This window comes from Rhodococcus sp. SBT000017, assembly GCF_003688915.1.
Lineage (GTDB): Bacteria > Actinomycetota > Actinomycetes > Mycobacteriales > Mycobacteriaceae > Rhodococcoides.
In genome coordinates this window covers 3,320,287-3,545,411 of record NZ_REFU01000001.1, presented here as the reverse complement: position 1 = coordinate 3,545,411, position 225,125 = coordinate 3,320,287, and the positions used below count along the sequence as shown (strand labels likewise).

227 protein-coding genes, 1 tRNA gene, 6 pseudogenes and 1 riboswitch (2 of these 235 only partly in view) are annotated in these 225,125 nt (G+C 64.5%); of the genes and pseudogenes, 113 read left to right on the top strand and 121 right to left on the bottom strand.

Annotated features, from left to right (window positions below):
* Window positions 1-635, top strand: partial view of a triacylglycerol lipase gene (locus tag AYK61_RS16595; protein ID WP_121871604.1) — the end only. It extends 736 nt beyond the left edge of the window; only the last 635 of its 1,371 coding nucleotides appear in the window; its start codon lies beyond the left edge, outside the window; its stop codon occupies window positions 633-635.
* Here the strand turns inward: AYK61_RS16595 and AYK61_RS27955 are convergent.
* From AYK61_RS27955 to AYK61_RS16580, 3 genes and pseudogenes are all read right to left on the bottom strand, one after another.
* Window positions 636-827 (bottom strand): annotated as a pseudogene (locus AYK61_RS27955) (integrase); the annotation flags it as partial. It lies immediately after the preceding gene.
* Between the two features lie 63 nt (window positions 828-890).
* A complete protein-coding gene (locus tag AYK61_RS16585; protein WP_121871603.1) occupies window positions 891-1,562 on the bottom strand; it encodes an SDR family oxidoreductase in 672 nt (223 codons plus the stop codon).
* A 13-nt stretch (window positions 1,563-1,575) separates the two neighbouring features.
* On the bottom strand, window positions 1,576-2,091 hold the full coding sequence (locus AYK61_RS16580; protein ID WP_121871602.1) for a DinB family protein: 516 nt from the start codon (window positions 2,089-2,091) through the stop codon (window positions 1,576-1,578).
* 108 nt (window positions 2,092-2,199) lie between these two features.
* On the opposite strand from AYK61_RS16580, the gene AYK61_RS16575 reads away from it, so the two are divergent.
* Window positions 2,200-3,537 (top strand): amylo-alpha-1,6-glucosidase, encoded by a 1,338-nt coding sequence (locus tag AYK61_RS16575; protein ID WP_121871601.1) that lies wholly within the window; start codon window positions 2,200-2,202, stop codon window positions 3,535-3,537.
* A gap of 9 nt (window positions 3,538-3,546) precedes the next feature.
* Here the strand turns inward: AYK61_RS16575 and AYK61_RS16570 are convergent, their stop codons facing one another.
* A complete protein-coding gene (locus AYK61_RS16570) occupies window positions 3,547-4,233 on the bottom strand; it encodes a thioesterase domain-containing protein (protein ID WP_121871600.1) in 687 nt (228 codons plus the stop codon).
* A 195-nt stretch (window positions 4,234-4,428) separates the two neighbouring features.
* Here AYK61_RS16570 and AYK61_RS16565 point away from each other — a divergent pair, with 195 nt between their 5' ends.
* Window positions 4,429-5,139, top strand: a complete 711-nt coding sequence (locus AYK61_RS16565) for a glycoside hydrolase family 25 protein (RefSeq protein WP_121871599.1) — start codon at window positions 4,429-4,431, stop codon at window positions 5,137-5,139.
* 106 nt (window positions 5,140-5,245) lie between these two features.
* Here the strand turns inward: AYK61_RS16565 and AYK61_RS16560 are convergent, their stop codons facing one another.
* Together AYK61_RS16560 and AYK61_RS16555 are read right to left on the bottom strand one after the other, a co-directional pair.
* The gene (locus AYK61_RS16560) at window positions 5,246-7,303 is read right to left on the bottom strand and encodes a PhoX family phosphatase (protein ID WP_121871598.1); all 2,058 of its coding nucleotides are present in this window, start codon (window positions 7,301-7,303) and stop codon (window positions 5,246-5,248) included.
* Between the two features lie 72 nt (window positions 7,304-7,375).
* Window positions 7,376-8,443, bottom strand: a complete 1,068-nt coding sequence (locus AYK61_RS16555; protein WP_121871597.1) for a beta-mannosidase — start codon at window positions 8,441-8,443, stop codon at window positions 7,376-7,378.
* Between the two features lie 335 nt (window positions 8,444-8,778).
* Here AYK61_RS16555 and AYK61_RS16550 point away from each other — a divergent pair, with 335 nt between their 5' ends.
* From AYK61_RS16550 to AYK61_RS16535, 4 genes are read left to right on the top strand one after another with little or no spacing between them, the layout of a single operon-like run.
* A complete protein-coding gene (locus AYK61_RS16550; RefSeq protein WP_121871596.1) occupies window positions 8,779-10,749 on the top strand; it encodes a hypothetical protein in 1,971 nt (656 codons plus the stop codon).
* Window positions 10,746-12,272: a hypothetical protein gene (locus tag AYK61_RS16545; RefSeq protein ID WP_121871595.1), complete on the top strand. Its 1,527-nt coding sequence runs from the start codon at window positions 10,746-10,748 to the stop codon at window positions 12,270-12,272. Before AYK61_RS16550 ends, AYK61_RS16545 begins: the two co-directional genes overlap by 4 nt.
* Entirely contained in the window at window positions 12,269-13,777 is a 1,509-nt protein-coding gene (locus AYK61_RS16540) for a glycosyltransferase (protein ID WP_121872817.1), read from the top strand. Before AYK61_RS16545 ends, AYK61_RS16540 begins: the two co-directional genes overlap by 4 nt.
* On the top strand, window positions 13,774-15,420 hold the full coding sequence (locus AYK61_RS16535) for a glycosyltransferase family 39 protein (protein WP_121871594.1): 1,647 nt from the start codon (window positions 13,774-13,776) through the stop codon (window positions 15,418-15,420). Before AYK61_RS16540 ends, AYK61_RS16535 begins: the two co-directional genes overlap by 4 nt.
* A gap of 10 nt (window positions 15,421-15,430) precedes the next feature.
* Here AYK61_RS16535 and AYK61_RS16530 read toward each other — a convergent pair whose 3' ends face one another.
* The 5 genes from AYK61_RS16530 to AYK61_RS16510 form a co-directional block, all read right to left on the bottom strand.
* Window positions 15,431-16,159 (bottom strand): amino acid ABC transporter ATP-binding protein, encoded by a 729-nt coding sequence (locus tag AYK61_RS16530; protein WP_121871593.1) that lies wholly within the window; start codon window positions 16,157-16,159, stop codon window positions 15,431-15,433.
* Between the two features lies 1 nt (window position 16,160).
* Window positions 16,161-17,969: an ABC transporter substrate-binding protein/permease gene (locus AYK61_RS16525; RefSeq protein ID WP_121871592.1), complete on the bottom strand. Its 1,809-nt coding sequence runs from the start codon at window positions 17,967-17,969 to the stop codon at window positions 16,161-16,163.
* Between the two features lie 86 nt (window positions 17,970-18,055).
* The gene (locus AYK61_RS16520) at window positions 18,056-18,820 is read right to left on the bottom strand and encodes an LLM class F420-dependent oxidoreductase (RefSeq protein WP_121871591.1); all 765 of its coding nucleotides are present in this window, start codon (window positions 18,818-18,820) and stop codon (window positions 18,056-18,058) included.
* 52 nt (window positions 18,821-18,872) lie between these two features.
* Window positions 18,873-19,382, bottom strand: a complete 510-nt coding sequence (locus AYK61_RS16515; RefSeq protein WP_121871590.1) for a TIGR04338 family metallohydrolase — start codon at window positions 19,380-19,382, stop codon at window positions 18,873-18,875.
* Window positions 19,383-19,684: 302 nt separating this feature from the next.
* The gene (locus AYK61_RS16510; RefSeq protein WP_121871589.1) at window positions 19,685-20,056 is read right to left on the bottom strand and encodes a nuclear transport factor 2 family protein; all 372 of its coding nucleotides are present in this window, start codon (window positions 20,054-20,056) and stop codon (window positions 19,685-19,687) included.
* A gap of 74 nt (window positions 20,057-20,130) precedes the next feature.
* Between AYK61_RS16510 and AYK61_RS16505 the strand changes: the two genes are divergently transcribed.
* From AYK61_RS16505 to AYK61_RS16480, 6 genes are all read left to right on the top strand, one after another.
* On the top strand, window positions 20,131-21,087 hold the full coding sequence (locus AYK61_RS16505; protein WP_121871588.1) for a helix-turn-helix domain-containing protein: 957 nt from the start codon (window positions 20,131-20,133) through the stop codon (window positions 21,085-21,087).
* A gap of 137 nt (window positions 21,088-21,224) precedes the next feature.
* The gene (locus AYK61_RS16500; RefSeq protein ID WP_183130316.1) at window positions 21,225-21,950 is read left to right on the top strand and encodes an ATP-binding cassette domain-containing protein; all 726 of its coding nucleotides are present in this window, start codon (window positions 21,225-21,227) and stop codon (window positions 21,948-21,950) included.
* Window positions 21,947-22,717 (top strand): ABC transporter ATP-binding protein, encoded by a 771-nt coding sequence (locus AYK61_RS16495; protein WP_121871586.1) that lies wholly within the window; start codon window positions 21,947-21,949, stop codon window positions 22,715-22,717. The genes AYK61_RS16500 and AYK61_RS16495 overlap by 4 nt, the downstream gene beginning before the upstream one ends.
* A complete protein-coding gene (locus tag AYK61_RS16490) occupies window positions 22,714-24,192 on the top strand; it encodes an ABC transporter substrate-binding protein (RefSeq protein WP_237669606.1) in 1,479 nt (492 codons plus the stop codon). The genes AYK61_RS16495 and AYK61_RS16490 overlap by 4 nt, the downstream gene beginning before the upstream one ends.
* A 3-nt stretch (window positions 24,193-24,195) precedes the next feature.
* Entirely contained in the window at window positions 24,196-25,947 is a 1,752-nt protein-coding gene (locus AYK61_RS16485; RefSeq protein WP_220709124.1) for an ABC transporter permease subunit, read from the top strand.
* A 187-nt stretch (window positions 25,948-26,134) separates the two neighbouring features.
* Window positions 26,135-27,208, top strand: coding sequence for an MFS transporter (locus tag AYK61_RS16480; RefSeq protein WP_259468095.1), 1,074 nt, complete (start codon window positions 26,135-26,137; stop codon window positions 27,206-27,208).
* Window positions 27,209-27,492: 284 nt separating this feature from the next.
* Here the strand turns inward: AYK61_RS16480 and AYK61_RS27950 are convergent.
* Window positions 27,493-27,615 (bottom strand): annotated as a pseudogene (locus AYK61_RS27950) (nuclear transport factor 2 family protein); the annotation flags it as partial.
* Window positions 27,616-27,757: 142 nt separating this feature from the next.
* On the opposite strand from AYK61_RS27950, the gene AYK61_RS16470 reads away from it, so the two are divergent.
* Complete coding sequence (locus tag AYK61_RS16470) at window positions 27,758-28,570, top strand: MerR family transcriptional regulator (RefSeq protein WP_121871585.1); 813 nt, start codon at window positions 27,758-27,760, stop codon at window positions 28,568-28,570.
* Here AYK61_RS16470 and AYK61_RS16465 read toward each other — a convergent pair whose 3' ends face one another.
* The gene (locus AYK61_RS16465) at window positions 28,571-29,389 is read right to left on the bottom strand and encodes a DUF2786 domain-containing protein (protein ID WP_121872814.1); all 819 of its coding nucleotides are present in this window, start codon (window positions 29,387-29,389) and stop codon (window positions 28,571-28,573) included.
* Window positions 29,390-29,578: 189 nt separating this feature from the next.
* On the opposite strand from AYK61_RS16465, the gene AYK61_RS16460 reads away from it, so the two are divergent.
* The 4 genes from AYK61_RS16460 to AYK61_RS27365 all read left to right on the top strand — a co-directional run bounded on the left by AYK61_RS16460 (window position 29,579) and on the right by AYK61_RS27365 (window position 32,906).
* Window positions 29,579-30,859, top strand: coding sequence for an ABC transporter substrate-binding protein (locus AYK61_RS16460; RefSeq protein ID WP_121871584.1), 1,281 nt, complete (start codon window positions 29,579-29,581; stop codon window positions 30,857-30,859).
* A 93-nt stretch (window positions 30,860-30,952) separates the two neighbouring features.
* The gene (locus tag AYK61_RS16455; RefSeq protein ID WP_121871583.1) at window positions 30,953-31,918 is read left to right on the top strand and encodes a carbohydrate ABC transporter permease; all 966 of its coding nucleotides are present in this window, start codon (window positions 30,953-30,955) and stop codon (window positions 31,916-31,918) included.
* The gene (locus tag AYK61_RS16450) at window positions 31,915-32,736 is read left to right on the top strand and encodes a carbohydrate ABC transporter permease (RefSeq protein ID WP_121871582.1); all 822 of its coding nucleotides are present in this window, start codon (window positions 31,915-31,917) and stop codon (window positions 32,734-32,736) included. Before AYK61_RS16455 ends, AYK61_RS16450 begins: the two co-directional genes overlap by 4 nt.
* Entirely contained in the window at window positions 32,733-32,906 is a 174-nt protein-coding gene (locus tag AYK61_RS27365) for a hypothetical protein (RefSeq protein ID WP_183130315.1), read from the top strand. Before AYK61_RS16450 ends, AYK61_RS27365 begins: the two co-directional genes overlap by 4 nt.
* 3 nt (window positions 32,907-32,909) lie before the next feature.
* On the opposite strand, the gene AYK61_RS16445 is transcribed toward AYK61_RS27365, so the two are convergent.
* The 4 genes from AYK61_RS16445 to AYK61_RS16430 all read right to left on the bottom strand — a co-directional run bounded on the left by AYK61_RS16445 (window position 32,910) and on the right by AYK61_RS16430 (window position 35,436).
* A complete protein-coding gene (locus tag AYK61_RS16445; protein ID WP_237669286.1) occupies window positions 32,910-33,635 on the bottom strand; it encodes a peroxiredoxin in 726 nt (241 codons plus the stop codon).
* A gap of 46 nt (window positions 33,636-33,681) precedes the next feature.
* Entirely contained in the window at window positions 33,682-34,050 is a 369-nt protein-coding gene (locus AYK61_RS16440) for a DUF5313 family protein (RefSeq protein WP_121871581.1), read from the bottom strand.
* 88 nt (window positions 34,051-34,138) lie between these two features.
* On the bottom strand, window positions 34,139-35,026 hold the full coding sequence (locus AYK61_RS16435; RefSeq protein ID WP_121871580.1) for a LysR family transcriptional regulator: 888 nt from the start codon (window positions 35,024-35,026) through the stop codon (window positions 34,139-34,141).
* Window positions 35,017-35,436, bottom strand: coding sequence for an MmcQ/YjbR family DNA-binding protein (locus AYK61_RS16430; RefSeq protein ID WP_306303543.1), 420 nt, complete (start codon window positions 35,434-35,436; stop codon window positions 35,017-35,019). Before AYK61_RS16430 ends, AYK61_RS16435 begins: the two co-directional genes overlap by 10 nt.
* Before the next feature lie 108 nt (window positions 35,437-35,544).
* Between AYK61_RS16430 and AYK61_RS16425 the strand changes: the two genes are divergently transcribed.
* A complete protein-coding gene (locus AYK61_RS16425; protein WP_121871578.1) occupies window positions 35,545-35,895 on the top strand; it encodes a nuclear transport factor 2 family protein in 351 nt (116 codons plus the stop codon).
* 102 nt (window positions 35,896-35,997) lie between these two features.
* Here AYK61_RS16425 and AYK61_RS16420 read toward each other — a convergent pair whose 3' ends face one another.
* Both AYK61_RS16420 and AYK61_RS16415 read right to left on the bottom strand, forming a co-directional pair.
* Window positions 35,998-37,080: an inositol-3-phosphate synthase gene (locus AYK61_RS16420; protein ID WP_032396939.1), complete on the bottom strand. Its 1,083-nt coding sequence runs from the start codon at window positions 37,078-37,080 to the stop codon at window positions 35,998-36,000.
* The gene (locus AYK61_RS16415) at window positions 37,073-37,663 is read right to left on the bottom strand and encodes a PadR family transcriptional regulator (protein WP_121871577.1); all 591 of its coding nucleotides are present in this window, start codon (window positions 37,661-37,663) and stop codon (window positions 37,073-37,075) included. The genes AYK61_RS16420 and AYK61_RS16415 overlap by 8 nt, the downstream gene beginning before the upstream one ends.
* Window positions 37,664-37,958: 295 nt before the next feature.
* On the opposite strand from AYK61_RS16415, the gene AYK61_RS16410 reads away from it, so the two are divergent.
* From AYK61_RS16410 to AYK61_RS16400, 3 genes are all read left to right on the top strand, one after another.
* On the top strand, window positions 37,959-38,390 hold the full coding sequence (locus tag AYK61_RS16410) for a DUF5318 domain-containing protein (protein WP_170944655.1): 432 nt from the start codon (window positions 37,959-37,961) through the stop codon (window positions 38,388-38,390).
* A 339-nt stretch (window positions 38,391-38,729) separates the two neighbouring features.
* Window positions 38,730-41,177, top strand: coding sequence for a transglycosylase domain-containing protein (locus tag AYK61_RS16405; RefSeq protein ID WP_397485083.1), 2,448 nt, complete (start codon window positions 38,730-38,732; stop codon window positions 41,175-41,177).
* A gap of 113 nt (window positions 41,178-41,290) precedes the next feature.
* Window positions 41,291-42,742 (top strand): glycosyltransferase family 87 protein, encoded by a 1,452-nt coding sequence (locus AYK61_RS16400; RefSeq protein WP_121872811.1) that lies wholly within the window; start codon window positions 41,291-41,293, stop codon window positions 42,740-42,742.
* Here the strand turns inward: AYK61_RS16400 and AYK61_RS16395 are convergent.
* The 10 genes and pseudogenes from AYK61_RS16395 to AYK61_RS16355 all read right to left on the bottom strand — a co-directional run bounded on the left by AYK61_RS16395 (window position 42,717) and on the right by AYK61_RS16355 (window position 52,494).
* Window positions 42,717-43,916 (bottom strand): TerD family protein, encoded by a 1,200-nt coding sequence (locus AYK61_RS16395; protein ID WP_121872812.1) that lies wholly within the window; start codon window positions 43,914-43,916, stop codon window positions 42,717-42,719. The two genes, AYK61_RS16400 and AYK61_RS16395, sit on opposite strands and share 26 nt — an antisense overlap.
* A gap of 114 nt (window positions 43,917-44,030) precedes the next feature.
* Window positions 44,031-44,258, bottom strand: a complete 228-nt coding sequence (locus AYK61_RS16390) for a helix-turn-helix transcriptional regulator (protein ID WP_032378705.1) — start codon at window positions 44,256-44,258, stop codon at window positions 44,031-44,033.
* Window positions 44,258-44,857: a DUF2975 domain-containing protein gene (locus tag AYK61_RS16385; RefSeq protein ID WP_237669812.1), complete on the bottom strand. Its 600-nt coding sequence runs from the start codon at window positions 44,855-44,857 to the stop codon at window positions 44,258-44,260. Before AYK61_RS16385 ends, AYK61_RS16390 begins: the two co-directional genes overlap by 1 nt.
* An 81-nt stretch (window positions 44,858-44,938) precedes the next feature.
* Complete coding sequence (locus tag AYK61_RS16380; RefSeq protein WP_183130313.1) at window positions 44,939-45,670, bottom strand: ESX secretion-associated protein EspG; 732 nt, start codon at window positions 45,668-45,670, stop codon at window positions 44,939-44,941.
* Window positions 45,671-45,687: 17 nt separating this feature from the next.
* Complete coding sequence (locus AYK61_RS16375) at window positions 45,688-47,067, bottom strand: PPE domain-containing protein (protein ID WP_121871574.1); 1,380 nt, start codon at window positions 47,065-47,067, stop codon at window positions 45,688-45,690.
* A gap of 40 nt (window positions 47,068-47,107) precedes the next feature.
* Entirely contained in the window at window positions 47,108-47,911 is an 804-nt protein-coding gene (locus tag AYK61_RS16370; RefSeq protein ID WP_183130312.1) for an HAD family hydrolase, read from the bottom strand.
* Window positions 47,908-48,963: a cysteine protease StiP family protein gene (locus tag AYK61_RS27360; RefSeq protein ID WP_259468197.1), complete on the bottom strand. Its 1,056-nt coding sequence runs from the start codon at window positions 48,961-48,963 to the stop codon at window positions 47,908-47,910. Before AYK61_RS27360 ends, AYK61_RS16370 begins: the two co-directional genes overlap by 4 nt.
* 60 nt (window positions 48,964-49,023) lie before the next feature.
* Window positions 49,024-50,240 (bottom strand): annotated as a pseudogene (locus AYK61_RS16365) (phosphoribosyltransferase family protein); the annotation flags it as partial.
* A complete protein-coding gene (locus tag AYK61_RS16360; protein ID WP_121872808.1) occupies window positions 50,237-51,385 on the bottom strand; it encodes an HpcH/HpaI aldolase/citrate lyase family protein in 1,149 nt (382 codons plus the stop codon). The pseudogene AYK61_RS16365 and the gene AYK61_RS16360, both read right to left, overlap by 4 nt.
* Window positions 51,386-51,408: 23 nt before the next feature.
* Window positions 51,409-52,494: a hypothetical protein gene (locus tag AYK61_RS16355; RefSeq protein WP_121872807.1), complete on the bottom strand. Its 1,086-nt coding sequence runs from the start codon at window positions 52,492-52,494 to the stop codon at window positions 51,409-51,411.
* Window positions 52,495-52,714: 220 nt separating this feature from the next.
* Here AYK61_RS16355 and AYK61_RS16350 point away from each other — a divergent pair, with 220 nt between their 5' ends.
* Both AYK61_RS16350 and AYK61_RS16345 read left to right on the top strand, forming a co-directional pair.
* Window positions 52,715-53,290, top strand: a complete 576-nt coding sequence (locus AYK61_RS16350; RefSeq protein WP_032396932.1) for a TerD family protein — start codon at window positions 52,715-52,717, stop codon at window positions 53,288-53,290.
* Between the two features lie 92 nt (window positions 53,291-53,382).
* Window positions 53,383-54,480, top strand: a complete 1,098-nt coding sequence (locus AYK61_RS16345; RefSeq protein ID WP_121871573.1) for a DUF475 domain-containing protein — start codon at window positions 53,383-53,385, stop codon at window positions 54,478-54,480.
* 24 nt (window positions 54,481-54,504) lie between these two features.
* Here AYK61_RS16345 and AYK61_RS27945 read toward each other — a convergent pair whose 3' ends face one another.
* The 3 genes from AYK61_RS27945 to AYK61_RS16330 all read right to left on the bottom strand — a co-directional run bounded on the left by AYK61_RS27945 (window position 54,505) and on the right by AYK61_RS16330 (window position 57,340).
* Entirely contained in the window at window positions 54,505-54,774 is a 270-nt protein-coding gene (locus AYK61_RS27945) for a response regulator transcription factor (protein WP_397485079.1), read from the bottom strand.
* 464 nt (window positions 54,775-55,238) lie between these two features.
* On the bottom strand, window positions 55,239-55,919 hold the full coding sequence (locus AYK61_RS16335; RefSeq protein WP_121872806.1) for a response regulator: 681 nt from the start codon (window positions 55,917-55,919) through the stop codon (window positions 55,239-55,241).
* A gap of 38 nt (window positions 55,920-55,957) precedes the next feature.
* A complete protein-coding gene (locus AYK61_RS16330) occupies window positions 55,958-57,340 on the bottom strand; it encodes a DUF2029 domain-containing protein (RefSeq protein WP_121871571.1) in 1,383 nt (460 codons plus the stop codon).
* Window positions 57,341-57,501: 161 nt separating this feature from the next.
* On the opposite strand from AYK61_RS16330, the gene rpsF reads away from it, so the two are divergent.
* From rpsF to AYK61_RS16280, 9 genes and pseudogenes are all read left to right on the top strand, one after another.
* Window positions 57,502-57,789, top strand: coding sequence for a 30S ribosomal protein S6 (gene rpsF / locus AYK61_RS16320; protein ID WP_008711385.1), 288 nt, complete (start codon window positions 57,502-57,504; stop codon window positions 57,787-57,789).
* A 57-nt stretch (window positions 57,790-57,846) separates the two neighbouring features.
* Entirely contained in the window at window positions 57,847-58,398 is a 552-nt protein-coding gene (locus tag AYK61_RS16315) for a single-stranded DNA-binding protein (protein ID WP_032378699.1), read from the top strand.
* A gap of 42 nt (window positions 58,399-58,440) precedes the next feature.
* On the top strand, window positions 58,441-58,683 hold the full coding sequence (rpsR, locus tag AYK61_RS16310) for a 30S ribosomal protein S18 (RefSeq protein WP_032396926.1): 243 nt from the start codon (window positions 58,441-58,443) through the stop codon (window positions 58,681-58,683).
* 15 nt (window positions 58,684-58,698) lie between these two features.
* Window positions 58,699-59,154, top strand: coding sequence for a 50S ribosomal protein L9 (rplI, locus tag AYK61_RS16305; RefSeq protein WP_032378698.1), 456 nt, complete (start codon window positions 58,699-58,701; stop codon window positions 59,152-59,154).
* Between the two features lie 233 nt (window positions 59,155-59,387).
* Window positions 59,388-61,666 (top strand): annotated as a pseudogene (locus tag AYK61_RS16300) (SulP family inorganic anion transporter).
* A gap of 521 nt (window positions 61,667-62,187) precedes the next feature.
* Entirely contained in the window at window positions 62,188-64,362 is a 2,175-nt protein-coding gene (gene dnaB / locus AYK61_RS16295; protein WP_259468093.1) for a replicative DNA helicase, read from the top strand.
* Window positions 64,363-64,395: 33 nt separating this feature from the next.
* Window positions 64,396-65,214 (top strand): DUF3800 domain-containing protein, encoded by an 819-nt coding sequence (locus tag AYK61_RS16290; protein WP_121871570.1) that lies wholly within the window; start codon window positions 64,396-64,398, stop codon window positions 65,212-65,214.
* Window positions 65,215-65,409: 195 nt separating this feature from the next.
* Window positions 65,410-65,599, top strand: a pseudogene (locus tag AYK61_RS16285) (DnaB-like helicase C-terminal domain-containing protein); the annotation flags it as partial.
* Between the two features lie 76 nt (window positions 65,600-65,675).
* Window positions 65,676-65,933, top strand: a complete 258-nt coding sequence (locus AYK61_RS16280; protein ID WP_094611446.1) for a DUF3297 family protein — start codon at window positions 65,676-65,678, stop codon at window positions 65,931-65,933.
* A 226-nt stretch (window positions 65,934-66,159) separates the two neighbouring features.
* Here the strand turns inward: AYK61_RS16280 and AYK61_RS16270 are convergent, their stop codons facing one another.
* The 3 genes from AYK61_RS16270 to AYK61_RS16260 are packed head-to-tail and all read right to left on the bottom strand — an operon-like array spanning window position 66,160 to window position 68,081.
* A complete protein-coding gene (locus tag AYK61_RS16270) occupies window positions 66,160-67,152 on the bottom strand; it encodes an aldo/keto reductase (protein WP_121871568.1) in 993 nt (330 codons plus the stop codon).
* Window positions 67,133-67,618 (bottom strand): MerR family transcriptional regulator, encoded by a 486-nt coding sequence (locus AYK61_RS16265; RefSeq protein ID WP_121871567.1) that lies wholly within the window; start codon window positions 67,616-67,618, stop codon window positions 67,133-67,135. Before AYK61_RS16265 ends, AYK61_RS16270 begins: the two co-directional genes overlap by 20 nt.
* A gap of 55 nt (window positions 67,619-67,673) precedes the next feature.
* Window positions 67,674-68,081, bottom strand: coding sequence for a helix-turn-helix domain-containing protein (locus AYK61_RS16260; RefSeq protein ID WP_121871566.1), 408 nt, complete (start codon window positions 68,079-68,081; stop codon window positions 67,674-67,676).
* 113 nt (window positions 68,082-68,194) lie between these two features.
* Between AYK61_RS16260 and AYK61_RS16255 the strand changes: the two genes are divergently transcribed.
* On the top strand, window positions 68,195-69,412 hold the full coding sequence (locus AYK61_RS16255; protein ID WP_121871565.1) for an MFS transporter: 1,218 nt from the start codon (window positions 68,195-68,197) through the stop codon (window positions 69,410-69,412).
* 13 nt (window positions 69,413-69,425) lie between these two features.
* Here AYK61_RS16255 and AYK61_RS16250 read toward each other — a convergent pair whose 3' ends face one another.
* From AYK61_RS16250 to AYK61_RS16215, 8 genes are all read right to left on the bottom strand, one after another.
* Window positions 69,426-71,606, bottom strand: coding sequence for a cation-translocating P-type ATPase (locus AYK61_RS16250; protein ID WP_121871564.1), 2,181 nt, complete (start codon window positions 71,604-71,606; stop codon window positions 69,426-69,428).
* A gap of 19 nt (window positions 71,607-71,625) precedes the next feature.
* Window positions 71,626-71,910, bottom strand: a complete 285-nt coding sequence (locus tag AYK61_RS16245) for a DUF1490 family protein (protein WP_068049254.1) — start codon at window positions 71,908-71,910, stop codon at window positions 71,626-71,628.
* 92 nt (window positions 71,911-72,002) lie between these two features.
* A complete protein-coding gene (locus AYK61_RS16240) occupies window positions 72,003-72,761 on the bottom strand; it encodes a class I SAM-dependent methyltransferase (protein ID WP_121871563.1) in 759 nt (252 codons plus the stop codon).
* A gap of 23 nt (window positions 72,762-72,784) precedes the next feature.
* The gene (locus AYK61_RS16235; protein ID WP_121871562.1) at window positions 72,785-73,258 is read right to left on the bottom strand and encodes an N-acetyltransferase; all 474 of its coding nucleotides are present in this window, start codon (window positions 73,256-73,258) and stop codon (window positions 72,785-72,787) included.
* Between the two features lie 14 nt (window positions 73,259-73,272).
* Window positions 73,273-73,608 (bottom strand): hypothetical protein, encoded by a 336-nt coding sequence (locus AYK61_RS16230; protein ID WP_121871561.1) that lies wholly within the window; start codon window positions 73,606-73,608, stop codon window positions 73,273-73,275.
* 39 nt (window positions 73,609-73,647) lie between these two features.
* Complete coding sequence (locus AYK61_RS16225) at window positions 73,648-74,157, bottom strand: putative immunity protein (protein WP_397485071.1); 510 nt, start codon at window positions 74,155-74,157, stop codon at window positions 73,648-73,650.
* Window position 74,158: 1 nt separating this feature from the next.
* On the bottom strand, window positions 74,159-74,482 hold the full coding sequence (locus tag AYK61_RS16220; protein ID WP_121871559.1) for a hypothetical protein: 324 nt from the start codon (window positions 74,480-74,482) through the stop codon (window positions 74,159-74,161).
* A gap of 17 nt (window positions 74,483-74,499) precedes the next feature.
* Window positions 74,500-74,871: a VOC family protein gene (locus AYK61_RS16215; protein WP_121871558.1), complete on the bottom strand. Its 372-nt coding sequence runs from the start codon at window positions 74,869-74,871 to the stop codon at window positions 74,500-74,502.
* A 90-nt stretch (window positions 74,872-74,961) separates the two neighbouring features.
* Between AYK61_RS16215 and AYK61_RS16210 the strand changes: the two genes are divergently transcribed.
* Both AYK61_RS16210 and AYK61_RS16205 read left to right on the top strand, forming a co-directional pair.
* Complete coding sequence (locus AYK61_RS16210; protein ID WP_121871557.1) at window positions 74,962-75,642, top strand: thiamine pyrophosphate-dependent enzyme; 681 nt, start codon at window positions 74,962-74,964, stop codon at window positions 75,640-75,642.
* A complete protein-coding gene (locus tag AYK61_RS16205) occupies window positions 75,642-76,541 on the top strand; it encodes a transketolase family protein (protein ID WP_121871556.1) in 900 nt (299 codons plus the stop codon). Before AYK61_RS16210 ends, AYK61_RS16205 begins: the two co-directional genes overlap by 1 nt.
* Here the strand turns inward: AYK61_RS16205 and AYK61_RS16200 are convergent, their stop codons facing one another.
* Together AYK61_RS16200 and AYK61_RS16195 are read right to left on the bottom strand one after the other, a co-directional pair.
* Window positions 76,542-77,000: a DUF6194 family protein gene (locus tag AYK61_RS16200; RefSeq protein WP_121871555.1), complete on the bottom strand. Its 459-nt coding sequence runs from the start codon at window positions 76,998-77,000 to the stop codon at window positions 76,542-76,544.
* A gap of 40 nt (window positions 77,001-77,040) precedes the next feature.
* Window positions 77,041-77,475: a PaaI family thioesterase gene (locus tag AYK61_RS16195; protein ID WP_121871554.1), complete on the bottom strand. Its 435-nt coding sequence runs from the start codon at window positions 77,473-77,475 to the stop codon at window positions 77,041-77,043.
* Window positions 77,476-77,531: 56 nt separating this feature from the next.
* Here AYK61_RS16195 and AYK61_RS16190 point away from each other — a divergent pair, with 56 nt between their 5' ends.
* Together AYK61_RS16190 and AYK61_RS16185 are read left to right on the top strand one after the other, a co-directional pair.
* Window positions 77,532-78,152, top strand: coding sequence for a TetR/AcrR family transcriptional regulator (locus AYK61_RS16190; RefSeq protein ID WP_121871553.1), 621 nt, complete (start codon window positions 77,532-77,534; stop codon window positions 78,150-78,152).
* Window positions 78,139-78,864, top strand: coding sequence for an HD domain-containing protein (locus AYK61_RS16185; RefSeq protein WP_147458340.1), 726 nt, complete (start codon window positions 78,139-78,141; stop codon window positions 78,862-78,864). The genes AYK61_RS16190 and AYK61_RS16185 overlap by 14 nt, the downstream gene beginning before the upstream one ends.
* Before the next feature lie 29 nt (window positions 78,865-78,893).
* Here the strand turns inward: AYK61_RS16185 and AYK61_RS16180 are convergent, their stop codons facing one another.
* Entirely contained in the window at window positions 78,894-79,145 is a 252-nt protein-coding gene (locus AYK61_RS16180) for a hypothetical protein (protein WP_121871551.1), read from the bottom strand.
* Window positions 79,146-79,423: 278 nt separating this feature from the next.
* On the opposite strand from AYK61_RS16180, the gene AYK61_RS16175 reads away from it, so the two are divergent.
* Window positions 79,424-79,699, top strand: a complete 276-nt coding sequence (locus tag AYK61_RS16175; protein WP_121871550.1) for a PLD nuclease N-terminal domain-containing protein — start codon at window positions 79,424-79,426, stop codon at window positions 79,697-79,699.
* Here the strand turns inward: AYK61_RS16175 and AYK61_RS16170 are convergent.
* Window positions 79,692-81,086, bottom strand: a complete 1,395-nt coding sequence (locus tag AYK61_RS16170; RefSeq protein ID WP_121871549.1) for a PLP-dependent aminotransferase family protein — start codon at window positions 81,084-81,086, stop codon at window positions 79,692-79,694. The genes AYK61_RS16175 and AYK61_RS16170 overlap by 8 nt on opposite strands.
* On the opposite strand from AYK61_RS16170, the gene AYK61_RS16165 reads away from it, so the two are divergent.
* The 5 genes from AYK61_RS16165 to AYK61_RS16145 all read left to right on the top strand — a co-directional run bounded on the left by AYK61_RS16165 (window position 81,085) and on the right by AYK61_RS16145 (window position 86,170).
* Window positions 81,085-82,026, top strand: a complete 942-nt coding sequence (locus tag AYK61_RS16165; protein WP_183130311.1) for a DMT family transporter — start codon at window positions 81,085-81,087, stop codon at window positions 82,024-82,026. The genes AYK61_RS16170 and AYK61_RS16165 overlap by 2 nt on opposite strands.
* Window positions 82,023-83,243: a pyridoxal phosphate-dependent aminotransferase gene (locus AYK61_RS16160; protein WP_121871548.1), complete on the top strand. Its 1,221-nt coding sequence runs from the start codon at window positions 82,023-82,025 to the stop codon at window positions 83,241-83,243. Before AYK61_RS16165 ends, AYK61_RS16160 begins: the two co-directional genes overlap by 4 nt.
* A 227-nt stretch (window positions 83,244-83,470) precedes the next feature.
* Window positions 83,471-84,634: an NADH:flavin oxidoreductase/NADH oxidase gene (locus tag AYK61_RS16155; RefSeq protein ID WP_121871547.1), complete on the top strand. Its 1,164-nt coding sequence runs from the start codon at window positions 83,471-83,473 to the stop codon at window positions 84,632-84,634.
* Between the two features lie 109 nt (window positions 84,635-84,743).
* The gene (locus tag AYK61_RS16150) at window positions 84,744-85,685 is read left to right on the top strand and encodes a DUF808 domain-containing protein (protein WP_121871546.1); all 942 of its coding nucleotides are present in this window, start codon (window positions 84,744-84,746) and stop codon (window positions 85,683-85,685) included.
* Window positions 85,685-86,170, top strand: a complete 486-nt coding sequence (locus AYK61_RS16145; RefSeq protein WP_121871545.1) for an N-acetyltransferase — start codon at window positions 85,685-85,687, stop codon at window positions 86,168-86,170. Before AYK61_RS16150 ends, AYK61_RS16145 begins: the two co-directional genes overlap by 1 nt.
* Window positions 86,171-86,246: 76 nt before the next feature.
* Here AYK61_RS16145 and AYK61_RS16140 read toward each other — a convergent pair whose 3' ends face one another.
* On the bottom strand, window positions 86,247-86,969 hold the full coding sequence (locus AYK61_RS16140) for a pirin family protein (RefSeq protein ID WP_121871544.1): 723 nt from the start codon (window positions 86,967-86,969) through the stop codon (window positions 86,247-86,249).
* Complete coding sequence (locus AYK61_RS16135) at window positions 86,966-87,418, bottom strand: MarR family winged helix-turn-helix transcriptional regulator (RefSeq protein WP_121871543.1); 453 nt, start codon at window positions 87,416-87,418, stop codon at window positions 86,966-86,968. The genes AYK61_RS16140 and AYK61_RS16135 overlap by 4 nt, the downstream gene beginning before the upstream one ends.
* Before the next feature lie 86 nt (window positions 87,419-87,504).
* On the opposite strand from AYK61_RS16135, the gene AYK61_RS16130 reads away from it, so the two are divergent.
* Window positions 87,505-88,023, top strand: coding sequence for a VOC family protein (locus AYK61_RS16130; protein WP_121871542.1), 519 nt, complete (start codon window positions 87,505-87,507; stop codon window positions 88,021-88,023).
* 30 nt (window positions 88,024-88,053) lie between these two features.
* A complete protein-coding gene (locus AYK61_RS16125; RefSeq protein ID WP_121871541.1) occupies window positions 88,054-88,836 on the top strand; it encodes a pirin-like bicupin family protein in 783 nt (260 codons plus the stop codon).
* 6 nt (window positions 88,837-88,842) lie between these two features.
* On the opposite strand, the gene AYK61_RS16120 is transcribed toward AYK61_RS16125, so the two are convergent.
* Window positions 88,843-89,646, bottom strand: coding sequence for an SDR family oxidoreductase (locus AYK61_RS16120; RefSeq protein ID WP_121871540.1), 804 nt, complete (start codon window positions 89,644-89,646; stop codon window positions 88,843-88,845).
* Between the two features lie 36 nt (window positions 89,647-89,682).
* On the opposite strand from AYK61_RS16120, the gene AYK61_RS16115 reads away from it, so the two are divergent.
* Window positions 89,683-90,483, top strand: coding sequence for an ABC transporter ATP-binding protein (locus AYK61_RS16115; protein WP_121871539.1), 801 nt, complete (start codon window positions 89,683-89,685; stop codon window positions 90,481-90,483).
* Window positions 90,484-90,509: 26 nt separating this feature from the next.
* Window positions 90,510-92,063: an ABC transporter permease gene (locus AYK61_RS16110; protein ID WP_259468092.1), complete on the top strand. Its 1,554-nt coding sequence runs from the start codon at window positions 90,510-90,512 to the stop codon at window positions 92,061-92,063.
* Here AYK61_RS16110 and AYK61_RS16105 read toward each other — a convergent pair.
* Together AYK61_RS16105 and AYK61_RS16100 are read right to left on the bottom strand one after the other, a co-directional pair.
* Window positions 92,055-92,615: a sugar O-acetyltransferase gene (locus tag AYK61_RS16105; protein ID WP_121871537.1), complete on the bottom strand. Its 561-nt coding sequence runs from the start codon at window positions 92,613-92,615 to the stop codon at window positions 92,055-92,057. The genes AYK61_RS16110 and AYK61_RS16105 overlap by 9 nt on opposite strands.
* Before the next feature lie 10 nt (window positions 92,616-92,625).
* Window positions 92,626-93,132 carry a GNAT family N-acetyltransferase gene (locus AYK61_RS16100; RefSeq protein ID WP_121871536.1) on the bottom strand — a complete coding sequence of 169 codons (507 nt, stop codon included), beginning with the start codon at window positions 93,130-93,132 and terminating at the stop codon, window positions 92,626-92,628.
* Between the two features lie 29 nt (window positions 93,133-93,161).
* Between AYK61_RS16100 and AYK61_RS16095 the strand changes: the two genes are divergently transcribed.
* Entirely contained in the window at window positions 93,162-94,115 is a 954-nt protein-coding gene (locus AYK61_RS16095) for a D-2-hydroxyacid dehydrogenase (RefSeq protein WP_121871535.1), read from the top strand.
* Between the two features lie 53 nt (window positions 94,116-94,168).
* Entirely contained in the window at window positions 94,169-94,612 is a 444-nt protein-coding gene (locus tag AYK61_RS16090) for an SRPBCC family protein (RefSeq protein ID WP_121871534.1), read from the top strand.
* On the opposite strand, the gene AYK61_RS16085 is transcribed toward AYK61_RS16090, so the two are convergent.
* Window positions 94,609-95,859 (bottom strand): Nramp family divalent metal transporter, encoded by a 1,251-nt coding sequence (locus tag AYK61_RS16085; protein ID WP_121871533.1) that lies wholly within the window; start codon window positions 95,857-95,859, stop codon window positions 94,609-94,611. The genes AYK61_RS16090 and AYK61_RS16085 overlap by 4 nt on opposite strands.
* 97 nt (window positions 95,860-95,956) lie before the next feature.
* Between AYK61_RS16085 and AYK61_RS16080 the strand changes: the two genes are divergently transcribed.
* The gene (locus AYK61_RS16080) at window positions 95,957-96,718 is read left to right on the top strand and encodes a class I SAM-dependent methyltransferase (RefSeq protein WP_183130310.1); all 762 of its coding nucleotides are present in this window, start codon (window positions 95,957-95,959) and stop codon (window positions 96,716-96,718) included.
* Here AYK61_RS16080 and AYK61_RS16075 read toward each other — a convergent pair.
* Window positions 96,715-97,326 (bottom strand): hypothetical protein, encoded by a 612-nt coding sequence (locus AYK61_RS16075; RefSeq protein ID WP_237668935.1) that lies wholly within the window; start codon window positions 97,324-97,326, stop codon window positions 96,715-96,717. The two genes, AYK61_RS16080 and AYK61_RS16075, sit on opposite strands and share 4 nt — an antisense overlap.
* A 120-nt stretch (window positions 97,327-97,446) precedes the next feature.
* Window positions 97,447-98,691, bottom strand: a complete 1,245-nt coding sequence (locus AYK61_RS16070) for a molybdopterin-dependent oxidoreductase (RefSeq protein ID WP_121872802.1) — start codon at window positions 98,689-98,691, stop codon at window positions 97,447-97,449.
* Window positions 98,692-98,854: 163 nt separating this feature from the next.
* On the opposite strand from AYK61_RS16070, the gene AYK61_RS16065 reads away from it, so the two are divergent.
* Genes AYK61_RS16065 through AYK61_RS16055 form a run of 3 tightly spaced genes read left to right on the top strand, consistent with a single transcriptional unit; the run spans window position 98,855 to window position 102,442 of the window.
* Complete coding sequence (locus tag AYK61_RS16065) at window positions 98,855-100,102, top strand: HNH endonuclease signature motif containing protein (protein ID WP_183130308.1); 1,248 nt, start codon at window positions 98,855-98,857, stop codon at window positions 100,100-100,102.
* 60 nt (window positions 100,103-100,162) lie between these two features.
* On the top strand, window positions 100,163-101,461 hold the full coding sequence (locus AYK61_RS16060) for a lipase family protein (RefSeq protein WP_121871530.1): 1,299 nt from the start codon (window positions 100,163-100,165) through the stop codon (window positions 101,459-101,461).
* Between the two features lie 15 nt (window positions 101,462-101,476).
* Window positions 101,477-102,442, top strand: a complete 966-nt coding sequence (locus AYK61_RS16055; protein ID WP_121871529.1) for an endonuclease/exonuclease/phosphatase family protein — start codon at window positions 101,477-101,479, stop codon at window positions 102,440-102,442.
* A gap of 1 nt (window position 102,443) precedes the next feature.
* Here AYK61_RS16055 and AYK61_RS16050 read toward each other — a convergent pair whose 3' ends face one another.
* Genes AYK61_RS16050 through AYK61_RS16015 form a run of 8 tightly spaced genes read right to left on the bottom strand, consistent with a single transcriptional unit; the run spans window position 102,444 to window position 106,036 of the window.
* Window positions 102,444-103,247, bottom strand: coding sequence for an SDR family oxidoreductase (locus AYK61_RS16050; protein ID WP_121871528.1), 804 nt, complete (start codon window positions 103,245-103,247; stop codon window positions 102,444-102,446).
* A 51-nt stretch (window positions 103,248-103,298) separates the two neighbouring features.
* Window positions 103,299-103,877, bottom strand: coding sequence for a hypothetical protein (locus AYK61_RS16045; protein ID WP_121871527.1), 579 nt, complete (start codon window positions 103,875-103,877; stop codon window positions 103,299-103,301).
* The gene (locus AYK61_RS16040) at window positions 103,874-104,416 is read right to left on the bottom strand and encodes a DUF6286 domain-containing protein (protein WP_121871526.1); all 543 of its coding nucleotides are present in this window, start codon (window positions 104,414-104,416) and stop codon (window positions 103,874-103,876) included. The genes AYK61_RS16045 and AYK61_RS16040 overlap by 4 nt, the downstream gene beginning before the upstream one ends.
* Window positions 104,413-104,781, bottom strand: a complete 369-nt coding sequence (locus tag AYK61_RS16035; protein ID WP_183130307.1) for an Asp23/Gls24 family envelope stress response protein — start codon at window positions 104,779-104,781, stop codon at window positions 104,413-104,415. The genes AYK61_RS16040 and AYK61_RS16035 overlap by 4 nt, the downstream gene beginning before the upstream one ends.
* Window positions 104,774-104,953 (bottom strand): hypothetical protein, encoded by a 180-nt coding sequence (locus tag AYK61_RS16030; protein ID WP_027495126.1) that lies wholly within the window; start codon window positions 104,951-104,953, stop codon window positions 104,774-104,776. Before AYK61_RS16030 ends, AYK61_RS16035 begins: the two co-directional genes overlap by 8 nt.
* A 15-nt stretch (window positions 104,954-104,968) precedes the next feature.
* Window positions 104,969-105,253 carry a hypothetical protein gene (locus AYK61_RS16025; RefSeq protein ID WP_121871524.1) on the bottom strand — a complete coding sequence of 95 codons (285 nt, stop codon included), beginning with the start codon at window positions 105,251-105,253 and terminating at the stop codon, window positions 104,969-104,971.
* Between the two features lie 4 nt (window positions 105,254-105,257).
* Window positions 105,258-105,533, bottom strand: a complete 276-nt coding sequence (locus AYK61_RS16020; protein WP_121872801.1) for an Asp23/Gls24 family envelope stress response protein — start codon at window positions 105,531-105,533, stop codon at window positions 105,258-105,260.
* An 11-nt stretch (window positions 105,534-105,544) separates the two neighbouring features.
* Window positions 105,545-106,036, bottom strand: a complete 492-nt coding sequence (locus tag AYK61_RS16015; protein ID WP_121871523.1) for an Asp23/Gls24 family envelope stress response protein — start codon at window positions 106,034-106,036, stop codon at window positions 105,545-105,547.
* A gap of 174 nt (window positions 106,037-106,210) precedes the next feature.
* Here AYK61_RS16015 and AYK61_RS16010 point away from each other — a divergent pair, with 174 nt between their 5' ends.
* Genes AYK61_RS16010 through AYK61_RS15975 form a run of 8 tightly spaced genes read left to right on the top strand, consistent with a single transcriptional unit; the run spans window position 106,211 to window position 114,871 of the window.
* Window positions 106,211-106,768 (top strand): RNA polymerase sigma factor, encoded by a 558-nt coding sequence (locus tag AYK61_RS16010; protein ID WP_121871522.1) that lies wholly within the window; start codon window positions 106,211-106,213, stop codon window positions 106,766-106,768.
* A complete protein-coding gene (locus AYK61_RS16005) occupies window positions 106,753-107,211 on the top strand; it encodes a hypothetical protein (protein ID WP_121871521.1) in 459 nt (152 codons plus the stop codon). Before AYK61_RS16010 ends, AYK61_RS16005 begins: the two co-directional genes overlap by 16 nt.
* A 60-nt stretch (window positions 107,212-107,271) precedes the next feature.
* A complete protein-coding gene (locus tag AYK61_RS16000) occupies window positions 107,272-107,385 on the top strand; it encodes a potassium-transporting ATPase subunit F (RefSeq protein WP_259468091.1) in 114 nt (37 codons plus the stop codon).
* Between the two features lie 7 nt (window positions 107,386-107,392).
* Window positions 107,393-109,057, top strand: a complete 1,665-nt coding sequence (gene kdpA / locus AYK61_RS15995; RefSeq protein ID WP_121871519.1) for a potassium-transporting ATPase subunit KdpA — start codon at window positions 107,393-107,395, stop codon at window positions 109,055-109,057.
* Window positions 109,054-111,066 (top strand): potassium-transporting ATPase subunit KdpB, encoded by a 2,013-nt coding sequence (kdpB, locus tag AYK61_RS15990; RefSeq protein WP_121871518.1) that lies wholly within the window; start codon window positions 109,054-109,056, stop codon window positions 111,064-111,066. The genes kdpA and kdpB overlap by 4 nt, the downstream gene beginning before the upstream one ends.
* A 2-nt stretch (window positions 111,067-111,068) precedes the next feature.
* Window positions 111,069-111,698, top strand: coding sequence for a potassium-transporting ATPase subunit C (locus tag AYK61_RS15985; protein WP_121871517.1), 630 nt, complete (start codon window positions 111,069-111,071; stop codon window positions 111,696-111,698).
* 15 nt (window positions 111,699-111,713) lie between these two features.
* Window positions 111,714-114,197 carry a sensor histidine kinase KdpD gene (locus AYK61_RS15980; protein WP_121871516.1) on the top strand — a complete coding sequence of 828 codons (2,484 nt, stop codon included), beginning with the start codon at window positions 111,714-111,716 and terminating at the stop codon, window positions 114,195-114,197.
* Complete coding sequence (locus tag AYK61_RS15975; protein ID WP_121871515.1) at window positions 114,194-114,871, top strand: response regulator; 678 nt, start codon at window positions 114,194-114,196, stop codon at window positions 114,869-114,871. Before AYK61_RS15980 ends, AYK61_RS15975 begins: the two co-directional genes overlap by 4 nt.
* A gap of 19 nt (window positions 114,872-114,890) precedes the next feature.
* Here the strand turns inward: AYK61_RS15975 and ggt are convergent, their stop codons facing one another.
* Window positions 114,891-116,822, bottom strand: coding sequence for a gamma-glutamyltransferase (ggt, locus tag AYK61_RS15970; RefSeq protein ID WP_121871514.1), 1,932 nt, complete (start codon window positions 116,820-116,822; stop codon window positions 114,891-114,893).
* Window positions 116,823-116,843: 21 nt separating this feature from the next.
* The gene (locus AYK61_RS15965; RefSeq protein ID WP_121871513.1) at window positions 116,844-119,075 is read right to left on the bottom strand and encodes a bifunctional diguanylate cyclase/phosphodiesterase; all 2,232 of its coding nucleotides are present in this window, start codon (window positions 119,073-119,075) and stop codon (window positions 116,844-116,846) included.
* Between the two features lie 198 nt (window positions 119,076-119,273).
* On the opposite strand from AYK61_RS15965, the gene AYK61_RS15960 reads away from it, so the two are divergent.
* On the top strand, window positions 119,274-119,984 hold the full coding sequence (locus AYK61_RS15960) for a Clp protease N-terminal domain-containing protein (protein ID WP_183130306.1): 711 nt from the start codon (window positions 119,274-119,276) through the stop codon (window positions 119,982-119,984).
* Here AYK61_RS15960 and AYK61_RS15955 read toward each other — a convergent pair.
* Window positions 119,981-121,213, bottom strand: a complete 1,233-nt coding sequence (locus AYK61_RS15955; protein WP_121871512.1) for a multidrug effflux MFS transporter — start codon at window positions 121,211-121,213, stop codon at window positions 119,981-119,983. The genes AYK61_RS15960 and AYK61_RS15955 overlap by 4 nt on opposite strands.
* 45 nt (window positions 121,214-121,258) lie before the next feature.
* On the opposite strand from AYK61_RS15955, the gene AYK61_RS15950 reads away from it, so the two are divergent.
* A complete protein-coding gene (locus AYK61_RS15950) occupies window positions 121,259-121,699 on the top strand; it encodes a MarR family winged helix-turn-helix transcriptional regulator (RefSeq protein WP_121871511.1) in 441 nt (146 codons plus the stop codon).
* Here AYK61_RS15950 and AYK61_RS15945 read toward each other — a convergent pair.
* Window positions 121,682-122,659, bottom strand: coding sequence for an NAD(P)/FAD-dependent oxidoreductase (locus AYK61_RS15945; RefSeq protein ID WP_121871510.1), 978 nt, complete (start codon window positions 122,657-122,659; stop codon window positions 121,682-121,684). The genes AYK61_RS15950 and AYK61_RS15945 overlap by 18 nt on opposite strands.
* A gap of 237 nt (window positions 122,660-122,896) precedes the next feature.
* Between AYK61_RS15945 and AYK61_RS15940 the strand changes: the two genes are divergently transcribed.
* A complete protein-coding gene (locus tag AYK61_RS15940; RefSeq protein WP_259468090.1) occupies window positions 122,897-123,139 on the top strand; it encodes a hypothetical protein in 243 nt (80 codons plus the stop codon).
* Here AYK61_RS15940 and AYK61_RS27355 read toward each other — a convergent pair.
* Window positions 123,136-123,303 (bottom strand): hypothetical protein, encoded by a 168-nt coding sequence (locus tag AYK61_RS27355; protein WP_183130305.1) that lies wholly within the window; start codon window positions 123,301-123,303, stop codon window positions 123,136-123,138. The genes AYK61_RS15940 and AYK61_RS27355 overlap by 4 nt on opposite strands.
* 252 nt (window positions 123,304-123,555) lie before the next feature.
* Between AYK61_RS27355 and AYK61_RS15935 the strand changes: the two genes are divergently transcribed.
* Window positions 123,556-124,446 (top strand): SGNH/GDSL hydrolase family protein, encoded by an 891-nt coding sequence (locus tag AYK61_RS15935; RefSeq protein WP_259468089.1) that lies wholly within the window; start codon window positions 123,556-123,558, stop codon window positions 124,444-124,446.
* Window positions 124,447-124,509: 63 nt separating this feature from the next.
* Window positions 124,510-125,151 (top strand): LysE family translocator, encoded by a 642-nt coding sequence (locus tag AYK61_RS15930; RefSeq protein ID WP_121871509.1) that lies wholly within the window; start codon window positions 124,510-124,512, stop codon window positions 125,149-125,151.
* Here the strand turns inward: AYK61_RS15930 and atzF are convergent.
* Genes atzF through AYK61_RS15905 form a run of 5 tightly spaced genes read right to left on the bottom strand, consistent with a single transcriptional unit; the run spans window position 125,076 to window position 131,842 of the window.
* On the bottom strand, window positions 125,076-126,836 hold the full coding sequence (gene atzF, locus AYK61_RS15925; protein ID WP_259468088.1) for an allophanate hydrolase: 1,761 nt from the start codon (window positions 126,834-126,836) through the stop codon (window positions 125,076-125,078). The genes AYK61_RS15930 and atzF overlap by 76 nt on opposite strands.
* Window positions 126,826-128,838: a 5-oxoprolinase/urea amidolyase family protein gene (locus AYK61_RS15920; protein ID WP_121871507.1), complete on the bottom strand. Its 2,013-nt coding sequence runs from the start codon at window positions 128,836-128,838 to the stop codon at window positions 126,826-126,828. The genes atzF and AYK61_RS15920 overlap by 11 nt, the downstream gene beginning before the upstream one ends.
* Window positions 128,835-129,491, bottom strand: a complete 657-nt coding sequence (locus AYK61_RS15915; protein ID WP_183130304.1) for an urea amidolyase associated protein UAAP2 — start codon at window positions 129,489-129,491, stop codon at window positions 128,835-128,837. Before AYK61_RS15915 ends, AYK61_RS15920 begins: the two co-directional genes overlap by 4 nt.
* Window positions 129,473-130,255 carry an urea amidolyase associated protein UAAP1 gene (locus tag AYK61_RS15910; RefSeq protein WP_121871506.1) on the bottom strand — a complete coding sequence of 261 codons (783 nt, stop codon included), beginning with the start codon at window positions 130,253-130,255 and terminating at the stop codon, window positions 129,473-129,475. The genes AYK61_RS15915 and AYK61_RS15910 overlap by 19 nt, the downstream gene beginning before the upstream one ends.
* Before the next feature lie 6 nt (window positions 130,256-130,261).
* Window positions 130,262-131,842, bottom strand: coding sequence for an amino acid permease (locus AYK61_RS15905; protein WP_121871505.1), 1,581 nt, complete (start codon window positions 131,840-131,842; stop codon window positions 130,262-130,264).
* Between the two features lie 187 nt (window positions 131,843-132,029).
* Between AYK61_RS15905 and AYK61_RS15900 the strand changes: the two genes are divergently transcribed.
* From AYK61_RS15900 to AYK61_RS15890, 3 genes are read left to right on the top strand one after another with little or no spacing between them, the layout of a single operon-like run.
* On the top strand, window positions 132,030-132,695 hold the full coding sequence (locus tag AYK61_RS15900) for a TetR/AcrR family transcriptional regulator (RefSeq protein ID WP_121871504.1): 666 nt from the start codon (window positions 132,030-132,032) through the stop codon (window positions 132,693-132,695).
* Window positions 132,696-133,139: a cupin domain-containing protein gene (locus tag AYK61_RS15895; RefSeq protein WP_121871503.1), complete on the top strand. Its 444-nt coding sequence runs from the start codon at window positions 132,696-132,698 to the stop codon at window positions 133,137-133,139.
* Window positions 133,132-133,956 carry a spermidine synthase gene (locus AYK61_RS15890; protein ID WP_121871502.1) on the top strand — a complete coding sequence of 275 codons (825 nt, stop codon included), beginning with the start codon at window positions 133,132-133,134 and terminating at the stop codon, window positions 133,954-133,956. Before AYK61_RS15895 ends, AYK61_RS15890 begins: the two co-directional genes overlap by 8 nt.
* Here the strand turns inward: AYK61_RS15890 and AYK61_RS15885 are convergent.
* From AYK61_RS15885 to uraD, 5 genes are read right to left on the bottom strand one after another with little or no spacing between them, the layout of a single operon-like run.
* Window positions 133,953-134,729 carry an IclR family transcriptional regulator gene (locus AYK61_RS15885; RefSeq protein WP_183130303.1) on the bottom strand — a complete coding sequence of 259 codons (777 nt, stop codon included), beginning with the start codon at window positions 134,727-134,729 and terminating at the stop codon, window positions 133,953-133,955. The genes AYK61_RS15890 and AYK61_RS15885 overlap by 4 nt on opposite strands.
* Before the next feature lie 31 nt (window positions 134,730-134,760).
* Window positions 134,761-136,164: a nucleobase:cation symporter-2 family protein gene (locus AYK61_RS15880; RefSeq protein WP_259468087.1), complete on the bottom strand. Its 1,404-nt coding sequence runs from the start codon at window positions 136,162-136,164 to the stop codon at window positions 134,761-134,763.
* 10 nt (window positions 136,165-136,174) lie between these two features.
* Complete coding sequence (gene pucL / locus AYK61_RS15875; RefSeq protein WP_121871500.1) at window positions 136,175-137,065, bottom strand: factor-independent urate hydroxylase; 891 nt, start codon at window positions 137,063-137,065, stop codon at window positions 136,175-136,177.
* A gap of 5 nt (window positions 137,066-137,070) precedes the next feature.
* The gene (uraH, locus tag AYK61_RS15870) at window positions 137,071-137,409 is read right to left on the bottom strand and encodes a hydroxyisourate hydrolase (protein ID WP_121871499.1); all 339 of its coding nucleotides are present in this window, start codon (window positions 137,407-137,409) and stop codon (window positions 137,071-137,073) included.
* Window positions 137,402-137,941, bottom strand: a complete 540-nt coding sequence (uraD, locus tag AYK61_RS15865) for a 2-oxo-4-hydroxy-4-carboxy-5-ureidoimidazoline decarboxylase (protein ID WP_259468086.1) — start codon at window positions 137,939-137,941, stop codon at window positions 137,402-137,404. Before uraD ends, uraH begins: the two co-directional genes overlap by 8 nt.
* Window positions 137,942-138,174: 233 nt before the next feature.
* Here uraD and AYK61_RS15860 point away from each other — a divergent pair, with 233 nt between their 5' ends.
* The 7 genes from AYK61_RS15860 to allB are packed head-to-tail and all read left to right on the top strand — an operon-like array spanning window position 138,175 to window position 145,577.
* Window positions 138,175-138,570, top strand: coding sequence for a gamma-glutamylcyclotransferase (locus AYK61_RS15860; RefSeq protein WP_121872794.1), 396 nt, complete (start codon window positions 138,175-138,177; stop codon window positions 138,568-138,570).
* 12 nt (window positions 138,571-138,582) lie between these two features.
* Window positions 138,583-139,407 carry a hydroxypyruvate isomerase family protein gene (locus AYK61_RS15855; RefSeq protein ID WP_121871498.1) on the top strand — a complete coding sequence of 275 codons (825 nt, stop codon included), beginning with the start codon at window positions 138,583-138,585 and terminating at the stop codon, window positions 139,405-139,407.
* Window positions 139,408-139,415: 8 nt separating this feature from the next.
* On the top strand, window positions 139,416-140,297 hold the full coding sequence (locus AYK61_RS15850) for a 2-hydroxy-3-oxopropionate reductase (RefSeq protein ID WP_121871497.1): 882 nt from the start codon (window positions 139,416-139,418) through the stop codon (window positions 140,295-140,297).
* Window position 140,298: 1 nt separating this feature from the next.
* Complete coding sequence (gene gcl / locus AYK61_RS15845) at window positions 140,299-142,098, top strand: glyoxylate carboligase (protein ID WP_121871496.1); 1,800 nt, start codon at window positions 140,299-140,301, stop codon at window positions 142,096-142,098.
* A gap of 2 nt (window positions 142,099-142,100) precedes the next feature.
* A complete protein-coding gene (locus AYK61_RS15840; RefSeq protein ID WP_121871495.1) occupies window positions 142,101-143,234 on the top strand; it encodes a glycerate kinase in 1,134 nt (377 codons plus the stop codon).
* The gene (gene alc, locus AYK61_RS15835) at window positions 143,231-144,274 is read left to right on the top strand and encodes an allantoicase (protein ID WP_121871494.1); all 1,044 of its coding nucleotides are present in this window, start codon (window positions 143,231-143,233) and stop codon (window positions 144,272-144,274) included. The genes AYK61_RS15840 and alc overlap by 4 nt, the downstream gene beginning before the upstream one ends.
* Complete coding sequence (gene allB, locus AYK61_RS15830) at window positions 144,216-145,577, top strand: allantoinase AllB (protein ID WP_121871493.1); 1,362 nt, start codon at window positions 144,216-144,218, stop codon at window positions 145,575-145,577. Before alc ends, allB begins: the two co-directional genes overlap by 59 nt.
* A gap of 19 nt (window positions 145,578-145,596) precedes the next feature.
* Here allB and AYK61_RS15825 read toward each other — a convergent pair whose 3' ends face one another.
* The 3 genes from AYK61_RS15825 to AYK61_RS15815 all read right to left on the bottom strand — a co-directional run bounded on the left by AYK61_RS15825 (window position 145,597) and on the right by AYK61_RS15815 (window position 149,379).
* Window positions 145,597-147,987, bottom strand: a complete 2,391-nt coding sequence (locus AYK61_RS15825) for an HNH endonuclease (protein ID WP_121871492.1) — start codon at window positions 147,985-147,987, stop codon at window positions 145,597-145,599.
* A gap of 183 nt (window positions 147,988-148,170) precedes the next feature.
* Window positions 148,171-148,707, bottom strand: coding sequence for an MFS transporter (locus AYK61_RS15820; protein ID WP_220709123.1), 537 nt, complete (start codon window positions 148,705-148,707; stop codon window positions 148,171-148,173).
* A 249-nt stretch (window positions 148,708-148,956) separates the two neighbouring features.
* Window positions 148,957-149,379, bottom strand: a complete 423-nt coding sequence (locus AYK61_RS15815) for a hypothetical protein (protein WP_121871490.1) — start codon at window positions 149,377-149,379, stop codon at window positions 148,957-148,959.
* Between the two features lie 501 nt (window positions 149,380-149,880).
* Between AYK61_RS15815 and AYK61_RS15810 the strand changes: the two genes are divergently transcribed.
* Window positions 149,881-150,252: a hypothetical protein gene (locus AYK61_RS15810; RefSeq protein WP_121871489.1), complete on the top strand. Its 372-nt coding sequence runs from the start codon at window positions 149,881-149,883 to the stop codon at window positions 150,250-150,252.
* A gap of 49 nt (window positions 150,253-150,301) precedes the next feature.
* On the opposite strand, the gene AYK61_RS15805 is transcribed toward AYK61_RS15810, so the two are convergent.
* From AYK61_RS15805 to AYK61_RS15780, 6 genes are all read right to left on the bottom strand, one after another.
* Window positions 150,302-151,384 carry an XdhC family protein gene (locus tag AYK61_RS15805; RefSeq protein WP_220709122.1) on the bottom strand — a complete coding sequence of 361 codons (1,083 nt, stop codon included), beginning with the start codon at window positions 151,382-151,384 and terminating at the stop codon, window positions 150,302-150,304.
* Window position 151,385: 1 nt separating this feature from the next.
* Window positions 151,386-152,828, bottom strand: a complete 1,443-nt coding sequence (locus tag AYK61_RS15800) for an NCS2 family permease (RefSeq protein WP_121871488.1) — start codon at window positions 152,826-152,828, stop codon at window positions 151,386-151,388.
* Window positions 152,829-152,950: 122 nt separating this feature from the next.
* Window positions 152,951-155,290, bottom strand: coding sequence for a xanthine dehydrogenase family protein molybdopterin-binding subunit (locus tag AYK61_RS15795; protein ID WP_259468085.1), 2,340 nt, complete (start codon window positions 155,288-155,290; stop codon window positions 152,951-152,953).
* Window positions 155,287-156,639: an 8-oxoguanine deaminase gene (locus AYK61_RS15790; RefSeq protein WP_183130302.1), complete on the bottom strand. Its 1,353-nt coding sequence runs from the start codon at window positions 156,637-156,639 to the stop codon at window positions 155,287-155,289. Before AYK61_RS15790 ends, AYK61_RS15795 begins: the two co-directional genes overlap by 4 nt.
* Entirely contained in the window at window positions 156,636-157,109 is a 474-nt protein-coding gene (locus AYK61_RS15785) for a (2Fe-2S)-binding protein (protein WP_121871487.1), read from the bottom strand. Before AYK61_RS15785 ends, AYK61_RS15790 begins: the two co-directional genes overlap by 4 nt.
* Window positions 157,110-157,111: 2 nt before the next feature.
* On the bottom strand, window positions 157,112-157,978 hold the full coding sequence (locus AYK61_RS15780) for a xanthine dehydrogenase family protein subunit M (protein ID WP_121871486.1): 867 nt from the start codon (window positions 157,976-157,978) through the stop codon (window positions 157,112-157,114).
* A gap of 148 nt (window positions 157,979-158,126) precedes the next feature.
* On the opposite strand from AYK61_RS15780, the gene AYK61_RS15775 reads away from it, so the two are divergent.
* Both AYK61_RS15775 and AYK61_RS15770 read left to right on the top strand, forming a co-directional pair.
* Window positions 158,127-159,632 carry a PucR family transcriptional regulator gene (locus AYK61_RS15775; protein WP_259468084.1) on the top strand — a complete coding sequence of 502 codons (1,506 nt, stop codon included), beginning with the start codon at window positions 158,127-158,129 and terminating at the stop codon, window positions 159,630-159,632.
* Between the two features lie 13 nt (window positions 159,633-159,645).
* Window positions 159,646-159,942 (top strand): putative quinol monooxygenase, encoded by a 297-nt coding sequence (locus AYK61_RS15770; protein ID WP_121871485.1) that lies wholly within the window; start codon window positions 159,646-159,648, stop codon window positions 159,940-159,942.
* Between the two features lie 12 nt (window positions 159,943-159,954).
* Here AYK61_RS15770 and AYK61_RS15765 read toward each other — a convergent pair whose 3' ends face one another.
* The 3 genes from AYK61_RS15765 to AYK61_RS15755 form a co-directional block, all read right to left on the bottom strand.
* Complete coding sequence (locus tag AYK61_RS15765) at window positions 159,955-160,599, bottom strand: GntR family transcriptional regulator (RefSeq protein WP_121872791.1); 645 nt, start codon at window positions 160,597-160,599, stop codon at window positions 159,955-159,957.
* A 71-nt stretch (window positions 160,600-160,670) separates the two neighbouring features.
* On the bottom strand, window positions 160,671-161,543 hold the full coding sequence (locus tag AYK61_RS15760) for an ABC transporter permease (RefSeq protein WP_121871484.1): 873 nt from the start codon (window positions 161,541-161,543) through the stop codon (window positions 160,671-160,673).
* Complete coding sequence (locus AYK61_RS15755) at window positions 161,543-162,322, bottom strand: ABC transporter ATP-binding protein (RefSeq protein ID WP_121871483.1); 780 nt, start codon at window positions 162,320-162,322, stop codon at window positions 161,543-161,545. Before AYK61_RS15755 ends, AYK61_RS15760 begins: the two co-directional genes overlap by 1 nt.
* A gap of 288 nt (window positions 162,323-162,610) precedes the next feature.
* Between AYK61_RS15755 and AYK61_RS15750 the strand changes: the two genes are divergently transcribed.
* From AYK61_RS15750 to AYK61_RS15740, 3 genes and pseudogenes are all read left to right on the top strand, one after another.
* Window positions 162,611-163,777 carry an ABC transporter substrate-binding protein gene (locus AYK61_RS15750; RefSeq protein WP_121871482.1) on the top strand — a complete coding sequence of 389 codons (1,167 nt, stop codon included), beginning with the start codon at window positions 162,611-162,613 and terminating at the stop codon, window positions 163,775-163,777.
* A gap of 78 nt (window positions 163,778-163,855) precedes the next feature.
* Window positions 163,856-164,839 (top strand): isopenicillin N synthase family oxygenase, encoded by a 984-nt coding sequence (locus AYK61_RS15745; RefSeq protein WP_121871481.1) that lies wholly within the window; start codon window positions 163,856-163,858, stop codon window positions 164,837-164,839.
* 29 nt (window positions 164,840-164,868) lie between these two features.
* A pseudogene (locus AYK61_RS15740) lies at window positions 164,869-166,175 on the top strand (amidohydrolase family protein).
* Window positions 166,176-166,203: 28 nt separating this feature from the next.
* On the opposite strand, the gene AYK61_RS15735 reads toward AYK61_RS15740, so the two are convergent.
* The 4 genes from AYK61_RS15735 to AYK61_RS15720 are packed head-to-tail and all read right to left on the bottom strand — an operon-like array spanning window position 166,204 to window position 172,271.
* Entirely contained in the window at window positions 166,204-168,024 is a 1,821-nt protein-coding gene (locus AYK61_RS15735; RefSeq protein WP_259468083.1) for a bifunctional diguanylate cyclase/phosphodiesterase, read from the bottom strand.
* Window positions 168,025-168,052: 28 nt separating this feature from the next.
* Window positions 168,053-170,422, bottom strand: coding sequence for a lysylphosphatidylglycerol synthase transmembrane domain-containing protein (locus tag AYK61_RS15730; RefSeq protein WP_121871480.1), 2,370 nt, complete (start codon window positions 170,420-170,422; stop codon window positions 168,053-168,055).
* Between the two features lie 9 nt (window positions 170,423-170,431).
* Window positions 170,432-171,019, bottom strand: a complete 588-nt coding sequence (locus tag AYK61_RS15725; protein ID WP_121871479.1) for a GNAT family N-acetyltransferase — start codon at window positions 171,017-171,019, stop codon at window positions 170,432-170,434.
* Window positions 170,988-172,271 (bottom strand): MFS transporter, encoded by a 1,284-nt coding sequence (locus tag AYK61_RS15720; RefSeq protein ID WP_121871478.1) that lies wholly within the window; start codon window positions 172,269-172,271, stop codon window positions 170,988-170,990. The genes AYK61_RS15725 and AYK61_RS15720 overlap by 32 nt, the downstream gene beginning before the upstream one ends.
* Window positions 172,272-172,364: 93 nt before the next feature.
* Between AYK61_RS15720 and AYK61_RS15715 the strand changes: the two genes are divergently transcribed.
* A complete protein-coding gene (locus tag AYK61_RS15715; RefSeq protein ID WP_121871477.1) occupies window positions 172,365-172,679 on the top strand; it encodes a helix-turn-helix transcriptional regulator in 315 nt (104 codons plus the stop codon).
* 34 nt (window positions 172,680-172,713) lie between these two features.
* Window positions 172,714-173,862, top strand: a complete 1,149-nt coding sequence (locus AYK61_RS15710; RefSeq protein ID WP_121872789.1) for a macrolide family glycosyltransferase — start codon at window positions 172,714-172,716, stop codon at window positions 173,860-173,862.
* 12 nt (window positions 173,863-173,874) lie between these two features.
* On the opposite strand, the gene AYK61_RS15705 is transcribed toward AYK61_RS15710, so the two are convergent.
* Window positions 173,875-174,357, bottom strand: a complete 483-nt coding sequence (locus AYK61_RS15705) for a hypothetical protein (protein ID WP_121872788.1) — start codon at window positions 174,355-174,357, stop codon at window positions 173,875-173,877.
* A 111-nt stretch (window positions 174,358-174,468) separates the two neighbouring features.
* Here AYK61_RS15705 and AYK61_RS15700 point away from each other — a divergent pair, with 111 nt between their 5' ends.
* Window positions 174,469-175,038 (top strand): pyridoxamine 5'-phosphate oxidase family protein, encoded by a 570-nt coding sequence (locus AYK61_RS15700; protein ID WP_121871476.1) that lies wholly within the window; start codon window positions 174,469-174,471, stop codon window positions 175,036-175,038.
* 104 nt (window positions 175,039-175,142) lie between these two features.
* A complete protein-coding gene (locus tag AYK61_RS15695) occupies window positions 175,143-175,640 on the top strand; it encodes an ATPase (protein ID WP_121871475.1) in 498 nt (165 codons plus the stop codon).
* 151 nt (window positions 175,641-175,791) lie between these two features.
* Here AYK61_RS15695 and AYK61_RS15690 read toward each other — a convergent pair whose 3' ends face one another.
* Complete coding sequence (locus AYK61_RS15690; RefSeq protein WP_121872787.1) at window positions 175,792-176,292, bottom strand: MarR family winged helix-turn-helix transcriptional regulator; 501 nt, start codon at window positions 176,290-176,292, stop codon at window positions 175,792-175,794.
* A gap of 93 nt (window positions 176,293-176,385) precedes the next feature.
* Here AYK61_RS15690 and AYK61_RS15685 point away from each other — a divergent pair, with 93 nt between their 5' ends.
* The 8 genes from AYK61_RS15685 to AYK61_RS15650 all read left to right on the top strand — a co-directional run bounded on the left by AYK61_RS15685 (window position 176,386) and on the right by AYK61_RS15650 (window position 186,202).
* Window positions 176,386-177,099 (top strand): nitroreductase family protein, encoded by a 714-nt coding sequence (locus AYK61_RS15685; protein ID WP_310886833.1) that lies wholly within the window; start codon window positions 176,386-176,388, stop codon window positions 177,097-177,099.
* Entirely contained in the window at window positions 177,096-177,770 is a 675-nt protein-coding gene (locus AYK61_RS15680; RefSeq protein ID WP_121871473.1) for a phosphoribosylanthranilate isomerase, read from the top strand. Before AYK61_RS15685 ends, AYK61_RS15680 begins: the two co-directional genes overlap by 4 nt.
* A 13-nt stretch (window positions 177,771-177,783) precedes the next feature.
* The gene (gene upp, locus AYK61_RS15675) at window positions 177,784-178,497 is read left to right on the top strand and encodes a uracil phosphoribosyltransferase (RefSeq protein ID WP_237668929.1); all 714 of its coding nucleotides are present in this window, start codon (window positions 177,784-177,786) and stop codon (window positions 178,495-178,497) included.
* Window positions 178,494-179,399, top strand: a complete 906-nt coding sequence (locus AYK61_RS15670; RefSeq protein WP_121871472.1) for an EamA family transporter — start codon at window positions 178,494-178,496, stop codon at window positions 179,397-179,399. Before upp ends, AYK61_RS15670 begins: the two co-directional genes overlap by 4 nt.
* Window positions 179,400-179,456: 57 nt before the next feature.
* Window positions 179,457-183,362 carry an amino acid adenylation domain-containing protein gene (locus AYK61_RS15665; protein WP_121871471.1) on the top strand — a complete coding sequence of 1,302 codons (3,906 nt, stop codon included), beginning with the start codon at window positions 179,457-179,459 and terminating at the stop codon, window positions 183,360-183,362.
* Entirely contained in the window at window positions 183,359-184,321 is a 963-nt protein-coding gene (locus AYK61_RS15660) for a pseudouridine-5'-phosphate glycosidase (protein ID WP_121871470.1), read from the top strand. The genes AYK61_RS15665 and AYK61_RS15660 overlap by 4 nt, the downstream gene beginning before the upstream one ends.
* Window positions 184,318-185,424 carry an alkene reductase gene (locus AYK61_RS15655; protein ID WP_121871469.1) on the top strand — a complete coding sequence of 369 codons (1,107 nt, stop codon included), beginning with the start codon at window positions 184,318-184,320 and terminating at the stop codon, window positions 185,422-185,424. The genes AYK61_RS15660 and AYK61_RS15655 overlap by 4 nt, the downstream gene beginning before the upstream one ends.
* A gap of 79 nt (window positions 185,425-185,503) precedes the next feature.
* On the top strand, window positions 185,504-186,202 hold the full coding sequence (locus AYK61_RS15650) for an HAD hydrolase-like protein (protein ID WP_259468082.1): 699 nt from the start codon (window positions 185,504-185,506) through the stop codon (window positions 186,200-186,202).
* A gap of 27 nt (window positions 186,203-186,229) precedes the next feature.
* Here the strand turns inward: AYK61_RS15650 and AYK61_RS15645 are convergent, their stop codons facing one another.
* From AYK61_RS15645 to AYK61_RS15625, 5 genes are all read right to left on the bottom strand, one after another.
* Entirely contained in the window at window positions 186,230-186,556 is a 327-nt protein-coding gene (locus AYK61_RS15645) for a hypothetical protein (RefSeq protein WP_032396836.1), read from the bottom strand.
* Between the two features lie 85 nt (window positions 186,557-186,641).
* On the bottom strand, window positions 186,642-187,385 hold the full coding sequence (locus AYK61_RS15640) for an AIM24 family protein (RefSeq protein ID WP_121871467.1): 744 nt from the start codon (window positions 187,383-187,385) through the stop codon (window positions 186,642-186,644).
* A 12-nt stretch (window positions 187,386-187,397) separates the two neighbouring features.
* Window positions 187,398-188,075 carry an AIM24 family protein gene (locus tag AYK61_RS15635; protein WP_121871466.1) on the bottom strand — a complete coding sequence of 226 codons (678 nt, stop codon included), beginning with the start codon at window positions 188,073-188,075 and terminating at the stop codon, window positions 187,398-187,400.
* Between the two features lies 1 nt (window position 188,076).
* The gene (locus AYK61_RS15630; RefSeq protein WP_121871465.1) at window positions 188,077-188,685 is read right to left on the bottom strand and encodes an AIM24 family protein; all 609 of its coding nucleotides are present in this window, start codon (window positions 188,683-188,685) and stop codon (window positions 188,077-188,079) included.
* A gap of 67 nt (window positions 188,686-188,752) precedes the next feature.
* Entirely contained in the window at window positions 188,753-189,730 is a 978-nt protein-coding gene (locus tag AYK61_RS15625) for an LLM class F420-dependent oxidoreductase (protein ID WP_183130301.1), read from the bottom strand.
* 60 nt (window positions 189,731-189,790) lie between these two features.
* Between AYK61_RS15625 and AYK61_RS15620 the strand changes: the two genes are divergently transcribed.
* Window positions 189,791-190,204 (top strand): VOC family protein, encoded by a 414-nt coding sequence (locus AYK61_RS15620; RefSeq protein ID WP_121871464.1) that lies wholly within the window; start codon window positions 189,791-189,793, stop codon window positions 190,202-190,204.
* Window positions 190,205-190,207: 3 nt separating this feature from the next.
* On the opposite strand, the gene AYK61_RS15615 is transcribed toward AYK61_RS15620, so the two are convergent.
* Window positions 190,208-191,317 (bottom strand): S1C family serine protease, encoded by a 1,110-nt coding sequence (locus AYK61_RS15615; RefSeq protein ID WP_121871463.1) that lies wholly within the window; start codon window positions 191,315-191,317, stop codon window positions 190,208-190,210.
* Window positions 191,318-191,420: 103 nt separating this feature from the next.
* On the opposite strand from AYK61_RS15615, the gene AYK61_RS15610 reads away from it, so the two are divergent.
* Entirely contained in the window at window positions 191,421-192,743 is a 1,323-nt protein-coding gene (locus AYK61_RS15610; RefSeq protein WP_259468081.1) for a sensor domain-containing protein, read from the top strand.
* Window positions 192,740-193,402: a response regulator transcription factor gene (locus AYK61_RS15605; protein ID WP_121871461.1), complete on the top strand. Its 663-nt coding sequence runs from the start codon at window positions 192,740-192,742 to the stop codon at window positions 193,400-193,402. Before AYK61_RS15610 ends, AYK61_RS15605 begins: the two co-directional genes overlap by 4 nt.
* A gap of 12 nt (window positions 193,403-193,414) precedes the next feature.
* Here AYK61_RS15605 and AYK61_RS15600 read toward each other — a convergent pair whose 3' ends face one another.
* Window positions 193,415-193,801: a hypothetical protein gene (locus AYK61_RS15600; protein WP_121871460.1), complete on the bottom strand. Its 387-nt coding sequence runs from the start codon at window positions 193,799-193,801 to the stop codon at window positions 193,415-193,417.
* 34 nt (window positions 193,802-193,835) lie between these two features.
* On the opposite strand from AYK61_RS15600, the gene AYK61_RS15595 reads away from it, so the two are divergent.
* Together AYK61_RS15595 and AYK61_RS15590 are read left to right on the top strand one after the other, a co-directional pair.
* On the top strand, window positions 193,836-194,669 hold the full coding sequence (locus AYK61_RS15595) for a DUF72 domain-containing protein (protein WP_121872784.1): 834 nt from the start codon (window positions 193,836-193,838) through the stop codon (window positions 194,667-194,669).
* Window positions 194,670-194,801: 132 nt separating this feature from the next.
* Entirely contained in the window at window positions 194,802-195,773 is a 972-nt protein-coding gene (locus AYK61_RS15590; RefSeq protein WP_121871459.1) for an NAD-dependent epimerase/dehydratase family protein, read from the top strand.
* A gap of 163 nt (window positions 195,774-195,936) precedes the next feature.
* Here AYK61_RS15590 and AYK61_RS15585 read toward each other — a convergent pair whose 3' ends face one another.
* On the bottom strand, window positions 195,937-196,503 hold the full coding sequence (locus AYK61_RS15585) for a TetR family transcriptional regulator (protein WP_128644668.1): 567 nt from the start codon (window positions 196,501-196,503) through the stop codon (window positions 195,937-195,939).
* 117 nt (window positions 196,504-196,620) lie between these two features.
* Between AYK61_RS15585 and AYK61_RS15580 the strand changes: the two genes are divergently transcribed.
* Window positions 196,621-198,204 (top strand): MFS transporter, encoded by a 1,584-nt coding sequence (locus AYK61_RS15580; protein WP_121871457.1) that lies wholly within the window; start codon window positions 196,621-196,623, stop codon window positions 198,202-198,204.
* A gap of 65 nt (window positions 198,205-198,269) precedes the next feature.
* On the opposite strand, the gene AYK61_RS15575 is transcribed toward AYK61_RS15580, so the two are convergent.
* From AYK61_RS15575 to AYK61_RS15565, 3 genes are all read right to left on the bottom strand, one after another.
* Window positions 198,270-199,022 carry a GTP pyrophosphokinase family protein gene (locus AYK61_RS15575; protein ID WP_068282717.1) on the bottom strand — a complete coding sequence of 251 codons (753 nt, stop codon included), beginning with the start codon at window positions 199,020-199,022 and terminating at the stop codon, window positions 198,270-198,272.
* A gap of 422 nt (window positions 199,023-199,444) precedes the next feature.
* Window positions 199,445-199,600, bottom strand: a complete 156-nt coding sequence (locus AYK61_RS27350; RefSeq protein WP_094611554.1) for a DUF6131 family protein — start codon at window positions 199,598-199,600, stop codon at window positions 199,445-199,447.
* 93 nt (window positions 199,601-199,693) lie between these two features.
* Window positions 199,694-201,643, bottom strand: a complete 1,950-nt coding sequence (locus AYK61_RS15565; protein ID WP_259468080.1) for a helicase-related protein — start codon at window positions 201,641-201,643, stop codon at window positions 199,694-199,696.
* Between the two features lie 48 nt (window positions 201,644-201,691).
* On the opposite strand from AYK61_RS15565, the gene AYK61_RS15560 reads away from it, so the two are divergent.
* The 5 genes from AYK61_RS15560 to AYK61_RS15540 all read left to right on the top strand — a co-directional run bounded on the left by AYK61_RS15560 (window position 201,692) and on the right by AYK61_RS15540 (window position 207,136).
* Window positions 201,692-202,405 (top strand): type 1 glutamine amidotransferase, encoded by a 714-nt coding sequence (locus AYK61_RS15560; protein WP_121871455.1) that lies wholly within the window; start codon window positions 201,692-201,694, stop codon window positions 202,403-202,405.
* A 9-nt stretch (window positions 202,406-202,414) separates the two neighbouring features.
* Window positions 202,415-203,593 carry an alpha-hydroxy-acid oxidizing protein gene (locus tag AYK61_RS15555; RefSeq protein ID WP_121871454.1) on the top strand — a complete coding sequence of 393 codons (1,179 nt, stop codon included), beginning with the start codon at window positions 202,415-202,417 and terminating at the stop codon, window positions 203,591-203,593.
* Window positions 203,593-204,888 (top strand): alpha-amylase family glycosyl hydrolase, encoded by a 1,296-nt coding sequence (locus AYK61_RS15550; protein WP_121871453.1) that lies wholly within the window; start codon window positions 203,593-203,595, stop codon window positions 204,886-204,888. Before AYK61_RS15555 ends, AYK61_RS15550 begins: the two co-directional genes overlap by 1 nt.
* Window positions 204,889-204,962: 74 nt before the next feature.
* A riboswitch (TPP riboswitch) is annotated at window positions 204,963-205,055 on the top strand.
* 49 nt (window positions 205,056-205,104) lie between these two features.
* A complete protein-coding gene (locus tag AYK61_RS15545) occupies window positions 205,105-205,866 on the top strand; it encodes a 3-oxoacyl-ACP reductase (protein ID WP_121871452.1) in 762 nt (253 codons plus the stop codon).
* A 1-nt stretch (window position 205,867) separates the two neighbouring features.
* Window positions 205,868-207,136 carry an LLM class flavin-dependent oxidoreductase gene (locus AYK61_RS15540; protein ID WP_121871451.1) on the top strand — a complete coding sequence of 423 codons (1,269 nt, stop codon included), beginning with the start codon at window positions 205,868-205,870 and terminating at the stop codon, window positions 207,134-207,136.
* Window positions 207,137-207,146: 10 nt separating this feature from the next.
* Here the strand turns inward: AYK61_RS15540 and AYK61_RS15535 are convergent, their stop codons facing one another.
* Genes AYK61_RS15535 through AYK61_RS15525 form a run of 3 tightly spaced genes read right to left on the bottom strand, consistent with a single transcriptional unit; the run spans window position 207,147 to window position 210,052 of the window.
* Entirely contained in the window at window positions 207,147-208,037 is an 891-nt protein-coding gene (locus tag AYK61_RS15535; RefSeq protein WP_121871450.1) for an alpha/beta fold hydrolase, read from the bottom strand.
* Window positions 208,038-208,049: 12 nt separating this feature from the next.
* Complete coding sequence (locus AYK61_RS15530; RefSeq protein ID WP_121871449.1) at window positions 208,050-209,156, bottom strand: PDR/VanB family oxidoreductase; 1,107 nt, start codon at window positions 209,154-209,156, stop codon at window positions 208,050-208,052.
* Complete coding sequence (locus AYK61_RS15525) at window positions 209,153-210,052, bottom strand: metal-dependent hydrolase (protein ID WP_094669920.1); 900 nt, start codon at window positions 210,050-210,052, stop codon at window positions 209,153-209,155. Before AYK61_RS15525 ends, AYK61_RS15530 begins: the two co-directional genes overlap by 4 nt.
* A 114-nt stretch (window positions 210,053-210,166) precedes the next feature.
* Here AYK61_RS15525 and AYK61_RS15520 point away from each other — a divergent pair, with 114 nt between their 5' ends.
* Window positions 210,167-210,682, top strand: a complete 516-nt coding sequence (locus AYK61_RS15520; RefSeq protein WP_259468079.1) for a hypothetical protein — start codon at window positions 210,167-210,169, stop codon at window positions 210,680-210,682.
* A gap of 48 nt (window positions 210,683-210,730) precedes the next feature.
* Here AYK61_RS15520 and AYK61_RS15515 read toward each other — a convergent pair whose 3' ends face one another.
* Window positions 210,731-211,198 carry an alpha-isopropylmalate synthase regulatory domain-containing protein gene (locus tag AYK61_RS15515; protein ID WP_121871447.1) on the bottom strand — a complete coding sequence of 156 codons (468 nt, stop codon included), beginning with the start codon at window positions 211,196-211,198 and terminating at the stop codon, window positions 210,731-210,733.
* 229 nt (window positions 211,199-211,427) lie between these two features.
* Between AYK61_RS15515 and AYK61_RS15510 the strand changes: the two genes are divergently transcribed.
* Window positions 211,428-212,630 carry an ATP-binding protein gene (locus AYK61_RS15510; RefSeq protein WP_068048586.1) on the top strand — a complete coding sequence of 401 codons (1,203 nt, stop codon included), beginning with the start codon at window positions 211,428-211,430 and terminating at the stop codon, window positions 212,628-212,630.
* Window positions 212,631-212,637: 7 nt separating this feature from the next.
* Here AYK61_RS15510 and AYK61_RS15505 read toward each other — a convergent pair whose 3' ends face one another.
* Window positions 212,638-213,819, bottom strand: a complete 1,182-nt coding sequence (locus AYK61_RS15505; RefSeq protein ID WP_121871446.1) for an alkane 1-monooxygenase — start codon at window positions 213,817-213,819, stop codon at window positions 212,638-212,640.
* Between the two features lie 168 nt (window positions 213,820-213,987).
* Here AYK61_RS15505 and AYK61_RS15500 point away from each other — a divergent pair, with 168 nt between their 5' ends.
* Window positions 213,988-214,842 (top strand): alpha/beta hydrolase, encoded by an 855-nt coding sequence (locus AYK61_RS15500; protein ID WP_121871445.1) that lies wholly within the window; start codon window positions 213,988-213,990, stop codon window positions 214,840-214,842.
* A 29-nt stretch (window positions 214,843-214,871) separates the two neighbouring features.
* Entirely contained in the window at window positions 214,872-215,729 is an 858-nt protein-coding gene (locus tag AYK61_RS15495) for a patatin-like phospholipase family protein (RefSeq protein WP_121871444.1), read from the top strand.
* Here the strand turns inward: AYK61_RS15495 and AYK61_RS15490 are convergent.
* A complete protein-coding gene (locus AYK61_RS15490; protein ID WP_183130300.1) occupies window positions 215,726-216,634 on the bottom strand; it encodes an amidohydrolase family protein in 909 nt (302 codons plus the stop codon). The genes AYK61_RS15495 and AYK61_RS15490 overlap by 4 nt on opposite strands.
* On the bottom strand, window positions 216,621-217,307 hold the full coding sequence (locus AYK61_RS15485; RefSeq protein WP_121871443.1) for a dienelactone hydrolase family protein: 687 nt from the start codon (window positions 217,305-217,307) through the stop codon (window positions 216,621-216,623). Before AYK61_RS15485 ends, AYK61_RS15490 begins: the two co-directional genes overlap by 14 nt.
* A 106-nt stretch (window positions 217,308-217,413) precedes the next feature.
* Between AYK61_RS15485 and AYK61_RS15480 the strand changes: the two genes are divergently transcribed.
* Complete coding sequence (locus tag AYK61_RS15480) at window positions 217,414-218,391, top strand: NADPH:quinone oxidoreductase family protein (RefSeq protein WP_121871442.1); 978 nt, start codon at window positions 217,414-217,416, stop codon at window positions 218,389-218,391.
* 35 nt (window positions 218,392-218,426) lie between these two features.
* Here AYK61_RS15480 and AYK61_RS15475 read toward each other — a convergent pair whose 3' ends face one another.
* Together AYK61_RS15475 and AYK61_RS15470 are read right to left on the bottom strand one after the other, a co-directional pair.
* Window positions 218,427-219,782, bottom strand: a complete 1,356-nt coding sequence (locus AYK61_RS15475) for an AarF/ABC1/UbiB kinase family protein (RefSeq protein WP_121871441.1) — start codon at window positions 219,780-219,782, stop codon at window positions 218,427-218,429.
* Window positions 219,779-220,342: a TetR/AcrR family transcriptional regulator gene (locus AYK61_RS15470; RefSeq protein WP_183130299.1), complete on the bottom strand. Its 564-nt coding sequence runs from the start codon at window positions 220,340-220,342 to the stop codon at window positions 219,779-219,781. Before AYK61_RS15470 ends, AYK61_RS15475 begins: the two co-directional genes overlap by 4 nt.
* A gap of 135 nt (window positions 220,343-220,477) precedes the next feature.
* Here AYK61_RS15470 and AYK61_RS15465 point away from each other — a divergent pair, with 135 nt between their 5' ends.
* Window positions 220,478-221,095 carry a DUF998 domain-containing protein gene (locus AYK61_RS15465; RefSeq protein WP_183130298.1) on the top strand — a complete coding sequence of 206 codons (618 nt, stop codon included), beginning with the start codon at window positions 220,478-220,480 and terminating at the stop codon, window positions 221,093-221,095.
* Here the strand turns inward: AYK61_RS15465 and AYK61_RS15460 are convergent.
* Complete coding sequence (locus AYK61_RS15460; protein ID WP_121871439.1) at window positions 221,078-221,857, bottom strand: enoyl-CoA hydratase/isomerase family protein; 780 nt, start codon at window positions 221,855-221,857, stop codon at window positions 221,078-221,080. The genes AYK61_RS15465 and AYK61_RS15460 overlap by 18 nt on opposite strands.
* 79 nt (window positions 221,858-221,936) lie before the next feature.
* On the opposite strand from AYK61_RS15460, the gene AYK61_RS15455 reads away from it, so the two are divergent.
* Window positions 221,937-222,013 (top strand) — tRNA-Met (locus AYK61_RS15455).
* Here the strand turns inward: AYK61_RS15455 and AYK61_RS28285 are convergent.
* The 4 genes from AYK61_RS28285 to AYK61_RS15430 form a co-directional block, all read right to left on the bottom strand.
* Entirely contained in the window at window positions 221,970-223,808 is a 1,839-nt protein-coding gene (locus tag AYK61_RS28285; RefSeq protein WP_397485481.1) for a recombinase family protein, read from the bottom strand. The genes AYK61_RS15455 and AYK61_RS28285 overlap by 44 nt on opposite strands.
* Window positions 223,805-224,455 carry an ImmA/IrrE family metallo-endopeptidase gene (locus tag AYK61_RS15440; protein WP_121871438.1) on the bottom strand — a complete coding sequence of 217 codons (651 nt, stop codon included), beginning with the start codon at window positions 224,453-224,455 and terminating at the stop codon, window positions 223,805-223,807. The genes AYK61_RS28285 and AYK61_RS15440 overlap by 4 nt, the downstream gene beginning before the upstream one ends.
* A gap of 30 nt (window positions 224,456-224,485) precedes the next feature.
* Window positions 224,486-224,875 (bottom strand): helix-turn-helix domain-containing protein, encoded by a 390-nt coding sequence (locus tag AYK61_RS15435; protein ID WP_121871437.1) that lies wholly within the window; start codon window positions 224,873-224,875, stop codon window positions 224,486-224,488.
* Window positions 224,876-225,064: 189 nt separating this feature from the next.
* Window positions 225,065-225,125, bottom strand: partial view of a DNA-binding protein gene (locus AYK61_RS15430; protein WP_121871436.1) — the 3' portion only. It continues 209 nt past the right edge of the window; only the last 61 of its 270 coding nucleotides appear in the window; the start codon falls outside the window, past its right edge; the stop codon is at window positions 225,065-225,067.

The following is a 225,125-nucleotide window of genomic DNA, read 5'->3' as shown; positions in this document are numbered from 1 at the left end:
GAGTGCATTCCAACGCCATCGATGACGGCATGGCTTTCTACCGCGAACTCGAGAAGGCTGAACAGGGGCTGGGCACCGATCCGATGGTTCACGCCATAGTCGGTACCAAGCAATCGACTGCGGCATCGATCTCGGTCCACGGAGATTCGTTCGCGGTGCACGACCTCTTACAAGGCGCAGACCATGGCGGCGACGGTACGGTTTCCGCCGCATCCATCCCCAAAGGCCGACAGTTGGATGACAATACCCTCAGACGCGTCGCCGAGAAGCACGGCAGCCTCCAAGTGAACCGCGCAGCACTCGACGAGATCGAGGCAATTACAACTTCCCAACCGGTCACATTCAAAACGGCTGTCTCAACGGAGATCGCGGTGTCAGTTCCAGAAATTGCGAACGCATCTGAACCTGTCACCCTCGGCATCTCCTGCCCAGTCTGGCCACAGGCTGTGACCGTGTCGGTGACCGACGAGCAAGGACGAACCCTCTCCCAATCTAACAAGGTCGTTCGCGAAACAACGCAAGTTGTCAAACTCGCGGGACTGCCCCCAGGAGGGCACATCATTCGGGTGTGGGCGGCTAACAGCAGCAAAGAATCAGCAGTGTCCTCGCCCGTGCTGGTGTGGCCGACCTTGTAACTACAGCCCGATCTCATTGACCGCGTTGCCTAACAGGGGGGCGTGTTCACAGCGGTATACCTCCACGGAGTCGAGGCTGGCGTGTCCGGTCTGGCGCGCGATGGCGGATCCGTCGGCACCATTGCGGGTGCCTTGCGTTACCAACCCGGCGCGTAGTGAATGGCCGCCGAGCTTGGCGAGCGCAGCGGGGTCGACCAGTCCAACGCCAAACCCCTTGTCGTGAACGGAAACTCGACCCCCACTACGAAGTTCCGCTCACCTGGTGCGCAGCACCAACTCTGTCGGGTGAGCGTCGGCGGGGGTATCGATGGCGTTGCGTACTGCACGGGCAACGGTGCTGGGCTGCAAGAACTTCGAGCCGTCGTACTCCCCACCCTCATGGGCAACGATCTCGCGCTGCATCTCGGTGTCGATTCGTCCGGGATGGATCGAGGTCACGCGAAGCGTCGGCTCCTCGAGTCGCAGGGCATCTCCGAAGGCCCGTAGCGCGAACTTGCTCGCCGCGTAGCCACCCCAACCCGGGTTCGCGCGAATGCCGGCACCCGAATTGATCAGCACCACATGACCGTTCGCCTTTCGCAGCGCCGGTAGGAGCAGCCGAGTCAGCTCGACGACGGCGATGACGTTCACCTCGTACTGTCGCCGCCAGTCCTCCGCCGTCGACTCCTCGACGGTGCCCAGTGCCGCGACTCCGGCGTTGTGCACCAACACGTCCAGAGAATCGATGCCCGATGCGGCCGCCGCCACCGCGTCGGGATCGGTCAGTTCCACCGGCCACGGGGTAGCCCCTGCCAGCTCCGACGCAATCGGCTCGAGAGACTCGGCCGATCGTCCGCCGAGCAGGACGTGGTGATCCGGGGCGAGCAGTCTGGCGATGTGGGCTCCGAGGCCACGGCTTGCTCCGGTCACCAACGCAGTACGAGTCATGAAGCCAGGTTAGCTAGAAGCTCATCCCCGCCGCGGCCGCCCAGGTCTGGGTGGTGTTCGCTCCGTCGAGTTCTTCGCGAATGATGTCGGCATGTCCCGCGTGCTGGGAGATCTCGCGCAGGATGTGCAGCACCGTGAATCGTGCGCTCTGCCAGATGCGTTCGGGTGCCCAGGGTGCCGTCGGGACCGGGACGGACAGGTCGAGGTCCAAGATCTCCAACGCAGCCGAGGTAGCGCTTGCCAGCTCTTCCCATTCGGCGATCAACCCCGCCACGGTTTCGTCGTCCGCCATGACGTACTCGCCGCCGGCGGATTCCATGTCGAACTCGGCTGTGTCGTCGAGATCGGCGATCACCTTCATCCAGTGCCGTTCGTTGTTGATCACGTGATGCAGCAGCCCGCCGAGGGTCAGTTCGCTGGCGGTTGTGCGGGCGCGCGCCTGCTCGTCGTCGATTCCGCGGACGGTGATGAGGAAATTCGCGCGCTGTTCGTCGAGCATCTTGGTGATGTCGGTGTTCTCGGTGGTCATTGTTTCCTCCTGGGTGGGCTGGTGAAACCCACACTAGGAACAATCGAGGACAGGTTCGGTCCGCAATCGAAACAAGCGGAATCGCGCGCGCGGACGCAAACTATATGCATGGGCGATCGAGGTTTCACTTCCACGCAGCTGGCGGCGCGCGCGGCATATCTGCTCAGGGGTAACGACCTGGGCACCATGACCAGCGCGGCCCCGCGGCTGTATCCGCACATGTGGAGCTGGGATGCGGCGTTCGTCTCCGTGGGGCTGGCTCCGCTGAGCGTGGAGCGGGCCGTGGTGGAAATGGACACCTTGCTCTCCGCGCAGTGGAAGAACGGGATGATTCCGCACATCGTTTTCGCCAACGGTGTCGACGGCTACTTCCCCGGGCCTGCGCGGTGGGCCACCGGCACGCTCGCGTCGCACGCACCGATGAGCCCGCAGACCTCGGGGATCACCCAACCGCCGGTCCACGCGATCGCGGTGCAGCGCATCCTCGATCACTCCAAGCGCCACGGACGTACGACGCGTGCCGTCGCCGAGGAGTTTCTCGATCGCCGCTGGGGTGATCTGGTGCGGTGGCATCGATGGCTCGCCCAGGCCCGCGATGTCGACGACAACGGACGAATCGCGGTCTTCCACGGCTGGGAGTCGGGGATGGACAATTCGCCACGTTGGGATTCGGCCTACGCGAATGTGGTTCCCGGAGAGATGGATCCGTATTTCCGAGAGGACAAGGCGGTGATCTCCGATTCCTCCCAGCGGCCCAGCAATCTCGAGTACGACCGCTACATCTGGCTGGTGGAGGAGATGAAGCAGGTCGGGTACGACGACGATGCATTGAAGACGAAGATGAGCTTCGCCGTCGAGGATGTGTTCGTCAGCGCCATCTTCGCGGTGGCATGCGATGTGCTCGCGACCATCGGCGAAGACCATTCGCGTCCCCACTCCGATGTTCGGGAGCTGCGGTCGTGGGCGGAGAAGTTCCGCAAGGGAGTCATCGCGACGACGGACGCGCGCTCCGGTGGGGCCCGTGACTTCGATCTGCGGACGGGCCAATGGATCGGCACCGAGACCATCGCGATGTTCGCACCGTTGCTGTGCGGCGGACTGCCCCGCGAACAGGAACGCAACCTGATTCGGCTTTTCGAGGGCACCCGGTTCTGCGGGCATCCGGATCTGCGGTACGCGGTTCCGCCATCCACGTCCCCGGTGTCGAAGGACTTCCGTGCCCGTGAGTACTGGCGCGGCCCGGTATGGCCGGTGATGACGTGGCTGTTCTCGTGGGCGTTCGCGCGTCGTGGGTGGTCGGAGCGGTCACTGTCGTTGCGAGACGAAGGCTTGCGCCAGGCCAGCGACGGCAGCTTCGCCGAGTATTACGAGCCGTTCACCGGCAAGCCGCTCGGCAGCATGCAGCAATCCTGGACGGCCGCGGCCGTGCTGGACTGGCTGGGGTAGCGAGAAAGGTCAGCCGAGGTAGCTGTCGACGAGGGGGCCGACGACGTCGAACGAGGTGGCGTCGGGCACGAGGTACTTGGCGACGGTGCCGCAGACGAAGGGGTGCCACGCGGAACCGGAATCGGTACCGAGGGACGAGACGGCGAGGACGTTGCCGAAGTAGATGCCGGGCAGGTGGCGCTGAACCAGTTCGTCGTTGTGCGACGCCACGGCGAGCAGTTCCTCGACGTGGCTGCGATCGATCTCGTCGCCCATGGCTCCGAGGAGATCGGCACTCTCGGCGCGGGCCCGGACAGGGTCACTGTCGAGCAACGTCAGTGCGCCGACGGTGACGCCCCGGTTCTGCAGTTCGACGGCGATGGCGTGGGCGAGAACTCCACCGAACGACATGCCCAGGAGGTGGACGGTGCCGTCGGTCTGGATGCGAACGATGTCGTCGGCGTACTGCGCCGCCAATGCTGCGAGGGACTCGGCACGCTCACCGGACGCGGGTACCTGGACGCCGTAGATGGGGCGGTCGTCGTCGACGTGGGCTGCCAGGCCCGCGTAGCAATCGACCAGGCCCACCAAGGGGTGGATGCAGAACACGGGATCGAGGTCTCCGGTGGTTCGGATCGGCGCGATGGTCGGCACCGCGTAGTCGGACGGGTCGAGTTCCGTGAGAGCCAGATGCGATAGATCGTTCACGACAGTCATGGGTGCGCCTCCGAGCCAAGAGATGTAGTTCGTGTTTCCATTGGGTTTGTTCGTGCCGACTCTGGGTATGTCGCTGCCGGCGGCGTGAGTGTTACCCACGTCTCATTACCGAGGACTCAACCACGTCTGTGGACAGAACGCATTAGTGACTGTTCACCATTGAGTGCCCAGGTCCGGGCCCCTAATCTCACCCGAGTGGTCTTCTCCCGCACGTCGCGTGCCCTGTTCGGATTGTTCTCGGCCGGTGTCATCGCCTGTGCTGCGCCCGGCATCGCGTCGGCCGTTCCGCAGGGCCCGGACGTCTCGTCGTGGCAACACATCGACGGCACCGCGATCGATTGGCACGCCGTCAAGGCTGCAGGCCACGGATTCGCGATGGTCAAGGCCACCGAGGGTCTGGATTACGTCAACCCGTACTTCGTCGAGGACTCCGTCGTCATGCGCACGGCGAACGTGGCGCGCGGGGCGTACCACTACGCCGATGTGACGCTCTCACCCGAGTTGCAGGGCGCGTACTACTCGGCACTGGTGCTGGGCATCAACGGTCCGGGTGATCTGCCGCCGGTGCTCGACCTCGAAGATGCGAAGGGGAGGTCGCCGGCCGAGGTGATCGACTGGACGCACCGGTACCTCGATACCGTCCAGACGCTGACCGGACGTCAGCCGATCATCTACACCTATCCGAACTTCTGGCGGACAGCGATGGCCGACACCCACGAGTTCAACAACTATCCGTTGTGGATCGCCGACTACAACGACGAGCTGGGGCCGCTGCCCGGAGGCTGGACGAACTGGCTGTTCTGGCAGTTCACCGACCGCGGCACGATTCCCGGAATCGACGGGCGTACCGACATCAATCACTATGCGGGCACACCCGAATCGCTGCGCGCACTCGCTCGGTGGTGACGCCCGTCTACCTGTACGTCTCGCAACCACTCCGGTAGCGCGAAAGCGCCCGCAGTCGAGTGTCTTCGACTACGGGCGCCTTCGGTTCACTGTCGATCCTGAACTGCTACGCCGACTTCCACACTGCGACGACGGAGGGCCGCGGCTGGGTGTCGCCGCCGTCGGGCCAATGCGAGATCGGTGCGTCGGCGGTGGCGTCGTCGCTTTCGCCCGGGTGCTGCACACACACCACGACCCGCTCGTCGGAGACGATGGGACCGCAGGTCTCGCCGCCGGCGGGAACCGTCAGGAACTGACGGGTCTCACCTCGGCGTGGCCCGTCGAGCACCACGGCGAACAGGCCGTCGTTGGAGTCGAGGGCGTTGCCGTCGGTGGAGACCCACAGGTTGCCCTTCGAGTCGAACGCCAGGTTGTCCGGGCACGAGATGGGGCTGACCTGGCTCTTGTCGAAGCCGCCGAAGTACGTGTCGGCCTCGTTCGGGTCACCGCACACCAGCAGCAGGTTCCAGGTGAAGGACGTGCCCGCGTGGTCGTCTTCGATCTCGAGCACCTGGCCGTTCTTGTTGGTGTTGCGGGGGTTGGCCTCGTCGGCGGCTGCCTTGCCCTCGGTGCCTCGGTTGGAGTTGTTCGTCAACGCGACGTAGACCTTGCCGGTCACCGGGTTGGGCTCGAAGTCCTCCGGACGGTCCATCTTGGTGGCGCCCACCTTGTCGCCGGCCAGGCGGGTGAACACCGCGACCTCCTCGGCGTTCATGCCGTCGACCATGGACTCGCCGCGGCCGTCCTCGTTGGTGCGCAGCAACGGAATCCACGTTCCGGTGCCCTTGAACTCGCCGCTGGCGGGAAGGGTGCCGGAGCCGTCGATCTCGTCCGGGGAGTCGCCGGTGAGCGTTGCGACGTACAGCGTGCCCGCGTCCAGCAGCGTCAGATTGTTTCGCATCGCGGCTGCACCGGTGCCGGGCATCATCTTGCGGCTCGAGACGAACTTGTACATGTAGTCGAAGCGCTCGTCGTCGCCGCTGTAGGCGACGACGGTGCCGTCGTCGGTGACGTAGATGGTGGCGGCCTCGTGCTTGAAGCGTCCCAGCGCACTGTGCTTGATCGGAGCCGACTGCGGATCCCACGGGTTGACCTCGACGATGTACCCGAATCGGTTGGGCTCGTTGGGTTCCTGTGCAAGGTCGAAGCGCTTGTCGAAGGTCTCCCACTTGCGATCGCTGGCGGCACCCTCGATGCCATAGCGGGCGAGCCGGTCTGCAGCGACGGTCTCGGTGACCGACTCCGCATTGCCGAAGTACTGGTTGAAGTTCTCCTCGCCGGAGAGCACTGTGCCCCACGGCGTCAGACCGCCCGAGCAATTGTTGAACGTGCCGAGCACGCGAGTACCCGTCGGGTCGGTGCTGGTCTTGAGGAAGTCGCTGCCCGCGGCGGGGCCGGTGACGACGAATTCCGTGGTGCCGGTGATACGACGGTTGTACTGGCCCATCGCTGGGGTGAGCTTGCCCGAGTTACCCTCGCCCTGAACCTGAACCACCGTCAGACCGTGCGCGGCGAGCGCTACGTCGAACTGCTCGCGCGTCGGGTTCTCCTCGTCGTAGCCCTTGAACATCGCCGGCTCGGTGGTGTACTCGTGATTGACCACCAGCAGGAAGGCGTTCGGGGTGCCCTCCACCGGCAGCAGGCCAGCGAAGTCGTTGTTGAAGCCGAACTGCATCGCCTGCGCCGCACCGGTCTGGTTGTCGAAGTCGAACGCCGGAGCGCCCTCGACCACCGGATCGCCCCAGCGGATCACGACGGCCTGCTCGTGACCCTCGGGTATCACGACGGCGTCCTCGGTGTTCGGTTCGACCGCAACGAAATCCACGCCGTCGACGGGCGGGGTGTCGGCACCCGACGTGCTCGAGGTCGCGCCCCCCGTGGTGGCAGGCTCGTCGGTCGAGCACGCCGCGAGAGCGCTGCCCGCGCCCACGGCGAGCACTGCCATGGCACCGCCCTTGATGACGCCGCGCCGCGACATCGCGGTCTTGACGATGTCGCCGAAGTACTCACCCTTCGACGTATTGGGAACCTCGTGGAAACATGCATCCCCGCACTTGTACTTGCACGTCAATGATGATCGCTTGGAGCTTCCGTCGTGAACAGCGAACAAGGGTAGTGGCTTCATGAGTGGGCACGCTGTCACCCAAAAGCGAAAGTAAAGGAACGTTCAGGTGAAGTCGCGGACAACGAGGATGCCCTAAGGTCCGATCGTCTGCCACAGCGGATCGCCGGGTCCGATGTCGTAGGTGCACTCGGCCGGCCGCGGGTCGGGTACGAATGCCCACAGCAGAGCTCCCGCTGTGCCCGCGGCACGTTGGCCGTCGATTTTGGTGGCGATACTCGTTGCGCGAGCGCCGATGTCGCCACACGAACCGGCGAGTTGGCCGATCTCCCCGACCAGGAGGGGTTTGCCCACCGCAGCGCTCTGAATGATCCGCCGCTGCAAACCGTTCCATTGATCTCCTGGCAGCGGCACGCCGTCGGATCCGTAGTCGTGGTACTGCAGCATATCGACGAACGACGACTGGGCGAGGTACTCGTACTCGTCACCCTGGCTTCCGCACTGCCCGCCGCCGGTGAGACCGGCGGTGATCAGGGTGTGGGAATCGACCGAGCGGAGTTGTTGCCCCGCGGTGTCGAAGAAGGACCGCAGAACTTCGGCGGCATCGGCGGTGCAGGTTCGGGTGGTCCAGGAGCACGCCGCGTCGGTGCACGAGCTGGTTTCCGGTTCACCGACCAATTCCCAGGCCGCCAGCGCGGGCGAATCCTTCCACCGGTTCACAGCGGTGAGCATCCACTGCTCGAAGCTCGTCACCGCATTCGTGTCGGCGACGGCAGGGGGCGTCGTCCATCCGTCGATGTACCACTGCCTGCCTTTGAAGACGTTTCCCTCACAGGCCCCGTCCTGTGGTGAGAGAACCGGGACGACGAGTTGTCCGTGTGCCTCGGCCGCCGCGAAGACCGCGTCCATCGGGCGAAAGTCGAGTGCGCCGGTGAATCGGTCGATCGCCAAAGATTGGAATGCATTGAATCGCGTCAGTGAATGCGGAGGCAGTGCGCCGAAGTAGCTGTCCAGGTCGACCATCGCTCCGCACCCTGCGTTGATCGACCAATCGGTCGCGAGCTGATAGGCATTGAACCCGGTCGGCCACCAGGGATTCCCGTCGAGTGCGAGACCGTCGGCGCTTGCGGTGACGCGGGCACCGGACTCGGGGGCCGCAGCCGCGTCGGGCACGCCGGTGCTCAGTGCGAAGGACAGCACCATTGCCGTGCCGAGTGCGCACCGCGAAAACATCGAAACGATCCGCATCGGCGTAATGCTAGACGCCCGTCGGTGAATTCCGAAGTCGTCGACACCGGCACAGCAGCCCCGGTGACGAATACGGCTTCCGTGGAATATCTCGGGTTGAATTCGTCCCTGTTCGACCTGCGAGGACGGCACCGCTGATACATCTCAATTATCCTGTCTCCCAGTCTGTTTCTCGAGGGAATTCGAGAGGCCCGAACATCGGCGTATTGTCCTCCGGGGCGTGCGAGATCGATAGTGCGCGATACCCTCATGGTCTTCCATTTCTTTCATCGAAGGCTGGACCAATTCTTATGCGAATCGTTCGCGTTGCCACCGCAGTAGTTCTCGCTGTAATTCCGATGCTTGTGTCGGTCACGGTGGCGTCGGCGCAACCGGCCGAGCAGGATGCCAACCGATTCAGCTTCGCCGAATTGGGCCTGGGTCGATCCACCACCGTCGATCCGACCGGAGTGCGCACTCGGCTGACAGTTCCGTCCCCCGCGGGCTCGGTTCCGTCGACCCTCACCGGTGTGCTGACCACACCGGCCTGGCTCGACCGTGGATGGGTCGACGTCGAATCGGACGGCCGACCGATCACCCGCATCACCCTCGACAACGCGGCACCGACGACCCCGGTGTCGATTCCTCTCGCCGCAGCACAGACGGTCGACGGGGTGATCGCACTCGACCTGATCCCATCGTTGATCCCCGACGATCGGTACTGCCCGGATCCGGATTCCGACGCGGTCCGTCTCCTCGATGCGTCCGTCGACTACACAGGACAATTCGCTGTGCCGGCCACCGTCGCGGAGTTCCTGCCGGTCCTGCTGCGCAAGCTCACGGTGTTCGTTCCGTCGGAGCCGGATCGCGAAACGATCACCGCAGCAACGATTGTGGCGACGTCTGTAGTCCACCGCTACGGATCGCAGCCGGTTCAGGTCGTCGTTCGGCCGGACAGCGAGCTGCAGGGAGCAGCCCCGGACGGTCCGCTCGAGAGGTCGGTCGTCCTGGCGAAGAACTCCGACGCCGGGGCCGAGCTGATCTATCCCCTCGAGCAGGCCCCGCCGCGCATGTACCTCACCGGTACCGGATCGGATCTGACCGATCAGGCCCGCCTGATCACCAGCGATCTTTCCGAGATTGCAGTTGCCACCTCTGCTTTGGCGGGACCGTCCGCTCCGAAAGCTCAGCTCGCACCCGAATCGATCACGCTCGACGATCTCGGGATCGGCACGGTGACCGGTTCGGGCGGTGCCACGGCGACGGCGTCGATCACGATCGATCAGACGCGGCTCGGCCGGTCCGCAGCAAACCTGTCCGTGCACCTGATCGGCAGCTACACGCCGGGCGCGGGCTCGGTGCGGGCCACGGTGAACGGGTCACCGCTCGCAGTGTGGGAGGCCGACGACACCGGTCGGCTCGACCGATGGATCGACATTCCGAATTCGGCACTGTCCCGCGTCGAGACGCTCGACATTTCCGTCGACCATCCACCGACCACGGGCAGCGGTGGTTGCTCCGCGGCCGCCGATACCAGTGTGACCGTGGACGGTTCGACTGTGGTGCGGTCGTCCGATTCCTCGACACCGGCTCCGCTGGGACTGCGATCGATGCCACAGGCGCTGATGCCGCAGTTCGAGATTGCGCTGGCCGACGAGTCCTACGCGGGAGTCGTCCGAGCGGTCACGATGGCAACCGGACTGCAGCGTCTGTCGAGTCTTCCACTCGTGCCGGAGGTCGTGTCGATGGATCAGGCGCTCGACGGTAGCGCCCCCGCGCTCGTGATCGCCCCGGCCTCGGATCTGCCGGACACGGTGACGCTGCCGCTGTCGTCCATCGACGAGACGACATTCCGGATCGCCGACCCGGACTCGGCCGGCGGTGCCACCGAATTGACGGTCGACACCGCTCAGCCCTTCGCGACGGTGCAGGTCACGTCAGTGCAGAACAACGCTGTACTCGTGGGATCCTGGAGCTCGGCACCGGACCGATTCGACGCCATGTTGTCCTGGCTCGACGGCGACCCGGCTCGGTGGTTCGCGCTCGACGGCGACATCGTGTTCGCCGCACAGAACACCGAACCGATCTCACTGTCCAGCGCGGCCCTGTCCGGTGCGGACGACACCGTGGCGGCGTCCGACGACACCCCCGACCGAGCGACGGTGCTCGTCGTGGGAATCGGTCTTGCGGTACTGACAGTCGCCGGCGTCGGCGCACTCGTGGTCGCGCTGCGAACGCGCCGGTCGACGACCGAGCCGAGCCGGCACAGCGACTCGACATGACGGTGGACACGGCACCGAACACCGGCGCGGAGCCGACGCCGAGTGCGCCGCCTCGGTGGCGAGCACGGCGTCCGCTCGACGTCCTGGTCGTGCGCTGGGTGGTTCTCCTCGCCTGTGTCGTTCTCGCATTCCTTCCCACCTGGGTGCGGCTGGCGCAGGAGGCGTCCGACGGTGCCATCACCGCGTACATCTTCGTGTTGCCACTCCTCGCTGTCGTTGCGGCGCAGGGGGTCGCGCGGCGTAGGGCCGACGAGCTGCCCATTCACGATCGTCAGACCGACAACATCGTCGGCGGGATCGGCTTGCTGGTGTCCATCGCCATCAAGGCGCTGTGGCTGCCGCGCTACGCCGACCAGTACGAGCTGGCGCACCTGGATGTTCTTGCGGCGCTGGCGTTCTTCTTCGGTGGCGCGATACTGATGTTCGGCCTGCGGCCGGTAGGTCGGTTCTGGTCCGTCTGGCTGTTGCTGCTCGCATTGAGTCCGTTGGGTTACCGATTGGTCGCCATCGGGTTGGGAGGGAGCCGTCTCGCATACGCGGCGGTGATGGTGCTCTTGGCAGGAATCGCCGGTGCCATCGCCGTCGGCCGAACCAGACGCCGCGGCTGGCTCGGGTTCGTGTGCACCACACTGTCCGGTTTCGCAGTTGCTGCACTGATGTTGGCACTGTGGCCGCAGATCGACATCGTCTGGCTGCAGCTCGTCCCGACCGTCGGCGCGGCAGCAGTCACCGGAGTCGCCTTCTATCTCGCTGCCCGTCGCGGCCGATTCGACGAGCGTCAGCCGCGCCGCCTCGCTGTCCCGACGGCGAAGTGGTCGCCGAGCTCGATCGTCGTCGCGATCGTGGCAGCGGCGGTCCTGGCTCTCGTTCCCCTACCGGACCGCACCCCCGTGGCGGCACCGCTGGGACCACCCGGGCCGGTGTCGACGCCTCTTGCGCCCCCGGTCGGATTCGGCCGGATCGATTTGCAGCAATTCGATTGGGTCCGTGCGTTCTTCGGTACCAGTGCCACTCTGACTCGGCAGACGATGCGCGCCGACGAAGGCAATTCCGCGTGGGACATGCGGTCGAGGCCACGGACCGTTGTGGTCGACGTACTGTCGACCACCAATCGGGCCAGTCTGGCCGTCTATCCGGAGAGCACCCTGTATCGATTGACCAACACGCGCACCAGCCAACCCCTGACCATCGATCTCGGACGCGGGGTGACGGGCGCGCTCTACACCTCGGTCAGCGACGCGTTGCTGCTCACCTGGACCAAGCTCGTGTTTCATTGGCAACGAGGCGACGTGTTCCAACGTGTAACCGTCATCAGCGTCGACAATCACGACCTCGATGCCGCGTTCCCGCAACCGATGCCGTCGATGGCATCGAACCTCGGTACGGCGATCGGCACTTTCCTGCGGGGCAACGCCATCTCCATCGACGACGATCCGGAATACAAGGACCGTGAGCTGTTGACGACCTTCGGTACCGGGCTCGTTCGCCAGCAATGGGCCCTGGCGAACGGTGCGCCGCGATGACCACGACTCCCATGGGGAAACGGCCGACTCCCCCGCGCGTCGGAACGGAAACCGAAGAGTTCCGAGCAACTGCGCTCGACGACGCGATCAACGGGCTGGCCGATCGAAATCCGTTGGCGTCCGCTGCAATTGCCTTCGTTCCCTGGCAGAAGTACACGGCGATCGGGGCGGCGCTGCTGCTCCTCGCCTGGGGAGTGTTCGCCCCGGTCGGGACGCTGCTCGCGGGCACGGTCGTCTGCACCATCGGGTATCTGCTGGCGATGATCGACCGCCTGCTGCTGTTCTCCCGTGGTCTGGACGCGTCGGCGATCGTCACGGTGACCGACGAGGAGGCCCGGGCCGTTCCCGATGATCGGTTGCCGTACTACACCATTCTGGTCCCGGCGTACGACGAGCCGGAGGTGGTGGGTGACCTCATCGCGGCAATGACCGGACTCGACTATCCAGCCGACAAGCTGCAGGTTCTTTTACTGCTCGAGGAAGACGACGAGGTGACCATCGAGGCGGCCGCGCGCAGCGGCGTCAGCGATCTGGTGGACGTGGTCCTGGTGCCCGCAGGCGATCCTCGCACCAAGCCGAAAGCGTGCAACTACGGATTGCATTTCGCCACCGGGACGATCGTGACGATCTTCGATGCCGAGGATCTGCCCGAGCGACTGCAACTGCGTCGCGTCGTCGCTGCTTTCGAGCGGCTGCCCGACACCGTGGCGTGTGTGCAGGCGAAGTTGGCGTTCCACAACGGTTCTCAGAATCTGTTGACCGGGTGGTTCACCGCGGATTATGCACTGTGGTTCGGGTACCTGCTGCCCGGTTTGATGGCCAGCACCTCGCCGATCCCTCTCGGCGGAACCTCCAATCACCTTCGACGCGATGTCATCGACGAAGTGGGAGCCTGGGACGGCTTCAACGTCACCGAGGACGCAGATCTCGGTGTGCGCATCGCGGCCTCGGGCTACTCGACGGCCGTGCTGGACTCCACCACTCTCGAAGAGGCCAACAGCGATCCGATCAACTGGGTCCGTCAGCGATCCCGTTGGTACAAGGGCTATCTGCAGACGTGGTTGGTGCACATGCGCAGACCGGTCGCGACGGTTCGTGCCCTCGGGCCGGTCGGCACCTACCGCTTCACATTGTTGCTCGCGGGAACACCGATCACGGCGTGCATCAACATGGTCTTCTGGTTCACCACGGCGGCATGGATTCTCGGCCAGCCGGCGTTGGTTGCCGAGCTCTTTCCGCCGTACATCTACTACTTCTCGTTGCTGTCTCTGGTAGTGGGCAACATCGCCACGGTGTACATGTATCTGATCGCGAGCCGAGAGAGCGACAACGCCTACCTGCTCGTTCCCAGCCTGACGATGCCCCTGTACTGGGTGATGATGAGCGTGGCCTCCATCAAGGGCTGTTGGCAGCTGGTTCGCAATCCGTCCTACTGGGAGAAGACGTTCCACGGCCTGTCCGGCCCCGCCGTCGAGCCGTCGGTCGGCGAAGAGAAGTCCACGTGAAACAGCGGACACCGTGGATCGTGTTCGGCAGCGCGCTCGCGGGTTACCTGGCGGTGGGCCTGACGCTGAGCATGCGATTCGGATTCCTGCTCGGTGACGCGCTGTCGCGTACCTCGGCGGCACAGGCGGTGTTGCTCAGCCGCGATCCGCACGTGTCGGCCATCGGCTTCATCTTCACGCCGTTGACGGCCCTGGCACAGTTGCCGATGGTCGCTTTCGCATCGTGGTGGCCGGCGATCACCCGGTGGAACATCTCGGGCATCGCGGTGTCGGCGGTGTTCATGGCCGGTGCGGTGGTGATGATCAACGGCATCTGCCGAGATCGCGGACTCCCCGGCCGATACAGCCCCCTGATCACCGTCGTCTTCGCGATCAACCCGATGATCGTCTTCTACGGAGCCAACGGCATGAGCGAGGCCGGCTTCCTGTTCTTCCTCTGCTGGGCCGTACGCCGATTGATTCGATGGGTGAACACCGACGACGTTCACGATCTCCTTCTGGCCGGCGTCGCACTGGCTCTCGCCTTCCTCGCCCGCTACGAGGGCGTCGTCCCGATAGCTCTGGCCGCAGTGCTGGTGGCGGTCGTCACGGCCCTGCGTCGGGGTCGGCCGCACTGGAAAAGCATGCGCCGCAGAGCCATTCTGGACGCGGTACTCGTCGCTGGGCCCGGCACGGCAGTGTTTCTGGTGTGGATCACCACGAGCTGGCTGATCACCGGTGAGGCGCTCGCCCAGCTGTCGTCGAGCTACGGAAACGCCGCGATTTTGACGCAGTCCGGTGGGTCCAGCGGCGACTTGATCGGCACCGGCCTGTTCTCGCTCGGTGCCGTCGTCGCGCTCGGACCGACGTTGTCGGTGACGCTACCGCTCGCCGTGGTGCTGGCGCTGCGTCGACGAGACCTCGAATTCGTGGTGGCACCATTGCTTTTCGGTGGGGTGCTCGGGTTCCAGGCCGCGAGCTACATCACCGGCTCGACTTTCGGATTTCTGAGATTCTTCATCTGTGCCATTCCGCTGGCGGCCGTCGTTGTGGTGCAACTGTTTCCGGCTGCCGGAGATCGGCCAACCCGGCGCGCAGGTGCGTACCGCAGGCACCGCCCCGTGCTCCCACCGCTGCGCCCTGCCGCCGCGGCGGCGGCAATGACGGTCTGCGCACTGGCTCTTCCGGTGACAGGGTGGGCGATGGTGCAGCCGTCGTTGTCCAGTCAGCAGTTCGCGCTCGGCAGTCTTCTCGACGAGGATCCTTCGGCCGACGACGCCGAGGCGATGGCGGCACGTCGAGTCATCGATTCCTTCTCCACCGAACGTCGACTGGCGTCCTACCTCGACGGCAAGGACCTCCCCGACGGGTCGATCCTCGTCGACACCGTCTACGGGTTCGCCATCGTGGCAGCATCGGAACACCCGAAGCAGTTCGTGGTTCCGTCCGATCTGGACTTCACCAAGATCCTCAACGACCCGGCTTCCGCCGGTGTTCAGTATCTGCTGACGGTGCCGAACGAGGGCCGCGGAGTGTCCGACGCGGTCAACCGGCGATATCCGACGGTCTACGACAACGGCGCCGATCTGTATCCACTCGTCCTGGAAGTGCCGAACGACGGTGCCGATCAGCCGGATTGGCGGCTGTACCGGGTACCGAGCTGACCGAGTCTCGCTACAGCACCTGCGAGAGGAAAGTCTTGAGTCGATCGGTGTGCGGATCGTCGAACAACTGCTCGGGCGTTCCGGTTTCGACGGCGCTGCCGTGATCCATGAACAGCACCCTGTTGGACACCGATCGTGCGAAGCCCATTTCGTGGGTCACCACCACCATGGTCATTCCGCCCTTCGCGAGGTCGGCCATCAGCGCCAGCACACCCTTGACCAACTCGGGGTCGAGGGCGGAGGTGGCCTCGTCGAAGAACATCACCTCGGGCTTCATGGCCAGTGCTCGCGCGATGGCGACGCGCTGCTGCTGGCCACCGGAGAGATTGCCCGGCCGCGAATCCGCCTTGTCGGTCAGTCCCACCAGCTCGAGCTGATCCATCGCGGCCGCGCGAGCCGCCTCCTTGGACAGGCCGAGCAGCTTGCGCGGGCCGAGAGCGATGTTGTCGGCAACGGTCTTGTGCGGAAACAGATTGAACTGCTGGAACACCATGCCGATGCGCTGACGCAACTCGTCGGGATTGTCCTTCAGCACCGACTTGCCGTCGAGCAGGATGTCGCCCTGTTCGGGCTCGTGCAGTCGATTGAGAGCACGCAGCAGCGTCGACTTGCCCGAGCCCGATGGGCCGATGACCGTGGTGGTCGTGCCGGCCGGGACGTCGATGCTCACCCCGCGTAGCACCTTGTTGGTACCGAAGGACAGGTGAATGTCCTTGCCTGCGAGCGAAACAGAAGTCATGTCAGCCTCTTTCCACGACGACGGCCTGCTCGACCGGGTCCAGCGTCTGCTCGGCCTTGCCGGTGCGCAGTCGCTTGTCGATGTAGTTCACGAGATGGGTGAGCGGCACGGTCAGCACCAGATAGAACAATCCGGCCGCGACGAGCGGGGACAGATTTCCGGTCTGTGCGTTGAGATCTCGGCCCACTGCGAACAGCTCGCGTTGGGTGGCGAGCAGCCCGAGGAAGTAGATCAGCGACGAGTCCTTGATGAGCGATATGAACTGGTTCATCAGCGCCGGCAGGACGCGCCTGACACCCTGCGGGACGACCACCAGGTTCATCGATCGACGACGGCTGAAGCCCAGTGCCCGTGCAGCTTCCATCTGTCCGGCTTCGACGCTCTGGATGCCGGATCGGAAGATCTCGCCGATGTACGCCGCGGCGAGCAGCGAGAGTGCCGCAGCGCCGAGCCAGTACGGATTGCCGCCGGTCACGCCCTGCACCACCGGTCCGATGCCCAGGCCGATGATCAGAATGATGACCACGGCGGGGAGGCCACGGAAGATGTCGGTGTAGACGCGGGCGGGCCAGCGCAGCCAGCGCGTGCGAGAGAGGCCGGCCAGAGCGAGCAGCATGCCCAGGACCGTACCGATGATGCCCGACGCCAACGCCAGGATCAGCGTGTTGGGCAGGCCCACCTTGAACAGGTCGGGGATTGCCGACTTGTACAGCGACCAGTCGAAGAACGTGTCGCCCAGCTGCGCCAGCGTGGACTTGGGTTGAACAGCAACGGCTTCGGGAGCATTCGCGTCGTTCTGTGCCGCGATGGCGGCGAAGTCGGGTAGCTCCGGCTGGGGGGCGGACTTGCTGCCGGGCTTGAAGCCGTCGGGCAGCTCGCGAGGAACCCAGTCGGAGTAGAGCGTGGCCCAGGTGCCGTCGGCGATCACTGCGTCGAGCCCGGAGTTCAGTGCGTCGATCAGCGGTTGATTGTCGCGAGCGACGGCCCAGCCGACGAAGTTGTTCAGCGAGAACGTGTTCTGCGTGATCGCGGTGCCGTCCTCGGGCTTGACCAAGCCCTCCGCCTGCTGGGACGGGGCCACCCAGGCGTCGATCTGCCCGGTGCGCAGGTTCGCGTAGGCGGTGTTGTAATCCGGGAACTTCACCGGATCGAGGCCGAGCGTGTTCACCACGTAGTCGTCCTGCACGGTGCCCTGCACCACGCCGATTCTGCTGCCCGCGTTCAGGTCCTCGAACCGGCTGATCGGGCCGCCGGTCTGAGCAACGAGCGAGAAGTAGCCGAAGTCGTACCCGTTGGTGAACCCGACGGTGTTGCGTCGCTCGTCCGTCGTCGTGATCGAGGACGACCCGACGTCGAAGCGGCGGCCTGCAACCTGGGCGAGCAGGCCCGAGAACTCGGTGCCCGAGAAGTTGATCTGCAGGCCGAGTTTCGCCGCGACGGCCTTCAGCAGTTCGTTGTCGTACCCGGTGTACTGGCCGGCCGAGTCCAGGCAGATGCTCGGCGGGGCGTCGGACAGGGTGCCGACGGTCAGCACTCCCGGCGTCGCCAATCCCAGGGCGTTCGTGTCGATGCGGTCCAGCGGAGTGACGTTCTCCGTCGTGTACCTGTCCTCCGTCGCGGCCGCTGCGGCAGCGTCGAAGTTCGTCGGCGTGGACGACGCACTGGCCACTCCGGGAGGGGCGCACAGGTCGGTCGGACCTGCCGCCGTCCGATCATCGGAGCTCGACGTTCCACACGCGGCGAGCGTGAGGGCCATCAACAGTCCGAGAACGAGAACCACGAGCGCGCGTGAAGCGCGTACGGCAACCATGTACAAAACCCTAAGCGGACCAGGGCCCACTCACCCAAACGGCCGACGCGCAAGGGTTTCGATCAACGAACTGCCGTGACGTGTCTCTACTTGTGCGAGTCCCGCCACGCGATGGCCTGGCCCAGTTCGGTGAGGTCGTATTCAGGTCCGTTGACGCCGACGGTGAATAGGGTGGCTCCGGCGTCGACGAAGTCCTGGGCTGTGTCCGCGCCGGGCCACGAGACCGATCGAGTGATGCCGGAGACGTCACGCCCGACGGTGGTGCCGTGCTCGGCGAGGATCTCGGACTTGCGCTTCAGTGCCTCGAGGTCGGCAAAACTGTGCCAGATGTGCGCGTACTCGGCGACCATCTTCAGGGTCTTCTTCTCTCCACCACCGCCGATGAGAATCGGGATGTCGCGGGTGGGGGCCGGGTTGCCGACGTCGAGGCGGTGGCGGATTCTGGCCAGGCTCTCTTTCAGCAATGCCAGACGCGAACCGGCCGTGCCGAATTCGTACCCGAAGTTGTCGTAGTCCTTCTCGTTCCACCCAGCGCCGATGCCGAGGATCAGCCTGCCGCCGCTGATGTGGTCGACGGTGCGTGCCATGTCGGCCAACAGGTCCGGATTGCGGTAACCGCCGCCGGTGACGAGTGCACCGATCTCGACGTTCGACGTCTGCTCGGCCCAGGCACCGAGCATCGTCCAGCACTCGAAATGCGCACCGTCGAGGTCGCCGTACAGCGGATAGAAGTGATCCCAGTTGAAGACGATGTCGACGCCCGCGTCCTCCGAGCGCAACACCGCGTCGCGGATCAACTGGTAGTCGGGAGCGTGCTGGGGCTGAAGCTGAACACCGATCTTGACGGTCATGTACGTCTCCTCGTCGTGTGGGCTGCGTCTCCCATGATGCACCCGAATGGCATCAGCCGATGCGGACGCCGCTCTCGGCCATCATCGCGCGCAGGACGAACCCGGCCTCGGAGCCGACGATCTCGCCGACGAGGGTGATGTAGCGGTCCACGAATGCGCCGCCGTGCTGCTGCTCGTCCTCGTCGGCGAAGTGGTGCGCGAGCTCGTGCAACACCACCAGCTCCCGCAGCGCCCAGGCCCTGTTGCCCCGATGCAGGGGCACGGCGATGGTGGCGGTGTCCGATTCGTAGTGCGCTGCAGCCGAACCCGAACGGGCCCGGACGGTGACCACGCGACCGGCGTCGGGCCACGTCGCTGCGACCCAATCGAGCGCCAGCACCGCATCGACGTACGCCTGCACCGAGTCGATGGAGGCGAACTTGCGCTCGATCGGCAGCGTGATCTGCGAACCCATGACCTGCACCATGCGCAGGCCCCGCTCCTCGGCGCGATCGAACATGGTGCGGACCAGTTGTTCTGCGTCGTAGACGGCCGCTCGTTGCGAGTCCCTCGCCCTGCTCATCCGATCAGCCTAGGTGGTGTGAACCGCAATTTCGTCGGGGTGATGCCGCATCAACTGATTCGGCTCGGAGGTGGCATCGGTTCTGTATCCGCCACGTCCAGCGTCCATCGACGCTCGGCACCTCCTGCTCCACTTCACGGTGTCGGACGTGGGAACCGAGGTACCCGAAGGCGACGTGGAGCAAGGGTTGCAGTTGTTGAAATCGAGCACGTCGAAGTAATACCGAGCTGACGCGCCGGAACCGGCTGCGTCACTCCGCGGTCGTCGAGCCGTGTTTTCGACCGCCGCCGGCGCTACCGCCGCTACGTGGTTCGCTCGAGATGCCATGTCTTGGCGACGATCCTGAATCTTCCGTCGTCGAGGACGAACGAGAGGTGATCGACGAATATCTGGTCGAGAATCCGCAGGCGAACATGCACGGTCGCACAGCTCGCGGACAACCAGTGCACAGCGACCACATTGTCGTCGCGTTGCTGGCCGGCGGCAGCGGGTGATGGCCTCGAGACCACCTCCTGGCGCCAGATGGGGTACGGATCGACCCGAACGTAGCCATCGTCGACATCGAACAGCGATGCGGTCGGGTGGAAGACCGCATCGAGCAAGTCACCGTCGCACCCGTGCAGCGCGCGGAAGTAGATGTCTACAGCGGTCGATAGTCGTTCGTCGGAAGTCATGCGTCCAGTGTGCTTCCGACGCGCCGCGGGTAGTAAGTGGCAATCGCGCCGTAGATCGGGCATTCTCTGCCAACATGGAGTTCGCATCGGGCACTGTCGTGGCCCATGTGCAGGGACCGGTCGCCGCCTTCGAGTTGGGCGTCCTGGCCGAGGTGTTCGGTCTGGACAGGCGAGCAGAGGGACTTCCGAACCATTCGTTCGTGGTGACGGCGGAAAGGCCTGGTCTGATTGCGACCACCACCGGGTTCGCGGTCGAAGCCACTGCTGGACTCGAACAGTTCGCGACCGCCGACCTGATCGCCGTCCCATCCTGGCCCCGGACGCTCGAGCCCTCGCCGGAGCTGGCAACGGCATTGCGGGACGTGGTCGCGAGGGGAGGCACTGTGCTGTCGGTGTGCTCGGGGGCGTTTCTCCTCGCGGCCGCCGGTCTGCTGAACGGTCGGCGGGCAGCAACCCACTGGCGGTACGCCGCCGAACTGGCCGAGCGGTATCCGGACGTCACCGTCGACGCCTCGGTGCTCTACGTCGTCGACGGCCCGGTCGTCACCAGCGCGGGCACTGCGGCGGGAATCGACGCCTGCCTGCATCTGGTCCGCAGCGCCTATGGATCCGACGTCGCGAACCGAATCGCCAGAGCTATGGTCGTGGCACCGCACCGCGAAGGCGGTCAGGCTCAGTTCGCCGAGGCGCCGGTGGGCGAGGCCCTCGACACAGAGCTGGGACCGGTGCTCGATCGCGCGATGAACAGCCTGAGCGAGGATTTGACCGTAGGCAGGCTTGCGTCCTGGGCGCACCTCAGCGCGCGCACCTTCGTCCGCCGATTTGCCGCGACCACGGGCACCAGCCCCGGAAAATGGGTTCTGGCACAACGGCTTCTGTACGCCGAACAACTCTTGGAAACGACCGACCTGACGATTCCAGAGGTGGCGTCACGCAGCGGAATCGGGTCGGCAGACAATCTGCGCCACCAGATGAATCGACATCGCGGCATCAGCCCGTCGAGCTATCGCGCTCAGTTCGGAGTGACCTGACCGCTGGTAATCCCTCGACGAGTCACCGGCTCGCGTTACTCAGCGGACGGTTTGTGTATGACCCCGGAGTCCCCTACAGTCGTCTATCGACAACGATTGTCGAATTCGTTCCCAGTTTCTATCGTTCAGGAGAACCCGTGCTCGCCGTCGATGATCTCTGCATCGACGCCGGACGCTCGCGCATCGTCCGGCACGTGTCCTTCGAGATACCTGCGGGTCGACGCCTCGGCCTTCTCGGTGCGTCGGGATCGGGAAAGTCGATGATCGCCGCCGCCCTCGTCGGAGCGCTGCCGCCGGGGATCAGCTGCACCGGACGCATCGCCGTCGACGGCCACGATGTCGCCGGAGTTCCGACGCCCCGCCGTCCGCGCACCGCCCGCCCGGCGATGGTTTTCCAGGATTCGGCCACTGCGCTGAACCCGATGGTCACCGTCGGCAGGCAACTCCGCACGCCCGACGCCTCCGCGCTGCTCGAGCGTGTGGGTCTGCGCGACACCGAACGCATATTGGCCTCGCACCCGCTGGAGCTGTCCGGTGGTCAGCGTCAACGCGTCTGTATCGCAGTCGCATTGGCGCGCGAGAGCCCGCTGGTGATCGCGGACGAACCTACGACGGCCCTCGATGTACTCAGTCAGGCGCGGGTGCTCGACGCTCTCCGTGAGGTGGCCTCGCTGCTGCTGATCACGCACGACATCGCCGTCGCCGCGCAGCTGTGCGACCATCTGATGGTTCTCGACTCGGGGCGCATCGTCGAATCCGGTTCCACGGCAGTGATTCTCGACACTCCCGAGTCCGATCTCGTGGTGCGCATGCTCGATCGAGCTCGCACCGCCGACCCATTTCGTCAGCTGGTAGCGCGATGACCGCGGGCTTGGTGGCCACGGACATCACGCGCACCTACGTTCGGCACGGCTCGTCTCGCACCGCGCTGGACGCTGTCACGCTCACGCTGCCACCGGCCGGTCGCATCGCCCTGGTGGGCGAATCCGGTTCGGGGAAGACCACTGTGCTGCGCATACTGCTGGCGCTGGACTCCCCCGATGCGGGAACCGTAGAAGTGGAGGGGCGCACAGTCCGTCCGGGTTCCGCGCGATCGCTGCGGTGGTTTCGCAGACTCGTGCAGTACGTTCCTCAGGATCCCGCGAACAGCCTCGACCCACGCCGCAGTGTCCTGGATCTGGTGGCGACGCCGCTGCGACTTCTCGGCGTCGACGGCGATCATCGAGCCAAAGCAGGTGCCGCACTCGCTGCCGTCGGGCTGGACGAGCGCTACCTGCAGCGCCGACCCACGGAACTGTCCGGTGGCCAGAATCAACGCGTCGCCATTGCGCGTGCAGTGGCATGCGAACCGCAGTACCTGCTGGCGGACGAGCCGGTCAGCGGACTTGACCCTGATCTTCGCGAGCAGGTCCTCGCAGTCCTGGCCGGACTACCGAGCGCATTGCTGATCGTGAGCCACGACCTGTCCGCGGTCGCTCGACTCTGCAGCGAGGTATCGGTGATGCACGACGGCCGGATCGTCGAAACCGGCAGCGTACGAGACATTCTCACCGACCCGCAGCACTCCTACACCCGAGACCTGATCGACGCCGTACCCCGGCTTGCACGACCATCACAGGAGATCCATTGACCACCAACATGTTCCGCATCAGCACCCTGGCAGTGGTAGGCGCCCTCACGCTCGCGGGCTGCTTTTCCTCGGGCGCTTCCGACGACACCACAGATCGGGCCCGCGTTGCGATGCTGCAACCGCCACGCTCGGGGCTTTCGCAGTTCAGCGACGATGCCTTCAAGCTCTCGCGCTGGTCCACCGCCGAAACCCTCGTCACCCTCGACGATCTCGGTGACGCTCAGCCCGGTTTGGCCACCGCCTGGAACCGCGTCGACGAGCGCACCTGGAGTTTCGACCTCCGACCCGACGTGAGGTTCCACAACGGTGCGCCGCTCGATTCCGCCGCCGTCGTCACCGCACTGACTGCTGCCACTACCGCCGCGCCGAAGCCGCGCATCCTCGACGGAGTCGAGCTGACGGTGACCGCCACCGACGAAGACACGGTGGAGGTGGCCACCGAGGACGTCGATCCACTGGTGCCGCAACGACTCTCGAGCCCGCAGCTCGCCATCCTGGCATCCGCGGCCTACTCCGCAGGCGGCAGTGACCCCGTCGGGACCGGCACCGGACCGTTCGTGTTGACCGGAGTCGACGGCACGTCCAGTGCGACGCTGGACCGCAACGACGACTACTGGGGTGAGCCCGCGAAGCTCGCCGGAATCGACGTCGACTTCGTGCCCGACGGTACGTCCCGCGCAGCAGCGCTTCGCAACGGCACCGCCGATGTGGTGGAGGCGATTCCGGTGTCGCAGGCCGCCAACATCGACCCGTCGCTGGTGCACGAGGTTCCGATGCCGCGTACCAACACCCTGTACCTGAACACGTCGTCCGGCGTGTTCGCGGATCCGGCAATGCGTGCCGCCGCACGAGAGTCGGTAGACAAGGATCGCCTGGTCGAGCAGGTCTACGAGGACCGCGCAGACGCCGCGAACGGATTGCTCGGCCCCGCGCTGCCGTGGGCGGCGGACCGTCCCGCGCGCACCGAGACACCGGCCGGCGATGCCACCGGTAAGAAGATCACTCTCGCCACCTTCACCGACCGCGCCGAACTTCCCGAGGTCGCCGTGCTGCTGCAGCAGGAACTCGAGGCGAAGGGCTTCGTGGTCGAGCAGGTGGTGCGCGAATACCAGTTCATCGAAACCGACGCGCTCAGTGGCGCATTCGATGCCTTCATCCTCTCCCGCGCCACCGTGCTCGATTCCGGAGACCCCGTGGCATACATGTACTCCGACTTCGCCTGCGAGGGATCGTTCAACATCTCCCAATTCTGCGACCCGCAGGTCGACGCGGCGTTGGCAGACGCCTCGGCCACCGAACCAGGAGACGACCGCCGCGCCGCGATCCTGGACGCCGAGAAGTTGATCCTGGAGAAGGATGCGGCCGTGCCCATGCTGCACGAACGCGTCATCCAGGGCGAATCCGAAGGTGTGACCGGTGTCGCCCGCGATCCCAGGGAACGCACGCTCATCACCAACCAGACCGCCTTCGAGTAAGCAGTGAGAACCACCGCCTCGCGTCTGGTTGCAGTCGCCGGTGTCGTCCTTCTCGTCGGGATGCTGCCGTGGCTGTCGAATCGCGATCCGGCACTGAGCATTCTGCGGGCCCGCTCGGCCGAGCAGGAAGCAACCCCCGAGGCCCTCGCAGCCATTCGCCGCGACCTCGGCCTCGATGCCGGACCGCTGCGGATGTTCTGGGACTGGTTCACCGGCATCGCGTCGGGCAATCCCGGAACATCCTGGAACACAGGTGAACCGGTGCTGCCAGGAGCCCTCGATGCGCTGCTGGTGTCGCTGACGCTGATGGGTTTCGCGATGGTCGTCGCGATCGCCGCCGCCGCCCTCGTGGTCGTCCCCAGCGTCCGGGCCGGACTCCGGGGCACCCCGAGACGTACCGGGGGCGGCGTCGCCGCGGCGCTCACGTCGATGCCGGAGTTTCTGCTCGCGTCGGTACTCGTCGTTCTCGGTGCCGTGTGGTTGTCGTTCCCGGCCTACGGCTGGAACGGTCCCGAATACGCGGTGCTGCCTGCACTGGCGCTCGGGTTACCTGCGGGCGGGCTGATCGGACGACTGCTCGCCGACGCGATCGCCGTCACCTTCACCGAGGGCTGGGTCATCACGTGGACGGTCGCAGGCTTCTCGCGGCCCCAGATCGCCGGTGCGGTTCTGCGACGCGCCCTCCCCGGCCTCGCATCGCAGATCGGTCTGATCATGGTCGCGATGACCGGCGGCGCGGTGGCCGTCGAAAAAGTCTTCGCCATACCGGGATTGGGCCGCACCACCCTCGGCGACGCGCAGTCGCAGGATCTTCCCGCCCTGCAGATCGACATCATCCTTCTCCTGGCCGTCAGCGCGGTTCTCGGTATCGCGGCCGAACTGGCCCGACGGCTGCTGCTCGGCAGCGCACTGCACGAGAAGGCGATGCCCATCCCCTCCGGCATTTTCCACCCGTCACCGCGGCGCTGGGTGGTGCCGATCGCTGCGGCGTCGGTCCTACTGGTCATGGTCCTTGCCGGACTCCCGCGAGACGGCCAGGCGACGACGCGGGAGAAGTTCGCGGCCCCGTCACCGGCCTACCCCTTCGGTACGGACGCCTCGGGTCGAGACCTGTTGGCCCGCGTCGCCGACGGCGCACTGCGCTCCATCGGTCTCTCGCTTGCCGTGACGCTCGCAGCCCTGGTGGTCGGCGTGCTGCTGGGACTGATTCCGCGGGCCTCCCGTGGGCTGGTCGAGGTCACCAATGCGGCGCCGCCCGTCGTCACCGGCATTCTGATCGCAGCGATCTGGGGTCCGAGTGCAGGCGGGGCGGCCGTCGCCGTTCTCATCGTCACGTGGGCTCCGCTCGCCGCGCACACGGCCGCCCTCGTCGAGGAGACCCGCGCTCGGCCGTACATCTCCATCCTGCCGACACTCGGGGCAGGAAATGCGCGAATCCTGTTCGGGTCCGTCGTGCCCAGCGTCGTTCCGGCAGTGCTGCGGCACGCCATGATTCGGCTCCCCGGCGTCGCTCTCGCGCTCGCGGCCCTCGGATTCCTCGGCCTCGGTCCGCAACCCCCCACTGCGGATTGGGGATTGATCCTGTCTGACGGGGTCGCCGCCGTCGAGCGGGCACCGTGGGTCACCGCTGCTCCGCTCGCGTCCTTGATCGCACTCGCCGTTCTCGCAGTCTCGCTCGCCGGTGCCACCTCGGGGCGCGTGCGGAAGACCGGTAGCGTCATCGAGAAAGTCGACGCAGGAGGGCGCAGTACGTGAGCACGAGGACCGACGGATCGCCGACGCGGTGGCGGTGGTCATTTCTGGTCGATCTGCGGCGAGCGACCCCCACCGTCCGCCTGCTCGTCCTCACCCAAATGACCTTCAACATCGGCTTTTTCATGGTGTTGCCGTATCTGTCGGTGCACCTGACGAGTGATCTCGGGCTCGGGCCGCTCTCGTCGGCGTGGTCCTCGGAATCAGAACCTTCTCGCAGCAGGGACTGTTCTTCGTCGGTGGCACCCTCGCCGATCGGTGGGGCATCAAGCCGGTCGTTCTCTTCGGCTGTGTGTTGCGCGTGTTGGGATTCGTGGGTCTGGCCTTCGCCGATTCGCTTGCGGCCGTGCTGATTGCCACGGTAATGGTCGGTTTTGCAGCCGCATTGTTCTCTCCTGCAGTCGAATCAGCAGTTGCGATCGAGGCGGGCAAGAGTGAGCGCGACGGTGGTGCGACGCGGGTGGAGACGTTCGCGTTGCTCTCGGTGTGCAGTCAGATCGGCTCGTTCACCGGCCCGCTCGTCGGATCGGTGTTGCTGCTCGTCGACTTCCGCATCGCCTGTCTCGTGGCGGCCGCCATATTCGTTCTGGTCATCGCCGCTCACATCAGGTGGTTGCCGCGCGAACGCGGTGAGCATCGCGACGACCCATGGCTCTCGGGCTGGACCGACGTGGTGCGCAACCGGACCTTCGTGCTGTTCGCGGTGGCGATGAGCGCACAGTTGGTGGCCTACAACCAGCTGTATCTGCTACTGCCGCTCGAGGTCGAACGCGCGTGGGGCTCACAGACGGTGCTGGGCTGGTTCTTCGCGATCTCGGCGGTACTCGTGGTATCGACGCAACTGCCGATCACTCGACGCGTCGCGGGGATATCGCCTCGTGTCACGCTGCCCGTCGGGTTCGCCGTCATGGCAGCATCTTTCGTCTTGGTCGCGGTATTCAGTCCCTTGGAGTTGGAAGGTCTGCTCGGGCTGATCCCGGCTGCGCTCTTCGTGCTGCTACTCGCCCTGGGGCAGATGATCGCCATGCCCCAGGCTCGGGATCTGGTGCCGCGCATGGCCGCCGAACGCCGACTCGGTTCGTACTACGGCTTCATGGCCTCGCTCGGGGGCATCGGAGTGCTCATCGGATCAATTGCACTCGGTGTGGTGATCGACGCCTCCCCCGACACCGGCTGGGGCGCAGCGATCCCGTGGCTGGTCGCGGCTCTGTTCCCCATCGCCAGTGTCATCGGACTGCGCGTGGTGCTAGCGCGCCTCGACTGACAGCCCCCTTCCCGGCCCCCGCCCCCAATCCCCGCCGCCCCCAATCCCCCGCCCCCATTTCCCGCAAACGCGCGCGCGTTTGCCATACGCGAGCAGATTCGCTTCCGATTCGACGCGAATCTGCGCGCACCTGGCGAATGCGCGCGCGTTTGCGAAACCTCGGCTACACCCGAATCCGCAGCACCGCGATTCTCCCGTCCTGGAAGCTCGAACCAGTACGACAGGTTCACCGGACTCCCCGGGAAGTCGCCCGAAATCTGTGCGGTGGCGGTGCTGCCTGCACCGGATTCGACGACGGAGAGTACGTCGTAGTGCACCTGTGGCAACTCGGTTCGCCAGCGTCGGATCTCGTCGATGCCGCGATACTCGTGTCCCTCGTCCTCCACCACGGCGTCGGGGGCGAACAGGTCGAAGTAGGGCTCCGAGTCGGCCAGTGTGGCGAGCTCGAAGTAGCGGTCGATGGTCTGCGATTCGGTGATGAACCCAGCGTCACCCCTCCCCCACGGGGAGAGTCCACTCTCCCCCAGGGGGAGGGGTCAGAATGTCGACATGAACGGATTGCTGACCATCGGCGAGTTCTCGCGGATCACGCACCTGTCGGTCAAGACGCTGCGGCGATATCACGAGTCGGGGTTGCTCGAACCCGCGACAGTCGACGACTACTCCGGCTATCGGTACTACGCCACGGATCAGGTCGCCACTGCGCAGATCATCAGTCGGTTCCGCAGTATGCAGATGCCGGAGCGCGAGGTGCGGGCGATCGTGCACACGCCGGACCCCGACGCCCGAGCCCGGTTGATCTCCGAACACCTCACTCGGCTCGAGCGGCAGTTGGACGACACGCGATCAGCAGTGACGGCACTACGCCGGCTGTTGGATCCGGTTCCGCCCACTATCGATGTTCGACGCGTACTCACCGAACAGTGTTCGGTAGCAGCAATTTCCGAGATGGTCGACGCGTCCGAGGTGCTCGGCTGGTTTAGCACGGCGATGGCCGAGATCGATGCAGCAGTTTCCGAAACCACCGGGCAACCGGGCGGTCTCTACGACAACGAGTTGTTCACCGAGGGCCGCGGTATCATGACTGTGTACGCGCCCACCGCAACTGCGCCGTCCACCAACAGGATTCGGCCGATGACGTTGCAACCCACCGAACTCGCAATGACGGTCCATCGCGGGCCGCACGACGATATCGACGTCACCTACGGCGCACTCGGGGTATATGTCGAGACCAATGGCCTGGCCATCGCGGGACCGGTTCGTGAGGTCTACGCCGTCGGTCCGCGTGATACCGAGGATTCGTCCCTGTGGCGCACGGACATCGGGTGGCCGGTGTTCGTTGCTTCGCCGCGAACGCAGTAGTCAGCGTCCCAGCTGCCTGCTTGCTGAGTCGATTTCGGCATGACCGCCGATCTTCGCGTTCCGCCCCGCTCGATCCCCGGCCTTTCGTGCGCCCTCGGAGTAGCCGGCGTTCGCGCTTTGGCCTCGCCAGTGTCCGCGCGCTGTCGAGGTCTGCCGGTAGTAGTCGCGGAGCTCGATCTCTTTGTTGCGCAACACCAGTGCTGTCCCAGCGCCCTGTTGTTCCTGTTCGATGGCCTTGGCCTCGGTGTCCTTCTTCACTTCGCTCAGCCGTTGACCGATGCGCGACGCGAATGCAGTCTGGAAGTTCAACCGGGCCGTCACGGCGGCGACCGGCACTTCCTCGCGTCGGGTGTAGCGCCGGCGGTTCTTGATCTCGGTGACGTTACGGATCGCCGTCTCGGACCTGTAGGCACCGGACTTGATATAGGCGTCCGACGCTCGCACCATCTGAATCAGCAGGGAGGAGTACAGGGCCTCGGTGGTCTCGATGTCGGAGTCGAAACCGTAGGCGAACACCTGCGTCGACGATCGGGACACATCGCACTGGACGTCGTTGGCGTGCGCGATGGCCACGAACAGATGCACGTAGGTCTTGAGTCCGCGCTTGCCCGGCTCTCCGATGGGGATGACCTTCTGGCTCGGCGTCGCCTGCCGCTCCCTGGACGCACTGTGCGAACGAGCCACCGCCAGATCGACCGACGCCGACGTCGCCAGACGCTGAGCCGCGTCCATGAAGGCCTCGGCCTCGTGTGGGTTGTCGGTGGACTCGGCCTGGCGCAGCAGCCCGCCGATCCGCGTCAGCATCTTGTCCGAACTCATGAGCGAAAGGCTACCGGCCTCCTCCGACACCTTCGGGTTGACCGATTCAGGAACGCAGAAACGACCACTGCGCGGTGCGATGTGTGCCACAGTACCCATCGACATATGTGTCGGGGGGAGCATCACAGCGAGATTCTGCGTGCCCATCTCCGGGCACATACCACCGCGTAGAAGTAAGTGGAGAGAACAATGGCGTCTTTGATCACGAAGGTGGCGGTGGTTGCAACGGCAGCCACGCTGCTGACGCTCACCGCATGTTCGAGCGACAGCGGTTCGAGCGGCGATTCGGGTGCTGCATCCGAAAATGCCGACGGCCGTGGACCTATCACCTATGTAGAGGGCCAGGACACCACCGAGACCGGTGTCGTCCAGCAGATCATCTCTGAGTGGAACGCCTCCAACCCCGACGAGCAGGTCACCTTCAAGGAGCAGTCCGCCGACGCCGATCAGGCCCACGACGACTTCGTTCAGCAGCTGCAGGCTCAGCAGAGCGACTACGACGTGATGGCGCTCGATGTCGTCTGGACCGCCGAGTTCGCGGCCAAGGGCTGGCTCGTGCCGCTCGAGGGCGAATTCGCACTCGACAACGCAGGCGTTCTGCCCGCGACCGTTGCGAGTGCGACCTACAACGGCACGCAGTACGCCGCACCGAAGAACACCAACGGCGGACTGCTCTACTACCGCAGTGATCTGCTCCCCGAACCGCCCACCACCTGGGCCGAGCTCACCGAGGACTGCCAGGTCGCCCGCGACAACAACATCGACTGCTACGCAGGGCAATTCGCCCCCTACGAAGGTCTGACGGCCAACGCGTCGGAGATCATCAACGCGCACGGCGGATCCATCGTCGCCGAGGACGGCAAGACCCCCACCGTCGACAGCCCGGAGGCCAAGGCCGGACTGCAGACCCTCGTCACCGCGTTCGAGACCGGCGTCATCCCGGCCCAGGACACCACGTTCAAGGAGTCCGAGAGCCAGCAGGCCTTCCAGGACGGACAGACCTTGTTCCTGCGCAACTGGCCGTACGTCTACGGCACCGCAGCGGAGGAAGGTTCGGCTGTGGCCGGCAAGTATGCGGTCGCACCGCTTCCCGGAGTCACCGGAGTCGGCACCTCGACGCTCGGTGGATACAACGCCGCGATCAGTGCGTACTCCGAGAACAAGGCCACCGCTGCCGACTTCCTGCGGTTCCTGCAGGGCGAGCAGGCCCAGCGCATCATCGCCGAGGGCGCTTTGCCGCCCGTGCTCTCGTCGCTGTACGACGATCCCGCACTGATCGCCGCGATGCCGTACCTTCCCGCATTGAAGGCATCCATCGAGAATGCCGTCCCGCGTCCCGTCACCCCGTTCTACCCGGCCGTCTCGAAGGCTGTGCAGGACAACGTGTCTGCCGCCATCAAGGGTGAGAAGAGCGTGGACCAGGCGATCACGGACATGCAGGCCGGTATCGAAACCGCCGGCGCCAACTGATTTCGGGAGAACCAATGGCTGTACCTGCTGGTGTGACCAGTGGGGCCGGCGCAACCACCGCGGCCGGGGCTCGTCCCCGGCCGCGGTCGGCATGTGCGGTCCAAGAACAAGCGCTTCGGCCTGACGCAGGGTCGGGCCTGGCTGTTGATCGCACCGACGATGGTGATCCTCGCGATCGTCATCGTCTACCCGGTGATCCGAGCTCTGGTGATGTCCTTCTCCAAGGATCCCGGTCTCGATCCCGCTACCGGCATGTTCGTCTCCGGCGGTTCTGCCGGCTTCGACAACTACACGCATTGGATTCTGCAGCAGTGCACCTCGGCGTCGGGCACGTTGGTGCCCTGCCCGCCGGGGACCCTCGGTTCGCAGTTCTGGGGCGCGGTCGGAAACACCGCGTTCTTCACGGTCGTGACCGTGTCCATCGAGGTCGTCATCGGCTTCGCCATGGCAGTGATCATGGGCAAGACCTTCGCCGGACGAGCTCTGCTGCGCGCCGCGATCCTGATCCCCTGGGCTATCCCGACGGCGGTCACGGCCAAGCTCTGGTACTTCATCTTCGCGTACGACGGTATCGCCAATCGCATTCTGGGAACGAACATCCTGTGGACCGGGGACGCGTGGCCCGCGCGTTTCGCGGTGATCATCGCCGACGTGTGGAAGACGACGCCGTTCATGGCGCTGCTGATTCTGGCCGGGCTGCAGATGATTCCGGCGGACGTCTACGAGGCAGCTCGCGTCGACGGTGCGTCGGCATGGCAGCGGTTCACCAAGATCACGCTGCCACTGGTCAAGCCCGCGTTGATGGTTGCGATTCTGTTCCGCACCATGGACGCGCTGCGCATGTACGACCTCCCAGCCATCCTCACCGAAGGCAATCCCGCCACGCGAACCATCTCGATTCTGGTGGTGGAGCAGATCCGGCAGGGATTCAACAGCGCTGCGTCACTGTCGACCATCTCGTTCGTCATGATCTTCGTGGTGGCGTTCATCCTGGTCAAGTTCCTCGGTGCCAATGCCGTTGCCACGCAGGACACTCAGCGTAAGGGGGCCGGCCGATGAAGCAGGCCCGCATCTATCTCGGCGTTGTCATCATTCTCGTCTGGGGTCTGGCACCGTTCTACTGGATGGTCGTCACCGCGTTCCGCGACCCGCGCTACACCTTCGACACGACGCCATGGCCGACGCATGTCACGTGGGAAAACTTCGACAATGCCCTGTCGACCGCGAACGGCAACAACTTTCTTCGGGCGGTGGGCAACAGCCTCATCGTCGGCGGAGCGACCACGCTGATCGCACTGACCATCGGCATCTTCACCGCATATGCACTCTCGCGCATCGACTTTCGCTTCAAGTACGTGGTGACGGGCATCATCCTGGGTGCCTCGATGTTCCCGGTCGTCGCGCTGGTCACCCCGCTGTTCCAGTTCTTCACCAACATCGGGTGGATCGGCAGCTATCAGGCCATGATCATCCCGAACATCTCGTTCGTGCTGCCGTTGACGATCTACACCTTGGCAGCGTTCTTCGCCGAATTGCCCTGGGAACTCGAAGAAGCCGCGCGGATCGACGGAGCCGGCCGGTTCCAGGCCTTCCGGCTGGTGATGTTGCCACTCGCCGCACCTGCCCTGTTCACCACCGCAATACTCGCGTTCATCGCTGCGGTGAACGAGTACTTGTTGGCGAGCCAACTCTCGAGTGACAGGACCGAGCCGGTGACCGTGGCCATCGCGCGGTTCACCGGGAACGATCCGTTGGTGGTGCCGTATGCCGCAATCATGGCAGCGGGCACCATCGTTGCGATTCCACTGGTGATCATGGTGCTGCTGTTCCAGCGCCGCATCATCTCCGGCCTCACTGCAGGTGGCGTCAAATCGTGACGGCCCAGGACCATCTCCAAATGCTGGCGGGCATTCTGGGATTCTTCGCGCTCGTTGCCCTGATCGTTGCGGTAGCCGGGATCATCGGGGGTGATCCCGGCGTGCTGCCGTCGGTGGCCCTGCTGGGTCTGTTGATCGCACTGTGGTACACCGTCAAGAAGATTCGCTGACCCTCAGCGTGCGCGGATAGCACCTTCGATGTCTTCTGCACTGATCGGACGCGTGCAGAAGAACCAATCCTGGCATTCGACGTCGGAATCGGTACCGTCCATTCGGTCCGCAGCGGAGCCGCAAGAGCCCGCCGGTGGCACGATGACCGGATCGCCCGGGCGCCAATCCGCCGGCGTCGCAACATCGAATGCATCTGCAGTCTGCAGGGCTTTGATCAGGCGAAGGATTTCGTCGAAGTTCCGGCCGGTGCTCAGCGGATAGTAGATGACTGCGCGCACCACACTGTTCGGGTCCACGACGAACACTGCCCGCACGGCCTTCGACGAGCTTTCGCCGGGCATGATCATGCCGTACGCGCGGGCGATATCCATCGAGATATCCTCGATCAGAGGGAATTTGACCTCGACCCCGGACATCCCGTTGAAGCTGATCTTGTCCTTGATCGTGCGCAACCAGGCGATATGGCTGTACAGTCCGTCGATCGAGAGACCGACCAATTCGGTGTTGTACTCACGTAATTCGTCGGACATGGCGGCGAATGTGATGAACTCACTGGTGCAGACGGGTGTGAAATCTGCGGGGTGCGAAAAGAATATGACCCACTTTCCGCGGTAGTCGGCGGGGAAGTCGATCGGCCCCTGAGTGGTCACTGCGGTGAAGGACGGTGCGCGGTCCCCGATTCGAGGCATTCCGACGTCGGTCGTGGGCTCTGCCTGGGTGCTGGTCATGTTTGCCTCGTCCTGTGTGTTTTCGGTCGGGTATCGGGTGTGGTTGTCACGGGTGCCTGTAGTTGGCCTCGTAGGTCTCGCGGTCGCGCTCCGCGCTGGGTGTCGCGCGTGGAATCGAGGCTGCGTCGATCCCGTGTTGCCCGAGCCGGAACGCGCGATAGATCAGATGCAGTGCGGAGGCGAAGTAGACGACCGGGACGAAGATCAGCAGCATCATCAGACCCGCAATCCAGTTCGGCCCCGGAAACAGGAGGAACAGCAAGAGCACGGCGGCGAGTGGTACGAGGAATCGGGCAAGATAGCGCGGTGTCGATCCACGTCCGGTCAGGTCGTGCAGAACCCAGTCCTGCAGGTCGTCCGGGAGGACGCCGCCGACGTCGTAGCGAAGACGCTGACCGAAGGTGGGAGTTTTCATGTCTTCGACCGTAGGTTCGCAGGTGCGTCCGGTGCTGGGGTAGGAAGTCCCGACCTGTGCGCCGAACGACTCCGGTTCTCGCTCCGGCTCAGATCGCGGTGAAACCGAAGGTATCCTGTGCCATCGAGACCAATCTTTTCGACGCGGCGTTCGGCTTCGGCGTCCAGACGAGAGCCAACAGCGCTGCCGTGGTCGAGTCCGTCAGTTCCACGGCGACGAGCTTGTCGTCGTAGAACTGCGCCATCGATGCGCTGAGGATCGCCACCCCCAGGCCGCGGGCAGCGAGATCGGCCACGGCGTCGGGGGCGCTGGCCTGCAACGTGATCTGCGGTGCCAGGCCTGCGCCATGGCAGTCCCGGTCGAGCACCGCACGTATCCCGGTGCCGGGCGGAAGGGCGATGATCGGGTGTTCGCACACCTGCGCCAACGTCGCCTCGTCCTGTGCTGCCAGAGGATGCTGCGGTGGAACGGCCGCGACGATGCGCTCGTCGATCACCACCATCGATTCCAATCCGTCCGGAGCCCGCGCTGGGACACCGACGAGTGCGATGTCGAGTTCTCCTGCACGCACATCGGCCACCAAGCGATCCGAATTGCCCTCCTGCAGAGCAAGTTCGACGCCAGGGTGCGCCGAATGAAAGCGGGCCAACGCGTCGAACAGTTGTGGGACGGTGCACGCGGTCACCATGCCGATCCGTACCGATCCGCGTAGGAGTCCGGCGACGTCGTCGACGGATTGCCGAACCGAGTCGGCGGCGGCCAGTGTCGCACGGGCTTGCGTCAGCGCGGCCTGACCCGCGGTGGTCAATGTTGCTGTGCCGCCGGACCTGTCGATCAATTCGGCGCCGAGTTCTCCTTCGAGCGCGCGGATCTGGGCGCTGACGCCGGATTGGCTGATGTGCACTCGGGCTGCGGCGCGAGTGAAGTTCGCTTCTTCGGCCACCGCGACGAAGTACTCCAGCTGTCTCAATTCCACTGCTGGACTCCCAGATCCGGGCCCTCGCCGGCATCCAGCCTGGCGATATTGCGCTTCGGGGCAGTCAACCGGTAGCTGCAGTCGATCAATTCGGCGGCCTCGGCCCAAACGTCGTCATCGGCGTCGGAGAGGTCGAAGCCCACCCAGCCGGCCGGGCCGAGGTAAGCGGGGTGGAAGTACCGGGGTTCGAGCTCGCAGGCACGCTGTTCCTCGGCGCTCTCGCATTTGACCAGGATCGAGTGGTCGTGCTGGTCGCCGCCTTTGACGCCACCGCCGAAGTACACGAAGACCGAGGCCGTGCGGAAGGTGGGCCGGCCATGGGAGATCTTCTCGGACACCTCGGGATAGGCGAACGCCAGCGCGCGGACACGTTCGAGGATCGGATGCTTGGAAGTGGGATCGATGGCCACGAGCACACGATAGCGCGTGAACTCTAGCTGCGGCTATGAGTAGAACTTCTGATGATCATCGGAATCAACTGTTGGACTTCTGGCCCGGGTCGTTCGAGACTCGACGTCATGACACAGACACCGAAAGAAGTTGCAGCGACCTACTTCCAGGCCTGGAAAAGCAAGGATTTCGACACCCTGGCGTCGATCCTGCACCAGGACGCGACGTTCCGCGGGCCACTGGGCACAGCGGCGAACGGCGCGGAATGTGTGGCCGGACTGAAGGGAATGTCGGAGATCGTCACCGACATCGACATCGCCCACGTCTTCGTGGACGGACCCAACGTACTGACGTGGTTCGATCTGCACACCTCCATCGCATCCCCGGCAAGCACCGCCAATTGGCAGCGAATCGAGAACGGATCGATCAGAGAAATACGGGTGACCTTCGATCCACGAGAAATCACCGCGGCCGGATAGACGAACGCCCGCCGGTACTCAATGTGACGTTCAGTGGCCTTTTTGGGGGTCAATGTCACATCGAGTGGACCGGCGGGCGGCGTTCGCGTCTTGCTGCGGGCCCTATGCGTCGATGATGAACGCTTCGAGTTGTTCGCGAGCGACGTCGTCGGCGAGTTGCTTCGGCGGGCTCTTCATCAGGTAGGCCGAAGCCGGGATGACGGGTCCACCGATGCCGCGGTCCTTGGCGATTTTCGCGGCGCGGACTGCGTCGATGATGACGCCTGCGGAGTTGGGCGAGTCCCATACTTCGAGCTTGTACTCGAGGCTCAGGGGAACGTCACCGAAGGCGCGGCCTTCGAGGCGGACGTAGGCCCACTTGCGGTCGTCGAGCCAGCCGACGTGGTCGGACGGTCCGATGTGGACGTCCTTGGCGTTGAACTCCTTCTGGAGGTTCGACGTGACGGCCTGGGTCTTGGAGATCTTCTTGGACTCGAGGCGGGTGCGCTCGAGCATGTTGAGGAAGTCCATGTTGCCGCCGACGTTGAGCTGCATGGTGCGGTCGAGCTGCACGCCGCGGTCCTCGAAGAGCTTGGCCATGACGCGGTGGGTGATGGTGGCACCGACCTGGCTCTTGATGTCGTCGCCGACGATGGGGACGCCTGCGTCCTCGAACTTCTTGGCCCAGACGGGATCGGACGCGATGAAGACGGGCAGCGCGTTGACGAAGGCGACGCCTGCGTCGATGGCGGCCTGTGCGTAGAACTTGTCGGCTTCTTCGGATCCGACGGGGAGGTAGGACACGAGCACGTCCACCTTGGCGTCGCGCAGGGCCTGCGCCACGTCGACGGCGTCGCCGTCGGCCTCGGTGATGGTCTCGCGGTAGTACTTGCCGAGGCCGTCGAGGGTCGGTCCGCGCAGGACGTGGACGTCCTTCGGGGGTACGTCGGCGATCTTGATGGTGTTGTTCTCGCTGGAGAAGATGGCCTCGGAGAGGTCGAAGCCGACCTTCTTGGCGTCCACGTCGAACGCGGCGACGAACTCGACGTCGCGGACGTGGTACTTGCCGAACATGACGTGCATGAGGCCGGGGACGGTGGCGTTCTCGTCCGCGTCCTTGTAGTACTCGACACCCTGGACCAGGGATGAGGCGCAGTTGCCCACACCCACAATGGCCACGCGGATTGCGTTGTTGTTCTCACCCATGGTCGGGTTCTCCTTCTGTCTTGACTGTCCTGTTTGGTGCTGTGTGGGACGGTGCTGGGTTGGGTTCGGCCTGCTCGGCTGCGATGACTTCGTTGAGCCAGCGCACCTCGCGTTCGCTCGATTCGAGTCCGAGCTGGTGTAGCTGCCTGGTGTAGCGGTCGAGCGTCCCGTTCGCCTTGGCCACAGCGTCGCGGAGGCCTTCTCGGCGCTCCTCGACCTGGCGACGTCTGCCTTCGAGGATGCGGACTCGAGCTTCCGCGGGGGTCCGACTGAAGAAGGCAAGATGTACGCCGAATCCGTCGTCGGTGTAGTTCTGCGGTCCGGTGTCGGCCACCAGTTCGGCAAATCGTTCCCTGCCGAGCGGGGTGAGCACGTAGACCCGCTTTGCCCGTCTTTTCACGAGCAGTTCGGGACCGGCGTCCTCGGCGATGAGTCCGTCTTCTTGAAGTCGACGGAGTGCCGGGTACAGCGATCCGTACGAAAACGCTCGAAAAGCTCCGAGCAGGCCGGTCAGCCGCTTGCGGAGCTCGTAGCCGTGCATGGGTGATTGGAGAAGCAAACCGAGAATTGCGAGCTCGAGCATGCAACTCCCCCTTCTCTGTTCTTTTTGTGATCACAACACGGCGATGCGATTGACTGCACTATCGAAGAATGTATCGCGCCGATACATTGATTGACAAGCCGGTGCCCGGTTCGTGTCTCTCCCCGATCGAGTGTCGCGCATGCTTCTGTGCGATCTCCGTCTCTTGCCGGCTCCCAGGGGCTGACCATGTCGGCACAGGTGGAGTGTTGTTTCCGGAGGCTCGATCGGGACTTCCTCGTTGCCGAGGCGGGGTTCGCAGGTCCGCATCGGAGGGGCCGCACGTACTCTGGTCCTCGTGCGACTTCAGCGACAGGTGGTGGACTACGCCCTTCAGCGTCGGTCGCTGCTGGCCGAGGTCTACTCCGGTAGGACGGGTGTCGCAGCGGTCTGTGATGCAGATCCGTACCTGCTTCGTGCTGCCAAGTTCCATGGACGTGGCAGCGACGTGGTGTGCCCCATCTGCCGCAAGGAGCAGCTCACGCTGGTGTCCTGGGTGTTCGGCGAGAAGCTGGGGGCACTGTCCGGGTCGGCGAGAACGGCGGACGAGCTCGTACGCCTCGCGGCGACTCAGGAGGAGTTCTCGGTCCATGTGGTCGAGGTGTGTAGGTCGTGCAGTTGGAACCACCTCGTCCAGTCCTATGTCCTCGGGGCCGTTCCCGCGCCCAAACAACCCCGTCGTCCGCGATCGGGTTCCCGTCAACCGAACCGTCGAACAGCGAGTGAGTGACACAATCGCTCCGCTGATCCCATCCACCGAGAATTCGACGCGGCCGCCGAAATTACTGGAGATTCGTACGTGAGTTCCCCCTACGACAACAACCCGGGTAGCAACGAACCGGGCCGTAGCGACTCCGGACGGCGTCCCGACGTGCCCGGGCCGCCCCGCGGCAGTCGACATTCCGATCCACCCGGGCGTCGCCCGGTGCCCCCTCCCGGTCAGCGTCCGATGCCGCCGCAGGGTCGTCCTCCGATGCCTCCCCCCGGTCAGCGACCTGGGCCTCCCCCCGGTCAGCGTCCCGGACCTCCTCCAGGGCAGCGTCCGATGCCGCCGCAGGGTCGTCCTCCGATGCCTCCTCCCGGTCAGCGTCCCGGGCCTCCTCCAGGGCAGCGTCCGATGCCGCCGCAGGGCCGACCCGTTCAGGGCAGGCCGCCGATCGATCCCGTCAGCGGACGTCCCGCAGGCGAACGTCCCTACGGCGAACGTCGGTACGGAGAGCCGCCCATCGCGCCTCCTGTTCGATCCGCCGCCCCGACGGGCGTCACTCGGTCCGGCTCTGTGCCACCACCCCACGAACCGAACGATCCATCAGTTCTCTCCTCGGGCAGCGAACCGCCCGAGCCGCCCGAAAGAGGTCCCGCCGCGAATACGAAGAAGAAGTCCAAGTGGCGGGTCGCTCGACGCACGATGTACGCGTTGATCGCCCTGGGTCTGATCGTGCCGATCCTGGCGTTCATGGTGGCGTACACCGTCGAGGACGTGCCGCGCCCCGGCGATATCAGAACCAACCAGGTCGCCACCATCTTCGCGGCCGACGGCTCGAGTGTGCTCGGCAAGGTGGTGCCACCCGAGGGCAACCGCACCGACGTGACGATCGACCAGATTCCGGAGCATGTGCGTAATGCCGTGCTCTCTGCCGAGGACCGCGACTTCTACTCCAATCCCGGATTCTCGGTGACGGGCTTCGGTCGAGCTCTCCGTGACAACGTGCTCGGACGCGACAGCGCAGGCGGCGGTTCGACCATCACCCAGCAGTACGTGAAGAACGCGTTGGTCGGTAACGATCGGACGCTGACCCGCAAGATGCGTGAGCTCGTCATCTCCTCGAAGATGGCGCGTCAGTGGTCCAAGGACGACATTCTCGCTGCGTATCTCAACACCATCTACTTCGGCCGCGGTGCGTACGGCATCGCTGCCGCGTCGACGGCGTATTTCGGCAAGTCGGTCGATCAGCTCTCGGTCGAGGAGGGTGCGGTCCTGGCGGCGGTCATTCAGCAGCCATCCAACCTCGATCCCGAGTTCAACCCCACCGGTGCGCAAGCGCGTTGGGACTACGTGCTCGACGGCATGGTCTCCCAGGGGCAGCTCGACGCGACCCAGCGAGCCGCGATGATGTTCCCGGCGGTGGTCCCTACGTCACAGGTCGATACCGGTGACGCCCAGGATGCCGGGCCGGACGGCTTGATCAAGGCCCAGGTACTGCGCGAACTGTCAGCGGTGGGTATCAGTGATCAGGACCTCAACACCGAGGGCCTGCAGATCACGACGACCATCGATCCGAAAGCCCAGGCGGCTGCGATCGATGCCGTGAACAGCAATCTCGAAGGCGAACCGTCGGAGCTGCGGACGGCCTCGGTATCCATCGATCCACGTACCGGCGCGGTCCGCTCGTACTACGGCGGCGCGGACGGACGAGGCTTCGACTTCGCGCAGTCCGGTTTGCAGACCGGATCCTCGTTCAAGGTGTTCGGTTTGGCCGCTGCGCTGGATCAGGGAATTCCGCTCTCGAAGATGTACGACAGCTCCCCGCTCGACGTCAACGGCATCGAGATCAGCAACGTCGAGGGTGCCTCCTGTGGAACCTGCACCATCGCCGAGGCGCTCAAGCGGTCGCTCAACACGAGCTTCTACCGCATGATGCTCAGCATGGACAACGGTCCGCAGGCCATCGCGGACATGGCCCACACGCTCGGCATCCCGCAGGAGATCGACGGCGTCGGCCCCACCCTGACCGAGCCCGACAACGCAGGCCCCAACTACGGAGTCGTGCTCGGCCAGTACCAATCGCGCGTCCTCGACATGGCTTCGGCATACGCGACACTGGCTGCGTCCGGTGTTTATCACACTCCGCACTTCGTGCAGAAGGTCGTCACCGCCGACGGCACAGTGCTCCTGGACCGTGCTCCCGAGGCCGGCCAGCAGGTCGTCTCGGCTGCGGTCGCGGACAACGTGACCTCGGCGATGCGTCCGATCGCCGGCTACTCGAACGGTCACAACCTCGCCGGCGGTCGCCAGTCGGCAGCCAAGACCGGTACCGCTCAGCTCGGAGACACCGGACAGAACAAGGACGCCTGGATGGTCGGTTACACGCCGTCGCTGTCCACGGCCGTGTGGGTCGGCACCGAGCAGGGTCTGCCGCTCGAGAACAGCTACGGCGGACCGATCTACGGATCGGGCATACCGTCGGACATCTGGAAAGACACGATGGACGGCACGTTGGAGGGCACCTCGAACGAGACCTTCCCGACGCCGGAGGCCATCGCGGGTCAGGCCGGGGTGCCGCAGTACTCGGCACCGGCCCCGACGGCGACGGTGGCACCGTCGACAGCTCCGCCGCAGGTGACCTTGCCGATTCCGACGGAGATCTCGCCGCCGGTCGTCATCACTCCGCGGCAGGTCGAGATTCTGCCCGGCGTCACCATCCCGCTGCCAGGACTGGCACCGGCGCAGCCCGCGGCACCGGAACCGGCGGCACCCGAACCCGCAGCGCCCGAACCAGTGGCGCCCGGGCAGTAACGACTCCAGCGGTGACGACCGAACCCGAGCGCAAGGGTCGAGCAGTGGCCAGCCCCGGTCGGCTCGACTCGGCGAGTGCAGCAGACCGCGATTTACCCAGTCGCACCGATCCGATGACCGAGGAACTGTCCTCGGTCATCGGCGGTCCGGTCGGCAAGCACGCGCTGATCGGTCGGCAGCGCTGGTTCACCGCGCTACGCGTCGTCCTGCTGCTGGCGGTGGTCTTCCTGTGCTTCGGTTGGTTCGCCAAGGCCGCCTGTATCCAGCAGGCACCGGTGGGGCCGGGCGGCGAGCTCGGACTCGATTGGAGTGGCAGCCGGCAGTACGTGGCGATGTGCTATTCCGACACCGTGCCGCTCTACGGGGCGGAGCGACTCGATCAAGGTGCGTTCCCGTACAAGAAGTCCTGGGAAGAAACCAAGGCCGACGGGTCGAGTCAGATCAGGTACATGGAGTACCCGGTGCTCGCGGGGCTGTACCAGTACGGCTCGATGGTCGTCGGAAAGGCCTGGAATTCACTGAGTTTCCTGCCGCAGGCGTTGCCGGTCGTCGTCTACTTCAACGTGGTCGCCCTGGGATTGGCCGTCGCCTGGTTGGTCACCGTGTGGGCCACTGCCATAGCTGCCGGACGCCGTATCTGGGATGCCGCCCTGGTGGCGGCCTCGCCGCTGGTGATCGTGCACGGATTCACCAATTTCGACGCTCTCGCAACGGCTTTCGCGCTCACCGGGTTGCTGGCGTGGGCCAAGAAGCGGCCGGTTCTGGCCGGGGTTCTGATCGGTCTCGGCGGTGCCACCAAGCTCTATCCCCTGCTTTTCCTCGGGCCACTGCTGGTGCTGTGCTGGCGCACCGGAAAGATGCGTGAGTGGGGCATCACCGCCTGCGCCGCGCTCGGTGCCTGGCTGGCGGTCAATCTTCCTCTCGCGCTGCTGTATCCGTCGGGATGGTACGAGTTCTTCCGGCTCAATTCCGAGCGCGGTGCCGACCCGGATTCGCTGTACAACGTCGTCACCTCGTTCACCGGCTGGACCGGTTTCGACGGCCCCCTGTACCCGGGTGACAAACCGTTAATTCTCAATGCCGTGACGCTGGTGTTGTTCGCCATCGTCTGTGCACTGATCGCATACATCGGCACGACGGCACCGACGCGGCCGCGGCTCGCGCAACTGGTCTTCCTGGTGGTCGCCGGGTTCCTGCTCACCAACAAGGTATGGAGCCCGCAGTATTCGCTGTGGCTGGTTCCGCTGGCCGTTCTGGCGCTGCCGCATCGCCGAATTCTGTTGGCGTGGATGACGATCGACGCATTCGTCTGGTTCCCGCGAATGTACTACTACCTGGGTGTGGAGAACAAGGGCCTACCCGAACAGTGGTTCACCGCGACCGTCGTGGTGCGCGATATCGCCGTGATCGGGTTGTGCGCGTTGATCGTTCGCCAGATCTACCGTCCGGCAGAGGACCTCATTCGAAACGGCAGCGCCGTCGACCCGCTCGGTGGCGTGCTCGACGGCGCTGCAGATCGGACGACAACTGCCCGCAAGGTCACATATAGCGGCCGAGCTGCTTGACGGCCTCACCGGCGTGCTTGGCCTGGATACCGTCGCCGATGGCCTGAAGCTTCCACTCACTGCCCTGGCGGTAGACCTTCGCCATCACCAGACCGGTGAAGGGCATACCGCCCTGCAGGGTGAAGCGGGCCAGTTCGGTGTTGGTGGTGTTGTCCACCAAGCGGCAGAATGCGTTCGCGACCTGCTCGAACGTCTGACCGCGGTACGAGGTGACGGTGAAGATGATGCCGGTCACGTGCTTGGGCACCCGCGTCAGGTCGACCACGATCACCTCGTCGTCGCCCTCGCCCTCACCGGTGAGGTTGTCGCCCTGGTGCACGATCGAGCCGTCCTTGGCATTGAGCTGCCCGTAGTACACGACATCGTTGACGTTGCGGTCGGCGAGCATGATCGCCGACGCGTCCAGGTCGATGTTCGCGGCTCGGCCGCCGCCACCGAAGAATCCGCCCTTCTTCGGTGTGGTCACCGGGTCCCAGCCGAGGCCCATGCGGATGACCGTCAGAGCCACGCCGCCGTCCTTGCGGAGGGTGACCTTCTGGCCCTTCGTGAGGCTGACGGGCTTGGACTTGGTGAGGCTGACTTCCGGAGCCTCGGTGCGGACCGGGGCGGCGGGTGCTGCCGGCGGCGCCGCGGGCGGCGGTGTAGTGGCGGGAGCGGGAGGAGGCGTCGGTGCGGGAGCAGGGGCGTCGTCCACGGACACACCGTGGTCCGTCACCAGGGCGGCGAAGCCACCCGCGTAACCCTGCCCGACGGCTCGCACCTTCCAGCTGCCCTGACGGCGGTAGATCTCCAGCGCGATCACGATCGACTCCGAGCTCAAGCCATCGATCGTGTACTCGTACAACACATTTCCGCTTGCGTCGCTCACCCGCGCGACGGGAGCGGCGGATCGACCGAAGTTGCTCGACGCGTCGTCGAGGGTGATGACAGCGCGGATCTGCTCGATGTCGGCGGGAACTGCGGCGAGCGACACGGCGAGCCGGGCCGGTCCGCCCTGGCCGGGCTCGAGACGTACGCCGGGGCCGGTGGGCTGGTTGAAGAACACGAAATCGGCGTCGGTGCGCACTTTTCCGGCGTCGGTGACCAGTAGCGCGGACAGGTCCGCGGGTACGGCCAGCGAGATGGAGACGACGACGTCACCGACGGTGAGGGGGCCGTTCTGACCCTTGGACAACGGTTGACCGGCCGGAGCAGACAATGTGGTGGACTCTCTCTCGTAGTGCTGGTTACCGTCATCCAATGTACTTGTTCGATTTGTCCGGCTGGTGCGGCTGCGCTTCGGTGGACGTCAGATCTGGCGCAGCGTGAACAGGTCGCCGGGTGTGCAGCCGAGCACGCGGCACACGGCGGTGAGCGTCGAGAACCGGATGGCCTTGGCGCGGTCGTTCTTGAGCACCGACAGATTGACGACGCTGACTCCGGCCAGACGCGACAGCTCGGCGAGCGTCATGCCGCGGGCGTCGAGAATTTCGCCCAGATGGCAGACGACCAGATGGTCGACGAACTCCTCCGCCATCAGACCAGCCCATCGGCATCGCGAGCGAGCTTGGACCCCTGACGGAGCACCGCATAGACGAATTGCAGAACGATCGCGACGATCACGGCCAGCCAGAACGCACCCAGGCCGCGCGCAGTATCGGTGAACTCGGTTGTCTCGAGTGCGCCCTGGACCGCGTTGGTACTCATCACTCGAAGTCCTCCGGTGATGACCGGGTACAAGACCAGGCAGACAGCGACCGCGACCAGGTCGATGCTGGCACCGACGCTGAACGGGGTTTCCTTGATGACATTGTCGAAGAATCGGTACGCGAAGAAGATCCCCACCAGGATGATGATTCCGCCGGCCACGATCTCGCCGTACCTCATGAAGTCGATCATCCCGATGAGTCGCTGGACGTCACTTTTGGCGACGCTGAGCTCGATGACATTCCCTGGCTGCAACTGTCCGCCGAACAGGTCGAGAGTCGGCGAGTCCTCCCTGGGCGTGACGGTGGCGCTGACGTAGTCCGAGGAGTGGTAGTCCCACACCCTCCATCCCGACCACACCACCGCGATTCCCGCGTAGAACGCCATCGCCCATTTGTTGGCTCGTGCGGAGCCCAGTCCATATGCCATCCCGCCGCCTCCATATCGATAGTCGATAACAACGAATATCGATAACCTATCGAAAATCGATACGGTGTCAAGGGCGGACCGTCATCGCCTCAGCGCGACCGCCACGTGCCCTTCGATCTCCGACGCCAGTCCGGCAGTATCGGCGGGCGCGATGTCGATCGACTTCGCGGAGTGCACGATGTACCGGCCGTCCCGCTCGAAGTCCATCCAGAAGAACGAGACGGCATCGGTGTCCCGGCGGTTGTCGTAGGTCTTGCCGCGCGCGACGATGATCTCGCCCACTGCAGATCGTGGGCGGTCGAAGAACGACCGGAACTGCTCGTCCGCTGTCGCCCCTCTTGTTGCCGTGGACAGATGCGATCCACCCGATGTCGCTGCAGCCATCGCGCGTTCGAGTCGCTCGGCCGGTCGGTGGCCTGCAGTGATGTTCGGCAGGGATCCGAGAACTACGGCGGGGGCACGGTCCGGGCCGGTCAGTTCGATGGTGACGGCACCGCCGGAGGAGGCGTCGGGCCCCGGTTGCTGAGTGAGCACCGCGGCCGCGTCGTGGCGAATCGCTGCGTGGCTGCGCATGATTCCGTAACGGGAATCGGTTGTCTCGCCGCGACATTCGATGCGAACGATCGGATCGACGACGGTCCGAACAGCTGCCCCGAGTTTCTCGTCCATCATCGCGTCGATCCTCGCCGACGCCTCCAGCCGCAGTTGCCGCAGTTCGTCCACGGTATCGACGTCGATGGTGACCGCCAGGGGATACGGCAGTCGGTCGCGTCCGAATCGACTGCACAGCATCATGAAATCGATACCGGGCATGGTCCAGGTCATCATCGTCAGCCGCCGAGTACCGGAGGTGCAACCAGAGGTAGATCGCCGATCAGTTCGCTGCCGTTGCTCACGTCGACGAGGTAACCGGGAGTTGCGTGTTCGCCGTCGTTGTCGCCGGCTCCCCGCGCGCCTGCTGCGCCCATGGCGCCCATTCCCGGCATGCCGTGCGCTCCCGCGCGGCCGGCCGACGCGGCTGCGCTGCCAGGACCACCGGTACCGCCTGCCCCGTTACCGCCCGCACCGCCGCCGATCGGAGGGCCGAGAACCGAACCGCCGTAACCCGAGCCGGCACCGGAACCGCCTGCGCCTGCATATCCGGCACTGCCGCCGTAGCCCGAACCAGTGGATCCTGCGAAGCCGTTGCTGCCCGGTCCTGTTCCGCCGTAGCCGCCGGGACCTGCGCCGACCCCGGAGCCCGCACCTCCACCGGATGCGCCGGGCCCGGTGACCGATGCGGCACGGGTTTCACCGGAGTTGTCGGCCGGAGGCAGTGGACCCGATTGGCCGGACAAGGCCTGCCCCGATGCCGGGGTACCGGTCCGACCCGCTTCGGCAGCCTCGGCGCCGCCGGGTTGCGCCTGTGTTGCAGCCGTCGGGGCCGCCGAATCCGCCCCACTCGCGCCACCGTTTCCGGAAGTCGAACCGAGACTGCCGCCCCCGCCGGAATTGCCGAGGCCCCAGCCGCCGCTGGAACCGCCACCGTCGGCCACCGGATTGTGCGCTGCCGGCAGCACCGGGACCTGGGAATCGGACTGCAGCACCCCTGGTACGTAGACCGAGCGCATGATTCGACGCGCTTCTTCCTGCTGCTCCTCCCGGGCCGACACTGCCTCCTTCGCGGCAAAGGGAATGGGTAGAAGGGTATCGATCATGCTGCTTGCGGCCGGCGCAACCACCGGCGGCATCCTCGACTGCGTCTGCGTGAAGCCGGAGTGCGCCTCGAGCAACTTGTTGCTGATCAGGCTCATCGAGGTGGACAACGCGTTCGCAGACGAGACGTAGTTGCCCACACCGCCGCGGACGGAGTCGGCTGTCGGTCCCGACCAACCCGACGCCATGGCCGCCTCGATGCCGGACCGGAAGCCGTCGGATCCGGTGGCTGCGGCAGCGGACAAGTCGTTCCAGTTCTTGGAAGAGTTCTCGATGGGGCCGGTTCCCAGCGATCCGACCATGGCCACGATCTGCTCGTGCGGCATCACCTCGAACGCCTCGGTGATGACCACTTCGGTCGGCTCGAACTCGCCGCGGTAGTCGAGGGCCACGTTCGCCTTCTCGAATGCCGCTTCCAGGACGGAACCGAGAAATTCGGGGCCCATCGGCGTCACGAACGTACTGGTGACGATGTTGTCGATCGCCGCTGCGAGTTCCTCGTACGGATCCGTCATGCCCACCCCTTGCCCGACGTCTTCTCTCCCCGACGAACTGTTAGACGCGGCGCACGGCGGTTCGGTTCCGCAGCCACTCGAGAATTTCCTCGCTGGCCCGGACACCGGAGGAGTCGGTGACAGTCAGCCCCGGATGGGTGAATCCGAGCAGTTCGAGTTCGCCGTGCCGGGGTCGGACGGCCGAGTCGGCGGCGATGAGCATCTCGGCATCGAGTGCGCCGTCACCGGCGGCGAAGACTCGAGCCTCGGAGCTGAGCGTGCCGTCCTGGATCAGCCGGGTCCGCACCTCGGCCACCGCGAAGCTCTTGCACACCGCGTTCGGCATCGTGTAGATCTTCCGACCCTGCTGCGAGACGTTCCAATCCCGCGCGGCGCACCACTGCGACCACTGCGCGACGAAGTCCTCGGGCACAGCGGCCGTGTTCACCACCAGGTAGCAGAACAGGCCGTCGGCCTCGCGGTACTTGAGCACCCAGTCCTCGGAGACCCGCGATCTCAACTCTGCGCCGATGCCCGCCAGATCCAACTCGAACTCGTTGCGCCAACTCGAGTCGGGCACACCGTCGACGAGGATGTTGCCGCCGTTGCTGGTGATGGCATACCGCCAGGGTGCCCCGGGCAGCGCGATCCGCTGAAACTGTTCGATGGTCCGCGTGGTGGTCGGGACCACGAGCGTCGTCTCGCTCAACTCCCTAAGCAGCGACACCGCGCGAGAGCTCATGTAGGACAGTGGTTTTCCCTCGTACATCTCCACACACTCGAACCAATCGTCCAGGGGCACACCGAGTGCGCCCTCGGAGAAGATCATCGTGCGGTCGAGATCCACCGCGACGAGAGCGTTCACGACGCGTCCCCGCTCGAGACGTTCTTGATCAGCCCCATGCACGAATAGGCGAGGTCGGGCACCACGTCCACCGGCACTCCCCTGGCCGCGGCGAGCATTCGAATGTGTTCGTGCTCGGGCGCATCGGCGTCCCGCACCAGTACCCGCCACGGCACACGACGCAGCAGCACCCGCGTGGTTTCGCCGACGCCGGGTTTGACGAAATTGACGTGCGAGATGCCGTACTCCTCACGTACCTTCTCCACCGAAGCCCATCCCGTCCAGGTGGGTGTTCGGTCGGAGGCCAGCACGGCGGTCACCGAGGCGGCGACCTCGTCCCGGACGTCGTCGAAACGCGCAGCGACGGTGTCGAGCAAGTGCCGCGAGACGTCGTCCGGGGCGAGATCGGCGTAGTACTTCGCGCCGTGGAAGTCCCCGGGGCGAATCAGGCTGTCGTTGAGTACGGTTCGTGAAACCAACCCCGAGACAGTCGAATTGAGGCAGGCCGACGCGATGAGGAAGTCGTCGCGGGTGCCGTAGGTGCGGGCGCAGTTGCCCGGATCGGCGAGCACGGCGAGATCGTCGTCGAACTCGGCTCCGGGAAAGTCGCGGAGTGCGGCGGTGAGTTCGCGGGCGATCGCACCCTTGCCGGTCCAGCCGTCGACGAACACCACCGAACGCGAGTCGTGATGTTCGGCGAGGTAGCGCAGTGCCACGGAGTCGATGCCGCGATCACGCACGATCGAGACAGCGTAGTGCGGAATCTCGATGCCGTGAGCGGCGAATGCCCAGCGACGCATCAGAATTCCGACGGGTGTGCCCGCCCGAGCCAATGACGCGAGTGCGATGTCGTGTCCGCGTTCGGCCAGCACCACCTCGGTGACGGTTCCGACCGCGACCGCCAGCCGTGATGCGCTCTCCTGCAGCACTTTCTCGAACAGTTCACGGTAGGCGAGATCCGGTTGGTACTCGACCGGAAGCGATTCGGCGTAATGGGCCGTACCGGCCTGAATCGCCTTCTCTCGCTCGTTGATTTCGGCTTCGAGTGAGACCGACGAGAGGTCCTCGAGCAACCAGGTGACTTCGTCCGCTGCGTACGAGCCGAATTCGGGTCCGCGGAGCGGGCGTGCGCGCCGGGAAACCTCGAGTGCCGTCGGATCGGCTCCCGTCACGACCACCAGGAGCACGTCGGTGCCCGAGGCGGCGAGAGTCTCGGCGGCGGCAGCGAGGGCGTCGGTGTCGGCGGGGCGTCGGCGACGAGGACCAGTGTGGCGTCGTGCGGGGCGGACGCGTTGTAGAGGTAGCGCAGTCCCGATTCGTCCTCGGGTGCAGCGAACTCGAAACCGCGGCGCAGGGGGTAGTCGGGCACGTCGAGAACGTATGCCGGTGACCGAGTTGTGGTTTGGAACAGGGCGCGGTGTCCCAGTTTCTGCAGCGCCGCCGCCAGTCGGAGCGGCAGATACATGAGTTCCTCGTGGCCGATGACGACCACCGGTTCCGATTCGGGGAGCGAGCCGTCGACGGTGGCTGCGAGATCGTCGATCGCGGAGTCGAAACCTGCCGCGTCGGATCGGAGGAATCCATGGCGTCCGCCGTCGGGCAGGGTTGCCGGCCAGTGTGCGTCGACTCGGCGAACCGAACCGGATTGTGCAGCAGTGGGATTGAATACCGGGTCGGGTAAGTCCAGTACCGTCTCCATCAGTCCCGGCTCCAGCTCCACCGATCCCTGCGCCAGGCTCACGTTGTCGATCCGCACGCCGAGTTCGGTTGCCACCGCAGCCGCAGCAGCGAGATGTTCGGCGGTGCGCATGTCCACCAGGGATGCGATGACGTAGTGCGCGCGCCCGGCCGAGGAGTGAATCTGTCGCAACGCATCCAGCGCGGTCGCTCCGGTCGAGATCTCGTCGTCGACGAGTATCAACGGCAGGTCGCCGGCGAGAAGGTCGGCCGATGTGGGCATCAGCAGGTGGTCGGTGGCGTGCGAGTGACCCTCCTCGAACTCGCCGTGCACGGTCATGCCGGGTACGGGGCGACGCGTCGAGTGCAGGTAGCAGTGCGCGCCCAGAGCAGTCGCGACCGTGTGACCCAATCCCGTTGCTGTTTCTGCGAATCCGAGAACGTCGACATCGGAACCGCCCACCGCGGTGTGCACCAGGGCGGCCAGTTCGTTGCCTGCGGCGATGACGACGTCCGGATCGACGGGTATGTGTTTGCCGAGCACCGTCGAGACCAACAGGTGGGCGCGGCGGGGGTTGCGACGCAGGCCGGGCCGCACCAATTGTGTTGCGGTCCAGGACGACGACGAACCGGTGTCGGTGAGCACGATGCCGTCGGCCGGGTTCGCGTTCATCGCTGTGCCAGTGCGGTCAGTAGATCCACGAACGTGATCCCCTCGTTGGTGACGCCGAACGCCTTGGCGCGCACCATCGTCTGCTTCGCCCAATTGCGGTGCGGGCCCAGCTCGTTCATCTTGTTGCGGTAGCCGGATGCCTGGACGCCGCCCTGGTCGGAGGAGAGAATGTCGAGTGCGTCGTGGTACTCCTCGTGCGTCACCGCGGACAGCGCGTGCACGGCAGGCACGTGTGAGGGATGGATGACGGTTTTGCCCTGAATACCGTTCGCACGGTCGAGTGCCACCTCGCGCAGCAGGGCGTCGAGGTCGCTGCTCACCAATTGCTGGCGGAAGCGTACGGCCTGTTGATCGACGAACGGCGTCTGACGCAGAAGGGGACGAAACATGCGCTCGTGGTCAGCGAAGTACTCCCACACCGGTCCGGTGATGACAAATCCGGAGCCGTCGTACCGGCCCAGGTGATTGACGATCGCGCTGATGACGTCGGCGACGACGCGGACGTCGTAGATCGTCAGGTCGCGGTCGCGGCGGATGCCGAAGGTGCCGCACATGTCGGTGGCACCGATTCGCACCGCCAGCACGATGTCGCGGTACTCACCGAGTAGTTCACGGATGGCAACCAGTTCCGCGTCGCGGGTCTCCCGGTGCACCACTTCCGGTGATTCGAGGACGGGCATGGCGAACAGACGGGTGCCGTGTGCCTTCGACGCAGCGACGATCTCGTCGAGAAACTCGGCTCCGCGGGCGGCCGTGAACTTCGGTACGACGAATCCGGCGAGCCCGGCGGCACCGTGGTCGAGGCCGGCGCAGATGCTGCGGATGTGCGCGGCGGTACGGGCCCTTACGAACACCAGCGATCCCGAACCCGAGAGTTCGTTCAGAGTTCGCACGGTGTTGGCCAAGGCTTCTTCCAGATTATGGTCCGCCACAGCGTCTTCGAGATCGATGACGATCGACCGCACACCCTCGTCGGTGCGCTTGTTCACCGTCGCAGTCAGGTCGGGACGCGTGGCCGGGATGTACAGCGTTGCGCCAAGAGCCGTTGCCACGAGGTCGTTTCCGTCGCTCGTCTCGATGTCTTCGGGTTGCATGAAGAACACTCGTTCACGGGTGTCTGCGTCGAGATGGCGAAAGTGTTGCACCACTGTCCTTCGTGTGAATGTGATCAGTGCGAGGTACGCATGCGGTCGATCACGCCTGCGATGAAGTCCGAAATGGTATCCAGATCCTGCAGATATGACCAGTAGTCGGGATGGGTACCCGTCAGTGCTGTGCTCGCCCTGTCGATCCGGGCGAGCTGAGCATCCAACACCGAGCCCCATTCGGCAACCAGACCGCGATTGATCGCGAGTTGTTGAGCGTCACGAAGTTTGAACCGCACTTTGTTCTCGGTCTCTTTCGGATCGGCTTTGACCGCACGCAGAAGGCGAACTCGGTCGGTGACCGCGTCGACCAGTTGTTCGGCATCGCTCAGGTGTTGACGCGCCTGGGTCACCAGATCCAGTGAGTGTTCGGGGTTGCCCGCGCCGAGTGCAGAACGCGCCGCGCTCAGATCCTCGTCGGCCTGCTCGACGTGGCGCGCACTGGATCGTTCGTTGCGAGACAGGTCTGCCGAACTCTTGGCGTTGAACTCCCGCAGCAAGCTCGAGAAGGCCGGGGCAATGCCCTCGGATCTCGTTCGCACGGCCTCGATTCGGGTGCGCACCGAGGCCAGTGCCGTGCGGGCCTCCTGAAGGCGTCCCGGAGCCGAGTCCACTGCAGCACGCAGTGCGGCGGCCCGGTCGCGGACCAGGGCAGCGTGCTCGCGGGCGCGCAGAGGGTCGCGCTGATCGGCCTGCAATTGCGTTGTTGCCGAATCGAGTTCGTGCCACGCCTGCCGGAGTGAGGGGTAGCCCGCAAACTGCTCGTCGACGGTGGATCGGGCTGCGTCGGCCTCGGCCAAGGCGTCCTGGACCAGGCGCGGGGTCGCGGCGAACTGAGCGGAGGCCTGCTCGAGGGTGCCTCGATGAGCGTCGTAGAACCGATCCACGGCCGTGCTGGCATCGTGCAGAAGCGCGGTGGCTCGGTCGAATGCCGATCTGGCGACAGGGGTGGTGATTCCGTCGAACTGATCGACGGCGGCGAGGTATGCGGCCCCGGCGTCGAAACATTGCTTCTCGGTGTCTGCCCATCGGCCGGCGAGTCGATCCTCGGGTCGCAGTGCAGTGGAGGCCTCGACGCCCGCCGAGGCGATGGACTGACGCTTGTCCATGTCGAGAAACGCGGCGACAGCGTTGTCCTGGGAACGACGCGCGGCGGCGTCCGATTCGGCACCCCGGCGGAACACCCCAGGCCAGCGACTTGTCACCTGCTCGATAGTACCGACGGGAACCCTGGCGATGTCGCAGTCGTTGGCGGAGTACGTCCAAGAACCGGACATTCCCACTACGGTTGAACCCGTAACGGGAAACCAATTGCGAAAGGACCTCTCAATGGGCGTCAGCCTCAGCAAGGGTGGCAATGTCTCGCTCACCAAGGCAGCTCCGAACCTGACCGCGGTCGTGGTCGGTCTCGGATGGGACATCCGCACGACGACCGGCACCGACTTCGACCTCGACGCCAGCGCCATCGCTCTGAACTCGACGAAGAAGGCCTTGAGCGACGGGCACTTCGTGTTCTTCAACAACCTGAAGTCTCCCGACGGCTCCATCGAGCACACCGGGGACAACACCACCGGTGAGGGCGACGGAGACGACGAGCAGATCAAGGTCGATCTCGCCGCGGTACCGCCGGAGATCGAGACCATCGTCTTCCCCGTGTCGATCTACGATGCGGACGCACGCTCGCAGTCGTTCGGTCAGGTGCGCAACGCCTTCATTCGCGTCATCAACCAGGCCGACAACTCCGAGCTCGCTCGCTACGACCTCAGCGAGGATGCCTCCACCGAGACCGCCATGGTCTTCGGTGAGCTGTACCGCAACGGCGCGGAGTGGAAGTTCCGCGCGGTCGGTCAGGGCTACGCCTCAGGACTCGCAGGAATCGCTCGCGATTTCGGAGTAAACGTGTAGTAAAGGCCCTCTCAAGATTGGGAGTACCCCCGCCTCGTCATTCATGATGGGCGGGGGTTTTTCCGTTATTGGTCTCGAGAAGGGCCACGCCAGTGGTTGTGAAGATCTTCGGATGGTCGATTGCGGTCACCATCGTGTCCGTCATCGTGGCTTTCCTGTACGGCGGGATCGAGGCGATGATCCTCGTCCTCATCCTCGGCGTGCTCGAGGTGTCGCTGTCCTTCGACAATGCCGTCATCAATGCCACCGTGCTGCGACGCATGAGCGAGTTCTGGCAGAAGATCTTCCTCACCATCGGCATCATCATCGCCGTGTTCGGCATGCGCCTGCTGTTCCCGTTGGTCATCGTCTGGGCTGCGTCGGGCCTCGGTCCGGTCGCCGCCATCGACCTGGCGCTCAATCCGCCCGCCGACGGTGCCGCGACCTTCCCGGACGGTTCGCCCAGCTACGAAACGCTCCTCACCGACGCGCACCCGCAGATCGCAGCATTCGGCGGAATGTTCCTGCTGATGCTCTTCCTCGGCTTCATCTTCGAGGACCGCGACATCACCTGGCTGAGCTGGCTCGAGAAGCCTCTGGCCCGCATCGGTCGCCTCGATCAGCTCTCCGTGGTCGTTGCAGGCCTGCTGCTGGTTCTGAGCGCCGAGTTCCTCGCCGACGACGACAAGATCTCCACCGTCATGGTCTCCGGGGTGCTCGGCATGATCACCTACATCGCGGTCAACGGACTCGGTGAGCTCTTCCACGTCGAGGAAGAGGGCGAGGAGTCCTCGCACGGACCGAGTGAACTGGCGAAGGCGACGGGTAAGGCCGGGTTCTTCCTGTTCCTCTACCTCGAGGTGCTCGACGCGTCCTTCTCGTTCGACGGTGTCATCGGTGCGTTCGCCATCACCGCGGACCCCATCATCATCGCGCTCGGCCTCGGCTTCATCGGCGCGATGTTCGTTCGCTCGATCACGGTGTTCCTGGTTCGCAAGGGAACGTTGTCGGACTACGTGTACCTCGAGCACGGTGCGCACTGGGCGATCGGTGCGTTGTCCATCATCCTGCTGGTCTCGATCGGTGTGCACATCAACGAGCTGATCACCGGCTTCGTGGGAATCCTGTTCATCGGAGCTGCCCTGCTGAGCAGCATCCGACGCAACAAGCGTCTGGAGAACGAAGGCGTGGAGACCGCAGTCAGCGTCTGACCGCCGGGCTCGGAGCCGCGAGACTCACAGCTCCGAGATATCGACGAGCCCGTCCTGCAGGGCCCGCGCGACCAGGGCCGCTTTGGTCGGTGCCGGGCGCCCGACCGAGGTGTACTTGGCCCGAATTCGGGTGAGGTGGGTGTTGACCGTGCCGAGCGAGAGAAACAGTGCCTTCGCCACTTCGGTCTTCGAGTCGTGTCGAATCCAGCAGAGCAGCACCTCGATCTCGCGGCCGGTCAGATCCGGTCGCGGCGGGAACGGGCTCGCGGCGGCGGGAACGGGGTGAATCTGCATCGGGGCGGAACCAGGCTGATCGGCCCACGTGAGCGAGGTGGTACCGCGACCGATGAGCCGTTCTCGGATGACATGGGGTCGAGCAGAGCGGACATCGGATCTCCCGGGCGCTGAGGTGGGTTGAGACCAACTAAACCAATGGCGACGATTCTCACAGGTAATTCGCAGGTTTTCTGCCCTGACTATTAGGGGCATTGAACCGTCAACCGTCCCGTCAGCGTGTCACAGAGCTACGACAGTCTGCCGACCGTCGCCATCGAGTTCGATCCGCACATCGGCGCTCGAGTCGCTGACCAGGGTGAATGCAGTTCTTCGTGCGGCGGGATGGCAGTATTCGCGCGGTCACCACCCCGCCTGATGCACCCAGGAACGTCTCGGAAACCGCAGTGCTCACTCGCGCGGAAATTGTGGGATGAACCACAGCCTCGTCGAGCAGAACCACCTGCATTGCGGTGCGCTGTGAGTCAATCCTGCGGAGGTAGCTCGGGCATCGGGAGCCAGCCGTCCTCGACCGCTCGCTTGTACAGATCGGTCTTCGTCGGTGCCGGACGCCCCGCCTCGGCGTATTTGTTGCGGATCCGGACCAGGTAGTCGTTGACGGTCTGCTCGGACAGTCCGGCCAGGCGGGCGACGCGTCCGGCCTTCTCGCCCGACGCGTAGAGGGCGAGTACCTCGCGCTGGCGTGGACTGAGTCCGACGTCGGGAAGTTGCGGATCGCCGTCGATCGCGGCAGCCCAGTCCGTTGTGACGACTTGTCCGCCGCTCGCTGCGCGCCGGATCGCGGAGACGATCGCCGCCGCGGGTGCGGACTTTCGGACCACACCCAGTACGCCTGCACGGGCAGCCGAGCGAACCAGAAACGCGTTCTCGGCACCGGTGTAGACGAGCACGCGCGCACCGGCGGCGTGCAGTTGCTCCACGTTCGAGCGGGGCGAGGATCCGTCACCCAGCCGAAGATCGAGAACCACCAGATCGAGGGTCTGCTGCTGGGCGAGCAACTCTGCGACGGTGGCGGCGGTGGACACCAGTTCCAGGTCGGGTTCGTCTGCGAGCATCGCTTTGAGTCCGAGCGCTACCGATTCGTGGTCCTCCACCAGGCCTATGCGCCGCCCCCCCGCAGCAGATCCTTCGTGCGCCTTCGACATCTCTGCCATATCCCCGCCCCCACCCGTTGCGTACCGTGTTACCTGTTTTGTACCAGGGTTCTCGGCTTCTCGGGGTTCGACGCAGATGCGCGTCGGGCCGGCACTCGCGCCTCGGACCTGACGAACAACACGAACAGCACGACCAGCAGCAGAGCTCGTCCCCACACCCCGACGAGAACGAAGAACTCCTCGTCGTTGGCGTCGGCACCCGAGGCCAACGCGGCGAAGTACTTGAAGACGCCGATTCCCATCGACAGATCGACGACCAGGTATGCGGCGACGAGTCCCCACGGGACCCGAAGCAGCACCAGGAAGGGCAGCAGCCACAGCGTGTACTGCGGCGAGTGCACCTTGTGCAGCAGCATGAATCCGCACAGCATCGATCCGCTCACCGCGACCCACGGGTACGTTCCGAGCACCTTTGCGCGACGCCAGCCGAGCCACAGCGCGAGAGCGAACGCGGCGAACACCAGCAGCGGCGACGCGACGTCGACCACATCCTGGAAGGACGCCTCGGCCTCCGCGTAGGCATCGGGAGTCATCTGGTCGCCGATGTAGAAGTGGCGCAGTCCCCAGTACCAGATGGAGTTGGTCGTCAGGTCTGCCTGCCGCAGCGACTGGAACGTGAAGGATGCACGCCACCCCTCGTAGCCGAGCACTGCGAACGGCAGGTTCACAGCGACGACCGTGCCGATCGCCGCGCCGGCAACCATCAGGCCGCCGCGGATGTCCCAGCGACCTCGGATGGTGTCTGCGGACTCGCGCCCGTCGATGCCGCCGGTGACCACGTACGCGATCAGGGGCAACACGAATGCTCCCGGATAGAGCTTGAGGCAGAAGCCGACGGCCAGCAGCACCGACGCGAGAATCGCTTTGCGCCGCAGCGGCATCGGCAGCGTCATGACGAAGATCGCGCCGACGGCGGCGGCCACGACGGGTAGCTCCCAGTTGTGGAAGGCGTACATCACCAGTGGCGGGCCGATCGACCACAGCAAGGCGGACCAGCCGGCCATGCGGCCGAGCATCCAGGCGGTGAGCAGACCGAACGGCGCGAGAATCAACGCCGAGGTCAACAGGAACTGTGCATCGGTGTGGGCTGGAATGGCTCCGAGCCACATCAGCAACCCACTGAGGACGGGGTACTCCACCGTCCCGCCGGTGAGGATCCCGTCGCTGGTGATGGCTCCGTGGATGTAGGGAAAGATGTGATTGTCGATGTCTCGGCCGAGCCACAGGAATTGGATGTCGGAGTAGCAGACCGAGGAATCCTTGATGGCGTCGAACACCGTGCTGCGACCGGACGCGTCGAACGGCGCGACCGCGCATCGGGCCTTGTTGAGATATCCCAGAATCAATCCCACCGCAGCCATCGCGACGACCACGACGACCGTCATCGGATTGGCGCGGACCCCGGATCGCATGGTGCAAGACTATGACGCGCGAACGCCGGACCGTGCGCCCGACGCGAATTAGCAGGTCAGGGCCCTGTCGTGTATCTTCGAGGGGTTGCTGACGCAACGACCCTCCTGCCACGGATAGTCCGTGGCCGTTTTCACTAGTCCACAGGAGGTGATGAGGTCTTATGCGTCATTACGAATTGATGGTCATTCTCGACCCCAATCTGGACGAGCGCACTGTCGCTCCGTCGCTCGATACGTTCCTCAACGTCGTTCGCAAGGATGGCGGCACCGTCGACAAGGTCGATGTGTGGGGCAAGCGTCGTCTGGCCTACGAAATCCTCAAGCATGCCGAGGGCATCTACGCCGTTGTGAACCTCAACGCCGAGCCTGCCACCGTCAGCGAGCTGGATCGTCAGCTCGGACTCAACGAGTCCGTTCTGCGCACGAAGGTCCTGCGACAGGGCAAGTAATTGTCGTTGCCCGCCTCTAGGCTGGCATCTACAACGCTTACTACTGAAAGAGGAACCATGGCAGGCGAGACCGTCATCACCGTCATCGGAAACTTGACGGCTGATCCAGAACTTCGATTCACCCCCGCCGGTGCGGCGGTTGCCAACTTCACGGTTGCATCCACCCCGCGCACATTCGATCGTCAGACGAACGAGTGGAAAGACGGCGACGCGCTCTTCATGCGCTGCAACATCTGGCGCGAGGCAGCGGAGAACGTTGCCGAGAGCTTGACCCGAGGCTCGCGAGTGATCGTGAGCGGACGGCTGCGGCAGCGCTCGTACGAGACGCGTGAAGGTGAGAAGCGGACAGTCGTCGAGCTCGAAGTAGACGAGATCGGACCTTCACTCCGCTACGCCACCGCAAAGGTCAACAAGGCCAATCGCGGTGGAGGTGGCGGGGGAGGCGGCTTCAACTCCGGCTCCGGCTCCGGTTCCTCCGGCGGATCGAGCGGCGGCCGCTCGAACTCCTCGTCCAACTCCGGTTCCGGTGGAGACGATCCCTGGGGCAGTGCCCCGGCGGCGTCGGGCTCCTTCGGCGGACGTGGCGGAGACGAAGAGCCACCGTTCTAGATCCTTCGATCGAGAACAACCAGATGTAACGGAGAAAGACCCATGCCCAAACCGCCATTGCGCGACAAGGTGCTCAAGAAGAAAGCGTGTTCCTTCTGCAAGGAAAAGAACACGTCGATCGATTACAAGGACACGACGTTGCTGCGTAAGTACGTCAGCGATCGCGGAAAGATCCGTGCTCGCCGTGTCACCGGCAACTGCGTCCAGCATCAGCGTGACGTGGCCGTTGCCGTGAAGAACTCGCGTGAGGTAGCACTGCTGCCTTACGCCGCGACGGCTCGATAGAAAGGGGCGATTGGTATGAAACTGATCCTCACCGCTGATGTGGACAACCTCGGTGCGCCTGGCGACACCGTAGAGGTCAAGGACGGCTACGGCCGTAACTTCCTGCTGCCCCGCGGATTGGCCATCCAGGCCACCCGTGGAGCTCAGAAGCAGGTCGACGGCATCCGCCGCGCTCAGGAAGCTCGTGCCGTCCGCGGCCTCGAGCACGCCAACGAGCTCAAGCAGGCCATCGAAGGCCTCGAGGCCGTCACGCTGTCCGTGAAGACCGCGGGCGACTCGGGCAAGCTGTTCGGCTCGGTCACCGCGTCGGACGTCGCTTCTGCTCTCAAGGCTGCCGGTGGCCCGGTCGTCGACAAGCGCAGCATCGATCTGCCGAAGGCTCACGTCAAGAGCACGGGCAAGCACGACATCGTCGTGAACCTGCACCCCGACGTGACCGCCAAGTTCAAGCTGGAGGTCGTCGGAAGCTGATTTCAGCTTTCGGCCCGTTTCGGTCGAACAAAGCCTCACGAACCTCGGTTCGTGGGGCTTTTTCGTGTCTTATCACAAAGATCAACTGTCGCAATGGGTTCCGATTTGTGAAGCATCTCTCCTCGGACGTTCGTGAGCAAAGCTTTGCGTATTCTTTGGGCGGGGCGACATCGAACATCATCACCAACTTCATCCACCCGACCTGACGCCTAGACGCCCGGAGGAACGCTGCCGTGACCACGACCGTGGAACCTGATTCCGACCCCAGTCCCGAGGCCCGACCCGAGCCGCAGTCTCGCGTCGGGTCGATCCTGAAATACGACGTACCGGCCTCGTTGGTCGTTTTTCTTGTTGCAGTGCCACTTTCGATCGGTATCGCCGTCGCGTCGGGTGCGCCGATCATGGCCGGTCTCATCGCCGCGGTGGTCGGCGGAATCCTCGCCGGGATCCTCGGCGGCTCACCGCTGCAGGTCAGCGGCCCGGCTGCAGGCCTGACCGTCGTGGTCGCCGAGTTGGTCAATCAATTCGGTTGGGGCGTAACCTGCGCCATCACGGTCCTGGCGGGTGCCGTGCAGGTTCTGCTGGGAATGAGCCGGATTGCGCGCAGCGCGCTGGCCATCTCACCCGTCGTGGTGCATGCGATGCTCGCCGGAATCGGTATCACCATTGCGCTGCAACAGATTCACGTTCTCCTCGGCGGTGAGTCCGAAAGTTCCGCGGTTCAGAACGTCCTGGCCATCCCCACGTCCGTCGCGAACGGCCAGTGGCCGTCGATCGTCGTCGGCGGAATCGTGGTCGTGCTGATGTTCGCCTGGCCACGGTTGGGTGAGTTGTCCGGCGTGCTGGCCAAGGTCACCAAGGTGCCGGCTGCTCTGGTCGCAGTGGTCACCGCCACCGCGGTCTCGATCTTCTTCTCCCTCGATGTCGAGCGAATCGAATTGCCCGGCAACCTGATCGAGTCCCTGAGCCTGCCCGTCATGCCCGACGGCCAGTGGAGTGCCTTCGCGACCGGCGTCATCACGATCGCGTTGATCGCGAGTGTCGAGAGTCTGCTTTCCGCGGTGGCCGTCGACAAGATGCACAGCGGTGAGCGCACCAACTTCGACCGTGAATTGATGGCTCAGGGTGCAGGCAACATGGCCTCCGGTGCCATCGGCGGTCTGCCGATCACCGGCGTGATCGTGCGCAGTGCCACCAATGTCAGGTCGGGGCAAAGTCTCGTGCATCGGCGATTCTGCACGGCGTGTGGATTCTGATCTTCTCGGTGCTGTTCATCTCGATCGTCGAACTGGTTCCGTTCGCCGCTCTGGCCGGGCTGCTGGTGATGATCGGTGTACAGCTGATCAAGCTGGCGGACATCAAGATTGCCAACAAGACCGGAGACATCGCGGTCTACGCGGTCACGGTCGTCGGAGTGGTGGTGCTGAACCTGCTCGAGGGTGTGTTGATCGGTTTGGCACTGTCGATCATCCTCGTGTTGCGTCGAGTGGTGTGGGCCAAGGTCAGGGCCGAGGAAGCGGTCGACGGCACCTGGCGCGTCACCACCGAGGGTTCGCTGAGCTTCCTTGCGCTCCCTCGATTGACGCACGTGCTGTCCACCGTCCCCGCAGGCACCGCCGTCACCGTGCATCTGGGCGTGGACTTCCTCGATCACGCCGTGCACGACGCCCTGAACGAGTGGATGCGTCAGCACGAACTCGGCGGCGGCACAGTGAAGGTCGAAGAGGTGGGCACCGCCTCGATGGCGGCTGCTGCCGAGGGTCCGCCGAAGCGCGGATCCGCGACGGTACGCAGCTCGTTGGCACCGTGGCGGGCGTGGCAGCTCAAGAACGATGTTGCGCAGGAGGATTCGCCTGTCGCCCTGCGAGCGGTGCTGAGCGGTGTTGCCGAGTATCACCGCACGCACGCCCCCAACATTCGTCCGCACCTCGAGGGCCTGACCGACAACCAGGATCCGGACACACTCTTTCTGTGCTGTGTGGATTCGCGGGTCATGCCGAACACGATCACCAGCAGCGGTCCAGGAGATCTGTTCACCGTCCGAAACATGGGCAACCTCGTTCCCGCTCAGGGGCAGGATTGTTCGGTGGAGGCGGCGCTCGCGTTCGGAGTCGATCAGTTGGGCACCTCCTCGGTGGTGGTGTGCGGACACTCTGGCTGCGGTGCCATGAAGGCGGTCCTGAGCGGGCCGGAGAACGCCGCGGACGCGTCTGTCGCGGAGTGGTTGGGGTACGGGATGGCAAGCCTCGACGCGTACCGCAGCGGGCATGTGGTGGGTCGTCAGGCGGCGGAGCTCGGCTTCGGTGAGGCGGATCAACTCGCGATGGTGAACGTGGCGGTGCAGTTGCAGACGCTCACTCGTCACCGCGTCGTAGGCCGAGCCAACGCCGAGGGACGGCTGCGAATCACCGGACTGTTCTTCGACATTCCCACGGCACGAGTGCTTCAGATCGGCACCAGGGAGGTCACTGTGCTGGACCCGGCGAAGTGCCCGCAGGAGATCGGCGGCTGAGCTTTCGTCGGCAGTGTCGAGGGGTCCGATTCCAAGCCTGGAATCGGGCCCCTCGCGCTTAAACGGGAACCTGGTCTGTTTCTGTGAGTCATCCCAGCCGTTGTGACCTAGTTCACCCTCGGGTTCACCTGGTATTTACTCAACACGCCCGAGCTGTCAATTCGGCCGACACGCCGATCCAGAATCGATGCACAGGAAGAAAACTTTATGTACACCCTCTGACCTGGTGAAAAGGCCGAAACTCGGAAAGTTATACCCAGGTTATCCCCAGACGGTCAACACGGTTGTTCAACACCATCCACATTTCATGCACAGATTCGTCCCCAGGCCATGTTGTGACTCCTGCCGATAGCGCTTAACGTCCGTGCAGCGTCTCTCTCGATGCCGTGCAGCGGCGACGGGACAGTGCGAATCCGGTGCCGAAAAAGCTTGTCGGTGCCCGGGGGTAGAACTTGCTACACAGCACCGCCGGGTGATATTCGACGGTGCCGACGACAATGGGGAGAGGACGGCCGGTTCGCGTGGCAGTTGTGGACGATCGAGGACAGTCCGACTACTCCGGCCCCTCGTCCAGCGAGGGACCCGGCGAGGATTTCGGTCGCCAGCCCCCACAGGACATGGCCGCAGAGCAGTCCGTACTGGGCGGCATGCTGCTGAGCAAGGACGCCATCGCCGACGTGCTCGAGGTGCTTCGGCCGGGTGACTTCTATCGACCGGCCCACCAGAACGTGTACGACGCCATCCTCGACCTCTACAGCCGCGGTGAGCCTGCCGACCCGGTGACCGTCTCGGCCGAGCTGGATCGTCGCGGTGAGCTCAAGCGCATCGGCGGCCCCCCGTACCTGATCACCCTCACCCAGACGACGCCGACGGCAGCCAATGCCGGGTACTACGCCGAGATCGTCGCGGAGAAGTCGATTCTGCGCCGGCTCGTGCAGGCCGGTACTCGCATCGTGCAGTTCGGTTACGCCGGAGCGGACGGTCAGGACGTCGCCGAGGTGGTCGACCGCGCGCAGGCCGAGGTGTACGAGGTCACCGAACGCCGCACCTCCGAGGACTTCCTCCCCCTCGAGGAGCTGCTGCAGCCCACGATGGACGAAATCGACTCCATCGCCAGCCGGGGCGGCATATCCCTGGGTGTACCAACAGGATTCGCCGAACTCGACGAAATCACCAACGGCCTTCACCCTGGTCAGATGATCATCGTGGCGGCCAGACCTGGTGTGGGTAAGGCGCTCGCCCTCGACACGCCGCTTCCGACGCCCGACGGCTGGACCACTATGGGCGAGGTGGCGGTGGGAGATCACCTCATCGACGCCCATGGCATGCCGACCAGGGTCGTGGCGGCCACGGACGTCATGCTCGATCGGCCGTGCTACGAAGTCGAATTCTCCGACGGCACAGTCATTGTGGCCGATGCAGAGCATCAGTGGTTGACCGAGCGTGAGCGTGTCTCGGCTGTATGCACTACCGAGCACATTCTCGCGACAGGCGACCATTCTGTTCGGAACTCTGCGGCCATTCGGCTACCGGCTGCCGACCTCCCCGTACCGCCCTATGTTGCGGGCGTAGCGCTCGGTGGTGGACTGTCGGGAGCGGACGCCGGTATCGCAGCGCGTGTGGAGGCTGAGTTCGATGCAGTCCCGCAGCTCTACCTGCGCGCCTCGGAGCGGCAACGACGAGAGCTGCTTGCTGGCATTCTCGACACTGCGGGTTCGATTGCATCGGATGGCTCCATCGATGTTGGTCCGTTCGGCGGCCTGAGCGAGTTGGTTGTGGGGCTCGGTCTCGTGTGGACAGGTTCGTCGGTCGTGACGGACGAGGTTGTATTCGGTGTGGCGCGTAAACAGTTGCTGCACAAAGAACGTCGCGCTGCGGGATCCACTTTGCGATCGGGTTCGCGGTTCATCGTCGACGTTCGCCGGGTCGATTCGGTTCCAGTTCGCTGTGTGGAGGTCGACAACTCGGAGCACCTGTATCTCGCCAGCGAGTCGATGATTCCTACCCATAACTCCACGCTGTCAATGGATTTCATGCGTTCGTGCTCGATCAAGCACGGCATGCCCAGTGTCATTTTTTCTCTGGAAATGAGTCGCACCGAGATCGTCATGCGACTGTTGTCCGCCGAGGCGAAGATCAAGCTCGGCGACATGCGTTCGGGAAAGATGACCGACGACGACTGGACCAAGCTGGCCCGGCGTATGAGCGAGATCAGCGAAGCGCCGTTGTTCGTCGACGATTCTCCGAACCTGACGATGATGGAGATCCGCGCCAAGGCCCGTCGCCTCAAGCAGCGCAACGGACTCAAACTCATTGTGGTGGACTACCTTCAGCTGATGTCCTCGGGCAAGAAGGTCGAATCTCGTCAGCAGGAGGTCTCGGACTTCTCCCGTCAGCTCAAGCTGTTGGCCAAGGAACTCGAATGCCCGGTGGTCGCGGTGTGCCAGCTCAACCGTGGTCCGGAGCAGCGAACCGACAAGAAGCCGATGGTCTCGGACCTCCGTGAGTCCGGCTCACTGGAGCAGGACGCCGACATGGTGATTCTGCTGCACCGCCCCGACGCAATCGAGCGTGACGACCCCCGCGGCGGCGAGGCCGACCTGATCCTCGGCAAGCACCGTAACGGCCCGACCGCGACAATCACTGTGGCGCACCAGCTTCACCTGTCCAGATTCGTGGACATGGCGCGGGGCTAGGTTGATGTTTCCGTGGGCTGAGCGCGTTCATGCGTGGGCTCCGGTCGTTGCTGCTTGTCCGACCGTGATTCGACTGCCTTGACGCCACTTTCGGATCAGGTTGTCGGACCGCGTTTGGAGTTCGCGTACATCGACGAGTCCGGTGATACCGGCATGGGCGCTGGCGGTTCAACGACATTCACGCTCGGATGTGTCTTGATTCCAGCTGACGATTGGACGACAAGGCTGGACCACATCATCGAAATGCGACGGGCTGTGCGCGATCTGTACCGAATTCCGATGAGACAGGAAGCGAAGGCGAACCATATTGTCGGGGTGAAGAAGGTCTACCGCGATCTCGGCCTGGGTGATGGGCAAATGCGCGACCTGTACCAGCGGCATCTGAAATCTCTGATCACCGTGTCATCCGGAGTCTTCGCAATCTCGATTCGCAAGGACCTCTTACAGAAGCGTGATCTCGACGTCTTCGATAGGTCGTGGACGTATCTACTGGAACGACTACGTAAGCGCAGTGATTCGAGCGGCGTTCCGATAGTGATCGTCCACGACATCGGTCAGAACGACGAGGTGCGAAAGCTGGTTCGCCGGTTCCGACGCATCACATGGTCCGCAGTAGGCGACCGCGTCAATGCGCGCCACATCGTCGAGGATTCTGTACCCAGAGACTCGCAGCAGTCCTATTTCATACAGCTTGCGGACCTGGTTGCCTACGCTGCTTCCGTGAAAGTTCTCCCCCGCAACGGGCGAACGGCGAAGATTTGCAACGACGAGATGTGGGACCTGCTTGCGCCGATTCATGTCGACAAGGTCTCGCAGCGAGGCGACGGAATCTACTTGTTTCCGCCGAAATGAAGAGGGGCCTCCTTGCGGAGGCCCCCTGACGGCTAACCTACCTCGGCCATGCGGCCGGCTCAGCTAGCAAGTTCAGGACACCATGCCGGGGACAACATAGTCAAGCAGTGAGGACGCAGGAGCACCGGACCCCGGGGTGCAGTTCAACGTGCTACGTCTGCGACATGCAAGGCTTACCGCTCGATCTTCTCGCGTCAGCTCAACCGTGGTCCGGAGCAGCGAACCGACAAACAGCCGATCGTGTCCGACCTCCGTGAGTCCGGTTCACTGGAGCAGGACGCCGACATGGTGATTCTGCTGCACCGACCCGACGCACTCGACCGCGACAATCACTGTGGCGCACCAGCTTCACCTGTCCAGATTCGTGGACATGGCGCGGGGTTAAGGCCGACAGCGCTGGGTCGCGTATTCTCTCTGTGAATCAACCGAGCACCTGACGCAGCATTCGACGAAAGAATTCCATGCCAGAGGATCAGAACACAGACGTTCCACCGAATCACCTCGCGATCGATCCGCGGAGCCCCTTCTACAACGAAGAGGTTCTTCGCCGGGACGTTGGTATTCGCTTCAACGGCGTCGAGAAGACCAGTGTTCGCGAATACAACGTGACCGAGGGTTGGGTGCGAGTCGAAGTCCCTACCGCGAAGGATCGGTACGGCAATCCCATGCTCGTCAAGCTCAAGGGCACTGTCGAACCGTACTTCCGCGACGCGAAATAGCGGACTTCGCCGGGGTCTGGTCGACAGTGGCACCGGCTGCCGCTATGGATTCGAGGGCTAGCTGATGCTCGTCTTCGGTCGATCCTGCGCACGCAGCGGAGTGCACCGTTACGCGGTAGCCAAGTGAACACGGACCGACCCGGCGCGAGCCAGTGCGCCGAGATCATGCCCGAGCTCGATGATCCATGGCTGAAAGTCGATCTCCAGCAATGCCGTTCGCGTCATGTCAGTATCGGGCCCCGACTGCCGTGGGTGCATCGTCGAGCGCGGTGAGATCCTGGGCGGTGAGCTGAAGCTCGAGTGCCGCAAGGTTGGCGTCGAAGTGTCCGATGTTGGTGGTGCCGGGGATGGGGATCACATGGGGACCCTGGGCGAGTACCCACGCCAATGCCACAGCGGCAGGGGTGGAGTCGTGCCTCGATGCAACTGCGGACACCACCTCGACGATCGATCGGTTCTGCTCGGCCGCAGCTCCGGAGAATCGGGGAAGTGCCAACCGCATGTCGGTCGCTGGAAGCGTTGAGGTGTCGAGTGAACCGGTGAGAAACCCTCGACCCAACGGCGAGAACGGCACGAACACCGCGTCGTTCTCACCCGTCCACTGCACCATGTTTCCCGCAGGTTCACCGTCGTGTGTAGTGCCCTGTCCCAATGGGTTTCGAGTCCACAGGGATAGTTCGGACTGCACCGCAGAGACCGGATGAATACTGTGGGCCACCCGTGCTTGCTCGACGGTGACCTCGCTGAGTCCCAGGGCGCGCACCTTGCCCGCCGCCACCAATTCGGACAGGGCTCCCCAGGAGTCCTTGATCGGCACCTGGTCGTCCACGCGGTGGAGGTAGTACAGATCGATGGTGTCCACACCGAGATTCCGCAAGCTCGAGTCGCAGGCCTGCGCTAGGTGCTTCGGCGTACCGTTTCGGGTCAGAACAGGCGCTCCGCCGTCGACGTTGCCGATCAACCCGGCTTTCGTGGCGATCACGGCATCCGTCCCGGCCAGAGCGCGGCCGACGACCCTCTCGTTGTGTCCGGCAGCGTAGGCGTCGCTGGTGTCGAAGAAGTCGATCCCCGACGCGAGGGCGTGCTCCAGGATCGGTGCACCGGCAGTGTCCGAGGAGGTATCGGCACCGGTGTAGGCCCAGCTGATACCCATGCAGCCGAGGCCGATGGCGCCGACATTGCGTCCGAGTGCCGGGACGTTACGAGTGGGAATCGACATGAATGCTCCTGTGCTCGTTGGGTGATGGGTGGACGACCGCGAGACCCTCGCAGTCGAGACCCCGTGCGATCAGGTCCTCGTAGTGCGAGATCTTCGTTTCCAGCGCAGACCGTGCTTCGGCGAGACGACGTTGCTTCTCGTCGACGCGTGCCCGATGCGCGGTCAGAATGTCGATACGTTCCTGATGAGTGGACGCACCCGAATTCACCAGAATCACGAATCTGCGCATATCGGCTGTGGGCATCCCAGTCGTCCGCAGACGAACCAGAAGTTTCACGAGTGCGACCAGTCGCGGGCTGAATGCGCGTCTACCCATCGCCGTGCGAGGGATCTCGGGTATCAGGCCCTCCCGCTCGTACCAACGCAGCGTGTCCTGCGTCAGTCCCGAGGACTCGGCCATCTCGGCAATTCCGATACTCACGTCCTCGGTGTCGGTCGCGGCCGGTGAATGCGGTGCTGCGGTCATGGACGAGACGCTACGTCTTCGAGTGCACTCCAACGCAAGCCGAAATCGGCCACGATCACACACTCGTCCGGTGGATCGAGTCGTACTTCTCTCGAGCGAGGGCGACCTCGTCCATGTTCAAATCCGCCCAGTCCTTGAGCTGGAGAAACACTCCGACCAACGAGCGACCGAGTTCTGTCAGTTCGTATTCCACGGTCAGCGGAACGGTCGGTGTCACCGTTCGGGTCACCAGTCCGTCGCGCTCGAGATTGCGCAGAGTTTGAGTCAGCATTTTTTGCGTGACGCCCGATACTCGTCGTGCCAGCGCCGAATGTCTCATCGGCCCGTTCATCAGCGCACACAGCACGAGCGTGACCCATTTGTCGGCCAGCCGTGCCAGCAGCTGGCGGCTGCTGCATGTCACCAGAAAGGCGTCGTGTTCGGCGGTGCCGACTGTCGCGCCTGCGTCGTCGTGTTCGATCACTGTTGTGCCCCTTCGCCTGGGTCTCGGATAGGCACTTCAAGGTACCTACTTCCTACTGGATACTTCTTCGATGATGCTGTCAGCACGTGATCCGCTGGACCGATAGGAGCCCGATGCCCGACACCACGTTGCCCGAAGATGCCCTGCCGACATCCCACCGCCAGTGGGCGGGTGTCTGGGCAATGTCGGTCGCGGTGTTCGCCGTCACAGCAACGGAAATGGTGCCCGTCGGGCTACTACCGGCCATCAGTTCGGAGTTCGGTGTCACCACCGGGCTCGCTGGACTGACGGTCACAGCATTCGGACTCGCCGCGGGTCTTACCGCTCCGGCCGTCACCTCGTGGACCAAGACCGTGGATCGGCGGGTGCTGGTGCTCTCGATACTGGGAATCTTTGTCCTGGGCAACACCGCAACGGTCCTCGTCGATTCCTACTGGCAGCTCATCGGGGTTCGGGTACTGATGGGCTTCGCACACGGATTGATGTGGTCGATCGCGGCCACCGTTGCCGTCAGGTCGGTGTCTCCACAATTCGCGGAGAGGGCTACTGCGATAGTCCTGTCCGGTATTGCTGCTGCGCTCGTTCTGGGACTGCCGATTGGAACCGCCATGGGCGAGAGGTGGGGCTGGAGTGCGCCTTTCGTCGGATTGGCCGTTCTGAGTGCCGGAGCAGCGTGTGCGGTATTCGCATCGGTTTCTGCGTTGCCACCGCAGATGTCCAGTCGTTCGGGCTCCGTGTTGTCCACTTTTCATCGGTGGCCTGGATTGCGCACGGTGCTCGGGGTGACGGCGCTGGTTGTGGTCGGCCACTATGCCGCCTATACGTATGTAGCCCCACTTCTCCTGCAGCACAGTGCAATTCCGATACCGTCAGTCGGTGCCCTGTTGCTGGCGTTCGGGATCGCCGGTGTGCTGGGCAACTTCGTCGGCGGTGCGGCCGCGGCGCGCGAGTCGCCACTCGGGGTGGTCCAACTCGTGTTCCTGGTTCTTCTCGCGATCACGCTCGCCGTATCGGCCCTACCGACTGCGGGTGTGTGGGCGACCGTTGTGCTCGTCGTGCTATGGGGTCTGTCGTACTCGGCGCTTCCCGTGGTCTTGCAGACCGCAGTGTTCAGAGTGGCGTCCGGTGCGAAAGAGCAGGCCACGTCGTTGTACGTCATGGTGTTCAATCTGTCGATTGCCGTCGGTGCTGCTGCGGGCGGTCTGGCGATCGAACGGTTCGGAGTCACAGGACCGGTAGTTCTCGGTGCAATTCTCTGCGCGGCCGCCGCGTCTGTGGTCCTGCTCAATCTCCTATCGAACAGCGTTGCGCTGCAGCGCGAAACATCGTGACTGGCGGTGTCGATCAGATTCGGTATCGGATCAGTCGCGAGCTGTTGCCGACAACTGCAACCGAGGACGCGTTGTGCAGAATCGCGGCGAGCACCGGCGACAGTGCTCCACCGGCGCTTACCACGAGGCCCAGTGCGTTCACTGCGATGGACATTCCGTAGTTCTGCCGGATGACCGATACCGAGTGTCGACCGAGATCGCGAACGTCGAGCAACCGTGTCAAGTCGTCGCTGGCGAGAGCGACATCGGCTGTTTCGACGGCAACATCGGTGCCCGCCAACCCCATTGCGATTCCGATATCTGCGACGGCGAGCGCGGGAGCGTCGTTGGTGCCGTCTCCGACCATCGCGACGACATACCCCTCTTCTTGGAGCTTGCGGACGGCTTCGAGTTTGTCATCGGGCATCACCTCGGCTCGCCATTCGGCGATGCCCAGTTCGGCGGCGACGGCCGCGGCGGTCTCTGGGTGATCTCCGGTGAGCATGACGATCCGTTCCACACCGTCGGCGCGAAGCGCATTCAAGACTTCCAGAGCATTCGACCGGACCTCGTCACGCAGGCTGATCAATCCGACCAACACTCCGTCCACTGCCAGCAGCAACGGTGTCTCGGCTTGACGCTGAAGTCGCGAAACCCAATCGGCTGCATACTCGGACACGTCCACGCTCTCGCCGCGCAGCAGCGAAGGACTGCCCAGCAGCAGAGTCCGACCGTCTGCGACTGTTCGCATGCCGAGGCCGACGAGCACTTCGCACTCCTCGTGCGGAGGAATTACGATGTGGCGTTCTTCGGTGCTGCGAATCACGGCCTCGGCAAGGGGATGCCGAGAGTGGATCTCGGAACTCGCGGCATACGCCAGAACCTGCTCCGGCTCCCAGTCGTCCTGGAAAGACACGACATTGGTGACGACGGGGCGTCCGACGGTGAGGGTTCCGGTCTTGTCGAACACGAAGGCATCGACCCTGCCTGCTTGTTCCAGATGAGACCCACCCTTGATGAGAATCCCTCGGCGAGCACCGTTTCCGATGGCAGCGCTGATGGCCGTCGGAGTCGACAGACCCACCGCACACGGGCACGCGACGAGCAGCATGGTCATCGCTCGTCGGACATCCCGGGTGACCAGGAGGGTGAGGCCCGACAGGATGAACGACGCGGGTACGAAGCGTCGTGAGAAGTTCTCTCCCACAGTCTGAATCGGAGCGCGATCTTCCTGTGCCTCCTCTACGCGAGAGATGATGCGGCCGATCGTCGTATCGCGGCCTACCGCAGACGCGCGGATGACTATGCGTCCACGGACGACAACGGATCCGGCGTGAATCCGGTCTCCGGTCACGATCGAGACGGGGAGGGTCTCGCCGGTGATTGCGGATTGATCGACCACTGCATCACCGTCGACGACGATGCCGTCCACAGGAACTCCCACGTGATCGTGCACGACGACGTCGTCGCCGATCTCCAGCCGATCTACGTCGACGGAGATCTCGGAACCGTCGGGAAGCCGAATCCATGCGGTGTCCTGCGTACCGGTCAGGAGATCGGAGATTGCGCGACGAGTGCGCTTGAGCGTCAGCTCCTGCAGGTATTCGCCGATGTTGAGCAGCCACAGCACTGTCAGGGCAACGACATTCTCGCGGAGTACGAGGCTTGCCACAGTGGCGGCGCTGACGAGCGCGTCGGTGCCGGCGGTCCGGTTTCCGGCCAGCGAACGCAGCGCTCCCTTCAGAAACGGATAGCCGGTGAAGATGGTGGCTCCGGTGGCCACGACGCGACTCGTGGGGCCGAGGATGGGTGGTCGTCGGAAGGCGTAGCGACGGAAGCCGAGCAGGACCAGCGCCGCCCCGCCGATGGTCATGCGTAGGACATCGCCGCTGGTGACGTCCGCAGACCGTGGGCTACGGACGGGTACCAATGCCCAGTCGGTCGTACGACCCGCGTTCAGCGCCTCGAACAGCTCGGCCCGGTCGATCCGCGATCGGGAGTACCAGACCACCACCGATGCGGTGCGGGGGTACGCGTGGACGGCTCGAACGCCGCGAATCTTGTCGACATGATCTTCGACGGCGACCGCGCGACCCGGACTCGACCGCAGCCAGTCGACGCGAAGCCGCATGCGGCCGGCGGCATCGGACAGGATCTCGATGCCATCCGCGCGGTCGGGAGCCGTGTCGATGGTGTCTTCGACGAGCGTCGTCATGTTCGGCCGTCTGCCGTGATCAGTGCGAGTGGCCGTGGCCGACTTCGGTCGCCGAGGGTGGCGGCACTTCTTCGCCGAGCCGGTCGCGCGCCTCCGCAACAACATCGGACACAGCCAAACGTGCTGATTCGGCGTGGATTTCGGCCTTTCGCGCGGCGCGGAGACCGAGCTCGGTTGCCGATACCGCAGCCTTGCGGACGGGAGCCTTGTCGTACAGCTTCTTGGCACCGTTGTACGCGGCGACGCCGACTGCGCCTGTTACGACCGTCGATACTGCCTTCGCGACGATGATCGGAAACGCCATGTTGTAGCTCCTCGAAATCGAACCTGTACCCACTTATTGGGAATCGTATTCGTTTTGTTCGGCTGTGGCGACTTCCGGGGTCGCGAGAAGTGTCATCGGATCGGCATCGTGGTGCGGAACGCTCTGGTCACGTAGGGCAGCTCGATCGTCGTCGATCCCTTCAGACCCAATTCGTCGAACAGCGCGGTGAGATCCCGATCGATGCGGTTGCGCTCATCGGCGGACGCGGTGATGTAGAAACTGCGCGACCGAACCAGGTCGGTGAGCTGGGACCGACTCACCGTGCGCGACCACGTCCACCGCTCCTCGTCGAGCCGACGGAACGGTTCTGCGATCGGCGGTGGACCGTCGTCGAACATGGTCAGCGCTCCACCGCGCGAGACCACCGAGTTCAGTCGCCGAACCCACGATTGCGACTCGTCACGAATGTTCCAGATCAGTCCCAGGGTGCCGCCCGGTCGGAGAACCCGGCCGATCTCGCGTGACGCGGCCACTGGCTCGACCCAGTGCCAGGCCTGTCCGAGCAGAACGGCATCGACGCTCTCATCCTCTAGCGGCAGGGACTCGGCGGTGCCGACGTGGGCCGGAACTCCGGGAACTGCAACGCGCAGGGCGTCGAGCATGGCGGGATCAGGATCGACCGCGACGGCATCGCACCCGGCGGCGGCGGCGATGATGCGGGTGAGCTTGCCGGTCCCGGCGCCGACGTCGGCGACGAGAGGACGCCCGCGGGACTCGAGTACGGGTTCCAGCAACCACGCGACCGCGGCCGACGGGTATTCGGGGCGAGCAGATTCGTACACGTCGGCGACGGTCCCGAACGACGTCGAGCTGTTATCTCGGCTAACCATATAGCCAGGCTACATCGTGCGCGTCAGTTCAGCTCGAGTTCGTAATACAGAGCTTTGGGTCCCTCGCCACGGCCTTCGTGGCAGTCGAAGCCACGCTTTTCGTACACGTGTCGCGCCGCCTCGTCGTCCTCAGAGGTGTTGAGGTCCATGTAGGTGGCACCCTTGCCGCGTGCGTGCTCGATGACGTCGTCGAGAAAGGTTGTGCCGTAGCCCTTCCCGCGTAGCCCGGGCTGGACGTAGAACTCGGCGAGGTAGGCCTCGATATCCGCACTCAGAGTGCCGGCCCTGAATCGAAGAACGGCCACACCGATGGCGGGAGTCCAGAACGTCAGCACGCTGGTGTCGCCGGATTTCACCAGAGTTTCGAGATGTGCTGCAAGCCAATCTGACTCGGGCACCGGGTAGTCGTACTCGCGATTGAAGTCGATCAACAGGGTTGCGGCCTCGGTGAATCCAGCGCGATCCTGCACGGCACGTGTACCGCTGACTGATGTCATCGCCTTCTCCTCCGTCAGTGTTCCGGTTGAACGAGATTCTTCGCATCGAGCAGACCGAGACCGGGATGCATCTCTCGCAACGCTTTGATGGCGTGGACAGTTCTGCCGGATTCTGCGACCACCGCTTCGACATCCTCGACGGGTACAGCTTCGGGTTCGATCTTGTGGGGCATCAGCCAGGCCCGGCCGTGTCGGTGCCAGAGCCACGGGGCGGCTATCGCCAACACCGCCAGCTTCGTCCAGTTCCACAACGATGGTTCGGTCACGATGTCGGCAATCGTCGAGAACACGACCAAGGCCAGCCAGATGCCGAGCAGATATCGAGTCCACCGACGTTGACGGTCGTTCATGTTCCCATGGTGTCACCGACGCTCGGTCGAGACAATGCGTCAACGACGCAATTCGGTATCGAGTCGAACCATGAGCACGCCGAACTTCGTACGCCCGGCGATCGGTGGCGGAAACCGGCGTAGGACCGAACGCACGGTCGCGTCGGCCTCTGCCTCGATCCATTCGATCTGCTCTGCAACAGCATTGGATTCCGTGAGCATCAGATGCACTGCAGATCCGAGAATGTGTTTGACCTGATGGGGGCTGTACAGCGGATGGAGAAAGGCAGCACCGGCCGCGTGCATTGCGGACAGTGCGGCGTCTGTCGCTGCGGAAGCCGGCACCTCGCGGGCAGCCTTGTGCGCGTCCCAGGCGAGCCTGCGTAACTCCGCCGTCCGGTGGCCGGTCTCGGCGAACGACGCGGCACTGTCGATCGCCGAACGCGGACGAAGATCACCTGGATGTGCTGCCTCGAAAAAGGGCAATGCCCGTCGGGCGCAGGTAGCGGCGAAGCCGACCACGCTTTGAATGTCCTCTTGACTCAGCGCTACTTCAGCGGGCTCGGGCAACTCAACCCTCTCGGGTTCTGATACGGGTGAGCACAAATCCCAACTTGCCCAGTATTGCCCCAATCAGCGCGCCGGTCGCTGCAGACACTGCGGGCAGTACGTACAACCACTGAGTGGATGGTCCTTGCGACCTGCGATCGAATGCTCGGTCGAAGCGTTCCATTGCTTCGCTGCTCATCGATACGCCCTCCAAGGGCTCGTAGCCACCCGAGTACACGACGCCACTCGTGTTGGTGGTCATTTCGCCGATCAGATACCAGCCCAACGGAGCCAATCCGACGACGAATCCAAACAGCAGCAGGACGACGACGAGATTGCGCACCATCTCAGGCTATTACCCCGTCAACCGTCGTACACCTCTGTGGTGATGCAGAAGGGGTGGCCGGCGGGGTCGAGGAGAACTCGCCATCGGGGGTCCGGCTGCTCTGCTGCCTCCCTGGCACCGCATTCGACTGCGTAGGCGACGGATCCGGCAAGGTCGCCACTCGCATCCATGTCGAAGTGCACGATCGAAGTCGATGGCCAGACCGGAGGGACGTAATTCGCAACTTTCTGCGCAACGATGGAAAGGCCGGATTGTGTGCGAAACCCAACGCTCTCGGAGCTCTCCCACAACAACTCGCCGCCGAGAAGCGCCAGATAGAAGTGCGCGAGTTGCGCCGGATCGGCGCAGTCGATGGACGTCCCCGCTATAGCGAGGTGGTTTCGCGGCATGCCATGACAATACTGTCGGTGGTGACACCCACATCACCTCCCTCGCAGGGCTCTTGACCTCGAGTGCACTCGAGGTTGCAAGGTGGGGTCATGCAAATGACTTTCGACGAGTTGCCGCGACTCATGACACTGATGACTGGCGATGAAAAGCACAGCACCAGTGCCACTTCGACACTCGATGTGTTGTGGGTGTTGTATTCCGACATTCTTCGGCTCGACGCGGAGAATCCCGACGACCCCGAACGCGACCGGTTCTACCTCTCCAAGGGTCACGGCCCGATGGCGTACTACGCAGTGCTTGCGGCACGGGGATTCTTGACGCCGAACGAGCTTGCGTCTTTCGGCAGCTACGACTCTCCGCTGGGCAATCATCCGGATCGCACGTTGGTTCCCGGGGCCGACATCGGATCGGGATCGCTCGGACACGGTCTAGCGCTGGCCGCCGGAACTGCTGTTGCCCTGCGGATTCAGAGGAGCATCGCCCGAGTCTTCGTGCTGATCGGCGACGCCGAGCTCGACGAGGGCAGCAATATGGAAGCCATTCAATTCGCTGCGCGATCGAATCTGGGCAATCTGACCGCAGTGGTGATCGACAACGACTCGGCCGGCCTGGGTTGGCCCGGGGGCATCGCGTCGCGGTTCACAGTCGAAGGATGGTCCACATCCGACATCGACGGTCGAGATCACAGTGCTCTCAGGCGCGCGTTTCGCCTCGATCATGCGGATCGGCCGCACGTGGTGGTCGCTCATGTCGAAAGGAAGGAGAGCTGATGAGCGCAACGCTGGACCAACGCGAGCACTTCTACCGTCTGGTGCCCGCACTGTTGGCGCGGAACGAGCGAACGGCGTTGGTGCTGGCGCAAATCGGAGTCGGATATGTCGAACCGCACCTCACCGCCGATGTTCGATCGCGGGTGATCAACGTCGGGATTCGAGAGCAGGCCATGATCGGTGTCGCCGGTGGCTTGGCCCTGGCCGGAATGCGTCCGATCGTGCACACCTTCCCGCCGTTCCTGATCGAGCGACCGTTCGAGCAGGTGAAGCTCGACCTGGGGCACCAGGGTGTCGGCGCAATCCTGGTGAGCTCGGGCGGGTCCTACGGGTGGCCGCAGGGCGGCGAGACCCACTTCGGTCAGCGAGATGTCGCACTCCTCGACACCCTGAGCGGGTGGACGGTCCACGTTCCCGGGCACGTGGACGAGGTCGACTGGATGCTGCACAGCGCGACGGCAACCGACGATTGCGTCTATATCAGGCTCGACGGGGTGTGCAACGAACGTCCGCACGGTCGGCCCGATGGGACGTTCACCGTTCTGCAGCAGGGTAATTCGGGAACGGTGATCTCCGTCGGACCGATGACGGACCGGGTTCTGGCCGCAGCCTCGGGGCGCGACGTGACGGTGCTCCATGCGTCGACGATCAGGCCGTTCGACAGTCGAACGCTGCGGGCGACGTTGACTGAGCCGGACGTCATGATCGTCGAGCCCTATCTCGCGGGAACGTCAGTGCTGCAGGTCGATCGGGCCTTGGCCGATGTGCGTCATCGAGTGTCGGGAGTCGGGGTCGAACCAGGAGAGCGTCGCAAGTACGGCACGGTGGCCGAACACGATCGGGCCAACGGGTTGGATGTCGATGGGCTGTCCCGATCGATGAGCGACTTCTTCGGATGATCAGCTCTGGCGGCGCTCGTACCTGCTCCTGGCGACGTGGTACGCGGAGTCGAGTAGTTCCCGAATATGTGTCTCGGTCTGCGAAGACGGGTTGACCACCGACAGCCAGCCTGCGGTGCCGTACTGAGGGTGGGCAGCGAGGACGTCGTCGACGTCGGCCTGGGGTGCGTTGGCCGCCTCGCGGGGCGGCACTCCCAGGATCCTCTCGAATTCTTGTTTTCCTGCAACGATATTGACGCGGAACGCATCCGTTCTGTCCAGCTGGGACAATTCGTCGCCCGGGTAGTTCTTGGTCACGATCGTGGCAAACGGCTGAATTGTCGGGATCGTGCCGTCGGGCGAGTAGTAGAAGAACGCGTCGCCCCACGCGAGCTCGGGAGTTCCGTCTCCTTCTCGAGGCCGTTGCGTCACCGTGCCCTCGAAGCTGCCGACCAGATTCACGATGTCGTCGAGTGTCATGCACCGATCGTCACACGGTCGGCAGCATCTGTCGCAGTGTTCAGCCGACTTTGTACGTACCGGTTCCGGTCGCGACGAGGCGGCCGGATTCGGTCCCGATGATGTCGACTCGACACGTCTTGAGGCTCCGGCCGGCGTGCATCCGAGTGCCGACGATATCGATCCCTTCGGCATATACCGGCTCCATGAACTGAACGGACATGGAGACCGTGACGCCCCGAAGTTTCTCGGGGACTGCGGATCCGGCCCATGCGGCGGTCATGATCCCGATATCGATGCAGCCGGCGATCACGCCACCGTGCAGCATCTGGCCGACGGTGGACAGCTCGTCGCGATACGGCAGCCGCAGTCGAGCTGTGCCCTCGTCGATGTCGATGAGCTCGATTCCCAATTGCTGCACGAACGGTGATTGCGGAAGAAACATGGCCATGGCCGCGCTTCCGCTGGCCGGTGCCTGTACTTCGTTGGTTGTCATCGCTACCCCTCTATCGTAATTGGATTCCGATATCGGAATCAGAGTACGATAAGTTCATGGTCTTGGAAACCCCCACCGACAAGCGGAAGCGTCGAACGCACAACGCTGTGCTCGACGCCGGTCAGACGCTCTTCCTCGAGCACGGTTATCGCGGAACGACGATCGAGATGCTCGCTGCAACAGCAGATGTGGCAGTGAGCTCGATCTACGCCAACTTCGGCGCAGGCAAGGTCGACGTCTATGCGGCACTGGCGTGGCGAACGGCGCTGGCCCATGTCGAGCAAATGTCTGCACCCGTCGACGCGGTCGACCCCGTCCGTGTGGTCGCCGAGTTCCTCGATCGATACATCGCATTCCATCGCGGTAGTCCGCTGGCGCTGCGACTGCTGGGGTTGACCGACGTGGACAAGTCCGAGTCCGAAACGGTCAGCGCGGCCAAGGCCAAGATCGACAGGGCGCTCGGTGGGCTCATCGATTCGGTGACGCACGCAGTGACGGACGCAGGGTCCGACGTCGACCCTCGCGCTCTGGTCTTGAACGCCTGGGCAGCGATGAACGGTGCTGTGTCACTGCGGCAACGACGCATCGTCGACCAACCGATGCTCGACGCGATGCTCGCCATCACGCGGGCCGATATGCTCCGTCACTTGAATGGAGTATCCGATGCGACCCGGTGAACTCGGTGCCGGAGACCGCGTACGGACCGTGGGATATGCACTGCGGCAGCAACTGTCGATGCTGCCCGGTACGCTGCTCGGTCCCCGTAGGGGATCGTCGAGCACGGTGTGGTCGATTGTCGATGTACCGGATTCACGGTTGTGCCGGGACGCACTCGAGGAGGCGAGGGAGTGTCTGAGTGAGCCCATGTTGCTGCACAGTCAGCGATGTTGGCAGTACGCGTCGGCGTTTGCGGCCGTGGACGACGTGTGTCCGGATCCGGAGGCGCTCTACGTGTCGTGCCTGTTGCACGACCTCGCGCTCGGCGGCGAACCGGACATCGCGGTCGGATGCTTTGCGTTGATCGGTGCTGATCGAGCCGAGAAGTTCGTCCGTAGATACGAAGGCGACGACCGAACGGCACAGATCGTCCACGAGGCAATAGCCAGGCACATGGACACAGCGAGGCCAGAGGGACCGGAAGCTGCCCTGTTGAACGATGCCGCATACCTGGACGTCAGTGGCCGTCGGATTCGTGAACTCGATCCGCACTGCATCGATGTGATCGAATCCCGCTATACGCGTGAAAGTTTCGCCGCAGACTTCGCATGCAGGATGAAGATCGAATCGAGAATGCGACCGCGGTCGACGGCGGCGACGTTGTGGCGCGCAGGAATGTATCCGGCGATAAAGGTGAATCCCCTGGAGCGAATGGTCACATCATCGAAGTAGCTGTTCCGCGACGGACTGGTGACAGCCCGTCAGGCCGGGCAGCTCACGGTGTAGGTCCAGACTGTGCCGACCGGTCCGGTGACGCGGACCAGGACAGCGGTAGCGGTACCCGCAGGAATCGAGACCACAACGGACCCGACGCCGGTGCTGCCACCCACGTAGCCGGTGTTGTGGATCAGGGCGTCCTGGTAGAACACTTCGATCTGATCGTGCACGTTCACTGTCGTAGCTGCAACCGAACGACGAACCAGGTTCTTGCGAATTCCACTCTTGCTCGACACAAATCCTCCAACGAAAGTACTTGACGGGCTGTCCGTCTCAGCGATGGTGACACAGTGATCGCGCGTCGAGTATCCCTTGGGCGGATGATCATCCAGGGCCGAAGACGCTGTGCCCCAAAGGCTACTGTTATTCATTCGACTCAACGGCGACTGTGGCCGCAGCAGCCGGACGTACATCCACCGATGTACGACGAGATACTCACGCAGACCGATGTGGCGCGGCCCGCTGATTCGTAATGTTGGCCAGGTCAAGACACATCGATATCGGAGGAACCGTCATGCACGCCGCAACACTTCTGTCTCAGCAACCGTCCACCACCGAGCAGGCGCTGGGGTGGGGGTTGGGAACCATCGTTCTGGTGGCGGCGCTCGGCGCAGTCGTGCTGTTCGTCGCTGCGCTGGTCAGCATCATCCGGTCGCCCAACTACACCGTCGCCGGCCGGGCAGTGTGGATCTTCGTCGTACTGGCGTTCCCGTTCCTCGGTCCCCTGGTCTGGTTCGTGTGGGGTCGGAAGTCGACTTTCGCCGTCGATGCCGCCAACGGACTCAGATGATCGACCCGATCGTGCGCGCCGCGTCGGCGAACTCGCCGGGGTTGGGGCCCGCGTAGTTGAGTCGAAGGAACTTTCCGGTGGGTTCGGCGGGAAAGTAGTCGTCGCCGGCTCCGACGATGACACCCGCCGACTTGCATTCCTGCACAATCCGTTCCAGATCGACATCGTCGCGCAGACGCATCCAGAGATTGAGTCCACCGCGAGGAACTGCGTCGAGATGGCCACGCGGCGCGAACTCGATGAGGCTGTTCGCCAGCAAGTCCCGACGTGAAGCCAACTGAGTTCGCAGCCGCCGCAGGTGGGTTCGCCAGGCGGGTTGAGTGACGACGTCCAATGCAACGGATTGCAGAATCCCGCTGACATACATCGACTCGGCTCCCGTATCGGCGAGGATGCGCTCGTGCGCGGGTCCGCGAGCGATCAAGCCCGCCAACCGAACCGAGGGTGACACTGTCTTGGTGAGCGAGCGAAGATAGACGACATGTCCGGCGTCGTCGCGTGCGGCCAGCGGATTCGGCTCGGAGGTGATGCCGAAATCGTGGGCCGAGTCGTCCTCGATCAGGAACGCGCCGTGGCGTCGAACAGTGTCGAGGACCTGCTCGGACAATGCAGGCGACCACTGTGCTCCGGTGGGGCTGGCGAATGTGGGTTGGGCGTAGAACGCTCGCGCGCCGGTGTGCGCGAATGCCCGAGCGAGCGCGTCGGGGTCCGGACCGTCGACGCCACTGGGTATCGGTACGACGCGGACGCCGGCCTGCGTGGCAGCAAGGATCGCACCCCAGTACGTCGGGGACTCCATGAGCAACGGCCGGCCGGCACCGACGAGTGCCCGAAATGCCGTACTGAGTCCGGTCTGGCTGCCGGGGATGATGACGACGTCACTGGCCGACGGTGGCGTGATGCCCAACGGTGTCGACGCGCCCAACTCGGCCGCGAACCATGCCCGCAGTTCCGGCAGACCTGCGGTGGGTGGTCGGGCGATCACCGAGTCGGTGCGGGAGGCGCGGGTGAAGGCGGCGTGAACAAGCCTTTCCGGCAACAACTCCCGGGCCGGGTAGCCAGAATGCAACGCGATCACATCGCTCGAGGTCGACTGCAGAGCCGCTGGTAGTTGCAGTCGATTGTCCGGCGCTCCCAGTGCAGCGGTCTGCCATCCGTAATCGTTGGGGCGGGCGGTACGCACCGTCCTGATGAATGTGCCGACGCCAGGCCGGCTTTCGATGACGCCTTGCGCGATGAGCGTCCGCAGTGCCTTCTGCACCGTGACCGGACTGGCCGAATGCTCGGCAACCAGTGCGCGGGTGGACGGCAGCCGGGCTTCAGGAGCCGCAGTCGCAATCCAGGTTCTCAGTGCAGACACGATCCGCGAGCTGCTATCGTCGGACATGACACAGCATAGTAGCGCTACTGCGTCTGGCGCGGGTCTGCTATCCCGCGCCGGACTGCTCTGGGGCCTGGCAGGCGTCACGGCGTTCTCGTTCACGGTGCCATTGACCCGCGTTGCCGTCACCGGAGGCCTGTCGCCGCTCTTCGTCGGCTGCGGCCGCGCTGTGGTCGCAGCCGCACTGGCTGCGGTAGCGCTCGCCGCCACTGGGCAACGGCTCCCGCAGGGGCGGCAGTGGATTCGGCTCGCAGTGATCGCGGCCGGTGTCGTCGTCGGTTTCCCGGTGCTCACCTCATATGCGCTCACCACTGCATCGGCGGGTCACAGCGCCGTCGTGATCGCGTTGCTTCCGGCGGCCACCGCCGCCACTGCGGTTGTCCGCGAACGGCAACCGGTCCGGCCGATGTTCTGGGTGGTCGCAGGCCTGGGGGCTGCCGTCGCGGTCGGGTTCGCTGCCGTGCAAGGCGGACAGTTGACCGGGTTGCAGTGGTCGGATCTGTTGCTCCTCGGAGCAGTGGTCGCCGCAGCGGTGGGATACGCCGAGGGCGGCCTGCTGTCGCGAGAACTCGGTGCGTGGCAGACGGTGTCGTGGGCCCTGGTGGTGTCCGTGCCGGTCACCGGCGCGTTGGCCGCGCTCGCGTGGTGGCAGCAACCTTCGGCAGCAGGGGCATCCGAGTGGGCCGCCTTCGGATACCTGGCGGTGGTGAGCATGTACCTCGGGTTCTTCGCCTGGTACCGGGGACTGGCGATCGGCCCGATGTCCAGCGTCAGCCAGGTCCAGTTGATCCAACCTGTGCTGACCATCTGCTGGGCAGCGATCATCCTGCGCGAGGGCTTGACGTGGCCGGTGCTCGTGGGTGGAGCGGCGGTCATCGTGTGTGCAACAGTGGCGGTCCGGACCCGGATGTCGCCGACCGTTCGGCAGGAGGAGTTTTCGAAATGACGAAATCGATCGATCAGGCGCGCAAGCTCGAGAACGTGCGCTACGACATTCGTGGACGAATTCTTGACAAGACCGAAGAACTCGAGGAGCAGGGGCACGCGATCCTGCGACTGAACGTCGGTAATCCTGCCCCGTTCGGTTTCGAGGCACCGGACGAGATCATGATGGCGATGATCCGCAACCTTCCCACCGCACAGGGTTATTCGGATTCACGGGGCCTGTTCTCCGCCCGCACCGCGGTGGTCCAGTACTACCAGACCAAAGGCCTGACCGATCTCGATGTCGGCGACGTCTACCTCGGCAACGGGGTATCGGAATTGATCACGATGACGATGCAGGCGCTGTGCAATCCGGAAGACGAGATACTGATCCCGTCGCCCGACTATCCACTGTGGACCGGCTCGGTGGCCCTGGCCGGTGGCGTACCCGTCCATTATCTGGCCGACGAAAGCCAGGATTGGGCCCCGGACTTCGAGGATCTCGAAGCCAAGATCACGCCCCGCACCCGCGCAATCGTGGTGATCAACCCGAACAACCCGACCGGCGCGGTGTACTCACGCGATGTACTGCAGCGGTTCGTCGACCTGGCACGAGAGCACGATCTGGTTCTGCTCGCCGACGAGATCTACGAGAAGATCGTCTACGACGGATCGGTGATGACCAATCTTGCTACGCTGACCGGGAAAGATGTTCTGTGTCTGACATATTCGGGTCTGTCGAAGGCGTACCGGGTCTGTGGATTTCGGGCCGGATGGTTGGCGATCACCGGCCCTCGTCGACGCGCGGCAAGCTTCATCGAAGGCATCACGCTGCTGTCCAACATGCGCATGTGCGCGAATGTGCCGGCGCAACATGCAATACAAACTGCGCTCGGCGGCCGACAGTCGATCGAGGATCTGCTGCTCCCGGCAGGCAGGCTGACCGCGCAGCGTGACCTGGCGCATCGCATGCTGAACTCGATCAACGGAATCAGCTGCGTGCAGGCGGGGGGTGCGCTCTACATGTTCCCGAAACTCGACACCGAACGTTTCGGGATCGTCGACGACGAGAAGTTCGTACTCGACCTCCTGGAATCCGAGAAGATCCTCGTCAGCCACGGCCGTGCGTTCAATTGGGATGTGCCCGACCACTTCCGGCTCGTGACCTTGCCCAACGTGGACGATCTCGGAACGGCGCTCGAGCGTCTGGGTAATTTCATGAGCTCGTACAGGCAGTAGCGATCAGCTCTGATTCGGCTCGAACAGTTCCTCGATCGAGCAGTCGAAGGCGGCGGCGAGAGGTAGGCCGATCATCAGCAGCACTGTGCGTACAGGAAACTACAGACTGGCCCTCACACTCAGGTGAGTTGGACGGTGAGAAAGCTGTCACCGAGGTGCAGCATCGATGTAGTCGATCGAAACGTGCCAGGTGATGAGGTGGTGTCACTCAGGAAAGGACCACCGTCATGCCGGATCTCTTCAGCCCGTTCACCCTCAAAGGGGTGACGCTTCGAAATCGAATCGCCATGTCGCCGATGACGATGTATCGCGCCGTCGACGGAAAGATGAACGACTTTCATCTCATGTATCTCGGTGCGCGCGCAGCCGGCGGGTTCGGGATGGTGTTCCCGGAACAGGTGGCGATCACGCCCGACGGACGCACCACTCCCGGGTGCGCCGGAATCTACGACGACGATCAAATCGAGGGTCACGCTCGCGTGGCGTCGATGATCAAGCAGATGGGTTCGGTGCCGGCGATTCAGTTGGGTCACACCGGACGCAAAGGCAGCGAAGTGCCGCCGTGGCAGGGCGGATACCAGCTTCCGGCAGACCATCCCGACGGTTGGGAATGTGTTGCGCCGTCGGCGATTCCCTACGGCGGCGACCACTCGTTTCCCGTCCACGAACTCACCGTGCCCGAGATCAAGGCCATCCACCAGAGCTACGCCGACGCAGCCGTCCGAGCCGCGGGGGCGGGCTACGAATGGCTCGAAATGCACTACGCGCACGGCTACCTCGGGGCCAGCTTCTTCTCTCCGCTGGCGAACCAGCGCACCGACCAGTACGGCGGAAGCCTGGAGAACAGGGCACGGTTCCACCTCGAGGCACTCGATGCGGTGCGCGAGGTGTGGCCCGAGAAGTTTCCGCTCACCATGCGATTGGGCTCGGACGACCACCACCCGGATGGGGTTCAGTTCGACGAATCCATGATCGCCATCGGTTGGATGAAGGAACACGGCCTGGACATGGCCGATGTCAGCCTGGGCTTCAATACCGACGACATGGTGGACCCGCCGTTCGGCGACATGGGGTTCATGGTCGAGCGGGCCGCACGGGTCAAGCGTGAGCTGGATATCCCGGTGACCTGCAGCTGGAATCTGGGAGTTCCGGAAAATGCGGACGCCGTGATCCGCGACGGCAAGATCGACGTGGTGTTGCTCGGTCGTCCGGCACTTGCCAATCCGCACTGGCCGGTCTGGGCGGCGCGTGAACTCGGCCACGGGGACCCGTTCTCGCTGGTGCCCGAGGACTGGAGCTGGTGGCTGAAGAACTTCCGCGGCCACGACCCGAGCATCGGACTGCCGCCGGCGAAAGTTCTCGACGAGGAGCAGGAGAGGAAGATCGCGTAGCAGAGGAAGGGCCGGACGGCGATCACGGACCATCCGCGGACGGTAGGGTTCCAAGGGCTCGCATCATGAGGAGCCCAGCGGTGTTCTCGTATCGAAGCGGAGGTTTGTGATGGCCGGCGGACTCGTAGCCCTGCTCGACGACGTGGCAGCGCTGGCTCGTCTGGCAGCTGCATCCATCGATGATGTCGGTGCCGCTACCGGTAAGGCGACGGCGAAGGCAGCAGGCGTCGTGATCGACGACGCAGCGGTGACGCCGCAGTACGTCCGCGGTCTTGCGGCCGAACGTGAATTGCCGATCATCAAGCGCATCGCCGTGGGTTCGCTACGCAACAAGCTGCTGATCATCCTGCCGATCGCGCTGCTGCTCAGTCAGTTCGTGCCGTGGCTGTTGACGCCGATCCTCATGCTCGGCGGCTGCTATCTCAGCTACGAGGCCGCGCACAAGATCTGGGGCGCACTCTTCGGCCACGGCGACCATCACGCCGCCGCCGAGGACGAGCCACGCGACGAGGACACCGTTGTCTCCGGAGCAGTGCGTACCGATCTGATTCTGTCCGCCGAGATCATGGTCATCGCGCTGGACACCATTGCTGCAGAGGGCTTCTGGAGCCGGCTCATCATCCTGGCTGTCGTCGCCGTGGTCATCACGATCGTCGTGTACGGAGTCGTCGCGCTGATCGTGAAGATGGACGATATCGGTCTGAAACTGGCCGACGGCTCCACCGGATTCGTCGAGAAGTTCGGCCGCAGCCTGGTCAGGGGCATGCCCCACGTGATGTCGGTGCTGTCGGTCGTCGGCACCGCAGCGATGCTGTGGGTCGGTGGACACATCCTGCTCGTCGGCATCGACGAGCTCGGATTCCATCCGATCTACGAACTCGTGCACCACGGCGAAGACGCAGTGCGAGGAGTCGCGGGTGTCGGCGGAGTGCTGGCGTGGATCGTCAACACCCTCGCATCTGCGGTCATCGGCGCGATCGTGGGCGGCATCATCGTCGCTGCGCAGCTGGGCATCTCGAAGGTGCTCGCCACGCGCGCTGCCGCGAAGTAGTGGCTCTCGCCGCCACATTCGCCGTTGTTCATCCAGCCTCGGAGCCGGCATCCGAGATCCTGTTTCGCTATTACGCCGATGTCGTCGGGCGCTTCCACGGTCGAGAAGCGTCGGACGACGAAGTGCTTCGAGCCATGATCGACGAACCGAGCGATGACCTCACCGGGAATTCGGGTCTCCTAGTCGTCGCGTATGTCGGTGTGGATGTGGTTGGTTGCGGGGGCATTCGTTTCGTGTCCGACGACACCGCAGAGCTGACGCGGTTGTTCGTCGATGCCTCGGCACGGGGCAGCGGCGTGGGAGTGTCGATAGTCGAGTTTCTCGAAGGATTCGTCCAGCAGTCCAACCGTACGAAGATTCGTCTGGACACCAGAGCGGACCTCGTAGAAGCGCGGCGGTTGTACTCGAAGCTGGGCTATCGGGAGGTACCAGCCTTCAATGCGGAACCCTACGCCGAGGTCTGGCTCGAAAAGCGTTTGTACTGAACCGATGTCCTCATCGATGGGTCAGCTCGAGCACCTTTCGTTCCGACTAGGAGACATCGGCATGGTCGAAACTCCCTCAGGCGAACGTGGCGTGCATTTCCCAGATCATGATTTCGCTCGCGGTCGATGCTGTCGCACGGTGCCCGCCGGTCGAGGTCAGTCGCACCGCGTCGCCCTGGGCCAGGTTGCCGATGTCCTCGAACACCGCCGAACCGTCGGCGACGAAGACGTGACCGAACGGCGCGTCGGGAACGGTGATCGACTGTCCGGGCTCGAGCCGCGCAACGTGGAGTGCCGCAAAGCGATTGCCGATGTTCACTCCACTTCTTCCTGGGATTCCCGATGCCACGCAGACGAGCTCGCCCTTTGCCAACTCGTCTCGAACGTCGCGCTCGTCGTACGACGGCACCCTCCCGTCGGTATCGGGTGGGATCCACATCTGCACGACGCGTAGCTTGTCGCGGCCGGTCAGGCTCGATGCGTTGCGTTCGGTGTGGCGAATACCGGTGCCCGCACTCATTCGCTGAATCAGCCCGGGGCGGATCAGTCCGGAATGACCCTCGGAATCCGTGTGTTCGAGCGTTCCCTCGCGTACCCAGGTGAGGATCTCCATGTTCTCGTGCTGATGGGAGTCGAACCCCTCGCCCGGGGACACCGTGTCCTCGTTGTGCACCATCAACAGTCCATGCGCATTGGCCGCCAGATCATAGTTTCCGGTGGCGGGGAAAGACTGCTGGGAATCGAGCCATTCGTTCCACCAGTGATGCCGTTGTTCGCTGGGAATGTGGGTGAGGGTCACGACGCGTTGTCCCGCATTGCCGAGAACGTACGTGTGACGGCCGCGAGATCGTTGGGGTCGATCAGATCGAACATGTTCTTCCGTACCGCTTCGACGTGCCCGGGGCTGGCGGCGGCGAGGGTGTTCATGCCGGCCTCGGTGAGTTCGGCGGACATTCCTCGCTTGTCGTCGTCGCATTTGACGCGCCGGACCCAGCCGCATTCGACCAGTCGACTGATTGCCCTTGTCACGCCGCTGCGAGTGGTGGTGACGGCGTCGGCGAGTTCGCTCATGCGGCGTCGGCGATAGGGCGCTTCGGAAAGCACCACCAGCAACTCGAAGTCGGTGAACGAGATGCCGGAGTCGCGCGTGAGCTGATTGTCGAGATCCCGAAGCAACAGCCGCGTTGCGTCGAGGTATGCGCGCCAGGCCTGCTGTTCGTCCTTGCTGAGCCACCGTGGTGAATCCATGCAGCCATAGTAGTTGACAACGCAACTAGCGGGTGTACTGTTCTCAGTAGTTGACGAAGCAACTACTTGACCCGGAGGGTGGAGCGATGACCAACGAACTGACTGCCGAAGAGACACGCCGCGCGCAGGAACACGAAGAGCAGCGGGAACGCATTCGTCGGCAGCACCTGAAGCCTGCCGGTGAACGGCCTGCTTCCTCGGCTCGCGGCCTCCATCACACCGCATTGGTCAGTAGCGACGTCGAAGCAACGGTCCGTTTCTACCAGGATCTGCTTGAGTTTCCGCTCACCGAGCTCATCGAGAACCGTGACTATCCTGGGTCTTCGCACTTCTTCTTCGATATCGGCAACAGCAATCTGTTGGCGTTCTTCGATTTTCCCGGCCTCGATGTCGGACCCTACGCAGAGGTGCTCGGCGGTCTCCATCACGTGGCGATCAGTGTCGAGCCCACCAGGTGGGAACACCTGCGTTCCAAGCTGATCGACGCGGGAGTCGAACTGATTGAGCACAGCGAGGTCTCCCTGTACTTCCGCGACCCCGACGGTGCCCGCCTGGAACTGATCGCCGATCCACTCGGTGAGATGTACGGCTCGCACGTTCTCTGACCCCCACACTCCGAGATCCGAGGCAATGACATGACCTCTGCAGCAACCACACTCGACGTCCGTCGAGCCGACGACCGATTCAAGACCAGGATCGGCTGGCTTGACTCCAAGCACTCCTTCTCCTTCGGCAACCACTTCGACCGTGGCAACACCCACCACGGTGTCCTGATGGTCAACAACGACGACATCGTCACTCCCGGTCAGGGATTCGACACCCATCCGCACCGCGACATGGAAATCGTCACCTGGGTCCTGCAGGGTTCGCTGGTGCACCAGGATTCGATGGGCCATACCGGCGTCATCTACCCCGGTCTCGCGCAGCGGATGAGCGCAGGTACGGGAATCCTGCACTCCGAGAAGAACGATTCGTGGCGACTCGGTGAGACCGCCGGCTCGTACTCGGGCAAGCACGGCGATCCCGTTCGCTTCGTGCAGATGTGGGTGGTCCCGGACGAGCAGGGCATCACCCCGGGCTACGAGCAGCTCGAGATCGACGGCGAATTACTCAGTGGCGGTTTGGTTCCCGTGGCGTCAGGCATGGCTCATCACGCCGACCACGCGGCGATCCGCATCAAGAACAAGTACGCCGCCATGCACGCTGCTCGTCTCCAGCCCGGACAAGCTCCGGTCGATGTGCCCGACGCGCCGTTCGTGCACATCTTCGTTGCCCGGGGTGAAGCGATGCTCGAGGGAGTCGGCGTACTCGCCCAGGGCGACGCGGTACGGATCTCCGGAGGCGGCGGGCAGAAGCTGAGCACCGCAACCGGAGCCGAAGTGATCGTGTGGGAGATGCACGCCGCGATCGCCGGGTGAGGTCTGCTACCTCTTCAGACCGAACATCTTCGCGATCGTCTTCTCCATGAACGTCGCAGGCAGCAACCGCCGCGCAAGAAATACGACAGGTGCGTTGCTGCCCCTGGAGTACAACGGTTTCGGCTTGTCCGCATCGATGGCCTTCAGCACCACCTCGGCGACATCCTCGGCGGAGATGCCGGTTCCTTCTTTGCGGTCCAGGGAAGAGATCGCGGTGTGGAAGTCGTCTCGGTGGACCGAATCCGGTGCGATGTACTTGGTTCGCCGCTCGCTGATTCCGGTGTTGATCGATCCCGGCTCGACGGTGGTCATCCACACGCCGAAGGGTGAGAGTTCCAGGCGCGCGGCGTCGGAGAAGCCCTTGATGGCGGCCTTCGTCGAGGCGTAGGACGAGCGGTAGGCGAGCGGGAAGCTGGCCAGCATCGAGCCGACCATGACGATGCGCCCGTACCCGCGCTCACGCATTCCGGGAATGACGCTCTGCGACAGCGTCACCGCGCCGAAGACGTTCAACTGGAACAGTCGCTCGATGGCGTCGGTCTGCAGTTCCTCGAACGGACCGGACTGACTTTCACCGGCGTTGTTGACCAGGACGTCGACGTCGCCGAGATCGGCGACGAAGGTGCGGATCGAGTCGGCGTCGGTGAGATCGAGCGCGCGATACTCGACGCCGGTGGCCCGCTGGGCGTCGGTCATCGATGCCGGATTGCGGGACGTGCCGATCACTCGATAGCCCTGGGCGACGAGCGCCTGCGCGACCGCGCGTCCGATACCCGACGAAGCTCCGGTGACCACTGCGGTGCGATTCATGTCCGGAATGGTACCGGTGCAGTCGGTTCGTACCGCATGACGAATCAGCTCATACCGGTTAGTCTGTTACCCGTGCAAACGAACTCTGCCGCCCTGCTGATCGAGCACCTGTGTATGGCCTTCGGCCCCAAGGTTGCCGTCGACGACCTCTCGCTGATGGTTCCACCCGGTTCGATGTTCGGCCTCGTCGGCCCGAACGGCGCAGGCAAGACGACGTGTCTGTCCATGGCGGTCGGTCTGCTCAGGCCGCAGTACGGCCGAAGTCTGGTGTTCGGACGAGATGTCTGGGCCGATCCCATCGCCGCGAAAGAACTGCTGGGCGTGCTCCCCGACGGGCTCGCTCTGCCCTCGCAGTTCACCGGCCACGAGCTGCTCACCTACTTCGGACGACTGCGCGCGATGCCGGAGGACGTGATCGCACAGCGTCGAGACGAGCTGCTGGACGCGCTGGATCTGGCAGACGCCGGGGGAACCGTCATCGCCGATTACTCCGCAGGCATGACCAAGAAGATCGGACTGGCCTCGGCATTGCTGCACGGTCCACGGCTGCTGGTGCTGGACGAACCGTTCGAGGCGGTCGACCCCATCTCCTCCACCACCATTCGCAACATTCTGGTTCAATTCGTCCGGTCCGGCGGCTCGGTGATTCTGTCGAGCCACGTGATGGCCCTCGTCGAGCAGCTCTGCACCCACGTCGGCGTCATCACCGGCGGCCGCGTCGTGGCCGCGGGAACGGTGGACGAGGTCCGTGCGGGCGGAAGCCTGGACGACGCCTTCGTTCGCCTGGTCGGTACTCGCGAGCAGAACCCCGACGGCCTGTCCTGGATGCGCTCGTGACGTCCCTCGGCCGGACCGTCCTGCAGATGCGAATCACGCTCTACCGCAGGCAGTTCAAGGGCGGGCAAGCAGTAGTGAAAGCCGTGTTCGGGTTGCTGGGACTGGTATTCGCGGTCGTGGCGTGTGTGTTGTCTGCGCGCAGTGGAGACTCGCAGGTGTTGGTCGGCGGCACCGCGAGCCTCGGGCTGACCCTGATCGGCCTGAGCTGGGTGCTGTTCCCGGTGCTCTCCGGAATCTCCGATGACAACATCCAGCCCCGCCACTTCCAGATGCTGTCGGTCGAACCCGCACGCCTGGCTCGTGCGTTGTTGGGCACGTCGGCGTTCGGCATGGTGGTGCCGTTGACGGCCATTGCGACTGCGTCGATCCCGATCTATGCCGTGTCCCGTTCTCTCGCAGCGCTTCCGGTTGCTCTGGTGGCCTGGCCTGCGACCGTGGTGCTCTTCGTGTCGCTGTCCAGAGTGGTCACCGTGGCGATGTCTCAGCTACTGAAGAGTCGGCGCAGTCGAGAGTTCGCTCTGCTGGCGTTCGGTGCGGTGTTCGGCAGCCTGTACTTCCTGCAGTTCCCCATCACCCAGAACTTCCCTCGGGTGCTGTCGGGTGAAGTGACATGGCCGCTGACACTGGCACATTCGATTCCGTTCAGCTGGGGAATCACCGGGGTGGACGCTGCGCTGGACGGGAACTGGCTGCTGGCGATCGGCGCCGTGGCGGGACTGCTGCTGCTCGACGGTGTAGTGGTGTGGTCGTGGCAGCGACTTGTGCTGCGGCTCTTCGAGGGACGGGTGTCCGCCTCGTACGGCGCGTCGCGGAAGCAGGTGGAGGCAGAGGGTCGTAACGGCGATACCGGCTGGCGGGCATCGCGGATCGGTGCGGTGGTGATGCGAGAGCTGTCCCTGTGGCGCGGCGATATGCGTCGTCGAAGTCAGCTGCTGTCGGTCCTCATCTTCGCGGTGCTCGGAGGCGTCGGTCCTTTGGTGACCGACTCGATTCCGTTCAGTGCAGCATGGGGCGCGTGGATCGTGATCTTCATGGCGATGGGCGCGGGATCGAATCTGTACGGCCTCGACGGCGGTTCGATGTGGCACCTGGTGATGATTCCGCAAGCTCTGCGCGACGACGTTCGTGGCCGGCAGCTCGCCTGGCTGATCGTGGCTGCACCCTTCGCGATCGTGCCGACGGCGGTCGTCCGCGTATTCGGTGACCTCGGACTCGACCGATTGGCAATCCCCATCTCGGTCACGCTGTCGATGCTCGGGGTCAGCGCCGGACTCATCGTCATGGTCTCCGTCCGTGCCGCCTATCCGGTTCCCGAACCCACCAAGGCCTTTTCGTTGAACACCCGAGGGTCGTTCAACGGAGGTTCGTTCGCCTTGGTCTTGCTGTCGATGGTCGTACTCGGGCTGTCGGTAGTGCCCGCTCTGCTGCTGGCATTGCTTCTCCCCGGTGCCTTCGCGTATCTGTCCGTTCCCGCGGCCGTGGCCGTCGGGTGGCTGGGGATGTGGTGGGGTGCGCGGGTGGCCGTCGACACGCTGGTCCGTGACTCCGACAAGATCCTGCACGAGGTGATCTCACGGTAGAGCGCGAATGGCCCGACACGGGTTGCCGGCCGCGAAGGTGTGCGACGGCACGTCCCGGGTGACGACGCTGCCTGCACCGATCACCGAGTTGTCGCCGATCGTGACTCCCGGGCAGACGATGACCCCGCCACCCAACCACACGTTGTTTCCTATGGTGATGGGAAGAGCGCTCTCTAAGCGTGTTCGGCGCGCCTCGTGATCCTCCATCGGGTGCAGCGCCGTCAGCAGTTGCGCCCGTGGCCCGATCGACACGTCGTCACCGATGGTGATGGGTGCGCAGTCCAACAGAATCGCGTCGTAGTTGAGGAAGCTGTTGGATCCGATCGAAATGTATGTGCCGTAGTCGCATTGGAACCGGGGCATGATCCACGAATCCGGTCCGATGGATCCGAGCAACTTGCCGAGAATCTCGCGCCGTGCGTCGGTCTGGTCCGCCTCGGTTGCGTTGAATCGGTCGAGCAGCTTCCCGCACCGCACCCGAGACGCCACCAGGTCCGGATCACTGTCTCGGTAGAGCTCGCCGCCCAGCATCCGATCCCGGTTCTCGCTCATGGATGACAGGCTACCGATCGGTGGTCTTCTCGAACAGTGCGACGCTGAACCACGAACTGCCCTCGGCGAACTCGCGGCGGCCGACGTAGCGAAAGCCCTGGCTCAGGTAGTAACTGCGTAGTGCGCCGTTGGTCTCCGCGCAGTCGAGTCGCAGCAGGGATCGCCCCTCCCGACGGGTCTGCTCCGACGCCCACTCGAGCAGCAACGTGCCGAGGCCGGTGCCGGCCTCTCTTCTGTCGATCACCAATCCGTGGACGTAGCAGGCCGATTCGTCCTGGTCGGGCCAGATGGCCGGATCGGAGTCGATCAACCGTAGTGCGGCGACGATCGGGCCGCTGTGACCGTATCGGGCGACATGGAACTCTCCCGCGTCGATCTGCGCGGCGATCGTGGTGAGAGGTACCTCGCGTGGAGTCCACTGATCGATTCCCCGAGCGAACAGCCAGTCCTCGGCAGCGTGCCGGAGGGCGAGTATCGTTGTCGCGTCGGCGGCAGTTGCGGGTTCCACGGTGAGCACGGTGCCATGGTACGGAAAGAGTAGCTGTCATGGTCAACGTGCTTGTGGTCGAGAACGATTCGGACCGGAAGGTCCTTCCCCGGTTGAACGGTGCCGAGTTTCGGAGTTGCACGATCGCCGAACTCGCCGACGCGGTGCCGTGGGCCGAGGTGCTGCTGTTCCGGACGTTCGAGACCGCCGATCTGCGGGCGGTGTGGCCGAAGGCCGAGAATCTTCGGTGGATCCACTCGTCGAGTGCCGGCGTCGATCGACTGCTGGATCCGGTTCTGCGCGAGGGGTCGTGGACGCTGACGAACTCCGGTGGGATCCTCGATCGTGCGATCGCCGAGTACGTCGCCGCCGGCATTCTGGCGTCGGTCAAGAAGCTGCCCCGGGCGCTTGCTCGACAGCGCGAGCGAGTCTGGGAGCACAGAGGTACCACCGGTATTCACGGTCGCGCCGCTCTCGTTGTCGGTCCCGGTTCGATCGGACGCGAGATCGGCCGGGTCCTCGGCGCACTCGGTATGCGCGTCGAGGCCGCGGCAACGTCCGAGCGGGCCGGTGACTCGGAGTTCTCGCGAATCCGAAACGTCCGACAATTGCCGTCGTATGCAGGCGAGTACGACGTGATCGTGCTGGCGACACCGTTGACCGACGCCACACGCGGACTGGTCGACGCGGAGGTTCTCTCGGCCATGCGTTCCGATGCAGGCCTGGTCAACATCGCCCGCGGACCCGTCGTCGACGAACGAGCCCTGTGCGACGCCCTGGCTGCCGGAGCCGTCGGGTGGGCCGTGCTCGACGTGTTCGAGGTCGAACCACTGCCGGACACGAGCCCGCTGTGGGGCATGGACAACGTCATCCTGACCGCGCATCTGGCGGGCGACGCCGACGACTTCGCCGAGCGTCTGTGGGCGTTGTTCGAGGACAACTTGCAGCGATACGTCCGTGGTTCGGCACTGGTGAACCTGGTGGACAAACAGGCGGGATACGTACGGCGCTGAAACGGACCGGCAAAGTATGCGTAACACTCCGTAGCATGTACTAGGGTGCAAGAGTGCGTGAAATCAATCGTTCGGCCGTGGCGTCGACCAGTCGCGACGCGGCGTTCGCCTACATGGACGACTTCAGGAATGTCCCGCAGTGGATGTTCGGCATCACCCGTTTCGAGCCGACGAGCGAGGTCACTTCGGGGCTCGGTGCCAGGTACGACGCGACGATGCAGATCGGTCCGAAGGCCCTTACCTCCGTTGTGCACGTCACCGAATGGGTCCACAACGAGAGGCTGACGCTCGAATCGGTCGAGGGCCTGTCCAACTCGTCCACGTGGTCGTTCTCCGATACCGCAGACGGCGGTACCCGTCTGGATGTGGTGTTCCGCTACAGCCTGCCCGGCGGAATCGCGGGCAAGGTGCTCGGCGCTGTAGTGGAACCCGTTGTGGGTCAGGCGATCAAGCATACGGAGTCGACGCTGCGGGCCCGCCTGGAAGCGGCCGACTAGTACACGTACTTGTCGAGGGCATCCAACACCTGGTCGACGGCGAGCCACGCGAACAGGAATGCGCAGACACCAAGCGTGAGGTTGGTGAACCAGCCGTTTCGCCACTGCTTCGGCACCCGATCGCTGTTGAGCATTATCAGCAGCGTCACCGCCAGGAACGGCATGAACACCGCCCCGAGGACGCCGTATGTCAGGACGAGCCCGATCGGTTGGTCCAGCCACAGCAACGCCATGGGCGGGAACGTCAGCCACGCAACGTACCAACGGAAGTACTTGCCGCCGACGCGCGTTTCCGGGTGACCCTGTTCGAGCCCCTTCAGATTGCCGACGAAGTCCGCGAACATCAGGCTCACGCCGTTCCACACCCCGATCAGCGACGAGAACGACGCGGACCAGAATCCGATGAGGAACACGTAGCCGAACACCGTGCCGTAGCGTTCGGCCAGCACGTCGGAGAGTTGAATCAAGCCCTGATCGCCGGTGGAGATCGCGATCTGCGACGAGTACAGCAGTTCGGCACCGACGATGAGCATCGCGAGGACGAAGATGCCCGAGATGACGTAGGCCATCGAATTGTCGATACGCATGACGCGCATGAATTTCGGTGTGATCCAGCCCTTCTCGCGTAACCAGTAACCGTAGGCAGCGAGCGTGATGGTGCCACCGACGCCACCGGCGAGGCCGAGGACGTACACGATCGAGCCGTCGGGAATGGTGGGGACGATGCCCTTGACGATCGCGGGAACGTTCGGAACCGCCACGACTGCAGCACCGATCACGGTCACGAACATGATGCCGACGAAGACGGTGATGATCTTCTCGAAGAACCCGTAGCTACCCAGCCAGATCAACGCGAACCCGAGGAGCCCGGATGCGATGGCGACGACCTTGAGTTCCAACGCGGGGAACAACGCGACGATCGGCAGCGCGCTCGACGACATCGCCGCAGCGCCGTAGACGAATCCCCAGATCACGATGTAGGGCGCGAAATACACCGTCGTCCACTTGCCCAGCGAACGCCAGCCCTGAAAGATCGTGTTGCCCGACGCCAACGTGTAGCGGCCGGCACCTTCCACCAGAACGACTTTCATGACGACACCGACGATGATGACCCAGAGCAGTGCGTAGCCGTAGCGTGAACCTGCCACCAATGTCGCGACGAGGTCCGCGGCTCCGATACCGGTTGCGGCGACCACCAATCCGGGGCCGACCACCTTCCACTTCGGAGGTGCAGTGGTCTCGGTCATCGATTCTCCTCGCGTGCCGGGGGCTGCTCAGTGACCTGTCTCACTCTTTATGAAACGCACGGTTCCTGGCAAGTCGACGCTCGGTACCGTCGATGCGGTGACCGACGGACAGCAGTCATCGCGTGCATTGAGCTTCGGCAAGGTTGCCGAGAACTACGACCGGGCCCGTCCCGGCTACCCGGCCGAGCTGTACGCGGACATCGCTGTAGGCGACGGGCTGCGAGTGCTCGAGGCGGGGGCAGGTACCGGCAAAGCCACTGTTGCGTTGGCTGAACTCGGCGCGTCCGTTGTTGCGGTGGAACCGGATTCGGCTATGGCAGAGCTGGTTCGGCGGCGCACCGAGAACCTCGACGTCGAAGTGCAGGTGTCGCGGTTCGAGGATTGTGCAGCCCCGGCGGCGGCGTTCGATCTAGTCGTTGCCGCCCAATCCTGGCATTGGGTGAACCACGAGCAAGGAGCTGCAGTGGCGGCCCGCGCGTTGGTCCCCGGCGGTGCCCTTCGGTTGTGGTGGAACATGCCGGGCGACCTCGAGGGCCCGGCATGGGAAGCGGTCAGGGCGGCCTACGACGCAACCGAGCCCGAAGCGGCACACCTGTTGGTGTGTTCTCTCGGTGCGCAACCGGAGTCGAACGTGCCCCGCGCTGAAGGCTTCGGTCCGTGGACGACCTCGACGTACAAGTGGGTCCAGCGCTACTCCGCAGGCGAGTTCTGCGCCATGGCCGCCACGTACTCGAGCCATCTCGCCCTGGACGACGGGCGCCGCGGCGAGGTCCTGGGCGCAGTGCACGCGGCCATCGCCCGCCACAGCTATGTGGATTACCGCTACGTCACGCAGATGGTGACGGCGCGGCTCGACTAGGAGATCGTCGTGGTGCAGACGACGAATTGCCTGGCGTCGTAAGCGAATCCGCCCTGGGGGCATTCGTTGGGATCGGCGGTACCGGTCTTGATCTCGGTGACCTGTTCGACGTCGGTCGCACTGGGGTCGCTACAGTCGACTCGTGCGGGCTCGTCCATGCCCACGGTGGGTACGCTCATGCAGCCGTCGACAACCCAGTCGACGTCGAGGCACAATGCGCCCTGCTCGACACCGTCGAGCGTTTCGTAGTAGGTCTGATTCACGTCGGTGGGGCACTGCTCGTTCTGCTCGTTCTGCTCGGCCTTGGCGATGACCTTGTAGTTCGATTCCATGCTGCCGCATTCGGCGTTCTCGATGGTGGCGGCCGTCATCGTCCCGCCGAGCCGAACGCATTGACCGATCTCGACATCGATGTCGGTGGAACCACCGGCGTCGATTCCCTCTTGGCCCGAGACGTCGTCGGTGGTGCTGGGAGCGGCGGAGATCGAGGAGGCGGTGGTGGTGTCTGCGGCGACGGCGTTGCCGGCTTCGGACGACGAACAGCCTGCAGCGAACAGCAGCGTGAGAGCTGCGCTTGCGGCGAGCAGGCCTCTGGACAAAGCAAGCATCGTGGCATGACCTTCGGAAATCATCCAGGCGAGGGAGCACACCCTCGTCGGCGGCCCCGCGGGCCACCGAAGAAAGATTCTTTACCATTCAAGGGGCTTTGAAAAGTGCACAGCCGGAAGTCACGAACGGAACACGATGCGAGCAACCCATTTGGTGTTGTGGACGCCAGGAAGTGCGGGGACGATCACGCGCGCGGGAAATCCGTGATCGAGCGAGAGGTCGACACCGTTGACTTTCAAGGCCAGCAACGAATTCGGATGCGCCGCTTGATTTCCCTGCAGTACCGCACGGGTGAAGGCTCCGTTCTGCTCCAGCGAGCTCACCTCGGCCGAACGCGGTGCGGGCACGCCTGCCAGCGCGGCTAGTTCGGCCAACTGGACACCGGTCCACGTCTGCGTGGTGGACCATCCTTCGACGCACGCGATCGGAAGTTCGGCAGTGCGCTGCGACATCGACAGCAGCCTGCCTCGGGACAACACGATCGGAACGGCGTCCTCGGCTGCGCTGCTGATCGTCAGTTGCCAGTCGGCCCCGGTCTGCGCCTCGGTGATCCCCGCAGCTTCGGCCGTTCGGTTGATCTGGAAGTCGTTGGGGCCGTCACCGTACGAGCGTCCGCGGGGCAGCAGAATCGCGGCCTTGCGCATCACTCCGCCGAGCGTCTGTCCGACCGTCAACACGGCAACGAAACCCATTCCGGCAGCGACCAATCCGATGGCACCGCGTCGAGTCATGGTCGCCGGAGGGTTGTCGTCGTTCTGCTTGTCCGGAGCTTCGTTCCTGGCGCGCAACACGTCCATCAACGACTCCGACCTCAGGGTTCGCCACATCAGCGGGACCTTGAGCCCGAGGTGTACGAGGAATCCGGAGATGAACACCCAGGCACCGAAGTAGTGGGCGGCGTAGAAGTCGAAACCGAACACGTAGTCGTACTGGATGTTGAGAACACCGGTGACGATCTCGAACAGCAAGCCACCGACCAGCGCCAACAGCGACAACCGTTCGAGCGCATGCGCCGGCGATCGCACCGGTGGTAGTTCGACGAGCTTGGGCATCACCGACCACAGTTTGGCGATGACGAGCGGCACGATGATCAGGCCGAGCCCGACGTGCAGGCCCTGTGTGAGCTGGAACAGCCAGGCGGGGTTGGTGGGCCAGTCGAAGTACGGCAACCGCAACCACCCCACGGCACCGGGCCGGGCCTGGCCGAACTGCGGTCCGTAGGCGCTGTACGAGAGCAAACCCGTCACCGTGATGATCGGCAGCGCAACGAGCAGAACCGCGCCGAACAGCGACGTCAACCATGTGCTTCGCAGCGGACTGCGAGAGCGCGCCAGAGGGTTGGGTGCGTCGGCCATGTAGGGCATTCGCTGCCCAGTCAGTGCCGGATGTGTCTCGGCCGACTCTCCTGCCCGACGTATCGCCTCGTGGAAAACGTCCCCGCGGGGACGCGTCTGGCATCGTGGGGACGTTCCTGTCGGTGCCTCGTCGTACATTTATCGAACATGTATTCGATGAATGGGGGCGTTCATGATGGACATGAAAGATATCGAGACCGAAATCTGTGCTCTGGCCGGTCAGATCGCTGCGGCGTCGGCGCAGTATCTGATTCTGGTGGGTGAGTTCGATGCTCGACGCGGATGGGCGGCCTGGGAAGTGCGGTCCTGTGCGCACTGGTTGTCCTGGCGTGCGGGAGTCGATCTGCACACCGCTCGTGAGCAGGTGCGGGTGGCCAAAGCGATGAGAGAGCTGCCGCTGATCACCTCGGCGTACCTGAGCGGCACTATCTCGTACTCGAAGGTGCGTGCCATGACTCGGGTGGTCACGGCCGAGAACGAGGCGTCGCTGCTGCAAAAGGCGCTCGATGCACCCGCTGCGCACATCGAACGTCTCTGCCGTGGTCTGAAGAAGGCGATGCGTCCGACCAGGGGTAACGGCGTCGACGTCGATCCGTGCACGGGGCGGTGGCGCTGGGACGAGAACGACGGCTCGCTCGTGCTGACGGCACGCTTTCGGCCCGAGGACGGCAAGCGGTTTCTCGCTGCATTGACGAGGGCGGAGTACGAGCGGACCCGAGTCGAGGGCGAATCCGAGGGTGACCGGGCCGCCCCGGCCCCGCCCAACCCGGTGCCGGCGATCATCGCGATGGCCGAGATGGTGTGCGCTGCCGTCGATTCACCGGTCGTCTCACCGGCCGCGGAAGTGCTGGTCCATCTCGGCAACAGCACCGAAGCCGGATGCGATCATGCTCATTTCGACGACGGGCCCGGCCTCGACGACGAGACTCTCGCTCAGGTGCTGTGCTCTGCGGTCATGCGGACTGTCGGCCACGGCCGGCTGGGTAAGACCGTGCGGTGGAGTCCAACTGCGAAAGCCCCGAGCCGAACCCAGATGCGTCAGTTGATCATTCGGGATCGATGCTGCACGGTGCCCGGGTGCGGGCGCACCCGATTTCTGCATGCGCACCACGTCACCTACCGCTCACGGGGCGGGGCGACGTCACTGGACAACCTGGTCCTGCTCTGCGGCGAACACCATCGAGCGTTGCACGACGGCTACTTCTTCATCGAAGCCCTTGGATACCAACGCTTCTCGTTTCACCATCCATCGGGAACCGAGATCATCCATGCTCCCGCAGTGTCGGGAGACGCAGACGAGATCAGGCGACGATACGACGGGATCGCACCCGACGCCATCGTCCCGAACTGGGGTGGTGAAGGCCTCGACCTCAGCTATGCGACCGATGTCCTGATCACCAATTGGCAGCAGGCTGCATGAAATGGGCTCGTCGCGGGCAAGTTAGTGTGACGACGAGACTCGGACAAGAAGCGGTGGGACATGAGCGTCGACAGATCATTGGGGGACGAAGCACCCTGGCCGGTGGAACGAGCACCGAGCCGGAGCGACGCGACCAGGCCCGAGGACGACTCCTTCTACGCCGCGCCCGAGGGGTACGAAGCAGCGCTACCCGGGACGATTCTCAGAGTGCGGCCGGTCGAGGTCGCGATGTTCGGTCGTGTGCGCCAGCGAGTCGACGCGTGGCAGCTGCTCTACCGCACCGCTGATCTCGGTGGCTTTCCCCAGGCCAGCGTCACGACGGTCTTGCGCCCGCGGGACGCCGAGCCGGTACTGCTGTCATATCAGTGTGCGATCGACGGCGTCGCATCCTCGTGTTTCCCGTCGTACGCGCTTCGGCGTGGCTCGCGGGCGTTCGGTGCAGTACCGCAGTTCGAGTTCCTGCTTGTCCTGCATGCCCTCCGCCGTGGGTGGACCATCTCGATCCCCGATCACGAGGGTCCCGACGGACATTGGGGTTCGCCGCAGGAACCCGGGTTCTGCACGCTCGACGCCGTTCGCGCGGCGTTGTCGTTCGAGCCGCTGGACCTGCATTCGAGCACGCCGGTAGCGCTGTGGGGCTACTCGGGCGGCGGACTCGCGACGTCCTGGGCGGCGGAGATGGCACCGGAATACGCACCGGAGATCGAAGTGGTCGGTGCCGCCCTCGGCTCCCCCGTCGGAGATCCCGGCTCGGCGTTCACCAGGCTGAACGCAACGTTCCACTCGGCGCTGCCGACATTGGTGGTTGCGGGTCTGCGGCGCACCTATCCGGAGCTGGACCGGGTCATCCGCCAGTACGTCAACGAGGACGGGATGCGCATTCTCGATTCCGTCGAGAAGATGACCACCGTCCGCGCTGTCCCCCGCCTCGCGCGGCACGATCTGGATCACTACATCGACGTTCCGTTGGCCGATCTGCTGGCTCTGCCCGAGATCGTGCAGGTGTTCCAGGACATTCAGCCGGGACGAACGGCTCCAACGGCACCGCTGCTGGTCGTTCAGTCGGTGCACGATCAGATCATCGCCGTCGACGACGTGGACGGGCAGGTGGATCGGTACATCGAGGCCGGAGCCCACGTGACCTATCTACGGGATCGGCTGAGCGAACACCTGTCGCTGCACCCGCTCAGTGCGCCGCTGACATTGGACTGGTTGGCCGATCGATTCGCCGGACTGCCGGTCGAAGAACCGTCGACGCGAACGGTGTGGTCCACAGCGTTCTCGCTCTCGGCGGTGCGCGGATTGTTGTCGCTGACCTGGACAACCATCACAGCGTTGGTCGTCGGCATCCGGGCGTAGCTACCCTGAAGACCGATGAAACGAACCTGGATACGAATACTCACCGGCACGATCGCCATTCTGGGCATCGTCACCGGGCTCGTGGCTCTGGGCGTCTACTACACCGACACCCGAGTCAATGTCCTGATCGCGCTCGCGTCGTTCGTTCCGTTGATGTTCGCCGCCGTCGTGTTCGGTGCCCTGGTGGCGTTGATCGGTCGGCGCTGGGTTCTGGCGGGAGTGTCCGCGCTCGTGCTTGCTGCAGGCGCATTCGCCTACGCACCGCTCTACGTGGCGGACGCGGCACCCGAGGAGTCGGAGGGCGTGCGGTTGCGCGTGATGCAGGCGAATCTGATGATCGGGCTGGCCGATCCAACTGTCGTGGTCGGTCAGGCTCGCGAAAGCGCCGTCGATATCGTCACGATCCAGGAACTGACCGACGCGTCGGTGGTCGGCCTCCGCGACGCAGGTATGGAGGAGCTCTTCCCCTACAGCTACCTCCAGCCGCACGTGACCGGCGGCGGCGGAGCCGGAATCTACAGCCGACTCCCGATCTCGGGCAACCGTGAACTCGACGGATACGGCCCGGTGAATCTAGCCACCGAGGTCGAGGTTCCCGGTTCCGAGCCGGTCACGCTGCTGGCCGTGCATCCCGGTCCCGCCTACATCACCCCGGCCGACATCTGGACCGCCGAATTGGACACGCTCCGAAACGATTTGAAGGCGGCGTCGGTCGGCGGGCCGGTGATCGTCAGCGGTGACTTCAACACGACGTACTCGCACAAGAAGTTCCGTAACCTGCTCGATGCCGGATATTCCGACGCCGCAGCGCAATTGGGGAAGGGATTGATTCCCACGTATCCCACGGACAAAGGGACACCCGCAGTCGTCGGCATCGACCACATCCTCACCAACACCGGCCACGCTCGGTCTCTGGAGCGAATCGATCTCCCCGGATCGGACCACCACGGGTTGATCGGGGAGATCGAGTTCTCTCGCTAGATCAACGGAACAGATCGACGTTGCGCTGCGCCCACTGCCCGAATGTCGTAGCAGCGCCGATTATCTCGGAGAGTGTCCGGTCGACCTGCTGAGGGGTGTCCACCCAGGACTCGAGTCCGTCCACGTACGTGATTGCAAAGTCCCCCATGCTGGGACTCAAGCCGTCGATCGTCTCCTGTCTGCTGACCGTTTCGAAAGTCAATGTGCGACCGAGAGCGGTGCCTATCCTGTCCAATAGCTCTGTGCGCGTAAGAGATTCGGGGCCGGTGAGAACATGGGACCGGCCCTGATGCGCTTCTTCGTCGATCAGGACTGCCGCCGCCGCCGCGGCGATATCGTCCATGGCGATCGGGGCGTTGGCAGCATCGGGAAACGGCTCACGGACACAATCGGACTCGATGATTCGCTCCGCCCACATCGTCGAGTTCTCCATGAATTCGCCCGGCCACAGATGAGTCCACTGCATTCCGGACTGCTCGACCGCTACCGAGATCGGATGCCACCAGTTCTCCGGTGGGCCGGCGAGATCGACGACGTGCCTGACTCCGGCATCGCGGGCGAGTTCGAGCACAGGTGCGATCGTGTTCGGATACGGAGCCAAATAGATCTGATCGACGCCGACCAGGGCGTCGGGCAGGGAATCCACCCGGCCGAGGAACCCCTCGGCGATCTCCACGCCTGCCGGCAATCGTGCGCGCGAGGGATGGTTGGTCAACGCACGTACGTCGGTCCGACCCGCGGCCACAAGATGGTCGACGACCATACGGCCGATATTGCCCGTGGCTCCGGTCACCAAAATCGTCATGCCGTACAGTGTACGGCATGACGATTTTTGGCGGGAAGGGACGAAATCAGCTCAGCTGACGCGAACTGCCTGCTTTCGAGACTTGCCGCACTGCAGCAGGATTCGGACGGCCGCCGGTGTTCCGTCGAGAGATGTCACGATGTCGTTGCGCATCTGTGCTGCCGCGCCTGCCACCTTGTCGAGCGATGTCACTGCGGGGTCGAGTGTCGCGGTGATCTCGACGACTCTCTGCCCGCGGTCGGACACCGAACGGCCGGTTGCCGATACGACACCTTCGTGAGTGGCCAGGGACTTCGCGGCGCTTCGGGCAGCGGTGCCCAGGTCGACGCTGAGCCGACCGTCGACATCCGCATCCGCTGTGGAGGCGAAGGCGACGGTGCCGACCGAACGGCGCGGCAGGTGCGCGAGTAACCACCACAGCCCGAGCAGAACGAGGACGATGGCGGCTGCTCCGAGAGCCCAGGGCCACCAGCCGGCGTCGACGGCGGTGTCGACGAACGCTGCGTCGAGACGCTCGCGGCCGGGAAGTTCTCCGCGCTCCCAGGCGATCGCACCGCCGCCGAGGGCGATCAGGGCAAGGCCGACGACGGCGGTGCTGGTCCGGTCGACGGACGCGGTAGCGCGTTTCATGAGGCTTGTCCTGTCGTTCGCACTCGGGTGCGGACCTTCGGAGCCGACGCGAGTGGGCGGAGAGCGTCGTCCACGGAGGTGACGACGGAGGACTTCAGCTCCGAGGTGTCCGTGCCGGCGACGGTGTTCACGGCGACGGTGACCTTTTTGTTGCCGGCCTTGGCGGTCGCGGAATCGACGCCGACGCTGTCGAGAGCGGCGGTGCGGGCAACGGCTGCGACGTCGCCCTTGCGGAGCCAGACGTCCTGCTCGGAGAGGGCGCGGTGGGTGCGTCGGCGTGGACGAATCGCAACGAGGACGAGAATGAACCCGACGACGACTGCGGCGATTCCTCCCGGCAGCATCCACGACTGCGCGGTGAGTCCGTCCAGGTTCGCGGCGGCGGGGCCGACCCATTCGGGGCCGTCGATGGCACCGAGGTTCAGCAGCGCCTCGCGGCCGAGGACCACTCCGGCACCGATGAGGACGAGTGCGAACAGGATTGCGGGTACGGCTGCGGTGGGGTTCGCTACCGGCTTCTTGCTTGCCTTCTCGATCACTGCACTCTCCCTTCTTCATGGGTGGCCTCGGCGGGCACGCATTGGACGGTGACGTCGACGCGGTCGACGGTGTAGGTGCCCAGTTCGGACAGGTCCCGTGCCACAGCGGCGCGAACGTTCGCGGCCACCGTCGCCAGCGGCGAGGGCCAGGTGACCGCCACTGCGACCTGTGCGCGAACGCGGGAGCCGCTGATCGTCACGTCGGCCTTGGGCAGGTCACGCCCACCGAGGACGCGTAGTCCAGGCTGGGGCCCGGCGACCGCGTCGGTGCTGCGGGCAGCCAGGACTGCGAGACGCTCGACGGCCTTGTGCTTGATCTCCAGCGAGCCCCGCTCACCGGGGTCTACAGCGGCTGTCTCAGTCACGACCGCGACCACGCATGATCGAGTTCAGGTCCAGTTCGCCGTCGATGTAGCGGCCGACGAAGAAGCCGAGGCCACCGAGAACGATGGCGATGAGGAAGCCGGTGAAGCCGCCTGCCGCTGCGGCGATGGCCAGCAGAAGTCCCACGAACAAACCGATGGTTGCAGTGGTCATGGTCTTGATCTCCACTCAGAGTTCGAAGTAGTTGCGTCTGGTGACGCGTTTGCGGATGCGAGCGATCCGCTTGGGAAGTGTGCGTAGGGGGGACGGAATCGAGGACGCGCGGAATACCGTCGGTGCACTCGCTGCGTTGACAGGGGTCGAGGGCAGTACAGCGAATCTTCGATCGACAGCGGCGAGCTCGGCCATGTACCGGGCCGGATCTCCACCGATGTCGGGGTGGTGTTCGCGTGCCACAGCGCGCCGAGCCGCCTTGTACGCGGCGGCTCGGTCGTGCGCTGCATGCTCGTTCACCTGGTCAGACTCGCACAATGTCCTCGACGGTGACGTGCACGGGCCCGTCGACCATCGCCGCAACTGTGCGACGCACGGCATCGGCGGTCTCGCGGACCGCAACCCCGAATTCGAGAGTGACGTGAACCTCGGTTCCGTTCTCCCCGATTCGGATGCCGGCGATCCTGCGTCCGGGTAGGTACGTAGCGGCTTCGCCGAACATGCCGCCGTGCAGCCCGACGACACCGTCGATCGCCAGAACGGCGTCGGCGATGTCCTCGGACCTGTCACGCTCCGTCATGTGCGGATCGGTCACTGCACTCGGGTGGTGGCGGGCTCGGTGGTGGTGTCGTCGTCCTCGGAGCCGTCGTCGAGGAAGATGTCGTGGACGACGATGTTGACCTCGGTGACCTCGAGCCCGGTCATACGCTCGACGGCATTGATGACGTTGCGTCGGATGCCTGCTGCGAGATCTGCGATCGACACTCCGTAGTCGGCGACGATGTCGATGTCGACGGCTGCCTGACGCTCGCCGACCTCGACCGAGACGCCCTGCGACTGGTTGACGCGGGCACCGGGGATGCGCTCGCGGAGGGCACCGATCGCGCGGCTTGCTCCGCCGCCGACTGCATGCACTCCCTGGACCTCACGGGTGGCGATGCCGGCGATCTTGGAGACGACGGTATCGGCAATGGTGGTGCGACCCTGCGAGCTGACGAGCACGGAGTCCGACTTGGTGGTGATGTCGGTCTTGCCTTCGCCTGCTGCCGATACGGTTGCCTTGTTGTCCGTCGTGGAGCTCATTGAATGCCTCTCTTCGTCGTTTGTCTCGTGCAGAGTGTGTGTCAGGAGTTGGTCGTAGGTCGATGACCGAAACGCACGTCCGGATAAAGTGACCTACGTCATAGATTACGTCCGCTGGTAAACCGGTATCGAAGACATGCGTGATCGATGACCGCTACGTGAACTGGGGGCCCGATGGAGTGGGTTGATGCATCGGACCGCGTACTCGTCGGCGCAGCCGCGCTCGGCGAGACGGATGCGTTCGAGGAGATCGTCCGGCGCTACGGCCCGGAGATGTTCCGGTACGCGCGCAACATGCTGTCCGATCAGGGTGCGGCCGAGGAGGTGGTGCAGGACTCCTTCGTCGCAGCGTGGAAGGGTCTGGACAACTTTCGAGGGGACTCGGCGTTGAGGACGTGGCTGTTCTCGCTGGTCTCGCACAAGGTGGTCGATCACCGGCGACGGCGTAGCGTGCCTCCTGCGGAGGACTGGGTGTTCGAGCGCAAGAGCACCGGCGCAGGCAGCGATCCGGAAGCGGACGTCGAGGCCGACAGCTTCATGGCCGAGCTCGGAGTCGCACTGGCCGAATTGCCCTACCGTCAGCGAGCCTGCTGGCTGCTCCGCGAGGTCGAGGGCCTGACTCACCCCGAGATCGGCGCGATCATGACGTTGTCCGCAGGAGCGGTACGCGGTCAGTTGACCAGAGCACGAGCAACATTGAGCGAAAGGTTGGCAACATGGCGAACCCAGTAGAGCCGGATTCGGTTCTCGCGCGTGCTGCCACCGAACTTCGGGACGCACCGCAGGAACCCAATTGGGTGGACATCAGCTCGTCCATCATCGCGAAGGTACGCAACACCACTCGGCGTACGTGGCCCATCGACAGCGCCTTCCCTCCCGGTTCAGAAGCCGGGACCGGTGACACGCTGAAGATCAGCGACCACATCGTCAAGACGACGCTTCGGCGCGCCCTCGCGGGCGTTCACGGCGCACAACCGACCGAGATCGACCTCCACCTCGACGACCATGCCTGCATCGGCCTGTTCATCGCGGTGATCGGGGTGTACGGCGTCGATCTGCAGGCCGCGGGCGACGAGCTCGCGCGTATCGCGATCGATGTCGTGACGGATCTGCTGGGTGCCACCCTCGATCGCGACGTCGTCGAAGTACGCGTCGACGACATCGAAGAGCGGTAGGCGTAAATATTGCGTCATAGCCGCTGGTTGGCGGCGTAAGAAAGCGTAAGGAAACCGGCTGTGGCCGGTGGCGGGATTCAGGATCGAGCAATGACCGAATTGCTCTGTCTCGCGGTGGCCGCGTTCGTCGCGGTGTACCTGTTCGTCGCTCTCCTCGACCCGGAGAGGTTCTGACGCCGCCATGAATCCTGCTCTTCTTGCCGGTCTCCAGATCGGCGTGGTGATAGTCGTTCTGGCGGCTGCCTATGTGCCGCTCGGCGACTACATGGCCCGTGTCTACACGCGCACTCGGGATTCGAGTGTCGAACGAGTTCTGTATCGCATCGCGAGAGTCGATCCGGACTCCGAACAGACCTGGGTCGGGTACTCCACCAGCGTTGTCGGATTCTCGGTGGTCGGTGTCGTCTTCCTCTTCCTGCTGCAACGTGTCCAAGGCGTGTTGCCGCTCGACGGCGGACTGTCCGGCGTGAGCCCGGCGATGGCGTTCAACACCGCGGCGTCGTTCGTCACCAATACGAACTGGCAGTCGTACACGCCCGAGACCACCATGTCGAACCTGACGCAGCCGTTGGGATTGGCAGTGCAGAACTTCCTCTCTGCTGCAGTCGGTATCGCAGTGGCGATCGCGGTCGTCAGAGGATTCGTCCGGGTTTCCACCGGTGGTGAACTGGGGAACTTCTGGGTGGATCTGATCCGCGGAACGCTACGAATTCTGTTGCCGCTCTCGCTGCTGGTGGCGGTAATTCTGCTCACCCAGGGCGTTGTGATGTCATTCTCCACGGGCTTCGCTTCCACCGGTCTGGACGGGCAGGCGGTGACCAATGCGCTTGCACCCGTTGCCTCTCAGGAGGCGATCAAGGAGATCGGCACCAACGGCGGCGGCATTCTCGGAGCCAATTCTGCCCATCCGTTCGAGAATCCGACGCCGCTGTCCAACATCGTCGAGATCATTTCGTTGCTGCTGATCCCGGTGGCGCTCACCCGCACCTTCGGCACCATGATCGGCAACCGCAAGCAGGGTCTGACTCTGCTTGCAGTGATGGCCACGCTGTGGGCCACGCTGCTGGCGGTCACGCTGTTCGCGGAGTCGGGCACCCGAGGCGTCGCAGCAACGGCTGCGGGCGCGATGATGGAAGGCAAGGAAGTCCGCTTCGGTATCCCGGCATCGGCATTGTTCGCCGTCTCCACCACCGGAACGTCCACCGGCGCAGTCAATTCCGCACACGACAGCATGTCTGCGCTCGGTGGCGGGACAGTTCTGCTGAACATGTTGTTCGGGGAGATCGCACCCGGTGGCGTCGGAACCGGTCTGTACGGGCTGTTGGTTCTCGCAGTCATCGCCGTGTTCGTCGGTGGCCTGCTCGTCGGGCGCACTCCCGAGTTCCTCGGCAAGAAACTGGGTCGACGCGCGATCACGATGGCCGCACTGTCGGTGCTGGTGATGCCGATCCTCGTTCTCGTCGGCACGTCCATCACCGTGATTCTCGAATCCACCACGAGCTACCAGGGCAATCCCGGCATCCACGGATTCACCGAGGTGCTCTACGCCTACGCGTCGGCGTCCAACAACAACGGCAGTGCCTTCGGCGGTCTGACGGTGACCAGCGACTGGTTCCAGATATCGCTCGGTATCGCGATGCTGCTGGGCCGTTTCCTGCCGATTGTCTTCGTGCTGGCGCTGGCGGGCTCGCTGGCGACGACCAAACGCAGTGCACCCAACGCAGGCACCCTCCCCACCGACGGGCCGTTGTTCGGCACTCTGCTGATCGGCACCGCGATTCTCGTCGCCGCTCTCACCTTCTTCCCCGCACTTGCTCTCGGACCCATAGCAGAGGCCATGCAATGAAACTCTCTCTCGCAACTGCGCTTCCGGGCGCATTCCGCAAACTCGATCCGCGCCACCTGGCTCGTAACCCCGTGATGTTCGTCGTGTTTCTCGGTTCCATCGTCACCACGGTGCTGTCGATCGCCAATCCGTCCGTGTTCGCGTGGTTCGTGACGGGATGGCTCTGGTTCACGGTTCTCTTCGCCAACCTGGCCGAGTCCGTCGCCGAAGGGCGCGGCAAGGCGCAGGCAGCCAGCTTACGGAAAGTGAAGCAGGACAGCGTTGCTCGACGACGCACTCCCTCCGGTGCCGAGTTCGTCATCACCGAGGTGGCCGGTGCGGACTTGAAGGTCGGTGACGAGGTGGTCGTCTCGGCCGGTGAGGTCATCCCCGGCGACGGTGACGTCATCGAGGGCATTGCGAGCGTCGACGAATCGGCGATCACCGGCGAGTCGGCACCCGTGGTCCGCGAGTCGGGTGGCGACCGATCCGCGGTCACCGGCGGCACCATCGTGCTCTCCGACGAGATCGTCGTGAAAATCACTGCAGCACAGGGTGAGACGTTCGTCGATCGGATGATCGCACTCGTCGAGGGCGCGGCACGGCAGAAGACGCCGAACGAGATCGCCCTGAACATCCTGCTCGCCTCGCTGACGATCGTGTTCCTCTTCGCGGTGGTCGCCATCGGGCCGATGTCGAACTATGCAGGACAGCAACAGGATCCGATTCAACTGATCGCGTTGCTGGTCTGCCTGATCCCCACCACCATCGGCGCGCTGCTCTCCGCGATCGGCATCGCGGGCATGGACCGGCTGGTGCAGCGCAACGTGCTGGCGATGTCCGGACGCGCGGTGGAGGCGGCAGGTGACATCGACACGTTGCTGATGGACAAGACCGGAACCATCACCTTCGGTAATCGTCGTGCGACCGGGCTGCATCCGGCGACGGGCATCGATGCGGTCGAGCTGGCGCGCGCTGCTCGGCTGTCCTCATTGGCCGACGGTACTCCCGAAGGACGCAGCATCGTCGAACTGGTCGAGCGTGACTTCGAATCCGTAATGGCAGAGGGCGAATCCGAGCGCGGTGAGTTCGTGGCCTTCACGGCGCAAACTCGGATGAGCGGGCTGGATCTACCGGGCATGGAGATCCGCAAGGGTGCAGCAGATTCGGTGTACGGCTGGATTCGTGAGGGCGGCGGTACGGCCGATCTGGACGCCACTGTGCACGACATCGCGCAGAACGGTGGTACCCCGCTGGTAGTGGCCGTACGTGAAACCGGAAGTGCTGCGCGGGCTCTCGGCGTCGTGGAGCTCTCCGACGTGGTGAAGCCGGGCATTGCCGAGCGATTCGCTCAGCTGCGAGCCATGGGAATCCGGACGGTGATGGTCACCGGCGACAATCCGCTCACCGCGAAGGCCATCGCCGCCGAGGCCGGGGTGGACGACTATCTGGCCGAGGCGACTCCGGAGGACAAGCTCACGCTCATTCGGCAGGAGCAGGAGGGCGGCAGGCTGGTTGCGATGACCGGCGACGGCACCAACGACGCCCCCGCTCTCGCGCAGGCCGACGTCGGTGTCGCGATGAACACCGGCACCTCTGCCGCCAAGGAAGCCGGCAACATGGTCGATCTCGATTCCGACCCCACCAAGTTGATCGAGATCGTCGAGATCGGCAAGCAGCTCCTCATCACCCGCGGCGCGCTGACGACGTTCTCGCTGGCCAACGATCTGGCGAAGTACTTCGCGATTCTGCCGGCGATGTTCTCTACCGTGTACCCGCAGCTCGGTGGGCTCAACATCATGCATCTGGCCACGCCGGAATCGGCGATCCTGTCGGCGGTGATCTTCAATGCGCTGGTGATCGTCGCACTGATCCCGTTGGCGCTCAAAGGTGTTGGATACACCCCGGCATCGGCCGCCGCTTTGCTGCGGCGCAACCTGCTGGTCTACGGCGTCGGCGGCGTCATCAGCCCGTTCGTCGGGATCTGGCTCATCGACCTACTCGTTCGTCACATTCCAGGGATAGGCTGACCATGCGTTTCGTACAGGGATTTCTTCGACAGCTCGTGGCCGGCTTCGCAGTGCTGCTGGCATTGACCGTCATTCTCGGCATCGGCTACCCGGCCGTGGTCTGGGGCATCAGCCGCATCGGTGCCGACTCCGCCGAGGGTTCGCCGCTGCGTGACGCGCAGGGCTGCGTCGTCGGAAGCTCGCTGATCGGCGTCGATCCGCAGGTCGCTCCGGGAGAGCCCGATCCGTACTTCCACACCCGCGTCACCGGCTCGGTGTCGGACGACGACGCCTTCGCTCCAGGAGATCCCGCCGCGGCGCTGCCGACCAACCAGGGGCCGTCGAGTGAGGTTCTCGCGTCGTTCATCGAGCAGCGTCGGGCTGCGATTGCCGAGCGCGAAAGCGTCGACCCCTCCGCTGTTCCCCCGGACGCGGTGACCGGCTCCGGTTCGGGAGTCGACCCCGCGATCAGTCCGGAGTACGCCGCGCTGCAGGTACCGCGGGTCGCCGAGGTCAACGGGATGAGTGTCGGCGACGTCGAGGCTTTGGTCGCCGAGTACACCGCCGGACCGCAGTACGGTGTTCTCGGGGCGAAGGCGGTCAACGTGCCGGAGCTCAATGTGGCGCTGGGCTTGACCAGCCCCTGCAGCTGAGACAGGAGAAGGCCCGTGCCGGACCGAGGTGAACTGCGCATCTATCTGGGCGCTGCGCCGGGAGTCGGCAAGACATTTGCGATGCTCGGAGAGGCACATCGGCGCCAGGATCGGGGCTGTGATGTCGTTGCTGCCCTGGTCGAGACCCACGGCCGAGAACGGACGATCGCTGCGCTCGACGGGATCGAGGTGGTACCACCTCGCCTCGTCGAGTACCGCGGTTCGCAGACGGAGGAGCTCGATCTCGACGCGGTGCTGGCGCGGCGGCCCCAGGTGGTGCTCGTCGACGAATTGGCACACACCAATACGCCGGGAGGTGTGCACGGTAAGCGGTGGGAGGACGTCGAGGACCTGTTGAACGCGGGCATCAGTGTCATCTCGACGCTCAATGTGCAGCACCTCGAATCGTTGAACGACGTGGTGCACCAGATCACCGGGGTGCCGCAGCGGGAGACGGTACCGGACAGTGTGGTTCGCGGTGCCGACCAGGTCGAGCTGGTAGACATCACCCCCGAGGCGCTGCGCAGCAGATTGCGGCACGGGAATGTCTACGCCTCCGAGAAGGTGGATGCGGCACTGAGCAACTACTTCCGCCGGGGCAATCTCACTGCTCTGCGTGAGTTGGCGTTGCTGTGGATCGCCGATCAGGTCGACGCGGCATTGGTGAAGTACCGCAGGGACAATCGCATCACCGACACGTGGGAGGCCCGCGAGCGAGTGGTGGTGGCGGTGACCGGCGGCCCGGAATCGGAGACCCTGCTTCGCCGAGCGAGTCGCATCGCCTCGAAGTCCAGTGCAGAGCTGATGGTGTTGCACATCGTCCGCGGCGACGGACTGATGGGTGTCTCGGCACCGCAGATGGGTTCGGTGCGCAAGCTCGCCGCCGGGCTCGGTGCCAGCGTGCACAGCGTCGTCGGCGACGACGTGCCGTCGACCCTGCTCGACTTCGCTCGCGGCGTGAATGCAACTCAGCTGGTGATCGGTACTTCGAGACGGTCTCGGGTCGCGCGGATTCTGGACGAGGGCATCGGTGCTGCGGTGGTGCAGAACTCCGGCAAGATCGACGTACACATGGTCACCCACGCCGAGCGGGCGCGGCGCTGGCGACTTCAGGTCGACGCAGGCAGGCGCCGGATTCTCGCGTGGATCGCCGCGGTTGTCGTCCCGTGTCTGGCGGCGGTGGTGCTGAACTGGGTTGGGCCGAACTTCGGTCCGAGCGGGGAGAGCGCACTGTTCTTCATGGTCGTTCTGTGTGTCGCACTGCTGGGAGGTGTTGCGCCTGCGGCACTGTCGGCGCTGATCGCCGGGTTCCTGCTGAACTACTTCTTCACTGCGCCCCTGTACAGCCTCACGATCGCAGAACCGGAGAACTTCGTCGTCGCCGTCGTCCTGCTGCTCGTCGCCATCGCGGTCGCAGCCTTGGTGGACGCTGCTGCGCGGCGGACTCGGCAAGCTCGACGAGCATCTCAGGAGGCCGAGTTACTGACTCTCTTCGCCGGATCCGTCCTTCGGGGAGCAGATCTGACTGCGCTGCTCGAGCGCGCCCGCGAAACCTACAGCCAGACCGGAGTATCGCTGTGGGACAACGAGTCCGCAAGAATTGTCGGCACCACGGGGGTTGGCGCCCCCACAGGCAAGGCCAGTGCTGACACGGAGATCGGCACCGGCGAGTTCACGCTGCTCCTTGCCGGCGACCGAACTCGAGCGCACGATCGAAGAGTGCTCGCGGCCGTGGCCAACCAGGCCGCGGGCATGGTTCGGCAGGGCCGGCTCGCCGAGGAAGCCAGCCGAGCCAACGCTCTCGCCGAGGCCGATGCATTGCGTCGGGCATTGCTCTCGGCCGTCAGCCACGATTTACGGACGCCACTGTCCGCGGTGAAAGCGGCGTCCTCGTCCCTGCGCAGCACCGACGTTCAGTTCTCGGCGGAGGACACCGAGGAATTGCTGGCCACCATCGACGAGTCGGCCGATCAGTTGACGGCTCTGGTGAGCAATCTGCTCGATTCCTCGCGGCTGCAGGCAGGCGTCGTGCAGCCGAGCCTGCGTCCGGTGTTCGTCGACGACGTACTGCGCGGCGCGCTCATCGGTGTCGACGACACGGCGGCCGACGACCGGCTGCGCGTCGACGTCGGTGACGTGGAGGTGCTGGCAGACCCGGGCCTGCTCGAACGGGTGCTCGCGAATCTGGTGAACAACAGTGCCCGCTACGCCCCCGTCGGCGACATCACGGTCAGTGCCGCCGCGCACGGTGAGTGGGCGAGTATCTCCGTTGCCGACCACGGACCCGGCATCGCCGAGGGTGCCGAGGAGACCATGTTCGACGCGTTCCAACGCCTCGGTGATCGGGACAACTCGGTGGGCGTCGGACTCGGATTGTCGGTGGTGCGAGGATTCGTTCGTGCGATGGGCGGTACCGTCATGGCATCGAACACAGTCGGCGGCGGGCTGACGATGACGGTCGAGTTGAAGGCAGTCGAGTCGAAGGCGGGGAGCAGGTGAAGGTGCGGGTGCTCGTCGTCGACGACGAGCCGCAGATCGTGCGGGCACTGCGGATCAATCTGAACGTGCGTGGGTTCGAGGTGGTCAGCGCGGCGAGCGGCGGTGAGGCGCTGCGGGTGGCCGCGAACTTCCACCCGGACATCGTGATTCTCGATCTCGGCCTGCCCGACATCGACGGAATCGACGTCATCGCCGGTCTGCGCGGCTGGACCGACGTACCGATCCTGGTGCTGTCGGCGCGCACCGATTCCGCCGATACCGTCGAAGCACTCGACGCCGGTGCCGACGACTTCGTCACCAAGCCCTTCGGCATGGACGAGCTGCTGGCCCGATTGCGCGCCGCACTACGCCGCGGACCGCACTCCGTCGCCGACCCCGTTGTCGTCACCGAGGACTTCACCGTCGACCTAGCTACGAAAACCGTTGTGCGAGAAGGCGTGAGCGTGCACCTGACCCGCACCGAGTGGGGTGTGCTCGAACTGCTGGTGCGCAACGAGGGCAAGCTGGTGTCGCAGAAGGACATACTGCGCACCGTCTGGGGACCCGGCCACGAGCGTGAAACGCATTATCTACGAATCTATCTCGGCCAACTGCGACAGAAACTCGAACGCGACCCGGCCTCCCCGGTGCACCTCATCACCGAAACCGGTATGGGCTACCGATTCGTACCCTGAGCACTACCCGCGCTCGCACCTATCCACCGAGTACCTCACCCTCGCGGCGGGGGTCGGCTCCACCGATCCAGCCGCCGTCGGTGCGCTGTAACGCGCTCAGTCCACTGGACTGGTCTGCGACCGACACCTGATGGCCCATCTCGCGGAGCTGCGCGACCACCGGATCGTCCTCGCCCGAGACGTTCGGGTGTTCACCGCCGTAGTTGGTCGACGGTGTGTTGGCCGCACCGAAGTCGACCATCGACACCGCCTGCTGTGGATCCATGCCCCAATCGAGAAGTCCCACCAGTGTTTTGACGACGAACTGGATGATCACCGAGCCGCCGGGAGAGCCGGCCACCAGTGCCAGATCGCCGCGTGCGCCGTCGTCGCCGCGGTCGAAGACCAGCGTCGGGGCCATCGAGCTACGCGGACGCTTCCCCGGCTCGACGCGATTGGCCACCGGCGTACCGTCCTCGGCCACCGGTGATGCCGAGAAGTCGGTGAGCTGATTGTTGAGCAGGAAGCCGTCGACCATGTGGAACGAGCCGAAGGCCGACTCGACGGTCGTCGTCATCGAGGCCGCGTTTCCCTGGCTGTCGACGACGGAAATGTGGCTGGTGCCGTACTCGGGATCGGTGGACGAGGCGAACTGCACCGGGCCGAAGTCGCCGGGCTGCGCTGCGCCCATCGACTTGCTCTCGTCGATCAGTCCTGCTCGCTCGCTGAGGTATTCGGGATCGAGCAGCGCATCGGGCGACCCGCCGGGCAGGGGGACGAAATCAGGATCGGCGACGTACTTGTCACGATCGGCGTAGGCCAGGCGCTCGGCCTCGGCGATCAGGTGCACACCCTCGGCCGTCGGGGTTCCGCCGTTGGCGTCCATTCCCGTCGGCGCGTATTGCGCCAGATCGAAGTTCGACAGGATCCCCATCGCCGACGCCACTGCGATACCGCCCGAGGACGGGCCGGGCATACCGCAGATGTCGTGGTCGCGGTACTCGGTGCACACGGCCGTGCGGGTCTTGGGCTCGTACGCGGCGAGATCCTCGAGCGTGATCTGTCCGGGGGTTCGGCCCGCGGTGGTGTCGGCGGTCGCATCGACGATGGCCTGCGCGATATCACCGGTGTAGAAGGCGTCTGCACCTTCGGTTGCGATGGCGGAGAGCGTCTTCGACATCGCCGGGTTGTTCAGAACCGTCCCGGCCGGCTTGCCGGTGCCGTCCGGCTGCAGAAAGTATTCCTTGGACGCGGGGTCGAGGGCGAGCTTGGGTGCCGAGTCGGCAATGGACGACGCCATGCGCGGGCTGATCTCGATTCCGTTGTCGGCAAGGTCGATTGCGGGCTGGAAGAGCTCACCCCACTGCTTCGTGCCGTGATCGTCGTGGGCCTGCTCGAGCATGCGCAGCACTCCCGGAACGCCGATCGACCGCCCACTCGAACGGGCATCGGGTTGCGGCAGAGTGCGATTCACGTCGTCGATGTACCGCAGGTAGTCGCCGGTCGCGCTCATCGGGGCGGTCTCGCGGCCGTCGTAGCTCTGTACTTCGCCGGTGGCTGCGTCGTAGTACATCAGAAAGGCCCCGCCGCCGATGCCCGAGGACTGGGGCTCGACGAGGCCGAGCACCGTCTGCGCCACGATCAGTGCGTCGGCCGCGGTGCCGCCGTCGCGCAGAACCGCGCACGCGGCCTCGGTGGAGACCGGGTTGGCCGTCGAGACCGAGTACGAGGCCGTCTCCACCGGGGTCATATTCGATCGATACCCGGTCGCCACTTCGGGATTGGTGGAGATGTCGCCCGAACTCGCGCTCGGCGTCGCTCCTACCGGGGTGCCGCCACTGGCACCGAGGACGCAGCTGTTCTCGGCCGCGGAGTCGGGATCGGTGCTCTCGCCGCTACTGCACGCGGCGAGCGGCACCAGCAGGAGGGCACATGCAAGGGCGGTCGAGCGGAGTGGGCGCGTTGCAGACACCGCCCGACGCTAACACCCGGCTCACTTGCCGGCACGGGTCTCGGCAGATTCGAGCAGCCAGTGTGCGACGGGCGCAGGTCTACCGAACAGAAAGCCCTGCGCGAAGCGGCATTCGAGTGCCTCGATGATCGCGGCCTGCTCCTCGGTCTCGACGCCCTCGGCCACCGTCGCCACCGGCAGCGCCGATGCCATGGCGACGATTGCGCGAATCAGCTGAGTGTCGGACTCCGAACTGCCGATCTCGTGAACGAAGGATTTGTCGATCTTGAGCAGTGCGATCGGCATCGCGCGCAGCCTGCTCAGCGAGGAATAGCCGATACCGAAGTCGTCGAGAACGATGAGCACACCCATCGCGGCGAGTCGATCGAGAACGCTTTTCGCCGTGCCCATGTCGTCGATCAGGACGCTCTCGGTGATCTCGAGTGCCAGATCTGCTCCCTCGAGGCCGTATGTGTCGAGCAGTCGCCCGACGAAAACCGGCAACGAATCGTCTCGCAATTGCATCGGAGACACGTTCACCGACATGGTGACGTTCTGCCCGTTGGAACGCAGTGTCACCAGATCGGAGATCGCGGTGCGCAGCACCCACTCGCCGATTTCCTTGATGAGATTGGTCGATTCGGCAATCGGGATGAACTCGTTGGGGGTACGCACTCGGCCCTGCCAGTTCCAGCGCACGAGTGCCTCGTAGACGACGGTGGCGCGCGAGGCAGTCGCGATGATCGGCTGGTAGTACACCTCGAGTTCGCCGCGTCTGATCGCGCCGCGCAATGCGGTGGCGGTCTCGATCGCGGACGTCGCTCGCGCACGCAGGGACTCGTCGAAGAACGCGTAGCGCGCCGCGCCGAGAGATTTGGCGTGATACATCGCGGTGTCGGCCTCGCGGATGGCGTCGTGCAATCGGTCCGCGTCTGCGATTCCCACCGAGGCCGTGACGTATGCCGTCGCGGCGCTCAGGGGGAACGGCTCGTTCGTCCGATCGATGATGCGGCGGGCCAACGCTTCTGCTCCGCGCCGATCACGGCGAGTCAGTACGACGAACTCGTCACCGGCGTACCGAACAACGGTGTCGGCGGCACCGACTGCGGCGCGGATGCGTCGCGCTGCGGCCACGATGAGTTCGTCCCCGACGCGGTGGCCGTACGAGTCGTTGACCATCTTGAAGTTGTCGAGGTCGACGAACAGGACGCACGTGCGTCCCGGAGTCTGCGTGCGCTCGAGCCGAGTGAATTCCTCGTCGAGCATCGTGCGGTTGGGTAGGCCGGTCAACAGATCGTGAGCGGCCAGGTACTTGGCGTGCTCTTCGCCGACCTGCACTCGGGTCAGCGCGCGCTCGCCGCGCAGGAATGCGCCCACCAGGATCGATGCGAGCAACAGGGACCGAACGATCAGATCTCCGGTGGACACGGCCGAACCCAGCAGCGGCACCGTGGCGCAGACGACCAGCAGCGTCACCACGAACACGACGCGGCGGCTGCTGTGTGCCGGTGCAGGAGTCTGCCGCTGCGAGACGGTGCGCATCGACGGATCGAGGGCGGCCATCGCCAGGGAGAGATACGCGAACAGGTAGATGCCGTCGAGCAATCCCGAGGACGGCGCGTCGTCGGTGGTGGCCGCGAAGGCGTACGAGATGTCGCCGACGAGTGTCGCGACGAGTGCGATCAGGGCCCATTGCAGCGCAGCGGTGCGGGGCTTGGACGAGAACAACAGGTAGGTGGTCAGGGTGATCAGTGCGGCGTCGATCGCCGGATACAGCCCGTTGACCACCGTCGATGCCGACGAACGGGGCGATTCGAGGGCCGGGGAGATGAACAGCAACCACGACAGGAACAGGGTGCCGAGAAAGATCAGGCCGGCGTCGACCAGTGGAGTGATGTCGTCGATCGACTGCCGGTCTCGGATCCACCGCGAGAGTGCGTAACCGACGAGTGCGTACCCGGTCAGTGTGAACAGATCCGGCAGCAGCGGGAACGAATGATTCAGTGCGGTGGGATCGCTGCGGAGCGAGACCCCGAACATGAACAGCACCGAGGCACCGAACAACGCCCACCAGCATCGAGAGTCGTCGGGACGGTATCTGCGGATCGCGGCGCTGATGGCCAGAACCGAACCGACGGCGACGGTGGCCAGGACACCGGCCCGCACTCCGGCGTCGCCGAGAACGAAGACGGTGCTCGCGACGACGACCACTGCCACCAGACCGGCGGTCCGTTTGGTGTGCATGGCGAAGGGCGCAGCGACCTTCGTATTCATCGAAGGACCTACTTCCTTCTCGCTCGTGGCGTTCGCATGGCTGTTCGCGGCGCCCTCATGGGTGAATATACGTCTTTGCGCAGTGCATACGGGGCCGAAGTTCGACCTGGCGGTCGGAGAAGTTCAACAGATGTTGCGACGGCACAGTTGCGTCAACCGAGGGTTGACGCCTAGTCACCGTCAACCTAGAGTTGACGCATGACGCAACCACTGAAGATGACGAACCCCGTCCGCCTCGACGACCTCATCGACGCCATCGAGAAAGTGCACACCGATGCACTCGATCAACTCTCGGGTGCGGTGATCGCGGCCGATGCCCTCGGCGAGGTCGCCGATCATCTGATCGGACATTTCGTCGATCGGGCCCGTCGTTCCGGGGCGTCTTGGACTGCCATCGGCGCATCCATGGGTGTCAGCAAGCAGGCGGTGCAGAAGCGCTTCGTCGCGAAGGGCGGCGACGATCCCGCCGATCTCGATGCCAGTCAGGGTTTCTCGCGCTTCACCCCGCGGGCCCGCAACGTGGTTGTCGGCGCGCAGAACGAGGCCAGGGCCACTGCCAACGACTGCATCACCACCGGGCATCTGGTTCTCGGTCTGCTCGGTGAACCCGAGGGATTCGCGGCGAAACTGCTTGGCGCTCAGGGCCTCACGCCCGATCAGATACGCTCTGCGGTGACTGCGACGCTGCCGGAACCGGCCGACCCCGTACCCGATCTCGTGCCGTTCGATGCCGGTGCCAAGAAGGTGCTGGAACTGACCTTCCGTGAGGCGCTTCGGTTGGGACACAACTACATCGGCACAGAACACATTCTGCTGGCGCTGTTGGAGAACGAGGACGCCACCCTCGGCTCGCTCGGCGTCCGCAAGGATGCCGTCGAAGAGGGGCTGGCGGCCGCTCTGGGTAGCTAGGCCTGCTTCTTCGCCACCAGGAACAGCATGCTCATCGACATCAGCGCTGCGAAAAACATCGCGATCACCATGGGGACGGCTGTGGCGTCGCCCCCCAGGCCGACCAGCGGGGAAATGACTGCGGCCAGACCGAACTGAAGGGCGCCGAGCACTGCCGATCCGGTGCCCGCCAGGGCCGGGACCTGCTCGACGGCCAGGGTCGTGGCATTCGCGAAGACGAATCCGAGGCTGGTGACGGTGGCGAAGAGCAGAATCAGCATGGGCCACAGCGTGATTCCCACGAAGGTGAGTACCGCCAACGCGCTGGTGGTGGCCATGACGGCGATGACGCCGCAGGCCAGCATGCGGTGCAGGCTCACGCGGTCGGAGAGCTTGGCCGTGACCGCGCTGCCCAGCATCAATCCACCGGCGTTCGCGGCGAACGCGGCGGAGTACTGACCGGCCGACAGGCCGAGCATGTTCTGCAGGACGAAAGGTGATGCGGAGATGTAGGCGAACATGACCGAGAAGCCGAAGGCGTAGCTCAGCGTGTAGCCCAGGTAGCGGCGATTGCGGACGACGCTGCCGATGCCGTCGAGCATCTCGCGCAACCCGCCTGCGCGGCGGTTCTCCGGCGGCAGGGATTCCTGCACGAAGCACACGGCAGCGATCAGCATCAGCGCTGTGAGCGCCGAGATGATCCAGAAGACGCCGCGCCAGCCGATGCTGTCGACGACTGCGCCGCCGACCAGCGGTGCTATCACCGGAGCGACGCCGCCGATGATCATCATCACGCCGAACAGTTTCGCTGCAGTGCTGCCCGATGCTCGGTCGGAGATGATGGCCCGCGCGAGCACCACGCCGGCCGCGCCCGCGAAGCCCTGGACGAAGCGGGCTCCGATGAGGAACTCGATGTTGGGGGCCAGTGCCGCAGCAATGCCCGCCACCAAGCAGACCGCCGAACCGACGATGAGCGGACGGCGGCGGCCCCAGTTGTCGGACAGCGGTCCGATCACCAGCTGGCCCAGTGCGAGTCCGATCAGGAACGTCGTCAGAGTGAGCTGGATGTTGCTCGCCGACGTGCCGAGTTCGGTTGCCATCGCCGGAAATCCCGGCAGGTACATGTCGGTGGCCAGGGGCGGAATGGCCGTCAGCAGTGCAAGGACGGCGATCAGCACGGTCCCCGGCGGCACGGTATCGCGTCGTTCCGGTGCTGCGGCCGCGTTCGGGGAGGTTTCGACGTGTGACATGAGAGCAAGATTAACATATAAATTTATATGTATTAGAATAGTGACGTGACCGACTCCGAAGAACTCGCCTCGGTGGTGCACGACCTCGGTTGGACCGTGCAACGCCTCGACCCCGTCGAATCCCTCGGCATCGATCGGTTGCCGATGCCGGAGTTGACCATCCTCAAAGAGATCGAGGACAACCCCGACATCAGCAACTCCGCAGTTGCGGACCGACTGCGGATGCAACCGAGCAACGTCAGCGCAGCCGTCCGCGTGCTCGTCGCCCGCGGACTCGTCGCCCGCACGCCGTCGCCCGCCGACAAACGCGTCGTGCAATTGCGCGTCACCGACTCGATGCTGACCGACCGGGACCTCATTCGTCAGGCGTGGTCCGGACGAATCATCGAGGCCATCGACGCGCTTCCCGCCCAGGACCGTGAGCAGCTGATGGGTGTCACCGCCGCACTCGGCGGCCTGGTCGACGAATTACGCAGGCTGCGTTGACTTCTCCCGCGCCACGGCAGAGCGGACCTCCTCCTCGATCAGGTCACCGTTGATAGCAGCGCCTGCCTTGACTCCGGCCGCGGACGCCGCCACCACGGTGTCCATCGGTGCGGACACGTTGCCTGCAACCCACACGCCGGGCACGGATGTGGCACCGACGGGATCGGCCTCGACGTAGGTGCCGAGGACATGGTCGTTCATGACCATCTCGGTCGTGCCGATCCCCAGCGACACCAGGATGTCTGCGCGGGAGAAGAAGCTGGGTCCTACGACCATCGCGTCGAGCCGAACCTGCGTGCCGTTCGCGAGTGTCACTCCGACTATGGCGTCGTTGTCGACGTCGACTCGAGCGATCTCCTCGTCGACGACCTCGATGCCGCGTGCGGCGAGTCGGTCGAGCTCCGCAGCGGGCAGCTCCGGTGCCGTGTGCGCGAACACCGTGACGTGCTCGGTGAGCTGACGCCACATCTGTGCCTGGTGCCCGACCATGGCGCTGCCGATGATGCCGATCCTGCGATCGCGTACCTCCCAGCCATGGCAGTACGGGCAGTGCAATACGTCGCGCCCCCACCGATCGGCGAGGCCGGGGATGTCGGGCAGGACATCGGTGAGGCCGGTGGTGACCAGGAGGCGGCGGCCGTGGACGACGGAACCGTCGGCGAGAGTCACCTCGAACCCGGTTTGTGTTCGATTCGCGGACGTTGCGATGCCCTCGACGATGCGTGCGCCGTAGTGCCGCGCCTCGTCTCGGCCGAGTCGAACCAGCTCGAGAGGCGACTCCCCGTCGCGGGTGAGGTAGTTGTGGGAGTGCGCTGCCGGAGCGTTGCGGGGATCGCCCGCGTCGATGATCGCGACGGATCGTCGGGAACGGCCGAGAGCCACGGCGGCGCTGAGTCCGGCGACTCCGCCGCCGACGATGATCGCGTCGACCGGAGTGTGTCGATCGGTGTCTGTAGTCATGTGAAGAGTGTCCGCTAGAGCCTCGAACGCTGGCAAGAAAAATTGCCAGAACAGCAAACGATAGAAGCAAAAAATACCGCACGACGAAAAAGAACGCTCCGAATGGGCCAATCGCCGAATTGTGATCGCGCCGACTGGCTCCGAGGCTGCCAGCGGTCGTTGTAAGCGCGGATCAACCGCTTGAACAGGGCGTTCACTCGAGGTCTACTGGTCGGTAAGAATCGAGCCGGGGGGCATATGGGGCATTTCGAGATCGGCGAGACCGTGATCACGGTCCGCAACCTGGGTCACGTGCGATGGCGCAGCGGAATCCCGAAAGGGACCGTGGGAATCGTCGTCGGCGTCGACTGGCTCGGCGATGCTCGCGTGAACTTCACCGTCGACGAGTCGATGCTCGCCCGAGGCGAGACGGTGGAACACATCGTCGCCGACGGCGACGTCCGCACGCTGCGGGCCGCTCCCCGCCGTCTGATCGGTTAGTTGCTGTCGGTTCGCTCGTCGTCGGTCGCGGGACCGGTTTCGACCGCGCCGCCCTCACTCGACCAATCGTTGTCCTCCGCCGCTGCGGCCGGATCGGACGTCACATCCTCCTTGGCGTCAGGAGCAGTGTCGTCGTTCTTCTGGTCGTTGTTGTGGGTAGTCATGACTCGGGGGTACCCGCGCGGCGCCGAAGCAATCGTCGGCCCGCGCGGGTGAGCGTTCCGGCGGTCTCTACAGCCCGAAGGGCAGCGTTCCCGGTGCCAGCTCGAAGCCGCTGCTGCCAGCGGAAATGGAGCCGAAGCCGCTGAGGATCTGGTTGATGAACGCGGTGATCATGTAATTCCTCTGTTCGATGCGATGGACTGTGTGTCCTGGACAACCCGGTCGAGGTTACCGGCAGCTGTAGCGTCGAAGCTGTGAGGAGCCAGGGAATTCTCGTCGGTCTTGCTGTCTCCGCCTGCGTACTGGCGGGCTGTTCGTCGGACTCTTCGGTATCGGAAGCGCCCGCTGTGTCGTCGGACGCGGCCGTTCCGCTGAACTACGTCGCGTTGGGTGACTCGGCGGCATCGGGTCCGCGGATCCCCGACCAGGTCGGCGCACCGGGATGCCAGCAGTCCGACGCCAACTATCCGCATGTTCTCGCAGAAGAACTCGCTGTCACTTCGTTCGTCGACGTCACCTGCTCGGGTGCCGTCACCGAGAACATCGTCTCCACTCCGCAGGGCACATCCAGCGGCGAGGTGCCCGTGCAGCTCGACGCACTGACTCCGGAGACCGATCTGGTGACCGTCACGATCGGTGGTAACGACGTCGGGTTGGTCTCGACGGCCGTGCAGTGCCTGACGTTCGCGGACACCTCGGCCACCAACGTCTGCAAGGACCGGCTCACCGCAGGTGGCGTGGATACCGTCGCCGCTGCCATCGAAGACAAGGCCCCCAGCTGGGGTGCCATGCTCGACGCGGTGGGCGAGCGTGCGCCCGATGCTCGAATTCTGGTCGTCGGCTACGGCACCTATCTGCCGGACGGCGGCTGCTTCCCCACTCAACCCATGCTGCCCGAGGACGCCGACTACATCCAGGGCAGCATCACCGCCATGAACGACGCCCTGCAGACCCAGGCCGAAGAACACGGTGCAGAGTTCGTCGACACCGAGCCGTTGAGTGTCGGCCACGACGTGTGCGTGGCTGCCGATCAGCGGTACTTCGAGGGGGTCGTCCCGCAGAATCCTGCGGCACCCCTGCATCCGACGGCGGCGGGAATGGCGGCGATCGGTGCCGCGGTGGCCTCGGCAGTGCGTGCCGGATAAGGGAACCACGACACCGTAACTGGCTCTTCTCCTGCAGGCCGGTAGACGTGAAGTCTTGACCGCATGGTCTCGTACTCCGCAGTTCTCGGTGTGTTCGCAGTGGCTCTCGCGTTGGTTCTGACGCCGGGGCCGAACATGATCTACCTTGTCTCGCGCAGTATTTCGCAGGGCCGACGGGCGGGATTCGTATCGCTGGCCGGCGTCGCGATCGGATTCCTGATCTATCTGACGGCCACCAATCTCGGCCTGGCCGCGGTGTTCACGGCCGTGCCCGCCCTGTACACGGCGGTCAAGCTCGCCGGCGCGGCCTACCTCGCCTGGTTGGCGGTGCAGGCCGTGCGCGGGACGGTGTCGGCATTCGAACCGACCGAGCTGCAACAGGATTCGAACCGCCGGCTGTTCACGACGGGCTTGGTGACCAACCTGCTGAATCCGAAGATCGCGATCATGTACATCTCGGTCATCCCGCAATTCGTCGACCCTGCAGCGGGACACATTCTGCTGCAGGGATTCACGCTCGGCGGGGTGCAGATCGCCGTGGCCGTAGCGGTCAACCTGGCGATCGTGGTGCTCGCCGGATCGATCGCGCGGTTCCTCGCCGTTCGCCCGACGTGGCTGCGGGTGCAGCGCTACGTCATGGGCACGGTGCTCGGGCTGCTCGCGGTACGAGTGGCGACCGACGGGGGCAAACCGGTCCCGGCGTGAGCTCTGTACGCGCGCCAGCCGCCGAATTCGGTGATGTCGGTTCCCGCCTCGGCCGCGTCGTGCGCACAGCAGAATCCGGTGACCCAGCGACCGTCGGACAATTCGACCGGACCCAGACCCATCGGCGCGGGCAACCCCGCGAGGAAGGTCCCGAGCGCCGCAGCGGACATGCGATAGAGCTCTCCGGAGATGGGAGCGCCGTCGCCTGCCCGCCGTATCAGGCCGGGCTTGGGCGGGGTGGTGTGCAGATCCACCAGCCGGTAGTCCGCCGTGGTCGTCACCTCGCCGCTGAATCGCGCACCGCGATCGGTCAACTGGTGATGCACCGGAAAACCGCGCAGATGTGCGCCGACGGCCAGTACCTCGATGCCGTCGTCGATCAACGACGGTGACTCGATTCCGCTCAACTGTGCCGCCAGGTCGATTGCGATCTGATCCTCGAACGCGGGTACGACGACCATGACTCCGAACGGAGTGCCGTCCGCCGTCGGAGCTCCGGGAACGGCGACTGCGGCCATGTCGAGCAGGTTGCAGAAGTTGGTGAACGTACCCAGTCGCCGGTTGATGCTCATCGGATCCGACTGCACCGCTGCAATAGTGGGATGTTCGGTGGTGGTGGGTAACAGCAGGCCGTCGAACTCGCTGAGGAATGTGCGGGCTGCTGTCTTCGTTCGCGCAAGGGTGTCGAGATCATCCACGTATCGGTGCGCGGACGGCCCTGCGGCCGAGCGGACGATCGCGGCCACCGTGGGATCGGCACCGGCAGGCGCGGTGTCGAGGAACTCCCCCACGGCCGAATAGCGCTGCGCCACAATCGCTCCGTCGTACAGCAGTGTCGCCGCGTCGAGCAGCGCCGAGATGTCGACCTCGGCGTAGGACATTCCCTTGTCGGCCAGGCCGGCGACCGTCTCCTCGAATGCTCGACGGTACGCCGGGCTGAGCGACGTCAGATCCTCACCTCGTGGGACGGCCACACGGGGCTGCGGGGATGCGGCCAGTCCGACGTCGGCGGGCCAGGCCCGGCTGCGGGAATCGGTGGCAGTCGGGCCGGTCATGACTTTCATGGCCGCAGTGGCACTGTCGAGATCACGGGCGAGGACGGTGACGCAGTCGTAGTCGGCGCAGGCGGGAACGACACCGGTGTTCGGCACGATACCCAGTGAGGTCTTGATGCCCACGATTCCGTGGAAGGCTGCGGGTACTCGACCCGATCCTGCTGTGTCGGTTCCGATTCCGATGTCCGCGATGCCCAGTGCCACCGCGACGGCGGACCCGGAACTCGAGCCTCCCGAGACCAGCGTGGGATCCCAGGCACACCGCACCGCGCCGTAGGGGCTGCGAGTGCCGACCAATCCGGTGGCGAACTGGTCGAGGTTGGTCTTGCCCAGTATCAGTGCGCCCTGGCTGGTCAGTCGTTCGATGGCGACAGCAGATGCCGAAGGGGTGTAGGCGAACTCGGGGCAGGCCGCGGTGGTGGGCAGACCGGCCACGTCGATGTTGTCCTTGACCGCGACCAGTGTGCCCGCGAGCGGTAGCTCCGCACCGGCCGCGAGCGCCTCCTCGAGGGCGACTGCCTCGGCCAGCACGTCGTTCTCGTCACGCAGGGTGATCCAGACCTCGGGCCGATCCACCTCGGCGATCCGCTTGTAGGCCTGCAGAACTCGCTCTCGCACCTCAGGCTGCATCGGTCTTGCCCTTCGTCGTATCGAATTCGCCTGCTGCCGACCACGCATCGCGCTCGGCACCGAAGGCAACGGCTTGCGTCGCGCGGAACTCGGCGATGGAGTCCGCGTTGGTCTCCAGGAAGTTCTCGTGCTCGGCCAGCGAGAATTCACCGTCGGTGATGTCCACGCCGCCGCCGCGGCCGGCCGCCAGATCGGCGCGCAGATCCATCAGTTCCTCGGGTTCGACCGAGTACCAGGAGATTCGGTCGAAGAACCGGAGCAACCACGGGGTGCCCTCCTCGAACGGGCCGTCACTGTAGGCGGCGCTGTGGTTCCACACCTGTGTGGTGCGACCCACGAACTGGTATCCGCCGGGACCCTCCATGCCGTAGATGCACAGGTATGCCCCACCGATGCCGACGGCGTTCTCCGGCGTCCAGGTTCGCGCCGGGTTGTACTTCGTCGTCACCAGGCGGTGTCGCGGATCGAGTGGTGTCGCCACCGGAGCGCCCAGATACACGTCGCCGAGTCCGAGCACCATGTAGTCGGCGGCGAAGACGGTGTCGAACACGTCTGCCACCGAGTCGAGTCCGTTCATGCGCCGAATGAACTCGATGTTCCAGGGGCACCATGGAGCGTCGGCGCGCACACCGTGCATGTACCGCTGGATCGCCTCGCGGGTCGAGGGGTCGTCCCACGAGAGCGGAAGCCGAACCTGGCGGCTGGGAACCACGAGCTCCGAGGCCGCGGGAAGATCGTCCTCCACCTCGGACAGCAGACCCATCAACGAATCGATGGACAGCACATCGGGATTCACCTTCACCTGCAACGAGCGGATGCCCGGGGTCAGGTCCACCAACCCGCGCGGGGCGAGTGCCTCGACGCGCTGGTGCAGGGCGTGGACTCGGGCACGCAGGGCCAGGTCGAGTTTCATGTCGCCGTACTCGACGAGGACGTTGTCGTCTCCCGAGCGCCGGTAGGTGACGCACGTATCGGCGTCGCGTCGAGCGAGGACGCCGTCGTCCCCGTCGCCGCCTGCGGAGAACACTGCAGGCAGAGAAGCGCGCCGAGCGAGTCCGAGTGATCCCAACGGCGCGGTGGCCGCGGCTCGCACCGGTACGAAGCGGATGGTGTCCCCGGGGCGGAGCTGGCCGAGCTTCCACCGCTCGGCGGCGATAACGGTGACGGGGCAGACGAATCCGCCCAGACTCGGGCCGTCCGGTCCGAGCAGGATCGGGGTGTCGCCGGTGAAGTCCAGTGCGCCGACGCTGTAGGCGTTGTCGTGAATGTTGGACGGGTGCAGTCCGGCTTCGCCGCCGTCGGTCCTAGCCCACTGCGGCTTCGGCCCGATGAGCCGGACCCCGGTGCGATCGGAGTTGAAGTGCACCTCGTAGCGGGTGGCGTAGAGGGTGTCGATGTCCTCGCGGGTGAAGAACTCCGGTGCGCCGTGGGGGCCCTCGGTGACGGCGATGTCCCAGTTCGACGTCAGCACCGGCAGGTGTTCCATCGGTATCGGACCGAGAATCTCGGAGTTGTCCGAGCGTCCGGCCAGGCCGATGACGTCGCCCTCACCGAGGGTGCCGCCGCGATGTCCACCGAACTTACCGAGAGTGAACGTTGCTGCGCTGCCGAGATAGTCGTCGACCTCGAGGCTGCCCTGGATCAGAACGTAGACCCGTAGCCCGTGCCCGGTGGTGGTGCCGACATCGAGGGTGGCGCCGGCGGGAACCAGCACCGGCTTCCACTGCGCGGCCGATCGGCCGTCGATGCGAACCGGTACCGCTGCGCCGGTGACGCAGACGTAGGTGTCGGCGTCGAACGTCAATGCCGGCCCGGCCATGGTGGATTCGAGGCCCGGGGCACCCTCGGGGTTGCCGAGCGCGACGTTGCCGAGCCGGAACGACAGGTCGTCCATCGGCCCCGACGGCGGTACGCCCACCTTCCAGTACCCGATGCGACCCGGCCAGTCCTGCACGGTGGTGATCATGCCGGGTCGCTGGACGGTCATCTTGGTCGCGTTCATGCTCGACCGCCCGGCTCTCGCGTCACGATCATCCGCACCGCGGTGGGGTCGAATCCGTTGCAGGGGTTGTTGATCTGGGGGCAGTTGGACACCAGTACCAGCGTGTCGATCTCGGCACGCAAGGAGAGCTTCTTGCCGGGAGCCGACAGACCGTCGACGATGCCGAGCGTGCCGTCGGCGTCGACGGGGACGTTCATGAAGAAGTTGATGTTGGGCACCAGGTCCCGTTTGCCGAGTCCCCACTTGGATCCCTCGATGAGGAAGTTCTCGACGCACGCGTGCTGATGCTGAGTGTGGTGGCCGTAGCGGAGGGTGTTCGATTCCTTGGAGCACGCGCCGCCGACGGTGTCGTGGTTGCCGACCTCGTCGTCGACTATCGTCATGATCGGCGTCGAATCATCGCTCCGCAGCACGGTTCCGGTGGTGAGGAACAGGTTCCGCTGCGCGGTGACGGTCGCGGGGGCGGAGTACCGGATGGAGTGATCGTGCGCGCCGTACATCAGGGTGTCGACGGCTTGATTGCCGTACAGATCGACGATGGTCAGTACGTCACCGGCCTCGACGACGGCGGACCATGGACCGAATGCGGGGGCGATCTCGTCTCGAACGATCGTGGTCTCGAGTGTTCCTGCGTTCACTGCGCTGCCTTCCATGCGTTCTCGGTGTTCTGCACTGCCCGCTGATATTCCGGTTCCGTGTTGTCGAGAGCGAGCAGTTCCTCCGGTGCCCGCCACGCCAGCACGTCGAGGGTGGTCGTGGGGAACTCGGACCTCGAGTCCAGTGGGTGAGCGGTGTTGGTCAGCAACACGATCACCGGAAGATGGATCAACAGATCCACCGACTTCCCCGCTCCCGCCGAGCCGGTACCGACCAACGCTCCGTCGGCGTCGACTCGCACGCCGTGAAAGAACGACAGGGACGGCGCGACGTCGCGTGGTTCGAGCCCGTGCTTGGCCGCGGCGAGGGTGAACAGTTCTCGACCGGCCGGAGCCGTCGAATGTGGTCCGCTGACTCCGTATTTGGCGACATTGGTAGCGGTCGAGGTGGTGCCGCACAGTGCGTCGTGGCGACCGGAGGTGTCGTCGACGATGGTGGCGAGAACACGGCCCTGATCCGAGAGCAGGGGATGGCCCGAGCTCAGGTACGCCTGCCACGGCACCTTGACGGTGTCGGCGGTGTTCAGCCGTTCCCACGGGGCGTCGGCCCGGTAGAGCAGCAGATTGGCGCAGGCATCACCGTCGACGTCGACGAGGCGAAGCCGGGTTCCGCGAGCGAGGACCTTGGTGGTGTAGCTGCCGCCGGGGACCGATTCGGCCCAGGTGAGCTCCGAGATGCCCTCCGGTGCAGTGGGTGCAGGCGCGACGGTGGCCTGGGAACGTGCATGTTCTCTGGCGGAGTGGGTGGTTGCTGTGGTCATGGTGGTTCAGGCTCCGATCGTGACGGGCTTGGGGTGGGCTTTGCCGCGGGGCAGGCAGGCGATGCCGACGACGATCACGGCGAGGACGGTCAATGGTGCGGCCCATCGCAGGAGTGGGAATTCGCCGGTGGGGTCGAAGATCTCGGCGCGCGGCCACGACAGGTTGATCACCATCAGGCCGCCGTAGAGAACCGCTGCGATGTTGACCGGCAAGCCGAGGCGTCCGAGAGTGAAGAGCTTCTCGCCGTCGGCATCCGCAGGAGTGGAGCCCGCGGAACGACCCGATGAGCGCTGTACTCCGCCGTGCGGCCAGCCTTTGAGTCGCTGGATCAGCAGCGGGACGGTGACCATCATGTAGGCGAGGTAGATCAGCACGATGCAGACGCTGGACAGCGTGGTGAAGATGGCGGAGTTGCCGACGTTGACGGCCAGGATCGCCACGCAGGCCAGACCGATCAGAACCGAGGGTGCAATGGGGGTTCCGGTGCGCGAGTTGACCTTCGCGAGAGCCGCCGAGGCGGGCAGTCGCCCGTCGCGGGCCATGGAGAACATCAGCCGTGATGCCGCGGTCTGGATGGCGAGGGTGCAGATGAACACGGCAATCGCGACGTCGACCAGTAGAACCTTGCCCCACGGCGAGGTGAGGATCGAGTCGATGACGTACGGAAGTCCCTGCGTCGCAAGCTGACCGTCGGTCAGGCTGGGTGCGGCCATCAGAGCGCCGACGATCATCAGGCCGCCGCCCAGTGCCGATGCGGACAGGGCCAAACGGATGGTGCGCGGCGCGACGCGTCGGGGATTGCGGGTCTCCTCGGCGAGTTCGCCCGCCGAGCCGAAGCCGACCATGACGTAGGCGGCCATCAGGCCCGAGACGATCCAGGCACCGATGTAGCCGGGATCGGCTCCGGCACTTCCGGTATCGAAGACCACCTGCGGTCCACGCTCGGCGTGGGTGAAGAACACCAGCACGAGGGCGATGACTCCGACGATCTCGCAGGTGACGCCGATGCTGTTGATCCGCGACATCCAGTTCACGCCGATGCAGTTGATGGTGGTGGTGAGCACCAGCAGAATCGAGCCCAGCACAACGGCATTGGCGGCACCGCTCGGTGAGGTGAGTGCGGTGTCCTCGCCGATCAGCTGGAATCCGCCCCAGATGCTGGGTAACACAACCTGCAGTGCGATTGCGGCCGCCGAGGCGGTGACGATCTGCGCGATGATCATGAACCAGCCAGCGAACCAGCCGACCAGCTCACCGCCCATGCGCCGCGACCAGTGGTAGATCGCACCTGAGATGGGATAACGGGCAGCGAGTTCGGCGAAGTTCAGGGCCACCATGAACTGCCCGAGAAACACCAGCGGCCAGGTGAGGAAGAAGGCCGGGCCACCGAAGCTGAAGCCGAGTCCGAAGAGCTGGAAGATGGTCGTCAGAATCGAGACGAACGAGAAGCCGGCCGCGAAGGACGCGTACTTACCCAGGCTGCGATGCAGCTGCTGGTCGTAGCCCAGCGCAGCCAGATCCGAATGGTCCGAGGTGGCGGGTGATTCGGACCCCTGACCTGACGCGGGCAGTGTGGTCGAGCTCATGTGATCTCCTACGGGCGAGGTGGGTGGATGAGTGACCCCGCTGCATCGCCGAGGCGGGTTTTCTGTCAGTTGATAGTTTTCGGCACCGTCGTTCCCTGGCGGTGACCGTCGTGCAACAAGCTCGTTTCGTCTATTTCGATCAGATGACAGAAATCTCACCGTCACGTCGACCTGACAAGATGCACTCATGACCGGAGCAGGCAGGCCAAGGCTGAGCACGAAGAAGCGGCCCGGCGACACCGCTCGCGAGGAGATACTCGACGCCTCGGCAGAGCTCTTCACCACTCGCGGATTCACCAATACCTCCACCCGCGTCATCGCCGATGCCGTCGGATTGCGCCAGGCCTCGCTCTATCACCACTTCGCCACCAAGGACGACATACTCGACGCGCTGCTCAGCGGAACGGTCGATGCGCCGCTGGCCGTCGCGCAGCGCATTCGGCAGTCGGGGGCCGAGGCTGCGACCCAGATGTACGCACTGGCCTACTTCGACGCCGGCCAGCTCGGTGCGTCCACCTGGAATCTCGGCGCGCTCTACCTACTGCCCGAACTGCGCAGCGAGCGCTTCGAAACCTTCCGCGACCATCGCTACACGCTGATGGGCCTGTATGCGGCCATCGCGTCGGACACGCTGGCCGAGCTCGGTGCCACGCCGCGTCCGGGCACCGTCGACCTTCCGTTTCGCCTGGTGGAGACCGTCGTGAACGCCCGCGCCGACCTCGAGAACGGCAGGCCCGATGCGCTGGCCGACGCCGCAGCCATTGCCGAAGCCGCCCTGCGGGTGCTGGGCTGGTCGGCGGACGTGAGCGAATTGCACGACACCGCGCGTGCCCTGCTGGCGAAGGTGGACTAGATGACACAGCTGCCCGACTGGGCCCGGGCCCTCGACCTGGCACCACACCCCGAGGGCGGATGGTTTCGCGAGACCTGGCGCAGCGAGGTCACGATCCCACAGGAGTTCCTGCCCGACGGCTATCCCGGTCCCCGCGCGGCAGGCACGGCCATTCTGTTTCTGCTCATGCCCGGCCAGCAGTCGGCGTGGCACACCGTCCGCGGGACCGAGATGTGGCTGTATCACCGCGGTGGTCCGGTGCAGCTGGACCTCGGCGGCGCAGGGGACGAGCCGGGAACCGTGACCTCGCTGCTGGTCGGACCGGACTCGCCGCAGCAGATCGTGCCGCCGTCGGTGTGGCAGCGGGCGCGTCCGGTGGGCGACGAGCCGAGTCTGGTCAGCTGCACCGTCACTCCGGGATTCGATTTCGAGGACTTCCGGCTCCAGGGGCCTGAGCATGGGTAGGAAACGTGGCTCGGAGTCGTCCGGCTCCCTGCAGCCCGGCGTATTCGAAATCGATTCGGGTACCTGCGAACTGGTCCGCGACACCTTCTCCGACGACGGCTGGGTCGTCAACGTCAACGACGTCCCCAGCTCGCACATCGACATGAACGATCCGACGGTGCTCGAGTTCGAGTACATGCGCTGGATCTCGGGGCTCGTTCGGGCGCAATGGGATTCGAGCTTTCCGCTGCGGGCGCTGCACCTCGGGGGTGGGGCGTGCACGCTGGCGCGCTCGTTCACCGCGGAATATCCGGGGGCGCGTCAGGTTGTCGTGGAACTCGACGGCAAGCTCTCGGAACTGGTACGCGAGTGGTTCGACCTGCCGCGAGCACCGTTGCTGCGCATCCGCGTCGGTGAGGCACGGGCGGTCACCGAGACACTGACCGAGAACAGCCGCGACCTGATCGTGCGAGATGTGTTCGCAGGAGCGGTAACTCCGGCACCGCTACTGACCGCCGAGTTCACCGAGCACGTTCGACGCGTCCTCGCGCCCGGCGGCATGTACGTCGTCAATTGCGGTGATCGACGCGATCTCTCGCTCGCGAAGCAGGAGGCGTCGACTCTTCGCAGTGTCTTTCCGCACCTGGCGATCGTCGCCGATCCGGCGATGCTCAAGGGCAGGCGCTACGGCAACATCATCATTGCGGGCAGCGATGTGCCGATCGGGGATTCCCCGTCGTTGGCTCGCGAACTACTCGGCGGTGCGGTGCCGGCTCATGTGTGGTTGACCGAGGAAGTGCAGTCGTTTGCCCGCGACGCGCGGGTGTTGAAGGACTAGGAAGCTGGGTTGTTGCTCGCGAGGTCTTTCGCCAGTCGCTCCGCGGCCGAGATCAGCAGGGGTACGAACTGCTCGGCAGACTCGAGCGTGACTCGGGCGGTGGGCCCGGCGATGGACATCGCCGTCAGAGTCGGTGCGCCGATCACGGGTACGGCGAAGCAGCGCACTCCCACCTCCTGCTCACCGTCGTCGATGGCGTACCCGCGTTCGCGGATCGCTGCGAGGTCGGTGAGCAGCGCGTCGAGGGTGGTGAGGGTGTTGACGGTGCGGGGTGCCATGCCGAGTCGGCCGACGATCGCGCGGACGGCGTCGTCGTCCAATTGCGCGAGCAGCGCCTTGCCGACGCCGGTGGAATGCGGCAGTACTCGCTGTCCCACCTCGTTGAACATCCGCATGGCGTGTTCGGACGGAACCTGTGCGACGTAGACCGCCATGTCGTCCTCGAGGAATGCCATGTTGGACGTCTCGTGTGTGATCCGGACCAGCTCGGCCAGGTACGGCTTCGCCCATCCGCCGATCAGTTTGCTCGCGCTGTCACCCAGGCGAATGAGTTTGGTACCCAACGCATATCGACGGGACGGCAGCCGCCTGACGTAGCCGAGCGAGACGAGGGTCCCGATCAGTCGGTGCACGGTCGGCATCGGCAGATCGGTACCCTCGGCGAGTTCGCTGATCCCGATGGATCCGCCCGAGGCGGCCATGATGTCGAGCAACTCGAACGCACGCTCCACGGACTGCACCCCGCCACCTGCCGCCACAGTCCCACCTCGCATGCTCGTAGCTTCTACCGATCTCGATAGAACACTACTGGTGATGCCGCGTCGCCACCGGTGGTGCAGCGGTCACCACCGAGGGCGAGGGTTTCTGGCCGATCGTGACGACGTTGAACGCGATGTTCAGCAGGACGGCGACGATGCTCGCGGCGCTGATGCCCGAGTCGAGTACCACGTGGACCCAGTCGGGGAACGCTGCGTAGAAGCCCGGCACCGCGATGGGGATGACGCCGAAGCCGATGGCGACGGCCACGATGACGAGGTTGAGGTTGCCGTCGAACTCCACCTTGGACAGAGTCCTGATGCCGCTGGCGGCCACCGACCCGAACAGCACGATGCCCGCGCCGCCGAGCACGGGCAACGGAACCGATGCGACGACCAGTCCGAGGATGGGAAAGAGTCCGAGGAACAGCAGTACCGAGCCGCCGGCCGCGACGACGTAGCGACTCTTGATTCCGGTGACCGCCACCAGACCGACGTTCTGCGCGAACGCACTGGCCGGGAAGGTGCCGAACACGGGAGCGATGGTCGTGGCCACCATGTCCGCGCGCAGCCCGTCGCCGACGCGTCGGGCATCGACGTCGGTGCCGACGATCTCGCCTACGGCCAGGATGTCCGCGGTGGTCTCGGTCATGATGACGAAAATGACCACCACCATCGACAGGATCGCCGCGATCTGGAAGGTCGGTGCTCCGAACGCGAACGGCTCGGGGAAGCTGAAGATGGCACCGTCACCCACACCGGAGAAGTCGGCCTTGCCGACGAGGACGGCGAACACTGTGCCTGCGACGATGCCGATCAGAATCGACAGTCGCGAAAGCGTGCCCTGCACCAGTCTGCTGACGAGCAGCACGACCAGAAGACTGAAGGCAGCGAGCCCGATGTTGGACGTCGAGCCCCAATCGGTGGCCTGCTCGTCACCGCCCATCGCCCACCGAACCGCAACGGGCAGTAGCGAGATGCCGATGACGGTGATGATCGTGCCGGTCACCACCGGTGGGAAGAAGCGCACGATCTTGCTGAAGAACGGGGTGATGAGGATGCCGATGGCACCGGCGGCGATGATGGCGCCGAACACCGAGTTCAATCCACCCGGCCCGCTCGCGATGGCCACCATCGTCGACACCGACGCGAACGAAATGCCCTGCACCAGAGGGAGTTTTGCACCGAAGTACGGCACCCCCAGGGTCTGCAGCAGGGTGGCCGCGCCACTGACGAACAACGCGGCCGAGACCAGCAGAGCGATCTCGGTGCCGCTCAGCCCCGCTGCACCACCGACGATCAGTGGTGGTGCGATGACTCCGCCGTACATCGTCAGGATGTGCTGCAATCCATAGAGATACGACCTGCCGATCGACAACCGTTCGTCCTCGGGACGGGCGGGATCGTGCGGCGCATGGGTGCGTTTCGTCAGTTTCGGGGTCGTCAGTTTCACGGCGGCGCTCCTAGCAGAATCCGGGAACGGTATCCCAGGCGCGGCCCGCGTCCGGGGCGTCGTCGCGCTCCACCGTGGCCTCGATCAGACCGTAGGGACGATCCGCGACGTAGAAGACCTCACCGGGGTTGTCGAGTCCGAACGGCTCGAGGTCGACGAGGAAGTGATGGATGTTGGGCATCGAGAACTTGATCTCGCCGATCTCCGGGTGCGCTTCGAGAACCTGCTTACCCATCTGGAACAGGCTCTGCTGCAATGCAAGAGAGTGAGTGGAGGCGAAAGCGTCGAGCATGATGGAGCGGACGTCGTCGAAGGTCTTGTCGAAGTCCAGCTCGGTGGTGAGGTATCGCCAGCGGGCACTGACCGACGTCGCCAGTATCCGGTCCGTGGTCTCCTTCAGTGTGGTGTACCGGTCCTTCGGGTAGCCCCAGAACTCGGAGGCCGTCGAATTGAGCACCACGAGGTCGCTGATTCCGGAGACGATGGAGATGTTCTCGCCGTCGACCGTGACGATCGTGTTCCGCTTCTCGTCGCCGGCCTTGACGAAAGAGTGATCGTATCCGTCCTCACCGTTCGCGATCCGCGACCACTGGTACTGCTCCACCTCCCAGCGGCCACCGGTGATCCAGTCGAAGCTGTCGGTGAAGTGCGCACCGAGACGGAGGGCGAAGTTCTCGATTGCCCCGATGCCGTCCCGCGCGAAGGCGTACACGGTGTTCTTCTGGGTGTCGGTCGCGACGACGTGGGCGTTGTCGCCCTCGGTGTGGACGGCCTCGAGGTCGCCGCGCAGCTGCGAGGTGACGCTGACGTCGGTGATGCGGTGGCGAGGAGTCTCGCGGTCGATGCGGACGAGTCTGCATTCGGCTTTGCCGTACTGGTTTGCTCCGAGCACGATGGACATGGGTTCTAGCTCCCTCGATAGGTGGTGAAAGCGAACGGGCTCAACAGAAGTGGTATGTGGTAGTGCTGGTCGGGTGCGGTGATCTCGAAGGTGACGACGACCTCGGGGTGGAAACATTCGGTGTGCTGGGCCGCGAAGTACGCGCCGGTTGCGAAGGTGAGGCGGTAGATGCCCGGTTCGAGTTCTGTCGGCCCGAGCGCTCCGACCCGGCCCTGCTCGTCGGTGACGGCGTCGGCAACCGGGGTGCCGTGGTGATCGGTGAGCACGATCGAGACACCCTGCGCAGGAACGCCTCTCGCCGCATCGAGCACGTGAGCGGTCACCTGGCTCCTCGGGTCAGACATCGCCGAGACTTCCTGTTGCTCTGATCTCGGCGATCTCCCGCAGTTCGTGTTCGACGACGGTGGCCTCGGTCTCGGGGTCGTTGCCGAGCCTGTTCTGCAGAGCGTCGAGAACCGCGTGGGCATCCCGGCCGGCGGCCCTGATCAGAAATACCTGCCCGAACCGGTTCTCGTAGGCCAGATTTCCCGCTCGTAGTCGCTGTTCGACGCTCGCGTCGGAAATGTCGACGCCGGATTGTTCGGTACTCGCGTGCCGAGCGCTGGCGTCGTCGCCCTCCGGTCGTTCGCCGATGCGGGGATGTACCGCGAGTGCGCGGTGCACTTCGTCGGCGGTCAGCGGCGCGGCGGCATGGGCAATGACTCTGCGTAGGGCCCGGGTGTCGGTGAACGGCCGGGCGCTCAGAACTCCCTCGACCCAGCGAGGCACGTCGAGGCAGAGCGAGAGCGTGCGTGCCGCGTCGGCGTCGGAGGCCGCGTTCAGCTCGACGACGGCTTCGTCTGTGTCGGATTCCGCAATACGAAATGATGATTCCACCAAACGAGCGTGACACCGATCACATCCAGTGTCAAGGGTGGATCTGGACCTATTCGATTCGAGCCGTCGAGCGTTGCTGCACTGCGGCATTCGGCGCTTCACGCGGACGGTCCGGGCGTACGGGTCTTGACAGATCCACGTGGCGCACGCCACACTCGAATCACAAAACGGAATCGTTATTCCGCAATACGGACTTTGTGTCCGGACCGTTCGAGCCCGAGAGGAACGACTTCATGACGGAGCTTTTCTGCAACGGTGGTGCTATGCGCGGCGGCAGCCTGCACCACAACGTCTCGTCCCACCCGTTCGTGGGGACAGTGCGCACCACCCCGAACTACCGCTTCTTCTCGGTACGGGACGAATTCCCGGCGCTGCTGCTCGATCACACCGCAGGCGCGGCCATCGAAGGCGAGCTGTACGACATTCCGCTCGACGACATCCGCAAGTCCTTCCTGCCGGACGAACCGCCGGAGCTCGAACTCACCGTGGTCGCGCTCGAGGACGGGCGCTCGGTCCTGGGCGTCGGCCTCCGGCCCGGGGTGCTCGACGCGCAGCCGGACGAGCTGACCGACATCACCTACGCAGGCAGCTGGCGCAGGTACCGCGGACTGCCGCAACCTCAGAACTGAAAGGCACTGTTCATGAATATCTTTGCTGATTCTCGACTCCGCTACACCGTCAACTGTTCCATTCTCTTCACCGATGTGCCCCTGCTCGATCGCCCGCAGCGTGCCAAAGACGCAGGCTTCGACGCCGTCGAATTCTGGTGGCCGTTCTCGAACCCGGTCCCGTCCGATGCCGACGTCGATGCATTCGTGTCCTCCGTCCGGGATGCGGGCGTACAGCTCACCGGCCTGAACTTCGCCGCGGGAGATATGCCCGCCGGTGACCGCGGAATTCTCTCCGATCCGTCGCAGGCGCAGGCGTTTCGCGACAACATCGACGTGACCATCGGAATCGGTGAGCAGCTGGGCACCCGGGCCTTCAATGCCCTGTACGGCAACCGTATCGATGGCGTCGACCCGCTGGATCAGGACGAGGTCGCGATCGAGAACCTGGCCGCCGCAGGCAGAGCTGCAGCGAAGATCGGCGGCGTCGTGCTGGTGGAACCCGTCAGCGGTGCACCCGCCTACCCGTTGAAGTCCGCCGCCGGTGCCGTCGCCACCATCAGGCGCGTCGCCCGTGAGCAGGATGTACACAACCTGCGCCTGCTCGCCGACCTCTACCACCTCGCCGTCAACGGGGACGCCGTCGCTGCTGCACTCGAAGCACACCACGACCTGATCGGGCACGTGCAGATCGCCGACTCCCCGGGCCGCGGTGAACCGGGTACCGGCAGCCTCGACCTCGGCGGACAGCTCGCCGCACTCGTCGAACGCGGCTACGACGGCTACGTCGGACTCGAGTACAAGCCCACCCAGCCGGATCCGTTCGCGTGGCTCGAACTGGCCACCACTACCAAGTAGGGATTGATATGAGCACCATTGCATTCATCGGCCTCGGGATCATGGGCAGTCCCATGTCCGTTCATCTCGCCAAGGCGGGCCACCAGGTGGTCGGCTACAACCTGACCCCCGATCGCACGGGTCCTCTGGTCGAGGCAGGTGGCACCGCTGCCGATTCGATCGCCAAGGCCGTCCACGACGCCGACATCGTCGCGATCATGGTCCCCGACTCCCCCGATGTGCAGGACGTTCTCGCCGGTGAGGGCGGTGTGTTCGACAATGCCCGACGCGACGCGCTGATCATCGACTTCTCCAGCATCCGTCCCGACGTCACCGCCACCTTGGCCGCCGACGCGACTGCGCGCGGCTTCCGGATCCTCGATGCCCCGGTCTCCGGTGGCCAGGCCGGTGCCGAGAACGCGACGCTGTCGATCATGGTCGGCGGCAGTGCGGACGACTTCGCCACGGCCAAGCCGATTCTCGACGTCGTCGGCAAAACCGTCGTCCATGTGGGTCCAAGCGGATCCGGCCAGACCGTCAAGGCGGCCAACCAGTTGATCGTGGCCGGCAACATTCAGGTGCTCGCCGAGGCGATCGCATTCCTCGAGGCCTACGGCGTCGATCTGGCTGCGTCGGTTGAGGTGCTCGGCGGTGGCCTCGCCGGTTCGGCGGTGCTGAACCAGAAGGCCCAGAAGATGCTCGACCGGTCGTTCGAGCCCGGGTTCCGCATCGACCTGCACCACAAGGATCTCGGCATCGTGACCTCGGCAGCACGCGAGGCGGGGGTCGTGATTCCGATGGGCGCAGTGTTGGCGCAGCTGATGGCCTCGGCCCGCGCCAACGGTGATGGCGGCCTGGATCATTCGGCGCTGTACCGCGGCGTCGCTCGGCTTTCCGGTAAGGACAACTGACATGGCCAGGATGCGCGCGGCCGATGCCGCAGTGAAGATCCTCGAACTCGAAGGTGCGACAACCGCATTCGGTCTCCCCGGTGCAGCCATCAATCCCTTCTATGCGGCGATGCGCGATCACGGTGGGATCCGCCACGTGCTGGCCCGCCACGTCGAGGGTGCCTCACACATGGCGGAGGGGTTCACCCGGGCGGCACCGGGCAACATCGGAATCTGCATCGGTACCTCCGGCCCGGCCGGAACCGACATGATCACCGGGCTGTATTCGGCCATGGCGGACTCGATTCCGATCCTCGCCATCACCGGCCAGGCCCCGGTCGCGCGGCTGCACAAGGAGGACTTCCAGGCCGTCGACATCGCGTCGATCGCCGCACCGGTGACCAAGATGGCGATGACCGTGCTCGAACCGGCGCAGGTTCCCGGTGCGTTCGCGCAGGCATTCCACCTGATGCGTTCCGGTCGTCCGGGACCGGTGTTGATCGACCTCCCCATCGACGTGCAGCTCGCCGAGATCGACTTCGATCCCGAGACGTACCAGTCGTTGCCCGTGCACAAGCCCGTCGCCTCACGTGCTCAGGCCGAGAAGGCCATCGACATGCTCCTGGCTGCCGAGCGCCCGTTGATCGTGGCCGGCGGTGGCATCATCAACGCCGATGCCTCGGACCTGCTCGTGCAGCTCGCCGAGATTCTCGACGTACCGGTGATCCCGACACTGATGGGCTGGGGCACCATCCCCGACGATCACCGACTCGCGGCAGGCATGGTCGGTTTGCAGACCGCGCACCGGTACGGGAACGCGACCATGTTGGCCTCGGACTTCGTGCTCGGCATCGGAAACCGTTGGGCGAACAGGCATACCGGCGGGCTGGAGACCTACCGCAAGGGCCGGAAGTTCGTCCACGTGGACATCGAGCCGACCCAGATCGGACGCGTCTTCGCACCCGACTACGGCATCATCTCCGACGCCAAGGCCGCCCTCGAGCAGTTCGTGGCCGTCGCCGAGGAGCGCCGGGCGGCAGGCACACTGCGTGATCTCTCGGGCTGGGTCGAGGACTGCGCGACCCGTAAGCGCACGATGCACCGCCGCACTCACTTCGACAACGTGCCGATCAAGCCGCAGCGCGTGTACGAGGAGATGAACAAGGTCTTCGACCGGGACACTCGGTACATCAGCACGATCGGGCTCTCGCAGATCGCGGGCGGTCAGTTCCTGCACGTCTACTCCCCTCGCAACTGGATCAACTGCGGGCAGGCCGGCCCACTCGGCTGGACCATTCCCGCCGCGCTCGGGGCGGTCGCGGCCGATCCCAAGGCGAATGTCGTTGCACTGTCCGGCGATTACGACTTCCAGTTCATGATCGAAGAGCTGGCCGTCGGTGCGCAGTTCAATCTGCCGTACGTACACGTGGTGGTGAACAACTCGTACCTCGGGCTGATCCGGCAGGCGCAGCGTGCTTTCGACATGGACTTCTGCGTGCAACTGGGCTTCGACAACATCAACCACCAGGACGCCGTGGACACTGAGCCCGGCATCCCCAAGGGCTACGGCGTCGACCACGTGCAGGTGGCAGAAGGGCTGGGCTGCAAAGCGCTTCGGGTCACCGAGCCCGACCTGATCGGCGAGACGCTGGTGCGGGCTCGAACTCTGGCCAACGAGCACAAGGTTCCTGTCGTCGTGGAGATCATCCTCGAGCGGGTCACCAACATCTCGATGGGCACCGAGATCGACAACGTCGGTGAATTCGAGGAGCTGGCCAACACCTCGGCGGACGCACCCACCGCGTTGCTTCTGCTGGACTAGAGATGACGCGAATTCTGCTCGCTCCGGACAAGTTCAAGGGCTCGCTGTCGGCGGCGGATGTCGCCCGGGCACTGGCATCGGGAATGCTCTCGGTCGATTCGTCGCTCGAGACGGTGTGCCTGCCCGTCGCCGATGGCGGTGACGGCACCGTCGATGCTGCCGTCACCGCCGGGTGGGACCGAATGGCAGTGACCTGCTCGGGGCCGACCGGCGAAAAGGTGAACACGTCCTACGCTCGCCGGGGCGATACCGCCGTCGTCGAACTGGCATCGGCCGTCGGGCTCGAGCTTCTGCCCGACGGACAGCCGGATGCGCTGGGAGCCAGCACGTTCGGCCTAGGTACCGTCATCGCGGACGCTCTGGAGGCGGGTGCCGAACGTATCGTCGTCGGACTCGGGGGTAGTGCCTCCACCGACGGCGGGGCCGGCATGCTGTCGGCACTGGGTGCACGGATCGTCGATGCCGACGGCAACGACGTCGCGCTCGGTGGCGGTGCGTTGCGCGGCGCGGTGCACCTGGATCTGTCCGGGCTGTTGCCGTCGGCTCGGAACGCGGTGTTCGAGTTGGCGTGCGATGTCGACAATCCGTTGCTCGGCCGGACCGGAGCCGCAGCGGTATACGGCCCGCAGAAGGGTGCAGGGCCGCAGGAGCTGCTGTACCTCGAACACGGGATGCGGCAGTGGGCGCATTTGGTGCGCAACGCAACCGGCCGTGACCTCAGCGGCCTTGCCGGCACCGGGGCGGCCGGCGGAACGGCGTTCGGGGCCATCGCCGTACTCGGTGCTGCCGCCAAGCCGGGTATCGAGACCGTGCTCGAACTGATCGACTTCGGTAGCGCTCTGGCATCGGCCGATCTGGTTGTCACCGGTGAGGGCTCCCTCGACGAGCAGAGCTTGCACGGCAAGGCACCGATCGGTGTCGCGCACGCTGCACGTGCAGCCGGTGTTCCGGTGATCACCGTGGCCGGGCGGAGCGTCGTCGGCTTGGATCGACTGCGCCCCTACGGAATCACTGCCTCCTATGCACTCACCGACCTGGAGCCCGACCCTCGGATCTCGATGCGTGATGCGGCCAGGTTGTTGCACGAGGTCGGCCGAACCTTGGCCACCACACACATTTTGGAAGGGACTTCATGACCGGAACCGATTTCACCACGCTGACCGATCTGGCTTCTCGGGCGCTCGGCGGCAGCGTCTCCGCGGCGAACGACGAGTTGTTCGCCCAGCGCGAGAACCTGATCAAGCCCGATGCTCCGCTGTTCGATCCCGAGGACTTCGGCCACAAGGGAAAGGTGTACGACGGGTGGGAGACTCGTCGCCGCCGTGACGAAGGCGGTCACGACTGGGCGATCGTGCGACTGGGGGCACCGGGCATCGTGCACGGCGTCGTCGTGGACACCGCTCACTTCACCGGCAACTACCCGCCGTTCGTGTCCGTCGAGGCGACGTCGATAGAGGGCTACCCGTCCATCGAGGATGTGCAGAATGCGGAGTGGCACAGCATCGTCGACAAGTCCCCGGCGGCCGGTGACACCGCGAACAAGTACGAGGTGGCCGATCGGCACCGGTGGACGCATGTGCGTCTGTCGATCTATCCCGACGGTGGCGTTGCCCGGTTCCGTGTGCACGGTCAGGTGGTGCAGGATCCGCGGTTCCTCGCAGGTACGGTCGACCTGCTGGCCGCGGAGAACGGCGCTCGGCTCACCGATTGCTCCGACGCGTTCTACTCCTCGCCCGCCAACATCATCCTGCCCGGGCGGGCCCGCAACATGGGCGAAGGCTGGGAGAACTCTCGACGACGGAACGGCGGCAACGACTTCGCAGTATTCGCTCTCGCGTCGCCCGGTGCCCCACGACACGTGGAGGTCGATACCAGCTACTACGTGGGTAACGCACCGGGGTGGATTCGACTCAGTGCCATCGATTCTCGTCGCCGACACATCACGGATCCTACGGCGTGGACCGAGATTCTGCCCCGCACCGCCGTCCAGCCGGACACCCGCCACCGGTTCCTGCTGAACGAGGCCGACGCGTACACGCACCTGCGGCTGGACGTGTACCCCGACGGCGGACTGTCCCGATTGCGGCTGTTCGGTGAACTCGACGCCGAAGCCCTCGATGCGGCCGACATCGCGTGGAAGTCCTCGGAGCTCCAGAGCGTTTCCAGTGCAGTCTGATCTAGTTGTTCGTGCTTCGCGGGCGGTGATCGGCGGACTGGAGGTTGCGGCCTCGATCTCCGTCCTCGACGGCCGCATTATTGCGATCGACTCTCTGGACGCGCATGTGTCTGGGGCCGTGATGGTCGAGCTCGGGCCGGATGAGGTGCTGCTGCCGGGTTTGGTGGATACCCATGTGCACGTCAACGAGCCGGGACGCACCGAGTGGGAGGGGTTCGCCAGCGCGACCCGCGCTGCGGCCGCGGGCGGCATCACGACCATCGTCGACATGCCACTCAACAGCATTCCCCCGACGGTCGATGTCGCGGCGTTGGAGATCAAGCGGCGGGTGGCTGCGGATCAGTCGGTCGTCAATGTCGGGTTCTGGGGCGGGGCGGTGCCAGGAAACGTCGATCAGTTGCGGCCGTTGCACGATGCGGGTGTCTTCGGCTTCAAGTGCTTCCTGCTCGCGTCGGGCGTGGACGAGTTTCCGCCATTGACCCTGCCGGAACTGGAGAAGGCTCTTGTCGAGATCGCGTCGTTCGACGGGTTGATGATCGTGCACGCCGAGAACGCCGAGGTGATCGCCGAGGCACCGGCGGCGACAGGCCGTGAGTACTCGGGCTTCTTGGAATCGCGTCCGCGTGCGGCCGAGAACCGTGCCATCGAGCAGGCGATCGAGTTGTCTCGACAGACGGGGTGTCGGGTGCACATTCTGCATCTGTCGAGTGCTGATGCGTTGCCCATGATTGCAGCGGCGAAGCGAGACGGGGTGCGGGTGACGGTCGAGACCTGCCCGCATTACCTGTGTTTCGATGCGGAAGCAGTGCCGGCGGGGGCGACGCAGTTCAAATGTTGTCCGCCGATCCGCGAGGCCGGTAACCGAGAGTTGTTGTGGCAGGGACTGCTCGACGGCACGATCGACACCATCGTCACCGACCACTCCCCCTGTACACCGGATCTCAAGCGGTTCGACACCGGAGATTTCGGCGACGCCTGGGGTGGCATCGCGTCGTTGCAAGTGTCACTGGCTGCGGTGTGGACGGAGGCGCGTGCCCGTGGGTTCGCACTGACCGACATCGTGCGGTGGATGGCCATCAATACTGCCGACCAAGTAGGTATGGCAGACCGAGGCCGTATCGAGATCGGCTGCGCGGCAGACTTGGTGGCGTTTGCACCCGACGAGAGGTTCACCGTGGACGTGACGCAGCTGTACCACCGTAACCCGGTGACGGCGTACGACCGGCTGGGCTTGTCGGGTGTGGTGCGACGGTCGTGGATCGCGGGGTCGGAATCCTCGACCGGACGTCTGCTGTCGCGCTGACCACTTCCCTCGACAGCTTCTAGAAGGGCGGATCATCGTTGTCTTCGGCTGTCGATTCTGTTTCGGGCTCCTGGTTGTCGGGTGGGTGGGGGTAGGCGATGATGCCGGATCGTTTCGGTTTGGTGGGGATGTGTGGTCTGAGGTCGTTGGCGGCGATGGGTACTGCCGTGCCGTTGGCGGGCAGGGTGATGCGTGCGGTGTTCGAGGTCGATGTCCAGAGGATGGCTCCGCCGGGGAGCATGACGGCTTTCCAGTAGCCGGCGGTTTTGACGGAGTGGTGGTATTCGCAGAGGCATTGGAGGTTGTTGACTGTGGTCCAGCCGCCGCCGAGGGGGTTGGTGTGGTCGAAGGGGATCACGTGGTCGAGTTGGCAGCGTGCGGCGGGGCGGTGGCAGCCGGGGAAGCGGCAGTGTTTGTCGCGGTGGCGGACGGCTGCGGTGGTGAGGGCGTCGGGTCGGTAGATCAGGGCGCGGTCGGTGAGTGGGTCGCGGGCGACGGATTTTCCGAGGGTGGGGTCGGCGGCGATGGCGGCTTCGAGTGCGGCGGCGAGTGAGGCGGTGCCGATGTAGAGGCCATTGGCTGTACAGCCGGTGCGGTTGTCGGGCCGGATTGTCGAGCGTAGGTCCAGTGCCCTCATGTTGCGGGCGGGATGCCTGATGGCGTCCAGGTCGAGGGCAGAGCTGTGCCGTGTGCCTTTGCCGACGGGAGTGTGGGTGCAGAACAACGCGGCGGCGGAGGTCAACGATTGCAGGCGGCGCGGAGGTCGATCCTCGGTTTCGGCACCCGCACCGGGGTGTGTACTCGATGCCGGACTACCGATCGATGTCGGCTCGGATCCACTGATAGTTTCCTCGTCACTGCCGATGTCGTGGTTGCTGGGGGTATCGGATGGTGCAGTGGGAGTATGGGTTTCGCTCGAATCTTGCGCTGGATCAGCGGTCGGCGTCTGTTGGGCATCTTTCGACGAAGTCGGTGCGGGTGCTGGTGACGCAACTGGCTCTGGGCCGTTCGCCTGCGGCGGCTCCGGTAGCGGCTTGGTGATAGCCGCCGAAGCGGTTGTTGCTGCGTGCTTGGGGGCTGGGTCTGAGCCTGGGGTGGTAGCTGCTGCCGGGTCGGTCGCGGGCCCGGTGGTAGGCGCGGGATTGTCGACCTGATCGACGTTATCTTCTGCCGGCGAGCTCTGTTCGGGTGCAGGAGAACTGGGCCCGGTTGGTTCCGACGCCGAAGCTGTCTCCGCACTCGAATCAGCCGTCGATGCATTCTGTGCACCTGCACCTGCACCTGCACCTGCACCTGCGTTCGCGTCCGTGGGTGTCTCAGCAGTCGTGTCGGTGCTCGCAGAGGCATCCGCATCCGAATCCGGTACCGCCCCTGCCGCCGTGCCCGGAACGGTGCCCGCTGACGTGTCGGTGTCCGTACCCGCTGCCGTTGCCGTGTCGTTTTCTGTTGCAGGCTCGGTCTTTTCACTGTTGGGGATTCGTTCCCATTCCCCGGTTTCCGGGTTCTGCACGGCCAGTCCGAGTTTCTCGGCGAGGGTCACTGCTTCGGTGAGCAGGACCTGCCACTGACTGTTGCGTGCCAATTCCCGCGCGAGGTCCGGGTCGATGGAACCATGACCGGCCAGATACGCAGGGTTGGCGAGGAGGCCGATGAGGGTGGCGATGTCGACGGTGATCATCGTCAACGGCACCCGCCGATCCGGCAACACCGCATCCTTCTTCGAGCAATCCTCCCGTTGGCACAGGCACGCGAGTCGGGGTTCGCCGTGCATGCGGGCCATGAACGCATCGCACAAGCGTTCCTTCTTCCCGCGCGGATCCTTCGGGCAGAGGGTGTCGGCCATTTCTTCGAGGAGTTGCCATGCGGCGGCGGCTTCGGGTGCGGTCAACTCCGCCCGGATGCGGGCGAGTTCCCCGGCAGGACTGTAGGTGACGGTGCGGAACTTCTTCGCGAACTCCCGCAATGCGGCTGCTTCCTCGGGTGCGACGCGCACCAGGATGTCCCAGATCTCCTTCTCGAGCGGACCCGGGGACGACCTGAGCGCCGCCTCCACCACTTCTTTCTCGACCAACGTGACGATGGCATCGGAGAGGTTGTCGAGGATCCGGCATACGGTCCGTACCCGTGGGAGGTCGACCTCACCGGTCTCGAACGCGACCTTGAGCAGTGGCAGTCGGGTGTGCAGAGCGACTGCGACGGAGACGTACGCTTCGGCGACCGTCGCCGAGCATCCCAACGCGACTGCCATTTCGGTGCGGCCGTATCGGCTGTAGTGCTTGTGCTTGGTGTCGAGGGTGATCCAGCTCCGATGGACGTCGTAGCAGGCGGAGATCTTGCGGGCCGCCTGCCGATTCTCCTCACGCGCGGCCGCGGTCAACGCCTCCAGTGACACAGCTGGCAGTGCACCCATCTTTCACCCCCCGGTGACCCGAAACAAGAACGCCTGTTCGAACTTAAAGAAGACTAACCCGGGCCACCGACAAGAACGGTCGCGCGCAGATCGGCGGCTGCTGACCAGACAAATTCACTCCTCACCGAACCGTCTGGTTGACCATGAGGCACTGCGCCGGGATTGGCGAAGCGAGTAGAAGCTTCACGGCGTCGCTGATCGTGATCTGTCGCGCAACGATATCGACGCGGCAACCAAGGCAATGGAGCAGATGCCCGCGATGAGAACGAAAGCACCCACAAGGCCGATGCGTTCGGCGAGGAAGCCCACGAGCGGGGGTCCGCCGAGATACGCGCCGTATCCGATCGCGCTCACGCGCGCGGTGGATACTGCCGCACCAACGCGACTTCGGCGGCTTGCTTCGGTGATGAGTAACGGGAACAACGGCCCGAGGGCGATGCCGGCGCATCCCATCACCGCAACGGCACCCCATGGTTCTGGCTGCAGCAACAGTCCCAGAAGTACGGCCGCTGACACCACCGCTGCCGCGCATCGGAGAGTGACGGCAGCACCGAGCCGATCGACGATCAGATCGCCGAAGGAACGCGAGAAGAACATGGCGGTGCTGAACACCACCACTGCAGCGGCTCCGACGGCGGTACCGCCGCCGAAATCCCGCGAGACCAACAGGGCAGACCAATCGGTGATCATGCCTTCGATCAGCAGCGCGGCAACGGCCATCACTCCGATCGTTGCAGGGATCGCCAGCACACGGCCAAATCGACTGTGGCTGGAAACTATTGGACTGTCACGCGTCACAGCGTCGTGGTCGATGGGCGCACGATGTCTCGCCGACGTTGGCAGAAAACATGACGCGGCAAAAGCCAGGACCAATAGACAGGCGCTGACCGCCACGAAGTGTTCGAGCACGGTGACCTCGAGTATCGAGGCCAGAGCGCCCGACGCTGCACCCGCGAGGACTCCCAAGCTCTAGCCGCCGTGCAGGCGCGAGAGAATGCTCGCTCCGATGCGGTCCTGATAGTCGATCGCAGCCGTATTCATCGCAACGTCCAAGCACCCGCTGACGGCCCCCAGCACAGCCAACGCACCGCCGAGTGCCCATACGTTGGGTGCACACGCGATCAACGGCAGCGCACCGCTGAAGGCGATGGACGTAATGGTGCACACCGACCGTGCCGACACGGTCCGAAGCAGGCGCGCGGTACCTAACAACGCCGGAACGGAACCAACGGCGACGCCGAGCAATGCATAGCCGACCTGGCCATCGGAGAGGTGAAGTTCGGACGTGACCTGTGGAATTCGCGGTGCCCAGCTTGCCAGAACAGCACCGTTCACGAAGAACACGACCCACAGCGCCGCCGACGAGCGGCGGATACCAGAGAAAAACCACACGGCGGCCTCGCGGTCGCCCTGTCGGAATCAGGTGCCTACACCCCGGACGAGCAGGAGTGCTACGGCGTCGTTCATCGACACCCGAAGCAAACCACGGCATGCGAAAGACGTCAACAGCCGCCAGTTGTCCACATGTGGTGGGTATTTGGGTGAGGCCAATCGCTTGTAGACCTATGCGTACCTGGCGTGCTCCAGCCGGGTCGGCGTCGTGGTGAATCGGACCCGCAGTTCGTGTCAGTGACAGAGCACTACCCGCGTCGAAGCGATACGAACTCCGCCGCGATTGCGAGGGCAGCGCTCGCAGGCTGTACAGACCACGTAGTGGTACGTTCCCTGCGAACGCGTCTGCGGAAGCGGCGGAACTCATCGTCTCTCTGTCGGGCGTCGGTGGCATCATCGCGGCATGCCTCTAGTTGGGAGGTCTTGACAGTGGACGATCGGACGATTCCGTCTGGATCTGATCAAACGCCACGAGAGTCGCCATTCTTGTTGGCCCTCGGCATGGCTGTGATCATGACGTGGGCGTCGGCGGTGACAGCAACGCTGATCTACGCGCTCCTTGGTGAAACCGGATACCCGCTGTCGGTACTACTGCTGCTGATACCGCTGATTCCGTTCTACGCGTGGGTAATACGTAAGGAGAAGACACTGCAAGCCGGACCCGACTGGGATCGGCAGAAAGACAGATTTTTGGCTGTAGTCATCTTCCCGGTTGTGGCTGTGGCCGTCGTGCTGGCGGTACTCGCACCGGTTCCGGTCCTGACGGACGTACTTCCTCTCGGAGGGGCGTTCGGTGTGACCGTTGCCTCGGCGGTCGTGATCGTCATCGCCATCATCGCGCGTGGTCAGTGGCGTTCACGCCGCGAGCAGTAGCTCGCAGATGGGACCGATGTTACTGACCGCGCGATCCACGGGGCCGATATCAGGCGTACTTGGCATCCGCCGCCGCCCCGTCGCGGTGGATCGGGCCCGCCGTACGTGTCAGTGGCAGTGCACTACCTCCACGACGAGCGGCAACGAATTCGGCCGCGATGGCCAGGGCCGTCTCCTCGGGCGTTCGGGCACCCAGGTCCAGTCCGATCGGCGATCTCAAGCGCGCCAGCTCTTGCTCCGTCAGCCCCACTGCGCGTAGCCGGGCCGCGCGATCGTCATGAGTCCTGCGTGATCCCATAGCCCCGACGAATGCCACCGGCAGGCGTAGAGCCACTTCGAGCAGCGGCACATCGAACTTGGCGTCGTGCGTCAGAACGCAGATCACCGTCCGGGCATCGACTGCCGTCCGCGCCAGATAGCTGTGCGGCCATTCGGTGACCACCTCGTCGGCATCGGGAAACCGTGCAGCAGTGGCGAATACGGGACGGGCGTCGCACACGGTCACGTGGTAGCCGAGGAACTTGCCCACGCGGGCGAGTGCCCCGGCGTAGTCGATGGCTCCGAAGATCAGTAGCCGTGGCGCGGTGGCGTACGACTGGACGAACACGTCCAGGTCCGGCCTGCACCGCACCGACCGGATGCCGGTACCGCCGGAGTCCAGCATCGCCAGCGCTTCACCGACGACCACGGCGTCGACGTCGCAGAAGCCGGTGCTGCCGATCGTTGCCGTGGCGGACACGGCGAGCGATTCCCCGGACCCGGAGAGCAACGTCACCGTGGCCACCGCCGTGTCCGACGCGATAGCCGCGAGCACGGCCCGCGGCGGTCCGAGGCGGACGAACACCTCGATCACACCCCCGCAGGTCAGGCCGACCGCGAAGGAATCGACGTCGCTGTAACCGAACGACTCTCGGACGGACTCACCGGTATCGAGGACCTGACGGCACAGTTCGTACACTGCTCCTTCGACGCAGCCGCCGGAGACGCTGCCCACTGCTTCACCGTCGGCGCAGACCGCCATCGCGGCACCCGGAAGCCGTGGAGCACTTCCGGATACCGCGATCACGGTCGCTACCGCGTAGGGAACACCTGCGTGGTCCCATGCCGACAGTCGATCGACGATCTCTTTCACTTTAGGAGATTCCCAACGCTTCTTCGATGGGGTGCAGGGCGAAGTAGACAAGGAAGATGCCCGACATCAGGTACAGCAGCCAATGCGTCTGGCGTGCTTTGCCTTTGGCGAGCCGGACGACGGTGTACGAGATGACGCCTGCCGCGACTCCGACGGTGATCGAGTACGTGAACGGCATCAGCACGATCGTCAGGAAGGCCGGGATCGCGATTTCGGTGTTCTCCCAGTCGATCTTGCGAACGTGCGTCATCATCAGCGCACCGACCAGGACCAGCGCCGGCGCCGCTGCACCGACGGGGACCACTCCGGCCAACGGAGTGAAGAAGATCAGGCTGGTCAACAATCCGCCGGTGACGACGCTGGCGAGACCCGTTCGCGCACCCTCGGTGACGCCGGCCGCGGACTCGACGACGGCGGTGTTGGCGGAACCGTTGATCGCGCCACCGACGATGGCACCGATGCCGTCGACGGTGAGGATGCGGCTCAGGCCGGGCATCCTGCCTTGCTTGTCGACAAGTCCGGCTTCCTCACCGACTCCGAGGATGGTGCCCATGGCGTCGAAGAAGCCCGAGAGAACGAGAGTGAACAGGACGACCGACGCGGTGACGATTCCGGCCCGAGCGAACCCGCCGAACAGGTCGACGTTGAACAGTAGATCGAATTGTGGTGTGGCGACGATGGAATCGGGCACCTTCGGTACCACGGGACCCCAGGCCTCGGGTTCGATGTCGAACACCGAGTTCAAGATGATCGCGAGATTGGTCGCCACGAAGATGCCGATCAGCATCGCGCCCGGCACTCTCCGAACGAACAGCATGATCATCAGGATCAGGCCGACGCAGAAGACGAACACGGGCCAGCCGGCGAGCTTGCCGAACGTGCCGAGGGTTACCGCGGTGGATGCTGCGTCGTGGTGCCCGACGAACCCGGCGTCGACCAGGCCGATGAGCGCGATGAATGCACCGATCCCGACGCCGATCGCCTGCTTGAGTACCAGAGGTATGGCATCCATGATGAGTTGCCTAATGCCGGTGAGAGCGAAGATGACGATGACGACGCCCTCGAGAACCACCAGGCCCATCGCCTGCGGCCAGGTCATGTACGGGGCCGCCTGGAACACCACGATCGGCGTCACGCCGAGGCCGGCCGCCATGGCGAGGGGCGCGTTTCCGACGACCCCCATCAGGATGGTCGTCAGACCGGCGGACAGTGCCACCATGGTCGACAGCTGAGCTGGATCGAGCGTGGCGCCGGTGACATCGCGGGCATCACCGATGATCAGAGGGATGAGAACGATCAGGTAGGCCATGGCCACGAATGTGGTGACGCCACCGCGGATTTCGCGTGAGAGCGTCGAACCGCGGCCGGTGATGTCGAAGAACTTGTCGATCTGGGATCGACCTCGTCCACTTTGGCGAGTGCTGGATGTGCGTACGTCGGTCATGATCGGCCCTCCCAGGGCGTGATCAACCTCGTCGAGCGTGGGGCCGGGCCGACGTGCCGGGGGAGTTGGCGTCGGTGCGGTTGTGCAGGAGAAGGTTTCGTCGAATGGGGTTGGAACTCGGATCAGCTGTTGATGATGTGTTCGGGTCGAACGGGCACGCGGGTCAACGCGAGCCCGGTGGCATTTCGGATGGCTGCGACCACGGCGGGTGTCGACGAGAGGGTGGGTGGCTCGCCCGCACCGCGAAGACCGTACGGTGCCAGGGGATCCGGGTTCTCGAGGATGTCCAGCTTCATGGGCGGCATGTCGAGAATCGTCGGAATCAGGTAGTCGGTGAACGACGGGTTCTTCACCAGACCGTCCACGACGACTATTTCCTCCATCACCGCGAGACCGAGGCCCTGCGCTGTGCCGCCGTGGATCTGGCCTTCGAGTGAAAGCCGGTTGAGGATCTTGCCGACGTCCTGCACGGCCGCCATCTCGACGACCTTGACCAGACCGAGTTCGACGTCGACGTCGACCACGGCGCGGTGGACACACAGTGCGAGCTGAGTGTGGCTCGCTCCTTGCCCGGTGACCGGATCCATTCCGCTGGTGGGGCGATGGTGGAATTCACGCGTCTGCTCGATGACCCGTTCGCCGAGCACATCCTCGATCGTCGCCAGCGCACCGTCGGTGGCCGAGACGATCTTGCCGCCGTCGAGGCTCAGGTCGGCCACCGCGCGGCCCAGGTACAGGCCGGCGAGGACGAACACCGCCTCACGGACGGCCTCGCATGCTGTCTTGACTGCGCCGCCGGTCATGTACGACTGGCGCGACGCGGACGAGGAGCCGGCATTGCCGACCTTGGTGTCGGCGGGATGGATGACGACCTTGGTGACGCCCAGCTCGGTGCGCGCGATCTGCGCCTCCAGCGTCACCAGACCCTGTCCGACCTCGGCAGCGGCCGTGTGTACCAATGCTGTTGCCTCGCCGCCGATCACCTCCAGCCGAACACGCGCGGTGGAGTAGTCGTCGTAGTTCTCGGAGAAGCAGATGTTCTTGATGCCGACTCCGTAGCCGATCCCGCGTACGACGCCTTCGCCGTGGGTGGTCTGCGACGCCCCGCCCGGCAGATTACGGATGTCCGACGCGTCCACGGGGGCAGGCAGTTCCATCGCCTCGGCTCGGGCGAGCATCTCGGCCAGTGGGGCAGGTGCTTCGATCACCTGGCCGGTCGCGAGGATCGAACCTTGGCTGACGGCGTTGATCTGCCGAATGGCGACGGGACCGATTCCGCAGGCCTCGGCGAGCTTGTCCATCATCGACTCGTACGCGAAACATGCTTGCACCGCGCCGAATCCACGCATTGCCCCGCACGGCGGGTTGTTGGTGTACACCCCGTACGCGTCGATCTCGATGTTGGGAATGACGTAGGGACCGACGCCCAGTGAGGCGGCGTTGCCCACGACGTTGAGGGTGGCCGAGGTGTACGCCCCACCGTCGAGGATGATCTCGACATCGGCGAACACGAGTTTGCCGTCGCGGGTCGCGCCGTACTCGTAGTGCATCTGCGCGGGGTGGCGGTGCACGTGTCCGAAGAACGACTCGTAGCGGTTGTAGACGATCTTGACGGGCTTGCCGGTGTGCATGGCCAGCATCGCCGCGTGGATCTGCATCGAGAGGTCCTCGCGGCCACCGAATGCTCCACCGACGCCGGCGAGCGTCATCCTGATCTTCTCCTCGGGCAGTCCGAGGCACGGCCCGATCTGCGCGAGGTCGTTGTGCATCCACTGGGTCGCGACGTAGAGGTCGACGCCGCCGTCCTCGGCCGGAACAGCCAGTCCCGATTCGGGTCCCAGGAATGCCTGATCCTGAATCCCGACGGCGAAGTCGCTGCTGACGATCACGTCCGCGGTCGCCCTGGCGGCGGCGACGTTGCCGACGCGCACCGGCTGATGGCGCGCCACCCCGCCGCGTTCCTGCACCTTCGGGTAGTCCGGGTCGAGTGCGGCGCGTCGGGCATCGGTCAGGGGCTCGAGAACGTCGTAGATCACGACGATCTTTTCCATTGCGCGCCGGGCTGTTTCGGGATGATCGGCCGCGATCAACGCGATCGGTTCGCCCTCGTGCCGCACCTCGTCGAAGGCCAGCACCGGCTGATCCCACGTGTGGTCGAGCCCGAAGCATTTGCGCCCCGGCACGTCGTCATGGGTGAGTACTGCCTCGACGCCGGGTGTCGCGAGTGCTTGTGAGATGTCGACCGAGACGATCTTCGCCCGCGGATGCGGACTGCGGAGCGTTGCGCCCCAGAGCATGCCGTCGATGAACAGGTCCGACGAATACGCGAACTCGCCCTTGACCTTCAGTGTGCCGTCGGGTCGCAGGGGGCTGTCGCCGACGCGGCCGCGTCCCGGTGCGGGGATGTCGGCGGGAGCCCGGGTGGGGGCCGCGGTGGTTGGAACAGTGGTCGGGGCGCTCACAGCACGTCCTCCGCGAGTTTCATCAGGCGACGGTGTGCATCCGCACCGGCACGGCCTATTTCGTCCTGCGGTGCGCTGACGAGGATGTCGTTCTCGACGATCGTTCGACCGCCCACAATCAACCGCGCGAGCGGTGGTGTCTGCCCGTACGCGAACGCAACGACGGGGTCGTCCACGGCCGAGTAGAAACCGTCGGTGCGCCAGATCGCGATGTCGGCGAGCTTGCCGACTTCGAGCGAACCGATCTCGCTCTGACGGCCCAGTACCGTTGCACCGCCGAGTGTTCCGATCTCGAGTGCCTGACGCGCCGTCAGTGCTGTTGGTCCGTACTTTGCTCGCTGCATGTACATCGCCTGACGGACTTCGCCGGCCAGCGGGACCATTTCGGCCGAGGCCGAACCGTCGACTCCGAGGCCGACGGGCGCGCCGGCGGCGAGCAGGTCCGAGATCCGGGCGATACCCGCGCCGAGTCGTGCGTTCGAGCTCGGGCAATGGGCGGTACCGGTACCGGTGGCCGCCATCTTCGCGATATCGGAATCGTGCAGGTGTACCGCGTGGGCGAACCACACGTCGTCGCCCAGCCAGCCGACCTGCTCCATGTATTCGACCGGGGTGCAGTTCATCTGAGCGAGGCAGTGCTCTTCCTCGTCGAGGGTCTCGGCCAGATGCGTATGCAGCCGAGCACCTTTGGCGCGAGCAAGCCCTGCGGACTCCACGAGCAGCTCTTTACTGATGGAGAAAGGTGAACACGGTGCGACCGCGATGCGGAGCATCGAACCGAAGGAAGCGTCGTGATAGGTGTCGATCGCCTCGGCCGTCGCGGTGAGGATGTCGTCGAGCGATTCGACCACCTCGTCCGGCGGCAATCCACCGTCGGACACACCTCGGTCCATCGAGCCGCGGCACGGCTGAAATCGGACGCCGATGCGTTGTGCGGCATCGATCTCGGCGGCGAACAGGTCGCCTCGGCCCTTGGGGAAGATGTAGTGGTGATCGGTACTCGTGGTGCATCCCGATTTCGCGAGCCAACCGAGACCGGCCGCGGCGGCTCCCCCGACCACCTCGGCGTCCATCTTGGACCACGGCTTGTAGAGTGCGACAAGCCATTCGAAGAGTGTGTTGTCCTTGGCCAGGCCCTGCGACGCCCACTGGTAGAGATGATGGTGGGTGTTGACCAGGCCGGGGGTGACGAGGCAGCCGGACGCGTCGATCGTCTCGGCCCCGGCGATCACCGGTGCCGGGCCCGAACCGATGGCGCTGATCGTGGTGCCCTCGACAACGAGGTATCCGGAGGGGATTTCGTCCCCGACGATGGGAGCGATGTAGGCACCCGAGATCACCGTGGTCATTTGGCTTCGGCCTTTCGAGTTGCTGCGAGCCGAACTGCATCGAGGATCTTCTCGTATCCGGTGCAGCGACAGAGGTTTCCGGCGAGAGATTCACGGATCTCGGCATCGGATGGATCGGGAACGCGTTCGATCAGATCGTGGGCTTGAACCACGAGTCCCGGCGTACAGAAGCCGCATTGGACGGCTCCGCACTCGACGAACGCTTCTTGCATCGGGTCCAGCTTGTCGCCGTCGGCGAGGCCCTCGACGGTACGAATCTCTCGGCCCTCGACCTGTCCGGCTGCCACCAGGCAGGCGCACGCCGGTATGCCGTCGAGATAGACGGTGCACGAGCCGCATTCGCCCTGTTCACACGCGTTCTTGGATCCGGGTAGTCCCATGCGATCGCGCAACAGGTACAGCAGACTCTCGCCCTCCCAGACGTCGTCGGCTTCCATGTCTTTTCCGTTGATGGTGCAGTTGACTCGCATGTTCAGGCCACCTTCCGTGCGGCTGTGAGGTCCCGCCATGCCCAACCCAGTGTTCGCCGGGCCATCACGGACAGGGCGTGCTTGCGGTAATCGGCAGTGCCACGTACGTCGTCGATGGGACTTGCTGCTGCACTGACCAATCGGCCGAACTCCTCCGACACCCGAGGATCGAGGGCACCGTCCCACTCGAGTTCGGCCGCGAGGTAGTTCTCGGCATCGTAAGCCCGGCGCGGCGTCGGCGCAGCGGAGCCGAGACCGGTACCGACGCGACCCTCCTGCGGAAACAGTGCGATCGAGAACGAGCAGACGGCGATGACCATGGCGTTGCGGGTGCCGATCTTCGAGAAGTACTGCGGTCCTGCCGCCGGTGCCACGTGGAAGGCGCGGATGAGTTCGTCGGGCCGGCAGGAATTGCGTTTGACGCCGAGGTAGAACTCGGTCGCGGGAATCATGCGAACACCGCCCTCGGCCGATTCGACCTCCACGGTCGCGCCCGCCGCAAGCAGGGGCGCGTGCAGATCGCCTGCGGGTGACGCGCCGCCGAGGTTGCCGCCGACGGTGCCGCGATTGCGGATCTGCGGTGAGCCGACCGTGCGGGACGCCTGGGCGATGCCGGGAAGCGTGTCTCCGAGCTCGGCGATGATGCGGACGTAGGGCACGCCCGCCCCCACCCGCAGCGTGCCGTCGGGGAGTTGTTCCCATTCGGTCAATTCGGTGATCGGGTTCAGATCCAGCAATGCGCCCGGCCGGTGCAGGTCGAAGTTCATCTCGACCATGACGTCGGTGCCACCCTGGATGGGCACCACGTCGACATCGTCGGCCTTCGCGGCCAACGCGTCGCCCCAGGTCTGTGGTCGTAGAAATTCCATCGTGCTGCTCTCCGCTCACGTGTCTTTCGGTCGTGTTCACCCAGTACAGCCGCCGGGCGCACCGCGAACGAGAGACAGGAACGACGAAGTATGACGGCGATCACAGTGTAGGTTTTGGAGGATCCTACGAAGAGGAGGTCGATTCACCGTGCGGCTGCGTGATCTGACCGATCTCCCCGACCTGAAGCTGCAGCCGATCGTCACTCCCGAGCACTTCGATCCGACCATCAGATGGGTCGTGACCACCGACATGCTCGATCCGAGCCGCTACCTCAGTGGCGGAGAGCTGGTCCTGACCGGCCTGATGTGGCGGACGGGCCCGGAGGACTCGAGGACGTTCGTACGGGCGGTGTCCAAGGCCGGCATCGCAGCGCTGGCGGCATCCGACGACGGCGTGGTGCCCGACGATCTGGTGGACGCCTGCCTCGAGCACGGGCTGCCGCTCTTTCGGGTACCCGCCGACATCGCTTTCGCCACGGTGACCGAGAGCGTCGTCCGGCAACTGTCGACGGCGCGAGCCTCGGACCTGAGTCTCGTGCTCGACCGGCATCGACGCCTCGTGGCGAGCGCCGGCCCGGGTGGTGGACTGGGTCCGCTGCTGGAGATGGTGAGCTCCGATCTGGGCATGAACTGCTGGGTCGTCACGTCTTCGGGACGGGTACTCGCTGGATCTGACAATCCACCGGACACCGCAGCCGTGGCTCAGGAATTCATGACGGCGGTGCGGTTGCCGCGGTACTGCCGAGAGCAGCGAGTCTCGGTGTTCGCCGTCGATGGAGAGTCCGCGCCGCGGGTCGTGGATTGGTTCGTGGCATTCGAGAGCGATTGGCAGGCATGGGATGCCCCGAGGCTGTCCCTGGCCGGGCAGCTGGCGTCGATCGTGGCCGTGGAGCGCAGTCGTGTCGACGATCGCCTGTCCGGGTCGGGAATTCTGGCGCAGGAATTCGTGCGCACGATCGTCGGTGGTGCGACGGCCGCCGACATTCTCGCCCAGATGCACGTCATCGGACTCGATATCGAAACACGGTACGCTGCAGTGGCTGTGGCCACATCCGGCGAGACGTTGCGGCTCGGTGAGCTACGCCCACTGCTGCGAGAAGTGCTGGCACCGTTGGAGATCACGGTCGGGATCGTCGACGACGAGGCCATCGCGTTGGTGGAGGCGCGAACCGACCGAACCGATTCCGTTCGGCGAGCGGTCCACACACTGGCACCGGGACTGATCGGTAGCGGTACCTCGATCGGTGTCAGCGCTCCGACCGCGCCCGCCGACATCCGAAGCGCGATCGAGGAAGCGCGCTACGCCCGCCGGCTCGCCGAGCGCCGTGGCTCGGACTGCAGCGTCGTCGGGCACGATGAATTGGCCACGCTGACAATACTTCTCGCCAACGTTCCCGATGACGTGCGACGCATGTTCACCTCTCGGCTGCTGACTCCCCTCGTGGACTACGACGATCTGCACAACAGTGATCTCGTCGAGACACTGTCGGTGTACCTCGACACCAACGGTGCCTGGACGCGTTGTGCCGAACAACTGCACATGCACGTCAATTCCGTCCGATACCGCATCCAGCGCATCGAGGAACTCACCGGCCGCGATCTGTCGCGACTCGAGGACAGAATCGAGTTCTACTTGGCACTTCGGCTCAGATGACTAGTGTGAAGCCATGGCTCTCATCGCTCTGTTGGATCTGACGTTCAAGCCCGAGTCCGTCGCCGATGCCCGTGCGTTGTTGCGGACGGTGCTCGCCGATACCCGCGCATTCGAGGGTTGCCTCGGTGTCGAGGTGTGGGTCGACGAGGAGAACGAGGCACACATGATTGCCTACGAGACGTGGGAATCGGCCGAGGCCGATGCGAAGTACCGTGAGTTCCGCGCCGGACCCGGCAAGATCGCCGAGTTGCCGCCGCTGCTCGCCGCACCGCCGACACTGACGAAGTTCACGACCGACTCGTCGTTCTGATCGGTCGTTGACTCAGGTTCGCGTGATGCGCACGAGCAACCCCGCGACGTGCGCCGAGGCCGCGATCCGGGCGGCTTCGGCGTCGCCGGTCTCGATGGCGTCCACGATGCGTTCGTGCTCGGACACCGCGAGCCGCCGAGCGGTCTCGCCCGACCACATGTCGGTGCGATACAGGTGCGCCTGACTGTCGAGTCGTAACAGTGCGTCACTGAGCGGACGGTTGTCGGCCACATCGCGAATGCGCGTGTGGAAGCGGAGGTCCAGCAGTGCATCGCGCTGTGCGTCTGCAGGCCGGTCGAGCAGCGCGTGTTGCTCCGCGACCATGCCCCTGAGCTCGTCGATGACGTCGTTCGTCGCGTTCAGCGTTGCTCGATGTGCTGCCAGTCCGTCGAGAAGTTCTCGGACCTCGAACACGGATCGAATGGTGTTGGCATCGAGCGAATCCACCTTGGCACCGGCGTTGCGGGTGTGTACGGCGATACCCTCGTAGATCAACTGCTGCACCGCCTCCCGCACCGGTGTGCGGCTGACGTTCAACTTGGCGGCCAACGCCGGGACGCTCAGCGGGGTGCCGGGAGGCAACTCCCCGGAAAAGATCTGCTCTCGCAGAGTTGCATGAACCGACTCGGTGAGAAGTTCCCGTTCGGAAGTGGTCATGGATTCCATCCGTTACGTGCGTCGTATCGTGCCGATGGACATTCTCGCCTACACCGCCTGCGATACCCGAATCACGAGTCCGAACCCGATGCGTGCCACCTGCCGACGAGAGCGCGAGAGAGGATTCCGAACAACGAGAAGACTGCGATTCCGAACGCCGAAGCGATGGCGATCGCCGCGATGAGGTCCTCGGACTGCAGCCGGCTGCGATAGACGTCGAGCAGGGTCCCGATGCCCGGTTCCCCCTTTGCGAAGAACATGTCACCGATGATCGCGCCGACGACCACCAGTCCCGCGGCGGTGCGGATGCCGGTCAGGATCGAGGGAAGTGCCGCGCGCAGTTCGAGTTTGGTCAAGCGCTCCCACCGGTTCGCTCGGCCGAGGGTGAACAGTTCGTGCAGCCCGCGATCGACCGAGCGCAATCCGAAGTGCGTGTTGGTGATGATCGGGAACGCCGCGATCATCACGCAGACGATGGTACGGGCGACCATGCCGTAGCCGAACCACAGCCCGATCAACGGCACGATCGCGAGAATAGGAATGACCTGCAGCGCAACGGCATACGGGTACACCGCACGCTCGATCCAGCGTGCCTGATTCATCAGGACACCGACGGTCACACCGAACAGGACGGCGATGACGAACCCGATGGCGGTCACCCGAGCCGTGACGGCGAGGGCCTCGAGCATCGGAATCAGGTGTGCAGAGTCGAGGAGTGAGAGCGTCAGGACGCGGTGGGGCGCCGGGAGCAGGAAACGTCTCTGCGGCTCGAGGACGAGGTATGTCACGGCGTACCAGGCCAGCAGTGCCACCGCGAAGGACGCCAGGGGTACACCGATCACGCTCAACGGGGTCTTCGGCCTTCTCGCCGGGATTGCGCCGCGATCCCCGACCGCTCCGGCTGCACGAATACGGGGCACGAGGACCGCCAGCGTCTGCGTCATCACGCAACTCCCCGCAGTCTCGCGGAGATCTGTGCGACGTACTCGGTGAAGGCCCGGTCGAATCGCAGGCTCTCGGTGCGGGGCCTGTCGAACTCGATGTCCACCACCGAGTGAATTCTGCCGGGTCGGGGCGTCATGACGACGACGCGATCGGCGAGAAAGACGGCCTCGGACACCGAGTGTGTGATGAACATTGCGGTGAACTTCTTCTCGTTGTAGAGTCGGTGCAGAAGAGCTTGCATGTCGTATCGCGTCATCTCGTCGAGGGCACCGAACGGCTCGTCCAGCAGCAGAACCTCGGGCAGCGACGTGAGCGCCCTGGCCAGCGACACCCGCATCTTCATGCCTCCGGACAGCGCACTCGGCAGTTGGTCGGCGAAGCCGGTCAACCCCACCGCGTCGATGGCCGCGATTGCACGTTCGCGACGAGCGTTCTTGGCGACGCCTCCGAGCTCTGCCGAGAGTTCGATGTTCCCCTCGACGTTGCGCCACGGCAACAACGTCGGTTCCTGGAAGATGAACCCTACGGAATGCGTTGCGACACAGACGCTGCCACTCGTGCACCGCTCCAGGCCGGCGGCCATGCGCAACAGAGTGGACTTTCCGCAGCCCGACGGACCGACCACGGCAACGAACTCGCCTCTGCGGACATCGAGGTCGATACCGTCGAGTGCTGTCGTGCCGGTCGGGAATCGTTTGACCGCCTTGTCGAAGGTGATCTGTGAGTTCTTCATCAGTGATGTCGCGTCGACATCGAACACGGTATCGATCAGATCCATCTGAATCTCCAGGCGTCGATTGCATGTAATTAAGTACTTGAAAGGATGTATTGCATGCATTACGTACGCGTTTCTCTTCGTAAACTCTAGGTGACCTGTGGTCGGTCGATCGGCTCTGAACAGCAGTTCAGTCACTCTTCCGGGCTCGGAACGGCGCGCAGGGCTACTTTCCTCTTTACATGTAATCACCGCTCGCGCACACTGTGTTCAGCCGCTCGTCGCCTCCTCGGCCGAATGCCGTTTTCCCACAACGTGTCTCACACCTCCACCAGAAGAGAGTTACTCGCTATGGTCACCAAGAAGACTCGGGCCGCCGCTGCGGCGGTTGCAGTTGCCGTGTCGGTCTGCGTCAGCGCGTGCAGCGCCGACGACGCCGAATCGGCCAGTTCGGAACCCCTGGAAGCCGTTGCGGCGCAGGATAGTCTGGCCGAACTGTGTCCGTCGACGCTCACTGTTCAGCTCCAGTGGCAGCCGCAGTCCGACATGGGCGCGCTGTTTCGCATGCTCGGTCCCGGCTACTCCGTGAACACCGACGAGAAGTCCGTCACCGGCCCACTGGTGACAGGCGGCAAGGACACCGGCATCGACCTCTCGCTCCGAGCGGGTGGGCCGGCCATCGGGTTCCAGTCGGTGACATCACAGATGTACGTGGACGATTCGATCGATCTTGGCATCGTGCACGGTGACCAGGTGATCGCCGCTGCGGCAGATCAACCGGTCGTCGGAGTGACGCCACTGTTGAAGTACAGCCCCGCGATCCTGATGTGGGATCCGGAAAGCCACCCGGACTGGACGTCGATCGCCGACATCGGACGATCCGACGCCACCGTCGTGGTCTCCAAAGAGCAGATATTTCCGCAGTGGCTCGTGCAGAAGGGGCTGCTGAAGTCCTCGCAACTCGACACCGGGTACGACGGAGCTCCGGCCAGATTCGTCGGTGATCCGCAGATCGCCCAGCAGGGCTTCGCCAATTCGGAGCCCTACACCTACGAATCGGATACACCTGCCTGGGACAAGCCGGTCTCGTATCAGCTCGTCAAGGACACCGGGTTCGATATCTACGCATCGAACCTCTCGGTCCGAGCCGACAAGCTCGACGCGATGTCACCCTGCTTGGACAAGCTCGTTCCGTTGGTCCAGCAGGCGACCGCCGACTACATCACCGCGCCTGATGAGACCGACTCCACCATCGTCGATGTCGTCGCGCAGGACACGTCGTTCACTCCGTACACCGACGGCGAAGCCGCGTTCAGCTCGGCGCTGCTGAAGGAGCAAGGACTGATCGCGAACGAAGCCGACGGGTCGGTGGGAACGTACGACGCGGCGCGCACACAGAACAATCTCGCCGAACTCGGGCCCGTCCTCGCCGCCGACGGAGCTCGTCTCCCGGCAGACCTGACTGCCGAGCAACTCTTCACCAACCGTTTCACCGATCCCTCGATCGGCATCTCCTGATCCGGCATTCCCTGATCGGCACTGCCTGATCGGCGCACCACCCACCACGAACACTCACCTGTAGGAGAATGACCACCGATGAACTACCCACTGACCGAACTGGACCGCGAAGCCCGCATGGGCGGCATCGGCACCGAGACGACGACCCGAGAGATCCGTCGAATCGATCTGTCGAACTTCGACTCTCGTCGTGAAGAGATCACCGAACAACTGTGGAGTGCCGCCACCGATATAGGCTTCTTTCAGGTGGTCGAACACGGAATCGACTCGGCGGAGGTTCGACGCGCTTTCGCAGCAGCCGAGAAATTCTTCGCACTGCCGGAGGAGATCAAGGCGCAGTACCCGCTGAAGAAGGGCTACAACTCCGGTTGGGAGTACAAGTCGCAGGTGCGGCCGTCGATCGGAACACCCGATCAGAAGGAGTCGTATCAGGTCACGCGTCCACACATGGACGATCTCTGGCCGACGCAGGACGAGGTGGCCGGTTTCCGCGAGACCATCCTGTCGTTCGAGGCGAAATGCTGGGAACTTGCGATGAAATTGCTCTCGTGTTTCGCCGTCCGGCTTGGGTTCGATCAGGACTTCTTCACCCTGGCCCACGATCCGTCGGCCGACAGCTACCAGAGCACGCTGCGGATGTTGCACTACTTCGCCATCGGCGAGGCAGCCGACACCTGGCGCGCAGGTGCGCACACCGACTTCGATTGCCTCACACTACTGTTCCAGCGCGATGGACAGGGTGGTCTGCAGGTGTGCCCAGGTCGCGAGATGGACGCGCAGGAGTGGACCCCGATCGAACCGTCGGACGACGCGATCACCTGCAACATCGGCGACATGCTGATGCGATGGAGCGACGACCTGTTGCCGTCCAATTTTCACCGCGTCAAGAACCCCGGCCCGGAGGAGTATCAGGGCGCTCGCTACAGCCTCGCGTTCTTTGCTCAGGCCAATCGAGACGCGGTGATCGAGGGTCCGTCCGGCAAGTACGCGCCCATCACTGCGGAGGACTACCTCTACCAACGGATCAACGCCAATTTCACCGGCTCCACCTCTGCAGGGTGACGACGAAGCGATACGAGGGGGCCATACCCATGCACGACACGATCGTTCGTGACGTCACCGTGTACTCCGGCGGATCGTGGCTGCCGCACCGCGATATCGTGGTCGACGCCGGCGTGGTGACGGACATCCGCGACGCGTCGTTGTCGGGTGGCGGCGGTACGGACGGCAGCGGTGCCTACCTCGTTCCCGGGTTCGTCAACACTCACACCCACATGCAGCAGTCGCTGATGCGCGGGATCGCCGAGGGCACTCCCCTGCTCGAGTGGCTTCTCGCCGTCGCGGAGGACTCGGTGGCCATCACCCCCGAGCGGGCGTACACCGCGACGGTCGCAGCGTCACTCGAAGCTTTACGCAGTGGCACAACGACTCTCGTGGAGCATATGTGGCCCCACCCCTCCACCGAGGTGCACGATGCGGTGATCAGGGGGTTGCACGACACGGGAATTCGGGCGGTGCTGGGCCGCGGAACCGCCGACCGCGCCGATCCGACCAGGCGGTGGGGATTCGATCCCCGGTTGATGCAGCCACTGACCGACGTTCTCGACCACCTGGATGATCTGATGAAAGTAACTGCAGCGAAACGTATCTCGCCTGCAGTTGCGGTGCCGAATCCTCGGTCGCTCACCCCGGACGGCATGGCTGCCGTCAGCGAGTTCGTCCGTTGCCGCGACATGACGGTGATGATCCATCTGCTCGAGACGAGCACCGATGATGCGATGTGCCGCGAGCACACTGGCGTCGGCGCGGTGGAATACCTCGACCGACACGGATTTCTCGACGATCGTGTGCTGGCAGTGCACTGCGTCGAATTGGATGCGGAGGGCCGCGCGAAGTTGGCGCAGCGCGGAGTCGGAATTTCGTACAATCCGTTGAGCAACATGCGCTTGGGATCGGGGATCGCGCTGTCCCGGACATGTTGGCTGCGGGATTGCACGTCGGACTCGGGGTGGACGGTGCGGCCAGCAACGACACCCAGGACATGCTCGAAACGATGCGTGTCGGCGCGTACGTGCAGCGGGCCGTGAACAAGAAGGCCGACCTGTTGGGCTTCGACGCGATGATCGACATGGCGTCCGGTGGGGCCAACGCAGCTCTGGGACTACCGCTGAGGGCGGGCGGGGTGGCGGTCGGTGATGTCGCGGATCTGACGATGGTGCGGTTCGAGCGCGATTTCGCATGTCTACCGGTACGCGACCCGGGTGCATCCTTGTTGACGACCGGAACCCGCCAGGTCGTCGACACTGTCTGGGTGGACGGTGAGGTGGTGATTCGAGACGGCCGCAGCACCCGCGTCGACGAGGAAGGGTTGGTCGCGGCGCTGCGCGAGATCCGTTGACCGACCGGCGCGACGCGGCCGGATTCGACTACCTCGTCACCTGCTGGTGGGAGTGTGCGGACGCCGGTTCCGGTCGGCCGGTGAGGAAGCCCTGGACCATCTGGGCTCCGAGTTCGTTCGCCACCTGCAATTCCGCTTCGGTTTCGACGCCTTCCATGATGACGGTGGCGTCGATCTGCCGGGCGAAGTCGATGATCGCGGTCGCGGCTGCTCGCCGCAGGGGATCGTGGTCGATCCCGTGGACCAGCGCATAGTCCACTTTGAGGATGTCCGGCCGCAGTTCGATGACGTGGCGTAGACCGGCGAATCCGGCACCGACGTCGTCGATGGAAATCTGCACTCCCGCAGCACGCAGACTGTCGATGGCGCGGGTGACCGCGAGGTAGTCGTCGACACGCTCGTGCTCGGTGATCTCGAGGTAGAACGTCCGGGACGCCAGGTGCGGGCGTAGTCGATCGAGCAGGTTCGTCGTACGGATGGTGTCGGCGGATGCGTTGAGCGAGACAAATGATCCCGGTGGCAGCGCGCGCATCGCGTCGAGCGCCCGGTCGAGTGCCGCACGTTCGAGGCGGGGACCGATGCCGGCCTCGGTGGCGTCGCGGTACCACGACAGCGGCGATCCGGCACCGAAGGGAAAGCGCGAGAGCGCCTCGAAACCCACGACGGATCCGGTGACGGTGTCGCAGATGGGCTGGAAGAAGATATCGGGGCCGCCGGATGCGATGAGTTCGTCGATCCGGCTCCGCGTCTGCTCGTGCGAGTTCGTTTCGGGAAGACGATCGGACACCGCGTTGCCGGAGGTTCGTGCCTTGAATCGGTACATCTCGATGTCGGCCAGCGCGATCAACCGTCGAACCAGGACGTGAATGCTGGTCTCGGAATCGAGTGCTTCGACCGCAGATCCGAGGCTGGTGGTGAACTGAGGACCGTCGAACGTCTCCTCCAGGGCGGCCCGAATCCTGTTGTCCGACTGAGTGATCTCCTCGCGAGTTCCGGACCTGACAACCACGAACTCGTCGCCGCCCAGTCGTGCGACCGCCGACCGATCGCCCACAGCCTCGGACAGGCGTCGGGCGACTTCGATGAGAACGGCATCGCCCGAGGGGTGCCCGAATCGGTCGTTGATCTGCTTGAAACGGTCGATATCGAGGACCGTGACCCCCACCGCTTGACCGGCCTCGGACGGTGAGACACCCAGGGTGTCCACGGTGTCCAGCAGACCGCGGCGATTCCACAGGCCGGTCAACGGGTCGGTCAGCGCCCGCGCGGCCTTGAGACGTAATTGCCCTATGTACGCCTTGATCATGAAGGGTGCCGCGTAGAGAGAACCGATGGTCACGATGCGGGACGCGGTCGACCACGGGTCGGCACCGGCCGAGACGGCCAGCACACCGAGCGTCAGCAGCGTGATGGTGGCGACGCCGAGGTGAATCAACACCATTCGGTAGGAACTTCCGACGACGATGAAGGCGGCGACGATCGCGAACATCGCGCAACCCGGCATGGCGTCGAAGTGGGTGCGGAACGAGAACAGAACCGACACGATGCCGACATCGGCGTACAGGACGTAGGCGGTCGCCAGCCGCGGGGAAGTCCAAGGACGGATGTACCAGGCGATGGCCACGGGCATCGTGGTGGCCGACGCGACGAGTACCGCGATCGAGGCCGACTCGGAGAACTGTCCCGCCGGGATCATCAGCACACCGGCCAGTCCGAACGTCAGCGTCATTCCGCTGATGAACAGCCGAACCCATCGCTCCTCTGCGGTGGGAATGAACTCTCCCGGATCGGAAATCGCAACGCCCTCCGTCGTATGAGGCTCCCAACCTGCATGAACGCTAGCACTCACGGTGAACACGCACCCTGAATCGGACGAATCAGACCATGTCTCGCTTGGTGAGCCACCGTAGTGTCGGCCACCCGAGAAACACCGGCAACCAGCAGGTCAGGACGCGATAGAGCAAGACCGACGGCACGGCGATGGAGGCGGGCACTCCGAAGGCGGCCAGACCGCCGATGAGTGCGGCCTCCACGGCACCCACACCGCCCGGCGTCGGCGCGGCCGAGGCCAGAGTTCCGCCGATCATCGTCACCACCGTCACGGTGACGAACGTGGTGCCGCCGCCGAAGGCCTCGATGCTCGCCCACAGTGCGAGCGCGGCACCCAACGTCGTGGCCGCGCAGCCGAGGATGATGATCGAGAACCGTTTGGGGTCGCGGGCGAGTTCGCCCAGTTCGCCGAGGACTTCCTTGATCTGCGGACGAACGGCGACCCGCAGCCAGCGTCGTAGCTTGGGTACGAACATGAACGTCCCGACGACGCCGAAAGCGGCACCTGCGATGAGATACAGCACGGTGTTGCCCGGCACCATGTTCGACAGACCGGACGAGGTGCCTGCGACGACGCTGAAGAAGATCAGCAGGCTCACGTGCGTGATCACCTGGACCGATTGTTGCAGCGCCACAGCCGCCGTCGCGCGAACCGTTCCCAACCCACCCTTCTGCAGGAAGCGCACGCTCAGGGCCAGTCCGCCGACGCCGGCGGGTGTCGTCGTCGCCGCGAAGGTGTTGGCGACCTGCATCACCGTCAGATTCCAGAAGCTGACCTTGCCCAACGCGCACGCCCACAACGCGGCTCCGGCACCGACGTACGTCAGCGCGGACACCGCCAGACCGAGCAGAGCCCACCACCAGTTCGCCGAACCGAGTTCGGTGACGAACGCGGGCACCGCACTGATGAACGGGTATGCGACGTAGACCAATCCGATCAACAGCACGAGCGAGATGATCTGGTTGCGGCTGAATCGGGTGACCTGTTCGGCCTCGATCTTGGCGGCACCGGTCTGCTCGAGAACCTCTAGCCGGACTGCCTTCATCGTCTTGTCGGCGTCGCGCACCGATTGGCGAATACGCGGCGGGATGGCGGACTTGGTCAAACGACCCGAGGCCGCAACCACGGTCTCGAAGCCGAGTACGTCGATGGCGGTCGCGACGGCGCGCTGGGAGCCGAACAGGTCTGCGGTGGTGAGCAACAACTGCGCGACGTCGGATTGCATCTGGGAATCAGAGGCACCCAGTTCGGCATGGCCGAAGCCGCAGAAGAGGGCCTTGCCGTCGTGGATCCGGAGTTCGTTTCGGTGCAGGTCACCGTGGGAGATCTGGTTCTCGTGCAGAGTGTGCAGGGCCGACCACAGAGCGCCGAGGGTGGCGTCGTCGTGCTCCGCCTCGATCGGATCACCGATGGGAAGGCTGTGCGCGTACAGGGTCCATCCTCTGTCGAGCGCGGCCACCGCCAGTGGGTGACTTCCCGCCGCACCCAACCCCTTGATGGCAAGGCCCATCAGGGCGCGATGCTCGACGGCCCGGCGCATCGACGCGTGCAATGGCGCAGTTTCGCTGCCACGCAGTGTGATCCACCGCCAGGACTGACGTAGGGCACCGCCGCTGCGCTGATTCTGCCCGTACAACTCGACCACCACATCGGCGTCGAGAGTGTGTGCGTTCAACACCAACGGGCCGGGGCCGGCCGGACGGACGACGGTGAAGCTGCGCACGGTGACACCGCGGCTGTGGAACAGGCGAACCGCCGCGTCGAGCGGAACCTCGAGCGCCGGGGTGCCGACGAGCAACACGATGACGGCCCCGACGAGCCAGCCGACCGCGAGTCCGAGCATCGAGCGAGCCGGGACCACGGTGGAGACGACCAGGTGCATCGGCACGAACGCGAGCAACAGCGTCCACCATGCCCGACGCCATTTCGCGGGTAGGCCTGGGCCGGAGACCGTCAGAGCCGCAGCCAGCATCGCGATCCAGCGCGAATCGTCGAGGAACTGTGCGAGGAACGTGTCGAGTCGCTCGGGTACGTCGAGGTCCCAGGTGGGAGTGGAGATCCCGGTTCCGGTGATCGACAGCGCCAGCGCGGCCAGCAGTGCCGCGGCCGCGTACCCGGCGAGCAGTTTCCATTTGCGGCCCGCGATCAGTCCGATCAGGACGCCGAACGGGAGCGCGAGAATGGCGACGCCGTAGACGATGTAGACGGCGTTGGACTGGTCGGGGCCGAGCACGCCGACGATGTTCGACACCGATTGCTCGAGCGCATCCCACTGATTTCTGGTGATCAGCGAACCGGCGATCACCACGCCCAGCAGTGCCGCGGCCGATACGACTCGAATGATGTCGCTGGTTCTCCGCACCAGCGGCTGAAGCAGGTTTCCCGCTACGGGAATGTCCCGCCCATCCACACGCATGGGGTCAACCTACCGTGCGGTACGCCTACGGAGTTCGTTGCGGACGGTGGGCCATTCGGATTCGATGATCGAGAACACGACGGTGTCGCGCAACGAACCGTCGGACATGCGTTGATGATTGCGCAGAATGCCGTCCTGCTTCGCACCCAGTTTCGCGATCGCCGTCCGCGACTGCAGGTTCATCCAGTGGGTACGAAATTCGACTGCGATGCATCCCAATTCCTCGAATGCGTGCGTCAACAGCAGCAGTTTGCTTGCGGGATTGGTGCCGGTTCCGTGCGCGGAGCGGGCATTCCAGGTGTATCCGATCTCGACGCGACGGTTGGTGGCGTCGGCGTTGCAGAATGTCGTCGCTCCGATGATCTGTCCGGTGTCGTTGCGGCGCAGCGTGAACGGAAGCATCGTGCCTGCGTCGAGCAGTCCGAGTCGTCGGTCGATCTCGGCCGCCATCTCCTCGGGCTTCGGCACGCTGGTGTACCAGAGATTCCACAGCTCGCCGTCGCGCGCGGCGTCGCACAGACCTTCGAGGTGATCGTGACTCAGCGGCTCCAGGGTCACCAGATCGTCAGTGAGGGTCACCGGTTGCAGAAAGGGCATTCGCCGACGATACGTCGGATCTGCCCGTCCGGGAAAGGGCGACGATCAGTGCTGCGGTGACGGCTACGGCCACGACGACGAGGGCGATCACTTCGGTGAAGGCGTGGGCGTAGGCATCGGCGAATCCCGGTTGCCCGGCCGCGGCGGCAGCCGCGTCGGCTCGGTCGGGAACCTCGCCCCGCACGAGGATCGTCAGCAGCCAGGCGTAGCCGGCGACCATCACGGCCTCGCTACCGATGCGGAAGAGATTGAGTACTCCTGCTGCGGTGCCGCTGCTGTGCGGTGGAACTGCCGCGAGTGCTTCACCGTCGACCAGGCCGATCGGGAGTCCGAATCCCAGCCCCAACAGGATCATCGGAACCACGACGGCGGCGAGCGGGAGGCCGGGTTGCAGGGCCAGCATGCCGAGATTGCCGAGAACCAGGAAGCCGAGGCTCACGAGAACGACGCGGTCGGGGGTGATTGCGTCGAACATCTCGGTCAGCTTGGCGACGGTCAGTGGGGCGATCAATACCGGGATCGTCATCGCCAGCATGAACAGTCCGGCTCGCCCGGGAGTGAGGGACGCAACGGCGCTGAGCGCAGCGGGCAGATAGGTGAGCAGGGTGACGAATCCGATGGCTCCGGCGACCGGGACGAGGCACAGAGCGAGGAAGCGGCGGTTGCGCAGTAGGCCGAAATCCAGCAGTTTCGATGGTGTCGATGCGCTTCGCAGAGCAGGAAGGGCCAGTGTTCCGACGGCCGCGACGAGCAGAACGAGCGCCTGAGCGGCGAACACTCCGCGCCAATCGAGTACGGCGATCAGCAGTCCGGAAATGGTCGGCCCGAGTGCCAACCCCAGTCCGTTCACGGTGCCGAACAGGGCGAAGGCCGTCGCTCGTTCGGTCCCCTGGAAATGCAGCGAGAGAATGGACGTCGAGCCCACCAGGACCGCCGCGGCACCGATGCCGGCGAACACCCGCGCGGCGTCGAGCAGGAGCAGTGAGGATGCCAGGGCGCTGACCAGGCTGGCGACGGCCGTGAGTACGACGCCGATGCGAAACGACGTGCGGTGACCGATGCGATCCGAGACCGCACCCCAGACGACGGTGAACAGTGCGAACGCGACGTTGAAGCCGTTGACGACCCACTGCAGCGGCGTCGGATCGGAGCCGAGATCTGCGGCGATCACCGGGAGCGCGATGGCGGTGCCCGAGATGGACATCGGTACGACGAACTGTGCTGCGAGTACGACCGGCAGAACTGCTCTCATGGATCCCCCTGAACTGAATTAGGTACGATGACTTTCGTACTAGAACAGGTTTGAAGGTACGGCGCAAGTCGTACCTATTGTCAGGAGGATCCGATGGCGGACGAGAACGGGCATCCGGAGCCCGAGGAAATGCAACTCGGTGCAGTGATGTCGGCACTGGCGGATCCACTGCGCCGCAAGGTGGTCACCGAACTCGTCGGCGACGAGGACGGAGCCGAGCGAACCTGTATGTCCTTCGATCTGGGTGTCACCAAATCAACTCTGACGCATCACTTTCGAGTGCTGAGGGAAGCAGGACTGGTGTTCCAGGTCGATCGCGGAAACAGTCGTAAAGTGACGCTGCGTCGAGTGGAGCTGAACGATCGATTTCCCGGCTTGCTGGATCTGATCGCCAACGAAATCCACTAGCTCTCCGTGCGCGATGCACCCTACGGTGGGCACCATGCACATCGCCATGATCGGCACGACGGCCCCCAGCCACATCTATCCATCGCTGGCAGTGATTGCCGAGCTGGTCCGGCGAGGGCACCGCGTCACCTATGCCGTCGGTGATTCTCTGCGGCACGTGGTCGAGCCCGCGGGCGTCGAGGTGGTCCCGTTCTCCTCGATACTTCCCGACGGAGAGGCGTCGTGGCCGGACGATCCGGCGGCGGCGATGCAGGTCTTCCTCGACGAGGCAATCGCGTCGTATCCCGTGCTCACCGCGTTCTACGACGACGATCAGCCTGATCTGTTCCTGTACGACATCGGCGGAATGACAGCACCCGTCCTCGGTGTGCGATACGGGGTGACGGCCGTGCAACTCTCGCCGACCTACGTGGCGTGGGACGGATATGCCGAGGATCTCGGTGATGGGATGACCTCTATCCGAGAGTCGACAACGGGCGTTGCGTATCGCGATACCTATGCATCGTGGTTGCGAGACAACGACATCGACGCCGATCCCTGGGAGTGGATCACGTATCCGGCGCACTGCCTGTCGCTGATTCCGCGAGTGATGCAGCCCAACGCCGACCGGGTGGCCGACAACGTTCGCTTCGTCGGACCGTGCCTCGACCCGGCACGCCTGAAGGACCGCAGTTGGACCGCACCCGATGGGCCGATCCTGTACATCTCCTTCGGCACCGGTTACAACGAGCGACCCGAGTTCTACCGACTGTGTATCGAAACCTTCGCGAACACCGACTGGCACGTGGTGATCTCGATCGGCCGACGCGTCGATCCTGCTGCGCTCGGTACTCTACCTGCGAATGTCGAAGTGCACGAGCATATTCCGCAGCTCGCCGTGCTCGATGCGGCCACGGTGTTCATCACCCACGCCGGGATGGGTGGCTGTACCGAGGCACTGTGGTTCGGCGTCCCGACCGTTGCCATCCCCCAGGCAGTGGATCAATTCGGGAACGCGGCAATGCTCGCCGAACTCGGGGTCGGCGTGCACCTCGAGTTCGAGAAAGTGACGGCTGCGAGCCTCGCCGACGCGGTTGCCGAGGCTCGCCGAATGGCATCGCGCGCTGCGGCGGTGAGTGCCGAGGTGCGGGCACACGGCGGCGTCGACCAGGCCGCGGATGCAGTAGAGGGATTTCGGAACTGACTGCCGTGGCGGCTATCGAGCTGCTGTCAGGATCTCCAGCTGCCCGAAGATATCGGCGTAGGTGTCGCGGACCTGGCCCCAGGATGCCGCCATGTCGACGCTCTGCGGATCGGGAGTCGGCAGCGCGTAACCGTACTGCGAGCGAGGCACAGGATTGCCGGGCAGGACCAGTACTTGAGTGAACGCCGCGGAATCGGGATTGAACGTCAGAGTGTGGGAGGCGACGTTGCGGTCCCAATCCTCCGACGGCCACGACAGAAAGATCACGTGCTGCGGGTTCGCCGCGACGTCGGTGTACGAGACGTAGCTGCCGTAATGATCCTCGCCCGGAGACATGATCTTGTATGCGCCGTTGTCGGTATAGATGAGCAGTGCCTCGGCAAACGGCTTCTGATCGAACAATGCCGTGTAGCGAAGTGCCTGAACGAACACGGGCTGTCCCAGGGGGATCGAGATGGACTCTGGTATCGAGATGGACTCTGGTATCGAGAGCATTCGGTGTCGCATCCTTGCGTTCTCGGGTGACGGGACCACGATACCGACGCGAGACGAAGCGACATCGATTCGCCGAACGACAATGGGCGTCGGCAACGCTAAGGTCCGAATGTGGGGAAAATATTCGAGCGCATCGACGACTCGCTGAAGGCATGGATCCTGGCGCAGCCGATGTGGTTCGTCGGAACTGCGCCGCTACAGGGTGACGGACACGTCAATGTCTCTCCCAGAAGACATGATTCGCTCTCAGTGCTGGGGGATCGCGACGTCGCCTGGGTCGACTACACGGGCAGCGGAGTGGAGACGATCGCGCACATTCGAGAGAACGGCCGAGTGTGTTTGATGTTCGCCGCGTTCGACTCTCGACCGCGAATAGTCCGTCTGCACGGAACCGGATCGGTCTGGCTGCCGGGCAGTCCCATGTTCGACGACGTGGTTGCCCGCCACCCATCGAATCCGAGCACTCGCGCAGTGATTTCGGTCGATGTGACGCGAATCAGCGATTCCTGCGGCTGGGGTGTACCGATCATGGATCTCGCCGGCGAACGCGACTTGATCCAACGGCACGCCGAAAAGAAGGGCGTCGACGGCATGGTGAAGTACCGCGCCGAGCGAAATGCCGTCAGTATCGACGGTCTGCCGGGGTTTCCTGGAGGAGAGGACCCCCGAAACCGACCGTGAACTCGGTGCCGGTGAGATTCGGCATCCGGAGAAGTCTGTCCCTGCATGAGCACCATCATCATGACCTCTGCCAGTGCAGCCATTGCCTACGCTGTCCGCAGCGCATGAACGCCGTCCGAGAGTGCCTTTTCGTGAGCCGAACGATGGCCGCGAGCCCGGCCGAGATCTTCGCTGTTCTGACCGACCCCAACCGGCATCAGGACACCGAACCGGGCAATTGGGTACTCGCGGCGGTCGATACGAATCCCATTACCGCGATGGGGCAGGTGTTCGCGGTCAACATGTTCCTCGACGCCGCGGGTGGGCACTACGTGATGCACAATCTGGTGATCGCCTACGTGCAGGATCGAACGATCGCGTGGCTGCCGGGAGCACGGACGGACGATGGCCCCATCGGCTACGGCGGCTGGTGGTGGCGCTACGACCTGGCGACGGCGGACGAAGGCACGACAGTGACCCTCACCTACGACTGGACCGATACCCCGGAAGCCACCCGCGCCGAAATAGGTGGACTGCCGTCGGTCCCCGAGTCCTTCCTCGCAGAGTCGTTGGCTTCGCTGGAGTCGAGCCTGCGTGAATCGGGTGCAGCCAGCCGCGCCTAACGCGGTCCAGTGCACCCGATTCTGTCCTTGCAGAACGCTGACGCTCACGCAGCACGGCAGCGAACGAACGCGTCGACGCGAGTCGGAGTCGTCTTCGTATGCACGGAGGACATCGACTTCGGCGGCGTCGATCTGGGGCGATCACCTGCGGTCAGGCACCGCCGGTGTCGCCGAGGGAGATCAACAACTTTCGTAGAAGCCGCTCCAGCTCGCGTCTTTCGCTCGGTTCGAGGTCCGACACCAGGCGGGCTGCATTCGCCACATGGCCGTCCACGACGCGTTCGACCACGTCGTGTCCCTCGGGGGTCAGCGTGATCAGGATGCTGCGTCGGTTCGCGGGGTCGGTTTCGCGAGTCACGAGGGATTTGTTCACGAGTCGGTCAACCCGGTTGGTCATCGCGGCCGAGCCGACCATCGTCCGCGCAACCAGGTCTTTCGGCGTCAAAGTGTAGGGCGGCCCCGACCTGCGCAGAGTCGCCAACACGTCGAATTCCCAGGGCTCCATGTTCTCCTCGGCGAAGTAGCCGCGGATCTCGTGCTCGACCAATCGCGAGGTCCGCGACAGTCGTCCGACTATGCCCATGGGTGATGCCTCCATCTCGGGCCGCTCTCGTTTCCATTGCTCCAGAAACGAATCCACTGCGTCGGTCAACGAACTCTCCTTGTGCACTGCGGGTGCAACTCAATATTTCGACATCGAACTGTTTGACAGACGGTAGCACTTGAAGTAGCTTTTCGTTGTCAAATGATTCGACATCGAAATATTCGGGAACGAGACATGAGGCCTTCAGAAGGAATTTCCGTATCGGACGCGATCAGGTCACGTCGAAGTCATAGGCACTATCTGCCCGATCCGATACCGACACACACGCTCGACCGGGTGCTCGAACTCACGCTCGAAGCGCCGTCCGCATGGAACTACCAGGGCCGATCCATCGTCGTGGTGAGCGACCCCGATGTCCGCGCCGGACTCGAGGCCGCAACCGGTGGTCAACCACACCCCAGGGAAGCCCCGGTCGTGTTGGTCTTTCTCGCCGAGATGGACGCATGGCGACGGGACAACCACGACGTGTTCCACTCTGCGCGCCGATCGGGTGCGTGGTCGGAGCAGTTCATCGCGGGGTCGGCTGAATCCAGCCGGACATTTCAGCAGGACCTTCTCGAACGCGGCCTCGAGCGAGAGTACGCAGTCAAGGACGCCGTGATCGCGGCCAGCTTCGCGATGCTCGCCGCCACCGAGCAGGGCCTCGCATGCTCGCCCATGAACGGCTGGGACGAAGCGCAAGTCAAGAAAGTGGTCGGCGTCGACGATCGCACCGATATCGCAGTCGCGCTGCTACTTCCGCTCGGGTTCGCAGCCGAGGAACGACGCCACCCCGGCCGACGGCCGGTCTCGTCCTCGGTGCACTACCAGCACTACCGAACGACACTCACCGACACTTCTGGGAGAATTTCATGAGCGCACTCGTACAGGTCGCAGGCATCATCGACGAGGCAGAGGCACAGATGCTGTGCGAAGCCGGTGTCGATTGGCTCGGGTTCCCGCTTCGACTCCCGTCGGGCAAGGACGACATCACCGAGTACGACGCCGCGAAAGCGATCGCGGGGCTGCCGGCACCTCACCAGGGTGTGCTGATCTCCTATCTGACGGACGCCGCCGAGGTTGCCGGATTCTGTCGCGAACTCGGGGTTCGCGCGGTGCAATTGCACGGTGACGTCGAGGACGAGCAGTTGCGAATCCTGAAGGACATCGCGCCCGAACTCTATGTTCTCAAGAGCCTCGTGGTGCGGACCGACAATGCGAAAGAACTACTTGCGCAGGTGGATCGAACCGCCGATGTCGTCGACATGTTCATCACGGACACCTTCGATCCGCGCACGGGAGCCAAGGGTGCGACCGGTCTGCTGCACGACTGGTCGGTGAGCGCCGAACTCGTCGCGCGCTCGCCCAAGCCCCTCATGATGGCCGGCGGCCTGAGCCCGGACAACGTCGCCGACGCGATCAGGCAGGTGCGCCCGGCGGCAGTCGACGCTCACTCTCTGCTCGAGGGTGCCGACGGACGCAAGGATGCCGTCAAGGTTCGTGACTTCGTGACGCGTGCTCGTGATGCGTTCGCCGAAATCAACTGAGGGACAACGGGCCATGACTTCGACAGAACTGCGCGGGAACTCGACCGCGTTGACGACAACCACCCGTGATCGTCCAGGCATCCACCTTCTCGTCCAGACCAAGCAGTTGCGCGCTATGCATACGATCATCCGAGATCGGCACGCAACGCAGGAAGCCTTCGTGAACTACGCGGGCAGAATCAACCGGCTTCTGCTCGAGGCGGCTGTCGATCTTCTACCGTTCGATTATCACGAGGTGACCACTCCCGTCGGCGAAACCTACCGTGGTCTTCGGTTCGCGTCGAGGGTCTGTGCGGTCCCGGTGATCCGGGCGGGTGAGAGCATGGAATCGGCGTTTCGGGAGCTGTATCCAGGAGTGAGTATCGGAAAGATTCTCGTGCAGCGGGACAAGAACACGAAGCTGCCACGACTTTATTACTCGCATCTCCCCGATGACATCGCGTCCCGCCACGTTCTTCTGCTGGAGCCGATGTTGGCGACCGGCGGGTCTGCACTCGCCGCGATCGACGTTCTCGTCGAGGCAGGCGTGCGCGAGGACAGAATCGTCTTCGTCAACTTCCTCGCATCACCCCAGGGGCTGGAGGCAGTCTGCCGTGCGAGGCCGCAGGTGCAGATCGTCACGTCGTCGATCGAGGAGCGCCTCAATGACGAGGCGTTCATGATCCCCGGCATCGGGGATTTCGGGGACAGGTTCTTCGGAACCGTGCACGCCGGACCGGTGCGATGAAATCCGGAAGCACGGTGCGCGATTCGTTGCTGACCGTGCTCGCGCCCGCGGTCTGGGGAAGCACGTACCTCGTGACGACCGAACTCCTTCCGCCCGACCGTCCTCTTCTTGCATCGGTCGTGCGTGCACTTCCCGCCGGTCTGATCCTTGTTGCATTGGGACGTGCTCTACCCCAGGGTATCTGGTGGTGGCGCGCGATCGTGCTCGGTGTGCTCAATATCGGCGCGTTCTTCTACTTCCTGTTCGTTGCGGCGTATCACCTGCCCGGCGGTGTCGCGGCACTCGTCATGAGTGTTCAGCCGATGATCGTGCTCGTTCTCGGTGTGGGACTGCTGGGGGCGAGGATCAAGAGCATTCACATCGTTGCCTGTGTCATGGGTGCAGTGGGCGTGGGACTTCTGGTCCTCCAGCCGAACGCCGGCCTGGATCTGATCGGAGTACTCGCAGGACTGGCGGGTGCCGCCAGCATGGCCTCCGGTCTGGTGCTGACCAAGAGATGGGGCAGACCCGAGGGCGTCGGGGTGCCGACGTTCACCGGGTGGCAGCTGACGGTGGGAGGCTCAGTTCTGTTGCCGTTCATGTTGTTCGGAGAAGGTCTTCCTGACTCCATTACGACAGAGAACGTATCCGGGTTCCTCTACCTCAGTGTGATCGGTGCGCTTCTCGCCTACGCGGTGTGGTTCCGCGGTATCGGCAAACTTCCCGCGCTTGCGGTGTCGTTCCTGTCGTTCGCCAGCCCACTCGCCGCGACTGTGCTGGGGTATCTCGTTCTGGGCCAGTCACTCTCACCACTGCAATTGGTCGGTGCTGCGACCGTCGTTGCAGCAGTGATCATCGCGCAACCGATCCGAACTCGCCGCGCCGCGGCCCGTTCCACCGTGAAACCGACTCAACCCGTTTGATTCTCGTCAGCTCTGCGTTCGACACCTACTGCCGTTCCGACTCACAGGGGAATCCCGTTGGATACAAGACAGTTCGATGCACGCATTCAAGCCGCCCATCTCGTCGCCAGCCTGCCGGACCTGCTGCGACGCCAATCCGAGAGCCGGCCGGATCAGGTCGCCGTCGTCGCTTCCGACGGCGACCTGACCTTCTCCGCCCTGCACGAGCGCGCCGAACAAGTCGCAGCGCACCTGCGTGACATGAGCGTCGGCGCAGACGACTGCGTCGGGCTCTACGTCGAACCGTCCGCACAGACGATGGTCGGTGCCTGGGGCATTCTGTTCGCCGGCGCCGCATACCTGCCGTTGTCGCCGGAGTACCCGGACGATCGACTGCGATACATGATCGAGGACAGTGCCACCACGGTCATCGTCACTCAGGAGCACCTCGTGGCGCACCTCACCGACATGGTTCCCGCGGGCACACGCGTCGTATCGCTGGAAACCATCACGCCGCGAACACCGTCTGCACCGTCGGCTCGTCCGAACCCGGGCGATCTGGCCTACGTCATCTACACCTCGGGTAGCACCGGTAGGCCGAAGGGAGTGATGATCGAGCACCGCAGCATCGTGTCGCAGATCAACTGGATGGCATCGTGCGGCCACCTCGGCGACGGTGCAGTCGTACTGCAGAAGACACCGATGAGTTTCGATGCCGCCCAGTGGGAGATCCTGGCACCGGCCGTAGGCAGTCGAGTCGTGATGGGGTCGCCGGGTATCTACCGCGACACCGAGGCTCTTGTCGATGCCATCAACGCGCACGGCGTGACGACGTTCCAGTGTGTGCCGACACTCTTGCTTGCGCTGCTCGATTCGGACCGTTTCCGAAGCTGCGTCAGCCTGTCGCGGGTGTTCTCCGGGGGCGAGGCACTCTCGCTGTCGCTCGCCAGAGCGTTCTCCGACGAGCTGCCGTGGTCGTCGCTCGTCAACCTGTACGGACCGACGGAGTGCACCATCAACGCCACTGCGTTCCTGGTAGACCCGGACACGATCCGCGACGGAGCAGGATCGGTTCCCATCGGGGTGCCCGTCGACAACACGCAGTGCTTCATTCTCGACGAGAACCTGGCTCCGGCCGACATCGGTGAGGTCGGTGAGCTCTATATCGGGGGAGTGCAGCTCGCCAGGGGATACCTCGGACGCCAGGACCAGACGCGTGACCGGTTCATCGTGTCGCCGTTCGTTCCCACGGAAAAGCTATACAGGACAGGTGATCTCGCATACTGGAACCCCGACGGTTCGATTCAGTTCTCGGGGCGGGTCGACAATCAGATCAAGCTCAGAGGCTACCGGGTGGAGCTCGAGGAGATCGCTCTGTCGATCGAGGAACACACCTGGGTGCGTCGGGCTGCGGCGATCGTGACCGACGACAGCCGAACCGGGAGCCGCACACTCGTCGCGTGCGTCGAACTCAATCCGAAGGAAGCCGCCCTGATGGACCAGGGCAACCATGGCAGCCATCATCAGTCGAAGTCGAGCAAGGTGCAGCTCAAGGCGCAGCTCGCCGATCCGGGAGTTCGGCGGCCCGAGGAGCTTGCAGACCGGGCCGTGATCGAACTGCCCGGCCGAGCAGAGACGGCGCTGCAGCGATCGGAGGTGTTCGCGCGCAAAACCTATCGCTTCTTCGACGGTGATGGGCGGATGTCGCGCGACCGATTGTTCGACTTGCTGGCGACGCCGCGGACGCACCGGTCCTCGGCGACGCCGCGTCCGTTCGACGATCTCACCGGGGACGAACTCGGAGAGATCATGCGGTGGTTCGGGCAGTTCCGTAGCGACGAGCGCCTGCTTCCCAAGTACGCGTATGCATCCCCTGGAGCCCTGTACGCCGATCAGATCTATCTCGAGACGCCGGGCAACGACACCCTCGAACCTGGTGTGTACTACTACCACCCGGTCGATCACGCCTTCGTGTCGATGCACTCGAACACGACCGTAGGCTCCAGCCGCATTCACATCGTCGGGCGCCGAAGCGCCATCGAACCGGTCTACCGCAACAATGTACTCGAGGTACTCGAGTTCGAGGCAGGGCATCTGATCGGTGTGTTCGAGACGGCGCTGGCTCGCTACGGCTCGACGGTCGAACCGGGGTCGTGGGATCCGACGGTGTCGCAGCGACTCGAACTGCCCGTCGGCGACGAGTACCTGGGCAGCTTCGACATCGTTGCCGCACAGGATGTGCCGCGGACCCTGGATGTCGACGTATACGTCCAGGCACACGGAGATGTCGTCGGGATGGCATCGTGCTTCTATCGATTCGACGGCGTCGCAGACTTCGAGATCGTCTCGGATTCGGTGGTGCAATCCCGGCACGTGATCGCGATCAATCAGCAGGTCTACGACCGTGCGAGCTTCTCGATCGCGCTGGTCTCTCGTGTCGACGAATACTGGATGGACTACATCGAACTCGGTCTGGCTCTTCACCGTCTTCAGCGTCGAGGAATCGACGTCGGGATCGGCTTGATGTCCTCCGGTTACAGCTCCAAGACAGGGAATCCGCTACCTGCCGCCAGGCGCATCGACGACATCCTCACCTCGTGTGGGCTTCCGACGGGAGCCTCGTATTACTGCGTCGGCGGACCGATCGGTGCCGAACAGCTGGCGAGTGAGGGAATGAACGAGGATGCCGTGCACATGCGGGGCCCCGCCGAGATCATCAAGGACGAGCTCGCGAACTTCCTTCCCGACTACATGATCCCGAATCGCATTCTCGTCATGGACGCGCTGCCGTTGACCGCAAACGGAAAGGTCGATTGCACAGTGCTGAGCCGATCCGAGGAGGTGCTCGCTGCCGATTCGTCCGCGCCCTACGTCGCACCGGCGACAGACACCGAGCGTTGGTTGGCCGAGGTGTGGGGCGCGGCCCTGCACTATGACTCGGTGTCCGTCGAGGACGAGTTCTTCACTGCCGGTGGCAATTCCCTCATTGCCGTTGCGCTCGTCAACAGAATCAATGCGGAATACGGGGTGAAGCTTCCGATTCAGGTGATTCTGGAGCGTCCGAAGTTGAGGGACCTGGCCGCGAGAATCCAGGGTGACGCTGGCGGTCCCGAATCGCGATTGTCGTTGCTGCACAACGTGGGAACGTCCGCGCCGGTCTTCTGCTGGCCCGGCCTCGGCGGCTACCCGATGAATCTTCGACTGCTCGGGGCCGAGGCGAGCCCGACGCGTCCGTTCTACGGGATCGCAGCTCACGGCATCAACCCGGGCGAGACGGCCTACCGCACGATCGGCGAGATGGCCGCGGCCGACGTCGCCGAGATCGTCCGAGTCCAACCCCACGGACCGTATCGGTTGTGGGGATACTCGTTCGGAGCGCGGGTCGCCTTCGAGACCGCCTGGCAGCTCGAACAGGCGGGCCACGACGTCGAAGAGCTGTTTCTGATCTGCCCGGGCAACCCGGTGGTGGAGGGCGCAGGAACCACTCGGAGCGCGAGCTACGACGATCACGGATATCTGACCATCCTGCTGTCGGTCTTCACCGGGAAGATCGCCGGTCCCGAACTGGACGGGTGTATGGCCGCCGGAGTCGCCGACGAGAGCAGCTTCGTCAGATACGTACACGGTCTGCTTCCGGCGCTCGGGGAGGTGCTGATCACCAACATCGTGCGCGTCGTGGAACAGACGTACGAGTTCGAGTACACATTTCGGGAGATGGCCGGTCGGACACTCACCGCGCCGGTGACGATCTTCAAAGCAAACGGTGACGACTATTCCTTCGTCGAAAATCAATCGGGATACTCCACGTCGACACCCCGGATCGTCGAGCTGAAGGGCGACCATTACTCGGTGCTGCGGTCGGCTGGCGTCGGAGAACTCGCAGCTGCGATCAGAGGCATCGCCGGTCCGTCCGATCGTGCGCTCGACGAGGTACCCGAGCCGGAAGTTCGTTCTCGACTCGAGACATCGCAGGAGCACGCATGAGAATGTCGAAAACTCCCTTGCGGATGACCGAGGAGGTCGCAGAGGCTTTGCACAGCGGCTTACCCGTCGTCGCACTCGAGTCCAACGTCATCACCCATGGATTGCCGTACCCGGACAATGCACAGACCGCGTACGAGGTCGAGAACGCGGTGCGCACAGGCGGTGCGATCCCGGCGACCATCGGAATCGACGAAGGCCGACTCTCGATCGGAATGACCGAATCCGACATCGAGCGGTACGCGTCCACGCCGGGCATCCCCAAGGTGAGCAGCCGAGATCTACCGGTCGCACTGGCACGAGGCATCACCGGTGCAACGACGGTCGCATCGTCCTTGGTCGCTGCAGAACTCGCGGGCATCCGCTTCTTCACGTCGGCGGGGATCGGCGGTGTGCACCGAGGTGCGGAGAAGTCGATGGACGTCTCGTCGGACCTGATCCAGTTCACCAGGTCCAAGGTCGCGGTGGTGTGCGCCGGAGCGAAAGCGATACTCGATCTGCCGCTGACGATGGAGTTCCTCGAGACGCACTGTGTGCCGATCGTGTCGTACCGCTCGGACGACTTTCCTGCCTTCTACTGCGAATCGAGCGGCATCCGCAGTCCACACCGTGTGGACGACGAGGACATGATTGCTCGGATCGTCGAAAACCACTGGGATGCAGGAGGATCAGGCGGAGTCCTGATCACCACACCGCCCCGAGCCGAGGACGCGGTGGACCGTGAACTCGCGGAAGCCGCGATCGGTACGGCGCTGCGATCCGCCGAGCGGGACGGCATCCGCGGAAACGCGATCACCAAGTATCTGATGCGAGCCGTCGACGAGATGACCGGCGGCAGAACCTCCGAAGCAAACAAGGCGGTTCTGATCAGCACCGCCGAAGTCGGCGGCATACTCGCCGCCGCCCACGCACGCACCACAGCACAGACGACACACCCGACGCGAGAGACTGGAGCAGCATGACCACCATCTTCGATCCGACAGAACTCGGTGCCCTGACGCTGAGCAACCGACTCGTCATGGCCCCGATGACACGGAACCGAGCAACCGTCGACGGCTGTGCAACCCCCTCCATGGCAACGTATTACGCGCAGCGGGCGAGTGCGGGACTGATCGTCTCCGAAGGGATCCAGCCGAGCGTGATCGGTCAGGGATTCGCCTCGACCCCAGGTCTGCATTCGGCGGAGCAGGTTCGATCCTGGCGACAGGTCACCGACGCCGTCCATGCCGCCGGTGGGCGAATCGTCGCCCAGTTGATGCACTCCGGTCGTATCGGACATCCGAGCTTGTACCCGTCCGCGCACACGTCGGTCGCCCCATCGGCGATCGCCGCTGCAGGCACGTGCTTCTCACCCACCGGTCCGGTGGATTACCTCACCCCAACCGCGTTGTCCGAGGACGACATCGCGGAGACCGTCGCCGACTTCGTCGCGGCCTCGACGGGTGCGATCGACGCAGGGTTCGACGGTGTCGAGATCCATGCGGGCAACGGATTCCTTCTCCACCAGTTCCTTTCGGACAACACCAATGTCCGTGACGACTCGTACGGTGGATCGATCGAGGGTCGGGTGCGATTCCCGGCAGAGGTGATCAGCGCCGTGGCTCGCGCACTCGGTGCCGACCGCGTCGGTGTCCGCATTTCGCCGGCCAACCCGTACAACGACATCACCGAGTCCGATACTGCCGCGCTCTACCGCCACTTCGTCGATCGGTTACCAGCCCTGGCGTACCTGCACGTCATGGAATCCGGCAACCGATCCATCACCGCTGCCGTCCGGGAGCAATGGACGGGCGCGCTCGTGCTGAATCCCCACGAACACACCGACTCGGGTCCCGTGACGCCCGAGATCGCAGGCACCGTGCTCGACGAACAGGCAGCAGACGCGGTGTGCTTGGGTGCGCTGTTCCTGGCCAACCCCGATCTGGTCGATCGTATCCGGGCGGGCGGGCCGTACAACGAGCTCGATGAAGCCACGTTGTACGGCGGCGGCGACGAAGGCTACACCGATTACCCGACGATGAAGTCGCCCACGCGGGAAGAACCAGCATTCGCAACGTCCACCTAGGGAGCGATGGATGTACCCGACCACGCAGCAGAACTCGATACCCCGCAGTCTCTGCAGTCATCAGAAATTCGATGTCGCCGTGACACCTGTTGACCCACCTGATTCGTTCCGAGCCGAGACCGTCCTGTTCGACCTCGATGGGACTCTTACCGACTCGGCACCGGGGATCCGGGCAGGCTTTCGGCACGCATTGGCGCATATCGGAGAGCCTGAACCGACCGCCGACATGCTGAGCACAGTCATTGGACCCCCACTGCTGGAGTCGTTCCTATCTCTCGGCCTGAACGAGACTCGTGCTGCGCGAGCCGTCGATTCCTACCGGCAGAGGTACGGCGAACGCGGCTGGGCCGAGAATTCGGTCTTCGATGGAATGGACGCAGTCTTGTCCTGTCTGAAGGACGCCGGCGTGATCATGGCCGTAGCGACATCGAAGACCGAGCTGACTGCGCACCGCGTACTCGAGCATTTCGGTCTGTCGAAATACTTCGATTTCATTGCCGGATCCGACGGTTCGCGGCAGTCGAAGTCCGATGTCATCGCCCGTGCACTCACCGAGACTTCGACTACGCCGATCGCGCAGGCCGCAGGCGGCACACCCGGCGTGGCGATGGTCGGGGACCGGATTCACGATGTCGACGGGGCGGCCCAGTGGGGGATCCCCACAGTGTTCGTCGAATGGGGATACGGGCTTCCGGCAGAGAACCTCGGTGCGCGCTGGATCGCGTCATCGGTACCGGAGCTCGGCGCGCTACTGACCACTCTCACCGACGGCACATAGTGCCGATCGGTGCGGCGTGCACCCGATTCAGTCTTCGAGGACGCTGACGCTCACGCCGTACGGCAGGAACCGGACGCGTCGACGCGGGTCGGTGTTGTCCTTGTGTGCACGGAGGGCATCGAGTTCGGTGGCGTAGAGCTGGTCGATCTGCGGTGATCCGGCGTCATCGACGCTGTAGATCGCCCAGACTCCGTCACCCTTCTGACCTGTGGTTTCGGGCTCCGGCGGAGCTTTGGGCGCCCCGGTGCCCGAGGCGAACAGTGAGCCGACCACCTCGCGCAGTCCCTCGGTCGCCTCACGTGCGAACTTGTCGAAGTCGTCGGATCCGAATCCGAAGGGTCCTTGGTTGGCCATGGCGGTACCTCCTCAGGTGATACTCCAGTATGCGCGTCTTCTCCGAACGTGCGCCGTGGATACCGTCGAGGTGCTGCGAGCCGGGCTACTGCTGTAGTCGTGCACCGATGGTGTTGTGCAGCGCTCGCAACGAATTCTGGCCGAGCGAGACCGTCTGCGATTCGACGTAGCGCAACAGATGCGTATCGTCGAGAACCTTCTCGCTGGACTGGATCAGCACTGTGCCTGTACCGGTGAAGTCGAACTGACGCTCCTCGCCGCTGTTGGCACCGAGGAATCCGCGGGCTGCACCGAGGAAGTTCTGCATCCAGTCGGCATCGAAGTGATGCGAGGGCGACGGGCAATCTGCCCATCCGACAAGGGCTTCCGGGTCGATGCGCAGCGGCGGCTCGGCGAACATGACGGGGCCGTTGGACGAGGCCAGGAACTTGCCGGTGCCGAGCAGAGTCAGGAATCCCGGGACGATGGACTGCTTGAGATCCAGAGTCGGCTCGAACGCAAGGAGATTCGCGGCCCGGATGGTGAGGTTGCCGTCGTCGAGGTCGTAGCTGTTGATGTTGAACCCGCGATCGCCGAGGATCAGCTTGCCCTGGCCCTGCGCGAGCACCCAGTCGTTCGAGTACAGCGGAGAGGAGAACCGCGCGGCGACGATGGCGGGCATGGACGTCTGCCCGAGCGGTTCGAAACGAACATTGCCGTAGTACGCGATCATCGCGCCCTTCGACGTGAACCACGGCTGGCCTGCGAGCTCGACGCAGAACGCGTAGTCGTTGCCGGGGACGTTGTCGTTGACCGGCAGGGTGTACGGGGTGTGAATGTCCAGACCCATAGGGTGTCCCTCCTAGAACTTCTGCTCGGACGCCTGCACCCATACGGTGCCCATGCCGGTCATCTTCAACTGGATTGCCTCGCCGCTGCCCTTGCCGACGGCGTCGCGCCACCCGACGTTCGCGGAGATGTCGACGTTGATGTTGCCGATGTGGCAGACGTACGCCTGCGGATCCACCACGACCTGGGGGTGATCAGGCCCGACCTGCAGCGGAGTCGCCCCGCCGTGCGAGAGAACCGCGACGCTGCCCTGGCCGGTCAGTTGTGTCGTGAACAGACCCTGCCCGGTCATCGCACCGCGCACCGCTCCTCGGACGCCGCCCTGCGAGGTCAGGGCCACGATTGAGCTCTGGAGGTAGCCGTCGTGCACCAGGAGTCGATCGGCTTCGACGGTGAGCATCGACGATCCGTCGAGTTCGATCACCTCGATGTACAGCCCGGCGTGACCGTAGAAGACCTCGCCCTGCCCCTCGGCGGCCATCATCGCCGTGTGCTCGCCTGCCATCATTCGGCCTGCCATCCCGGCCATGCCGCCCATGCCCGGCATGGCACCGGCCGAGCCGCCCATCGAATGCGGAACGAACCGGACGTCGCCGGTGTAGTAGAGCATCGATCCACGACGCGCGAGCACGTTCTGATTCGGTGCCAGAACGGATTTCACGACTTTGCTGTTGACCAGTTCGAGCGGCACGTCAGCGCTCCTCGGGTTGGATGTAGACGACGCCCTGGCCGTCGAAGCGGAGAGAGAAGGCCTCGCCGCTGCCGCCGCCGATGGCGGAACGCCACGTGACGTCGGTGACGAAGCTCTGATTCAGTTGGCCGCGATGGGCGACGAAGGCGTCGGGATCGACGACCAGTGGGTACTGCGGATCGACGGCGAGGGCGATGATCGGCCCACCCTTGGACAGCAATGCCACGGTGCCGGATCCGCTGACGACGGTGGTGAACAGTCCCTGGCCCGAACTTGCGCCGCGCAAGCCGGAGAATTTGATATCCGTCTTCAATTGCCCTGTGAGAGCCAGTAATTGGGAGGACTCGACGTGGAGGTTGTCGCCCTGGACCTCGACGAGAGTGATGTCCTGGGCGTCGACGGCGAAGTGGACGGTGCCCTTGCCGGACACGTCCATCAGCGACAGCGACTCGCCGGTCACCTTCTGTTTGAGTGCGGCGCGGAAGCCTCCGCCACCACCCATGCCGGCGCTCTTGAAGGCGACATCGCCCTCGTAGGCCACCATCGAGCCCGACATTGCGCGCAGGGAGTCGCCGGTCAGGTCGGCGACCAAGACACGGTGCCCGTTCATCCTCAGCTGAGCCACGGGGGAACTATGCCACTGCACGCGCCCCCGCGGCTACTGCTGGAGAGAAAATCTAGACGAGCTGCTTCAGGGCTCTACCCGCCAGTTCGACGGCTCCCGGCTGATGGCCGTTGGTGATCAGGTTGATGATGATGCCGTCGATACCCTGATCGAGCACGCGCTTCTGCACCTGCTCGGCGACGTCGTCGGGGGTTCCGCAGAAGTGCCGATCGGTGGCCTTCGCCGCATCCTCCTCCGACAGGTTCGTCAGATCGAGGCCCTGCTTGAGTACGAACTCGCGCTGCAGCTCCTTGGCCTTGTCACCGTCCTCGTCGACGATGACGAACGCGAGGAAACTCGTTTCCAGATCCTTCGGGTCGCGGTCGACCTCCTCGCATCGGGCTTGGACCGCAGCGACTTTGCGCGGCAGTTCGTTTGCGTCGCAGATGATGTTGAGATGATCGGCGAACTGAGCGGCAAGGCCGAACGTCTTCTTCTCGCCACCGCCGCCGAGCATGATCGGCAGATCGTCGCGGATGCGAGGTTCGTTCATCGCGTTCTCCACCTGATACCAGAGCCCGTCGAATGTGGGGCGCTGTCCGCGCAGCATCGGTTCGATGATCTGCAGTGCCTCGTCGAGTCGCTCGAAACGGTCGGTGAAGGTGCCGAATTCGAGTCCGAAGCTCTGGTGCTCGAGCTCGTACCAGCCGGCACCGATACCGAGGATCGCGCGCCCGCCGCTGACGACGTCCAGCGTGGTGACGGTCTTGGCCAGAATCGCCGGATTGCGGTAGGTGTTGCCGGTGACCAGCGCGGAGAGCTGGATGGTGTCGGTGGCCGTCGCGAGGGCGGACAGCGCGGAGTAGGCCTCGAGCATCGGCTCGTCGGGCTTGCCGATTCCGGGGAGTTGGTAGAAGTGATCCATCACGAACGCCGTATCGAACCCTGCCGCTTCGGCCTCGCGGGCCTGTGCGATGACCTGCGGGAAGAGTTCTGCGACCGAACCGTCGTAGCTGAAGTTGGGCATCTGATAACCGAGGCGAATAGTCACAGGAGCCACGCTACTGAAGATATCGGCCCGCGGCACCTGCGAGAGCGCAATAATTCGACCATGACAATCATGGAGCTGACCAGGCAGCCGTTCTCAGGATTCGGCGTCGACGACCTGCAGACGGCGCGCACGTTCTACGCCGAGACACTCGGTCTGACGGTGACCGAGAACGAGATGGGCATGCTCGAGCTGCACCTGGGGTCCGGGGCGATCGTGCTGATCTATCCGCGTCCGGAACATGTGCCCGCGCAGTACACCATCCTGAACTTCCCGGTTGCCGATATCGAGAGCGCAGTCGACTCCTTGATCGCCAAAGGTGTTGTGTTCGAGCAATATCCGGACATACAGCGTCGTTCCGCAGGCTCCACTCCTGCCATGGGAACCGACGAGAAGGGAATCTTTCGACACGGCGGCCCGCTGATCGCCTGGTTCACCGACCCGGCGGGCAATGTGTTGTCGGTGCTGCAGGACTGACCTTCATGCAGTCGGCATTCCCGGGGCGAGAGTGATTGTGCCGGAGCTGGTTACGCCTGTGTCATCGACCCAATCGACGACGGCGGAATCACCCGGGCGACGTCCGAGCAGCGCCTCCGATAGGTCCGATGAGGATTCGATCTCCCTGCCGTCGAACGTCACGATCACGTCCCCCGCCGACAATCCCAGGACCTCCGCCGGGGAATCGAACGTCACCGATGCCACGGCCGCCCCGATCGCCGGCTTGTTCTCGAAGACCGACACATCACGCACCGAGACCCCGAAATTCGGTGTGGGGCCCACGTGTACGGTGCCACCGGACTGGCCGGCGACCACCTGATCGAGCACCGCGACCGCCTCTGAGATGGGGACGGCGTACGCCTCGGGCGCCTGTGGGGGTGAGAACTCGGTTCCGTTGCGCGCCTCGTCGGACAATCCCGCGGTGTTCACTCCCACCACACGGCCCCAGGCGTCGAAGAGAGGCCCGCCCGAATCCCCCGATCGCACATCGGCGTCGACGCGAATCATTCGCTCCAACGTATTTCCTGAGCCGTCCACCGAACTGCGAGTACGCACCTGCTGATCGAGGGCGGTCACCGCCCCCGGGGCAGGCACCAATACCCCCGCACCCGAGGCATTCCCGACGGCGGTCACCGCATCACCCACCTCGGGAAGTGGGTCCGGAGCAAGCTCGACCACCGGCAGGTCGGCCGCGGTGATCAACTGCACGACTGCCACGTCACGGGACTTGTCGTAACCCAACACGGTGGCGTCGTAGATCAGTCCGTTGCCCATGTGCACTGCGCTGATCTCGGTGGCGTTCTCGACGACGTGGAAGTTGGTGAGCACGATTCCGTCGGGGGCGACGACGAAGCCGGTGCCGGCGACCCCGGAGAATCCTGCGGACGCCGAGAGGGTGACGACGGTGGGATCGACGCGAGCCGCGAGCTCCTCGGGCGTCAACGGTGGCGGTTCGACGACGGGAGCTGCCGGTGCGAGGGGTGCCGGCGCGGCGACGAAGTCTGCGGTTCCGGGATCGAGTTGCGGCGTCGCGAAGAGCCACACACCGGCAGCGACCAGCGTCAGTACCACCGCTCGTCCACCCGACCGCATAGGAACCGATTATGGTCCGGTGGCGATGGTGGTGCCAGCTACACCGACGAATCCACGGGTTGCCACCATCGATTCGGGGACTTTCGGCCGACAGACTTCGGGAATGACCAACAACGAACGAATCGAACACACGGAGGACAGAGTGGCTGCTGCGATTCTGCGGGCACCGTTCGCGAGGCGAACGTGGCGAGAGGGCGGCTATCTGCTCGTCGGTTCGATGCTGGGATTCCTCGGAGCGACGTACCTGTTCCTGGGCGCGGTATTCGGGCTGAGCCTGGTGATAGTCCTGATCGGCATTCCCTTGATCGCCGCCGTCATCGTCGGTGCGCGGAGTTGGGGTGTGGCCTACCGGGCGCTGTCGGAGACGATGCTCTCGACTCCGGTGGCTGCTCCTCCCCCCTTCCGTGCTCGCGGAATCTCCGGGTCCATCGCCGCCGGGTTGACCGATCGGGTCGGCTGGCGTGCGGTGCTGTTTCTCGTCATCCAGTCGTTGCTGTCGGTGGTCAACGTGTTCGTGGTGCTCATGTTCGCGGTGATCTCGGCTTTTCTGGTCGTGTCGCCTGTGGTGTGGGCCGTCGTGAAGCCGGTCAGCTACGACGCGGACGGGGTGGCCCGCCAATCCCTGATCCAGATCGATCAGACCTATTTCGACACGCTGCCCCAGATGTTGGCCGTGGCCGTGCTGGGAATCTGTGGGCTGTTCATTGCGCCATGGCCGATTCGAGCGATGGCAGCGGTGGAGCGCACGCTGACCGGATTGCTGCTCGCTGCCTCCGACGAGGATCGGCGAGTCTCGGACCTGGAGACGTCCCGCGCGGAGGTGGTCGACAATTCGACTGCGACTCTTCGACGGGTCGAGAGAGATCTACACGACGGCACACAGGCTCGACTTGTCACCATGGCCATGGCGCTGGGGAGAGCGGAGGAGAAGTTGGCACGCGGCGAAGACGCGTCGGAACTGGTGTCGGCTGCCCACGGCACCGCAAAGGAAGCGCTCGTCGAGCTTCGAGAGGTGGTACGCGGAATACACCCGCCCGCACTCGATCTCGGACTCGAAGCGGCCCTGCAGACACTGTGTTCGCGCAGCCCGATCCCGGTCGAGCTGACGGTACTGTTGCCACACCGTCCGGCTCCGAGCATCGAGACCATCGCATACTTCACGGTGGCCGAACTGTTGACCAACGCAGCCAAGCACTCCCATGCTTCGCAGGTGTGGGTCGATGCGCACGCGGACATAGCGAGTGTCGTGATCAGCCTGCGTGACAACGGAATCGGTGGTGCGGTTCTCGGAGCCGGCACCGGCCTGAAGGGTTTGCAGGCTCGAGTCGAATCCGTCGACGGAGCACTGCATGTGGACAGTCCGGTAGGTGGCCCCACCGCCGTGAAAGTGCATCTGCCCGTGACGTCTGGAGGAATCGGATCATGAAGGTGGTCATTGCCGAGGACAGTGTGATCCTACGAGACGGGTTGGTGCAGCTGCTGATCGATCGCGGATACGAGGTGCCGGCGATGGTGGGTGATGCCGAGGCGCTGGTGGCCGCAGTCGACGAGTATGCGCCCGACGTCGCGATCATCGACGTGCGAATGCCGCCGAGCTTCACCGACGAAGGACTCGTTGCGGCAGTACATCTGCGACGCCGCCATCCGGACGTGGGCGTACTGGTCTTCTCCCAGTGGGTCGAAACCCGATACGCTGCAGAGTTGTTGTCCGGCAGTACGTCCGGGGTCGGCTATCTGCTGAAGGACCGCGTCGCCGACGTCGGTGAATTCGTCGACGCATTGGTTCGGGTCGCAGCCGGCGGGACAGCGCTGGATCCGGAAGTGGTGGCTCAATGGGTGGGGTCCAGCGCAAAGCGGAGCACATTGGATGCGCTGACCGCGCGCGAACGCGAAGTGTTGGACCTCATGGCGCAGGGACTGACCAACGCGGCTCTTGCTGCATCCCTGCATGTTTCGGAAAGAGCAATCGAGAAGCACGTGGGAAATATCTTCGGCAAGTTGAGGCTACCCCCGTCGGATACCAACCATCGGCGAGTGATGGCAGTACTGCAATATCTCGGTCAGCCGTCGGGCACGGCTTCGTAGTCGACACCGGGCTCACCGATACCAGCGCCACAGTCGCGGAGTTGTGCAGACCAACAGCACCGCCAAGGCAGTGACCACGGCCTGTCCGACGCGACCTGCCGTTATTCCGTCCGTCGGATCGTGGGGCGGGTAGTTCACGACGGCGTTGGCCGCCGCATCGAGAAGCAAGATCGCTGCGCCGAACACCAATCCGATACGTCTGCGTCGAGCAATGAGAACTGCCGCGAGCGGATCGAGGACGACGAGCGCGACGAAGAACCACGCGATGGCTACCGGTACCCCCGGATATGGATCTGATCCACCGCCGACGAGCTGCACCAGATGAACGACCGTGCCGTAAGCGAATACGGCCGTGAACACATACGTCAACGCATCGACGTGCCGTGGGGTGGATCGCACGGATACGAAGGTACCGCCCGTCTACAGTCTGCTCATGCCCGCGTCGCATCGACCCCGAGTCCTGATCGGCATCTCCGGTTGGACGTACGCGCCGTGGCGAGGAGATTTCTATACGGCGGGCCTGGCGCATCGTAAGGAGCTCGGGTACGCATCGGAACATCTGACTTCGATCGAGATCAACGGCACGTTCTATGCGATGCAGAAGCCGTCGAGCTTCACCAAGTGGTACAACGAGACGCCGGACGACTTCGCGTTCTCCATCAAAGGTGGTCGCTACGTCACCCACATCAAGCGGCTCGTCGGCGTCGAGGCGGCACTCGCGAACTTCTTCGCCACCGGAGTGTTGACGCTGGGCGACAAGCTCGGACCGTTCCTGTGGCAGTTGCCCCCTAACCTCGAGTTCGACGCGCAGAAGATGTCGGACTTCTTTGCCATGTTGCCTCGGACGGTCTCTGATGCAGTCACTTTGGCCCAGTCTCGCGACGGCAAGTTGGCCGAGGATCGAGTGTTGTTGCCGGCTGGGTCGTCTCGGGTCCTGCGGCACTGTGTGGAGGCCCGGCATCAGAGCTTCGCCACCGACGAGGCCGTGCACCTGTTGCGAGAGAACGATATTGCGTTCGTTGTCGCCGACACCGCAGGCAAGTACCCGTACGTCGACACTCCGACAGCCGATTTCATGTACGCCCGCCTGCACGGCGACGAGGAGCTGTATGCCAGCGGCTACACGGATGAGGCGCTCGATCGATGGGCCGCGAAGATCTCCGACTGGTCGGCCACGGGCCGCGACGTCCACGTGTACTTCGACAACGACATCAAAGGATACGCACCCTTCGATGCAATGAAACTGATCGAGCGAATCGGTAGATGATTATTCGGCTCTCTAATTTCTACCGTAGAGAGCAGTAGGCACCACAATGGAGACGCGGGGCGCTGCTGTGAGCAGAGATCCGATCAGGCCGGTCGACGGCGACGAGGACCGGATCACCGGCACACTGGGTGCATGAAGCTATTGGTCCTCGGCGGCAGCGACTTCGTTGGGCGAATTGCCGTCGAACATGCTCTCGATCTGCAGTGGGATGTCACGGTCCTCAACCGCGGACACTCTCGTCCGAATCCGCGGGCAACCCCACTCCTCGGGGACAGGCGAGTCGCAGGCGGACTCGATGCACTGCGGAAGGGGCAGTGGGACATGGTGTTCGATACCTGGTCGTGGGAGCCGAGCGTCGTCGAGGAGTCGGCGGCGATGCTCGCCGGACGGGTCGACAGCTACATCTACGTCTCGAGCCGGTCGGTGTACGACGCGCCGCGAGCGGGATCGACCGAGACCTGGCCGACGGTGCAGGGGCCTGGCGAGGACTATGCGCGGCAGAAGTTGGGCGGTGAGCGAGCGGCAGTTGCGGCTTTCGGCGATCGAGCGCTGCTGGTCCGCGCCGGGCTGATTCTCGGGCCGTACGAGAACATCGGCCGACTTCCGTGGTGGCTGAACAGAATCGAGCGCGCCGGCGATGTGCTTGCGCCCGGTCCCGCTGACTTGGCACTGCAGTACGTCGATGCCCGCGATCTTGTCGCCTGGAGTCTGGCTGCAGCCGCGCGGGGTCTCGGCGGACCGTACGACGTGGTGAGCCGGCCAGGTCATGCCACGATCGGCGACGTTCTGCAGGCCTGCATCCAAGCCACCCGGTCCGATGCTCGCCTGTGCTGGGTGGAGCCGGATGTCCTCGGCGCTGCAGGTGTGCGGCCGTGGACGGAGCTTCCGATCTGGATTCCGCCGGGGGCTGATCATGATTCGCTGCATGCATCCGACGTATCGAAGGCATTCGACGCGGGGCTCCGGACACGTCCGATTCAGGAGACTGTGGCAGACACGTGGGTGTGGCTGCAATCGATGAACAGGCGGACGCCGATGAGGGGTGATCGGCCGCCCATCGGACTCCCGGCCGAGCGTGAGGCGGCAATTCTCGCGGGTCGGTGAACTCGACAGACGCGCGCGGAATAGTCAGACGCGTTCGGAATTGCCAACGGATCGGTGTCGAATTCGCGCGCGTGTGACGAACGCGCGCGCGTTTGCGAGTAAACCGGCCCGCTACCCCACTATTCATGACTCTTGGCTGAAGACTAGAGAGTGATAGACAACGCTACGGAGTGCAGAGTCGTCGCACCGCGCCCTCGATGATCGACGCCCGGCGCTGGTGTTCGGTGTCGTCGACGGGTCCGCAGTCGCTGCCCGGCGCAGTCATCCACGCGGAGGTGATGCCGAAGATCATGGTGAACAGGTCGTCGACGGTGTAGGCGTCGGAAATCAGGCCGTCCTGCTGCGCAACTGCCATGGCGTGTCGTCGCTCGGCTATCACCGCATGGATGTCGTCGGCACCCGCGACCGCCATACCGCCTTGAAGTTGCGTCCACAGCAGCAGTCGGTGTTCCTGAGGGTTCGCGGCGAGGTGCAGATACTCGCGTGCGGCGTATCCCCCGAGATCGTCGACGGTGAAGGGAACCGACTCCAGAAAGCGCGCGAACCCGTCTTCCACGACGGCCCGGAACAATGCTTCCTTGTCTCCGAAGTACGCGTACAGGCGTTCCTTGCTCGCTTTCGCCGAGACCGCGATGCGATCCACCCGTGCCCCGGCCAATCCGTGCTCGGAGAACTCTGTGCGTGCGGCGACGACGATGCGGGCGCGGGTTGCGCTGGCGTCTGGCTTCATGTCGGCCACCCTACCGCCAACCAACTAGTTCGTTTGACACTCGGTGCCGCATCGCCTACGTTTTCGTCGGGACATTTTTCGGGCCCGAGAATCAACGAGTACGAGTGGGGTAGAAACATGTCGCAGGTCTCCGAGCGCGAAGCGTCGGATCCGAATCCGAACTACGAGCGCCGGTGGTTGGTGCTCTGCATCGTCGCCATCACACAGCTCACGATCGTGCTGGACGGCACCATCGTCAACATCGCCCTACCGCAGGCGCAGATCGACCTCGGCATCAGCGACACCAGCCGCACCTGGGTGATCACCGCCTATGCGCTGGCGTTCGGCGCGCTGTTGCTGCTCGGTGGTCGAATCGCGGACTACTGGGGCCGCAAGCGCTCGTTCATCGTCGGCATGGCCGGCTTCGCCGTTGCCTCCGCCGTCGGCGGACTCGCCCAAGAGGGCTGGCAGCTGTTCATCGCACGCGCAGGTCAGGGCGTCTTCGCTGCACTGCTCGCACCCGCAGCGCTGGCCATCCTGACGGTAACGTTCACCGACACCAAGGAGCGCGCCAAGGCATTCGGCGTGTTCGGCGCGATCGCCGGTGGCGGCGCAGCCGTCGGACTGCTCCTCGGCGGAGTGCTCACCGAGTACGCGAACTGGCGCTGGTGCCTGCTCGTCAACATCCCCGTCGCCATCATTGCCATCGCCGCCGCAGTCCCGCTGGTCAAGGAGAGCAAGGCACACGGCGACACCCGCTACGACCTGCCCGGAGCGATCCTCGTCGCGCTCGGACTGGCCTCGCTGGTCTACGGCTTCACCGAAGCCGAGGACGGCTGGGCGACGGTACCCACCATCTCCTTCATCGCTCTCGGCCTCGCGCTGCTCGCCGCGTTCGTCGTGGTCGAATCCAAGTCCGCCAACCCGCTGCTCCCCCTGAGCGTTCTGCTCGACCGCGACCGCGGTGCCGCATACATCGGGTCGGCCGTCATCGGTGCAGCACTGCTCGGTGGCACGTTGTATCTGACCTTCTACTTCCAGATCGTGCTCCAGATGAGCCCGGTCATCGCCGGTGTCGCGTCGCTGCCCATGACCGGCGGAATCCTGATCACCGCCGCGATCGCCTCGGCACTCGTACCGAAGATCGGGCCCAAGCCGATGATGGCCGTCGGCCCCGTCGTCTCGGCGATCGGCCTGCTGCTGCTCACGCAGATCGGCGTCGACACCTCGTACTGGACGCACGTGCTCCCCGGAGTCGTACTGCTCGGGCTCGGTCTCGGCCTGCTGATGGTGCCGATGCAGAACGTCGCTCTCATCGGCGTCCCCGATCACGATGCGGGTGCCGCATCCGCGCTGATCAACGCGACGCTTCAGGTCGGCGGCGCACTCGGCGCAGCGGTGTTCACCACGGTGTACACCTCGTCGAAGACGACGTTCCTCGCCGAGAACCCGGCACCGACGCCGCCCGCAGGAGTTCCTGCGGAGGCTCTTGCCGGCCAGGAAATCCCCAGCGACGAGATGCTGGCCGCGCTACCGGAACCGATCCGCAACTTCGTGCTCGCCACCATCGATCACGCTTTCGCAGCCGAGGTGTCGGGCTACGCGTGGGCCTTCGGAACCGCCGCGATCCTGGTCGCGTTGGTGTGCCCGGTCGTGCTGGTACTGGTCCGTGCCAAGAAGGACGACCTGCCAGTCGGGGACACTCCGGTCCACATCGGCTAGCGCATACGAGAACAGAACCCCGCTGCTCGCCCGTCGAGCAGCGGGGTTTTTCGTTGTGGTGACCGTCAAGCCCGATCGGGGTCGATCGCCTCGGCCTGCGCCGTGAGCAGCATGTGCAGCAACTCGGGAGGCAGAGCCATGGGCGGCAGCGCGCCGAGAGCGATGGAGTTCTCCGCCTCGCCGCCCAGCTCGACCACCTCGTCGTGCAGGCTTTCCATCTTCTCGTCGAGCTTGTTGGCGCTCTCGGCCGCCTCGGTCAGCTCCGCCAACAGAGTCTCCGGAATCTGCCCGCGATACTTGTAGAAGATCTTGTGCTCGAGGCTCGCCCAGAAATCCATCGCGATGGTTCTGATCTGCAGTTCGACGAGGACCGGCTGGACGCGATCGGACATGAACACCGGAATCTCGACGATCAGATGCAAGCTCTTGTAGCCGTTGGCTTTCGGGTTCGCGATGTAGTCCTTGATCTCGACGACGCGCACGTCGCTCTGACTGCTGAGCATGTCGGCGATGCGGTAGGTGTCGGAGATGAAGCTGCAGGTGATGCGCACTCCGGCGACGTCGAAGATGTTCTCGCGAATCGCATCGAGAGTCAGGGCGCACTTCTTCCGCTGCGCCTTCTCGAAAATGCTCTCCGGAGTCTTCAACCTCGACGAGACGTGCTCGATGGGGCTGTACCGGTGAATGTGGGTGAATTCCTGCTTCAAGATGTTGATCTTCGTGATCAGCTCGTCGATCCCGAACTTGTAGCTCATCATGAATCGCGTGAAATCTTGTCTCAGTTGACCCAGATCGACGACGGGCTCACTGTTGTTCATACCGTCGATTGTCCACGACGGGCGACTGTGTTCGCGCAGCGCGGGAATCGAAGCTGGCGTCACTGCACGAGTTGCGTAGCTCCGGCGTGAACAGCACGACGCCACAGCGTTCGCACTGATGGGTGCGGTGATGTCCGCGGTCGCACGAACAGGCCCGTGAACCCACCAATACCGAACCGGCGACGAGTGGATGGCCGTTGGTGCAGCGAGAAGGCGCTCGTTCTGCCCACCGATCGCCGACGCGATAGAGCGATCCGGCAACCGGGTCGGTGTCGCGCTCGTCGGATGCCATCGCGCGCAACCGCCTTCGACACTGTCTACCGTCCGATATGGACCGCCCGAAGTGGCTCCGCTGGCCGCATCGCCAACTTCGGGGGCCCGCTCAGACTAACAGAAATCGAACGTGTGTTCTAACTCGTAGGTCAAAACCACGTCTTGCGGCCACCGACTGCGCGCCCCATCGAACCGAGCAACGTCAGAACCGCGCCGACGACGACAAGAATGATGCCGATGGTCGTCAAGATCGAGATGCCGGCGAAATAGCCGATGAGGGCGAGGATGATTCCGAGAACGATCATGACTACTCCTGGTGCCACTGTGAGCCCGCTACCGACGAATTGCCGATGGGACCGAACCTACTCGGGCGCGTGGACGATTGCTCACAATTGTCGCTATTTTCCGGCGTCCACTTTCGCGGCGAGAAACGCCTCGGGGTCGATGAGATCCGCCTGCCCGACGATCGATCCCAGGTCAGCGATACGTTCGATACCGGTCAGCACCATCTCTTCTTCGACCGTGCCCTCGGCGTAGCCGTAGTAGCAGGTCGACGTCGTGTGGTTGTGGTCCTTGTCTATTCGGTTGGCCCGGCCCTCGATCTGCCGAATGTCGATGGGCGTCCACCGGGGATCGTGAATCAGCGTCACGCGTGGTGCGAGGGTGGAGACCGTGCCCTCCGGGAGCAGTAATTCGTTGGTGTGCAGGTTGATCGCACTGGTGGTTGTCGAGACGATGACCGACGCGTCGCCGGTTTGAAAGCGTCTGATCGACGCCTCCTGATCCGGGCTGCTCATACTCCCGTCGACGACCGCGACCTCGAGGCCCTCGTCCCGAAGCGTCTGCGCCAACGCCGCTACCGACTCGCGGTAGAACATCGAGACGAACACCTGATTGCCGGCCTTGACCCAGGTGCGCACCTGGTCGGCGGACGCGGGAATGCGTAGGTACGAACACTTCTGGCGGAATCGCAGGGTCGCGGCGCGGGTGCTCGGGTTCTTCTGCAGCACGCGCTTGCCGCCGACGGCCTTCCAGATCGGTAGCCCGACTTCCTTGCGGTAGTCCACCCACGCCGAGTTGTACAGCCGCTTCTGCGCGGCGGTGAGTTCCTGGCCGAGCGGCTCGCGTGGGGTCGGCGGTGAGGGACGCGAAATCGACCACGGCACAGCACCTCCCGACAGCCACCCATGTACGGACGCGATATCGCGGGCGCGTCGGGCCGCGTCCTCGGGCTCCCACCGCCACGTCGTCAATCCCGTCGTCGCCTTGCCTGCCTTGACGGCGAACCCCGATTCGATGAGGAACTCGGCCCACTTCATCGTCACCGCATAGCCGAGATACTCGTCGTCGCCGAGGATCTCGACCCCGCGGCTGCGCTCGACGGCCCGTGCCATGTAGGCGAAGTGCAGCGGCTGATAGCCGGGAGTTGCAGACATCCACACCACCGAGCGCGCCGCCTCCTGATACCGCCAGAGGATCTGCGACTGCTGCGATTCGATGTTCATCAGCGCATGCGATTCGTCGGCGATCACCACGTCCATGTCGAACCGAAGCTCGCCGAGCGAGATGGTCCGCTTGTTCTGTGTCCGTTTGCGTTTGCCCAGGTCGGTCTCGGGCGGAACGGACAGGAGCTTCTTCGTCGACTGGTACGTGATCAGCAGCCAGCGCTTGCGCTCGGACGGTTCGATGTCGGCCTCGCTGTCGGCGATGGTGCGCCGCCATCCCGGCAATGCGCCCTTGGGTGCGACCACCAGCACCGTGCCGATCTCGGCCGCCGACATCTGCCGAACGGCCTCGCACACCGCCAACGTCTTGCCCAGACCCGTCGAATCCATCTGCGCGAAGTACGGGAATCCCGCGTCGAGGGCGGCGAGATGGCGTCGAACGGATTCGAGTTGGGTCTCACGCGGCTGCATCGCGCGCTCCCGCACCATCTCGTCCCGCCAGTTCTCGTTGGCATCGTCCTCGAGCCACCGTTGCAGGCTGTACGGCATCGACTCGTACGGCTGCAGATACTCGGGCAATTCGGTGCCGTAGTACGCGAACACCCGCGGTCCGGGATACCAGCGCGCCCCGGCAGCGCCCGCCGCCGACCGATCCTCGAACGGCACGTCCAACACCCAGACGCGCTCACCGGGATCGGGCACCCGCAGATCGGGGGCAGCAGTCTTGCGAGGCGACGTCTTGCGCGGGGCGGCTCTCTTCCGCGGTGCCGCTTTCTTTGCTGCTGCTTTCTTGGGAGCGGGCTCACCGTTCTTCGCGGCCGCGAACTTTCGCGCAGCGGCGCTCTGCCCGGCCTTGACGGTGCGGGCAGTGGTGGATCGGGCTGTGCGTCTACGAGGTGGCATCGGATCCAGTCTGTCGTACGGTGTGCACGAACACCGTAAAGGAGCCCTGTGACATACACGAACGACCCGCGCGCCGTAGTTCTCGTCCACGATCAGGATCCGACTCTGGCGCGACGCGACATCGGCACTCTCGACGCCGAATTACGCACCAGGGGTTTCCAGTTGGAGGTGCACTCCTTCGATCACAGCCCCGACGTTCCGCCGCCGCCACTGTCTCACGCGCAGTTGATGGTGGTCATGGGCTCGCCCGACGCCGCCTACGACGACACGCTGACGTGGCTCGCGCCCGAGATCGTCTACCTGCAGGACGCCATCGACGCGCAGGTCCCGATCCTGGGTGTGTGCTTCGGCGGGCAGTTGCTAGCGCGAGTGCTCGGCGGGTCGGTCCGCAAGTCCGAGCATCCCGAGTACGGATTCGTCGACATCGACACCTCCGATCCCGAGCTCATCGGCCCCGGCCCGTGGATGGAATTCCACGGCGACACCTTCACCGCGCCGCCGCAGGCCACGGTGATCGCGCGCAACGAGGCCGCGCAGCAGGCCTTCGTATGCGGACCGCACCTGGGGCTGCAGTTCCACCCCGAAATCGACCTCGACACCTACGACGCGTGGGCCGCCGCGTGGGACCGCGACGGCGTCGAACATGCGGTGGACACCCGCGAAATCCGCCGGGCCATCGCGGAGGCCGAAGCCGCAGCTCGGTCGCGCTGCTCGGCGCTGCTCGACGCATTTCTCGCCCGATCCTCGGCGGTGCCCCGGTAGGGTCGAACGATGACCGAGGCCAGGCCCAGCAACTTCAGCGATCACCAACTCGGCATCTACGCCGCCGGAATGTTCGCCCAGCAGACACCGCCGATCACCACCAACCTGGCGAGGCTGGAGGACCAGGCTGCCGAGAAGCTCTCGCCCGAGGCATTGGGCTACATCGTCGCCAGCGCGGGCAGCGGCTCGACGGCACGGGCGAACCGAGCGGCCTTCGACAAGTGGGCCATCGCCCCCAGGATGCTTCGGAGTTCGGCTGCTCGTGATCATTCGTGCACCGTGCTCGGCACCGAGATGCCGGCCCCGCTGATGATCGCTCCCGTGGGCATTCAGACGCTCGCGCACCCCGACGGCGAGCTCGCCACCGTTCGCGCAGCCGCGGAACTCGGTGTGCCATACATCCATTCGACACAGGCCTCGCATTCGTTCGAGCAGATCGCGGAGGCAGGGGGCGACGCTCCCCGCTGGTACCAGCTGTACTGGCCGACGGACGAATCGGTGCTGCTGAGCTTCCTGCAGCGCGCGAAGGAGTCCGGATTCACCACCCTGGTGCTGACCCTCGACACGACCTTGCTGGGCTGGCGGCCCGCCGATCTGGACCGCGGTTACCTGCCGTTCCTGGCCAACCTGGGTATCGAGAACTACCTGACCGATCCGGCGTTCCAGGCCGGCCTGGGGCAGCCGGTCGAGGAGAATCCTGTTGCCGCCGCGATGCATTGGGCGCAGATGTTCCCCAACCCGGGTCTGTCGTGGAAGAACTTGGCGTTCCTGCGCGAGCACTGGAGCGGTCCGATCGTGCTCAAGGGAATCTGTACGGTGGGCGACGCGCGAGAGGCGGCCGCGCACGGAGTGGACGGCATCGTCGTCTCCAACCACGGTGGGCGTCAGATCGACGGGGCCAGGCCGTCACTCGACGCGTTGCCGTCCATCGTCGATGCCGTCGGAGACGATCTGACCATCCTGTTCGACTCCGGTGTGCGCACCGGGGCAGACATGGCCAAGGCGTTGGCGCTCGGGGCAGATGCGGTACTGCTGGGCCGACCCTTCCTGTACGGCCTCGCACTCGATGGTCAGGAGGGTGTTGCGCACGTATTACGTTGCCTGCTGGCCGAATTCGACCTGGTGACGAGCCTGTCCGGTCATACCGGCGCAGGCGAACTGGGCCGCGACTCGATCATGGAGTCCTGATGGAGTGGACGAAGCACGCCATCTGGTGGCACCTGTACCCGCTCGGCTTCACCGGTGCGCCGGTACACGGCTGGGACGGTGAATCTCAGGCGGATCTGCACCGGCTGAACAGAATCGAGAACTGGCTCGACTACGCACTCGAACTCGGCGCGTCGGGCATCGCCCTCGGTCCGATCTTCGAGTCCGAGAAGCACGGCTACGACACTGTCGACTATTTCCACATCGACGGCAGGCTCGGCACCGACGAGGACATCGACTCCCTGATCGCCGCGGCGCACTCCCGCGGCCTGACGATCATGTTCGACGGCGTCTTCAACCATGTGGCGCAGAGCTTTCCGAAGTTTCAGGAAGCGCTGACCGAGGGTGCGGACTCCGAGGCCGCGGGGTGGTTCCACCTCGATTGGTCCGGTGAAAAGCCGACGCATCGCAACTTCGAGGGCCACGACGAACTGGTCGCACTCGATCACGAGAGCCCGGATGTGCAGCAGTACGTCGTGGACGTCCTGTCGCACTGGCTCGAGCGAGGCGTCGACGCCTGGCGGCTGGACGCGGCCTATGCGGTATCGCCGCGTTTCTGGGCCGCGGTGTTGCCGAAGGTTCGGGAAAAGCACCCGGACGCTTACTTTCTCGGCGAGGTCATTCACGGCGACTACGACCGAATCGTCTCGGCCTCCACGCTGGACTCGGTCACTCAGTACGAGCTGTGGAAGGCCGTCTGGAGCGGTCTGAGCGAGCTCAACTTCTTCGAGCTCTCCCATGCGCTCGAGCGTCACAACGGCTGGCTCGACGCCTTCGTGCCCGCCACGTTCGTCGGAAATCACGACGTCAACCGCATCGCCAGCGTCATCGAGGACGAGCGACATCTGCTGCACGCCTTGGTGGTTCTGTTCACCGTGGGCGGTATGCCGATGATCTACTACGGCGACGAGCAGGCGTTTCGCGGAATCAAGGAGGATCGAGTCGGCGGTGACGACGAGGTGCGTCCGGAGTACCCCGACACGTTCGAGAATCTCGCTCCGTACGGTTGGCCGGTCTACCGAGTGCATCAGGAGCTGATCGCACTTCGGCGTCGCAATCCGTGGCTGTACTCCGCGCGCACCGAGACGCTCGAACTCACCAACACCGCACTGCTCTATCGCGCGCACGCCGACGGCGAATCGCTGACGGTCGCGCTCAACCTCGGTGACGACGCCATCGACTACCCGGTTCAAGGCGACGAGGTGCTCGCAGGCGAAGCGGATCTGCACGACGGGCGGGTGAGCGTCCCGCCGCACGGCTGGGCCGTGATCGGCTGAACGCGTGCATTCGGTTCCATTCGTCTCTCTAGCGTGAAAACAAGACACGGCGAGAAACCGCTACAGGTACAGTCGACCGCGACACGGGGTGCCCGTCAGGGCTGAGAACACACCCGTCGAACCTGATCTGGTTAGGACCAGCGAAGGGAATGTCGTGGCGTTGCGGTATTCCTGTTCCCTCGTGACGGTCCCGACCTCGAACGAGAGGCGAGGCGCATGAAATTCGACGAGCAGACAGTGTTGGTCACCGGCGGTGGACGCGGACTGGGAGCAGCGATCGCCGCGGCGTTCGCCGGCCAGGGTGCCCGAGTGGTGATCGACTACCGCAACAGCAGAGATGCCGCCGAAGCGCTGTCGAACCGACTCGGTGAGAACGCGATCGCGGTCCAGGGTGATGTCACCGACGACGCCGCGGTGGCCGCGCTGTTCGATACCGCGCGTGAGCATTTCGGCACCCCGATCACTACCGTCGTCAACAACGCGCTGGCCGATTTCTCGTTCGACGGAGACGCACGGCCCAAAGCCGACACGATCACCTGGGAGCGCTTCGACGCTCAACTGCGGGGCAGCGTCCGCGCGGCGTTGTTGACCACCCAGGCTGCACTGCCGGGCATGCGCGAGGCGGGGTTCGGACGAATCATCAACGTGGGCACCAATTTGTTCCAGAATCCGGTAGTCCCGTACCACGACTACACGGCCTCCAAGGCGGCGCTGCTCTCGCTGACCCGCACTCTGTCCGCCGATCTGGGCGCAGACAACATCACCGTCAACATGGTCTCGGGTGGACTGCTCCGCACCACCGACGCCAGCTCCGCGACCCCGGCCGAGGTGTTCGATTTCATCGCCGCCTCGACCCCGCTGCAACGCGTCACCACCCCCGAGGAATTCGCCGACGCTCTGCTGTTCTTCGCATCGCCGTGGGCGCGGTCGGTGACCGGCCAGAATCTCGTCGTCGACGGCGGACTGGTCAAGGACTGACATGCACCTCAACGCTTTTCTCTACGGTTGCGGCCACCACAGCGCGGCGTGGCGTCACCCCGATTCGCGAGTGGAGGACCTCGGCGACATCTCGTACTACGAGGAACTCGCGCAGCTCGCCGAGCGGGGCAAGTTCGACGCGGTGTTCTTCGCCGACGGTCATTCGGTACGCGACCCGGCCGGGGCAGGCACCTGGTTCCTCGAGCCGATCACCGCGCTGTCCGCCATGGCGCGGGCCACCACGCACATCGGCCTCGTCACCACGGTCTCGTCGACGTTCTACACCCCGTTCCACGCTGCACGCATGTTGGCGTCGCTCGATCACATCAGTGGCGGCCGTGCTGGTTGGAACGTCGTCACCTCCATGTTCGACGCCGAAGCACGCAACCACGGGATGGACGTCATCCCGGCTCGTGAGGAGCGATATGCCCGCGCCGAGGAGTTCGTGGATACGGCTCTGGCGCTGTGGGATTCGTGGGATGCCGACGCGTTGACGCTCGATCGAAGCAGGCACTACGCCGATCCGGCCAAGGTGCACTCGATCGACCACGACGGCAAACACTTTCGGGTCGACGGGCCGTTGACGGTGCCGCGGTCGCCGCAGGGGAGGCCGGTGCTGTTTCAGGCCGGCGCGTCGGGCCCGGGCCGGGATCTGGCCGCGAAGTACGCCGAGGCGATCTATGCCGTCGCCTACGATCTCGTTGCAGCGCAGAGCTATTACAACGACGTGAAGGCGAGAATCCGCCATGCGGGCCGCGACAGCGCGACAGTGGGGATCATGCCGGGTTTGGTGACGTACATCGGGTCGACCATGGACGAGGCTCGCCGCAAGAAGGCCGAACTCGATGAGCTGCTGCCCACGGAGCAGTCACTGGCGATGCTGTCGACGTTCACCGGACAGGACTGTGCTGCCTGGGAACTCGACGCGCCGGTACCGTCCCTGCCTCCGGCGGCCGAGTTCGCCGGACCGCAGGGTCGCTACGAGACGATCCTGCGGATCATCGAGAAGGACGCCCCGACTGTGCGGGAGTTGCTCGGCACCCTCGCCGCGGGCGGCGGCCACGCGACAATGATCGGCACGCCGGAATCGATTGCCGACGAGATGCAGTCGTGGATCGGCCGCGGTGCCGACGGCTTCAATCTGATGTGTCCGCGCTACCCGGACTCATTGGAGGACTTCGTCGATCAGGTGGTTCCGATCCTGCAGCGGCGCGGTATTTTTCGCGCCGACTACACCGCGTCGACGCTGCGCGGGCACCTGGCGGGGTGATTCGTGAACATCAGTCCAGCGAGGCGATGAATTCCCTCGTCAATCGTGCGATGTCGTCGGCATGGGAGATCGGCGACCAGTGTCCGGCCGGAATGTCGTTGCGCGTGAGGTTCTTCACCCACTTGCCGGTGTCGTCGTAGTGGTACGGACGCACTGCGACGTCCTCGGTGTTGACGATGAGGTGCACGGGGATGTCGATGTACCGCTCACGTGGATTGCCCAGGAGCGGAATGATGTTGGCCCGGTAGAGTTTGGTGCCGTTGGTGGCATCCGACCACAGTGTGGGGTTCTGGGTGACGAGCTTCGGATCGACGCCCGAGAACTCCTGGAGGAACGCCGGCCACCCCTTGGCGAACTGCCGCTTGATGCGCAACGTGGACAGGCCGGGGATGTGGAAGGTGACGGTGTACCACGACGCGCGTACCTGGGCGAGCACCTGTTTGATGCCGGTGAGGGTGGGTTTGCGCAGGCGCGACTGCGACCACTTGCCGAGGTGATCGAGGTTCGGCCCGGAAATCGATGTGTACGAACGAATTCGGTCCTTCGCCTGGGGCTGGGCTGCGGCCTCCCATACCTCGACGGCACCCCAGTCGTGGGCGAGTACATGGACTGGGGCGTCGGGGCTGACGGCATCGGCGACGGCATAGAAATCCGAGGCGAGCCGGGCCAGCTTGTACGCCGACTGCTCGGCGGGGACCGAGCTCTCGCCTGCGCCGCGGGAGTCGTAGCTGATCACCCGGAAGCGGTCCTCGAGCTGCGGCACGATGTGGCTCCACAGCTCATGAGTATCGGGCCAGCCGTGCACGAGGACGATGGGATCGCCGTCGGGATTGCCGCTCTCGAACACCGCCAGCCGGATGCCCTCGTTGATGACTGTCGTCTGAACCGCGTTGCTGCTCAACAGTTTTCCGTTCTATAGATCGAGTACGAGACGCCCGCTGCGTGCGCGCGAAACGCAGATGAGCATGTGATCGCGCTGCTCTTCCGGCGTCAGTCTGTTTTCCAGGTGCTCGGGCTCACCGGAGAGCACCCGGACCTTGCAGGTGCCGCAGAAGCCCTGCTGGCACGAGTACGCGACGTTGGGTTTCTGCTCCTTGACCGCCGTCAGCACGGAGGCGTCGGCGGCGACGTCGAGCACAGCGCCCGTGCTGATCAACTGCACCTCGAACGGAGTGCCGTCGAGAATCGGCGGCGGGCCGAATCGCTCGAAATGCAGTGCGGTGGAGGGGCACTGGCGAAAGTCGCGGCGGACTGCGTCGAGCATGGGGGTGGGGCCGCAGCAGTAGACGGCACCGCCTGCGGGTGCGCGCTCGAGCAATTCACCCTCGGTGGGGTACCCGTGCACGTCGTCGGTCCGGACGAACACCCGGTCCGATTCCCAGCTCTCGATCTCGTCGAGGAAGGGCATCGTGTCGCGTGATCGACCGCAGTACACGAATTGCCAGTCCATGCCGAGAATTCTTGCGGCGCGGACCATCGCGATGATGGGAGTGATCCCGATACCGCCGGCGATGAACAGTGCGCTGCCGTCGCCGACGAAAGGGAATCCGTTGCGGGGGCCACGGACGGTGACCTCGGTGCCGGGTTGCAGTCCGTGCATTTCGATGGATCCGCCTGCGCCGGTCGGGATTCGGCGCACCGCGATGCGATAGGAGCTGCGATCGGAGGGATTTCCGCACAGTGAGTACTGCCGGCGACGGCCCGAGGGCAGGTGCAGATCGAGATGACAGCCCGGATGCCAGATGGGCAGCTGTGCACCCGTCGGCGACGCAAGGGTGAGGGCTGCGACATCGTTGTCCTCGGCGACGATCTCGCGTTCGGTGACGACCAACTTCAACGCCGAATCGGGGTTGTGGCCGGCGACGGCGTCGTTGTACTCCGCTCCGGCCGCCGCCTGCATGTACCCGTTGAGAAACGTACCGAGCAGCTGCATCGAGCGATCAGGACGTCCGCGCCCGCGCAGGTCCGGCGGAGCATCCTTGGGGAGCAGCCGCGGGACGCGCCGTGAAGAGAGCTTCACCTCGCTGCAGCCTGAGCGGCAGGCGAGGACGCAAGGTACCGGACGGCCTGAGCTGTGGAGCCTTCCTGGCTGGGGTGGTACGACTTCTTGAGGTAGCGCGACATGCTGCGGCCGACGTGCGTCAGCGCGGGCAGGGTGCCGCGTTTGACCGACTTCCGCCACAGTGCCGAGCGCGGCTTGCGGACGGACTTCGGGGCCGACTGCAGCTCCGGGTCGTTCTTCATCAGGAAGATGATCCCGCGCATCCAGATGTAGGCCATCAACGGCACGACCACGACGAACGTGCGCAATCGGCGAACCTCGCGCTTGTCGAAGTATCGCAGCGTGTCGTAGGCGACCGAGCGGTGCTCTACTTCCTCGGCACCGTGCCAGCGCAGCAGATCGAGCATGGTGGGGTGGATGCCCGCGCGGTCGAGACCGTCGGCGTTGAGTACCCAGTCACCGAGAAATGCCGTCACGTGCTCGATCGCGGCGATCAGAGCCAAGCGCTCGACCAGATTGTTCTTCGATCGAAGGCTGGTCACCGAATCGGAGCCGAGGACCTTGCCGAAGGCCCACTCCATCTGGTCGGTGAACGGAGTCGGGTCGAGTCCTTTGGCCTGGAGATGCACGAGGACGCCGGTGTGGGCCTCGGCGTGTACGGCTTCCTGGCCGATGAAGCCGATGACGTCGTCGCGCAGCTTCTCGTCGTCGATGTACGGCAGGGCTTCCTTGAACGTGTCGACGAACCAGTGCTCGCCGGCGGGCAGCAGTAGATGCAGCACGTTGAGTACGTGCGTGGTGTACGGATCGCCCGGCACCCAGTGCATCGGCAGATCGCTCCAGTCGAACTTGACGTTTCTGGCTTGCAGCATCACTTCACCGGGATCCGATGCGACGATCTTCCGTTCGCTCATCGAGCCACCTCCTCCACGTTCGCAGGTGTGGCCGATGCCACAGTGCGAGACTTAGTATAAACACCGGTAACACATAAAGGGAACCGTGACGGTATCCGATGAGACACTTCTGTCATGACCGACTCCTCCCCCGTGTCGACTCCCCCGAGTCGTATGCCCGTCACCTGGCCTGCTGAATGGCCAGTCGAAGTTCGGCGCATCGCCGATGCCACGAACGATGCGCTGGCTGCTGTCGCCTCGCAGGATTCGGTCGCGTTCGACGATGCCGTCGAATCGTTGGGCCGCTCGGACTCGGCGCAGGCCGGCCACGTGCATGCCGAAATGGTACGCACGTTGCTCGAAGAGGTATACAGCGATGGATTGACCGGCGAGAACGTCCAGGAGGTGCTCGGCCGAACCGTACGAGGAGCCGGCTGGCTGCCGAACCTGGACATCGCCGGATTCGTGGAGGTGCTCACCGGAGCGCTGGGGGTGTCCGACGTCGAAGAGCAGTCGCGAGTGAGGCCGCGTCCGGCGCACGCGTTGCTGGTGGTCGCAGACCTGCTCGCGGTGCGCCGTGGCCGAGCCGAGACCTATCTGCGACGCGCACTGGCCGAAGTGCAGCGCGCCGAGACGATCGAGATGCCCTAGGAAAGTCTTCGCCTGTCTTGCATACGCGCTAGACCGTCGAAGAAAGCGCTACCGATGCAGAATGTTCGCTCCGGCGATGACGGCTCGCACGGCCGACAGGTGTGCGTCGGTATCCATGCCCATCGACCATTCGCGGCGACCGTCGTGCTCGGTGAGGACGAAGGTGGCGGTCTCGTCGCCGATGATCTGCTGGTGGAACGAGAGGATCTCGATGCGGAATCCGGCGTTGTGGAGCATCGACGTCAAGGCCTCGATCGGCCCGTAAGTCGTTGCCGCACAGGCGATGATCGTGTCGCCGACGCCGAAGGTCGCGTCGAAAGCCGTCCTACCGCCAGCTGCACTGTCGGCAGTCCATGACCCCAGTCGAAGAGGGCCGGTGGTGGGCGAGAAACGGTCGGTGAAGTTCGTCCACGACATGTGTTGCCAGGTGATCTCGTCGCGCATCGTGCGCGGCAGGGCGCAACCGAAACGGGCGTGGAACGGATCTGTGGCGAGAGTGGAAGCAAATGCATTCATGAGGGTGGTCCTGGCGAATGTGAAGGGAGGACCGAGAGAGCACAACGACCCGCAGCGAGGGGTCGGTCCGAATCAGACCCCGCTACGGCGGCGTACTACGAGAATGCGCTTCACACCCCAGAAAGTAGTCCTCCGTCGCAGTCGCGCGCAAGTATCGAGTGAATACAGATCTCTAGGACACGAACTAGATGTCCGCATATATCGCACGATTCGTTGTAACTTTGGCCCCATGGACCCCGTGCGTAACCCCTACGCCCCCGGCGCCGGCCAGCGCCCACCCGAGCTCGCAGGCCGAAAGAAGCAGCTCGACGCCTTCGACGTCGTACTCGAACGCATCACCCGCGGCCGGCCGGAACGCAGCGTCGTACTCACCGGGCTGCGAGGCGTCGGGAAGACGGTGTTGCTCAACCAACTCCGATCCGCGGCCATCGCCCGCGGCTGGGGCACCGGCAAGATCGAGGCTCGGCCGGACCAGGAACTGCGTCGACCGCTGTCGTCTGCGCTGCACATGGCGGTCCGCGGCATCGCGGCATCGCATCGCGATCCCGAACGCGTCGACGAATTCCTCGGCGTCCTCAAGGCCTTCGCCCTACGCGCCACCGCGGACAAGGGCATGCGGGAGCGGTGGCAGCCCGGCATCGACGTCCCGGCGAAGACCGGCCGCGCCGACTCCGGCGACATCGAGATCGACCTCGTGGAACTGCTGCTCGACGCCTCCGCGCTGGCCGGCGACGTGGGCGTGGGCATCGCCATCTTCATCGACGAGATGCAGGATCTGGGTGCCGCGGACATCTCCGCGTTGTGTGCGGCCTGTCACGAGCTCAGTCAGGACACCGCGCCGCTGATCATCGTCGGGGCCGGGCTGCCACACCTACCTGCGGTGTTGTCGGCATCCAAGAGTTACTCCGAGCGCCTGTTCAGTTACCACCGGATCGGCCGACTGGAACGAGCCGCGGCCGACCTCGCGTTGATCGCTCCGGCCGACCGCGAGGACGTCGAATTCACCCCCGACGCGCTCGACGCGCTGTATGCAGCCGCTGACGGCTACCCGTACTTCGTCCAGGCCTACGGCAAGGCGACGTGGGATCTCGCGGCCGACACCCCGATCACCGTCGAGGACGTGCGCGTCGCCGCTCCGACGGCGGAGGAGGAATTGGCCGTCGGATTCTTCGGATCTCGCTACGAGCGTGCGACGCCTGCCGAGCGTGAATACATGCGTGCGATGGCCGAACTGTCCGTGGACGACGGCTCGGTGCCGACCTCGGCCGTGGCGACCGAGCTGAAGCGCAAGCCTGCATCGCTGTCTCCGGCTCGCGACGGACTGATCAAGAAGGGCCTGATCTATTCGGCCGAGCGCGGAACCATCGCGTTCACGGTGCCGCACTTCGGTCGCTACCTGCGGGCCCAGACCGACGAACCTGCGGCGGTGTGAACTCTCACTACGCCTCAGCGCGCTCGACGCACAGTTGCTCGAGTTTCCGCACTGCCTTGGGGTCGGAGTGGTCGACGTTGACGAGCTCCGAGTTGCCGTCGTAGAAGTCGATCAGTCGCTGATCCATCACCTTGCGCCACAACGGCGGAACCAGCGCGCAGAAGATCATCACTGCATATCCGGCCGGTAGCTGTGGGGACTCGTCGACGGTGCGCAGTGCCTGGTAGCGGCGCACCGGATTCGCGTGATGGTCGCTGTGCCGTTGCAGGTGGTAGAGAAACAGGTTGCTCCACAGGTGGTCGCTGTTCCAGCTGTCGCGGTGGGTCGGTTTGCCGTATCGACCGCTCTTGCGCTTCTGCCGCAGCAGCCCGTAGTGCTCGAGGTAGTTGGCTGCCTCGTAGAGGACGATCGCGATCGCAGCCTGCAGGAACAGATACGGCACGGTCACCACACCGAAGACGGCGATCAGCACGCCGAACAGCACAACGCTCATGGCCGCGGCATTGAACAGGTTGTTTCGGTACGACCAGGGAGACAGGCCCTGGCGGGCGAGGCGTCGAGTCTCGAGCTCCCAGGCCGAGCGCAGGCCGTGCACGATCGTGCGCGGCAAGAACTTCCAGAACGACTCGCCGAACTTTGCCGACGCCGGATCCTCCGGGGTGGCGACGCGGAGGTGGTGGCCGTGATTGTGCTCGACGTAGAAGTGGCCGTACAGGGACTGTGCCAGTGTCACCTTCGACAGCCATCGCTCCAGACGCTCACGCTTGTGGCCCAGCTCGTGCGCGGCGTTGATGCCGACCCCACCGACGATGCCGACGGTGATGGCCAGGCCGATCCGCTCCGGGACTCCCAGCGGGCCGTGCGCCCAGAGATAGCAGGCCGCAACCAGACCCGCGTACTGCAACGGCAGGAACAGATAGACGCACCAGCGGTAGTACGGATCCTTCTCCAGCGCGGCGATCGCCTCGTCCGGGGGATTGCTGCGGTCCACTCCGGCGAATTTGTCCACCAGAGGCAGTGCGACACCCATGATCATCAGGCCGAGGGTCCAGAACGCCCCGGGCCCGAGAAGCGATACCAGCCCCCAGGCCAGGAACGGGCTAAGGGGAATGATCAATCCCAGCGGCCAGAGGTAGCGTTTGGGGTCGCGCCACCGCGGCGACGTACTCGTGGCGGACTCATCACGCATTGAAGGTTTCTTCACTCCTGGTCGGTGCCGTGCCCGAGGTGCGAGGACAAATCGGTAGTGGCGTGTCACAACTACATCGCCCGTCCTACCAGGATAGTTACCCAAGCAAATATTTGTAGGTTCCCCGATGGGCCGTCGGACGCCACGCTGCCCTTGTACGGTGACCGGATGAAGCATGTCGAGTCGGCGTTCGTCGGAGTTCACGGAACCCGAATCGTCTACGACGTCTGGACCCCCGAGACCACACCGACCGGGATCGTTGTGCTGGCTCACGGCCTGGCCGAGCACGCTGGCCGGTACCGGCACGTCATCGAACGGCTGGGCTCGCTCAGCTTTGTCGTCTACGCGCCAGACCACCGCGGACACGGGCGATCCGGTGGCAAACGGGTGTCGCTGGAGAAGTGGTCCGACTTCACCGACGACCTACACACGCTGTTCGGCATCGCAGCCGCCGAACATCCGAATCAGCGCACCTTCCTGCTCGGCCACAGCATGGGCGGTGCCGTCGCACTGTCGTACGCACTCGACCATCAGGGCGACCTCGACGGTCTGATGCTGTCCGGGCCCGCAGTGGCACCGAGCGTGGGACAGCCGAAAGCCCTGGTGGCGGTGGGCAAGGTCCTCGGACGTTTCCTACCGGCAATTCCCGTGCTGAAGCTCGACCCCGATCTCGTCTCGCGCGATCGAGATGTGGTCGACGCCTATGTCGCCGATCCGCTGGGTTACCACGGCACCGTCCCGGCGGGCCTGGCCGCAGCCATGCTCGGCGTAGGCGAAACCTTCCCGGCACGGTTGCCGTCGCTGAAGATTCCGGTGCTGCTCCAGCACGGGACTGCGGACGGACTGGCCGATGTCTCGGGCAGCGAACTCATCGCCGAACTCGCCGGATCGGACGACCTGACCCTGAAAACGTACGACGGGCTGTTCCACGAGGTGTTCAACGAACCGGAGAAGGAGCGCGTACTCGACGACCTCGTCGACTGGCTGCGCCCACGTGTACACACCGGCGCTGTAAGTTCCTGACGGATCTTTTCGAAGAAGGGGGTACGACCATGACCAGGCGAGCACTCGTATTGGGCGGCGGCGGAGTCGCAGGTATTGCGTGGCAGACGGGTGTCCTACTGGGATTGGCAGAATCCGGAGCCGACGTCACCGACGCCGAGATGCTGCTGGGAACGTCGGCCGGCTCCTCGGTGGCAGCTCAGATCTCCAGCGGAGTTCCGCTGGCCGAGTTCTTCGACCGCCAAGCCGACGAGGCGAAGCAGGACGACGAGCCGCACGCCGAGGCGACCATCGACGAACTGGTCACCATGTTGGCTCGGGCGGCGCAGAACTCCGACGGCAGTGCACTGGACACCCGCCGACGCATCGGCACCGCGGCACTGGCGGCATCGACGATCACCGAACGCGAGCGTCGCGCCATCGTCGGACGACGGTTGCCGACGCACTCGTGGCCCAACCGCGATCTGAGGATCGTCACTGTCGACGCGGTGACCGGCCGGCACCGGGTTCTCGACCGTGGCTCGGGCGTTCAACTGGTCGACGCGGTGGCCGCGAGCTGCGCCATCCCCGGCATGTGGCCACCGGTGACGATCGGAGATCATCGGTACGTCGACGGCGGTATCCGTGCAAGCGAAAATGCCGATCTGGCAGTCGGTTTCGAGAAGGTGCTGGTGCTCAAGGTCGGCGCGCTCGATCTCGAGGACGATCCCTTCGAGATCGAACGAGAGCGGCTGCTCGCCGGTGGATCCAAGGTGGAAGTGATTGTCCCCGATGCCGATTCGGCGGCCGCCATCGGCCCCGATGCCACCGACATCGCGGTCCGATCGGCTGCAGCCGTGGCCGGACGAGCACAGGGCAATGCCATCGCGGAACGCATCGCCGAGTTCTGGGTCCAGAGAACCCCCTAGCCGAACAGTGCAGCGCCGTTCCCCCAACAGACGGCGCGAACCCAGTCGTCGCCCAGATCGAGTCGGCTCACGGCCTGCAGGGCGTGCAGATACGGGTACGGGATGTTGGGGAAGTCGCTGCCGAACAGAATGCGATCCTGCAGGTCGAGCAGTCGCGGCCGCTCGTGCTTCGGGAACGGTGCACCGGCCTCGGAGAAGTCGGTGAACGCCATCGTGGTGTCCAGTCGAACGTTCTCGTAGCGATCGGCCAGGTCGAGGAACTCGACATACTCGGGCATGCCCATGTGCGCGATGATCAGTGGAAGATTCGGGAACCGTTGCAGCAGCTCGGCAATCGGCCCCGGTCCGGTGTGAGTGCCGGGTGCCGGGCCGGAACCGCAGTGAATCACCACGGGTACCTCGGCGTCCGAGATCGCGCTCCAGACGCCGTCGAGCAGGGGGTCGTTCGGTGAATAGTTGCCGACCTGGATGTGCGACTTGAAGATTCGGGCACCGTTCGTCAAGGCCTGCTCGACGTACTCGGTGGCCCCGTCCTCGGGGTAGAAGGTGGCGGTCTGCAGGCAGTCGGGGGTTCGCGCCGCGAAGTCGGCACCCCACGAGTTGAGCCAGGCCGCCATCGACGGTTTGTGCGGGTAGATCATCGACGTGAACTGTCGTACTCCGAATCCCCGAATGACCTGCAGCCGTTCGTCTTCGGCGAACCGATAGGAGATGGGCCAGACGCTGCCGGTCAGCGGACCTGCACTGTCGAAGTAGCTCCATACCTTGTCCATCACGTTCTTCGGCATGAAGTGCGTGTGGACGTCGAACAGGCCGGGCAGCGACAGATCGGTCCAGAAGGCGACGATTCGTTCCGTCTCCTCCGCCAGGTCGGCGTCGGAGCGCGGCGGTTCAGCGTGCGACATGGGCGTCGAACCACTCGAGAGTCTTGCCCCAGGCATCAGCGGCAGCGTCGGCGTCGAACACGGCAGGGCGGTCGTCGCAGTGGAATCCATGCTTGCCGTTCTCGTAGCGGGTGATCTCGGAGTCGACCGGCGCCGTCGCGGTGATCTCGCGCAGCGTCTCGACGTCCTGGAACGGGATTCCCTCGTCCAGGTCTCCGAAGAACCCGCGCCATGGCGTCCGGAGGGCGTCACCCACCGAGGCCATTGCGGGATAGCCGAAGCGGCTCTTCGTGATTCCGCCACCGTAGAACGTCGCAGCCGCACCGAGGTGGCGTCGAACAGCGGTCTGGAACGCGACAGTGCCGCCCATGCAGAAGCCGACGATCGCGATGGACGAGGGCTCGAATCCCACCTCGGCGAGTGCGCTTGCCGCTGCATCCACGTCGGAGTCCACCTCGTCCGCAGCGAGTTCGCCGATGGCTGCCATGGCCGAATCCATGTCCGAGTAGTCGAGCACGGTGACGCCGTCCTGCCGGTGGAACAGGTGCGGTGCGACCGCGACCCAACCGGCGGATGCGAGGCGATTGCAGACGTCGACGATGTGATCGGTGACCCCGAAGGCCTCCTGGATGACGATGACGCCGCCGCGGGCGTCACCGTCCGGCCGCACGACGGTGAGGGGAGTGGTGTCCATCCCTCGATTGGAGCACATCACCAGTACCGGATGCCGGTAACCACGGTGAGTTCCGCAGTTTTGTACGGTGGCGTGCAGGGAACGATCCCGACCGAGAGGACAACTCATGCGCGCGGTACAGATCTCCACCCTCGACGGACCCGATTCGGTGACCGTCGTGGACGTCGACGAGCCTGCTGCCCGCGACGGGTCGGTGGTCATCGAGGTCCATGCCGCGGGCGTCGCCTTTCCCGACGCATTGCTCACCCGCGGGCTCTACCAGTACAAGCCCGAGTTGCCGTTCGTCCCCGGCAGCGAGATCGCCGGCATCGTTCGGTCGGCACCGCCGGAGTCCGGCTTCTCCGCAGGTGATCGAGTAGCCGCCCTGACCGGACTGAGCGACGGTATGGCCGAGGTCGCCGTCGTATCCCCGGACACGGTGTTCGCGTTGCCCGAGTCGGTGTCCCTCTCCGCAGGGGCAGGGTTGTTGTTCAACGACCTGACGGTGCACTTCGCCCTCCGGGAACGCGGTCGTCTGGCACCGGGCGAGACTGTCCTGGTGCACGGCGCAGCAGGGGGTATCGGAACCTCCGCGCTGCGAATGGCTCCGGTACTCGGCGCATCTCGCGTCATCGCCGTGGTGAGCTCGGAGGCCAAGGCCGACATCGCCCGTTCCGCCGGAGCCACCGACGTGGTGCTCGTCGACGGGTGGAAGGACGCGGTGAAGGAACTGACCGGCGGCCGTGGCGTCGACGTCGTCGTCGATCCGGTGGGCGGTGACCGGTTCACCGACAGCATCCGCTCGCTCGCGCCGTCGGGCCGAATCCTGGTGCTGGGCTTCACCGGTGGTGAGATCCCGACGGTCAAGGTCAACCGATTGCTGCTCAACAACGTCGACGTCGTCGGCGTCGGCTGGGGTGCGTGGTGGATGACGCGCCCGGGCTACCTCGCCACCCAGTGGGCCGAGATCGAACCGCTCCTCGCCGACGGATCGCTCAGCGCACCGGAGCCGTCGGTGTTCCCGGCCGCCGACGCTGCCACCGCCATTGCCTCACTGGAGAACCGCACTGCCGCAGGCAAAGTGGTACTCGCCTTCACCCACTGACTCAGCACCCGCTGACACCGCGTCGAGCTGCCGGTTCACTCCGGCAGCTCGACGCCCCTTGCCTCGGCCAGGGCTGCGATCTCTGCAGGGAAGACGTTCTTGAACACGAACGGATCGGTCCCGAGCGCCCAGTTCGGTGCGAGCTCGATGGCGTATCGCTCGAAGTAGCCGAGCTGCTTGGCCACCAGGATCAATTCCTCCGGGCTCGACGTCTTGTACTGCTTGCCCATGCTCACCAGCGCTCGAATGAAGTCCGCCAGGCTGAAGTGCGCGAGGGTTGCCGAGAGCATCGGAGCGAACACCGACTGTAGGATCGCGCCGACCTCGGCGTCCGAACCCATCTGCGGGGCAACGATTCCCAGACGCTTCACCGTGCCGGCGAGCCGGGTGAAGTCGCCGTCGATCACGGTGGCGTGGAACAGATCGAGCAGCAGCGCGCGCCACTGCTCGTCCATCTCGCCCATCACTCCGAAGTCGAGGAACGCCACCCTGCCGTCGTCGAGGACCCACACGTTGCCCGCATGCACGTCGCCGTGGAACAGGCCGTGCAGCACAAGGGCTTCCATCCATACCTTGGCGGCGCGGCGGACGATCAGCTCGGACTGCTCACCCGGCTCGTAGCGGTCGAGTGGGGAGCCGTGCATGCGCTCCATACAGATGACGCGCCCGCCGCAGTAGTCGAGAAACACCTCGGGCGCGGTGACGTGGGCGTTGTCGCCGAACGCGCTGATGGCCGCGCGAAAGCTGTCCTGACGCTTGGCTTCCACGGCGCTGTCGAGTTCGGCGAAGGTGGCAGCGTGCAGGTCGACGATGATCGCCGACGCGTTGGCCGTGGCGAAGAACGGAATGAACTTCTCGAGTCCGCGGGCGACGAGGTACGCGATACGCAGGTCGATCTTCATGCGGTGGTAGATGCCTCGCCGCTGCACCTTCATGACCACTTCACGGCCGTTGTCGCGGCGCACGCACAGATGCACCTGAGCGACCGAGGCGGACGAGAGCGGCACGTCGTCGAACGAGGAGAACAGGTCGTCGATTCCGCGGCCCAGATCGGCCTCGATCACAGCTCGCGCCTGCGACCCGGGGAACGGTGGCACCTCGTCGAGGCAGCGCAGGCAGGTGTCGGCGAGGACCTTGGGAAACAGCCCTGGTGAGGACCCCATCAACTGGCCGACCTTGACGAAGGTGGGACCGAGAACGAAGAAGGCGTCGACGACGGCCTCCGAGGCGTGCAGCGGCCACCCGCGCCGTGGCGCGCGCACCCAACGGCCGATTGCGACGAATTGGAAGTACGCCAACACCGACCCGATGACGATGAGCCGCAGCAGTTCTCGTACCCCGAACGTTTTCAGCTCGGGTGCGGGCTTGGGCGTCAGGGGCTTGGGCGTCATACGTGCACTCCCGCAGGCACGCGCGCAGCCGAGGCTTCCAGGCGCGCCAACAGTCGATCGAACCGCGTTGCATCGCCGGAGGCACGTGAGAGCACGAACGCGCCCTGAATTCCGGCCACGATCTCCTCGGCAAGGTCGGCTGCGGATTCGCCGTGACCCAGACGGCGCAGTACCGGAGTGAGTGCGTCGATCCAGTGGGTGAAATGCGCTGCGACGCGGCCCGAGAACACCGCCCGTTCGAGACCGAGTGTGAACGCTCCGAACAGGCACACCAGACGGTTGGACCGGAAGTATCGCGCGGTCTGCTCGAACATCTCGTGGGTGGTCGACGCGGCATCGGTCCCGTGTCGCAACGGCTCGAACACGTTGTGGTGGAACCACTGCTCGACGTCGTCGAGGACGGCCTCGGCCATCTCCTGCTTGCCCCGCGGAAAGTAGTGGTAGAGGCTGCCTTTCCCCAGGCCGGTCTGTTTGCTGATGACCGCGAGGGTCGACCCGTCGAATCCGTGGTCGCGGAACACCCCTGCGAGTACCGGCACCACGTCGTGGCGATCGCTCATGAGCCGGTACTGTACCAATCGGTACACGCCGGGTGTATCGGGGTCGCGGGAGTGGAGCCTGCGGAATGACCCTTGGGACCGGGAGTGGAGCCTGCGGAATGACCCATCGAGGTGAGCGCAGTGGATACTGCAGTCGTGAAGAGAACTACCGTCCTGGCAGCTGGGGCCTTTCTCGTCGGCGGGGTGACCTATCTGGCCGCCGAGGCCGTCGCCGCGCTCGGTTGGACGGACCGGCCGTACAGCTACGCCCGCAACAACATCAGCGACCTGGGGATCCCGGACATCTCACCGCTGCACACGGTGATGAACACCGGCTTCATCGTCGACGGCACGTTGTTCGTCCTGGCGGGGCTGGGACTGTCGGTGCTCTTCGAGGGCCGCGCGCGCTGGATCGTGGCCGGCACCTCCGTTGTGCACGGTGTCGGCAGCATCGTCGTCGGGCTCGCCCATGCGTCGGTCGACGGAGCCTCGACGCCTCATGCGGTGGGTGCAGGTATGGCAATCGTCGGCGGCAATCTGGTGCTGCTGGCCGCAGGCCGATACGGCGGCCGCGTCGGCGCGCCGCGTTGGTACACCGTGGGCAGTGCGACTGCAGGAGTGGCCGGCCTGGTGGGGCTGGCCCTGTTTCTCGCCGACACCGGAATCCTCGGCGGCGGAACATTCGAACGCATCTCGGTCTACACCATCATCGGATGGGAGATCGTCACCGGTGCAACGATTCTCGCGAAGCGTCGCTCAGCCGAACTTCGGTGACTCCTTGGCCAGAAAGGCGCGCACGCCTTCCCGGCCGTCCGCCGACTCGAACGCCTCCTCGAACACCGGCAATGCCCGTCGTGCCGGTAGGCCGGGGAACTCGCCGAACGTGAGCGCGAGGGCACGCTTGTTCGCATGCACGGCCGTGCGGGACTTGCGAGCCAGCGCCTGCGCCAAGCCCAGTGCCACCGACAACGACTGTCCGCGCGGAGCGACCCGATTGATCAGGCCCCACCGAAGAGCAGTCTCGGCCGAGACGGGCTCGCCGAGCAGCACCAGTTCGGCGGCGCGTGCCTGACCCACCCGCCGCAACGCACGCATGGACCCGCCACTGCTGGGGATAACTCCGAGGTCGATTTCCGGGAGTCCGAGTCGAGCCCCTTCGTCGGCGACGACGAGGTCGCAGCACAGCGCGAGCTCGAGGCCGCCGCCCAACGCGAATCCGTCGATTGCCGCCACCGTGGGCAGCGGCAGATCGTCGAGCAACTCGAGGGTGGCGTTCTCGAGATTGCTCTTGCGGGCGAGCACGTCACCGCCGTCCTGCATCTCGGGCATCTCGGATATGTCCGAGCCGGCACTGAACACCCGGTCGCCGGTGAGAACGATCGCCCGAACCGCGGCACTTTCGGCCAGCTCGAGAAGGACGGCGCGCAGTCGCCGCGTCGCCGGACGGGTCAGCGCATTGACCGGCGGGTTGCTCAGCGTGATCTGCGCAACGGCGTCGTGCGGAAAGGTCAGGACGGGAGAAAGTGCGGTGGGCATACTTCGGAACCGTAGAGCGTGCGGCTGACCTGGCGATTGGGAGACTGCCGAATTGGCATGTAGCGTGGTGGATACCCGACGCGGGGTGGAGCAGCTCGGTAGCTCGCTGGGCTCATAACCCAGAGGTCGCAGGTTCAAATCCTGTCCCCGCTACCAAAGAAATGATGTTAGAACCACGGTCCTCAGGGGCCGTGGTTCTTTCGTTTTCCCATGACATCGCACCCCTGGGTCGCTCGATGGTGAGAAATCCTGGGATTCGGTCGTCTGGGGCGGTTCTACGGGTGCGGGACGGTAGGTCCCGACCGGCCAGTTCAGCGCCTCTGTCGAATCGATCGGGGACCTCTGTTGCGTTAATCAGGTCACTGGTTCTAACGATCGGTTTTTGCTCCCGCTTCCGTTCGGCCGCCAGCGTCGCCGCTAGATCATCGTTCATGAGCAGCTGGTAGGCCGGGGTCAGGTCGCTGGCCACGATGTCGTCGTCGTGGACGTAGAGGTGCTTAAAGATGCTTTGGTTGAGGTCTCGACGCGACTTAGCGTCGGCAAGTTGGTAATGCCGGTGTGCGTCTCCCAGAATCTCCAGGCAGCTTTCCAATTTGGCGGTGAGATGTGATTCCTGGAGGTCGAACTCGCCGAGCTTTGCTTCTGCCTCGGCGCGTTCAGCCGCAATGCGTGCTTGCTCCGCGCGGAGTTCAACCGTGCCGATTGCATCTGCGTAGAACGCTTCGAGGAGCTTGCGGCTCTCTCGTTCGAGCTGCTGGAGTCGGTCGGTCGCGACTTGTCGCGTCTCGGCCGCATCGGGCAGTAGGACGCGCATGTGGTCGAGGATGAGCGCACGCACGGTGCTGGCCTGCTGTTCGTCGATCGTCACGGTTTGCCAATGCGCGGTCACCAGGTCCTCGAGGTGGGGTGCTTGGATGGCGCGGAATGTGCAGCCGTTCTTGAGCCGCTGACGGCCGAGGCAATAGAAGTAGTCGTAGATATTGCCAGCGCGGTTACGGGTCTTCTCGAACGTCAGAGGCTCGCCACACTGCCCGCAGTAAACCGAACCCTTCAGGTAGTGATTGTGTACCCGCGGCTTCTCACGGCTTTGGTGGCGGGCTTCACGAACGCGCTGCACTTCGGCGAAAAGCGCTTCGCTGACGAGTGCCGGGTGATTGCCGGGATACTCGACTCCTTCGAACCGCACAGCACCCGTGTAGTAGCGGTTCTGGAGCATTGACGTGATGTGCGAGTGGGCGATCGGCCGGCTGGGTCGGTTTGGCCGAGTGACCGTTGTGACGCCGCGCTTGTCGAACTCATCTTTGATCATTCCGGCTGTCCACTCACCGGTTGCGTAGCGTTCAAACATCCAGGTGACCCAGTGGCCTCGCTCGGGGTCTATGACGACCGTCTTCACCTCTCGACCATCTTCAGTGCGGGTGCGGATGTTGAGGAAGCCGAACGGCGCCATGCCTGGAGTCCCGCCGCCCTTCGCCTTTTGGAGCATGCCCTTGCGGGATTCGGTAGCCAGGTTGCGGCTGTAGAACTCCGCGATTGAACTCATGATGCCGTGAAGCAGCATTCCGCTGGGTGTCTCGTCGATGTTCTCCGAGCAAGAAACGAGCTGAGCGCCGACGGATGTCAGCTGAAGGTTGATCTCGACGTCGTCAACTCGATTGCGAGCCAGGCGATCGATCTTGTGCACGATGACGTACTGAATTTTGTGCGCCTTGACGTAGTCGAGCATTTTCTTCAGTTCCGGGCGATTGGCTGAGCGGGCGCTCTCGCCGGCATCGACGAATTCTGCGACGGTCACTGCGTCCAGGGACTGGGCTTTGCGGAGGCAGGCCTCACGCTGGGCGGGAATTGAGAAGCCCTCGGTCTCCCCACCTCGCTCAGCTTGGTCCTTGGTACTGACGCGGAGGTAGTGAACCGCCAGCGGCTTGATCCCGAGTGGGGGTGTGGGGGTCATGCGTAGCTCCTTCGTGGGGTTGATCGTGGTGCACGGATGAACCTCTGGCGGTCGTAGTGCTCGGTGTGGATAGGTCGGGCGCAGCGGCTTGCCAGAGGTGCATCGTCTGTCTTGTCGAGCCCTGTCTGCGCGAGACGGACACGGATGGCTGGTTCGCTGACGCCAAAGTGGGATGCCAGATCGGCGACGCGCTGAATGCCGTTGCCCCACGCGGCCTTGAGTGACCGTTTAGATACGAGAGCACAGCCTGCGAAGTAGTCGGCAGCAGCTTCGGCCTGCTCGGCCGCTGTCTTCCTGTCGGTAGTCCGGTAGAGATGGCCTGTATAGCCATGGTCGACGATGTGCTTGAACTCGTGCAGCAGTGTGAAGCGCTGGCGAACGGAGGGCTCCCTGCCGGAGAGCACAATTACCCAATGCCGGCCGTTCCAGTAGCTCATGCCGGAAACGGGGATGGATTCACGGATCACGACGATGCGGGGCAACCCGGTGATGTGGTGCTCGAGGATGCCGCGCTCATCACCGATCAGGTCAGCTAGCTTAGCGGCCTGGATCTCAGCGGTTTGTAGTGCTTCGAGGAAGCTCACCTCGCGCTGTGGGATCACAGCCCGGAGGCTTGTCAGAATTGATGGTTTGTAAGTATTTGTCATGATAAGCCTCCTTTCGTAGCGGGCTTTGATTTATTCTCTTTCGTCTTCTCCGTTGTGTGGTCCATTTGGGTCATATCCGTGTCTCGCAGCAATTCTCGCGAAACTGGCTTCCACTTCTTTTGCGGCAGATTCTGGAAGGTCGGAATACTTGCTGCGAAGGTAGGGGGAGAAGCTGGGAAGTGCTTTTGGCTGAACGTATCCCACGAGGTTGAACAGGTCGGAGAGCTCCAGCCCCAGTACGTCTGCCAATGATTTCAAGGTCTCAGGTCTCGGCTGGGGGATGTCACCACGCTCGATGCGAAGGACGTTGGAGTCAGTCATGCCGGAGCGGCGAGCGACTTCTTTTATGGTCAACTCAAGTTTGTTCCTACGCTCCTTGAGGACCTTTCCCAGTTTGGCTGCTTTAGTGGTGTTGGTCATGATGGTTATTCTCCGAATCTTTCGTTGTCTTATTCCTATTCTATTCCCTAAATTGCATAAATGCAGTACTGAAATTGTTGTAGAATTCTGCGAGGTTGTCCTTACCTCTGCGAGTTCGTCCGAGGGTTTTTCCGGGAGTCAGGGAGCTGCTGGCTGCAGCTCGACCTGACTCCCTGGTGTGCGGGTGACTCACTCCGCGGACTGACGCCCGCGCGACGTCGTACGCTTGCCGGTACCGAACAGGGTGGCG

Bases quoted from the DNA above. Each gene is read 5' to 3' on its own strand.
- AYK61_RS16580 (WP_121871602.1), bottom strand. From the start codon at position 2,091: ATGACCACCGAGAACACCGACATCACCAAGATGCTCGACGAACAGCGC.
- AYK61_RS15670 (WP_121871472.1), top strand. From the start codon at position 178,494: ATGAAATCCGGAAGCACGGTGCGCGATTCGTTGCTGACCGTGCTCGCG.
- AYK61_RS16405 (WP_397485083.1), top strand. From the start codon at position 38,730: ATGCCTCCTCCCGGTCAGCGTCCCGGGCCTCCTCCAGGGCAGCGTCCG.
- rplI (WP_032378698.1), top strand. From the start codon at position 58,699: ATGAAACTGATCCTCACCGCTGATGTGGACAACCTCGGTGCGCCTGGC.
- AYK61_RS16470 (WP_121871585.1), top strand. From the start codon at position 27,758: ATGAACGGATTGCTGACCATCGGCGAGTTCTCGCGGATCACGCACCTG.
- AYK61_RS16445 (WP_237669286.1), bottom strand. From the start codon at position 33,635: ATGACCAGCACCCAGGCAGAGCCCACGACCGACGTCGGAATGCCTCGA.
- AYK61_RS15770 (WP_121871485.1), top strand. From the start codon at position 159,646: ATGGCTCTCATCGCTCTGTTGGATCTGACGTTCAAGCCCGAGTCCGTC.
- AYK61_RS27945 (WP_397485079.1), bottom strand. From the start codon at position 54,774: ATGCAGATTCACCCCGTTCCCGCCGCCGCGAGCCCGTTCCCGCCGCGA.
- AYK61_RS15710 (WP_121872789.1), top strand. From the start codon at position 172,714: ATGCACATCGCCATGATCGGCACGACGGCCCCCAGCCACATCTATCCA.
- AYK61_RS15890 (WP_121871502.1), top strand. From the start codon at position 133,132: ATGGGTAGGAAACGTGGCTCGGAGTCGTCCGGCTCCCTGCAGCCCGGC.
- AYK61_RS16545 (WP_121871595.1), top strand. From the start codon at position 10,746: ATGACGGTGGACACGGCACCGAACACCGGCGCGGAGCCGACGCCGAGT.
- AYK61_RS15885 (WP_183130303.1), bottom strand. From the start codon at position 134,729: ATGCGAGGTGGGACTGTGGCGGCAGGTGGCGGGGTGCAGTCCGTGGAG.
- uraH (WP_121871499.1), bottom strand. From the start codon at position 137,409: ATGTCTGACCCGAGGAGCCAGGTGACCGCTCACGTGCTCGATGCGGCG.
- AYK61_RS16095 (WP_121871535.1), top strand. From the start codon at position 93,162: ATGGTCAACGTGCTTGTGGTCGAGAACGATTCGGACCGGAAGGTCCTT.
- AYK61_RS16585 (WP_121871603.1), bottom strand. From the start codon at position 1,562: ATGACTCGTACTGCGTTGGTGACCGGAGCAAGCCGTGGCCTCGGAGCC.
- AYK61_RS16160 (WP_121871548.1), top strand. From the start codon at position 82,023: ATGACGAAATCGATCGATCAGGCGCGCAAGCTCGAGAACGTGCGCTAC.
- AYK61_RS16465 (WP_121872814.1), bottom strand. From the start codon at position 29,389: ATGAGTTCGGACAAGATGCTGACGCGGATCGGCGGGCTGCTGCGCCAG.
- AYK61_RS15730 (WP_121871480.1), bottom strand. From the start codon at position 170,422: ATGCGTGTGGATGGGCGGGACATTCCCGTAGCGGGAAACCTGCTTCAG.
- AYK61_RS16175 (WP_121871550.1), top strand. From the start codon at position 79,424: ATGCACGCCGCAACACTTCTGTCTCAGCAACCGTCCACCACCGAGCAG.
- AYK61_RS16085 (WP_121871533.1), bottom strand. From the start codon at position 95,859: ATGACCGAGACCACTGCACCTCCGAAGTGGAAGGTGGTCGGCCCCGGA.
- AYK61_RS15610 (WP_259468081.1), top strand. From the start codon at position 191,421: ATGACCAACAACGAACGAATCGAACACACGGAGGACAGAGTGGCTGCT.
- AYK61_RS16055 (WP_121871529.1), top strand. From the start codon at position 101,477: ATGAAACGAACCTGGATACGAATACTCACCGGCACGATCGCCATTCTG.
- AYK61_RS15575 (WP_068282717.1), bottom strand. From the start codon at position 199,022: ATGAACAACAGTGAGCCCGTCGTCGATCTGGGTCAACTGAGACAAGAT.
- AYK61_RS16520 (WP_121871591.1), bottom strand. From the start codon at position 18,820: ATGACCGTCAAGATCGGTGTTCAGCTTCAGCCCCAGCACGCTCCCGAC.
- AYK61_RS16205 (WP_121871556.1), top strand. From the start codon at position 75,642: ATGAGCGCAACGCTGGACCAACGCGAGCACTTCTACCGTCTGGTGCCC.
- AYK61_RS15920 (WP_121871507.1), bottom strand. From the start codon at position 128,838: ATGAACGCGACCAAGATGACCGTCCAGCGACCCGGCATGATCACCACC.
- kdpB (WP_121871518.1), top strand. From the start codon at position 109,054: ATGAAACTCTCTCTCGCAACTGCGCTTCCGGGCGCATTCCGCAAACTC.
- AYK61_RS15680 (WP_121871473.1), top strand. From the start codon at position 177,096: ATGAGCGCACTCGTACAGGTCGCAGGCATCATCGACGAGGCAGAGGCA.
- rpsF (WP_008711385.1), top strand. From the start codon at position 57,502: ATGCGTCATTACGAATTGATGGTCATTCTCGACCCCAATCTGGACGAG.
- AYK61_RS15490 (WP_183130300.1), bottom strand. From the start codon at position 216,634: ATGTCGCACGCTGAACCGCCGCGCTCCGACGCCGACCTGGCGGAGGAG.
- AYK61_RS15500 (WP_121871445.1), top strand. From the start codon at position 213,988: ATGAAGCATGTCGAGTCGGCGTTCGTCGGAGTTCACGGAACCCGAATC.
- AYK61_RS16250 (WP_121871564.1), bottom strand. From the start codon at position 71,606: ATGACGACGCTCGTCGAAGACACCATCGACACGGCTCCCGACCGCGCG.
- AYK61_RS15545 (WP_121871452.1), top strand. From the start codon at position 205,105: ATGAAATTCGACGAGCAGACAGTGTTGGTCACCGGCGGTGGACGCGGA.
- AYK61_RS15520 (WP_259468079.1), top strand. From the start codon at position 210,167: ATGACCGACTCCTCCCCCGTGTCGACTCCCCCGAGTCGTATGCCCGTC.
- AYK61_RS16235 (WP_121871562.1), bottom strand. From the start codon at position 73,258: ATGACATCAGTCAGCGGTACACGTGCCGTGCAGGATCGCGCTGGATTC.
- AYK61_RS15630 (WP_121871465.1), bottom strand. From the start codon at position 188,685: ATGAACGGGCACCGTGTCTTGGTCGCCGACCTGACCGGCGACTCCCTG.
- AYK61_RS28285 (WP_397485481.1), bottom strand. From the start codon at position 223,808: ATGACCCCCACACCCCCACTCGGGATCAAGCCGCTGGCGGTTCACTAC.
- AYK61_RS15850 (WP_121871497.1), top strand. From the start codon at position 139,416: ATGAGCACCATTGCATTCATCGGCCTCGGGATCATGGGCAGTCCCATG.
- AYK61_RS15435 (WP_121871437.1), bottom strand. From the start codon at position 224,875: ATGACCAACACCACTAAAGCAGCCAAACTGGGAAAGGTCCTCAAGGAG.
- AYK61_RS15790 (WP_183130302.1), bottom strand. From the start codon at position 156,639: ATGACCACGGTGATCTCGGGTGCCTACATCGCTCCCATCGTCGGGGAC.
- AYK61_RS15965 (WP_121871513.1), bottom strand. From the start codon at position 119,075: ATGAATACGAAGGTCGCTGCGCCCTTCGCCATGCACACCAAACGGACC.
- AYK61_RS15780 (WP_121871486.1), bottom strand. From the start codon at position 157,978: ATGGAATTTCTACGACCACAGACCTGGGGCGACGCGTTGGCCGCGAAG.
- pucL (WP_121871500.1), bottom strand. From the start codon at position 137,065: ATGTCCATCGTGCTCGGAGCAAACCAGTACGGCAAAGCCGAATGCAGA.
- AYK61_RS16105 (WP_121871537.1), bottom strand. From the start codon at position 92,615: ATGAGCGAGAACCGGGATCGGATGCTGGGCGGCGAGCTCTACCGAGAC.
- AYK61_RS15820 (WP_220709123.1), bottom strand. From the start codon at position 148,707: ATGGCCGTTGCCGCGCTGCTGATCGAAGGCATGATCACCGATTGGTCT.
- AYK61_RS16030 (WP_027495126.1), bottom strand. From the start codon at position 104,953: ATGACCACTGCAACCATCGGTTTGTTCGTGGGACTTCTGCTGGCCATC.
- AYK61_RS16560 (WP_121871598.1), bottom strand. From the start codon at position 7,303: ATGAAGCCACTACCCTTGTTCGCTGTTCACGACGGAAGCTCCAAGCGA.
- AYK61_RS16400 (WP_121872811.1), top strand. From the start codon at position 41,291: ATGACCGAGGAACTGTCCTCGGTCATCGGCGGTCCGGTCGGCAAGCAC.
- AYK61_RS16215 (WP_121871558.1), bottom strand. From the start codon at position 74,871: ATGCCGCGAAACCACCTCGCTATAGCGGGGACGTCCATCGACTGCGCC.
- AYK61_RS16375 (WP_121871574.1), bottom strand. From the start codon at position 47,067: ATGACGGATCCGTACGAGGAACTCGCAGCGGCGATCGACAACATCGTC.
- AYK61_RS15955 (WP_121871512.1), bottom strand. From the start codon at position 121,213: ATGTCACACGTCGAAACCTCCCCGAACGCGGCCGCAGCACCGGAACGA.
- AYK61_RS15510 (WP_068048586.1), top strand. From the start codon at position 211,428: ATGGACCCCGTGCGTAACCCCTACGCCCCCGGCGCCGGCCAGCGCCCA.
- AYK61_RS15800 (WP_121871488.1), bottom strand. From the start codon at position 152,828: ATGACCGACGTACGCACATCCAGCACTCGCCAAAGTGGACGAGGTCGA.
- AYK61_RS15760 (WP_121871484.1), bottom strand. From the start codon at position 161,543: ATGACGCAGACGCTGGCGGTCCTCGTGCCCCGTATTCGTGCAGCCGGA.
- AYK61_RS16390 (WP_032378705.1), bottom strand. From the start codon at position 44,258: ATGGCGGAGGAGTTCGTCGACCATCTGGTCGTCTGCCATCTGGGCGAA.
- AYK61_RS27355 (WP_183130305.1), bottom strand. From the start codon at position 123,303: ATGACTACCCACAACAACGACCAGAAGAACGACGACACTGCTCCTGAC.
- AYK61_RS15525 (WP_094669920.1), bottom strand. From the start codon at position 210,052: ATGAGCGAACGGAAGATCGTCGCATCGGATCCCGGTGAAGTGATGCTG.
- AYK61_RS15505 (WP_121871446.1), bottom strand. From the start codon at position 213,819: ATGCGTGATGAGTCCGCCACGAGTACGTCGCCGCGGTGGCGCGACCCC.
- AYK61_RS15515 (WP_121871447.1), bottom strand. From the start codon at position 211,198: ATGAATGCATTTGCTTCCACTCTCGCCACAGATCCGTTCCACGCCCGT.
- AYK61_RS15905 (WP_121871505.1), bottom strand. From the start codon at position 131,842: ATGAGCTCGACCACACTGCCCGCGTCAGGTCAGGGGTCCGAATCACCC.
- AYK61_RS15910 (WP_121871506.1), bottom strand. From the start codon at position 130,255: ATGACCACAGCAACCACCCACTCCGCCAGAGAACATGCACGTTCCCAG.
- AYK61_RS16505 (WP_121871588.1), top strand. From the start codon at position 20,131: ATGGAGTTCGCATCGGGCACTGTCGTGGCCCATGTGCAGGGACCGGTC.
- AYK61_RS16335 (WP_121872806.1), bottom strand. From the start codon at position 55,919: ATGTCGAAGGCGCACGAAGGATCTGCTGCGGGGGGGCGGCGCATAGGC.
- AYK61_RS16355 (WP_121872807.1), bottom strand. From the start codon at position 52,494: ATGGACAAGCGTCAGTCCATCGCCTCGGCGGGCGTCGAGGCCTCCACT.
- AYK61_RS16070 (WP_121872802.1), bottom strand. From the start codon at position 98,691: ATGCCCTACATGGCCGACGCACCCAACCCTCTGGCGCGCTCTCGCAGT.
- AYK61_RS16155 (WP_121871547.1), top strand. From the start codon at position 83,471: ATGCCGGATCTCTTCAGCCCGTTCACCCTCAAAGGGGTGACGCTTCGA.
- AYK61_RS15715 (WP_121871477.1), top strand. From the start codon at position 172,365: ATGGCGGACGAGAACGGGCATCCGGAGCCCGAGGAAATGCAACTCGGT.
- AYK61_RS15540 (WP_121871451.1), top strand. From the start codon at position 205,868: ATGCACCTCAACGCTTTTCTCTACGGTTGCGGCCACCACAGCGCGGCG.
- AYK61_RS15960 (WP_183130306.1), top strand. From the start codon at position 119,274: ATGACGCAACCACTGAAGATGACGAACCCCGTCCGCCTCGACGACCTC.
- AYK61_RS16440 (WP_121871581.1), bottom strand. From the start codon at position 34,050: ATGAAAACTCCCACCTTCGGTCAGCGTCTTCGCTACGACGTCGGCGGC.
- AYK61_RS15940 (WP_259468090.1), top strand. From the start codon at position 122,897: ATGGGGCATTTCGAGATCGGCGAGACCGTGATCACGGTCCGCAACCTG.
- AYK61_RS15895 (WP_121871503.1), top strand. From the start codon at position 132,696: ATGACACAGCTGCCCGACTGGGCCCGGGCCCTCGACCTGGCACCACAC.
- AYK61_RS16230 (WP_121871561.1), bottom strand. From the start codon at position 73,608: ATGAACGACCGTCAACGTCGGTGGACTCGATATCTGCTCGGCATCTGG.
- AYK61_RS15785 (WP_121871487.1), bottom strand. From the start codon at position 157,109: ATGCGAGTCAACTGCACCATCAACGGAAAAGACATGGAAGCCGACGAC.
- AYK61_RS15555 (WP_121871454.1), top strand. From the start codon at position 202,415: ATGACCGAGGCCAGGCCCAGCAACTTCAGCGATCACCAACTCGGCATC.
- AYK61_RS15585 (WP_128644668.1), bottom strand. From the start codon at position 196,503: ATGAAGCCAGACGCCAGCGCAACCCGCGCCCGCATCGTCGTCGCCGCA.
- AYK61_RS16210 (WP_121871557.1), top strand. From the start codon at position 74,962: ATGCAAATGACTTTCGACGAGTTGCCGCGACTCATGACACTGATGACT.
- AYK61_RS16245 (WP_068049254.1), bottom strand. From the start codon at position 71,910: ATGGCGTTTCCGATCATCGTCGCGAAGGCAGTATCGACGGTCGTAACA.
- AYK61_RS16195 (WP_121871554.1), bottom strand. From the start codon at position 77,475: ATGACAACCAACGAAGTACAGGCACCGGCCAGCGGAAGCGCGGCCATG.
- AYK61_RS15565 (WP_259468080.1), bottom strand. From the start codon at position 201,643: ATGCCACCTCGTAGACGCACAGCCCGATCCACCACTGCCCGCACCGTC.
- AYK61_RS15755 (WP_121871483.1), bottom strand. From the start codon at position 162,322: ATGGATCTGATCGATACCGTGTTCGATGTCGACGCGACATCACTGATG.
- AYK61_RS16425 (WP_121871578.1), top strand. From the start codon at position 35,545: ATGACACAGACACCGAAAGAAGTTGCAGCGACCTACTTCCAGGCCTGG.
- AYK61_RS15495 (WP_121871444.1), top strand. From the start codon at position 214,872: ATGACCAGGCGAGCACTCGTATTGGGCGGCGGCGGAGTCGCAGGTATT.
- rpsR (WP_032396926.1), top strand. From the start codon at position 58,441: ATGCCCAAACCGCCATTGCGCGACAAGGTGCTCAAGAAGAAAGCGTGT.
- AYK61_RS15580 (WP_121871457.1), top strand. From the start codon at position 196,621: ATGTCGCAGGTCTCCGAGCGCGAAGCGTCGGATCCGAATCCGAACTAC.
- AYK61_RS16540 (WP_121872817.1), top strand. From the start codon at position 12,269: ATGACCACGACTCCCATGGGGAAACGGCCGACTCCCCCGCGCGTCGGA.
- AYK61_RS15460 (WP_121871439.1), bottom strand. From the start codon at position 221,857: ATGCCCACCGCACTTTCTCCCGTCCTGACCTTTCCGCACGACGCCGTT.
- AYK61_RS15590 (WP_121871459.1), top strand. From the start codon at position 194,802: ATGAAGCTATTGGTCCTCGGCGGCAGCGACTTCGTTGGGCGAATTGCC.
- AYK61_RS27350 (WP_094611554.1), bottom strand. From the start codon at position 199,600: ATGATCGTTCTCGGAATCATCCTCGCCCTCATCGGCTATTTCGCCGGC.
- AYK61_RS16065 (WP_183130308.1), top strand. From the start codon at position 98,855: ATGATGGACATGAAAGATATCGAGACCGAAATCTGTGCTCTGGCCGGT.
- AYK61_RS15660 (WP_121871470.1), top strand. From the start codon at position 183,359: ATGAGAATGTCGAAAACTCCCTTGCGGATGACCGAGGAGGTCGCAGAG.
- AYK61_RS15640 (WP_121871467.1), bottom strand. From the start codon at position 187,385: ATGGGTCTGGACATTCACACCCCGTACACCCTGCCGGTCAACGACAAC.
- AYK61_RS16575 (WP_121871601.1), top strand. From the start codon at position 2,200: ATGGGCGATCGAGGTTTCACTTCCACGCAGCTGGCGGCGCGCGCGGCA.
- AYK61_RS15485 (WP_121871443.1), bottom strand. From the start codon at position 217,307: ATGGACACCACTCCCCTCACCGTCGTGCGGCCGGACGGTGACGCCCGC.
- AYK61_RS16200 (WP_121871555.1), bottom strand. From the start codon at position 77,000: ATGACACTCGACGACATCGTGAATCTGGTCGGCAGCTTCGAGGGCACG.
- AYK61_RS15655 (WP_121871469.1), top strand. From the start codon at position 184,318: ATGACCACCATCTTCGATCCGACAGAACTCGGTGCCCTGACGCTGAGC.
- AYK61_RS15750 (WP_121871482.1), top strand. From the start codon at position 162,611: ATGGTCACCAAGAAGACTCGGGCCGCCGCTGCGGCGGTTGCAGTTGCC.
- AYK61_RS15945 (WP_121871510.1), bottom strand. From the start codon at position 122,659: ATGACTACAGACACCGATCGACACACTCCGGTCGACGCGATCATCGTC.
- AYK61_RS16420 (WP_032396939.1), bottom strand. From the start codon at position 37,080: ATGGGTGAGAACAACAACGCAATCCGCGTGGCCATTGTGGGTGTGGGC.
- AYK61_RS15550 (WP_121871453.1), top strand. From the start codon at position 203,593: ATGGAGTGGACGAAGCACGCCATCTGGTGGCACCTGTACCCGCTCGGC.
- AYK61_RS16255 (WP_121871565.1), top strand. From the start codon at position 68,195: ATGCCCGACACCACGTTGCCCGAAGATGCCCTGCCGACATCCCACCGC.
- AYK61_RS16005 (WP_121871521.1), top strand. From the start codon at position 106,753: ATGGCGAACCCAGTAGAGCCGGATTCGGTTCTCGCGCGTGCTGCCACC.
- AYK61_RS15855 (WP_121871498.1), top strand. From the start codon at position 138,583: ATGAATATCTTTGCTGATTCTCGACTCCGCTACACCGTCAACTGTTCC.
- AYK61_RS15605 (WP_121871461.1), top strand. From the start codon at position 192,740: ATGAAGGTGGTCATTGCCGAGGACAGTGTGATCCTACGAGACGGGTTG.
- AYK61_RS16450 (WP_121871582.1), top strand. From the start codon at position 31,915: ATGAAGCAGGCCCGCATCTATCTCGGCGTTGTCATCATTCTCGTCTGG.
- AYK61_RS16525 (WP_121871592.1), bottom strand. From the start codon at position 17,969: ATGGTTGCCGTACGCGCTTCACGCGCGCTCGTGGTTCTCGTTCTCGGA.
- AYK61_RS16380 (WP_183130313.1), bottom strand. From the start codon at position 45,670: ATGCCCGGTATCGATTTCATGATGCTGTGCAGTCGATTCGGACGCGAC.
- AYK61_RS15985 (WP_121871517.1), top strand. From the start codon at position 111,069: ATGCGTTTCGTACAGGGATTTCTTCGACAGCTCGTGGCCGGCTTCGCA.
- AYK61_RS16125 (WP_121871541.1), top strand. From the start codon at position 88,054: ATGACCTCTGCAGCAACCACACTCGACGTCCGTCGAGCCGACGACCGA.
- AYK61_RS16315 (WP_032378699.1), top strand. From the start codon at position 57,847: ATGGCAGGCGAGACCGTCATCACCGTCATCGGAAACTTGACGGCTGAT.
- AYK61_RS15685 (WP_310886833.1), top strand. From the start codon at position 176,386: ATGATTCGACATCGAAATATTCGGGAACGAGACATGAGGCCTTCAGAA.
- AYK61_RS16110 (WP_259468092.1), top strand. From the start codon at position 90,510: ATGCGAATCACGCTCTACCGCAGGCAGTTCAAGGGCGGGCAAGCAGTA.
- AYK61_RS16280 (WP_094611446.1), top strand. From the start codon at position 65,676: ATGCCAGAGGATCAGAACACAGACGTTCCACCGAATCACCTCGCGATC.
- AYK61_RS15595 (WP_121872784.1), top strand. From the start codon at position 193,836: ATGCCCGCGTCGCATCGACCCCGAGTCCTGATCGGCATCTCCGGTTGG.
- AYK61_RS16415 (WP_121871577.1), bottom strand. From the start codon at position 37,663: ATGCTCGAGCTCGCAATTCTCGGTTTGCTTCTCCAATCACCCATGCAC.
- AYK61_RS15825 (WP_121871492.1), bottom strand. From the start codon at position 147,987: ATGGGTGCACTGCCAGCTGTGTCACTGGAGGCGTTGACCGCGGCCGCG.
- alc (WP_121871494.1), top strand. From the start codon at position 143,231: ATGACCGGAACCGATTTCACCACGCTGACCGATCTGGCTTCTCGGGCG.
- AYK61_RS15860 (WP_121872794.1), top strand. From the start codon at position 138,175: ATGACGGAGCTTTTCTGCAACGGTGGTGCTATGCGCGGCGGCAGCCTG.
- AYK61_RS16075 (WP_237668935.1), bottom strand. From the start codon at position 97,326: ATGCTTGCTTTGTCCAGAGGCCTGCTCGCCGCAAGCGCAGCTCTCACG.
- AYK61_RS16050 (WP_121871528.1), bottom strand. From the start codon at position 103,247: ATGACGATTTTGGTGACCGGAGCCACGGGCAATATCGGCCGTATGGTC.
- AYK61_RS15840 (WP_121871495.1), top strand. From the start codon at position 142,101: ATGACGCGAATTCTGCTCGCTCCGGACAAGTTCAAGGGCTCGCTGTCG.
- AYK61_RS16385 (WP_237669812.1), bottom strand. From the start codon at position 44,857: ATGGCATATGGACTGGGCTCCGCACGAGCCAACAAATGGGCGATGGCG.
- AYK61_RS15440 (WP_121871438.1), bottom strand. From the start codon at position 224,455: ATGACAAATACTTACAAACCATCAATTCTGACAAGCCTCCGGGCTGTG.
- kdpA (WP_121871519.1), top strand. From the start codon at position 107,393: ATGAATCCTGCTCTTCTTGCCGGTCTCCAGATCGGCGTGGTGATAGTC.
- AYK61_RS16165 (WP_183130311.1), top strand. From the start codon at position 81,085: ATGACACAGCATAGTAGCGCTACTGCGTCTGGCGCGGGTCTGCTATCC.
- upp (WP_237668929.1), top strand. From the start codon at position 177,784: ATGACTTCGACAGAACTGCGCGGGAACTCGACCGCGTTGACGACAACC.
- AYK61_RS16530 (WP_121871593.1), bottom strand. From the start codon at position 16,159: ATGACTTCTGTTTCGCTCGCAGGCAAGGACATTCACCTGTCCTTCGGT.
- AYK61_RS16330 (WP_121871571.1), bottom strand. From the start codon at position 57,340: ATGCGATCCGGGGTCCGCGCCAATCCGATGACGGTCGTCGTGGTCGTC.
- AYK61_RS16190 (WP_121871553.1), top strand. From the start codon at position 77,532: ATGGTCTTGGAAACCCCCACCGACAAGCGGAAGCGTCGAACGCACAAC.
- AYK61_RS16515 (WP_121871590.1), bottom strand. From the start codon at position 19,382: ATGAGCAGGGCGAGGGACTCGCAACGAGCGGCCGTCTACGACGCAGAA.
- AYK61_RS15645 (WP_032396836.1), bottom strand. From the start codon at position 186,556: ATGGCCAACCAAGGACCCTTCGGATTCGGATCCGACGACTTCGACAAG.
- AYK61_RS16350 (WP_032396932.1), top strand. From the start codon at position 52,715: ATGGGCGTCAGCCTCAGCAAGGGTGGCAATGTCTCGCTCACCAAGGCA.
- gcl (WP_121871496.1), top strand. From the start codon at position 140,299: ATGGCCAGGATGCGCGCGGCCGATGCCGCAGTGAAGATCCTCGAACTC.
- AYK61_RS16170 (WP_121871549.1), bottom strand. From the start codon at position 81,086: ATGTCCGACGATAGCAGCTCGCGGATCGTGTCTGCACTGAGAACCTGG.
- AYK61_RS16130 (WP_121871542.1), top strand. From the start codon at position 87,505: ATGACCAACGAACTGACTGCCGAAGAGACACGCCGCGCGCAGGAACAC.
- AYK61_RS16495 (WP_121871586.1), top strand. From the start codon at position 21,947: ATGACCGCGGGCTTGGTGGCCACGGACATCACGCGCACCTACGTTCGG.
- AYK61_RS15930 (WP_121871509.1), top strand. From the start codon at position 124,510: ATGGTCTCGTACTCCGCAGTTCTCGGTGTGTTCGCAGTGGCTCTCGCG.
- AYK61_RS16570 (WP_121871600.1), bottom strand. From the start codon at position 4,233: ATGACTGTCGTGAACGATCTATCGCATCTGGCTCTCACGGAACTCGAC.
- AYK61_RS16060 (WP_121871530.1), top strand. From the start codon at position 100,163: ATGAGCGTCGACAGATCATTGGGGGACGAAGCACCCTGGCCGGTGGAA.
- AYK61_RS15695 (WP_121871475.1), top strand. From the start codon at position 175,143: ATGAACGCCGTCCGAGAGTGCCTTTTCGTGAGCCGAACGATGGCCGCG.
- AYK61_RS16510 (WP_121871589.1), bottom strand. From the start codon at position 20,056: ATGACTTCCGACGAACGACTATCGACCGCTGTAGACATCTACTTCCGC.
- AYK61_RS15745 (WP_121871481.1), top strand. From the start codon at position 163,856: ATGAACTACCCACTGACCGAACTGGACCGCGAAGCCCGCATGGGCGGC.
- AYK61_RS15900 (WP_121871504.1), top strand. From the start codon at position 132,030: ATGACCGGAGCAGGCAGGCCAAGGCTGAGCACGAAGAAGCGGCCCGGC.
- AYK61_RS15725 (WP_121871479.1), bottom strand. From the start codon at position 171,019: ATGCCCTTTCTGCAACCGGTGACCCTCACTGACGATCTGGTGACCCTG.
- AYK61_RS16020 (WP_121872801.1), bottom strand. From the start codon at position 105,533: ATGACGGAGCGTGACAGGTCCGAGGACATCGCCGACGCCGTTCTGGCG.
- AYK61_RS16220 (WP_121871559.1), bottom strand. From the start codon at position 74,482: ATGGTGCGCAATCTCGTCGTCGTCCTGCTGCTGTTTGGATTCGTCGTC.
- AYK61_RS16045 (WP_121871527.1), bottom strand. From the start codon at position 103,877: ATGAAACGCGCTACCGCGTCCGTCGACCGGACCAGCACCGCCGTCGTC.
- AYK61_RS16010 (WP_121871522.1), top strand. From the start codon at position 106,211: ATGGAGTGGGTTGATGCATCGGACCGCGTACTCGTCGGCGCAGCCGCG.
- AYK61_RS16015 (WP_121871523.1), bottom strand. From the start codon at position 106,036: ATGAGCTCCACGACGGACAACAAGGCAACCGTATCGGCAGCAGGCGAA.
- AYK61_RS16120 (WP_121871540.1), bottom strand. From the start codon at position 89,646: ATGAATCGCACCGCAGTGGTCACCGGAGCTTCGTCGGGTATCGGACGC.
- AYK61_RS16555 (WP_121871597.1), bottom strand. From the start codon at position 8,443: ATGGTGCTGTCCTTCGCACTGAGCACCGGCGTGCCCGACGCGGCTGCG.
- AYK61_RS16150 (WP_121871546.1), top strand. From the start codon at position 84,744: ATGGCCGGCGGACTCGTAGCCCTGCTCGACGACGTGGCAGCGCTGGCT.
- AYK61_RS16185 (WP_147458340.1), top strand. From the start codon at position 78,139: ATGCGACCCGGTGAACTCGGTGCCGGAGACCGCGTACGGACCGTGGGA.
- AYK61_RS16550 (WP_121871596.1), top strand. From the start codon at position 8,779: ATGCGAATCGTTCGCGTTGCCACCGCAGTAGTTCTCGCTGTAATTCCG.
- AYK61_RS15480 (WP_121871442.1), top strand. From the start codon at position 217,414: ATGCGCGCGGTACAGATCTCCACCCTCGACGGACCCGATTCGGTGACC.
- AYK61_RS15720 (WP_121871478.1), bottom strand. From the start codon at position 172,271: ATGAGAGCAGTTCTGCCGGTCGTACTCGCAGCACAGTTCGTCGTACCG.
- AYK61_RS15765 (WP_121872791.1), bottom strand. From the start codon at position 160,599: ATGACCACTTCCGAACGGGAACTTCTCACCGAGTCGGTTCATGCAACT.
- AYK61_RS16270 (WP_121871568.1), bottom strand. From the start codon at position 67,152: ATGTCGATTCCCACTCGTAACGTCCCGGCACTCGGACGCAATGTCGGC.
- AYK61_RS15475 (WP_121871441.1), bottom strand. From the start codon at position 219,782: ATGACGCCCAAGCCCCTGACGCCCAAGCCCGCACCCGAGCTGAAAACG.
- allB (WP_121871493.1), top strand. From the start codon at position 144,216: ATGCGGCCGACATCGCGTGGAAGTCCTCGGAGCTCCAGAGCGTTTCCA.
- AYK61_RS15705 (WP_121872788.1), bottom strand. From the start codon at position 174,357: ATGCTCTCGATACCAGAGTCCATCTCGATACCAGAGTCCATCTCGATC.
- AYK61_RS16265 (WP_121871567.1), bottom strand. From the start codon at position 67,618: ATGACCGCAGCACCGCATTCACCGGCCGCGACCGACACCGAGGACGTG.
- AYK61_RS16240 (WP_121871563.1), bottom strand. From the start codon at position 72,761: ATGGTTAGCCGAGATAACAGCTCGACGTCGTTCGGGACCGTCGCCGAC.
- AYK61_RS15615 (WP_121871463.1), bottom strand. From the start codon at position 191,317: ATGCGGTCGGGTGGACGAGCGGTGGTACTGACGCTGGTCGCTGCCGGT.
- AYK61_RS16115 (WP_121871539.1), top strand. From the start codon at position 89,683: ATGACGAATCAGCTCATACCGGTTAGTCTGTTACCCGTGCAAACGAAC.
- AYK61_RS15470 (WP_183130299.1), bottom strand. From the start codon at position 220,342: ATGAGCGATCGCCACGACGTGGTGCCGGTACTCGCAGGGGTGTTCCGC.
- AYK61_RS16135 (WP_121871543.1), bottom strand. From the start codon at position 87,418: ATGGATTCACCACGGTGGCTCAGCAAGGACGAACAGCAGGCCTGGCGC.
- AYK61_RS15915 (WP_183130304.1), bottom strand. From the start codon at position 129,491: ATGGAAGGCAGCGCAGTGAACGCAGGAACACTCGAGACCACGATCGTT.
- AYK61_RS16460 (WP_121871584.1), top strand. From the start codon at position 29,579: ATGGCGTCTTTGATCACGAAGGTGGCGGTGGTTGCAACGGCAGCCACG.
- AYK61_RS15620 (WP_121871464.1), top strand. From the start codon at position 189,791: ATGACAATCATGGAGCTGACCAGGCAGCCGTTCTCAGGATTCGGCGTC.
- atzF (WP_259468088.1), bottom strand. From the start codon at position 126,836: ATGCAGCCTGAGGTGCGAGAGCGAGTTCTGCAGGCCTACAAGCGGATC.
- AYK61_RS15810 (WP_121871489.1), top strand. From the start codon at position 149,881: ATGGCTGTGATCATGACGTGGGCGTCGGCGGTGACAGCAACGCTGATC.